The sequence below is a fragment of the Paenibacillus sp. OV219 genome, from assembly GCF_900110075.1.
GTDB lineage: Bacteria > Bacillota > Bacilli > Paenibacillales > Paenibacillaceae > Paenibacillus_Z.
In genome coordinates this window covers 115344-346029 of sequence record NZ_FOCJ01000002.1, presented here as the reverse complement: position 1 = coordinate 346029, position 230686 = coordinate 115344, and the positions used below count along the sequence as shown (strand labels likewise).

Here is a 230686-nt window from a genome sequence, read left to right as displayed (position 1 = left end):
AAGATATCGCCGTCTATCTCAACGGTAAGGCCTGTTTTAAAATCATTTACTGAAATCACTGGTATTTCCTCCTGTGGTTAGGTGATTGATGGGTTCCAACTCACCTTGCAATTGGTAATGCGGGGGTAGCAGAGCCGAAGCTCTCACCGCTTTTTTATAAAACTCATTCCAAAATAAACAATGCCTTCGGAGATGAGGTTAATAACGAATTTCCATTCTCGGTAATGACAATGTCATCCTCGATCCGAACGCCGCCGAATCCTGGCAAGTAAATGCCCGGCTCCACCGTAACGGTCATACCCGGTTCAAGCACGCTCGTTCCGCCGACCGACACTCGAGGCGCTTCGTGAATTTCCATCCCGAAGCCATGGCCTGTGCCGTGACCGAACTTGTCACCGTAGCCATACTTCGTAATGATGTCTCGTGCAATTGCATCCGCTTCACGGCCTGTCATGCCAGGTTTTATGCCAGCAAGTGCAGCCATTTGCGCTTCAAGCACGATCTCATAAATTTCGCGGTGCTTGTCTGTCGGCTTGCCTACAACGATCGTTCTTGTCAAATCGGAGCAGTAGCCTTTGAGAAGAGCACCAAAGTCAAGCTTTACAAACTCATTATTGCCAATGATCCGATCGCTTGCAACACCGTGCGGCAGCGCGGAACGCTCACCTGATGCGACAATCGTATCGAACGAAGACGACGTTGCGCCTTTGCCCCGCATGTACATCTCCATCTCAAGCGCAACAGCGCGTTCGCTGATGCCTGGCTTGATGAAGCCAAGGATGTGCTGGAACGTCTCATCCGCAAGCGCGCAAGCTTCACGAATAACGGCAAGCTCTGCTTCATCCTTATACAACCGAAGCTGTTCAATTGCACCCGACACCGGTACGAGCTCGATCGAGCCAAGCGCACCTTTCCAGTCAGAGTAGCTGCTGAATACGACATGATCCTGCTCAAAAGCAAGTTTGCGTACGCCCGCTTGCTCGGCCAGCTCCCTCACGGTCTCAATCCATTTCGGACCGTGCTCCACCACTGAGAAATGCGTCGCTTGCTCCGGCGCTTGCGTCATATAACGGAAGTCCGTAAGCAGCCAGCTGTTTGCAGCCGTGATGAGCAAATAACCTGAAGAACCTGTAAATCCGCTTATGTACCGACGATTAACGGCACTTGTTACGAGAATCGCATCTACCTGCAATGCAGGCAGCTTATCTCGCAATCCGGCTAAACGTTTCTGTGTCAAAAGTATCACCCTTTTTCTTATTACTGCTTCAGTTGATTCACTAGCGCGTGAAGTCCAAGCACATAGCTTTGCGCGCCAAACCCTGCAATCTGTCCGACCGCAACTGGAGCGATGACTGAAACATGACGAAACGCTTCCCGCTTATGAATGTTCGATAAATGCACCTCAACGACAGGAAGGCCGACGCTGCTGATCGCATCGCGAATGGCAATGCTGTAGTGAGTGAACGCTCCGGGGTTCATGACGATTCCGTCCATTTGGCCATAGGCCTCATGAATCCGGTCGATAATAGCCCCTTCGTGATTCGATTGGAAGAACGAAATATCCACACCAAGCGATGCCGCGGTCTCCTGCAGCAACTCCTCAATCGCTTGAAGCGACATTGAACCGTAAACACCAGGCTCACGAATGCCAAGCATGTTTAAATTCGGTCCGTTAAGTACAAGTATTCGAGTCATGGAGAATCCTCCCGGCACATAGATCAATAGACATTCTACCACAAAGACCCACGCTTTGAGAAGTGCTCACCCTCCCGCTCATGTCATCCATTAACTCGCACCAGCCGGCTCTCGCCCTGCCTCATCCGTAAATTCAAAAACGATCGTGTATCCAATGAACAATCCCCACAGCACGAATAGGCAGCATTCGGAAATCAAAGTCTCGTAGCCAATTTTGTTATAAGGCTTCGTCATACTCATCGCAGGCCCAATCGTCATGAAGAGCAGCGCCCACCAGAACAATCCATAGAGGATGCCGGGCCATGGACCGAACAGACGCCCAAGGAGCAGCTTATAGATGAACGTCGCGACAATCGAGAACACAATGAACGCAGCAACCCCGACTAAATGTCCATACCACATTCGCAGGAAAGACTGCTTCAGGAACGGGTCAACAAGAAATCCCGGCATGACCTTCGTAAAGTTTAACGCAAAAAGCAGCCAATGCACCAAGCCCCAGAACAGCCCTGCAAAAAAACCAAGCTTGAAGCAATACGCGGTAGGGTTCGTATGTGTGCTGCCATCGTAATCGTTTTTTGTCCCTTTATGCTGACCGTTCGTCTGTATTTTACGCAAAATAAGTTTCCTCCATTGCCTTATAGTTGTACACTGCTGTAATGGATAGTAGTATGCGCAAACGAGCCGCTCCCAAATCGGCTTGCTTTCGTGAAATGAGGGAATGGATGGCGCTCGCAAATAGCGGCAGAATCAAGTACAATAGAGGTAGTAGGTAGCGTATTCATAGCTATTATCGAACTTATGTCTAACTAAAGGATGGTGATTCGCCCTTGTCTCAAAGCACACAAAATATTTATGGCGGACAAGCCGTCATCGAAGGTGTTATGTTTGCAGGCCGTCACGCGAATGTCACTGCCGTACGGCGCAAAAATAATGAAATTATTTTTTACGAAGTGCCGAGAACGTCAAAGCCTTGGATTCAAAGATTGAAGAAAATTCCGCTTCTCCGCGGCGTAGTCGCTATACTCGAATCGAGCGCGAAGGGCTCGCAGCATTTGAACTTCTCCATGGAATCCTACGCAGAAGACGAGCTTTCGGATCCGAAGGAAGCCGAAACCAGTGCTGCGAAACCGGCTAAAAAAGAAGAAAAAAGCGGCTGGAGCCTCAGTATGATTGTCGGCGTCGCCGTTGCAGGTATATTGTCTTTCGCCTTTGGTAAGATCGTTTTCACACTCGTACCTGCCATTATTGAACAGCTTCTCTTCCAGAACTCCTTCAACAACCGGGTCTTGCACAATCTTATTGAAGGTGTTATCAAAATTTTGTTCTTGCTCTCATATTTATATATTATCTCGTTAACACCGCTTATTAAGCGCCTGTTCCAATATCACGGTGCGGAGCATAAAGTAATAAGCGCCTATGAAGCGGGAGCGGAACTAACCGTCTCTAATGTTCAGAAGTTCACACGACTTCATTACCGCTGCGGTAGTAGCTTTATCGTCTTCTCTGTACTTGTCGGTGTTATCGTCTATTCCTTCTTCCATTGGGATTCGCTCTGGGAACGGATTTACTTGCGCCTTCTGCTCCTCCCAGTCGTTCTAGGCGCATCCTATGAAGCGCTTCGCTTCACGAACGCGCTTCGCGATTTGCCTGTTCTGCGTTTCCTCGGCTATCCGGGCCTGTGGCTCCAGAAGCTGACAACGAAAGAACCTACGGATGACCAAGTGGCTGTATCGATCGCTTCCTTTAACCGGATGCTTGAGCTCGATGGCCAAGTGAGCAAGCCGTAAAGAAACCGTTTCACAATTGAGTCTTAGATTCGGGAAGAAAGGGTGAGAACCATGCCTCGTAAAATGAGCCTGTTGTCCATCGTCATCCTTGTGCTCGTCGTCATCGGCATTGTTTCGCAAACGATCAGCAATCCCTATCAGCTTCTCATTCCAGTTGTTGTGTTCGGCGTGGTTTATCTGCTGTATAAGTTTCCGCCAGGCGGCGTCAGAACGAAAGCGAAGCCGCGTTACAAGACGCAATCCCGCAAAGATCAGCCTGCCAAGAGCAAGCAGCGCAAGAATATGCCTTTCCGCGTTATTGAAGGCGGCAAGGATGACGACAACTTACCTAAGTATCACTAACACACAATTAATAAGGGGCATCCTTCAGCCGTGGCTGAGGGATGCCCCTTTCGTATATTTATAAGTTATCGCTATTCAGCTCGGCATGAACCGACCGGAATTCCTCCAACCGCGCAGGCTCTCTACGGAAGAACTCAACAAGCGTTTCGATGCAAGTGATTGAATCCCAGCTCAAGTGATGTTCAATGCCTTCGACATCTTTATAGATGTTCTCTTCCTGTACACCAATGACAGTAAGAAACGACTCCAGTAAGTGATGGCGTTCCACAAGCCGCTTGCCCATCTTCTTCCCTTTGCCCGTGAGCACTAGCCCCCGATATTTCTCATAGATCAAATAATGATCTTTATCCAACTTCTGAATCATCTTCGTCACTGATGAAGGATGAACCTCAAGCCCTTCTGCTATATCCGAGACACGGGCGTAGCCTTTCTCATCAATCAATTTATAAATCCGTTCCAAATAATCCTCCATACTTGGAGTAGGCATTTGCTCGTTCCTCCATTCACCGTCATCCCGTACGTTAGGATTGTTCGACTAGTGCTAAATTATGCTAACTGACTCTTCACTCTTAGTATTCTACACTGCCTTCTATAGGTGCCGCAACCTGTCCGACTGAACTTTCCATGTTTGATCCTGCCCTTATACCACCAAACTACAGGTATGTCCGATGATCTTAAAGGAGGCAGCTTCCACCTTGAGCACCACCTTGCTTGTTAGGCCTGCGGCTAAGAAATCCGTTCATGAATCGTTCATTCCGGAACTTGTTTATTTTGAGCCCTCCGCACTCGATTATCCGAAAGGGCAGCACATTATGGAATGGGTCAAGTCGCTCGGTATCCCCTACCGGATGACAACCTCCCATAACCGAATAACGAACCTGCCAGGCGAATCCGAGCTGGAGCAGTACAAGATCGCTAAGCGTACACTTGTTGTCGGCATCCGCAAAACGTTGAAGTTCGATACTTCCAAGCCATCGGCGGAATATGCCATTCCAATCGCAACGGGCTGTATGGGCCACTGCCACTATTGCTACTTGCAGACTACCCTTGGTGCAAAGCCTTATATTCGGGTGTATGTCAATACAGATGAAATCATGCACGCTGCAAAAGGTTACATCGACGAGCGTATACCGGAGATCACAAGGTTCGAAGCCGCCTGTACCTCCGATCCAGTCGGGCTTGAGCCGATAACCGGCAGCTTGCGGGAGCTGATCACGTTCATGGCGGATCAAGAATACGGCCGTCTGCGGTTCGTGACAAAGTTTCATTATGTCGATTCGCTGCTTGATATCCAGCATAACGGCCATACCCGTGTGCGGTTTAGCGTGAATGCCAAGTATGTGATCAAGAACTTCGAGCCGTCTACATCACGCTTCGAGGACCGCATTGAAGCTGCCGCCAAGATTGCCCGAGCTGGCTATCCGCTCGGTTTTATTATCGCGCCGATCATCTGGCACGAAGGCTGGCAGGAGGGCTATGCCGAGCTGCTCTCCTCATTGGCGGCGTCCTTGCCGAAGGACGCGTCATCTGGTCTTACGTTCGAGCTCATCCAGCATCGCTTCACGAAGACAGCGAAGAACGTCATCGAGAAGCGCTACCCCCGAACGAAGCTTGAGATGGACATTGAGAAGCGCAAGTACAAGTGGGGCCGCTGGGGACAGGGCAAATACGTCTACCCTGATGAACAAGCAGAAGCGCTCCGGATGTTTATCTCGGAGCGCATCTTTGAGCATTTTGAGGATGCGACTATCGAATACTTCACTTAGAGACTCCATTTAAGAGTTCAAGGGCAATCGCTGCTGAAAAAGTTGTGCCTGCGGCCGCTGTTGATTGCGTGTCCTTTGTGATGAGACTTTAAGGATAGGACACCCCATCAAAGGCGGCACGTAAACTCTCCGGCTACAAGCTTTTTCATGCGCTCATTATTGAATAAGTTCCGTCAACATCAAAACCACTAAAATTTTAACCACTCTGGAGTAATCGAATTCAGCCAAATGGTGATTTGCGTCATCTGGTCGGTGAACAGAAGAATGCCCATGATTAGCATGCCTGCGCCACCGACTTTCATCATAATGCTGGAATAGCGGACGATCCATCTCGTGGAGCCGATGAAGAAGGCGAGTACGAAGAATGGGATAGCAAAGCCAAGCGCGTATGCCGTCGTCAGCTCAAACCATGTGCCCGGCTCCGATGCTGCCATGAGCAGAATGCTCGCCAGAATCGGGCCGGTACATGGCGACCAGCCTGCCGAGAAGCCGATACCGAAGATGAAGGAAGCGAGATAGCCTGAGCGCTTGAGCTTCAGCGGCATTTTCAGCTCCCGAAGTAGAATCTTAGGTTGAATGAGCCCCATAAGGATGAAGCCCATAAGAATGATTAGGACAGCGGACAATTGCCGAATCAAATCCTGATACTGCGAGAAGAGCTCTGCGAATGCATTCGTTCCATAGCCAAGCGTGTAATATACGATGGAGAAACCAAGAATAAAGAACAGCGTATGGCTCATCGTCCGCATCCGCACTTCGCGGCCCGGATGCTCGCTCTTCAAATCACTGACAGAGACGCCTGTTATGTAGGACAAGTAGGATGGATAGAGCGGCAAGCAGCAAGGGGAAATGAATGAAGCGATTCCCGCACCGAACGCAGCCCATACCGTTACATCAGACATGATGTCACCTTCACTTTCAACCTGCGCTAAGTCTCCGGCGAACCGAAAGCAGCAGCAGTAATATTACAATTAAGAGCATGACGATTGTTCCGCCTGGCGCCAAGTTCCATACACCTGCAGCCAAAAGGCCGGCAACAACAGCAAGCTCCGCTATGACGACAACAGTAACGACAGACTGCCTGAAGCTCCTTGCGATAACAAGGCTGCATGCGGCAGGTATTGTAAGCAGCGCGGACACAAGGAGCGCACCTACGATTTTGATAGAGACACTAATAACAAGTGCTGTAAGCACACTAATCATAAAGTTAAAGAAACGTGTTGGCAAGCCGCTCACAGCTGCGGCATCTTCGTCGAACGTAAGCAGAAACAGCTCTTTGGCATGCAAGCCTACCGATAGCAATACGACAACTGTCACGATCCCGATCAACACCAAATCCGTTGTATCCAGCGTATAGATACTGCCGAACAAATAACCGCTTACGCTCACGTTAAAGCCCTTCCCCATCGTGAACAGAAGCGAAGCAAGCGCAACGCCGCCTGACATAATGATAGCGATAGAAAGCTCAGCGTACGACTTATACGCCTTACGCAGCTTCTCTATTGCAAACGTCGCCGCGAGCGCGAAGATGAGGCCAACCGCGACCGGATATACGCCGATCAGGAAGCCAAGCGCCACGCCTGCAATGGATACATGCGCAAGCGTATCGCCAATCATCGAAAGTCTTCGCAAGACAAGAAACAGCCCCATGAGCGGAGCCGTAATTCCAATCAGAACGCCGCCTATGAGCGCCCTTTGAAAAAATTCCGTCGTTATAATATCCAATCTCTATACGCCTACTTTCCCTCGCTCCATCGTATGGCGCAGCTCTCGTAAGCTGTGCGATATATTCGTCTCCACGCAATCTTCCAGATCATGCGAGTGCTTCACATAAAACTTGATTTTGCCGGCTTCCTGCTTCGGCTGCTCACCTAAGTAAGATCGGATCATCTCCATGTCATGCGATACCATCAGAAACGTAATATTATGATGCTGATGCATATGCTTGATGAGATGGAAGAAGCCTTCTTGCGTCTCGCTGTCGATGCCAACGGTCGGCTCATCGAGAATGAGCAGCGCCGGATTGTTGATAAGCGCCCGAGCGAGAAAAGCTCGCTGTTGCTGCCCGCCCGACAATTCACCGATCCGCTTGCCTGCTAAATCCTCGATCTTCATCGCGTGAAGCGCCTCGTCGCACTTGATGCTGTCGGCCTTCGTCACGCGCTTGAACAGCTTGTTGCGGCTGAATAGCCCAGAGATGACTACCTCGCGAACGGTGGCTGGAAACAAGGGATTAAACGAGTTTTTCTGTGGGACGTACCCGATCAAATTCCAATTGCGGAATTGTTGAATCGGTTCGCCGAAAAGCTTAACCGTGCCGCTGGTCGGCGCAAGCAAGCCTACGATCATACGAAGCAGCGTCGTTTTACCTGCACCGTTCGAGCCAATCAACCCGACAAAGTCCCGCTCCAGCGCCGTGAAATTGATGTGATTGATGACCGGCTTCTGATTATAGGCAAATGATACATTCTCAAGCTCGATGATCGGCCGGTGACAGATCAAGGAAGTGGAATCATGCTGAGGTTTGTGGAGCATCCGTTTTTCCTTCTTTCTATTGTAAGGCTTGGACTAGATTTTGCAAATTCGCCTTCATGAGAGAGAAGTAGTCTTCACCCTTCTTCTCCTGCTCCGGCGTTAACCCTTCAAGCGGGTTCAACACCATCGTGCTCACGTTAGCTTCATTCGCAAGCGTCTTCGCAAGTTCATCGGAAACAAGCTCTTCGAAGAAAATAAATTTGATGCCATTATCCTTCACGAACTTCGTAATGCGGAGCAAATCTTGCGCTTTCGGCTCTGCATCAGGCGACAAACCCATTATAGCCACTTGCTTCAGTCCATAGTCCCTTGCGAGATAACCGAACGCCTGATGGGACGTTACGATATCCTTGCGTGGCGTCTTCGAGAGGGCATCCGTATATTCCCGGTCTAATTCTTTAAGACGCTGCTCTAGCTTGTCGTAGTTAGCCGTGTAAGCAACTTTATGAGCAGGATCAGCCTTTACGAAGTTCTTCTGTACCGTGTTCGCCATAACAAGCATCGACTTCGGGCTTACCCACGTGTGCGGATCAACATGCTTCGCATCCGTAGCGTCATTATCTTCTTCTGGACTGCCGGAAATCTTCGTGATGCCCTCACTTGCCTCAACCGTAATCAGCTTTGAATCCGTAGGCAATCCTTCTAGAAAATCGTCAACCCAGCCTTCAAGCCCCGCTCCGTTATACAAGAACAGCTGCGCTTTCGCGGCAGTATCCAGGTCGCGGCTCTTCGGACTCCAATCATGCGGTTCTACACCAGCGGGGATCATATTAATGACATTCGCACTCTCTCCGCCAATCTGCTGAGCTAGAAAATACAGCGGATAGAAGCTTGTGACGACGTTCGTTTTGCCCTCGATGAGCTTGCCTGTGCTGGAAGACGCGCATCCGGCGAGGATAAGAATGAAAAAAGCCAGCATCGCGGCTGACAGGACGAATTTGCCTATGAAACGTTGAATAAACATGAACCTTAGCACCTCTATCTATCATATTCATAATCGTAAACATTACAATTAGATTATATAGACTGCAAAATATAGTGTCAATATGAAACCGCCGGAGCATTAAGCCCCGGCGGCGTACGTTCATGCTTATTTCACAATTGCGCCATTCGGCATATCTTCAGGCACAGTTGCTAGCGTCAGTTGATCACCATGCGATGCGGCAAGGATCATACCTTGCGACATTTCGCCGCGCAGCTTCACTGGCTTGAGGTTCACCACGCAGATAACTTTGCGTCCGACAAGCTGCTCCGGCGTGTAGAACTTCGCGATGCCGGAAACGACTTGGCGCTGCTCAAAGCCGAGGTCAAGCTGCAGCTTCAGCAGCTTGTCGGCCTTCGGAATCGGCTCCGCCGCTAGCACTTGCGCTACGCGTAGCTCCACCTTCATAAACTCGTCGATGGAGATTTCCTCCTTCGACTCGGGAGCTGTTGGAGCTGCAGGAGCATCCACAGCCGCAGCTGCTGCATTAGCCGCTGGCGCTACCGCCGCTTGCTCCGCTGCAGGTGCTGCAGCCTCTGCCGCTTCAGCCGCAGCCGCTGCGCCGCCGCCCATTGAGACTGCGATGAACTCCGTCTCTACCGCGACGTCAAGACGCGGGAAGATCGGATCGCCCTTCGTCACCTTCGTGCCGCCAGGCAGCTGGCCGAACTGCTTCGTGCTCTCCCAAGCTGTTAGCGCGCCTTCTTCTATGCCAAGCTGCTTCCGGATCTTCAGCGGCGCATTTGTTAAGAATGGCTGCAGCAGAATGGAGATGATGCGAAGCGATTCTGCCAGATGGTGCATAACGGAAGCAAGCTCGCCGCGTTTCTCTTCGCTCTTCGCAAGCGTCCAAGGCTGCGTCTCATCAATATATTTGTTCGTGCGGCTTACAAGCTGCCAGATGCCAGTGAGCGCTACGGAGAATTCCATCTTCTCCATCGCCGCTTCCACTTGCTCGATAGTGCTTGTTGCCAGCGTTGACAACGTCTCGTCGAACGGCGTGACATTGCCGTCATACGCCGGAATGTCTCCGCCGAAATACTTGTCGATCATTGCAACGGTACGGTTCAACAGGTTGCCGAGGTCGTTCGCCAGATCGAAGTTGATCCGCTCTACGAAGTTCTCAGGCGTGAACGTGCCGTCTGCGCCGAATGGCACCTCGCGAAGCAAGTAATAGCGCAGTGCATCGAGTCCGTAACGGTCGATCAGCGTAACGGGATCAACAACGTTGCCCTTCGACTTGGACATCTTGCCATCCTTCATGAGCAGCCAGCCATGCGCGAATACTTTCTTCGGCAGCGGCAGATCAAGCGCCATCAACATGATCGGCCAGTAGATCGTATGGAAGCGGACAATTTCTTTGCCGACCAGATGAACGTCAGCTGGCCAGAATTGATCGTATTTGCTCGAATCGCTCGAACCGTAGCCAAGCGCTGTAATGTAATTCGACAACGCGTCGATCCATACATATACCACATGCTTCGGATCTCCCTTTACCTTCACGCCCCAATCGAACGTCGTACGGGAAACAGCAAGATCCTCAAGACCCGGCTTGATGAAGTTGTTGATCATCTCGTTCTTGCGGGATTCCGGCTGGATAAACTCCGGGTTCTCTTCGTAGAACTGCAACAGGCGATCAGCATATTTACTCATCCGGAAGAAGTAGCTCTCTTCCTTCACCAGCTCAACTTGGCGACCACAATCCGGACAGTTGCCGTTCACGAGCTGGCGCTCCAGGAAGAACGATTCACAAGGCGTACAGTACAAGCCCTCGTAGTTTCCTTTATAGATGTCCCCTTGCTGAAGCAGCTGGTCGAAGATTTGCTCAACGACTTCTTTATGGCGGGGCTCCGTCGTGCGGATGAAATCATCGTTCGAAATATCGAGTTTCTTCCACAGCTCCTTGATTCCGTCAACGATATCGTCAACGAATTGCTGCGGCGTTTGCCCTTTCTCTTGCGCCTTGCGCTCGATCTTCTGACCGTGCTCATCGGTACCAGTCAAATACCATACATCATAGCCGCGCAGACGCTTGTAACGCGCCATTGCATCACCGGCAACTGTCGTATACGCATGGCCGATATGGAGCTTATCGCTTGGATAATAGATCGGCGTCGTAATATAAAAGGTTGGTTTTTTCTCGCTCATTGGTCATTTCTCCTTATTATTTCTCTGTAAAAAAACAAAAAAAGCCTCATCCTCATATGGGACGAAAGCTTGTCGCTTACGCGGTACCACCCAATTTCCTCTCCCGAGAGCAGCGAACCATTAAATAGGTAAGCGTCTCAAGAAAGCTTCATTAGGTCCATCCGAATATACGGATGAACGTTACGACCATTAACGAGGTCAGCCGCCGCACCCTTGCATCAGCCTTTGAACAACTGAATGCTCGAGCACGAATTCTCCAGGACCATTTTCCAAAAGCTGCGCCTTGCCGGTTTCCAGCTCCCCCGGCTCTCTGGTAAGGCCATTTCCTCTGTACTTATCCGTTCATCGAATGATGATATTGGTAATGATTCTCTTACGATCAACTATACCGAATCCTCCGCAGCACTGTCAAGGGCGGCAGACGCCCGTCGTTGCTGCATTTCCTCACGTGTAGGCGGGACATAATCAATCCCTCCGGGATGAAGAGGATGACAACGGCAGATCCGTCTGACGGCAAGCCAGCTGCCCCGAAGCGGCCCATGCTTGTCGATCGCTTCGAGCGCGTACGCCGAGCAGGTGGGATAGAACCGGCACGTCGGCGGCTTGAGCGGCGATATAAACCTGCGATAAGCATGTATCGGCGCACTAATGACACGACGCATAACGGACCACCTCCTTCCTTAACTATAGTCGAAAATTCGGCATAACGCCAATTCATAAGAGCTGACTATGAACACGCGACAAGCATTTTGTCGCTATTTTGCAGTTTTTTTGTCACGGAAATGGATTATTAAGCGTTTTCTATTGTGTTACGGTATGGACATGTCGCATAATTAGAGAAGAAAAAACTGTGATCACGCGACATAGGTCACAGAAAAACCCCCACTCTAGGAGGAATACATTAATGATTCGCGTAGCAATGCTTAGCTATTGGCATGTTCATGCCTGGGACTACACTCGTAACGTACAAGCCAATCCAAACACAGAAATCGTAGCCGTATGGGACGAGATCCCTTCCCGCGGTCAAGCTGATGCAGAGAAGCTTGGCGTTCCTTTCATCGCAGACCTTGACGAGCTGCTCGCTCGCACGGACATCGATGCAGTTGTTGTTGACACACCAACTAATATGCACCGTGATGTTATGGTAAAGGCTGCTCGCGCTGGCAAACACATCTTCACTGAGAAGGTTGTAGCGCCAACCAACGCAGAAGTTAACGAGATTCTTGCCGCTGTTAAAGAAGCAGGCGTGAAGTTCACTGTATCCCTGCCGCGCCTCAATGATAACTATACACTTGCTGCACAAGAAGTATTGGCTAAAGGCTACCTCGGCCAATTGACACAAGCACGCGTTCGCCTGTCGCACAACGGCGCAACTGCTGGCTGGTTGCCAGAGCACTTCTACAACCTGGAGCTATGCGGCGGCGGCGCACTGATCGACCTTGGTTGCCACCCAATGTACCTCACTCGTCTGTTCCTTGGCATGCCACAAAGCCTGAACGCGATTTACGGCTATGTAACAGGCAAGGATGTTGAAGATAACGCAGTAGCTACGCTTCGTTACGAAAATGGCGCATTTGGCGTTGTAGAAGCTGGCTTCGTGAACCCTAACTCGCCGTTCTGCTTCGAAGTACACGGCACAGAAGGCACAATGATCTACGGCTTCGAATCCGATGAAGTGCTTGTTCGCAGCAGCCACTTGAAAGGGAACGAATGGGTTAAGATCGAGAAACCGGACAACCGCGAAATCGCCTTCAACCAATTCGTTGGCCACATCTTGAACAACACGGAAGCGACTGAGAATGTTGGCCTTGCAGCTGACCTTACGAAGCTGATGGAAGCAGCGAACATCTCGAACAAAGAGCGCCGCGAAGTTACAATTGCAGATCTGAAGAACTAATTCATCTTTTGAAGAAGGAGAGGTGGTACATGCATGGCTAAACCGTTTGCTTACTCGTTGATGGCTGAACGCGGCGACGCGATCGACAGGCTCGATATCCAGTTCCGCTGGGGCGGCTATGGCTTTCGCGTATTGCGCTGCCACCTCGCCACCTTCCCTCCTGGAAAGATCGTACGGTTTCACAAGCACTCGGAATACGAGTTTCATTTTATTCCTCGGGGCAAGGGAACAGTCATTATGGAGGATACCGTCTATCCACTACACGAGGGTCTCTTCTACTTGACGGGACCGAACGTCCTGCATCAGCAGGAAGCGGACTCGCGGGAAGCGATGGATGAGCTCTGTCTCCATATTGATATCGTACCGATTAAAGAAAGCGAGGAAGAAGCAGCCTGGGGCGACCCGTGGGAGCGTCATGAAGCGGAGAGCTGCATGAATGCGCTGAGTGGTTTGCCGCTACGTCCGCATGTCGATCAGTATAATGCGATGTCGTGGTTTCTCACCGCCTATCGCGCTTGGAACGAGGGGCAACCAGGGGCATTCTCGACAATCAAGCAAGCCATTATTCAAATCTTGTTGCGCGCTTCACGCATGTCTTCTGAGCCTAGCCTCACTTTCGAACCGCCGTCCCGCAATATGAACGAGCATCGGTTTCGGATTGCGACGCAATTCATTCACGATAACTACGCACAGCCGCTAACGCTTCAGGAAGTTGCCGAACGAATTCCGATCAGTGCCCGTCAGCTGCAGCGGATATTCCGCGAGCAAGGCGAGGAATCGTTTAGCGCTTATCTAGAGAATTACCGCTTGTCGCAAGTGTGCTCCGCCATTATAGAAGGCCAGCATTCGATTGAGCATATTGCGCTAGAGCATGGTTTTGCCAGCAGCAATTATTTGTACTATGTGTTCAAGAAAAGATTCAACATGACACCTAGGCAGTTCCGCATCCAGCAAACGTCTTAGACTACGTTGACAATTAAAGAGGAGATGACTCAAATTGGCTAAGCCTATTCGAATCGGTATTATCGGCAGCGGCGGTATCGCCCATGCGCATATTCGTCAGTACAAACAGATCGCAGACGTTGAAATTGTAGCAGTGGCAGACGTTATACCTGGCAAAGCACAGCAATTCGTGGAATCGCTTTCATTGACAGATGCACAAGCATTTGACAGCCATCGTGCGATGTTGGAGCTTGATCTCGATGGTGTCAGCATCTGTACGCCGAACGTGTCCCATCATGTAACAACTGTAGATGCGCTCCGTGCGGGCAAGGCGGTCCTTCTGGAGAAGCCAATGTCCGTTACTCTTGATGAAGCAGTTGACATGGTGCAAGCTTCCAAGGAATCAGGCAAAATGCTCACAATCGGCTTCCAACCGCGCTATGACCCGAACATGAAGCTTGTTGGGGACATCGTTCAATCCGGCAAGCTCGGCAAAGTGTACTATGTTGAAACTGGCGGCGGCCGCAGACGCGGTATGCCTGGCGGTACATTCATTAGTAAAGCGCTTGCTGGTGCCGGCGCAATGGCTGATATCGGCTGCTACTCGCTCGACATGGCACTCAATGCACTCGGCTATCCTCGCCCGCTTACAGTGTCCGCGTTCACGAGCAACCATTTCGGCACAAATCCGATTCATCATTCTCAAGCAAGCCAGTTCGAAGTAGAAGACTTCGGCGTAGCGCTCGTTCGTTTCGAGAATGATCTCGTGCTTCAGTTCAAGATTTCTTGGGCGATGCATATGGATACACTCGGTTCGACAATGTTCCTTGGCTCTGAAGGCGGCCTGAAAGTGAATCCTTACGGCACAGGCAACTGGTCAGGCGTATGGGACGGCAAAGTCGGCGACATAACACTCTTCCATGACTTCATGGGTCAGCAGACTTCTACACCGGTTCCAGGCATCGAACATAATAAGGATCTATTCTTCGAGAAAGTGCGCGACTTCGTCGATGCCGTTCGCGAAGGACGTCCAGCACCAATCCCAGGTGAGCAAATCTTGATTCAGCAAGCAATCATTGACGGTGTTCTCCGCTCGGCGGAACAACGCCGCGAAGTTGAGATCAAGCTGCCTTACTAATTGATCGCTGCAATCATATCGAAAAGGCCTTCATCAGCAGTTCTGCCCGAGCTAATCGAGCAGAGCAGAACTGCGATGAAGGCCTTTTTCTTATTCAATCATGCTTGCGACGTTTATTACCAACGTGCCGAAGGCAGCGGTAGGAACATCATGGCGAGCGGAAGATTGCTTCCAGCTGACAAAGTGAACACGATCTCAACCGATTCCTCGCTATCGCCAGTTCGATACAACACCGCCGCTTCCTTATTATCTTTCAGTATGCTGGAGTTTGTAACAGGAATAACCTGGCCGTTAACCATAAAGGCACCTGTGTAATAGCCGCCACGCGCATTAAGCGCAATTAGAGTATGCGGCGCAACATGCGGCAGGCTCAGCCGATAGAGCACGCCGAAATTACCGATGTTGTATTCCAGATTGCCTGTCGTATCGTCAATTCCATCCAAATACGTATCCATTGTCTTATCGCCAAGCTTGATATACTCGGCTGTATTGCCCAGAATATCTGACATTTCGATCGTACGGTCAGCCTTATTGAACGTACCGCGAACATGTTTGCCGTCACGAGGCATTTGTGTCAAATTCGGCAGCTCTGCAAACACATTCTTATTCGATGCGACAACGACGATTTTGAACTGAAGCTCCTGATCCGCAAAAAGGTCCGCATAAGTCGTAAGAACATTGAGCGGCTTCAATGGAATTTTGGACAGCTCAGGTAGAACTTCCTTCGTCTCTCCCGGCTTAATCGTCATCCAACGTGGAGACGGATTAGTAATGAGAGATTGAAGATAACGGATAGTCGACATCTTCGCTGTATTCTCCACAAACGGGTCAGGTCCGCCCACCCCGATCGAGCTCGTGCTCAGATTGACAGGCACACGACTATTGTTCGTCGCGAGCAGATACATTTTGACCGGATAACCCATATGGTTCACGTTATGGAACAAGAAGCGCACTTGCCCAGTCAGCTGCGTCTCATACACAATACCTTCTTGGATCAGCGCTTCTGGGCTGTTGCTGCGGACCATCTGAGATTGTTCCGAGTGGAAGGTGTATGGCAATGAAGGCATTTTGAGCACGGAGCCACTGTCAATTGGAAACTTCTCGCCTATCGGCGTGAACAGCTTGTAGTACTCGTCCTTCGTATAGAGCACTTCACTCGTTACCGTAACCGTCTTCGTTACCGAATGTACCAAGCCATGACGGTCTACAACCTCAAGCGTAACCTGCTTATCGCCTGGCTCGAAGTAAACTTTGGCATTCCCCGTCCATGTCCGGCGAACGATCGCATTCTCATCATCGGTGCTCAAATCGGTGTAGAGGACATCCTCACCAATTCTGTACGTCGCCTTCTCTGTCGTAAAATCCGCTACAGGCGGTTGGTTTCCAGGTTTAACGGTAATTGTAACGGAGTACGGATCACTCCAGATGCCATTAATATCTTCAACCTGTCTTGTAATGGTATACGTGCCTGGTTCAGGGAACACATCCATTCGGCCATCCCAGCGTTCATCGACGAACGGCGCATCCGCCGGATTGTACGAACGATCCACATAGGTGACATTCGTTTGACCCGCATAGATTTCAGCAGGCTGCACTTCGAAGTTCGCTTTCGGCTGCTGCGGCAGGATGACTGTATTCCACGAAAGTATAATGGTCTTTCCCACAACCGAAATTACGCTATCAGTCACATTCCCCCATGAACGAAGCGGCACCATGAGAGAACCGTTCAAGATATATGGAGCCCCTGTCAGCTTCACATTATAACCGTCTACATTCGCTACTGCACTGTTCATCTTGAATTTCAACGTATGCAGCGGACCTATTGCAATCGACTCTTTCGTCTGCGCGTTATACGAGATTTTGTAACCATATTCGGCGGCTACGGAGGCGAACGGGATAAACGAAACTCCAATAATCGCCGTAACCGGCTGTGCCGATTTCGTATATGAGCTATTATGCTTCATATTCTTGCTACCAATTGTCAGCGTAAGCTTATCCGAATAATCAAGCGCTGACGCTGTTCCACCGGAAGCATAAACAAAAGGCATAAGCAAGATTGATAGAACCAACAACCACTTCAAATATTTCATTATGCGTCTCCTTTTCCTCCACTGTTTCAGCGTTGTATGTCACAATTAAACGCGGTTGCCGCTGAAAAAGTTGCGAAAAAAGTCAAAGAGACACGTATTAGACACATCTGATCGATGGTTATTTAACCGTTAACTCGCATATTCACAAGGAAAAATGACGCCATTACCACAAACGCAATAACGGTGAAAATTCCAATAACCGCGCGGGCTTTGCGCATTCGTGACACCTTCAGAGCGTCATTCTCATTACGCGCTTGCGTGACGGAACGATGAATAAATAAAAAAACGATTGCGAGTGTAACAAAAACCATATTCGTAAGAAACCATAATTGCTGCCACATCATTGTTGAACCTCTCCTAACATCCGCTTCCTTAGTTACTAGAGATGACTGTAACGGAATCAGCGGCGGATTGCAAACATGTGCTATAATGGGGCAAATGAAGGTTTGTCTTGAACGCCCGAAAGGAATGACAATCGTACGATGACGACACAAGCTACTACAGAACAGATCCGCACATTTACCGGTTTTACAGCGGATGACTTTGATGTATTTGCCGTCCCTGGCCTCGAAGCGCGGATGACGGTATTAATTGAACGGATTCGTCCCAAGCTGAACGAGCTCGGCGAGCTGCTGTCGCCTTGGCTGACAGAATTGTGCGGCGAGCCGATGTTCCCGCATGTTGCTAAACACGCGCGCAGAACGATTAATCCGCCGAACGATACGTGGATCGCGTACGCGCCAGGCAAGCGCGGCTACAAGATGTTCCCACATTTTCAAATCGGCCTATTTGGCTCGCATCTGTTCGTTCAATTCGCCATTATTTATGAATCAGACAATAAAACGGTGTTCGCTGATCATGCGCTCGCTCAGATGGATGACATTATGAAGCATATTCCTGCTGGCTATGTTTGGTCTGGCAATCATATGGTTCCAGGCGGCGATACGCAAGGCGAGCTCGGCCGTGAAGGGCTTGCGCAGCTGCTACAGCGGCTCCGCTCGGTGAAAGCGTCCGAGGCGCTCTGCGGAATTATTATCGACAGGAACGATCCGCTTCTGAAGGACGGAGAGTCATTCGTCTTGAAAGTGAAAGAAACGTTCCAAACTGTACTTCCGCTCTACAAAATGTCTTTCTAAGACAAACCAATCACAGCTACCTCATGCAAATGGGCTGCCCCGAGCCGACGATTACGTCGACAGGGGCAGCCCTTTCTTATACAGCCGATCGTGATGACGATGACGGTCTCTGTCGCTCCGAAACTGTAGCGGAGATATCGTCGTCCAGCGGCGAAATTGCCGGCTGAAGCTGCTTAATGACGTGAAGCCTAGCTTCTCGGCGATTTCGCCAGCCGATGCGCCCGAGTGAAGCAACAATTCTTCCGCAGCGCGCTGCTTCATGATACTTAAGTAATGTTTTGGCGCGATACCATATACTTTCTTGAACACCTCATTACAATGGCTGCGGCTAATGAAGTACTGCTGAGCGATCTCATTAATCGTCGCCGATGTGTACACCGCTTCGAGCAGCTTCTGCTGGATGCCATGCGCCAGCTTCACCTCTGCGGCATTCAGCTTCTTACGGCCGGGCTGCTGCTGGGCATGCTGAGTGTCACGGTCTTCAGCCAGCACCAAGCCGACCGCGTTGATGACGAGCTGCTGCACCGTCAGCATAAAAGTTTGCCGTACGACCGGTGGAAGTCTGTCAATCGTAACGAGACCGCTTAACCCTTCAGTCTCGATAGCACTGTTCGCACGCATCTGATCGAGCAATTCCGCAAACATGTGTTGAAGCCGCTCTTCTCGACAGGACAAATGGGCAAAATGCAGCTCCTTCAGCGCATTCGTCAGCTCCGCGTCATCTATGCCGAAATGGACGGAGAAATACGCAAATGGCTGCGAGGACTCGTTAATGGTGCTATGCTTCACCCCTGGACCGATGAACAGCCAATCTCCCGGATGGAGCACGACAGACTCTCCATGGATCCATTCGCCCATTTGACCGTATGCGCAGTGCAGCAGCTCATAGCCGCTATGCTCGTGAAGCTGATAGGACCAGCCTGCCTCTACTTCCCGAAAGTGGCAGTTATACAATGCGGTCAGGCTGCGCATCGAATGAAAGTGAAACGGAGTAATTAGCTCCATTATGCTCACTCCTTCGTTTTGATCAACTCTTTTGCCGATATTGTTGACTTCTACACTCATAGTAACGACAAATGGTCAAATCGCAAAGTGTTTTCGCTATAGCAGCTTCTTTTACCCCCACGATACAATCAATGTATCAAGCAAGGCGAAGGGGAGAAGCTCTCATGCAAGTGCGTCTGACCGATGAGCAATTCGCGTTCTACAAGCAGCACCATTACGTTGTCTTGCGACAGATTGTACCGCAGCAGGCGCTCGATCGTGCTACGCAGATCATTAGCAAATGGGTCGACGAGCTTGTCGACGCGTGGTACGACCAGAAGCTCATAACTGACAAGCGTTATGACCTCGACTTTCAACATCGCCTCGTAGAGCTATGGCATGCTGCCGGAAAGCCGAAATATGGCCGCAGTCCACGCCGCGATCTCATTGGCGAGCCGATGTATCAATTTCTGAAGGAGCCTGCGCTCGTCGATATCGCCAGTCAGCTGCTGGCGACGGAGGATATCTCCGTGCACGGCATATTCAATGCGAGACCTAAGCTGCCCGACCAGAAATGGACAGATACACCTTGGCATCAAGATGCTCAGTATTACCGCGATGCCGAGCATACGCACGTCGTGTCGATGTGGATGCCGTTGCAACGCGTCACCGAGCATAACAGCTGCCTTCAAGTGGCTCCTGGCTTCTTCGACAACACGCTGCTGGACGGCGAGATCGATCAAGAGACCGATTTTCTCGGCTTGAAGCGTGAAGATGCGAATAACTTGATCGGCATTTCTCTCGAGATGGATCCTGGTGACGTGCTCTGCTTTACGCAGCTGCTTCCCCACCGCGCTCTGCCGAATCGCTCAGACGCCGTTCGCTGGTCGATGGACATCCGCTACGAAGCGACGGCTGTCGCAACAGAGAGCGGCATGAGGCAAGGCTTTATCGCAAGAAGCCCGCGTAATCCGGAGCTGGAAACAAGCTGCGATGAATGGCTGGGCAAGTGGATCACCATTCCTGCTGGCAGCTACTAAAAGCAAAGAAGCCTTACGGTCATCCCTCTTCAAGAAGGATGCCGTAAGGCTTCTTTGTCGTTCAATTATGCTGCGTGAACAGCTGATGCTGCTGCTTTACGTTGGCGCTTCGATTTACGGAAGAAGAACAATTCGTAGATACAAGGCACAATCAGCAAAGTGAGCAATGTCGCTGCTGCCAGACCGCCGATTACGACGATCGCGAGGCTTTGCGATACGATGCTTCCGCTCTCGGAGGAGCCGAATACAAGTGGCAGCATCGCGGAGATCGTAGCGATTGCCGTCATCAGAATCGGACGAGCACGCGTTGTTGCCGCTTCGATCAGCGCTTCGCGGATCGTCATGTGCTGCTCGTTCTGTTTCACGCGGTCGATGAGTACGATCGCGTTCGTTACGACAATTCCGACAAGCATTAATGCGCCGAATACGGCTGTGAAGTCAGGCGAGATATTCGATACGATCAAGCCGACCACTGCGCCGATTGCTGCAAGTGGCAGCGAGCATAGGATGGCAAGCGGTGCACGCAAAGTCTTAAACGTAACAACCATGATCAAGTATACGATACCGATTGCGATCATCATGATGATGCCGAGATCTGCGAAGTCAGATGATTGGTCTGCCGATGCGCCGCCAACGGTAAACTTGACACCATCCGGTGCTTTCAGCTCACCGACCTTCTTCGTAATCTCTTTGCCGACGATCGACAATTGGCTTGGCTCGACGTCAGCCATTACACGAACGTACGCTTTGCCGTCTTTGTGGTAGAACACGCTTGCTTGCTCTGTCTTCACAATCTTCGCAACGGAAGATACCGGCGCTGGGCCTTGTGCGGTCATTATTGTGAGATTGTTCAAATCAGCTTCTGTCTTCGGATCAACCGAAGGCTGCAGAATCACACTAGTTACACGATTATCAATGTCTACAGTGCCGAGCGGGATCGGGTTCAGCATGCCTTGCAGCTGCTGTGCCACTTCGCCGCCTTTAGACTTCAGTGGATCCATTTGGAACGTATAAACCGGTTTCTTCTGTTCTTGGTTCGATTTTACTTTAATGACGTCTTTCACCGGTTTAATGGCTGCAATGACTTGATCTGCGCCTTTCGCAATAGCGTCTAGGTCATCACCTGTAACGTCAACCAAAATTTGTGTCGAGCTGCTGCCGCCTGCGAAATCCATCGCACCGGCATTCAGGTCAGCACCAGGATACGAAGGACGCTGCGCCTTGATGTCATTGATGAGCTTATCGGCATCCGCGCCGTCTTTCATATCAACCAAGTAAGTTACGAGTGTCGGCGAAGAAACTTCACCGTATTTCGCGCCGTCTGAGCTGTTGCCGTTCTGCATCAGCGCCCAGTCGATATCATCGCGGGCACTAATGAATTTCTCAAGATTACGGCCCTCTTCTATTACTTTGTCATGCGGCGTATCGCTTGGATATTCCAGTGTAATGTTCAAATTCTGTACGTTCGATGAGTCGATTGCGCCTTTCGGCATCGACATGTATGCACCAACCGAACCGCCCAACAGTAGAACTGCAACTAAGAGGGGCACCCATTTGTGCTGCAAGTTCCAACCAAGGAAGTTTGCGAAACGTTTGGAGCCTTCATGCTCCTTCATCTTCGTATTACGCAGCAGCACTGCGCTCAAGATCGGCACGACTGTAAGTGCAACCAGCAAGGATGCCAGAAGCGAGTACGTCACTGTCAGTGCGAAAGGAAGCAGGAACGCTTGCAGCGAACCGCGGAGCAAGCCCATCGGCAGGAATACGGCTACCGTTACAAGTGTCGAAGAAGTGATTGCTGTTGCCACTTCTTTGGTTGCATCCATAATGAGCTGAACAGAGAATTGCTCTTTCTGCAGACGACGATAAATGTTCTCGATAACGACGATACTGTCGTCGACGAGACGGCCTACTGCAACGGCAACACCGCCAAGTGTGATGATATTAAGCGTAATACCGGACATTTGGAGCAAATACAATGTAATACCTAGTGAAAGGGGAATCGATACGATCGTTACGAGTGTAGCGCGCAGGTTGCGCATGAACAGCAGGATAACGATTGTGGCGAACAATGCGCCCATCAATACTTCACGAAGCATCGAGTTTACGGATTGTACAACTTGCTCAGATGTGCTCGATAGCACTTTAATGTCGACGCCCTTCATTTCTTTGTTCAGGCGGTCTACTTCATCCTGAACGCCATCGCCGACTTTAACAGCATTGGCATCAGCTGTTTTAGAGATAGTAAGCATAAGCACGTTCTTGCCATCAAGGCTGCTGATGCTCTCCAGTTGATTTTGGGGCTGTACATCAGCTACATCGTCAAGTGTAATACCTTCAGCGACAGGCAGCTTGCGAAGTGTATCCAGATCGTTAATCGTAGCTTCTACGTTAATGTTACCGGAAGCGCCATCGATCGTTTTCTCACCGATTGAAGCTGCTACGCCGCGGTTTTGCAGAACGCCCATAAGTGCTTGGAATGGTACGCCTTTGGCTGAGAGCTTAGCCGCGTCTGGCGTAATTGTAATGCTTGGTGTCGATTTGCCGCCGAGCGATACGTCGCCTGCGCCGTCCACTTTCTTGAACGCGTTGATAACGTCCTTCTCCGCTTTCTCGCGGTCTGCTTCTTTGATACCGTCAAGATTGATCGATACCCAAGAGATCGGAATCATCGAGGTGTTAAATTGCACCACATATGGTGTCATAACACGTTCAGGAAGCTGCACGGAGCGAACAGCTGCTTCAACCTCTGCTTTCGCGTCCTTCATATTCGTTTTTGAGTCAAATGAAAGATCGATCTTCGAGAAACCGTTACCAGATGACGAAGTCATGAGGCTCTTCCCTTTTACGAATTGCACAGCCTCTTCAATCTTCGCTGTTACTTCAGTCTCCATTGATTTGGCATCATAGCCAGGCCCAATCGCGGCAATTGTTACCATCGGATTGTCGGCTTCAGGCAGAAACTCCATCGGGAGACGGTAATAACTGATGACCCCCATTACGAGTGCCATAAGCACTACTAGCTTCATTGCGGCTTTGTTATTGAAAGCCCATTTGGTAATCCATTGCATTGCTGTTCTTTCCCCTCTCATATGGTTCTCCTCAGAACTCCTTGTTAAAGAATACCTAATTCGCTAGTAATGTGTAAACGTCTCTAGACCAGTCTTTATCCCCGACCTAAGACGGAGGCGCGGATGCGTCTTGAGACAAGTAGTGAGTGATTACTCACTTTACAAGTAATGGATATCAAGTTAATATCAATGTGAGTAATCACTCATTTTATAACTCCAATTCAAGGATGTGAACATGTCATGGGTGCACAAGCAATCGTGCAAGTCCGTAACATTACGCGCCGCTTCGACAGCAAAACCGTTCTCGACGACATCTCCTTTGAGGTCGAGCGCGGCGAACTTCTAGGCCTGCTCGGTCCGTCCGGCTCGGGCAAAACAACACTTATTAAGCTAATCACCGGCATTGATAAGGTAGATGGCGGCAGTGTCGTCATGCTGGGCGAGCGGATGCCAAAGCTGTCCATGCTACAGCGCTTCGGGTACATGGCACAGTCCGATGCGCTTTATAACGAGCTGACAGCCAAGGAGAATTTAACGTTCTTCGGCTCCCTCTTCGGGCTGAAAGGTAAGCGGCTCACTTCCCGCATTCAGGACGCGATGACTATAGTGGGCTTGCAGGACGATCTGAATAAGACCGTTTCCGCCTACTCCGGCGGGATGAAACGCCGCTTGTCGCTTGCGCTTGCACTGCTTCACGAACCAGAGCTGCTCATACTGGATGAGCCGACTGTCGGCATTGACCCGGTTCTCCGACAATCGATCTGGCACGAGCTCGGCGCGATGCGCGAACGCGGAACGACAATCATTCTGACAACACATGTCATGGACGAAGCGGAGAAATGCGATCGGCTAGGCCTCATCCGCGACGGCAAGCTAACCGCGCTCGGCTCGCCTGCTGCTATTAAAGAGAAGAGCGGTACTTCGACCATCGAAGAAGCGTTCATCTACTACGGGGCAGGTGTGAGAGCATGAGAATCCGTGCGCTAGCTATTCGAATTATTCGCCAGTTCGTGCGTGATAAGCGAACACTCGCCCTTCTGTTCCTTGCGCCTCTACTCATTCTCACATTAATGAAGCTTGTCTTTAACGGAAATGCAGTCGAGCCGAATATCGGCGTCGTCCAAATTCCGAGTGCAATCGTCGAACGGTTATCGAATTCAGATGCAACGGTTACAACGTACGATGACCCCGCAGCTGCCGATGAGGCTATGAAGGATGGCGATCTGGATGCGGTGCTCTCGCTTGCTGGCGGCAAGCCTGCGATCATGCTTGAAGGCAGCGACCCTTCCACGAGCAAAATGGTGCTGCTCCTGCTCCAACGCACGATGAGCGCTGAAGCACCGGGTGTCGCCCCAGCTGTCACCTATTTACATGGAAGCGCGGATATGGCGTCCTTCGACTATTTCGGCCCCGTGTTAATCGGCTTCTTCTCCTTCTTCTTCGTATTCATGCTAGCGGGCGTCTCTTTCCTTCGCGAGCGGACCAGCGGCACACTGGAGCGGCTGCTTGCGACGCCAATACGCAGATTCGAAGTCGTGCTCGGCTACTTGGCCGGCTTTGGCCTGTTCACACTGCTGCAGGCCGCGCTCATCGCCTGGTATGCCATTGACGTGCTCGGGCTTTATATGGACGGCACAATCTGGCTTGTGTTGCTGATGAATTTGCTGCTCTCGCTTACAGCGCTAACGCTTGGCACGCTGCTGTCCTCTTTTGCAAGCAACGAGTTTCAAATCATACAGTTCATTCCGCTTGTTGTCGTACCGCAAGTGTTCTTCTCCGGTCTATTCAACCTGGAATCCATGACACCATGGTTGCAGCAGCTGAGCCACATTATGCCGCTCTATTACGGCGCTGATGCTATGCGAGGCATTATGATTCGTGGCGAAAGCTGGGGGGACATTCAGCTTGATATCTATGTTCTGCTTGGCTTCTCGACGATCTTCGCACTGCTCAACATTCTTGCGCTGAAGAAGCATCGTTCGATTTAACAAGAACCTAGCGGATGTGGTATGATCGTGGCTAGCTAAAGGTACTGGGTCCTAGAGGAGTTGACGTGAAGATGACCGAAACGATGGAGCAATGGATGGAAGAGTTGCTGAAGAGCGAATCTGCCAGCGAGAAAATGACGGAGAAGCAGGCGAAGATCTTAGCATCCGCCATTGAGGTGTTCGCCGAGAAAGGCTACGCCGCCTCTTCAACAAGCGAGATTGCGCAGCGCGCAGGAGTCGCCGAAGGCACGATCTTCCGCCATTATAAGACGAAGAAGGAGCTGCTCCTCTCCATCGTGGCACCGGCGATAACGAAGCTCATCGCACCATTCGTCCTGCGCGGCTTCGGCAAAGTGCTCGATTCGAACTACGAGAGCTTCGACGAAGTGCTGCGGGCAATGATTGAGAATCGGATTGAGTTTATCACGAAGCATCGTAGCATTCTGAAGATTCTCATGCAGGAAATTCCGTTTCATCCGGAGCTGCAAGTGCATCTGCAGAAGGATATTCTCGCAAAGGTGCTGGAGCGTTTCCAGAAGATCGTCGTCAAGTTTCAAGCACAAGGCCAAATGGTTGACGTGCCTTCCATGACAGTTATAAGGCTGTGCATCTCCGCGATAATGGGCTATATCGCGGTAAGAACCGTCTACGGCGAGCGTGAAGATGCCGTATGGGACGATGCGCGGGAACGTGAAGAGACGATAACGTTTATTATGCGCGGGCTTGGCTATCCAGACTCGGGCTAGAGGCGCGAGAAACAACAAAACACCTGAATCTACAGGAACGCCACAAGAGCGCGCGCCTTTCGATTCAGGTGTTTTTATTTGGTACATTATTCCGATATCGTTCTCGCCTGATGTGCTGGCGAATTGTCCAACATGCGGAAACGCAACAACAGTGCGATTCCGGCAAGTGATAGCAAACCGCCTGCCACATAAGGCAGCGTAATGTCCACCGAGAACAAGGAAGCGCCGACGAGCGGACCAACGATTCGGCCCAGGCTGTCCATCGAAGAACTAAGTCCAGATGCGACTCCTTGTCCAACAGTCGTCTTCTGCGTAATCAATGATGTTACGCATGGACGGATAAGCGCGTTCCCGATTCCGAAGATCGCAAGGTAAATTGTCGCAGTCGTCAAGGTATGTGCAGTTACGAGAAGCAGGAAGCCTACTGCCGAGATGATCAGACCTGCTGCAATATACATCGGCTCTTGTCCTTTGCGTATACGTCTACGAACGACGCCGCCTTGGATAAGTGCGCCGACAAGACCGCAGACGAGGAACATGACGCCAACCTGAAGCGGAGTTACATCGAAGCGCTTCATCCCGAACAATTGCAGTGTTGCTTCAAGTCCTGCAAGCGAAACCGACACGATTAGTGCAAGGATATATAAATATTTGAGCGAGCCAGTGAACGCCTTCCAACGGGACGGCTTCTTCTCGGTAGCAGCTGCCCTCATCTCTGGTGTCAGTGATTCCGGCAACTTCGTCACTGCAATCAGAAACGTAATGAGTGCGAGCGCAGCTGCCGCGAAGAACGGCGTATTTTGCGATACGAGACTTAATAATCCACCGAAGCCAGGCCCGATCGTGAAGCCAAGGCCGATCGACATGCCGACAAGCCCCATGCCTCTTGTCCGTTGATCGGGAGGCGTAATATCTGCTACATAAGCCACAATAACGGAAGTTACAGCTCCAGAGAACAAGCCGCCTAACAATCTGGAAGCATACATAATCGGCAGGCTGCCGTCTGCAATGCCGAACAGCAGGAAGCTTGCAGCGAAGCCGAGCACACCGATGAGAATTACCGGACGTCGTCCGATACGGTCAGACAGGCCACCCCATAGCGGAGACAGCAGAAACGCTACCGCAGAATAAACCGATAACATAAGGCCGGTATGGTATTCAACCGCTCCCGGACTTGCTTTTTTAATAAGCTCCGGCAAAACCGGAATAATAATCCCAAACCCGATAAATGTCGTAATTAGCATTAGCATCACGACGCCAAGTCGTTTGTCTTTGTTCATTTTGTTCCCTCCACTCCATCATCGTACCACAACTGCCTTATGTCTTGTTATGAACAAATGAAGAACAAACAAGAGCAGCAGATCGACACCGCTGACGAGAAAAGGAGCATGCGGTCCCAGCATATCCCATAGCTTGCCTGACATAATGCTGCCGAATACCGTTCCAAGTCCTTCGATGGTCAGGAAGAAGCCCCAGACTGCGCCCCGCTCCGCCTTCGGTATCGCCCCAGCAATCAGCGCGTTCCAAGCCGGAATAATGCAGGCGTAGCCAATCCCTACGAAGGCGATAATAACCATAACAAGCGGCAAATTGCGCGTATAGCCTAAGACCGACAACGATACAGCAGCGACTAGGAAGCCTACATGCAAGAACCACTTTGTCCCAAACTTATCGACCCACTTGCCGACGGGAATGAGACCCAGCACGATAACGGCTCCACTGCAGATCAGATACAAGCTGTACTGCTGCGGCGTAAGATGAAGTACGGTCCGTGCAAATTGGGTCAACACAGGTGTCAGCAGCCCGAGCGCGAAGTTCTGCATGAACATCGCCGGGTAGAGCAGCTTGCTCGCATGCAGCGACTTGCCCACTCTTGCTAAGTAGCGGCGGACGCGTGCCAGCAATGGCAAGCGCTTCTCCTGTGCAAGCTCAGAAGCAGCGGCAACAGGCGCTTCGTCTCGATTCTCAAGCGCCATCGACTGCTTCCTGCCCGGTAGGAACCACGCGACAATAATGACGAGAATCATCATGACAAGCAATATTCGAAAGGCAGGTGTATATGTATGTACGATGAAGAAATTAATGACGATCGGCCCACAGCCAACGCCCGTGAGCCAAGCCATGTACACGACGCTCATAATGGTACCGCTGGATTCGTTTCCTGCAACTGTAGTCGCCCCATTAATGACACATGGCCAGAGCGGCGAAGTGCCAATTCCGAGCAGCAAGCAAGCGACGACAATCCACCCGAGCCCACTCGTGTACGAGACGATTACAACGGATGCGGTCGTGAACAACACGCCGAACAACATCACATAGCGGTAGCCGATCCGGTCAATGACCCAGCCAAGCGGGCTACGGAATGCATTATCACCTATATATTGAAGCGCGAGCGCCCAGCCGACCGCATAAGCGGACAGATCGAGCGATTCCCTCATATAAACTGGAAGAATCGAAACGAGCAAAGCCCCTTTCACGAATTCAACCAAATACATAATAATGAGGAGCTGGACGACAAATGGTGACGATAATACTTTTTTCCCTGCCCAGCCTTTAGCGATACTCATACTTGTTCCCCTTCCATGCTTACTTTGCATTTGACTCGTGTCCAAGTTATTCTAAGCAAAAAAGTTACTTGCAATCCCCCCTAGTTTTGCTATACTGGGCTTTGTTTATAAACACACTAACCACGAAAGGCTGGGATGAATGCAAATGGATCATACCCGGACTCCGCTGTTTACTGCATTGCGCAGACATGCGGCCAATAACCCTGTTCAATTCCACATTCCTGGACATAAAAAAGGTCTAGGAAGCGATGCTGAATTTCGCGAATTTATCGGTGACAACGCGTTGTCCATCGACCTTATAAATATTGCGCCGCTCGACGATTTGCATCAGCCGACAGGCGTTATCGAAGAGGCCCAGAAATTGGCAGCCGATGCTTTCGGAGCTGATTATACCTTTTTTTCCGTACAAGGAACAAGCGGTGCCATTATTACGATGATTATGTCCGTCTGCAATCCGGGCGACAAAATCATCGTGCCGAGAAATGTTCACAAATCGGTCATGTCCGCAATTATATTCGCAGGTGCCCGTCCCGTGTTCATCTCGCCAGCCCGCGATTCGAATCTCGGTATCGATCACGGCATTACAACGAAATCTGTAAAACGTGCGCTTGACCGTCACCATGACGCGAAAGCGGTGCTCGTCATTAACCCGACGTATTACGGCATCTGTGCAGATTTGAAAGAAATCGTAGATCTTGTCCATAGCTACGATGTTCCGGTTCTCGTCGACGAAGCGCATGGCGTGCTCATTCACTTCCACGAGAAGCTGCCAATGTCGGCTATGCAAGCTGGTGCGGATATGGCAGCAACGAGCGTGCATAAGCTTGGCGGCTCGATGACGCAGAGCTCGGTACTCAATGTACGCAACGGCCGGATTAATCAGCATCGCGTTCAGACGATCATGAGTATGCTGACATCTACGTCGACCTCTTACATCTTGCTCGCTTCCCTGGACACGACTCGCCGCAACTTGGCCATTAACGGCCACCAGATTGCAGAGAAAGCGATCGAGCTCGCGCAACTTGCTCGTACCGAAATTAATAAGATGCCAGGCCTTTACTGTATCGGTGAAGAAATTCTCGGCGGCGAAGCGACGTACGATTACGATCCAACGAAGCTGACCATTCACGTCCGTCATCTCGGCATTACCGGCTACGAGACGGAGAACTGGCTGCGCGACCATCACAACATCGAAGTTGAGATGAGTGATATGTACAACATCCTCGCTCTGGTTACACCTGGCGATACGTCTGATTCTGTCGGTACGCTGCTGCATGCGCTTCGCGATCTGGCAGAACAGCATAAAGTGAATGAAGCGAATGAATTGATTGTAAAAATTCCAGAGATTCCTCACTTGTCATTGACGCCGCGCGAGGCATTCTATGCCGAGACGGAAGTCGTGGCTTTCAAAGAATCAGCTGGTCGAATCATCGCTGAATTCATCTACGTCTACCCACCGGGCATTCCGATTCTGCTCCCAGGTGAGGTTATCTCTCAGACGAACATCGACTACATCGTCGATCACGTCGAAGTCGGCCTGCCGGTTAAAGGTCCGGAAGACCGCAGCATTCAATTTGTAAAGGTAATCGTAGAGGAAGAAGCGATTTCCTAGTCTCACTAATAGAATCTATTCCAGCAACATTTGCCCCTGCTCTCCTTCACTCGAAGGAGCAGCTGGGGTTTTCTTTTTGCCCGCTCCCCTATTAGGACTGGCGCTTATTGTCAATCTTGTTGCGATAATGCTATGATGTGGAAGGAGGTGGGCATTATGAGTCAAAGCGCTTACATTAAATTTGTGCAAGGTTCTGCCGTGGATCAACTCAGCCTAAGCGATGTGAAGGAACGGCTCGGCCGTTATAAGGAACAAACCTCGCTTACCGGTCAGCAATTGGGCTGGGACTATACCGACGCCGCATTTCCTTATACCATTGAGACGAAGCCGGGCGAAGAGAACCGGTGGTTTTACTTGAAAGGAACGACGCCGCAGTACAATCATATCCTGTTCGGTGTTGGCACAGAGAGCGCTGGCGATAAGACGGTCTCGCATGTCCAAGTGGTGCTTCCCGACTCCGCGACACATGGCGATAAGTCGAAGGCCAATGAGCTGTGCAAATATTTTGCCAAGCATCTGAAAGCCGAACTGAAAATGTTTAACGGGCGTACTATTTACTATAATCCGCGCAAATAAGAAAACTCCGAGGCCTATGGGCTTCGGAGTTTTGTCGTACATCGTGCTATTGGATCTAAGCCTCGTTCTCACGCTGCGCGATTTCTTCGTAAAGCTTAGTTACGCGTTCCCACTCCGTATCGTCTTCGATACCTACCAGGAATGCTTCACCGTCTTCTTCTTCAATACGGAAAATAATTCCGTCAGCCTCCGGATCGTTGCGGTCCAGCAATACGGAGTATACTTGGTCTTCAGATTCAAACGTAAATACCATCACCATTTCACGTTCGATGCCTTCTTCGTCCGTGACTAGGAAAACATGCTCTTCGTGTTCATGATCATGGTTGCAATTCTCATCATGTACGTGTTCGCTCATTGAAAGTAACCTCATTTCCATTCGTGATTCATTTCCTTCGTATCGTAACATGTAAGCATCCTCAGGGTCAAACGAAAGCGCCGCAAAACCAGAGAGGCCGCAGCGCTTGGATCATTCGTATTAGGACTTAGTGGTGATCGTTTTCTCCGAGACAACCTTCCAATCGTCGCTGCCGGCTACTTTCATAAAGAAGTGAATCGTATACTTGCCAGCCTTGTCGAACGTATACGTGAAGTCATCTGTGCGATACCAGAAATTATCCTTGTCAATAGAGACGCTCTTCGACTGGATCATCTGTTCATCGCCACCCGGATCGGTAATCGTCACCTTTACTGCAGAGATGTCCGTCAGCAGGTTGTCGATCTGAGCGAATACTTTGAACGTAATGCGATTGCCCTTCGTAACGTTGCCGAAGATCGTGGAATCCTGGAATAGGAACATATGAACGTTCGGCTTAAAGATCGTTACTTTCTTCGAGTTGTCATCCCAATTGACGAGCGCCTGAAGCGAGCTCGCAACTTGCCTTACGGATAAATACGTCTTGCCGTCTGTGAAAATACCTGCATCGTCAAGCTCACTGCCATTCACGATAACACGCACCCGCTGAGATGCCGAATCCGCAAAGAGCATTGTTCCTCCCCACAGCGACATGACGAGCGTCATAATGAGAAGCTTTCTGAACTTCATGGCTGCAAACCTCCGTCCGTTAATCTGGATGTATGGTTATACTCACCAAGTCGTCCAAAGTTGCGCCAATTGAAAACATTTTTTCCTTACCAGTTCTTGTCACATTATGTTGAAAACTGCGCTTGCCCGGGAAATAAACAGATCATAATCCGTTGCTCGCTACACGAACGTCCGGGTCAAAATGCAAGGTACGCCTTTGCCCACAGCCCCAGGCTGCTTCATGTTCTCGTAATAGCGCATCCCTCTCGCACATGGCGTTTTGCACACTCTGCATGTGTCCGACAAGACGAGCTTCAACACCGCCTGTTTGCGGTCTGAAGCGCTCTTCTTCTTCTTCTTGCTTGCTTTGCCTTTACCTGCCATGTTATCCGCACCTGCCCATCTTAACAATCCGTTCATAGCCATCGTATGTGGGCGGATACGGCTGTGTGCTTGACCAAGGTTTTCCTTTTCATTTGCATAAAGAAGTGATAAATTTGAATGGAACCTATACGCAATAGGAGGACAATGGCTTGGATATCCAGATGCTCGGCACGGGCAACGCTTTTGCGAAGTTGTACTTCAATACCAATGCGCTGATCTATACGCAGCAGCATACCATTCTGCTTGATTGCGGCAACACTGCGCTGTTGTCTATGCACAAGCTCGGTAAATCAGTCAATGACATCGATGCAATTCTCATTAGCCATATTCATGCTGACCATATCGGCGGCTTGGAAGAGCTGGCCTTTCAGATGAAGTTTATATATCGCAGGAAACCGTTGCTATTCATACCAGAAGCGCTTGTGACGCCACTCTGGGAGAGCTCATTGAAGGGCGGTCTGCTGCAGGATGAGTGCGGGACGCTTGATGAATATTTTGAAGTGAGACCTATTGTACCTGGAATTAACAATGAGCTGCTGCCGGGATTTGCTGTCGAGCCGATTCAAACCGACCATATCCCGAACAAAATCAGCTATTCGTATTACATAAATGAAATGTTCTTCTATTCCGCCGATCTAAAGTTTAACCCTGAGCTTCTGCATCAGCTCGTTGATCGTGGCTGCCAGATGATCTTCCATGATTGCCAGCTGAGGCCGCCTGGTGTCGTCCATACGTCATTGGATGAGCTCTCTTCGCTCCCCGATTACATTAAAGAGCGGATTTGGCTCATGCATTACGAGGATATTAAACCTGACTACGAGGACAAGGCTGGCATTATGCGATTCGTTGAGCAGCATGTGCGTTATACATTGTGAGAATAGAAAAAAGCCCATTGAGGGCTTTTTTTTGTTAAGCTTATTTAGAAGTTAGGCAGCTGATCGAGGTTGTTCGTGGGATCACCGTCGGCATTGCCTCGGATATACGTTTCGCCGTCTTTGCCTTTGAACGAGTTTACACCGGCAATCGCACCGCTCTCGACTTCCGCTAGTGCCTCCTCATAGTTCAATACTCGTCCAGTGGACGTTTGGAACGAGGTTAGATCACCATCGCCATTCTTCTGCGTCGCGACGAATGACTCTCGCTGCTCACCGGCTGCTTCTCCGGATTGTTCCGGCATTCTCATGTACATGGGGATTCCTCCTTTTGGCAAGACATTCTTGTAGTATGGCTGATCGGAGGCTTAATTATGCGGGATTCGGACTGTTTGGCCGGTAAAATAAAAAAAATCCGAGATGCCCCATAGGAGCATCGCCGGATTTATGGCGTGTTATCTTCACGTAGCGGAGGCTTCATTCTGCCTGTTTCTATTCTGCCTGACGACGCTGGAGGCCCAAGTACTCTTCCTTTATCGGATGAATCATAAACGTCGCTGAATACTGATGTCGAGCTCGGCATAACCGTTTCTGACTGCTTGTGCAAGCAACCCGTACACACAAACAGGAATAGAACGATACAGCACAGCATGATTGTCTTCAAGTATACCACTCCCGATTGTGAGATGGGATTAGTATACCCGTGAAGCTAATGTAGCAAACATTTCCTCATTACCGTTTGGATGCCTTCGCTTCTGGCGGGAGCTTTCTCTTCCATACAAAGGTTTCATCATAGGCGATCGTATCATTGATGACCATCTTGGCTACACACAAGCAAACCGTACCGACGATACCAAACAAACCAACCAGCCATACAACTAAATGAGCAGCTTCCGCCACTAGACAACCCGCCTCCTCAAGGTTAACCTCTTGAGTACACCTTATGCGGCTCGGTGTCGATTTAGACTAGTTTTTTGTGAAAAGTGGTTGACATCTATTTTGCCGTTTGCTATATTATTATTTGTCACTAACGAAGCAACTCATATGATCTGATAGCTCAGCTGGGAGAGCACTATCTTGACAGGGTAGGGGTCACAGGTTCGAACCCTGTTCAGATCACCATAACACAAACGCCGAAAGCCTTGATATTCAAGGCTTTTTTTTATTGTTACAGTATAGACGAAATTACTACTACAGACTGCGTGATGTAAAACTGATGTAAAAGAAAAGAAATTAGATCAAATGTCCCCTATTTTATTAAGCCTTCCGCCATACATTACAGCTAAATACAGAAAAACTATTTCCACGCGGGGAATAGGAATGAATCCTGTGAAGGAATAGGCACTAAAGCTGCTCTGCGATATGCGTAAATAAGTTTCTTCCTAATAAAGTGTATTAAGTGGTACATGTGGTACTGTGGTACAGTTATATATAATTGCTAGAATTATCAAGGTATTTCTGAATCCCTTATGCCCCACGTTTGTCCACTTCATGACTTAACTGTCCCACGTTAAAATTTTGTCCACCGGTGTATATCCGTGTGGATATAGTAGTTCATGCAACTGGACGCTAACCGTTTAACCATATCGACTTCGAACTGGAAACCCAAGGAAAAGGCGAACAAATCGTAACCGCCTTCGGCGATACGGTCCGCGAAGCACGAGTCATGATCGATCGCAAAACGACCAAATCGCTCAACGCCTCCGAGCTACAGATCGTACTGCTCAGCGAAGGCTCCGCGCGTGAGAAATTTATCGCGCCGCTTAACGTTTTTTTCGCGACAGACTGAGCAATCTGCACGCCAAGATCATCATAGTGGAGGGCAGTCCGAGCCAATTGATGAAGACGATTGCGAAGAAGAATCCGCAAGTCGGGCGCTACCTGACGGATATGCTGCGAGGACAGGAGAAACGATTCATCGTGCCTGCCGTCAATATGGGCTCCATCATCGGTGAAATTTTGCCTCCAGAAGAGGATACCTTGATTCCGCTTATTAAAGTCCAAGCCGATGAAGCCGAGATGGACGGGAGGGCGATGATCCATGATGAGAAAATGAAGGGCGAGTTAACGCCTGATGAAACGGTAATGGCTTTGACCTTCACGCCGCACGAACCCAATGAGGCGATGATCACGCTCAAGGTGGATCAAGGACGTGTCCCTCCGATCCGTAATTACATGACGATCGCAGTGGTCGGGAAGAAGAAGAACATCAACGTCTTCGTCGACGACCGCCGCTAAAAAATCGTCGCGAAGCTCCACGCGGTGCTGAGAGCGCACGTCCAGGAATTCGACGAGTACGACATGTATTCGGAAGCGAACATCCGAAAGTGGAACCACGAGTTGTCCGATCAACTGACCAAGCAAGCCACGGACACCGTAAACAAGCTGCAGAAGAACCAATGCGATCTATACGGCATCGGCGAGCGAATCCGGGCTTTTCACCCGAAGCTGTCGAAGTCGTTCGAGTGGGAAACAGAGTATACGAAAGTAGAGTTTCAGGTCAGCATTCAGGTACAAATTCAGCATACCGGGAGAATTAATTAAAGGTAGATTATGGGCGAAAACGGCAGCCTTATGCCGGCTGCCGTTTCTTCGTGTTTATTGAGCTATCGTTCTTCGTTAGCGCGGCACCACAGATTATGAAAGGAATTACGTTCTTCCATGGGAGCTTAACAAGCTGCCGATCTGACAGTTGCAATGTTGTCTAGAAGTCGGCAACTGAACAATGTTCTTGTCATCCGACATCTTTCCATGATATTTTCGCGGCTCGTCCATCGTCATCGGAACATTTTTGATGTAAATGCATATTTATCATCCTCCCAGGGGCAACATAGATTTTGTTGTCACTTAGATTTAATCAAGGAGGATGCAGTTTGCCAAATGAACAAAATGAAGTATCTAAAGCTGATGTGCAATCCGTTAAGCTGAATAAACTTCCGGTTGCAGGAGCCGCGGATACGGAATTTTCCGCCGAGGAAGCAGCTGAAGTATTTCAGCACAACCCTGCAGCCAACGAAACTGCAGCCAACGCATCAGCAAAAGAAGCTCTGGATGAATTCTAGGATAATGTAAAGCAAGATGCCCGGATCCTCATTAGGAACCGGGCATCTTCTATGTTACAAGATCATGTCCTCTGCCATCAATGTATTCCATTCATTAAAGCTTTAACGTATTACAGCAACGAAATAAATGTAAAGTCTCAATATAGAGATGGCTTTATTCCAATTCCTTATCATTTGAATATATGTTTTGCTTTATTACTCATTAGAATCACGCCTTAAATGTCACTACGATGATTTTTCATGGTAGTTGAGAAAACGGCAGCCATTAAGCCGGCTGCCGGGCAACCTTTACCATTCGTCCTGGAATCAATGGGCATGAGCAACGCAATGGATTTCGAATAAATACGGTAAATCAAAACTTGAAGACAAGCGATCTTATTGAAATGCTGAAAACGAGTTCATCGTCCCCCCCTTTGGACTGCAAATCTATAGCAGCACTGGGTGGGATGATAGTTCGCTAGGATATTGGAACACACACCATGCGGAAGACATTCGGCTACCACCATTATCGGCGTAACAAGGACGTGGCAGTTTTGCAAGAAATTTTTAACCACGCGGCACCGTCGATTACTAAACGATATATCGGGATTCGCCAGGACGAACTGGATGAAAAGTTGGAAGGTTCGCGCCTTTTACTTATTCGTTCGCATTAATGATCTGCACGTCGAAAACCGGCTGAATCGATAATCTCGGATAGTCTTTACGCCAATTCATGGACTTCCAAATCTTCGGATGGTAAGCCCTAATTTGCTTTCCGATGCCCAGAGCATCACAATTCGCTTTTTGCAGCTTCTCGATCGTTGCCACCGCTTCTTCTTTCAGGTGATCTGCCAGTTCTTTTTCCATTTTATTTACATAATCGGATTTGATCGGGTGAACGCCGCGGCCTAGCTCGATTATATTAATAATCATTCTGACTTTCAGGCTGACTTTCGGCAATCCGCTGGGTTCAGACCGGACGGAAATCTTAGCATTTACTTTCTTGGTAGAAAACGCATAATCAATACCGTTCACTTGCCCCGTATGCGGTTGTCGTCCCTCAATGGGTGCCGTTAATTTAGTGGTAAGCCTTTGCAGTCCCAGGGAAGTCCCGGATAACAACATTAACATTCGCACTTGTTTTTTGTTAAGCTTAGCCCCAGTACTCTTACCTTGTTGGAATAATAAGGCGCCTTTCAACACTACTCCGGAATCCTCTTGCTTGATCATAGGCAAAACGATATCTTCTAAAGGTTCTTCTTCGGATAAAAGGAAATGCAACATAGTAACATTGTTTACAATTTTATTTGTTCCCAAATTTGAAATATAATCAATCAGTTCATGTGCTTTGACTGATTTGTCTTTAAAAAATTTAGATAGGCTCCCTTCAATTACGATAACGGGGCTGTTAATTGCGGTATAACGTGTGTGAAGCAAAAAATCAAGCTGTCCGACAGGATCATTCGAGGCAAACTTTTCGCTTATAAAAAACATTCCCGTGTCAACCCCATAGAAAGGACCTCGATCGGTATAGACCCCTTGTCCGAACGCTTCGGACACACTTTTCCCTTTGAGTTCCGTCATCTTCGAAAGCATTTCTCCTCCTCCTTGGCCAGATTTGCCAAGCTTGCTGACAACGAAATTTACAAGGACGTCCCCGCTCTTCTCGTCGAGGTCAACTCCGGCATAGTTCACCAAATGAAGCTCACGAATCGGCAGCCGATCCCAACAACCTGTGAGCAACAGCAACGACAATAATCCGAAGGCTGCTTTTTTCATCCTATCGCCGCCTTTTTATTACGTACCAGAGAAACGAGAAGCAAAAAAGCAGGTATACCGGCAAGGATCAAGATGGAGACAGTATCATGATAAAGTGTAAAACGGGATATCCATTGCCGGTCGGAGCCCCAGATCCCGATCAAGAAGCAGGCGAATGCCACAATCCATACGAGAAGAGGATGGTTGCGGATTTCTTTACTTCGTATGTAAGCCAAATACCGCGCGGCCATAAACAAATAAACATACACCGTTACCGTAGTCACAGAAAGCCAAATGGTCATGAATACAATATCGAGATTTTGTACGGTTGGCCATCTGAATTGACGAAGAATGAATATCATCGGCTCGGGCACGGCTTTCAATTGACTTTCGCTGAAGCTGTACGTCGCAAGGAACGATAACAACATGTAGAAAAGGGTCGTAAATCCATTGGCGACTGACATTGTAATCAAGATATCTTTCTTCTTGCGACACTTTACGAATGGAAAGGTGTACAGAAGCAGTTCATATCCAGCGTACGCCCAAAATGCGGGAAGAGCATCCTTAAGAATCGGTCCAATCCCGTGAGTGCCGAGCGGCATGAAATTACGCAAGTCGCCTCTCCCCAATCCACTGATAACCACAATCATGAAGCAAAGCAGAAACATGATCGTAATCGTCTGGGTGATTACAGCGATGGATCGTAACGAAGAAGTAGCGATGTACGCAGCGATTGCAAATGAAAACCCAATGATTACGGACCAGGGTGTTGTAAATAACACCCAGCGTCTTAGGACATCCGCGTAAGAGACAACGACCATAAGACTGGACTCCGCGAAGTATAGTGCAAACACAACATTTAGGACCGCTCCGAGCAGCTTTCCCGTAATCGCGGACATATATTGGGGAAGCGGCCGATCGGCATATCTCTTACCAAGTTGATAAATGATCAGGATGACCACTTGAGCCATCGCTCCCCCAATTATCACGGACATCCACGAGTCGTAGCCCGTGTGTTTGGATTCTTCGAATGGGATCGTCAACACATGAACGCCGACTTGAGTCAATACAACAAGCCAAAATAGCTGTTTAAGGGACAGCTTCTCCAAATGGATCATGAATTCCCATCCTCCTTAACTTTGATTCTTGTATTGTCCTTCGCCAAGCTTTCCTTTGGACGCTTTTTCAAGCTGCTGAGGGGACTCCTGAAAAACGTATCCTTCTCGCCGTCAAGTCCCGAGTAAAAGTATGGAATCCCCATCGTGTTCAACCTTGCCAAATGCGCGATAACTAACAGGAAGGAAAGCTCTAAACCGATCAACCCGAGAATCGACGACAAGATGATGATCGGATATGGCAATATTCGAGCCGCGATACTCATTTCGTAGGAAGGAATAACAAACGAAGCAATGGCCGTAAACGCAATAATGACGACCATCATCGTGGAAATCAGATTGGACTGGACGACAACGGTACCGATGACGATACCACCGACGACGCCGATCGTCTGCCCGATCGGGCTTGAGAGACGGATGCTCGCCTCTCGCAATATTTCAAGCGTAATCAGCATAAAAATCGCTTCTAGTACCGGAGGCATTGCTACGTATTGCATCGAGCTTTGCACGGTCAACGCGATTTCGAACGGGAGAGACCGTGGATCGAAGGTGACAAGAGCCACGTAAGCGCCGGGCAAGCTGATTGCGAAAATAAAGCAGACAACACGAAAAAAACGAAAGATGCTTCCGAACAGCCAGCTAACTTGATAATCGTCGGGGCTTTGCAAGAACGCCCAGAATGAGACCGGTACGATCAGGCAATCCGGCGAACCGTCGGTCAAAATCGCGATTTTACCATCCATTAAGTGAGATCTTACCCGGTCCGGTCTCTCGGATACGAGTATTTGTGGAAACAGCGCCAATTTTCTATCATGGATCAATTCTTTGAGAAAACCAGGCGCTTCGACGTAATCGATATCGATGAGCCCGAGCCTTCGTTCAAACTCTTTTAAGACCTTTTCATTGGCGAGAGAGTGCAAGTAAAGGAGGGCAACTTTCGTATTTGATCTGCGGCCAAGTATATAGTACTTCACGGCAAGATCAGGTGTTGCAATCAGCTTGCGTATCAAGTTGAGATTTGTATTCATGTTTTCGATCAACGCTTCGTTGGAACCGCGCAGCACCCGTTCGTTTACCGGGATGTTGACCGAGCGTTCTTTTTTAAGATCTGTTCCTAGCAAATAGAGCTTTGTTTCACCTTCGATATGGACTACAGTCTTCCCTTCGATTAACGCTTTCGAAGCATCGGAAAGCAGCTCCGTCTCGCCGTATTCCAAAATGGAAACGGCTTCGCGAATGCTGCTGCCGTCCGAGTGATGAAGAAGTGGGCGAATAACATGTTCTTGCACCACGGTAGGCTCGATCATGGTATCCAAATAAAATAACCGATAACAGCGGTTACCAGCCGAGAAATCACTCGACTTGAAGTCGGAGCTTTGCGATAGTAATCCTAGCAGTGACTTCTCGTTAATGTCCGAAGATATATCGGCTTTCATGGAAGGTTTCCTCACTTTTAGAATGGAATGTTTAACCTATTTTGCCCAAGAGTGATTTTCCTATCCTATCTAGCGAGAAAACGTATAAGGGAAATGGGAGATGTACGGCTTGGTTCAAAAAGCTAATGGCTAGCACTATCCGTAATAAGCATCATGACGGTAGTGTTTTGTAACATCGTTAACGATAAATTACAAGTTGTGACGAAATGGCGTTATTACAAGGTTTTAATAGCAATGATCTGTAATATCGTCGCCATTCTGTGGTGACCTGTTACGATATTGCGTGAGCATTCTGTGAGCATAGACCTCCCATCGGAATACTGATGCGAACTGTCCAGTGTCTCCTTTGACCTTGATGTCAGTTCCGTAAACTGCTCTATTGTAAACGCGTTCGTTCGGGTCGACTACGAGCCCTCTAAATCCGGTCGAGGGAGGGACCAAGTCCCCACTTAGCAGGGATACGCACCGCGGCATCTTCATCGGGGATGCAACAGGTTTAGGTAAAAGGCCGCGAGGCGTGATTGGACGGCACTAAGCGGCGTTGGGAAAGGTGCAATCGAAGCGCCTAAACTCGTAACACCGATCACCAAAGAAGGCGTTCTGTTCATGAAATACGGAACGCGCGCACGAACCTGGAGGAAAGCAACATTGGGATGAAAAACGAAAACGGCAACCGCATTTGATGAAGTGCACTAACTACGGAAGGATCACGTTGGAAGAAGAAGAAGAAGAAGAAGAACGCGTCTCTCAGCGGTCTGACTGGCGTGGAATTTGTTATCGGACAAGTTCCGAACGGGGTTATGTCGTTCCGATCTCACAGATCGTTAGAGGGAATAAGTCCGCATCGTCTTGGTTTGGATGGATGGTTATGAAGTGAGAGCTGATGTATCGATCGATCCGATTGCTTACCATCAGCATTTTACGGAGTGGGTTGCCGGTTGTATGCTGCAATTTAGTATGAGTTAAGGGCTGCCATGTGCAGTCCATTTTTCATTGAAGGCTTGTCCCTATGTAGAAAACCAACTAAAGCGCGCTGGGGTCAAGGGCGATTTCAACAGCTATATCACTGCCCAGCTGAAGGAACAGAGCCAGTTGGATTATGCGTTGTATCGAATGTTCAAACATTACGAGCGCAGAAATCAGGGTGATATGACCAATTGTCAATTTGCATCAATTTATGAAGAAGGTTTATTCCCGCTACTCCGATCCGATCTTGACTGTCTTTCGCGCAGACGAACAAAATTTTATTTACGAGGGAAGTGCCCTGTTCAAGGATGATAAGCTTGTCGCGAATGTCGACAATACGAAAGATCAGATGCTCCAGCTTCTTTCCAACCGTCATATGCTGAAACTGCTCCCGATCCCCCAGCAGTCCGTTACATTCGGCCAGCTCAATGCCAACATACACAGGTTAGCCGGGATCGTTCCGCGCTCGCCATTGACGTTCATTTACGCGGCCGGATCGAAGAATACCGCGGAAACCGCGACTTGTATGAACGCAGCGATTTGGCTGCCCTCAAGAAGGAGGTCGAGGCTCTGCTGGAAAAGCAGACGTTATCGATGCTGAAGATGATGCAGGAGCAAGGCATCGATCCCCTGCAGATCGGCGATCTAACGCTGAGACCCGCCTCCAAACCGATCGATTAAATTGGCAGAGGGATTGGCAAAAGATGCAGCTTAAAATCCGTTACGAGTTGATCATCCAACCGTTCACCCGGGGCAAAGGCGAATAGAGCCGTGAGTATTGACCAAGTGATTTGACAGGCACTTGTTCATCGATCGCGGCCGCTTCCTCGACCATTTCACCTGTTCATAATAGCGGGGAAAGCAGGCGTGCTGCCTGATCGATGATGCGCTGTTGATACGAGCGATGTTGCAATTCTTCTATGAGTAAAGGCGTGGAATCCATGAGATCACGCTCGAATTGCTTGGTGAGATCACGCGCCGTGTCGACACTGTACAACATTTCTAGTATTTCGTAATTCAGTCGAAAGCTTCGCAAATCGTAATTCGCCGAACCGATCCCCGCCATTTCCTCATCAATGATCATCACTTTTGCATGGACCATGCCTTTCTCGTACATATAAATGTGAACTCCCGCTTCCAGCAGTTCTCCATAAAAGGAACGGCTCGCAGGTCCCACGATTTTTGGAGTAACATGCCGCGGAACCATCAATCTTACGCATACGCCTCGTGCCACCGCTGTTTTTAAAGCCATGATGATATCCGCATCAGGCACGAAATAAGGCGTCGTGATGTCAATGGTCCGAGTCGCCTGCGTCAGACAAATGAAGTAAGCCTGACGGATGACTTGAGTTGGCATGCCAGGATTACTTTCCAGTGTCTGCAGGTAAGCATGATGCTCCGGACCTGGAGCGTGATCGGCCTCACCCAGTTCAGCTCCCCATTCTCCCGTCGAGGGTGTTAATCCGCCTGAAGGATTGGCGAATTGTGACCTCTGATTTTTATCAGGAGAGGGCTTCTGTGAAGATTTTCTGTTCATCTTTTCCTGCGTCGCGATTTTCCAATGGACATCGAATAGCACTTGTAAATCGTTCGCAGCCTCCCCAAGTATGCGCATATGGGTATCACGCCAGAATCCTACATCAGGCTTTAATCCCGTATACTCATATCCTACATTGATGCCGCCTGTAAAAGCCTCTTTTCCGTCAATCACGACATTCTTGCAATGATCGCGGTAGGTCAAAGCGGGTAGCCAGGGAAAACGAATCGGAAATATCGTCCGACATCCGATTCCGGACTCCATCATCCGATTGATCTGATTGCGCGGAAATTGCCAGCTTCCCCAACCGTCTCTAACAAACCGGATCTGCACGCCGGATTTGGCCCGTTCAATCAATACGTCCGTGATCCTTCTGCCTACTTGGTCATCCCGATAAATATAATACTCCACATCAATTGTCCGTTGCGCGTTCTGTAGGGATTCGATGAGCTTCTTATAGGTTTCAATGCCGTTGGTTAGAATTTGGACACGCCCTTTTCGGAGACCGTGCACGGTCAACGGCCATAATGATGAGGCGATGATCGAGGATGCTCGGCTGAACGAATCAGGCAATGGATCCACTACATCATGCGAAGATGTGAGTTTCTCCCGACGAATGCGCACCGGATTGGCAATGAGGAGATAGATACCGAAACCGATTATTGGCAGAATAAGAGCGATCGCCAGCCAATTCAAAGCTTTTGCCGGTTTGCGCACCTCTCGGATGGCTACGATTATCATAAAGAATGCATTCAATATGTAGAGCCCTAAAATCCAAATTACAAAAACCTCCCCATTGTTATCTCTTACAAATAAGTTGCACAAATTTTGAGGAAATATCCAATTTGTTAACTGAGCGATCTCAAACCCTTTCGGTAATTCACTTCCAGTTTTCGGGAAAAGTTTACTTAACTTATTCTCCCGCAGTTAGAACTATCCTGCCCATTGATGACAATCCTTTACTAATAAGGATAGCGGTTTGGAGAAATACTCTTTACGGAAAAGACAGGAGGTGAAAGAAAAATATGAGTACGAAAGCCAAACCCCAGAAAAACAAGGCAAAGCATGCTCCGTCGCGATCTAACGACCCAAGCGATCAAGGTAAAAGCAATGTGCAAAGACATTCGTAATCACGATGGCTTATCCAGGTAAATGTTAAAGGCATCGGCAATCCACCGGATTATTTAACCGGACAAATGGAGTTCAATAACCGTGGCCGAGTGGATGCCGGTGCTTGGCCCATATAGCTTCAAATATCAGGAATTTCGGTTCATTTTTCCCGATGAGCCCCCCAATCATGACAGCTATGATAATTCACCTATGAATTGGATGTTGAAAAATCACCTACTCACCCTTCTTTCCGAGCTGTCCGGCATGAAGGTCAAACAGGTTGATTGACTTAGCTGCTGCGGATGCGTTTCTCTTCTTCAGTGGGCTGATCTACAGGTTTTATTTGTAGGTAACACCAATCATGCAATAAAGTGAACCGTTCAACTCGGGTTCTCTTTATTTTTTTACTGTGGCACAGCATATTTACTCCTTTTAGGCTCTACCGATGAACAATTCAAACGACGACGGTTCGGTGATAAGCTCCGTAAGCGCCCATACGAGCGCATCCAATCGGTCTGGCGACTTAAGAACCCAACATGATGCACCTTGCCCTCAAGGGTTTTCTACGAAACCGTTGTGTCGATGGTCAACTCGAACAATCCGGTGCCGATAGCGAAAATAGCATAGAGCCAATGACCTTTCTCTGCCAGTAATAAAGCTGTATTAGTAAAACAGGAATCGGCATGGGCAGTTTTGACGCAGGAATGTGAAGTTCACGGCCCACCTGCCTACTTTACTTTCGACTGGCAACATGCTTGGGCATCTGTGAGAAAAATCGTTGATCTGAATCCGCGGTCAGCCGTTACCGTGCATGGCCAACCGATGTTCGGAAACGAATTGCAAATGGGCTTAAACCGATTGGCTGAACATTTCGAACGACTGGAAATACCTGCTAACTGATGTAAAAATAGTAAAAGCCGCTGAGAAGCGGCTTTCATCGTTCATCGCAATGGCAGATCGGTCATCGAAGTCTACATCATTTTGAACGACATTTTCAGAGCGTTACAGCTTTCGCTTTACGATGGAGCAGATGTAGCATTTATGATTCATTCCTTTAATTTGCTGAATGTTTTCGCAGTAAATGCATTTCATAACAATTCACCCCCGTGGTTATTATGCCCGACTCCCAATAACAAATTAGCAGGCTTACATATAAAGAAACAATAAAAAGGTCGCTATATAAGCGACCTTTATGGAATCTTGGTTTATTTGATTTTTATCCCGAGTACGTTTATCGTCGCCTCAAAGCTCGCGGAATATTTATATTTACGGTTTCAATATAATCTTCATCGCGTTGTCCTCTTTATTGTTGAAAATCTTAAACCCGTGCTCCGCCTCGTCCAAGCCGATCCGTTGGCTTATAATATCGGTAGGATCGAACACGCCATCTTTTACTTGGCGATACAGTTCCGGTATGTAATGGATGACTCCATAGACTCCGGTCACTTGGATTGTGCCGCCCTTGCGGACTAACTTAGCTGCCATTCGAAACGCGCTGAGTCCGCCCCCTTGAAGCTTGAGTAGCGTTTCCACTTTTTCTAGCAGCGTCTTTTCATTAACAAATTGGATATTTCCTGATGTCTTGCACTTCTACTGATGAGAGCGAATTGGTAATAAATCGTGCGTGATCACCTAATATCTGCAACCAAAATCTATGCTTATATATTACCGAGATGTCTTTTATCGTATCCTGTCACTCACGGTTCTCTCTTTGATATGAGCATAATAGTCGCTTCGAGAAACACTTAGGGCCTGGCACATTTTTGCAATCCGAAACCTTATACTGCGTTCTTGTCACGCCACGAGATGCTGCAGGCCCCAGCGGTTCGCTACTATGTTCAACAATAAGCTCTCGTCTTGACGGCGTCGGTTCCGGCGGGATCGCACCACGATTACATCACTTTTTGAACAGTTACAATATACAATGTGTTGCACTGAGCAAAGCAAGGCCCAATCATCATCGCTATCTCTACATAGACAAAAAACAAATGAGACGCTGAGGGAAGTCCTCGCATCTCATTTTTAATTTCAGGGGATTTGCCCTGCTGCGCGGCTATTGAAGTTTCCTACCGCGCTCGGACAGAAATAAGTCGACCGTTGCAGCAGCACTACGGTCTTTGTTGTTCATACGTAAACGTATTTTCACTCCACCAGAGCGATGCCACTCCATTTCTCGCAGTGCTCGCTTCCGGGTAAACCAATCAAAGGATTACTCCCTGGCTTGTCATTTGAGAGTTGCGTAATCGGCTATTGTCTTTATCGTTGGATTAGCTGCTTCATCCATGATCTCCAAGCTGATTTCATCCGCGATCTACTCGTAAAACGCATATCGACATACGACGACCATGCAAGCTCGGTTGTGGGGAAGACGATCGCCCTTGGATGGGTCTATCACAATGTCGGTTCCGTTCCAATACCGACTGCCGCGTTCAAAACGAGGGGGTTTATGTTAATTAATTAGCTACTTAAACACAACCTCCGTTGTTGTTTTCTCGCCGACTGTTTCGTACTCCGAGCCAATCGGTTCTTCAATCATAAATTTGAAGCTGCTGATCGCGCTTAAATCACCCATGATCTCAAACCTGAGTTTCCCTGTCTTCTTGACATTTCCAAGAAAATCGCCGCTTACTGCATCCGAATAATGATACCCTTGTGTCTGTTCTTGCGTATTCGTGACGATTACCCCATATGCAGGAGACCAGCTTACAGGATCGACGGACGTATTCTCCACCGTAACATCCAGCGTCAACACTTGAATCGCCTGTGAGAAAGACTCGTATTGCTTATATGCGGGATCTAGGGTGACTTTGGAAATGGTCATCGTCATCGGCCCGCTGTTCACCGTAACGTTAACCGGATAAGACTTGCTCGAACCCTGAGAAGGCTGGGTAGTTGTAACGGGTTCGGATCCGGAATTCGCACTCGTAATCGTAATGGTGCTTGTCCCGCTGTTCCAATTTACTTTTGCGCCTAGATTCTCGGACACGACTCTTAGCGGCACATAGCTGGTTCCTTTGACGCTGAGCACTTCCGTCTTGATCGACTTCCCGTTAATGATTAACTTGATGTTAGATGCAGCATGAACGCCGAGCTCGAAAGAAACCATCACCACTAGCACGAAAGATAAAGCAATTAAGACTTTTTTCCTCAATAATTATCACTCCCTTAGGCAGCCTGTACTAAACCTCCTAAATTGTATCAGTGGCTGCTTAAAAAGAGTGTCTAACGACGTATCCTCATTCAATCTTTTTCTCGACATAAAAAATACAGAGCGGGTGAAAATATACCCATACTCTGTATTCCAAATGAATGCGCTGCTATATCAAATTACTCGCGTGCTTGCACCCCAGCGAACGGCACAACCGCTCTGCGGTACTTCTTAACGTGGGACACTGAAGGTTTCACAGGCTCTGTCATATACCCGCGATGATGGCTATGAGATCAAAGCGCCAAAGACAAAAGCCGGTAAACGGGAAATGGCAATTCCTGCTCCGCTATTGCCGCTCCTGCGTGGATATAAAAAGGAGTGCGCGAAAAACCGCCTAAAAGCTGCGGACCTATGGGAAGGCGGCGAACGGTTCTTTGTCTTTACGGGATGGTAAGGCAAGCCCTTAAACCCTTCAAGTGTTAAAACGTGGTGGCGCCGGTTCTTCAAACGTCATCCGAGCCTGCCGGTGATACGATTCCATGATCTCCGCCATACATCTGCTACATACATGCTTCTGCAAGGTACGCCGACAAAGGCAATCAGTAAGAGACTCGGGCACAGTCGGACGTCAGTTACAGAAGACGTTTATATGCACGTGCTGCAGGAAGTCGATCAAGCAGCGGCGGACACCTTCAACACATTGTTCGATAAATCATCCGGAGGCGGTATGGTATAACCATACCGTCTTATTCATGTTTGGTGTCCCACAAAATCTTATTGTCCCACGTTAAAAAGCCTTTTCAGAATCACCAAAAACCCCGAAACCCTTATGCAGCAAGGGATTGCAAGGTGAACCATGTCGATCAATTGTGCAGCACAACATTTTTCTTGGGACATTTTGAACCTTATGTGGGCTATGTTGGGACAAGCCGAATTCATAAAATCCAGTAATGACGCGGGTTTTCGCGCTCTTGTCCCACATTCCCACATGTACCACGTGAAATAGATACTATATAGAAAACCATTTATTTTAAAATGGTTGACTTCAACCTCGCTTGATGTAAAACTGATGTAAAACTATTACATCAAAGATCGGATGGAATGAAACTAGTTCGGGTGTAAAGCAGATGAAACCGCATGACGACAAGGGTTGTTCAAACTGCTACAGATGAAGTGAAACTCGACTCACCACCTTGACAGGGTAGGGGTCACAGGTTCGAACCCTGTTCAGATCACCATAACTTAAACTTTAAACTCCGCAGAAATGCTGGAGTTTTTCTTTTGTCTGCCAAAGGCTTAAAACTGGTGCTGGCACGAGTTGATGCGAATTTGATGCGAATCATTATTTTACCGCCTGCATGCGTGTGTATTTAATACTTCTAAATATGCCTTTTTATCCCTCGCATCCGGCAAAGATTGAAACAGGCTAATCGTCGTCACCTTTCATTTCAATCGTCATTGTCTGAATGTCTGAAAAAAGGGATCCTCCGTATTAACCGGGGATCCCTTTCATTGTTACGCTCGCCAAGATAAGCGAAACGAAGAACCGAAACAAACCGTCACCAAGGAAAGCCTGAATCCAATATTAACGATTGCTAACGGAGCTTCAATGGATCTGGATCCGATCGAAGTCTGGAGCCCATCCGCTAGTGTTTGACAACTTGATCGTATTGTCTCCTGTTTTCAGTTGAATAGTAACTTGTAGAGTGCCGAGTGTAGTCCAACTGCCTATAGAAGGAAAGCTTAAGTTAGAGTTTGCTCCGTTTACGCTGATTCGAGCCGCTCTTGCTGCCGAATCGCCATTCAAGTAGGAAATAGCCAACTTATAGGTCCCAGAGTTTGCCACGTTAATTCGGTTGAACTGAAGCGTACCGCTGTTGTTGCCGACGTAACCGACTTTTGAACCACCTGAGCATGAGCTGCACGACACTACGATAGCGCCGCCTGCAAGCGTATTAGCAGAAGACTCCGCTTCAACTGTAACTGTAGTACCTCCAGTACTAGCTGTATTCGATGTTACGCTAATAGCGTTGCTGTTAGCCGAAACATTACTTGCCGCATCTTTCGCTCTTACCATATAGGTATAGTTCGTCGATGCTTTAAGGCCTGTATCGGTGTAGGAAGTACTTGTTGTGGTGCCGGCATAACTGCCGTTCCGATAGATCTCATAACCAGTTACGCCGACATTATCCGTCGAAGCTGGCCAACTGAGGCTGATGCTGCTTGCCGTTTTACCTGTTGATGTTAGGTTCGCAGGAGCTGTCGGCGCTTGTGTGTCTGAGCTGCCCGTTGTTCCGTCATATGGCCCGTTTTGCAGGCTATAGCCAAGCGTCGTATCCGATTTCAAGCTTGCGAACGAACCGAGTGTTTGATTTGCGGGATCCATACCGATGCCGACCTTACCGACCGGCGTTCTGCCTCCGGTGTAATAGTTGGTATTAGCAAATCGTACGCTTGGCTTCCAGCCAGCCGGATCCAGAATGGACAGTGCCAGCGTATAGGTTCCATTCGGTACTGTTGTCGGAATCTTGAATGCACCATTCACGGTGTTGACAGTTGGAGCTTGATTATAGGCACGAGTTGTACTATTCCAATCTGAACCGGGCAGCCAAGTTCGAATATCACCTTCGAAAATGCCTTTCCACGCAATAGTTCCGTCACTCTTCAACAAACTCGCCTCTACCGGCCAGTTGTAATAGAATGGCGAGGAGCCTTTGTTGGTAACCTGCAACGACACGTTCATCGCCCCGCCTGGCGTCACATTTCCTGTAAACGTCGCCTGATTCAACACGAAGCGATAGCCAAGCACCTTCTGCATGGCAGATGCCCCCGCTGCTACGGCGGTATTATTTGCCGTATAGTCCGAAATCCACCCTAAGCTCGAGGTACGCGTCTTCATAATCCAGTCAATGACGTAGTTCGTATTAGAAGTACTGCTCAGCGTTCCATTCGGACTGCCGCCTAGATTTGATTGGTTGCCCCAATTATAAGCGACTTCACCGCTGTTGATTTGCGTCCGCCAATTATTCCGCGAAATTTCCCCGTTCCCGCCGCTAGCATCATCAGGCAAAGCGAAGGAATCCCAAAAAACGCCGAAATCGTAATTCGCGAACGTCTCTGGATAGCGAATGAGCACTTTTTTGTTATGGAACGCTGCTATAGACGCATTACCTAGAGCCGTTTGAAAACTGAGCGGGATTCGATTTTTCCCGTCAGCAAACTTAAGAGGATAAATATGGTGCTCGCCCCAGTTGCCATACAAGCCGAGCTCCACAAAGGCAACTCGAGGATCATTGTCCCAAGCTTGCCCAAGCTTCCCGATAAACGCCACAAGCCGGGCTTTCAAAGAGTCTGACTGCCACTGATTGACGGGATCGCTATGTGTGACTCCATTCGGCCAAAACTCCCCGGCACCAGGATAAATAATGACGACTCGTGGAACAACCTTAATATTCTTATTTTCAATGCCCGCCCAAGCCTTATTGCTCCAATCTTTGATCTTCTGAACGGAGTCCGTTGCATTCACTTCCAGATCGGTGTACTTGATATAGTGTTTATAAATATCTGCATATTCCCGATTCTGGAAAGTAGTATCGTTTATGCCGCGCGATGGTCTAAAGCCCATGATCGGATTATTGAATGCTTCCAGCGTTTCAGTCAATTTGAAGGTGTTTTGCCCAAATAGCTTCACTTTCGGTTCCGATGAATCGGTTGGAGCAATTCGATTTGTTTTTTCGTAAGGCGTTACACCTTGTGAGTGCATATTTATTTGATCAGAGTCGCCGTTATCCACCCTACAGCCGGATAAAATCAATAAAATAGATAACAGCGCCGTAGTTAAAGCCAAAGTCTTACGCATATCGAAATCCTCCTCTTAATCTGAGCGGGCGGTCGTCGACATCGAGTAAGATCAATCACCCAGTCAATTCCCTTCGATAGTTATCTTGCTCGCAGCGGCTTAGCTTAACCGGAATTAATGAATGGAAAATAAGGCCTTATTTCTTTATGCCGTTAGAATACTCCCCTAGAGTTAGAAGGATTGGAAAGAAAATATCATAGAATTGACAATCTGGTTTGAGAGAATCTGTGCTTTACGAACGAAAAGGAGCTGCTGTTTAAGCAAGCTCCACAATTATCGTATCCATCGTATTTTGAGATCAGCCAGATTTTACTGTTTGAAAAAAAAAGAGCTTCAGGAAAATATCCTGAAGGCTCTTCTTTATGTGCCTGCGAAACAGGGCTATGAGGATTCAATTTAACTTTGGTAGAAATTGGTTTTTATGTATTCCACCTATTATTGAAACTTGTCCAACGAGAACGATAATTGTATTGAATATTTATAGCCACGAATTAGCTGAACCTGACCAACAAACATCCCCTATACAAATGGCTTCCAAGGTATCGTTTATGTGTATGGCTCGTCAATTATTCCAACAAAAAGACAACAAAGAGTGACATATTAAAAACCTAATAAATGGTAAAGTTAATCTACATTCCCAACCCATTCGAATGGAGAGAATTCAGATGACCAAAGACAATCAGCAGCAAATTCATGATTTCGTCAAATTAATCCAAGGTTTTTCCGAAATGACCAACACGATTAGCATGGAATGGTCAAATTTGAACAATGCCAATTGGGTAGCTGTTAATTTGCGCGAGTACCCTTTCCAGTATTCGATTGATGTCATGAAAGTAAAAATCAACGAATGGGCAGAAGCGCTCTCCAATCAAGCCGAATCACGAGCAATAGTAATGGATAACTGGCTGCATCCGGCAAAGGTAGAATCAAGCTAATCGTCATCGCCTGTCGTTTCATCATCATTGTCTGAATGTCTGAAAATAGGGATCCTCCGTATTAACCGGGGATCCCTTTCATTGTTACGCTCGCCAATGTCAGCGAGTCAATTAATAACCACTACTACGGAGCTTCAATGGATCTGGATCCGATCGAAGTCTGGACCCCATCCGCTAGGGTTTGACAACTTGATCGTGTTGTCTCCTGCTTTCAGCTGAACAGTTGCTTGTAAAGTGCCGAGTGTAGTCCAACTGCCAGTAGATGGGAAGCTTAAGTTAGCAATCGTGCCGTTTACACTGATTCGAGACGCTCTTGCTGCCGTATCGCCATTCAAGTAGGAAATGACCAACGTATAGGTCCCCGCGGTTGCAACATTAATTCGGTTGAACTGAAGCGTACCGCTATTGTTGCCAACGTAACCGACTTTTGAACCACCTGAGCAGGAGCTGCACGACACTACGGTAGCACCGCCTGCAAGCGTATTAGCTGAAGACTCCGCTTCAATCGTAACTGAAGTGCCTCCAGCACCAGCTGTATTCGTCGTTACGCTAATAGCGTTGCTGTTAGCCGAAACATTACTTGCCGCATCTTTCGCACTTACCATATAGGTATAGATCGTCGATGCTTTAAGGGCTGTATCGGTGTAGGAAGTGCTTGTTGTGGTACCGACATAACTGCCGTTCCGATAGATCTCGTAACCAGTTACGCCAACATTGTCCGTCGAAGCTGACCAACTGAGGCTGATGCTGCTAGCCGTTTTACCTGTTGATGTTAGGTTCGCAGGAGCTGTCGGCGCTTGCATATCGACACTTCCAACGCCCGTTGATCCGTCGTATGCACCGCTTTGCAGGCTGTAGCCAAGCGTCGTATCCGATTTCAAGCTTGCAAACGTACCGAGCGTTTGATTTGCGGGATCCATGCCGATGCCGACCTTACCGATTGGCGTTCTACCTCCGGTGTAATAGTTTGAATTTGCAAATCTCGCGCTTGGCTTCCAACCAGCCGGATCCAGAATAGTCAGCGTAAGCGTATAGGTTCCATTCGGTAGAGTTGTCGGAATCTTAAATGCACCATTCACGATATTGACAGCTGGAGCTTGATTATAAGCACGAGTCGCGCTATTCCAGTCTGAGCCGGGCAGCCAAGTTCGAGTATCGACTGGGAAGACTCCCTTCCACGCAACAGTTCCGTCACTCTTCAGCAGACTCGCCTCCACCGGCCAGTTGTAATAGAATGGCGAGGAGCCTTTGTTGGTAACCTGGAACGACACGTTCATCGTCCCGCCTGGCGTCACATTTCCTGTAAACGTCACCTGATTCAACACGAAGCGATAACCAAGCACCTTCTGCATGGCGGTTGCTCCGACTTCTACGGCAGCATTGCTTGCTGTATAGTCCGAAATCCACCCTAAGCTCGAGGTATGCGTCTTCATAATCCAGTCAATGACGTAGTTCGTATTAGAGGTACTGCTCAGCGTTCCATTCGGACTGCCGCCTAGATTTGACTGGTTGCCCCAATTATAAGCTACTTCACCGCTGTTAATCTGCGTCCGCCAATTATTCCGCGAAATTTCCCCATTCCCGCCGCTAGCATCATCCGGCAGAGCGAAGGAATCCCAATAAATGCCGAAATTGTAATTCGCGAACGTCTCTGGATAGCGTATAAGCATTTTTTTGTTATGGAACGCTGCTATAGATGCATCTCCTAGAGCCGTTTGAAAACTGAGCGGGATTCGATTTTTCCCGTCAGCAAACTTAAGAGGATAAATATGGTGCTCGCCCCAGTTGCCATACAAGCCGAGCTCCACAAAAGCAACACGAGGATCATTGTCCCAAGCTTGCCCAAGCTTCCCGATAAACGCTACAAGCCGGGCTTTCAAGGAGTCTGACAACCACTGATTGACGGGATCGCTATGCGTGACACCATTCGGCCAAAACTCCCCGGCACCAGGATAAACAATGACGACTCGTGGAACAACCTTAATATTCTTATTTTCAATGCCCGTCCAAGCCTTATTGCTCCAATCTTTGATCTTCTGAACAGAGTCCGTTGCATTCACTTCCAGATCGGTATACTTGATATAATGTTTATAAATATCTGCATATTCCCGATTCTGGAAAGTAGTATCATTTATGCCGCGCGATGGTCTAAAGCCCATGATCGGATTATTGAATGCTTCCGGCGTTTCAGTCAATTTGACTGTAATGGTTCCCACTGCCCCATTCGCCTCCTTTAAAAAAACTTGTTCCCTCTACGCTCCAGATTATCGTGAGCAACGCTGCCCTGTAGAGGAGCATTCTTAAATCTCATTTCTTCACCATTTCCCCCCTTTTAGTAGAGTCAGCTTCTCTTTCAGTATACGAGGACGAGCACTTATGGTGACGAAAATGGACGGATGGACGTTGATCTTCCCGAATACAGTGATTACTTTTATAACTACAAAGAAAAGGACTATGTCCACACGGAAGGAGGCAAGCATCCTCGTGTGGATATAGTCCTTTTGGTATTACTCAATTATTCGCAATAGGAAACAGTTATCATGGAGCACTAGCCGCTAAATTGGTTCAGCCTGTTGCGTACACGAGCGTATCCCATAACCTGCATCATATCGTACAGATCCAGCGTCATTGTTCTGCCTGTCAAAGCGATTCTAAGAACCATCAAGTATGATAACCAGTAAGATACTGTAGCTATATCGTCTTGTCTGGGCAAATAACGGCTATCATTCGTCCAGCCAATACATCCCATTCGACCGACTTATATAGGGAAACTGGCACCTCCATAGATTTACCCGCTCCGCTTTCGCCGGTAACGATGAATCAGAGCTGCGCTCCATGATTCCGATTATTGCCCCGATAGAAAGCGCGCTGCGAAGGGATAGGCTGCAAGACCATCCCAGCGATGGCCGCCTTCAAATGAATGGTGGTACAGCCGCTCTTCGTACTCCCAGAGCCTATAAGCATGTCGAGTAAAATCCACCTGCTCCGTCACATTTGCCATCCCGCGTTCTCCGTTGAGCGGATCCTGCGTACCGGTCTCAATAAGTAAAGGCCTCGGCGCGATCAAAGCACCAATGTCGCCCATATCAACAGCATGCCAGAGACGCGGGACATAATTACAGCCGCAGTGTTGGGACTGCTTGAGCAAGGAATCCTTGTATCCGTAAAAATACCCGCTGACGATTGCGCACCCGATCCGTTCATCCATCGCAGCAAGCCATAAGGTTTGCAGGCCGCCCCCGGATAAACCGCCACAGCCGATTTTTTCCGCATCACAGTCTGCACGCCCGCTGATGTAATCGACTAGCCGCATCAAATCCCACGTCCACATCCCAGTTAATGAGCGTCCAAGGCTTATTGCAACATGATTCAATGCCACGCATGTACTATTAAGGAATGCATATTCATCTTCGCGCTGGAGCATAGCCTCCCTTCGCTCTCCGAAGCCTCTGGCATCCGGACAAAAAACGATCATGCCCTGCCGAACGAACGCTTCGCCGTAGCCGTAATTGTAATCGTGAACGGCATCGGCAATCGCTGGGATGTCGGTTCGAGCCGCCGGCGAATATTTACCACCGCTAGAATGACCATGCGGCGTAATTATGGATGGAAGCTTATCGCCGGGCTTCATGCCATCCGGGATAAGCACATAGAACGGCATCCAAATCGACAGCTCCGTTTGAATAAGCCATTTCTCTCGCACATAGCCATTCATCTGCTCGGAGCTCAACATTCGCGGCTCAAGCTCACAGCGCTCCATCTGGTTTAGCCCCGTAATTTCATACAGCTCTGCGACGGTTTCCCGCTTCCAAGCCTTATATTCATCTAATGTCGAAGCCCTTAAGCCTCTGCTTCTGGCTGTGGCTTCAAAGAGGCGCGTTAGCTGCTCCTCAGATGTATAGTAGTGAGTTGTTGGAATCGTTCGATTATTGGACACTACACTTCAACCTCCTTATTCGATTCAACATTCAGCGTTCGTCAGTTCATTCGTAAACATCCGTTTGTATTCGCCTGGGGACATCTTCTGCGCCTCCGATGGCGCATAATGGAATTGGAGCGCGCGCCGCCGATGCGTTGAGAAATTAAACGGCGTACCATGATATAGCAAGCCATGGAAGAACAACGCGCCGCCGGGGTTAAGCGGGATTGCGACATCTTCTTCTACTGGTACGTACCGGTCGCAAATTTGCCAGTCACGAACCGCATAGTGCGGAACTCCGCCATCCCTGTGTGACTGCGGGATCACATGCATACAGCCGTTGCCAAGTCCAGCGTTGTCCAGTGCGATCCAAACGCCGACAACCGCTTTCTCGTAGGACAAGTTCCCGTATGCCATATCTTGATGCCAGGGCTTCTCCCCACCTCCATAGGGCGGCTTAAGAAGCGCTTGGTCTTGTGCTAATTTCACCGGCCCGCCCAGCAACCGTTCGACAACGGATAGAATCGACGGATGATAAGCGGCGGCATGCAGCGCTGTATGCACATCGACAAACTCAGACACTTTACGCACCGCAAGTTCTCGTTCCACATCGGAGGTCAGCTCGTGCTGCGGCTTCGTAAATTGGATTTTCGCCTTTGTTTCCAGATCAAACATCACTTCCATAATCGCCGAAACGGATGCTTCAACCTCACCTTTCTGAAGCACCTGATCGATCGCGATAAACCCTTGTTCTCTGTACGCTTTAACATGTTCTTCCGTAAAATCGTTCAACGACGACAGCGGCGTATAGCACCTGTCAAATCGGTACATCTGCCGGTTGATCTCTTCTGGGTTTTGTAATTTTGTTCGATCCATGCTTCCACACCCATTTCCCATTTATTCCTTTTTTGTTACGATTATCATATCTTTCGTTCAAAGGATTGAAAATGGAAGGAACCGATGCATTTTTGTATGAAAATGCATGAACATACCGAAAGGAGAGCTGCTATTGTTCGCGTTCCGCTGTACAAGTCAGCTAGGCAAAGCCCGTTGTGAGAAAGGATGGGATTGGTCGCCGAAGCTTCCACTTCACGATTATGATTTGTGGTATGCGATGGAAGGCAAAGGAGAGATGTTCATTAATGGCACATGCTATCCGGTCAGCAAGGGCTCCTGTTTTCTGATCCGTCCTGGTGACCGAGTTCATGCCGAACAGGATGAAGAGCAGCGCTTGACGGTCATTTACATCCATTTCACGATACAGGAAGGAAGCTGCGTTACGCTGCCGGGCAGGCACGTGAAGTTCGAGGATACGAGGGTGCCCGAAACTTGCCTGCAGCGGATCGTGGATTTACAGCTGCGCGGCGAAGCCAAGCAAGACGAGGAATTCGATCTGCTCATTCGGCTAGTCATCGTGCATATGCTGCGGCAAGAGGAGGCGATGGCGTCCCCTGTCTCCACGATGCATAAGCAGCTCATTCATAAAGTGATCGATCGTCTTGCAGATGATGAAAAGTCAATCTCCATAGCGGCCTTGGCAGCAGAAGTCAATGTCTCGCCGCGATACTTGAGCCATCTGTTCAAGAAATATACCGGCTACTCGTTGAAAGCGTACATTACGCATGCTCGTATGGAACATGCCCGGTTTCTATTAGCCGAAACGACGATGAACATTACCGAGGTCGCGGCAGCGCTCGAATTTACAGACATCTATCATTTCAGCAAATTATTTAAGCAGCATTACGGAGCCTCACCTTCACGGTTCCGGTTCATCGGTCGTGGCGCCACTAGCCACTACGGAGATTCAACTCCGGAAAAATAAATCAAAGTCCGTTTCGCCCTTATAAGGCCCTCTCTAATGAGGCCAAACTCAATTATAAAAAAAATAGAACTCTGTTCCGATTAAAGAACAGAGTCCCTTGCACTTATTTGCCTCTCATAAATTTCACCAGAATATAAGATTAAGGCAGTCTCCTTGACGGAACCCCAGGAAATCGCAGAGCAAAAGGCATAATGATAATCGTGACCACCACGAGCGCGCCGATTGCCAGCACTCGCTCATATAGAAGTAGCTGTACAAGAAGCGACAGCACGATGCCGCCCAGATTGCCGAACAGGAGCAGCAATCCTGTTACCACGCCTGCAGTTCGCGGCTCTGCCTTGGCCTCGGCGAATGATAGGACAATGGGCAAGTCGGCCAGTAGAAGCAGTCCTGTGAGAGCAAGCAGAGACATAAACAACCAAGCTGGCAAGCCTGCCGCAAGGAAGACTAGCAGCACGACGCTAACCGCGAGCGATAGCACCAGTAAGTGCCTGGCTCGATTCCCTCGCATGGCGAAGTCCGGTAGGAACGCAGCCCCGATAATGCCTGCCGCTGTCATGAGCCCTAGGCCCGTTCCGACCTGCACCGAATTGTAACCGATTGCATCCGCCAGTACCTCAAGCCATGTCGCCAGCGTAATGAAAATCCCAAACCCTGCAAACAGAAGCAGGCTGAATAGGCGCACCCACCGCTGTGACCAAATCTCCCGAAGCGTGCGAATCAGAGGTGCAGGTGCTCCATCCCCCGTCGCTTCCACGTAGAGTGGAGCATGCCGAAGAGCGAGTAACATCGCTGCACAAGCGAATGCACTAACGAAAGCCTGTGTCCAAAGTACGGCAGGAAGTCCGCCCCATTCCATCAGGAAAGGCACCGTCACGTTGGAAATCATAACGCCGACGAACAGGCTAGCCGTGCCAGTAGCAATCGCTATCGGACGTTTTGGCGGTGCCACATAGAGCGCCGCTATTTTGTTAACCGCATTTAGCACTAAGGGCTGCCCCACTGCAATCGCAATCTGACCGATAAGTGAATAGTCATAACCGGGCATAACCCGGATGAACGCACCTACCACGGTAAGTCCCGCTCCCCAGGCTAGCGCGCCGCGGAAGCTACGATCCGCTGCAAAACCAAATGGTATAGATAGAAGAACATAAATAAGCGGAAAAACGAGCGACAGCCACCCGACAGCATCAACCGATACGCCCCACTGCTCTGCAGCATCGGTCGTGACGGGAGTAAACGTAACCCAAAGAATCTGCGTGACAGCCGCAAGCGCGGCATAAGCGATGATGACAGACCAGCGTGATGTTGTTTGGTTCAAGCCGACGCCCCCTTGTTAATTGCTCTCTATAGGAATTGAACTTGTCATTGAGATATTCCTTTCTATTGAATAAATTCCTGTTATGAAAAATAATTATTTTCATCAAAACGCATTCGCAGCAGTGGTCCGCCATTTCTACTGCCACAATCATCAAGCTGGAAATTCCGCGCAATACTGGGATACATCTGCTATCCAAACCTAACATAAACGAAATCTGGCATGAGAAGGCTATGCATGAAGTGATAGTCAAAGGAGTGCCATTACAACCATGCTAAAGAAAATCATCCTATTGGCGGCAATGTCCACTACATTCACTGGATGTCTGCAAAAGTCGCACGAGGCACCTGATCACGTAAGCCAGCCAAATTCGATCTCGAATAAGCGGATTATCGACACCGTGGAGCAGCCCCTACGCATGCAGGCAACGGGTACAGCTATTCGGTTATTTGTGAATGGAAATCAGTCAACAGCTTCCCCGAAAGTGATTAGTGGTGCTACTTATGTTCCCGTACGTGCAGCGGGCGAGCTCCTCAAGAAGACCGTGTCATGGGACGCGGCGACGAAAACGGTCTACATTAATGATCAGAATCAGTCAAGCCCAAAGCCTACGAGTCACACTCTAAAGTTAATTGTTAACGGCAAGCAAGCAACCACCGCCCCTAAAATTATAAATAGCGTTACGTATGTTCCCGTACGAGCAGCCGGTGAACTGCTTATGAAATACGTGACCTGGGATGCCACAATAAGAGCGGTTTATATTAATACCCAAGCGCATAGCAAGGTCATTTACTTCCCAGCAGTCCGCTACCCCCAGACGTCGGCTCATATTAAAAGTGCAATGAGTCGAGGTGAATCCCCGATCTGCACCATTGCTCGGGGAGGAGCTGATCATAATCGGGAGGAGTCACTTAGCGGCATCCCAACTAAAGACGGCTACGATCGAGACGAATTCCCAATGGCCATGTGTGCAGAGGGTGGAGCAGGAGCCGATGTTGCTTATGTTAAGTCCTCAGATAATCGTGGTGCAGGCTCATGGGTAGGCAATCATATGCAGAGTTTCCCTGACGGTACACGCGTACTGATCGTAATGGATACAAACTCAGGTACCGCCGCCCCAGCTAAACCGATTGCGAAACCAACGCCGAAACCAACAACAACACCGAAGCCTGCAACGAAACCCAGTAGCGCTTATTACAAAAACTGCGCTGCCGTAAGAGCCGCAGGTAAAGCTCCGCTACGCCAAGGTCAGCCAGGCTATAGCACCAAACTGGACCGTGACCACGACGGTGTCGCTTGCGAATAATTGCGCCCTACCAAAGAGGCTTCCTAGAAGTTCAATTTGAACTTACGGGAAGCCTCTCTTTTTTCTTGACTAATCAGCCATTCGGGATAAATCCACCTCAATCGAGGAACTTTAATTGCTAATTATTTCTAATGGAGGGAGGCACCTTTTTGTCCACGGAACAGCTCACTCAGTCGTTGCAGAAGAATGAAAGCCTGCTCAGAAATACGTTTAAGGATAGTTACGATATCATCTTCCGGCGTGTCCAAATGTTTGGCGAAATCCAAGCGCTGCTCGTTTATGTAGATGGTTTGGTGGACACCTCGGCACTCGATAATGTCCTGTTAAAGTCTTGGATGTTCGGAACGCCTTCCCTTGAACGAGATAAGCCCATCGCATTTGACAACATATTGGAGCAGCTATTTCCAATTGCAAGCATACAAACAGCGGACAACTTCGAGGATATCGAAAAGGACATCTTGTCCGGCTGTGCTGCCCTATTAATTGACGGCTATGAGTAAACTGTCATTGCAGACTTGAAGGGCTTCGAGCATCGAACCGTCGGAGAGCCTTCCACAGAAGTCACCATACAAGGCCCACGCGAAGGATTTACCGAGAGCATGAACGTGAATACGGCTCTCGTACGCAGGAAGATTCAGAGCAAAGATTTGAAGATGGAGTCCGTAACCGTTGGCAATCTCTCAAGAACGACGATTGTAATCGCCTATATACACGGAGTCGCGCAAGAATCGGTCGTTGAAGAGGTCCGGAATCGCATTCGTAAGGTTCGGATCGATACGGTGCTGAGCGGGAACGTCATTGAGGAGTTTATCGAGGATCAACCGTTTACGGTTTTCCCGCAAGTACAGAAGAGCGAGCGCCCGGATATCGTTGCCTCAAGCCTTGCGGAACGCAAAGTAGCCATATTCATCGACGGCAATCCTCTCGTCCTTATCGTCCCTTGTACATTATGGACTGCCTTCCAGTCGGCTGATGATTACTATGAACGGTTTATCTATGCTTCCTTCACCCGCTGGTTACGAATGCTCTTAATTTTCACTTCTCTATTCCTGCCTTCGTTCTATGTCGCCATTACAACGTTTCACCCTCAATTAATCCCGACAAATTTGCTGCTTAGCATCGCCTCTGCTCGCGAAGGGGTGCCTTTTCCGGCGGTGATCGAAGCGCTGTTGATGGAATTTTTGTTCGAGGGCTTGCGCGAAGCCGGCATACGGATGCCTCGTCAGACAGGTTCGGCCATCAGCATTGTCGGAGCTATCGTTATCGGACAAGCAGCTGTCCAGGCGGGGATCGTATCCGCACCGATGGTTATTGTTGTATCGGTAACCGGAATCGCATCGCTTGTCACGCCGAGATACAACATGGGTATCGCATTTCGTATGCTTCGTTTTCCAATGCTCATCTGTTCGGGGATGTTCGGTTTATATGGCATTACGATGGCGTCCTTATTTCTGCTCATTCATTTAACAAATCTGGAGTCTTTCGGAGTCCCTTATCTAAGTCCGGTCGCTCCAATGGAACGCAGTAAATTAAGAGATATCTTCATCCGAGCCCCATGGTGGACCATACGCACGCAGCCAAGCGGCAAACAAGGAGGCGAATCCAAATGAAACCTCGCGTAGTCGCCCTCCTCTGTGCAGTTAGCTGCATGGCATTCATAACTGGCTGTTGGGATCGGGAAGAACTATCGGATCGCGTATTCGATCTTGCGGCAGCGGCTGATTTGCAGCAGGACGGAACAATTCTGACCTCCGCTCAATTCTTTATCCCTTCCCGGGCAAACACGACTGGCGGTACTTCCGGCGAGAAACCGTTCTTTATCGAGTCGGGTGGCGGACACAGCTATTTTGAGTCCATTCAAATGATGCGGCAAAAGCTTTCTCGCATCGTTACCCGCGGTCATCGACGAAACTTCTACATTGGTGAAGATCTAGCAAAAAAAGGCGTTTATGACATGATGGATGCGTTCACTCGGGATCCAGGCAACCGCATCCGTATGGACATTTGGGTGGTCAAAGGCAATACGGGCTTGGATGTGCTGCAAGTGCCTTACCCGCTGGAGAAAATCCCTTCCGTCGCATCGGTCAAAATCCATCGTGCGGTTGGCGGCTCTATAGGCACATCATATCTCGGCTTCTTGCTCGCTTCGAATGAAGAAGGCAGCTGCCCTACTTTGCCGGCCGTTGATATCGTGCAGGGAGCTTCCCCGCAAAGAACGATCCGATTCTATGGACGTGCGCTGTTTAACCACGATTATAAACTCGTCGGATATTTGAATTTTATCGAGGCCTCCTATCGCCTGTGGATGCTTAATGGACTCAAGTACCTTGACTTAGCTGAACGCTTCCCGGATCAAGGCGGCGGAATCGTCGGTGTCCATGTCACCCAATTTGGCAGCAAGCTAACAAGCAGCATCTCTGGGACAAACAAAGTAAAGATGGAGATTGAGCTTACTGGCGGAGGGCATGTCGGCGAGAACGAGACGAAGCTAGACCTAAGCAAACAGGAACATCTCCAGATCGTGCAGGATCGGTTCAATGCGAAGACGAGCGAGCATGTCCTCGAGATGATCAAGAAGGTGCAGAAGCAATATGGTACCGACGTACTCGGCTTCAGCACCGTTCTAAATCGGCAGCATCCGATGCGTGGGAACAAATGAAGGGACAATGGGAGGCGATTTTCCCAAATGTTGAAGTAACGGTCCATGTCAATTTGAAATTAAAGCATATCGGCCTCGTGGGTCCGGCGCTAATAAGTGAAAAGTGAGTGATAGGATGAAGATCTCGGGTTATCAGCTATTTTGGCTCGTATATACGCTCGATTACGGGAAGACTGCCATATTCACCATATCACCCGCAATACTAGCAGCGAAACAAGACGCTTGGCTGTCCATCATCGCTGCGAGCTTGATCGGTTTAGTGACGACCTATATTGCCGTGAAAGTCAGCTTGCTCCATCCGAAGCAAACGTTTATTCAATACACGCAAACTATTCTAGGAAAGTGGCTCGGAACCGTCATCCTCATCCCGATCTTCCTGATGTGGATTGCGATCACAGGCTTGATATTAAGAGAGTTTGCAGATTTCGTCTTCATTGCCTTATTCAGCAAGACGCCGCTCTGGACGATCAGCCTCATCATGCTAGCTGCCGTTGTTTACATCACTTCCACAGGCGGGCTTACCAGCATAGGCCGATGCAGCGAAATTATCGGACCGATTAGCATCATCGGCAGCCTGCTCATTATTTTGCTTAGCGTGAAGGATTGGAACTTGTTCAATCTATTGCCGGTATATGCCAATACGGGCTTGCTGCCCATTATGAAAGGAAGCTTATTTCCAGCCTCCTTCATCGCGGAATCGTTCATGATCGTCATGCTGATCGCCTTCTTGCCTAAACCAGAGCGTGCGATGGCGGCATCTATATTGGGCGTTACAGCTGCCTCCATTTCCATCCTGTTCATCACTTTCATCGTCATCTTGGTCTTTGGCCCGCATTTGGCAGGGCATTTTGTTTACCCCATCTATTCCGTCGTCACCTATATTTCGGTCATGGAGTTTATTCAGAATATTGATGTCATCATCGTCCTGCTCTGGATCATCGGCATCTTCATCAAACTCGCCCTCTATTTCTTCGTGACCAGCTACGGTACGGCACAATTGTTACGCTTTCCGAAATGGAAGAAGAGTATATGGCTCATAACGCCAATCGTATTTGCCATCTCTCTCATACCGCGAAATATTGACGATACAATCGATTTCGCTAACTTTTGGCGTGATGTGATCTTCCCCGTCAATTTGGTCGGCATCCCGATATTGTTATGGATTGTTGGGTCGATTCGCAAGAAATACCGCGCAAATGCAAAAACCGTATGAAGCTCTAAGCTCCATACGGTTTTGTATTTTTAAAGCACTCTTCTTCCCCACATAATCCGATCATCCCAATTGCCCAGCAGCTTCGTAATCGTGACCCCAGGATTCCCATACGTCTGAAGCACCTGATTATTGCCGATATAGAGCCCGACATGTCCGACGATATTGTTCGTCTTGTACCGGCCCGGCGTATAGAAGAAGACGATATCGCCAGGGATAAAGTTCTTACGTGACACATATTTGCCTACGGTCGATTGTGAACGCGAGGAACGTGGCAGATCCACCCCGACATGCTTGAAAATATGCTGTATAAACGAGGAGCAATCGAACTTGCGGCTCTCCGCATAGGCCGCTGCATTGAATTTGTAATCCACGCCCATGTAACGCTTCCCATACGAGATGACCTCGTCGACTTTATCCTGATCGGCCGTGTTGTTCCCGTTCTCGACATCATTGCCATTGTTGCCGTTATTGCTGTTGTTGCCGTTATTTCCGTTATTGCCAGGTCGGCCTCCACCGATGTAATTCCCGTATTCATCATAGTTGTCGGGATTATCGTAGTCGGGATTGTCATCGCCCGTGCTCATATCCGTCGACTGGGCACGGAACTGATTCGTTCCAGGAGGTGTATTCACTAGCTCATTCGTAGGCGGCTGATGCTTCTGCGCCTCAATAATAACCGTACTGCTGCCGGAGTCCCATCGAACAGGCTGCTGGATGAGCTGAGACAAGGAGCGAAGCTCCAGACAGACGTTGTTGTCAATCATTCGCGGCGCATCACTCAGCAGAATCTGCTGATCGCCAATCTTCGCTTGTTTCGAGCCTACTTTAAACGTGTAAACCGGATCTGCATACCCCATTGAAGCGACGTGATTTTTCGGATTCTCATCGAAGCGGTACTGCATATATGTAGCCGCCCGCTCCGCAGGTATCCATACGCCGCCCTTCTCTTCCCAATGCCTCGTCTTAATCGTGGATGCTTGTCCTTGCGCTTTCAAATTAACGACTGAGCCTGCTGTGTTATTCTTTGTGACGGTGCTGCCGCCGCTGCCGCTGCCGCTGCCGCTGCCGGACGAGCACGAAGTAAGAAGCAGTACAGTGCTCGCAAGCAGCATCGAACGTTTCAGCATCTATCGTTCCTCCCTTTTATGGTGATCAGCCACTTGTGGTTTGATTTTCCACACGGACATGTAGTATCACCTCAAAGGCAGCGAACTATGCGCCTGCAAGCAATTGCCCTGCTGCCCATTCCTCACTCGCCGCGAGTACATATGCTGACGGAAAGGAGTGAACTTAAGGTGCCACAGTATCGGATCATCGTTGATTTATCCGACCGCCAATTATATTTGTTGGATGGCAATATTGTCGTCAGAGGTTTCCCTGTAGGTATAGGCAAGATGCTCACAAGGACGCCAACTGGCGAATACGAGATTATTAACAAGCAGCCGAACCCCGGTGGCCCTTTCGGCGTGCTATGGATGGGCTTGTCTAAGCCGCATTACGGCATCCACGGAACGAGTGATCCAGGCTCGATTGGCAGAATGGTATCCCACGGCTGCATCCGAATGTATAATGAGGATGTTCTGGCATTGTCCGCACTTGTCCCGATTCATACGCGAGTGACCATACGGCCATAATCACATCGCTTCCGTTTAAAATGCACCTCAAGCTCATGCAACATTGTGACATGTTGGTGCGTCTACATAGTACAAAGGCAAATCAAGGAATCCAATAACTTTCGAGGTGAATGAATGTGAAAAAACCGCTACTCGTCATAACCATGCTTGTTGTGCTGTTTCTGGCTGTAACTCAGTCTGTGTGGGCGTTCTCCGATACGAAGAATGATCCGAATGATGCGAAAATCACAGAGCTGCAGAAACGCGGTATTTTGAATGGCAATGCGAGCAAGAATGATCAATTTGCGCCAAACGGCACGCTGACTTATGCTGCAGGCATTACAATGCTGGTGAAAGGGCTTGGGCTGAACATTGATGATCTCCGTTTCTTCAAAAAGCCTGAAGTGTCCGACAGCTTCTCCATGATGAAGAATGATGCCTGGTATGCAGATACCTTCATTATCGCGGCGTACAATTCGCTCGATCTCGCTAGGGATACGAACCCTGCAGCGAACATGACACGCGAGCAGTTCGCGCATCATCTTTACAAAGCGCTCATTCGCTCAGGAGACTTTGCCTTCGACGATCTCGGAGTCGTATTGAAGGATGAGGCTGACGTAAATCCAACTTTCATGGGCAGCATTCAAACGTTGATCACAACGCATATTATTGGGATAGATGCGAGCCAGAAGTTCAATCCGAAAGCCGCTATTACGCGTAGCGAAGCTGCTGGCTGGCTCTACAATACAATTAAATTCGTGGAGGACCAACCATCGATGCCAGTTGAACAACCGGACTCGTCACCGCTCTTTGATGTGAAGCTTACAACGACAGCTGTTAATAACGATGTCAATGCTGTAACGGTGTCCGCTCAGGCACCGAATCCAGGCTACGGCGTACGAATTTCCTCGATCTCCTTCGAGGGCGATCAAGCCATTATTTATGTAGAGCCAACTTACCCGGATAAGGATAAAATGTACCCGCAGGTCATTACCGAAGTGAAAGCAGTCACTTATGTATCTTCTGCCTTCAAGCCAGTTCTCGGCGTATCTGGCAATTCCATTGGCGGCTCGACCGGAATCATCGGAGATAACGGCACCTCTGCCGCGGATTCTGATGGGACTGCGACATCAGCTGCGGAGAATCAATAAAAGCGAAGAAAGACCCTTCTAGCGAACTAATCGTTCGCTAGAAGGGTCTTTCGTTGTTAGGGCATAAAACCTGCCTGCCCGAAGTAAACTGCTCCTTCGGGCATATGCCGCTTCAGCTCGTCGACGAAGCGGTCCGCCGTCTCCGGCGTATAGAGCTCGCCATGGCCGAGCTCCCCATAACGCTCGGCCATCCCCAGCTGCGCCGAGCGCTTCCCGTTGCTGCCATCGCCGCGGAAGAAGTCGTCGACGACGACGCGCGGTGCCGCTTCCGCCAGCAGCGCGGGGAACGCTTCGCTGCATGGCAGCAGCGGTGACACGGCTGCTTGCACGGCGATGCCCGCTTCGCGAAGCGAGCGAAGCGCGCGCAGCCTTGCGGCGATTGGCGGCGCCGCAGGTGTCAGCTCTTTGCGGACGGATTCGAGGTCCGTTTCCACCGTCATGCTGACACGAACATGAGCGCCAAGTCGCTGCAGCAAGTCGATGTCTCGCTCGACAAGCGGACTGCGCGTCTGAACGATCACGAATGCAGGTGGCGCTTCGACCATCACCTCAAGCACTCGGCGCGTCACCTGCTCTTTGAATTCCGCAGGCTGGTAAGGGTCGGTCGCGGATGACATAAAGACGGTCACTTCACCTTTGGATAGCGCTTTATGCCACTCTTTGCGGAACTGCGCCTCATCCAGCGGCTTGGCGTCCACCCACTCCCCCCACGGCTCGTTCCGAAACAGCGCAATGGGCATTCGCCTTACATAACAATAGGAACATCCGAAAGCGCAGCCCGTATACGGATTCAGCGTGTAGCTATAACCTGTCAAATAACCGGATGCCGGGTTAAGCAGGCGGATAGGCGCTTTCTTCTTCATACTCGCCGGCTTCGAATCAGCCATCTCTCGCAGCCTCCCTACCTAGCAGCTTCAGCCTCAGTTACGCGATTAGCTGCATCCTGCTGCACTGTATGTTCTTTGATCGCCCAATCAATCTCTAGCATGCCGAGTTCACGCAAATACCCATTCGCACGCGAGAACGGCTTGCTTCCGAAGAAACCGCGTCGCGCGGCAAAAGGACTCGGATGCGCCGATTCAATCACACGGTGCCGGCTCGCATCAATAGAAGCTGCCTTCTCCTGCGCATGCTTGCCCCACAGGATGAACACAATTGGCAGCTCTCTCGCATTCAGTGCCGCAATGACAGCATTGGTGAACCTCTCCCAGCCGATTCCCTTATGCGATGCAGGCTCTCCGGCTCTCACCGTCAATACCGTATTGAGCATCAGCACACCCTGTTTCGCCCACGATTCCAGACAGCCGTGCTCCGCAATCTCGCAGCCGAGGTCCTCCTTCAGCTCTTTATACATATTTTGCAGCGATGGCGGTGTCTTGACTCCGTGCCTCACAGAGAAGCTAAGTCCGTGCGCCTGACCCGGCCCATGATAGGGGTCTTGCCCAATAATGACGACACGGGTAGCCGCATATGGCGTGAACTTCAGCGAATTAAATACATCGACCTGATCCGGATAGATCGTCTCCGATTCATATTGCTCCGTAAGCTGCGACATGAGCTGCGTGAAGTAAAGCTTCTGCGACTCCTCCATCAGTACGAATGACCAGTCATTCACAACATTCCAATGCATAACGTCCTCCATATAATGAAATAAAAACCTCCCCTGCAGCCATTCTGACTTTCAATCAGAAAGAAGCAAAGGAGGTAATAATTCGTCGACTACTTAGCTATGATTCTATCATGCCCATTGCAAAAGCACAAAGCGATTACTTATGCAGCATGTGGAACACTTGCTCCACGTCCTTGTCGCCCCGACCGGACAAGTTGAGAATCAGTATCTTGTCCTTATCTAGCGTTGGTGCGAGCTTCTTCGCATAGGCAACCGCGTGCGAGCTTTCAAGCGCAGGAATAATACCTTCCGTCCGCGAGAGCTCCTGGAACGCTTCAAGCACTTCTTCATTCGTTACCGTGACATACTCCGCACGGCCGTTTACTTTCATATTGCTGTGCTCCGGTCCGATACCCGGATAGTCCAGCCCAGCGGCAATCGAATACGTCTTCTTCGGGTTGCCTTCCTCATCGAGCAGCACGAGACATTTGAATCCGTGCAGCACGCTAGGCACGCCTTCCGTGAGCGACGGCGCTTGATCAGGTTCAACGCCGATGAGACGAACGGATGGCTCGTCGATATAGTGAGCGAACGCCCCGATTGCGTTACTGCCACCACCGACGCAAGCGAGGACGGCATCCGGCAGACGACCTTCTTTTTCGAGAATTTGACGCTTCGACTCTTCACTGATGACCGATTGGAAATGCTTCACCATCGTCGGGAACGGATGCGGCCCAACCGCCGAACCGAGCAGATAGAACGTATTGCGATAGTTCGCGATGAGATCATTCAACGCTTCGTCTACAGCATCCTTCAGTCGGCCTTGGCCCTTCTCAACCGGGACGACTTTGGCGCCTAGCAGCTCCATTCGGAACACGTTAAGCGATTGACGGCGTGTGTCCTCTGCCCCCATGTAGATGATGCATTCCATGTCGAACATCGCACATGCCGTCGCTGTTGCAACTCCGTGCTGTCCTGCGCCTGTTTCTGCAATGACGCGCTTTGCGCCCATTCGTTTGGCGAGCAGGATTTGTCCGATTACATTATTGATTTTGTGCGCGCCTGTATGGTTTAGGTCCTCGCGTTTCAAATAAATCTTCGCGCCGCCCCACTTCTCGGTTAGCTGCTTCGCATAGGTTAGCGGATTCTCCCGGCCTACGTATTCGCGCAGATAGTAACGGTATTCTTCAATGAATTCAGGGTCGTCTTTGTACTTAAGAAACTGAGATTCCAGATAATCTAACACTTCCTGCAGTTCAGGTGGAACGAAGCTACCGCCAAACTCGCCAAAATATCCTCTTTCTGCCATCTCTCCAGCCTCCATAAGATCAATTCGTTAACCTATGTAACCCCTTCCATTTTAAGGATGTATGTCTCTTTTTGTCAAAAGAATTCTAGATGCACGCAAAAAAAAGGACGGAGCGATTAATAACTGCTTTGTCCTGTTTTGAAGTAAAACGATCTCTGATCTTCGTCGATAATGGTTAACCTTGAGAATTGATATAATTTGTAATAAATGTGAATACGTCATTGATCTTGTACGGATTGTGTCCTGCTGTGCTCTCACTTGTAAATTGAGTTTCGACTGCTGCGATCAAACTAACTTGAATCGTTTCATTATCAATTACTGCATTAATCGCTGCAAGTGCGGCTGTAGAAATGCCGTCGCTCACATCGCGGTATGCAACATGATTCACATAAGCCGTTTGCAATGCTTCGAAATCATCAACCGTTATGCTCTCATTAGAGGCTAATTTCGTTGAAAAAGCCAATTTCGCTGTTTCATATGCGACACCATGATCAAATGCGGATTTCACAGCTGCGATTGATTCATAGCCGCCGTCCGGCATCGAATCGATGACGTAATTGGCAACCGATCCCTGACGGTTTTTCGCTATAAAGGTTGAATCATTATAGGCGGTCAATACTAGACCTAAGCCGCTTGCATTCGTTTCAAGTACTAATTCCATCGCAGCTTTATCATCAGCTCCGTCAACTGCAGCCAGCAAATTAATTAGCACATACACATCATTGATCTTGTACGGATTGAGTCCTGGGCTACTTTCATCAGTAAACTGTGCTTCGACTGCTGCGATCAAACTAACTTGAATCGTTTCATTATCAATTACTGCATTAATCGCTGAAAGAGCGGTTGTCGAGATGCTATCGCTCACTCCGCCACGGTACACAACATGGTTGTTGTATGCCGTTTGCAATGCTTCGAAATCATCAACCGTTATGCTCTCATTAGAGGCTAATTTCGTTGAAAAAGTCAATTTCGCTGTTTCATATGCAACACCATTGTCGAAAGCGATTACTACAGCTGCGATTGATTCATAGCCGCCATCCGGTCTAGAGTCGATGACGTATTGCGCAACCGATCCCTGACGGTTTTTCGCTACAAAGGTTATATCATTGTAGGCGGACATTTCACCCATATCCAGACCTAAGCTTTCTACATTCATTTCAAGCACTGACTTCATCGTCACTTTATCCGTAGCTCCATCAACTGCTGCCAGCAAATTAATGAGCGCATATACATCGTTGATCTTGTACGGATTGTGTTTTGGAGTACTTTCATCATTAAATTGAGCCTCAACAGCTGCGATCAAACTAGCTTGAATTGTTACATTGTCTATGACGGCATTAATCGCTGCAAGAGCGGCTGTCGAAATGCTGTCGCTCACTCCGTCACGGTACACAACATGGTTGTTGTATGCCGTTTGCAACGCTTCGAAATCACCAACCGTCACTCCCTCATCAGAGGCTAACTTCGTTGAAAAAGTCAGTTTTGCTGTTTCATAAGCCACACCATGGTTGAATGCGGATTTCACAGCTGCGATCGATACGTATCCATTCTCTGGTCTTGAATCATATACGTAATTCGCAACCGATGTCTGACGGCTTTTAGCTTGGAAATTTGTTTCATTATAAGCAGTCAGGTTGAGTTTCAAATCCGATGCGTATGTTTCCAGTGCAACTTGCATTGTATCTTTAGACGCACCGTTAATCGCAGTTAGTGCAGCGCTACTCGTATTATTATTACTACTATCGCTACCTACGCTAGTCGTGTCATTATTTCTAAGATTGATCGGCGTGGTTTCAAAGGAAGAATCTTTCGCCGTTTCCTTAACAGTCGCATTCTCAATCGTACCTAGTCCAAGAACCTTCAGTACAGCATTCAGCACAAGATTGATAACCTTCGCATCTTCACTTAATTTAAGCTCGACGTCTTCTGATTCCTGATTGACGTTAAAATCATTCACGGAACCTTCCAACATATCGATTGTCATCGTAGAAGATGAAACGTTAATCTCATCGAAAGTTCCCTTTAGCGTGACAACTGAATCGTTGGGCAATAGATTTGATAGATTCACAATGTCAAATCCCGTACCCTTGTCAGTATTCGACTCCAGCTTCGCTCCAGATTGCAATGTGACTTCTTTGATTGAAGTCGAACCTTCCGCCACGATTCGAATTTGACCGGTCGCTTTATCCACGAATACCGTAACAAGAATCGAATCCTTGATGTGAATCGAATTCACGCCTCCGCCTTTAACGGTCGTCGTGCCTTTAACGGTAACATTATTAAGGAATACATCGCCTTCGCCGATTCCTTCAGCAAGAAGCAGATCGCCTTCGATAATGACGTTTTGGAGGCTTACACCAGTAGTAGCAATGACTACGTTGCCCTTAATCGTTTCGCTTCCGGAAGCAGGTCCGTATGTACCGGCTGTATTATAAGTTGTTGTTGTTGCATTCTGTGTGGTCTGTGTGAGAGCTCTGTCCAAAAGCACAACAGCCTCTGCCCGCGTTAGCTGTTTTTTCGGTTGGAACGCTTGATCAGCAATGCCTTGAAGCAGGCTTAGGGATGCGATTGCCCCGACAGCCCCTTTGCTCCACTCCGCGATTTGATCCTTATCGAAAAACACGCTAGTACCATCCGCTTTATTGTCTAATTTAAGCAATTTCGCAACAATAACAGCCGTTTCCTCACGAGTAATCGTGCGATCAAAACGTATCGTAGAGTCCGCATAGCCATGAATATAACCAGCGTTTACCGCCTTTTGAACAACTTCGTATTTCCAATCCTTGTTTTTCAAATCTTTGAATTGAATATCCGAGACTTGCGTAAATCCAAATGCACGATTAATAAGTGCCATCAATTCACCGCGGCTAATTGACTTGTCCGGCTTAAAGGAACCATCACTATACCCGTTGATTAAACCTTTTTCGATCCAGCTCTTAATTTTAGTTTCTGCCCAGTTTCCTTCAATGTCCGACCCTGTAGCCTTCTGAGTGGCAAAAGCTTGTGAACTGAATACAAGCAGCAAGGTCAAAATCATGATAATCGATTTCTTAAATAATGATGACTTTGTCATATCTAACCCTCCGAGTCTTATTTGTTTACTACTATTCATTCCATGATCGCTAAGAGAATGGGAAAAACAGGATATATAAATGAGTATAACGAACTAGTTTCAAAGTTGTCAATTTATATCGTATTTTGTCGAAAAGTAGTATTGCAACATTAACAGGCTAATCATCGGGCGAGTATCTCCATAACACAAAATGAAAATCTAACAAAACTCTAATACGCATTAGAGATGTTCCTTAACACGATTCACATAAAGTAAACTTATCCACCGTTGAAAGTGAGGAATTTTTTTTGAAACAGCTATTCCAATCCATAAGGGCTAAAATTTTAATTATTCTGCTGCTTGTTGGACTTGTTCCTTTACTCGCCGCATCATCGCTATTCATCTACCTGCTTAGCGGTAATCTGAAGCAAAATGCAGAGCAAACTCTCGAGCAGCGCGCCCAGCTGAACGCAAATGACTTAGATACATGGATGACTCAGAAAATTAACACACTCGTCAATGTCACGAACGCGCATCCCGAGTTTATGGAAGCAAAGCCGGAACAGGTGCTGCAAGTACTGCGCACTCTAACTCAGAGCGATAAAGAAGTCGATGATTTCGCTTATGTGGATCCGAGCAAGATGGCATACGACACCAAAGGTCCTGTATTCGACGCCTCGACCTTCACGAACATCATCCAAGCGGAGAAGCAGAAGAAGTTGCAAGTTTCCGATATTCTCGTGAAGGCAGGAACGGACCAGAAGATTGTCATCGTCGATAATCCGCTCGTGAATGCGAAAGGCGAGTTCCGCGGACTAACGCAGGAGCTTATTCTGGCGGATGAAATTTTGAAGCGGATAGAAACCATCAAATTCGGAACAAATGGATTCGGTTATTTGGTATCGCCTTCGGGAACGATCCTCGTCCATCCTAATGCAGATTTTATCGGGAAGAATATATCGGATGTCGCATCGAGCGAAACCGCGAATACATTCAAGCAAGTGGCGCTTACCTCCAATGAAGGATATTTCACGGATAATTGGGATCAGCAGCTGAGAAGCACATCTTTTGCCGAGATGAAGTCTACCGGATGGAAAGTGGTCATTACCATCCCGCAGACCGAACTCATGAAAGAAGTTAATAGCCTTACCCGAACGATCATCATCATTATCGTCATCTGTTTGCTAGGAGTCATTGCGCTCGCTGTTGTCGTAGCACGCCTCTTTCAGAAGCCGGTGCTGCAGATCAGCGCCTTGATGGAGATTGTCGCAGATGGTGATCTGAGAGAACGTCTGGACGCGAACGGTCACGATGAGATCAGTGCGTTGAAGCGACATATTAACACGATGCTGGATGCCATGCAGAGCATGATCGGCAAAGCGCTCCAGACATCAAGAAGCGTTGCAGCCGCAAGCAGCGAGATTTCACTCAGTACCGACGAAGTAGCACGAGGCAGCATGAGTCAGGCTTCAGCTTCGCAAGACATCTCCGATCTGTTCCAAGGATTGTCAGCGGCAATACGAGGTATCGATCATATCTCCGCACAAGCCTCTGCGTTATCCGAGCAAACGGTTGCCATCGCTGTGAGCGGTGGTGAAGATGTGAATTCATCAATTGAGGGCATGCAGCAGTTGAAGGAGAAGATGACACTGTTAGAGCGAGACTCCGCAAAGATCGGTGAAATCATCGATATCATCGATGAAATTTCCGAGCAGACGAATTTGCTCGCGCTGAACGCGGCCATTGAGGCTGCACGTGCGGGAGAACAAGGTAGGGGCTTCGCCGTCGTAGCCGAGGAAGTACGGAAGCTTGCTGAACGTAGCGGGGAAGCAACTAAGGAAATTACAGAGATCATCAAGCAGATGCAGCAAAATACAGAAATGAGCGTAAATGCGGTCTCCGAAGGGGCTATCCAATCCCAGAAGACATTCACCGCTTTTGATCAAATCGCCCAAATTGTCAATGAAACCGCGCAGAAGGTTAAAGAGATTAAACTTGCAAGTAACTCTCAATTAATGCAAACTGGGAAAGTTATGGAAGCGATTGAATCCGTCGCAGCAGTTAGCGAAGAGACAGCTGCTTCCGCTGAGCAAACGGCGTCCTCTTCGCAATCTCTTGAGTACCTCGCAGAAGAGCTTAGCAGAACGGTTGATCGGTTTAAAGTGAATAGCTGAGTGCCTCGTAAGCCAACGCTAAAAAACCTCCTTATCCATCTGAAGTGATTGGATGGACAAGGAGGTTTTTCTGCTTTTGCCGAAAGAATTCTGGATAACTATGCACCCAAGCAGCAGCATTATGCAGAATCTCGCGGTATGCACGGAATGAAGCGTTCAATCGACCCGTCAAAAGGAAACTGCCTCAGAGCAATGCGCTCCTGCAAGCGCTCGACCTCTTGCCTCACCCTAGCAATCAACTCGGGAGGATATTCGAACTTCGCGGCGTGACTAACAAATTCATCCTCGTCAACGATCTCCCACTTGCCGCGCTTATAGATGAGGTCAATATCCAAATCTACGAATGTAACCATGCAGCCTTCCATTCTGGCCGGCTCACTGATGTTGCAATAGTACTGAGCAATTTTCCCATTGATGACATCTGCGCTCACCGTAAACCAGAAATCGAACGGGAAACATTCGATCGTCCAGTTTTCCACAATAAATGTCTTCCCTTTCGTAAAATGCTTCAGCTTCCTTCCATAGTGTCCGAGAACGAAAATATGCGAGTCTGTTCGCTCAAGCAGCGTGGTACGCCATTCATAATGCGGGCGATCGCCATATTTACGAGCTTGTATGGTAACGCTCGCAGACAACCACTTCGCGGTTTCTTCGAGGATCGTAAGATCACGAAGAAGCATGAATCTATCCGATTCGTCCACGTTTTGTTGAAGCGCTGCCTTCATGATTTCTACTGCAGCGTCTATATCCATCCATTCTACCTGCATCCCGAGGGCAATTTCTTCATCCGTTAGAGAAATGCTAGTAGAATGCTGCACGACTTTCCCTGCATAACAAGAGGAATGCTGGAGGAACGCGTTGCTAACTTTGTGCTCCTCAATATACCCTAATTCATGAATCACTTCCGCAATGCAGCCTGTTTCCTCCAGAATTTCACGCAGGAAAGCACTCTGAGGATCTTCCCCCTCTTCAACGCCACCACCAGGCAGCTTGTAGAGCTGCAGCTTCGTCATATGCATCATCGCTACTTTCCATTCGCTGTCGAACAGAACGCCTCTGGCAGCATAGCGGGAGACGGTATCTAACCATTTTGGCGTGTCACCAGACCAGTCGCTGTCCGTAATTCTTCTTATTAATTGCATCTGCTAGCCCTCCTTAACCAGAGAAGGACGCTTTCGGGCTGACCTTACAATGCGATCCATGGACCCGTTCACGTCCAACTCGTAATTCGAATTATGGCAGTTGTCCTGAGCCTGCGTAGCGCAATGAGTTGCTATTCCACGTATAGATGGCTTCCGCTGCATTCCAGCCGCCTCATCTAAGTATTTCTTCCAGTACATATGGATTTTGCCCTTCGCATCAATTTCGACGCCTTGGTCGCCCATCGTGCTGAGCACTTGGTTGTATCCGTTGCTCTTTAACCGGTATACGTACATTTGTGTGTTGGACGGCCCGTAACCAAACGATACAGCTACGTGTTTCTCCTTGTTATTCATTGTTCAGATCAGCGGATTTCAATAATCTAATCGTTTCATGCGGGTACTTCTTCTTCAAAATGGATTGCGGACTGACAGCGGCCGCGCTTGCGGGATTCGGGTTAAGACCGACAGCCAGAACGAGTAATGCGATGAGTTACACGAGTGCGATGTGTTTCTTCATGAGTGCCCCTTTTTTAAACAAAATAATGTTTAATCAGGTTAATTTTACCACACAGGACATCTGAAATCATCAGACCTTAACAGGAGGTATCATTGCGTTGGCGTGTCCTGCTTATAAGTGAATTACCGGCTGATATTGCCAGCACCCCTTCTCTAAATTCACCTATACTCTATGAAATATGAGCAAACAAAACTGGCATCCATCATGACACCTTCTTCTGCATCAAATGTAATTGTATAAGTCCCCCACCTTCCATCTAAAATCCTCCCTTAAACCGTTACATCCTGCCCTTGAATAACGAACGCACATTCGCATATAATAAGAACAAACGTTCCTCTCCTTAGGAAGTGAAAATCATCAATGAAAGATCGCATCATCATGCTTATTGACTGTCAATCATTCTACGCATCGGTGGAGAAAGCAACTCATCCTGAATACGCCAATAAACCTGTCGTTGTTGCTGGTGATCCTGAACGCCGTAGTGGGATAATCTTGGCTGCTTGTCCAATCGCCAAAGCTAAGGGTGTAAAAACGGCAGAGCGCTTAGGTGAAGCTTTAGCCAAATGTCCAGAATTGGTTGCAATTCGACCACGTATGCAAACCTATATAAGCGTCTCTTTAATGATTACAGAGGCATATAAAACGTTTACTCCTCTCGTTGAGCCATGGAGTATTGATGAGCAATTCTTAGATTTATCTGGATCGACATCACTCTTTGGTTCTCCGTTTGAGATCGCAAGACAAATACAGGCAACAGTTATGCTATCGACAGGCGTATGGGTACGAGCTGGAATTAGTTCGACCAAAGTACTTGCAAAGATGGCTACAGACAATTTCGCAAAGAAAAGTGAATCTGGCATTTATGAACTGCCGCAAGATCGGCTCGAATCTACTCTTTGGCCTTTGACCATAAATAACATGTACATGGTTGGTTCTAAAATGACGATGCATTTTATGCGTATGGGCATAAATACAATTGGTGATCTAGCGCGGCTGGAATTGTATGAAGTTAAGCGTCGTATGCGTTCTCGTATGGGTAAACAGAGTGATATTAAGGCAACGTACTACTGGCAAACGGCACGAGGAATAGACCCTAGCCCTGTCGTCTCTGGATCGATTGTCGCTCCAAAATCTATTGCTCGTGGTCGAGCTTTACGTTGGAGTAATTATCAAACGTTAGAGGAGATTGAACCGTTACTGCTGGAATTGGTGATCGAGGTCTGTCGTACAAGTAGACACTATAAATATCATGGTCATAAAGTCTCTGTCAGTGTTGGAACGACGAACGGTGTAGCCTCAAGCGGATTTAGCCGTCAGATGACTCTTAGTGATCCGAGTTGCTTGGAGCATCACATTTTAAAAGCTGCACACAATTTATTCTTGGCTCATTGGGATGGCAATCCTCTAACTCATCTTTCTGTCGATCTATCTCAATTAAGTGACAACAGCGTTTACCAACTCGACATGTTTGAAGACTTACCACGACATCATAATTTGGCTTTAGTTAAGGATTCGATCAAAAACAAATTCGGTGAAGCTTCTATATTAAGTGCGTCTTCGCTGCTTAAATCAGCCCAGGCGAGGGAAAGAGCCAATATGATTGGAGGCCACTTTAAATGAGTAAATTACTTGAAGGAAATGGCAGATGGGAAACGAAATTCATGTCCCCAGAACATCGTGAGCAACTTATCGAGCAGAACAACCCAAATAAACCAGCACCACTTCAGTTGTCACAACAAACGATGGAACTTGTACGCGAATCCGTACTGTTGCCAATTATGATGACGATAGTCGATAATAACCGTTTAGAGATTGAACGTTCGAATCATACTCTAAAGTTGCTTTATGCAGATTCAGCCAGATTATTGTTAGGCGTAATACATTCTGATTTGGTTAAAGTAAAAAAAGAACTGAGAGAGAATCAGATTAAAGTCATTGAGGATGAACGAATTGATGACGCTGTTCATTATAAATTTTTCTACAAAGGCTATGAACACAAATTTGCTTTGATGCGTTTCGTCGTTCGCTCAGAGGTGAGTGTACGTCTTGGCAAATATATCGCAAATATCGAAGCTATGTTTAATAAGATACTAAAAGAAGGAAAATCTTGAAATTGTGTTGCGGCTTCAACATCCCATCGATTATCATAGTCGATGGGTTTCACTTTATCTACATCTCCTGCTCTTGGGATTAGGGAAATTTCGGAGTAATGACAGAAGAAATAAGCGAGGTATGATTATATTGGCGAAATCAAAAATTCCTAAACGTCCTACGCGAGATGAGTTTGTATTAGAGGAGTTAGGTAATCAACTTTCAGAAGCATTCCATGACAGTTCAACAATCGAATTGAGCGTGTGGGGATGGGAAGATACCGTACGAGGACAGATTGTCAAAATGGACTCTAGAACAGGCAAAGTACACGTTAATACATCAAATGGAGAAGAGAAGGTTCCATTTATGGATATTATGAGTATGAATTATCCGAGGGATTAAATAGAGTTAACTGGACTTCATCTCGATTGAAAAAAACACCCAAGGGATTATCGGATAAAGCGCCTTGCTCAACGCACCATTGAATCAATTGCATTAGGATGTCGTTAACTTTCGTGATACGCATAACAAAAATACCTCCTTTGCAATATCTGATTTAGTCAGATATTGCAAAGGAGGTAATAGCTTTTACGAATATCCTGTGTGGTAAGTTTAAACGCACAGGATTATATGGTTTAAATATAAGTACATACACCACGTGAAAATAAAAAAAACCTTGATTCATCAAGGTTTCTTGTTGGATGCCGAGGACGGGAATCGAACCCGTACGGTGGTCACCCACCGCAGGATTTTAAGTCCTGTGCGTCTGCCAGTTCGCTGAACAGGCATGTGCCAAAGCATCAGTCATACTAGCACATACACCGGCAACCGCATTCTGGAAAAAGAAAACATAACATCGTGCAATGCAGGTAGCTCCAAATCATGAGGGATATCAAAACTGTTTGAATATATGGCATCAAGCCCTTGTTCAGAGAGAAGGGCAAATACTTCTTGAACGGAACGATAAAGATTAAATTTCGGTTCCTTCGTCCGGGTAGCCAAATATCGGAGTATAAATGCAATAGTCGCTATTTGCTGCTGTGAAATTATCGTATCCAAGCGAGAAACATCCACCGTCTCTTTTCCCAGATGAATCGTATTATTGTCGACATACATATATTCAAAGATCCGATTACTCTCTGCATCTCTTTTAAAGGAGGAAAGCGAGTCCGTTCTCACCCATCTCTCTACCTTCCACCGCACCTCATGTTCATCTTCTCTTTCGTAGAATTCAAACGTATTTTGCTTGAACGGCATTAATTCCCTATTATAGTTATGCAGTGTATAGTTTTTCATCATGTACACATTATCAGCTAAATCCAGATATTCACTGGTTCCACCAATAATAAGAATTGTCGAAACACTCGATTTGTTATACAAATGACGGACACGATCTGTAAAAGGAACTATGGGATCATCTTGAATAATTTGTTTCATACGGGAATCACGTATCATAAAGTTAGTTGCTGTTCTGTCTTCATCTATCAGCAATGCTTTGCATCCAAATGAAACAGCCTCGATAATATTGGCAGCTTGTGAGGTGCTTCCACTGGCATGATAGGAACTAAAAGCCTTGGTATTGGAATGCGGGATATCCCGTATAAAAGGTGTAATGTCCAGGGAAGATACACTGCGTCCATCCTCTGCAATGATTTTGCAGCTTCTCTCTTCGGTGATGCAATATTCACGCCCATCCCCAGGAACATGATTGTATATGCCCGAAAGAATACTGTCTAACAGCGTGCTTTTCCCAGAATAACCTCCTCCAGTTATAACGGTTACGCCTTCGGCAATCCCCATTCCTTTAACAACAAAGCCATCTGATAATGTAATTTCGATCTCATCTTCAGTTGGGGAAATAAAGGGAACGGCATCGCCTAGCGGTTTTTCTCCTTTCCCCCGCGGGAGAACACTGTTATTGGCTATAAAACATACCAATTTCCGCTCCTGCAATAAACTTCGGATCTCCATTTGTCTTCTATACACGGTATTAAATAGAACGCATGTATCATTGTCGAAGAAGTCAACAAAATCTCTAATCGCCTTTCCTAATTCCTTTCTCACAATTTTTACTGATAATTTACCTGCAACAACATTCCGTTTCTCCATCATGTGCACAGGGAAACGGATTACCATCGTGATATTCAGCATGTCATCTTTAAAAAAACAGCTATTGCGGACAATTACCTTTTGGTTAGGTTCATGTATAAATATTTTGCCTGAGAATTTCTCTTTCCCCGTCTTATGCTCTTGTTCCAAATCTATCTTCTCGATAAGAGAAACAAAAGCCCGCAAACAATAGTCGGCTGTTGATGCATCTAAAGATCTATTCCGGTTTTCTAGGCTTAACATCTCAACAGGAAACTGAACCGTAAACTTTACATATTCGGGTTTTGATTTATGCGTTTCACTACAGACTATAGTTACTCCATTGTATGAATAAACGTTATCGTTTTTATATAAGACTCTTAATGAAGTAACATCGGAGAGATCACAAGAACTTAATAATTTGATGAGCCTGTTCATAGTCATTCACCTCTATAACTACAATTTAGATTTCCACTTTAAGTAACATCATAACAATAATTATTATAAGTAGAATAGGTTCAATACGTTTATATCTGAACTATCCTGCCCGTTGCAATCTTTCCAGTCAATAGCAGCATTGTTGCGACTATTCTTACTCGTTTTCTTTTCAAAATAAAAATCCCTCCTTCGGCTTGTTTGAGCAAGTCACGAAAAAGGGATATATCATTCGAATCCTGTTTGGTGTACAGGTATCACAGGACTCGTGCATGATTAGCGTTGTTGTATAAAATAAAAAAACCTTGATTCATCAAGGTTTCTTGTAGGATGCCGAGGACGGGAATCGAACCCGTACGGTGGTCACCCACCGCAGGATTTTAAGTCCTGTGCGTCTGCCAGTTCCGCCACCCCGGCATGAAAGTTATGGTTGAGGAAATGATGGGCCCTGAGGGACTCGAACCCCCGACCAATCGGTTATGAGCCGACCGCTCTAACCAACTGAGCTAAGGGCCCTTACGATGATAATCGAAAGGTTGGTTGCGGGGGCAGGATTTGAACCTGCGGCCTTCGGGTTATGAGCCCGACGAGCTACCGAGCTGCTCCACCCCGCGATAACATCAATTCACTTCAAACATTCAATGGCGACAAGAATTAATATACTATATGAGGCAAGTATTAGTCAAGCCTTAATATTCTAAGGGAGGAATCGAACACCAAATCGACCTTTGCGCGACCGGAACACTTCGATTTCTTGAGGACACTCGTAACCGTACACCCACCAATCATTCTCCATCCGTCTTACTAAGCAGCCTGCCTGAAACTTGGTCTCGTACAGTTTCCCCCAATAGATCCATTTCATGCGCCTCGCTCCTTTCTTTGCCGTTTTGACTAGGATACCCGAATTTCGGAAAATCAAGCATTCACCCCCAAAACGATAAAAACCCGCACCGGCGTAAATGCACCGATGCGGCTCCTGTAATCATTGCAAAGCTTCTAAACTTTATCCTTTAGCGCCACCTGGATTCACATACACGTCCCCGCCTACACCGCCGCCGTCAACCGGATCAAGCGGGCCATTCGGGTTATCCTTGATCTTCTGCAGCATGGCGTCGCCTTTCGTCTGCCATTCCTTCAATGCATCCTCGACCGATTTCTTGCCCTGAATGACCTCCTGGAAGAGCGGCTGCGCGAGGTTCTGCACTTGGTACAGGTTCTGACGTTCGCGATACAGTTTATCCAGCTCAACATCCTGAGCCGGTACCGGCTTCAGTGCATAGAACGCGCCAATATTATAGCTCATCCCTTCCTTCGGCTTCAGGAACGACTTACGGGATACCATCTCGTACGTGCTACGCGACTTTAGCTTCGCCCATTCCTTGCTATTATTGAAGCGGATGAAGTCCCACGCGTCCTCGCTGTTCTGCGCCTTCGCGTTAATCGCCATTAGATTGCTCAAATAGATATTTCCGCCGATGCCTGGCGCTTCCTGAAACTGTGGCACTGTTACGACATCCCAATCGATAACTGGTTTGTTGGGATTTTTGGCAGCGTAATCTTTCAGCTTCGACAGCTCGTTAATATAGTCATAGCCCGCTACAGTCATGGCAAGGCGCCCGTTAATGAACAAATCGCCTTGGAACGGATCGTACACATCTTTACTTGAATCATCAAGCGGTCGTGGTCCTCCGCCCCCATTATTGAGATCTTCAGCTGACGGCACGATTTTCTCTTTATACAAGCCCGCCAGATCATTCCAAACTTTACGCCACTGCGGCTGGTCAACAGTCATTTTCTCCGCTTTGTTATCGAACATCTTCAGCTGCAGCGGAGCTGCGTAGCTCTGGGAATCATAGAACGGGTCGCCTCCCCAGCGGTTGAAGGCAAGCCCGAACTTGCGCTCTTTGCCATCTCCCTTAGCGAGGCGCTTCGCCAGCGCAATAACATCAGGCCATTCCATGCTATCCGTTGGAAGCGTAACACCTGCCTCCGTAAACAGCTTCTTATTGTAAAAGAGTGCTGAACCGCTAAATGTCGGCGTGAGTGCATACAAGTATCCATCGCCAGCATCCTTGATTCCATTGATGACCGTCGGAACGAAGTCGTCGATATCAAACTCATCTTCTTGAATGATGGGATCAAGCTGCTTAAGCAGGTTATCCTGTACTGCGCGCTTGAGATAAGTAGATTCGAGGATAACGACGTCTGCAGGGTTGCTGCCTGTCAGCATCTCTTTCATTTTCTCATAAGGATCAGGCTGCTTCTTATTCGGATCTGGCTCCTCGAATCGTTGTTCGTCATAGTTGATTGCGGAGACGATCTCAATATCTATGTTTGGGTGCAGCAGCTCGTAGCTGTCCGTAAACTGCTGGCGCAAATACGGATCATTATCCGAGTTTGAATACATAAATCCGACGCGGAGAACATGCCGATCCGCATCACTGTCGCTATCCCCTTTCGTACACGCCGCTAGCGTAGACGTGAGCATGAGCGCGCTGACCGCAGCCGCTGCTGACCTCTTCCATACGACTCGCTTACGATTCTCTCTTCTCTCCATGTTCGTTTACCCCTCCAATGATTTAGGCGGTGAAATGATAATACGCTCCCCATCAAACTCCATCGATGCACGATCTGTAATTTGCAGTGCGGTTAAGTACGCTTTTGGGATTTGGAGCCTGCCCACGCGGTCTACGACAACATACTCCTCATGAATCGAATGTATGCCACCTTCACCCTCGCCGAGGCCAACTCCGTCCCCGCGCTGTTGAACGTCATCCAGGTTCGGATTTCTCTTAACAAACTCCGTACTCGTTAGCCCATCCCGAATCGCCACCACCCGGTCAACCTTGCTAGCGAGTGATAAATCATGCGTTACGATGACGACCGTGATGCCAAGCTCTTGGTTCAGCCTGCGAAAAATATCCATAATGAGATCGCTCGTCACCGTATCTACCGAACCGGTTGGTTCATCTGCAAGCAGCAGCTTCGGCCGGTTCGCAAGCGAGATTGCAATCGCAACCCGTTGCTGCTCCCCACCGGAGAGCTGATGCAGCTTGTTATGCATCCGCTCCTTCAAGCCAACCCATTCGAGCAGCTGCTTCGCATAGGCGCGGTCAAGCCGAGAGGACAGCATCATTGGCATCTCCACATTCTCGAGCGCTGTCAAGTACGGCAGCAGGTTGCGAGCATTGCTCTGCCAGATGAAGCCGACCGTATCACGTTTGTACGCAACAAGCTGCTCCTCTGTGATTTTTAGCAAATCCCAAGGCCCGACATGAACCTGACCGGCAGACGGACGATCCAAGCCGCCGAGAATATTGAGCAGCGTCGACTTCCCGCTTCCGCTGTTGCCGATGATCGCCATCATCTCTCCGTCCCGCACGTGTAGATTAAGACCTTGCAGCGCGACGACCTCGAGATCGTCTGATTTATAAATCTTTACAAGTCCTTCGCACGTAATCATAATGCTGCTACCGCTCCTCTCCCATCTTCACGGCTTGATGAACACGCAATCTGCGGATGTGAACGAGCATGAGCAGCGCGCCCATCAGCATCATACAGCCGACGACGATATACAGCTGCGTCGTGTCCTTTGCCTCAAACACGACCCGGAATGGCGGAACAGAGTTCGCCACATTATCCGTCGTTTGCAGGAAGGGTAGGAACAGCAAGCTCGTAATCTTACCAATGAGAATGCCAAGCCCAATAGACAGCCCCGCTGTAAACAGCTGCTCGAGCAAGAGCATTCCAGTGAGCTGCTTGCGAGACAGCCCCATCGCCCTCAGTACACCGAACTGAACGATCCGCCCAGACAGGTTGAAGAACCAGAAGAGCAGGTAGCCAACCAGCGACACGATGATCGAGACGAGGAAACCGAGACTTAGAATGCCGAACACACCGCCCCGAGTCGGATGCTTCGACTCTGCAGCAAGCTCGATCCGCACATCCTGCACATTCGCGAGCTCAATGCCTTTGCTCTCAAGCTCCTTCATGATCGGCCCGGTTAGCGCGCCTGGCTTCATTTTGAGCCACACGTCGTAAGGGATCATTGGCACTTGGTCGTAGATATAATCGAGATTCGCGATCAGGAATGGCGATTGATCCGGATACTGACTCGGCCAATACGGGACGATACCGACGACGACGAAATCAATCACACCGTCCGGCAAACCCACCGATATTGGAGAGCCAAGCTTCAACTGATACTTCTCTGCTACCTTGGAAGGGACAATAGCTGCATGTTCATAAAGGCCTAAGTTTTTCAAATAGGAATACGGATGAGAAGGATACAGGTCATTGCGGAACCAACCGACTTTGGCAAAATCGACATTATCAATTCCCACTAATGTACCTTGTCCAATGGACTTGTCAGCTACCAAGATGTTGGCTTTCGTCTGTAACACGCGGGCTGCCGCTTCAACTCCGGTCAACGTACGGAATACTTCAAAAGGTGGTTCAGAATAGACAATTTTCGTCGGGACTGGCGTACTGCCCCCTCCGGAACCTGAACCGCCTGAACCGCCTCCACTTCCGCCGCTTCCTCCTCCATTTCCACCTCCGCCTTGACCGCCGCTACCGCCATTGCCACCGCCTTGAGAGCCAGAGCCGCCAGTATTCTGCACCTCTGCACTACCCTCCCACACCGTCTGCATCACGACATCTGTTCCGTACTTGTAGAGCGTTCGCTCCGTGGAGTTCAGATCAATCGTTCTTGCAGCCGAAGCGTTATAGACACCAAGGCCGAGAGTTAAGATGAGCAAAATCATAAGCGGATAGTACGCTCTCGATGAGCGGGACAGCTGGGTTAGCGTCAGAAATAAAGGAACAGGCAGCACTTTGCGGCCGATCCAATTGAACAGCTTCAATAGCCACGGAAATACACGCAGGAAGAAGAGTCCCATTGCGAATATCGCAAGCGCCGGCACGAAGAACAGAAACGGCTGCACGTTCAGCTGATCTGTCGTTAAATTACTCTTGAACGAAATCATCTGCCGTTCATTGAATAAGTACCAGCCATAGCCGGACACAGCGAGGAGCAGCACATCGCCATACCAACGCTGCCACAACGGCTTGCGGTCTGAACGCGCAAGCTGCTTCTTGTAATCGACGATAGACGCCTTCGCATAGATAATAGCGGGAATAATCGTCGCAAGCAGCGCCAGCACAACTGCGCCAACACCAGCTACGATAGCTTCCGTAGAAAATCCAACCGGAAGCGACTTCCGATTGACGAATTCGAGAAAACCATTAGCGGAGCCAATACTCTTCGCCATAAACCAGCCGAGCATCGGCCCGATAATAAGCGCGATAATGCCAAGCAGCAGTCCTTCTACGAAGTAAATGCGGAAGATCTGCCGCGTTCCTGCGCCCCGGCTCCGCAGAACCGCAATATCGCTGCGCTGCTTATCCAGCGCTTGCCTTGCATTCATCGCGATGAAGTAGAACACCATCGCGAGCATTGGCGCTGCCAGCGTGAACAGGAGCAGCTGCAGCTGCAAGCTCTGCTTCTTGAACTCGCCGAGGAGCTTCGCGAACGAAATCTCGACTCGCGTTTTCTGGAGTCGCTGATACAGCTCAATATTGAGTCGGTCGAGCGTCTTCCCTAGCGGTGACAGCTGGCTCGTTTGAATGTCTCTCAGATCAAAGGCATAGAACCAGTTCGCGGTGTGCATCGGGATTTTGCGATCCTCAAGCAGCCCTTGCTGGAACGCTTTCTCCCCGATCTGCAGCGTGCTCATCATGCCTTCCAGCCCTTGATACCAGTACGGATCGGTCTCATTGAGCGGCTTGTAGGCACCTACAATCTTCACATGAAGCGTCAGATTAAGCCCGCTATAGATTGGATACTCGAACACGTCTCCAATATGCACGTCGCTTTGGTACATCGCTTCTTGCATCATTACCGCTTCGACCGTATCATCCGCTAGGGCCGAGTCTGTATACCAGCGTCCTTGCGTCAGCTCAACTTTCTTGTCGAGCCCGGACATCGCCGTCAGCGCCATCTTCCGCACACGGCTCGCATCGACCTTAGTCGGATCAACAGGTGTGAGCTCTGCACTTCGGATCGAATAGCTCTGCACATACGTACCGAACGGGAATCCGATCTCCTTCGGCACATCCTCCCGCACATATCGGCTCACCTCAGTCAGCGCCTTGACGTCAGTCGTCTCCGTCTCCTGATATCGCATTAAGAGAGAGCCTGCCGGCAATCCACCGCTCTCATCCTTCAGCGACTGCGCGACAACCCGCTTCAGCGCACCGTCCGCATACATCGGGATACTTGTTGCGAATGCGACAGCAATGATTAACCCGACAAGCGAGCTTAACGTGAGCCATCTGGTATTCCACATTTTCCGTAATAGAAATCGAAATAACGGCATCCCCATACGTTAACGCCCTACGACTTTCTGCCCCGGCTTCAGCCCTCGCAGTATTTCAACCTGCGTAGCCGTCATTTGGCCGACCTCAACGTCTTCTTCGTGCTTGCCTTTCTCATCCACCACCTGCACATACGTACGTGAGCTAATGGTGCGGAGCGCAGACGGAGGGATAACAATCGCATTTTCCTTACGGTTCATAATGATGGAGACGGACAGCGGCGTTCCGCGTGTCACACTCTTCGGCAGGCTGTCGAGCTTCACAATGAGAAAATCCTCCGGCCGTTCCGGACGCTGCCCTCCATTGCCGCCGCCACCTTCACCGCCGCTGCCCTGCTCCTTCTGAACCGGAAGCTGCGCAACGACACCTTTCATCTGGCCGGCGTTGTTAATGTCCACGATAACCGGCATGCCTACCGACACGCCTTTCAGCTCCTCATTTGTCATGACCGCTGCCGCCGTTAGCTGGCTCGTATCTGCAATGATACAGATAGGATCATAGGCTTTAATCAAATCGCCCTTCATTACATTCAGTGCAACGACTGTACCTGTGAATGGAGCAATCAGCACCGCTTTATCAATCTCCTCTTGCGAATCGACAAGATGCTGGCGCTTCTCTTCGAAGCTGATCTTGGCAAGCTCAAACTCGGTCGGGTCCATCTCATCCTTCTTGCGCAGCGTATCCTTCATCTGCACCTGATCCCGAGAAAACTGCAATGTATCGGTACGCAGCTGCTTGCGCAAATCATCGACGTCGAGGGAGCCGATCACTTCGCCTTTGGTCACCTTCTGACCAGCCTTGATGTTAAGCTCCTTCAGCCTTTTACCGTCGAGAGTAAAGTAAAGCGTCTCTTCCTTCTGCGAAATCATCTTCCCAATTGCGGTCTTCTTCGTTTCAATCGTCGCAGTCGTTACTTCATATTCCGGCTTCTTCGAAATTTGCGGAGGCACAATTGCAGGCAGTACTTCCTCATTATCTTCATCCGGCAGCAGCGAACAGCCTGTCGTCATCAGGAGCGAGGCGCCTATAACAATAGCTACCGCAGCCTTAGAGGAACGAACCGTCAACCATTTCGTAAACATGATCGGCAACCTCCAGAATTGTAGGATCGTGTGTAGTCATACAGATTGTCACTTGTTCAGTCTCGATAATCGTCTGGAAGAGCGACATCACTTGCGCAGACATTTGGGAATCCAGCTCCGCAGTCGGTTCATCGGCGAGCAGCAAGCTCGGTTTGTGGGCAATCGCTTTCGCAATGGCGACGCGCTGCTGCTCCCCGCCGGAGAGCTCAAAGGGCCGATGATGCATCCGCTTCGACAGCCCAACAAGATCAAGGCATTGCTGGGTTCGTCCCTTCCAAGTACTGCTTGGCACGCCTGCCATTCGCAAGCTAAGCTCGACATTCTCATATGCGGATAAGAGCGGCATGAGCGCGTACGCTTGAAAAATAAAGCCGATCTCCTTGCGCCGCACCTTCGTCCTCTCGTCGTCACTCATCGCGTGGAAGGGGAGCTGCTTGAACATAATTTGACCTTTGGTAGGCGTATCCAGACCTCCGATTAAATTAAGCAGCGTTGTTTTTCCAGAGCCCGAGCGTCCGCGAAGCATGACAAGCTGCTGCGGTCTTAGTTCCATCTCAATGCCTTTCAATACATGCAGCGGCTGACCACCAACTTGAAATGTCCGCCAAACGGAATCTGTCTTGAGCAGAGGCTCTGCATTCATTCTTTATCTAACCCCCTCTCCGATTAGAAAACTCTAATCTAGCTATCTTTTAGACGCATCGAACCTCCTTAAGGTTACACGCCTAAGCGACCGATTTTGATAAAAATTTCATTAAGTACCAATCTTAACCCCGCAGAGTGATGGCATTGCCGGACGAGTACCTTTTCAAGCCTTGATGGAAGAAGAGAATGCTTCCCGCCAGGAAGCCCACTGTGATGGAGACAGCCTCCAAGACAAATACCGCATCGAAGTCCCGAAGCAGCCCAATCGGCATATAACTGATGAATCCTGCCGGAATAATCGAGAACAGAAGCGCCTTGGCGAACCCTCGGAAGATATCGGACGGATACGTGGATAGCGCCAAGAAGCTATTAAATACTTGCCTCGCAATCCCCTCGGAATTCCCTACATAGAAGGAGAAGCAGCCAGCGACCATCGTGACCGCCATAATCAATAAGCCGCTAATCAGCAGGCTGACTGTGAACAAAAGTACACCTCGCACCGAATGATCGCCAACCCATGCGAAGACGGTCAAGCCGAACAAGAAATCCCCGACCGCGGTCAGCGACATCCGGCTCGCCAGCACATGCAAGAGCACGGGCTTCGGTTGCGTCAAATAAACATCCATTTGTCCGCCGGCGACGATTGGAGCGATTTGGTTGAAGTTGCCGAACAGCATATTCGTCCAGCCGAACCCGCCTGCTCCGATCGCCCAGAGCATCATCACGTCGTTTAATTCCCAGCCATTCACAACCTGAAACCGGCTGAAAAACAAGCTCCAGAAGAATAGCCACATGAAGTTATTGATAAACATCATGCCGGCTAGCATGAAGAAGCTGAGCCTATATTCCATCGCAGAAGCGAGATTCACTTTCCAGCAGGTAAGCAGAAACTTCAATGTGCCCCAGCTGCTCGAACCTCTCTGTCGCTCATTCTCACGATTGTTATCCGCCATTGACATGCAATTTTGCCACTCCTCTCCGGTACATCATCATAACGGCAGCAGCCAGTACAGCAATCCATGCAGCTTGTATGCCGAACTGCTCCCACACGCTCACTTCGCCATAATTAACAGCGGTCCGCGCCGGAAAATACAACATCGCCTGAAACGGCATCCAAGCGCATATCCGCTGCAGCCATTCCGGCATCAGATCGAGCGGCAGCAGCATCCCTCCGACCGTAAATTGAAGCTTGTGGAGAACGAATTCCATCCCTCTCGTCTCTTCGACCCAGAAGGCGCATAATGCCACAATCATATTGAGCAGAAAAGCAATCGTGATCGCTCCAAGCGTTAATGCGAGTAGACCTGACCAGCCAAACCCGAATGCCGGCGGCCCAGCGAACGTCCATGCAATGATGCTGCCAACCGCAAGGTGGATGAAGAAGCGGAAGATCGCTTCCGCCATATAGGAAGAATAATGATACCCGACATACGATAACGGCCGTATGAGCCGAATGGCGATATCACCATTCTTGACCTCGTTCTCCACGATTCCGCACAACGCTGGAACCGCCATCGTAATCGCTTCTGTGAAGACGAGGTACCAGATGATCTGCTTCAACGTGTACCCATCGATCACCCGTGTCGTGTCACCTTCATAAGCCGCGCCCCAGAGCTGAACGAAGACGAACAGAATGAGCAGCAGAAACGTCGATCGCATGAGAAAATCGGTCTTGTACGCCAGCTGCTGCCGTAAGGTGATGCGCGCGACAGCTGCTACCTTCAGTCCTTTCAGGGACCAGGTGCCAAGCTGACTACTTTGATGAACATTCATAGCGCTAACCTCCCGATCCATAAATATGTGAGATGATCTCTTCCATAGGCGGATCTTCAACCGTGACATCCTCCAGGCGGAACTGACCGATTAAGCTGCCGAGCACCGTTTCGATCTCCGTTTGCCGCAAGTCGACGGCGAGCTTCACGCGTCTGCCCTCTGATTGCACAACCTCCGTGCCAATCATGCTCGGAAGCATCGCTGCGTGAAACCCATTTGCCAAGGTGAGTGAAATGATTTTGCGGCTCAGCACTTCCCGCTTGAGCCGATCTACAGGCGCATCGAGCAAAATACCGCCATGATGAATCACGACCGCTCGCGAGCACAGCTCCTCGACATCGCCGGCATCATGGGATGTCAGAAACACCGTCATCCCTTCTTCTTTGTTCACTTCGCGAATGAGCTCGCGAATACGCTGCTTCACGACGACGTCGAGGCCGATCGTTGGCTCATCGAGGAAGAGCAGTTCCGGACGATGCAGGAAGGATACTGCGATTTCGCAGCGCATCCGCTCACCGAGCGAGAGCTTACGAACAGGAATGTTCAAATACGGTCCAAGCTCGAAGCGTTCGATAAGATCATCCCGCCGAGCCGCGTATTCGCTACGGTCCAGCTCATAGATGCGGCTGATCAGATCGAAGGTGTCGATCGGCGGAAGGTGATACCACAGCTGTGACTTCTGCCCGAATACGGCGCCAATTCGGTAAGCCAGCTTCGTTCGTTCGCGCCAAGGCGTCAGACCGAGCACCTCCGCTTTACCGGAGGATGGATGCAGAATGCCAGTCAGCATCTTGATCGTCGTCGATTTGCCTGCTCCGTTCGGTCCGAGGAAAGCGACCATCTCGCCGCGTTGCACCGTCAGGTCGATGCTTTTCACCGCAATTTTCTCTTCCCATTCCGGCTTGATCAGAGAGCGGAGACTGCCGGTTAATCCTGCGCGTTTCTGTTTAACCGAGAATCTTTTGCTAAGTGCATGTGTCTGAAGTGCTACCATTGCCATCTTTGTTTCTCCCCCTGTCTGCTCCTCGTTCGGCGGTGCCACTTCAGCGAATAACACAAAAAAGACCTTCTGCGAGCACCGCCTGTCAATTGAGGCGGAACTTGCCGAAGGTCTTTTATCCCTACGGTGTAGCTTGACTATCGTCGTTAGCCGGTTTCGCTCGGTTCGCCCATTCGCGGATCCCTAGAAACCCTTCCGTTTAATGTAACATGTTAGCATCCATTTATTAGGATGGCAACAGGTTTTTTACAGGGATTGTCTCCACGTGAATCGCCCCGTTAGACGTCGTTACGTCAAGGCGGTGGTACTCCTCATCCCCTTGGCGAAAAGCAATTGTCTGGTTATCGCCTTCACCTTGCATATCAGCGAACGTCTCCCCGTTCAGCATGCAGCTCGCTCTTCCCCGACTGAATTTAAACTCGCCGCAGACGCCGATAACGCCTTCCTCGTACACAATGTTGATTGCACCGTTCTGCGTCTCAGCTTGCAGTTCAGACATCAGTTCACCATTGAACGTTTCTTTACGCTGCTCTGTCTCTCCGCTTCTTCGAACTTGGACACTAATGGCCCCGTTCTGCGTCTTGCAAGCCATTTGTTCAAAAGCAGCAGCCGCGTCAATATTCCCGTTCTGCGTATGAAGGTCAACCTGTTCCGCGATTAGATCATGCAGCGCAATCTTGCCGTTAGTTGTATGGCAATTAAGCTTCTCGTACTTGCCACTAACGTGAATCTTGCCGTTCGTCGTCTTCAGCTCTGCCGTTTCCATAATCCCAGATTCGAGCTTAATCGCACCATTCATAGATGTCGATTTAAGATTCTCTAGCCTAGTGTCATTCATCTTAATTGCACCGTTATTCGTTGTAAGCTCGGCCGTTTCAGATAGCAGCTTGTCGATCTTGAGAGTTCCGTTCATCGTCGTCGCTTTGAAATACTCAAAGCTCTGCGTCTCAGGAACATGGATGGTAATCACAATTCCATTCTCTAGTTCACGATCACGATCATTGTCCGCCGGCTTCATCGTCCATATGTATCGTTCCTCGCTTCGACTTACTAAGATTGACTGATTGAGCCATTCGTTCAGCGCCCGCACACTCCACCCATTCAGCTCTCTGAAAGTCACCTTGACCTCTGTGTATGATTCATCCCAGGTTTGATATTTGATCGAACCGTCATACGCGGTAAATTCCATCCGCTCGATTCTGGATGCATCGAAGGTGCTTGTCCACTCAGCAGCTTGTCCACTTTCGGACAGCTCATGCTCTTCATCTTGATCTTCCTGTTGCTCTAGCGTAGGCGCAGCTTGAGATTGTGGTTGTGATTGCTCGAGCGCTTCCAGCAGCGCCAAGCCTTGCTCCGCGGTAATCTTACCTTCCTCAATCATTCGAATAATCATCGTCCGCTCTTCGTGCATCGCTCACCATTCCTCCTATTTTTTACTGGCTCCGATTAACTTCAACGCTTCTTCTACCGTAATTTCGCCTTCATTCAGCTTCGACAAAATCTGCTTCCGTTGCGAATCTTCCGAGGCAGCTTGCTCGGGCGGCGCAGCTGGTGCTGCTGGTGCTGCTGGTGCTGCTGCAGGCCAAGATTGGAATCCGAGTGTGTCTACGATCTGATCGAGCCGATTCCTCACTGTCGGATACGAGACGCTAAGCTCCTTCTCCATCTCGCGGATGTTGCCGCGTACCTTCAAGAACACTTCGACAAAATGCAACTGTTCCCCGTTCAGTGAAGCGAGTCTGGTCGATTCGAAATTCCCTCTAATCACTGTCGTGCAATGATCGCACTTCAGCTCCTGAATCGTCAGCTTGCTTTCGCATACCGGGCATTGCTGTGGCGGTGGATATTTCAGAAGTATCAACTCCCTATGCAAGTGTGAATTGAATTATTCAATCTCTACATTGATTATATTAAAACAAAATATAAACGAATTCAAGTTATAAATTTAATATTATGATTTATAAGGTAAAATCGGCTATGAAGCTTAAAGTTCAGTATTGACTGTAATGCATCGTCGGCTAACGAATCGTAAACACCTTATTAGTCGAAATCTAGCTCATAAAAAATTGTAACGAACTCCATGCAGCGCTAAAAAGCCCGACAGATCCTATTCTCGACAAAAAAAGACCTGAAGCTTAGGTCAGCTTCAGGTCTTCTTCTTTTATACGCCGAACGCTTGCGGGTTCTCGCGCCACGATTGCAGCAGCGCTACGTCACTGCTCTGTACGATGCCCTTCTCAGCTGCAACTTCGATCAGCGCTGAGTAGTTCGACAATGTTGCGATCGGAATGCCTTCCTGCTCGAATGCCGCCACTGCGTGCGGGAACTGGTAAGTGAAGATCGCTACGACGCCTTGTACTTCACAGCCAGCTTCGCGAACCGCTACAGCTGCTTTCAGCGAGCTGCCGCCAGTGGAGATCAGATCCTCGATCAGCACGACCTTCTGTCCCGGCTTGAAATGGCCTTCGATTTGGTTCGTCTTGCCATGACCCTTCGCCTTGTCACGCACATACAGCATCGGCAGGTTCAGCTTCTGCGCGACCCATGCCGCGTGCGGAATGCCGCCAGTTGCGATACCTGCTACCGCTTCGCAATCCGGGAACTGTTCGCGAATAACGGTCGCGAAGCCTTCCGCGATCAGCTCGCGGATTTCCGGATAGGACATCGTCAGACGGTTATCGCAATAAATCGGGGATTTCATCCCGCTTGTCCAAGTGAAAGGCTCATTCGGGCGCAGCGCAACTGCGTTGATGCTCAGTAGTCCGCTTGCGATTTCGCGTGGTAGTTGTTGTAGAGTTGTTGTCAACTAAATCAGCTCCTCGATGATGGATTGTAATGCTGCACGCGGGTCGGCAGCTGCTGTAATCGGACGCCCGATGACCATATAATCTGTGCCGGCTTCAATCGCTTGGCGCGGTGTCATAATACGAGTCTGGTCGTTCACATCTGCACCTGCTGGACGAATGCCAGGCGTGATGGTGCGGAATTCATCGCCGCAAGCTGCTTTGATTAGTTCCACTTCCTGCGGGGAAGCAACGACGCCGCCAAGTCCGGCTTGCTTCGTCAATTGCGCATAACGAACAACCGCATCCTGCACCGAACCGCTTATGCCAATCTCTTCGTTCAACACCGCCCTGCTAGTGCTTGTCAGTTGTGTTACAGCAATGACGAGTGGCCGCTGTAGCGACGAATCAGCTGCAAGAGCAGCGTCTACACCGTCCATAGCCGCTTTCATCATATCGACGCCGCCAGCTGCATGGACGTTGAATACGTCAACGCCAAGCTTCGTAATGCTGTTCGCGCCGCCTTTGACTGTATTCGGTATGTCATGCATCTTCAGGTCGAGGAATACTTTGTAGCCGCGTTCCTTCAAGCTCTTGACGAAGCTCGGGCCTGCTGCGTAGTACAGCTGCATACCGACTTTCATGTAACACGGAATTCCTTCAAGGCTGGATACCAACGCTTCTGCCGCAGCCGTATCGGGATAATCCAGCGCGACCATAATACGGCCTGCCGCTTGCTCTCTCGTTAGACTCATTTCCGCTCCACCTTCCCGTGTTCTTCGCTATACGAGCATGGCGAAAGCCTGCTTGTAGGCAGGCTTTCGCGACCGTTAACGACCGTAATCTCTATTATTTCTTCGCTAGTACTGGCATAGGACGCGAAGCGAAGTTAATCGCTTCGAGCATAGTCAGCAATGCGCGAACTGTATCAAGTGATGTCATACATACAACGCCGTTCTCAACTGCTTCACGGCGAATACGGAAGCCGTCACGCTCTGGCGTCTTGCCCTTCGTCAATGTGTTCACGACGAAGTGCGCTTGGTTCTCGCGAATCAGATCCAGAATGTTCGGCGAACCTTCGCTTAGCTTGTTCACACGTTGTACACGCAAGCCAGCATCTTCCAGCGCAGTCGCTGTACCGCCAGTTGCGACAATGTTGTAGCCCAGCTCGTAGAATCCGCGCAGAATCTCGATCGCTTCCGGCTTGTCTTTGTCCGACACGGTAGCGATGATCGAGCCTGTTGGCGGGATGCGCATACCAGCACCGACCAGACCTTTGTACAATGCTTTAGCATATTGATAGTCACGGCCCATAACTTCGCCCGTCGATTTCATCTCCGGCGTCAGTGTTGGGTCAACGCGGCGCAGCTTAGCGAACGAGAAGACCGGCACTTTAACCGATACATACTCGTCTTCCGGCCACAGGCCGTTCGAGTAACCAAGGCTCGAGAGCTTCGTGCCAAGAATCGCTTGTGTTGCCAGGTTCGCCATCGGAATGTTCGTTACTTTGCTCAGGAACGGAACCGTACGCGAGGAACGTGGGTTTACCTCGATTACGTACACTTCATCCTGGAAGATAACGAACTGGATGTTCACAAGACCGATGACGTTCAAGCCGCGCGCGATTCTGTCCGTAATCTCGACCATCTTCTGCTGCAGTTCCTGCGAGATCGATTGCGGCGGATATACAGCGATCGAGTCACCGGAGTGAACGCCAGCACGCTCGACGTGCTCCATGATACCTGGGATCAGAACCGTCTCGCCATCGCAGATCGCGTCAACTTCCGCTTCTTTACCAAGCATGTAACGGTCGATCAGAACCGGATGCTCTGGATTGATTTTTACAGCTTGAACCATGTATGTCAGCAATTCTTCATCGGAGTATACGATCTCCATTGCGCGTCCGCCAAGGACGTACGATGGACGAACGAGCACTGGATAGCCGAGGCCTTCTGCAGCTGCAGCCGCTTCGTCAACGGAAGTCACTGTTTTGCCTTTCGGCTGCTTAATGTTCAGCTCGTTCAGAAGAGCTTCGAATTTCTTGCGATCTTCGGCAGCGTCGATACTCTCGAGGCTTGAGCCAAGGATACGAACGCCTGCCTTAGTCAGTGGAGCAGCAAGGTTAATCGCTGTTTGACCACCGAATTGTACGATAACGCCGATTGGATTCTCTTGCTCGATGACGTTCATCACATCTTCGAAGAAGAGCGGCTCGAAGTATAGACGGTCGGATGTGCTGAAGTCAGTCGAAACCGTCTCTGGGTTATTGTTGATGATAACCGCTTCGTAGCCTGCTTTCTGAATCGCCCAAACCGCATGCACCGTCGAGTAGTCGAATTCGATACCTTGACCGATACGAATTGGACCGGAACCAAGTACAAGTACTTTCTCCTTGGTTGTTTCCGTTACTTCGTTCTCTACCTCGTATGTCGAGTAGTAGTACGGTGTTGTCGCTTCGAATTCCGCTGCGCAAGTATCAACCATTTTGTAAACTGGTTTGAGACCTTGCTCCAGGCGGTATTTGCGAATATCGTACTCATCGATCATTGTCGTGTGGTTGCCTTCACGGCGAATATCCGCAATAGAACGGTCCGAGAAGCCTTTGCGCTTCGCTGCGTAGAGCTGCTCTTTGCTCAGAACGGATGCAGCGCGCAGCTCTGCTTCGAATGCGACGATGCCTTCGATCTTGTCAAGGAACCACCAGTCGATCTTCGTCAGATCTTGAATGTCTTGCAGCGCGTAACCGCGGCGGAACGCTTCCGCTACGAGGAACATGCGCTCGTCATCCGGTTTCTGTAGGCGCATTTGAAGCACATCGTCGCTCAGCTCAACCGCATCTTTCAAGTGGAAACGGTGTGTGCCGATTTCGAGGGAACGGACTGCTTTATGCATGGATTCCTCGAATGTACGGCCAATCGCCATAACTTCGCCTGTTGCTTTCATCTGAGTGCCCAGCTTACGGTTCGCACTTGTAAATTTATCGAACGGCCAGCGTGGAATCTTCGATACGATGTAGTCCAGCGTTGGCTCGAACATTGCATAGGTTTGGCCCGTTACCGGGTTCACGAGCTCATCAAGTGTATAACCAACTGCGATCTTCGCAGCCATCTTCGCGATTGGGTAGCCAGTCGCCTTCGATGCAAGCGCCGAGGAACGGCTTACACGCGGGTTAACCTCGATGACGTAGTATTGGTAGCTGTATGGATCAAGCGCGAACTGTACGTTACAGCCGCCCTCGATGCTCAGCGCACGGATAATCTTCAACGATGCCGAACGAAGCATTTGGTACTCACGATCGGACAGCGTTTGGCTTGGTGCTACAACGATGGAATCGCCTGTGTGTACGCCAACCGGGTCGAAGTTCTCCATGTTACAAACGACGATACAGTTGTCGTTCGCATCACGCATAACCTCGTATTCAACTTCCTTCATGCCTGCGATCGACTTCTCGATCAAGCATTGGTTAATTGGGCTGTAACGAATACCTGATGCAACAGTCTCCAGAAGCTCCGTTTCGTTCGCGCAGATACCGCCGCCTGTACCGCCCAGTGTGTATGCCGGACGAACGATGATTGGGTAGCCGATTTCATTTGCAAAATCAACCGCTTCCCGCACCGTCGTTACGATTACCGAATCCGGCACCGGCTGCTCCAGCTCACGCATCAGATCGCGGAATAAGTCGCGGTCTTCCGCTTTCTCAATCGCTGTCAGCTGCGTACCGAGCAATTGTACGTTTTCGCTCTCTAGAACGCCTGCGCGTGCCAGTTCAACCGCCATGTTCAGACCTGTTTGTCCGCCCAGTGTCGGCAGTAAGCCGTCAGGACGCTCTTGACGAATGATCTGTGAAACGAATTCTAGTGTGATTGGCTCGATATAGACTTTATCAGCCATGTTCGTGTCCGTCATGATTGTTGCCGGGTTGCTGTTGATTAGAACAACCTCGTAGCCTTCTTCCTTAAGCGCTTGGCAAGCTTGCGTACCAGCGTAATCAAACTCAGCTGCTTGCCCAATGACGATTGGGCCAGATCCGATAACGAGAATTTTTTTCAGCTTATTATTTCTGGGCATATTGCAGTTCTCCTCTCAATGATGCAGCAAGCTCAGCTTGACGCGGTTTTTGCGGATTGTTCTTCTTATGGGTACGGATCATATCCAGGAATTCATCAAACAGGTAGCTCGAATCGTAAGGTCCTGGAGCTGCTTCCGGGTGATATTGAACCGAGAATGCCGGGAATTCCGCATGCTTGAGACCCTCGATTGTGCGGTCATTGTTGTTAATATGCGATACTTCCAGCTTCGTGCCTGCAACCGACTCTTCGACCACTGTGTAGCCGTGATTCTGGCTAGTGATGTAACAGCGGCTTGTAGCAAGCTCCTTCACCGGATGGTTGCCACCGCGGTGGCCAAACTTCAGCTTCGCTGTGTCAGCGCCGCAAGCGAGTGCGAACAGTTGGTGTCCAAGGCAGATACCGAAGATCGGATATTCGCCGAGCAGCTCTTGAATCATCTTCACCGCGTGCGGCACATCTTTCGGGTCGCCAGGGCCATTGGACAATTGAATGCCATCTGGGTTCAGGCGGCGGATTTGTTCTGCTGTTGTGTCGTGCGGAACAACGACAACGTCGCAGCCGCGCTTCGTTAGCTCGCGGAGAATTCCGCTCTTCGCGCCGTAGTCGACCAGCACGATACGTTCGCGGTCGCCAGGGCTCGAGAAGATGCTCTTCGTCGATGTGCGAGCAACTTGATCGTGCATCAGCTGTGAGATGTTCAGACGCTCTGCAAGCTCTTCAACACGCTCAGCACCTGTTGACAAGATACCTTTCATCGTACCGAAGTGACGCAGCTTACGAGTCAGCATCCGTGTATCAATATCGCTAATTCCGATAATGCCATACTCTTTCAGCAGGCGGTCAAGCGTGTATTCCGCTCTCCAGTTGCTTGGCACTGGCTCGTGACGACGAACGACAAACCCGTGAATATAAGGGCGAACCGCTTCAAAGTCATCGCGTGTAATGCCATAGTTTCCGATTAGCGGATAGGTCATTGTCACGATCTGTCCACAATAGGACGGATCAGATAGCACCTCTTGGTAGCCTGTAATCCCGGTATTAAATACAACCTCACCCGCGGATTGTCCCTCAGCGCCAAAGCCGAGTCCTGTAAACAGTGTGCCGTCTTCCAACAACAATCTAGCTTGCATCCGTATCACTCCTAAAAGTTATTGCGAATCTTCCCATCCTGCAATTGAAGCATCCGCTGCGTTATCGAATTATGATCTCTATTTCGCTATTCTTACAGTTCCGACCAAACGACATTCCCATTCACGATTGTCGCTACCGGCCAGCCGTGCAGCTTCCAACCGCCGAACGGAGTGTTCTTGCCCTTCGAAGCAAAGCTCTCTGGATTCACTTCACGCTCGTTCTCAAGATCGACAATCGTGAGATCAGCCGGAGCGCCTGCTTGCAGCACGCCGCTCTTGAGGCCAAATACGCGAGCAGGATCTTCAGTCATGCGCTTCAAAAGGAATCCAAGCGTCCATTTGCCCGTGCGAACGAATTTCGTATACATGAGCGGGAAAGCTGTCTCGAAGCCTGTGATGCCGAATGGAGCCAGCATCATCCCGCGTGCCTTCTCTTCTTGGCTGTGCGGCGCGTGGTCGGTAACAATCATGTCGAGCGTACCATCTTCCAAGCCTTCGATGACTGCCTGCACATCACGAGGCGAACGAAGCGGCGGGTTCATTTTCCAATTTGCATCCATGCTAGGGATATCTTCATCCGAGAGGATCAAGTGATGCGGACATACCTCACCGGTCACTTTAATACCGATCTGCTTCGCCATCCGAATCAGTCTTACCGACTGCTCTGTGCTGACGTGGCAGACGTGGTAGTGAACCCCAGTCGCTTCCGCTAGCAAAATGTCACGACCAACGTGGATCGCCTCTGACTCATTCGGGATACCCTTCAGGCCGTTCTCTCTTGCGAACTTACCATCAGTTACCGCCGCGCCGACTACGAGGGAATCATCCTCACAGTGTGCGATAACTGGCATGTTCATCGAAGCTGCCAGGTTCATCGCGTCCTTCATCATTTGCGCATTCTGTACGCCGACGCCGTCGTCCGTAAAGCCGATTGCGCCCGCTTCCTTCAGCGCCGCGAAATCTGTCAGCTCACGACCGAGCTCGTTCTTCGTAATCGCTGCATAAGGCAGTACATTCACGATGCCGGCTGTTGCCGCTTTATCCAATATGTAACGCACCGTTGCAGGAGTATCCGTTACTGGACGCGTGTTCGGCATACATGCGATTGTTGTGAAGCCGCCGCGTGCTGCCGAGCGTGTGCCGCTCGCGATATCTTCTTTATATTCAAAGCCTGGTTCACGCAAGTGAACATGCATATCAATGAATCCTGCGGAGATCAATTTCCCATTCGCATCAATCGTATCGTGACCAGCCGTGTCCGGATTGCCATTCGCTGCATCTTGAATGGCTTGGATAAGACCATTCTCTACACGTACATGCTTGCGAGTCGCTTCAACTGTCTGTTCGTCCCATACGAGACCGTTAAGTATCCATAATGCCATTGTAGGTTCGTTCTCCTTTATCACTCTGTAGTTTGTTGATTAACATAGATGTTAGGCAAGTGCCCGTTCTATAACAGCCATCCGAATCGGCACGCCGTTCTCCATCTGCGGGAAAATACGCGATTGTGGGCTTTCAATGACGGCATCGTCGATCTCAACGCCGCGGTTAATCGGTGCCGGGTGCATGATGATCGCATGTGGCGCGATTGTGGCTGCACGCTCCTCCGTTAATCCGAACTGCTCGCGGTAAGCCTCTGCCGGTCCCATCATACCGTCTTCATGGCGTTCAAGCTGCACACGCAGCATCATGACGACGTCCGAGCGAAGAGCTTCTTCCATTGTGACATAAGGTGCGTTCAGCTCCGGCGCGCGCAGATTGTCCGGCGAACAGAACTGCACGTTCGCGCCAAACTTCTGCAGAGCATACAAGTTCGAGCGAGCCACTCGGCTGTGAAGCACATCGCCGATAATCGTGACCGTCAGTCCCTTCAGCTCACCGAACTGCTTGCGCATCGTATACAGATCGAGCAACCCTTGCGTCGGATGCTCATTGTTGCCGTCACCAGCATTGATAAGCGGTACTTTGATCCTCTCGCTAAGCTCAGTCAGCACACCGTTCGGCTTTAGCCGGATGATGCCAGCGTCGATGCCCATCGACTCCAGCGTACGGACCGTATCATAGATGGATTCACCCTTCTGGACGCTGGACACGGCTGCCGAGAAGTTCAGCACTTGCGCGCCAAGCCGTTTTTCTGCCACCTCGAAGGAGAACCTCGTTCTTGTACTATTCTCAAAAAACATATTCGCTACAAATTTTTCATGCAGCACCGGATTTAGCTTGTTCGAGCTGGCTTCCCAATATGCCGCCCGATCAAGAATCGAAGTAATTTCTTCTTGGCTAATCTCCTTCAGTCCGAGCAAGCTTCGTTCTTTAATCAATGTTGCTGTTCTCGTCATGTCCAAAGCTTCCTCCTTCTAATGGATGATCGTTACTAGTTCGTTCACGTCCACTTCCTGGAGGGACACTACAATTTGTTCAAGCTTCGAGGTTGGTACGTTCTTCCCGACATAGTCAGGTCTGATCGGCAGTTCACGATTACCTCTATCTACAAGCACCGCCAGTTGAATGAGCTGCGGTCTGCCACAATCCATCAGTGCGTCCATCGCAGCGCGAATCGTCCGCCCGGTATAGAGCACATCGTCGAACAGAATGACTCGTTTGTCTTTCACGTTCACAGAAGCTGCATTGCCAATGGAGGCCTTCGAGATCCCGGCTTCCCGATCGTCGCGGTACGAAGTGATGTCGAGCTCCTGTACTTCTACCGGCGCACCTTCGATCTCGCAAATCTGTTCGGCTACTCGCCTCGCCAAGTAAATGCCTCTTGTCCGAATCCCGACAAGGACGCAATTGTCGATGCCTTTGTTCTTCTCGACAATTTCGTGGGCAATTCGCGTTAATGCGCGCCGTATAGCCGCTTCGTCCATTATGATGCGATGTTGTTCATCCATCTGGATCAATTCCCTCCTGGCTGTTCTTCACCGAATAGCTGCTTTAAACTGCTGGCTGGGCACAAAAAAAAACTCCTTGCGAGAGTTCGCAAGGAGTTTAACTGTTTACGCCGGTGATCAACTATAGGATGTAAGGCAAGCCCCGCTGATGCGAACGCGCGCAAGCGGATAGGATTGTCCTGCTATAAGTTGAATCAGCGAATCACGTTACCTTGCCAGTCTCTCTGGACTGAATTAAAGGTACTGCTGTTCATTAGAAGAATTATCTCATGAAAGAAACATCCATGTCAAGATTGTTTTCCTCTAATGCTACAGCGACAATTTCGTGATCCGTTCAACCGCTTTTTCCGTATTCTCGCGGCTACCGAACGCCGTCAAGCGGAAGTAGCCTTGACCTGCTTGACCGAAGCCCACACCCGGTGTTCCGACAATGTTCGCTTCCGACAGAAGCTTGTCGAAGAATGCCCAGGAATCAAGACCGTTTGGCGTCTTCAGCCAGATGTAAGGCGCGTTCACACCGCCGAATACTTCAAGACCGAGTGAAGAAAGACCTTCGCGGATAATGCCTGCATTCGTCATGTAGTAATCGATGATGGAAGCAATTTGCGCTTTGCCTTCTGGCGAGTAAATCGCAGATGCTCCGCGTTGTGTTACATAAGATACACCGTTGAACTTCGTTGTGTGGCGGCGGTTCCACAGATCGTTAACGAGCAATACGTTGCCGTCAGCATCCTTCGCTTTCAGCTCGCGAGGCACAACTGTGTATGCGCAGCGTACGCCCGTGAAGCCGGCTGTCTTCGAGAAGCTGCGGAATTCAATCGCAACTTCCTTCGCGCCTTCGATCTCGTAGATGCTGCGTGGAACGTCAGCTTCTTGAATGAATGCTTCGTACGCGGAATCGTACAGGATGATGCAGTCATTCGCTTTGGCAAAATCAACCCAGCGCTTCAGCTCTTCCTTCGACAGCGTCATGCCCGTCGGGTTGTTCGGGTAGCAAAGGTAGATAAGGTCAACTTTGCGGTCAGGAAGGCTTGGCGTAAAGTTGTTGGAAGCATCGCACTTCAAGTAAACGATGTTCTCGTATTGGTTCGTTTCCTTGTTGAACTTGCCGGAACGGCCAGCCATAACGTTCGTGTCTACATAAACCGGGTAAACCGGGTCTTGTACGGCTACTACTGCGTTCTCGCTGAAAATCTCTTGAATATTACCAACATCGCACTTCGAGCCGTCGCTTACGAATACTTCGTTCGTGCCGATGTCGATGCCGCGTGCTTTGTAGTCGTTATTGATAATATCGTTGATCAGGAAGTCATAACCTTGCTCCGGGCCATAACCGCGGAATGTGCCTGGATTCGCAAGCTCGTCTACCGCTGCGTGCATCGCTTTCGTAATCGCGTCTGGAAGGCCGCGTGTTACATCGCCAATACCGAGGCTAATGATTTGAGCGTTCGGGTTATCCTGGATGAACTTCGTACGGCGTTTCGCGATTTCGGAGAACAGATAGCTGCCTTGCAGCTGTGTATAGTTTTGATTAATTTGCGTCATGGATATTCCTCACCCTTCGTTTCACTAATGCCAATTTGAATCAATCATAGCTTATCGGATGTGTGAAGCCACATAAAGTATATGGCGAAAAGTTTGCACTAATCTACAGTTAGCGCTGACGCAGAATCATCAATTCATGCTCCATATCTGGCGGAACCGGCGCTTCAAATTCCATATATTCCCCTGAGCGCGGATGAACAAATCCTAGCACAGCCGCATGCAGCGCTTGCCCCTTCAGGCCGATCGTCTTATTCCGTCCATAGAGCGGATCGCCCGCGAGCGGATGCTCGATGTACTTCATATGTACACGAATCTGATGTGTACGTCCGGTTTCGAGCTTCAGCTCAAGCAGCGTATAGTCGCCGAATCGTTCAACCACTTGAAAGTGAGTGACCGCGTGCTTGCTGCCTTTGTGGATGACTGTGAACAGCTTCCGTTCCCTCGGATCTCTTCCGATTGGTGCATCAACCGTTCCGTGCTCATGCGGCATATTGCCATGAACGAGCGCGAGATACTTGCGGGTTACACTATGCTCCTTGAGCTGCGCCGCGAGCGATGCATGCGCAAGATCGTTCTTCGCCGCCATTAACAGGCCTGAAGTATCTTTGTCGATCCGGTGCACGATACCTGGACGCATCACTCCGTTAATGCCTGAGAGGTCCTTGCAATGGTACATAAGCGCATTCACAATCGTGCCGGAATAGTGACCCACAGCAGGATGAACAACCATACCGCGCGGCTTGTTAATGACGATAACGTCACTATCCTCATAGACGACATCAAGTGGAATCGCCTGTGCCTCAATGACAGCTTCCTCCGGCTCAGGAATAATAACCGTGACCTGATCGGCCACAGCTAGTTTGTAATTCGCTTTGACCGCTTGTCCGTTCACGAGTACAGCCCCGTTCTTGATCCATTCCTGCACTTGCGTGCGAGATACGGTTCCTTCTTCGATGCTCTCCGTCACATATTTATCAAGGCGCTCGCCAGCATCGCTTTCGCAGGCAGAGAAAGCGAGTGGCTCTTCACCCAATAAATTGATTTCCTTGTTGTCCATTAAGCTCATCTTGTCCATTCCGTTCTTGTCTGTCATTTGGATCTCCGTTCTCATTCTTCGAAGTAATAAAAGCATCCAACAAAATCAGGACGACACCGACAAAAATACCGGAGTCCGCCAGGTTAAATATCGGGAACACATAACTGCCAAATGTAAATTGCAAGAAATCAACCACTTCGCCATACAGAGCGCGCTCCAGGAAGTTACCAAGTGCCCCGCCAAGAACCATACCAAGCCCCGACAGAAGCAATATTTTTCCAGAGTTGCGAATTCTCGTTATGTACCACACGATGCCGACAATTACGATAATTGTAATGGCAACGAAAAAGATACGCTGATTCTGCAAAATGCTGAACGCCGCACCTTTGTTCCGGACGGATGTAATGACGAAGAAGTCGCCAAGCACAGGCTTCATCTCATCGAGCGTCAAGCTGTGCTCAATCCACTTTTTGCTCAAATAGTCCACTGCAAATACGAATATCGCGAGCCAATAATAGTAATATTTCACAGCATATGCCCCCTTGTCCCAAACATTGTAGCATATGAAGGCTATTGCAGACTAGAGGCGCGCCTGCCCCCCTTCTGCCAGTGTATCCATGAATGCCCGTCTCTAAAAATGGCGCACAGTGCAGAAACTAACGTCACGTAGCAGCGAAATGCAGATCACCACCAAGCGAAGACGAAAAGAGGGCTTGCACTGATGACGAACCTAACGAAAAACCAGCTCAGCAACTTGCGCAGCAGTCTTGTCGTGGAGAAGGCTGCCATCGAACAGAGGTTGGCCAGCAGCGATCATTATGGCTTAGCCAACTCATACAAAGATTCCTCAGGCGATTTATCCTCCTACGATAATCACCCTGCCGATGCGGCAACGGAGACTTATGAACGTGGCAAGGATATTGCGCTGCATGAACAGGAGGAGCTTCACTTGAACCGTATCAACGCGGCGCTGGAAGCAATGGAGAACGGCACTTACGGCAAGTGCAGCAGTTGCGGGGAGCAAATTCCGCACGCACGTCTGCAGGCGCTGCCCGATACACTCTATTGCGCGACGCATTCACCTCGTCAGGACATTTCGGAACATCGGCCAGTAGAAGAGCAATTTCTCTATCCACCGTTCGGCAGAACGAGCATGGATGACCATGAAGATGGATATAACGGCTTTGATGGCGAAGACGCTTGGCAAATCGTTGAATCGTACGGCAACTCCGATTCACCAGCCATGTCGGAGAACGCTAATGTGCAGCGCTACAATGAAGTCGGCATTGAAGCCGATGAGGCTGATGGCTATGTCGAAACGCTCGAAAGCTTCCTAGCCACCGATATTACCGGCAAGCACGTCAGCGTAGTACGCAATAAAGAATATTACAGCTACATGGAGCATGAAGAAGGCGATCATACACTGGAATAACAGCACTTAGATCGCCAAAAGTTCGACCATACGAATATAGTTTTTCAGTAAGTTTTGCCTTCAAGCTGACGCTGCACAATGCGAACAATATCCGCAATATAGTCGCCGACAATCGGCAAATTAAGCGCGCCGAGCAGCTGAAGCACATACAGAATCGTCGCGGCAAAGAAGGTCAATCCAATCGCGTAGCCGACGCCGCGCGACACGCCGCCGAGCAGGTTGCGCCACATGAGTGAGAATGGCCGATTCAGAAGTGTGACGTAATCGGCGATTTGCGATCGCTCCATCTCGACGACGACTTTCTGCAGCCGTTTCTCTAACGCGTCAATGGAATGTCGAACCCCTTTCAGATCCTGATGGTCATTGTCTTCCGACATGGATATATCCCTCCCCAGGGTACATCACAAACAAAGCCCATGCACGGCTTGCAAGCAAGCGGCAAATGCCGCTCGCCCGCGCTTGCGTGCATGGGTGTTCGTGTTGTTTGCTGCTATGAGGTTACTATACCCTTACAACGGAAATTCCAATCTCGCGATCCCCAAGTGATACACGTTCCATATCGTCTGCTTTCGCATACTCTACGCTCTTCAGCAGGACGTTCTCAAACAGAACGGATTCGAACGCTGTAAGTGCCGCTAGCAGCTCTAGATCTGCATCAAGCACGAGGTGAACACGCATCTCGATTGGCAGATCCAGCTTCTTGCGCGTATCTTGAACGGCACGAATGACTTCACGCACAAGACCTTCCTGTTCCAGCTCAGGAGAAATATCCGTATTGATCGCAACGGTCAGCTGATAGCCGGAAGCCGATGCAAATCCGGACTTCGCTTGTTTCTCAACTAGCAGCTCTTCCAGCGTAATGTCGAAGCTTTCGCCTTCCGCAGAAGTGAAGTTCAGTACGCCAGCCTTGACGATCTCGCTAGTTTGCTGCGCCGTCAGCGATTTCAAGTAGCCTTGGATCGGTCCGACATGCTTGCCGTACTTCTTGCCCGCTACCTTCAGGTTCAGCTTGAAAGTGAAGTCTACGAAGCCGCTGTCTCCGCTTGCGATCGTGATTGCTTTGACGTTGATTTCATCCTTGATGACATCCTCGTACGGAGCGAGATCGAACTCATTATCAAGCGCAACGATCAGCTCGGATAGCGGCTGACGTGTCTTGATGCCTGTTTCGTTACGAACGTTACGTGCCAGCTCAACGATTTGTCTTGCTGTTTCCATATCACGCTCAAGCTTCTCGTCGATTGCTGCTTCATCTGCCTTCGGATAGTCCGCCAGATGAACGCTGCTACCGTCGCCAAGGTTCGTATATACATCCTCAGCGAGGAGCGGAGCAAATGGAGCAATCAGACGGGAAAGCGTCAGCAACACAGAACGAAGTGTGCCGTAAGCGTCCAGCTTATCGTCAGTTAGGCCGCTGCCCCAGAAGCGGTCACGGGAACGACGGATATACCAATTGCTCATCTCATCCACGAATACTTCAATGCCCTTCGCCGCATTCAAGAAGTCATAATTCGCAAGATACTTATTCACTTGCACGATAAGGCTGTTCAGGCGCGATACGATCCAGCGATCCAACTGATTGTCGGATACACGAACTGGCTGAGCAGCCGGGTCATATCCGTCAATGGAAGCATAGAGAGCGAAGAACGCATGTGTGTTTACAATCGTATCGATTACTTTCGACTTCGCTTCGCCTACGATGCCGCGGGAGAACCGTTTACTGTTCCACGGAGCGCTGTCCGCCAGAAGCGCCCAACGGAAAGCGTCTGTACCATACTCATCGATGATTTCCCACGGGTCGATAACGTTGCCCTTGGACTTCGACATCTTCTGGCCGTTCTCATCGAGGATATGACCAGTCGAGATAACTGCTTTGTATGGCGCTTTGCCGTTATACAGCGTTGATACCGCTAACAAGCTGAAGAACCAGCCGCGCGTTTGGTCGATCCCTTCGCAGATCATATCCGCAGGATACTGCTCGGCGAACGTTTGCTCATTCTCGAACGGATGGTGATACTGCGCGAATGGCATCGAACCGCTATCGAACCAAACGTCGATCACTTCGGATGTTCTCGTCATCACACCGCCCTCGCAGTGCGGGCAATGTAGCTTCACTTCGTCCACATATGGTTTATGCAGCTCGATATCCTCCGAGATGGGTGTCGTCGAACGCGCGGCGAGATCCGCTCTGCAGCCTGGCGAATGTTGACCGCCGCAGCTCTCACAGATCCATACGTTAAGCGGCGTACCCCAGTAACGGTTACGGCTGATGTTCCAATCTACGAGATCATCCAGGAATTTGCCGAAGCGGCCTTCACGGAGATGGCCTGGATACCATTCCACCGAGCTGTTGTTCGCGATGAGCTGATCCTTCACAGCCGTTGTCTCGATGAACCAGCTATCTGTTGCATAGTAGATCAGCGGCGTCTTACAACGCCAGCAGAATGGATAGCTATGCTCATAACGCTCTTTGGAGAATAGCAATCCGCGCTCGCTAAGCATCTTCACGATATCTACATCGCACTCTTTAACGAAGCGTCCCGCTAGATCTGTAACGAGTTCTACATAGCGACCAGCGTTGTCGACTACGTTTAGGAAGCTTACGCCGTTCGCACGGGCAACCTTGTAGTCATCATCTCCGTGTGCAGGCGCGATATGAACGATACCTGTACCGCTTGAATCGCTGACGAAGTCGCCAGGGATGATAAAGTGACCATTCTCGACTTCCGCATATTTGAACGGAGGCTCATATTTAAGATTCAGCAATTCTTCGCCTTTCAGCGTCGACCCAACCTCGTACTCGCCTTTAAATACGCTCTCCACGAGTGCCTTAGCAACGATGAACACTTCACCGCCCTGAGCTACACGCACATACTCCAGATTCGGATTAACAGCAAGCGCCACATTCGCCGGAAGCGTCCATGGTGTTGTTGTCCATGCAAGCACAGACTCTTTCGAGCCAACGAGCTTGAACTTCACCGTTGCACTAAGATCCTTCACGTCTTCGTAGCCTTGTGCCACTTCGTGCGAGCTAAGCGTCGTCTGGCAGCAAGGACAGTATGGGCTTACGCGGTGACCGCGGTACAGCAGCCCTTTGCCATGAATGGTAGATAGGATCTGCCAAACGCTCTCGATATAGTTATTATTCAGCGTGATGTACGGATCGTCCATGTTCGTCCAGTAGCCGATCGCTTCGGTCAGCTCGCGCCATTGACGCTCGTACTCGAATACGCTGTTTTTACATTTGTTGATGAACGCTTCAACGCCGTAGTTCTCGATCTCCTGTTTGCCGGAGATGCCAAGCTGCTTCTCAACGCCAAGTTCAACCGGCAGACCGTGCGTATCCCAGCCAGCCTTACGCACAACCCGGTATCCGTCCATCGTCTTGTAGCGTCCGATGAAATCCTTGATAACACGGCCAAGCATATGCCCGATATGCGGCGCACCATTCGCTGTCGGCGGGCCTTCATAGAATACGAAGTTCGACTTGCCCTCCCGATTCACGATGGTCTGCTTGAACGTATCTTCCTCTTTCCACTTCGATAGAACACGCATATCGCGGCTTCTTGCTTTCTCTTTCACATCGACGCGCTGCATACCTCATACCCCTTTTCCTAGTTCAAAATAAAAAAAGCCCCGCCCCTGTAAGGGACGAGACTAATGCTCGCGTTACCACCCTAATTCCAAGCTAAGCAAAATAAACGCCCGCTCGCTTGGCACCTTCGTCACGGATGCATGCATCCGAGTTCCTTGTAACGGTGGACATCCGGCTTTGCTTACTGCTTATGGCGTCCATAAGGTTCTGCATCGCTTCTCGGAGATGATATTCCGCAAGTATAAGCACACCGGCTTTCAGCATGGACCGGCTCTCTGGGGAGCTAATAACTTGCGTACTCGTTCTCGTCAACGAAATACACATATAGAATGATTATTACCATTTATACGCCATTCCATTACAAATGTCAAACCAAAACAAAACTTTCTTAGAACCCGCGACCGCTTTCCGCAGAAATGGTTGAAGGCGGTCCTTCTAGCGAATCCCAGCTGTCATGGCTAAGCAGCTCAAGCTGCGCTTCCACGAGCGTACGGAATCTTGCGCGATAGATCGAAGCTTGCTTCTTCAGCTCCTCGACTTCAAGCGCGACTCTACGGGACTTGCTCAGCGATTCGTTTATGATGCGGTCTGCATTCTTCTCCGCTTCCTTCACGATCAGCTGTGCTTCCTTCTTCGCGTTGCCGCGCACTTCATCAGCCGCTTCTTGCGCGACGATAATCGTCTTGCTAAGCGTCTCTTCAATGCTTGAGAAGTGGTTCAGCTTCTCTTGTAGAGAAAGTGCCTGGTTCTGGATCTCTTTGTTCTCGCGAATGAGCGCTTCATAATCTTTAATGACTTGGTCGAGAAACTCATTCACTTCATCCTCGTCGTATCCGCGAAGACGTCTGCCGAATTCTTTGTTATGTATGTCCAATGGCGTAAGCGGCATTGGGGCACCTCCTGAGTGTTATCGAAGGGGAAAAAACGTGAAGACGTTTAATCCTTCCAGAATAAGTCTACTTCTCAATTCGACAAGGGAAGCCAATTTCCTGCAAACAATTAGATATATTTGCCGATTTTGACTCTTACTCTGCCTTTTTTAGTTATTCCTTCAACAACAAGCACCTTGAAACGCCCGAGCCCTTGCATCGAGACGACATCGCCTTCCGCAAGTGGAGTGGACGGATCCTCCTCCACTCGCCAATTCACTCGGCATCTGCCAGCGCGAATCGGATCAACGATCTTCGTTCGGCTAATCCGGTGCACGTCGCTTGCGATACCATCCAGACGCAAAGAAGCCACCGACAGATTCATCTCTTCCATGGCAGACACTGCCGGCTGCAGCTTCACAAGCGGCAAAATTTCCGTCAGGACATGAACGCGGTGGACTTGACGCAGATGAATATTAATATAATCGGCGATCTCCTCCATAACGAGACAATGACACTTATCCTCGTGGATGTGCAAATCACCGACTCGGTCACGCTTAATGCCGAGTCCGAGCAAGGAGCCCAGATAATCTCCGTGATCAAGCTCCAGATGGCCCTTTGTATCGCCGGATACTTCAATCAAGGCAATACCTTCCGACTCATCGTCGAGATAGCGATAGTCCGGCGCGATAATAGCTCGTCTACGTTCAGCGCCTTCGTATCCTCCGAACAGCTTGAGTTGTACTCCCTGATTCCGGTTAACAAGCATCGTTACGATCTCCGCTTGTCTCGGATCGAGAAAATCAGTCTTCTTCATTTCATGCAAATTCGCTGCTCGCTCCACCCATTCTTCTGCACGGTCAACGAATGCCCGCTCATCCGGATGAAAGTGAACAAAAATTTCGTTCTTCATACGATCATATCAATAACCGAAATCAAGCCAAGCGCGACGAAACGAAGTGCGAATAGCGCAACGATCGGCGAGATGTCGATTACTCCGCCAATGGACGGAATAAATCTGCGGAATGGCGCTAAATACGGCTCAACAAGCTTACTCAACAGTTCGCCGATGAAGCTATCGCGCAAGCTAGGCAACCACGATAGCAGGACGTATGCAATAATCATATACGTGTAAATTTGGGATAGATTCAATATTAGGCTTGCAATGTTCAACTTACGGTCACCTCATTTTTTTGTAGTCTTGCTCATCGACCAGCATTTCGGATATCGCGCCTTGAATCTCCACCGTATCCGGTGTGCAAAGAAAAATATTCGTACCCACCTTAGAAATGCCGCCGTTCAGCGCATAGATCGTTCCACTTAGGAAATCAACGATACGCACCGCCTGATCGGAGCGAACTCGCTGCAAATTGACGACGACCGAGCGATGTGAGCGCAGGTGATCGGCAATTTCTTGCGCTTCCTCGTAGGAACGCGGCTCATTCAGTATGACGCGGACATTCTTCTGCGAATGAATGCTGACGATATTATTTCCCTTTGCAGTTTGTTTACGTGCCTCGAAAGGAGAAGTTTCAACTTCTTGCTCTTCTTGGTTATCGATTCGCTCACGTTCTACGACTTCTTCTTCGTCTTGCAAGCCGAGAAAATTCATGAACTTGTTCATCATTTCGAATCGCCCTCTTTCTATTAGGTTCGTGCAGCGCCTTCATCACTGCGGGTGCAGCTAGCTCTTCCCGACAAGCACCGTTCCAAGTCTTAGCCATGTAGCGCCTTCTTCGACTGCAACCTCGAAATCACTAGACATGCCCATCGACAAACCTGTTATTGGCTTGCTCAGCACGCCGCTTTGATTCAATTCATCTCTTAGCTGCCGTAAGCCCCGAAATACGGGACGCGACTGCTCGCCATCGCTGTCCAGCGGCGCCATCGTCATCAAACCGACAGGCTCGATGTGCGAGTATGCAGCCAGCTCTTTAGCAAAGTTCCCGAGATCCTCCGGTTGCAGGCCGTGCTTGCTATCTTCCCCGGAAACGTTCACCTGAATAAAGCAAGGTACGACAATGCCCAGCTGCTCCGCACGGCGTTCAATCGCCTGCGCTAATGACAGCCGGTCCAAAGAGTGTATGTATGTGAATTTCCCGACGACATCTTTTACTTTATTCGTTTGAAGCGATCCGATAAAATGCCATACAGCTTGTCCAGCCGGCGAATTGTCCGAGCTCTCATCCCAATTCGTCCCTGTAATGGCATTCCACTTGTCCGAAGCATCCTGCCAGCGGTTCTCGCCCAAATGAACGATGCCCGCTCCCAGCACTTGCTGCGTCTGCTGTACACCCACATACTTGGTAACAGCGATAAGCTCAATCTCCGAGCGCGTTCTGCCGCTTCTGGTACATGCCTCGGCGAGCCGCTGCTCTACATAATCAATTCTTTGCAATAAGGTCACGCTTCAAAATCTCCTTCTCTCATACCGATCCAGCTAGCCATTCTTCCGGTCGCGCCGCCTTCCATTCGATGCGAGTAGAAGACATCCGTAGAGCAGCCGGTACACCACTCTGAACATTCGATATGGCTCGGCAAAATTCCTGCTTTTATCATAATCTGTCGGTTCAATTCTTTCAAGTTTATCCTAGCCTTGCCTGATGTGGTCGGTTGTACCAGCGTGGACTCATCCAGCTGTAGCTCCTGAATGATCGGTTTCACGCGATCGAGCACAACATCATTCACCTCATAGCAGCAGATGCCAATCGACGGGCCGATCGCACCGCGTATCGTTGCAGGCTCACAACCGAAATTCGCCACCATCGCTTCGACCGTCTTGCAGGCGATCTCAAGCACGGTGCCTTTCCAGCCAGCATGCGCCAGAGCGACGACTTCCTGTACGGGATCGTAGAAGTAGAGCGGGACACAATCCGCGTAGAACGAAGTTAAGAGCACATTCTTCTCATTCGTAACAAGCGCATCCGTATCTTGCAGCGCGCCTGCACGGCTGTCCTTGCCCTTGCCGCGGTCTTCCGCACGCACAACATGAACATGGTTGCCATGGACTTGCTCCGCGCATGTCCACGCTTCGAACGAAAGCCCGAGTGCTTCCGCGATGAGCTCACGATTGCGAATGACATCCTCATCCGCATCCCCAACATGCAGCCCGCAATTTAGCTCATGCCACGGTGCTGCGCTTACGCCGCCATCTCTTCCTGTGAAGCCTGCCGTTAATCCTTCGAACCCGTTCGTCCAGTCAGACAATAAAAAAAGCGAAGGCGTCTTCGCTGTATGTTCATTCTGTGCATCACTCGATCGTACAAATGGTTCCTTAATCATCTGTTTCACCTCAAATTCCAGTTTACCATGCAAGCAGCCTCCCTTGCGAGCGCTCTGGCCCATCAGGAAGGCTGCTGCCTCAGTGCCTCATATCGAGCTTGCCGGCTTTAACGCACCTGCACATCGTCCTCTTCCGCACGGTATACCTTCGCATCATCAATACGCACAAGTACGACATCCGTTCCGATCTTTACAATATTCCGCCAGGGGATGATGACATCGGTACCGCCGCCGAACAAACCAAAGAAACGGGAATAATTCGGCACGACGATCGAATCAATTCGCCCTTGGCGCAAATCCAGCTCCAAATCGCTAACCTGCCCAAGCTTACGGCCGTCCACAATATTAATGACGTCTTTCGTTTGAAAATCGGAGATTTTCATATTCACCGTTCACCACGCTTCCAATAGGGCTGTTCTTCCAGCAATCGCTTCTGTTATTACTATATGTGCCTAATGGGCAAAATGTCCTGCTTGGCAGTAATTAAGCCTTTGAAGCACGCAAAAAAACGGCGCAGTGCGCCGTTTCACGTTCAGGTCTATTAAGTTTTAACATGCTTCTGCATTTGCTGTATGGCTGACTTCTCCAGCCGGGACACTTGTGCTTGCGAAATGCCGATCTCGTCGGCCACTTCCATTTGAGTTTTCCCTTCGAAGAAACGCATAGACAGTATCATTTTTTCACGTTCATTCAGTTTGTGCATCGCTTCACGCAGAGCAATTTCTTCGATCCACGATACATCCTTGTTTTTATCGTCGCTAATTTGGTCCATCACATAGATGGGATCTCCCCCATCATGATAAATCGGCTCGAACAATGATACCGGGTCTTGAATGGCATCGAGCGCAAAGACAACATCCTCTTTTGGAACATTTAGCGCTTCGGAAATTTCAAAAATCGTCGGCTCCCTTGAGTTTTTGTTCGTTAAGCTGTCACGCACCTGAAGCGCCTTATACGCAATATCCCGCAAGCTGCGCGATACGCGAATCGGATTGTTATCCCTTAAGTAACGGCGGATTTCACCGATAATCATCGGAACAGCATAGGTCGAAAACTTAACATTCTGACTGAGATCGAAATTGTCGATTGCTTTCATGAGGCCGATGCAGCCGACTTGGAAAAGATCGTCGACGAATTCCCCACGGTTGTTAAACCGTTGAATCACACTAAGCACGAGTCTCAAGTTGCCATTGACTAATTTCTCTCTTGCTGCCCACTCATTCTGTGTTTGCAATGCGGTAAATAGCTCGCGCATTTCCGCATTCGTGAGGACAGGCAGTTTCGCGGTATCCACTCCACAAATCTCGACTTTGTTTCGGGTCAACGTGATTACCTCCCAAGGAGAAACATTAATGTTCAGTATCTCCTCGAGACCCCAATTTATTCCCGATTCGACAAGAAGAAACACGAACCGAGCTATGCATAAATAGAGAAAAAAAACAAGCCCCGGCGGATTGCCGAGGCTTAACTGCATCTGTTATTTATCTAGATACAACCATTGAATCTGGAGCTTCTTCAGCAGCTCTGTATGCTTGTTGCCTTGCTCATTAATATCAACCGCGCCAACGAATACAACCTTGCCTTGCTTCAAGTCAGCAATAATGACTTTCGTTGTATCGCCATCCGGTGTTGCCATATAAAGACGGTCGCCATAGACAACGACATTCGATGTAGGTAAATAAGGAATTTCGAATGACCGCACCGATCTGTCCGAAGTGCTATATATCTCCACGTTCGTACCCGCTCCACCACTCGCGAGTTCAATGATCGAATCTCCCGAGACGTAAAACTGTGCGTTTTGCGAGCTGGTTGAATTCGAGTTGCTTTGAGAAGTGAATGCAGGTACAGCGTCTGTCTTGCCTGATGCAAGATCGTACGTGAGAATCGCTTGCTCCGAGCTTTCCACAACCTCATTTCCTTCTTTGTCCTTCGCAAACTTCTGCGTCACCTGCTGGTATACAAGCAATTCCGACGACTCCGAAGTTTGGGATGACTGAATGAAATTATAAGTTACGATTCTCCCGTCAGCTAACCGTTTATCGGCTAGCAATACACGATCTTCGGCGATGCTCTTCTTGTTCAAATCAATCGTGTAAGAATGAATCTCCTGACCAGGGGTATTCTGCTGGTTACCACTAGCTTTTTTCAAATTGTAGGTGATGACAGTCATCGTTTGACCTTTCACCTGCACATCTGAGGTGGATATCCAGTTGTACTTCTCCTGCTTAGGGATTGAGGCAGTGAAGCTAATTTTATCGTTGTTCTTTAAGTCCAATACAGTTACACTGAGCCGGTAATTCCTGTTATTCAAGTCATTGCCACCCTTAATGTCGGCATATGCCAGTACCTGCCCGTCCTGATAGAAACCGTTATACGTTTTCTTCCCGCGCATAAAGTTTCTGTGATCCTTCAGCATTTGCTGTAAATCCGGACTATATTTGAACATTTCGTTCTCTCGGAACGAGTCGAAGAAGGACTTCTCTTGGAAGTACAGACTGCCTTTCGCATTGATTTCTAGTGAACCGTAATCCTTCGATTCACCTTGAAGCACAAGCGATTTCGCTTCGTTGTCGTCACCAGAAACGGTCAAGAGCTTGTATTCTGGAAAGCTCCTTGCAGCCGCCGTCACGTAATAGGTACCAACGCTTCCTAAGATGAAGATGACGAGCAGAATGGAGAACCAATAGCGTTTCATTCGTTGTTAACCTCCTATACCGAAATCTTCTTATTCATTAAGAAGAAGCTAATCATTAATGACAGGGCGCCGATGAGAGCAGCAATAATGAGCTCAATGGTGAACAGCTCTACCGGATACAAATAATCATATTTGGGCCGGTTCGTAATTAAGATTGGTGCGCACATGAGCAGAATTGCGATGCCAATATAGATCAGCCCGGCAAGAATGCCCTTTAATCGGTAGCTGCGTTCCAGCAGAATAGCCGTGAACAAGATGATTACGAACACTGCGCCACCGCCATACCACAAAATAAATTCGATAAAGGTGTGCGGAATCAGGATACGCAGCAGCGAGTGACCTTGAATTACAGTCATCATAGACTCCGCGCCCCCTCTCAAAGCTGGATCAATAACTGATTTGTACAAGCTGTACTCGAGCGGCAAAATGAGCAGTTGGAACGATACTAGCCCTAGCACAAACAGCAGTATGGCGCTCAGTTTAGCCAAATACATATTTCGTCTATCTGTCGGCAGCATCAACAACCGGTAAATAAACATGTTCTTGCCTGTCCATTCCCTATACCAGATCAAGAAGATATACAGCGCAAGAGCGCCAATGCTGAGTGCGATAGGGGCGAGAAACCATAAATTCGCGCTGCTTAGCAAATTCGAGAAGCTATTAACGCCATGTTCCGCAACAAATTTGGTGTACGTATCTGTTGTCGGCCCCATACGGTCCTGAACATAAGTCATATACTTGCTGCTTTCATAGTAAATGCCGAACCCTTGCATAAGCAGCGTTATAGCGAAGAGCGATAAATACAGCTTCCAGAAACGGGCTACCTCCATATGGAGCAGCTTTAAGTAACGATTCATCCGTGGTACACCTCTCTCATAACATCCATAACCGACTTGCCATGTTCCATTCTCATATCCTCACAGTTAAATTGACGAGTAACAGTCCCGTTGTCGATTAGCACGACTTCATCAATCAAATGCTCAATATCGTTGATTTCATGCGTTGTTATGATGACGCCTCGATCTTCAACAAGCTTGCTCGTGAATACCGATGCAATCTGCTCGCGGCTGAAAATATCGATGCCAGAGAACGGTTCATCCATCAGCACGTAATCTACATCAAGCGAAAGGCCGTGCAGCAGGTTCAGCTTTGCTGTGTTCCCTTTGGATAGCTCAGCGATACGGTCCGTCCGTTTAAGCTTGAAGAAAGTAAGCATCTCTTCTGCACGCTCTTCGTTCCAGCTCGCATAGAAATCCTTCATGAATTGCATGCTAGCCCCAACCGTCATGTTCGGTGGCATCGTTATATTGTCAGGCACATACGTGATATGTTCGTAAATATGTTTACCGATTGGCATCCCGTCAATGAGAATGCTCCCACCGTCGATTGGCGTAAGTCCCATGATCGCCTTTAGAACGGTCGATTTGCCCACGCCATTGATGCCGATGAGGCATGTGATGTTTCCTTTATCCGCTGTGAACGATACGTCCTGAAGCACTTTTTTGCGACCGTATTTCTTGCGGACCGATTTCAGTTCGATCATGCTTGCTCCTCCTTCGCGCCTTGATTATAGGTGCTCTCCACTTTGTTTTTAACGATGGCGAGCAGCTCTTCAACCGGTACCTGAATCTTAGCTATAGATAATACGAACGCATCAACTGCGTCAGTAATCAGTTCATTCCGAATGAGACTTAATACATGCTCATCTGTCGTTATGCGGCTTGGCGAATTCCCCTCCGTAACAATCAATGCTTGTTCCTCCATTTCTTTGTAAGCCTTCTGTGCCGTGTTTGGGTTAATCTTCAGCTTACCTGCGATTTCACGGCGTGACGGTATGATCTGGCCCTTCTCGAGCCGTCCCGTCGCTATCTCTTCTTTGAAATACCTGACTACTTGAAGGTAGACAGGATCGCGGCTGTTAAACTTCAACTCCGCACTGCCTTCACCAGCTTGCATACGCTCCAACTCCGTCTTGTTAAGTGTGTGTACTACTTAGTTCATACACTTCATACGTGTACTATACCCGTAATACACTTTGGTGTCAACCATCGGTATCCCCTAAATATAAAAAGCACCGCTTCCTTATTCAGGCAGCAGTGCTTCATGTTCATTATTTAAAGGCTGGAACGATCGCACCTTTGTATTTGTCTTCGATAAACGTCTTCACTTCAGGCGATTGCAATGCTTCCGCCAAAGCTTTCATCGCTTCGGAATCTTTGTTGTCCGGACGGGCAACGAGAATGTTCACATAAGGGGAATCTGCACCTTCGATGAATAGTGCATCCTTCGTCGGTACAAGACCCGCTTCAAGCGCATAGTTCGTGTTGATCAGCGCTAGGTCTACCTCGTCAAGCACGCGAGGAAGCGTAGCTGCTTCAACTTCTGTGATATCGAGTTTCTTCGGATTGTCAACGATGTCGTTCACAGTGCCGGAGATACCAACGCCGTCCTTCAGCTTGATTAGGTTGTTCTTCTCCATGAGTGCTAGTGCACGACCGCCATTGGATGGATCATTCGGGATAACGACCTTCGCGCCTTCCTTCAGCTCATCAATCGACTTGATCTTCTTCGAATAGCCGCCAAACGGTTCGATATGAATGCCTGCAACACTTACGAGATCATAGCCTTTATCTTTATTGAATTGATCCAGGTAAGGAAGGTGCTGGAAGAAGTTTGCATCCAGTTGCTTCTCATACAGCTGTGTGTTTGGTTGTACGTAGTCGTTAAACTCAACCACTTCAAGGTTAATGCCTTTCTCTTTCAAAGCTGGCTTAATGAAATCAAGAATTTCTGCGTGCGGTACCGGCGTAGCGCCTACTTTCAGCGTTACTTCCTGCTTCGCGCCGTTACCTTCTGTTTGGTTGTTCGCTGAGTTGCTCGCATTGTTGTTTTTGCTGCCGCATGCGGACAGTGCAACGACAATGACGAGGAGCAGCATCGCTAGACTTGCTTTTTTCATCTTTCATTCCTCCATCAGTATGTCTCTCTCTATGTTAAATCCTTACTTCCGGCTAAATCGGCGAACCAGATAGTCGCCTACCATCTGCAGGAGTTGAACCAAAATAATAAGGAGCACGACCGTTACGATCATAACGTCGGTCTGGAAACGTTGGTAACCGTATCGAATTGCTAAATCGCCTAAACCGCCAGCACCAATTACCCCTGCCATCGACGTATAAGAAACGAGTGTTACGGCCGTTATCGTAATCGCTGCTAATAATCCTGGTCTTGCCTCTAACAGAAGCACCCGCGTGACAATTTGCCTTCTGGATGCCCCCATGGCTTGAGCTGCCTCAATGACACCACGATCTACTTCACGAAGAGCCGTTTCCACAAGTCTTGCGAAGAACGGTGCTGCCGCAATTACAAGAGGAGGTATTGCCCCTTGCACACCAAGCATCGTTCCGGTTAACCATTTCGTGAATGGCATGATCAATATCATCAAAATAATAAACGGAACCGATCGAAGGACATTCACAACGAACGACAGCAGCCTGTAAACAATCGCTTGCTCAAGTAATTGCCTGCGTGAGGTTAAGAAAAGAACAATTCCTAACAGCATCCCTAAAATAACTGTGAACACAAGAGATAAGACAAGCATGTGAAGCGTATCCCTCGATGCCTCCCACATTTCGGACCAATCCACATTTTCAAATGACGACGACATTTTCAGCATCATGACAGATCACCTACTTCCAATCCTTTGTTACGCAGATCCGCAATGACTTTCTCGATGTCACCATGATCGCCGAAAAACTCAATGACTAGCTGGCCATAAGGAGTGTTTTTCATCCGGGAGACTGTTCCTTGCAAAATCGTAAATTGAACGGAAGTCGATTTCACAGCATTGAACAGCAGTGGCTCATAGGTGATGTCTCCGACATAGTTGACCTTGATTAAGCGTCCGCTACGCGATGCAATCAGCTCTCTTGGATCGAAGGAATCTGCGATTTGGCTCACAAAATCCTTCGTCACCGGATGCTGCGGCTTCAAGAACACATCCAGTACATCGCCCATCTCAACCACTCCGCCACCATCAATTACGGCTACGCGGTCACAGATCGAACGAATGACATGCATCTCATGCGTAATCAGCAGAATCGTAATGCCAAGCTTCTGGTTAATGTCCACAAGCAGCGACAAAATCGAGTTCGTCGTTTGCGGATCAAGTGCGGAAGTCGCCTCGTCACAGAGCAGTACATCCGGGTTGTTCGCTAATGCGCGCGCAATGCCGACCCGCTGCTTCTGACCGCCTGAGAGCTGTGCAGGAAACTTGTCGCCATGCTGCTCCAAGCCAACGAGCGCAAGCAGCTCGTCCACTCGCTTCTTCATCTCCGCCTTAGATAATTTCGCAAGCTTGAGCGGAAACGCAATGTTATCCCGCACCGTTGCCATCGAAAGCAAATTAAAATGTTGGAAAATCATGCCGATTCTGCGGCGCTCATGCTGCAGCTGCGTAGTCGACAGCTTCGTCAGCTCAACGTCGCCGACCTTAACCGAGCCTGTTGACGGACGCTCCAGCAAATTGACGCAACGCAGCAGCGTGCTTTTGCCCGCGCCGGAGTGGCCAATGATGCCGAAGATTTCACCTTTATCTATCGTAATGCTTACGTTACTTATTGCTTCTACAGCTGTAGAGCCGCTACCGTAAGACTTGCTTATGTCTCGAAGCTCAATCAGTTTTATTACCTCCTGCCGTCCATTAATCGTAAGTAATGGTAGAATTCCCTGCAACTGCTATTCTCAACCTTATATAAACCGTCTACAAACAAGCAAATACGCCTTCAGCCTTCTGTCTAGGCGAAGCCGTTCTGTGTGAACAAGTGAAAACGGCTGTCGCCGTCCTTTCGGCAAAAGCTTACGTTTCGCGGAGACATTATAGAATATTAAACGGGTGAAATTTAAAATTCTATAATGTGAACAAATTGCATTATAAACAAAATCGCTACAGTCTGTCACTGGAATTGAATGTAATTAAGCGCAAAAAAAGCCCACTTTACCCTATTCACGGGGTGTAGTAGGCTTTTGTTCACGAATTAGACCATTTTATTGAACTCTTTGCGTAATCGTTTAATAATCCTCTTCTCCAGCCTGGAAATATACGACTGCGAGATGCCGAGCAGGTCCGCAACATCCTTCTGGGTCTTCTCATCCCCGTCCGCAAGCCCGAAGCGAAGCTCCATAATGATTCGTTCCCGCTCAGTCAGCTTATCGAGCGCCTTGTGCAGCAGCTTACGGTCCACCTGCTCCTCGATATTGCGATATATCGTATCGTTCTCCGTCCCGAGTACATCTGAGAGAAGCAGCTCGTTACCGTCCCAATCGATATTCAGCGGTTCATCAAACGACACCTCTGTGCGCGTCTTGCTGTTGCGACGCAGGTACATCAGAATCTCGTTCTCAATACAGCGGGAAGCATAAGTCGCCAGCTTGATCTTCTTCTCTGGATCAAATGTATTGACCGCTTTAATAAGACCGATTGCACCAATAGATACCAAGTCTTCGATATGAATGCCTGTATTCTCAAACTTACGTGCGATATAAACGACTAGCCGCAAATTGCGTTCGATGAGCATCGCTCGGATCGCTGAATCTCCAGTAGGCAGCTTCTCCAGCAAGTACTCTTCTTCTTCGCGGGTGAGCGGTGGAGGCAGTGCTTCGCTTCCACCAATATAATAAATTTCCTCGCTCTTTAATCCGAATAAAAACAAAACACGATAATAGTATAACTGAAGGATTAGTTTCCATTTGACGAGCATGCTGCTCCATCCCTTCCCGAAGTACTATGAATGGTTTCGACCGTGACGCTTCGATTTTGAAGTAGTGACGGATGGATAATGGCCTGGTACGTGCCGTCATGAGTCAGCTTGCCGGCATCTAGGCCAATAAGCACTTTCTTGGATTCGAACAATTCCCCTTCCCGGTCTATCGTTACAAGATCGGGCTTAATGGCAAGCATGAATTGCGCACCTCGGTTAACTCCGCGGTAAGGCACCAGCCTCAGCCGATCACGCCATATGAAAGGCTCCTCATCTGTCATGCTCGCTAACAGTTTATCGACCTGTGCCTCCCGAATCTGATGAATCCAGGAAGCAGGCAACACATCCTGCCACACCGCGGCCTCCATCACCATGACAGGTGTTCGTGTCAACGGTTCATACAACTGATTACCTGTGTCGATGAGTCCCGTGCAGGTATGCTCCACGCCATCAACTCTTACTTTCACCTCCGCAAGATGAGTAGTGACCAGATTACGCTCCTTACGCTGCGTCATCACAGAACGGTAAATGTAATAGCCGACACCGACAAGACAGAAGACAAAGAGCATGGAAGATTTGAGCATGAAACTTGGGGATCCGTTTACGGTAACAACCGTTTGCCACAGCTTATTCGAGCTATTCATCAGCAAGTAATGCGCGCCGAGGACAGCCCCTGCCGCTGCAAAGTTAACGCCGTAGAAGGCACCTACGTTGCGGACAAAATGCTGTACGCTTCCAAATCCGAACGCTGTGAGCAGCATTGCAAACGAAAGGGCAATCTTGATGACAATCGTAAACAGAAACGATAGCGGCGGAAAAACAATCAGAATGGCGTACAACGCGCCGATTATCGCAGCAAGCAGCACACGCCACCATTTCGCCCGAATGCTACGCACCCAAGCGGTCAGCAGCAGATTGGAGCCGTCAATGAGCAGGTTGACCATGAATAATACGTCGATATAAACAGCATCCAGCGTATTCACCTTCCTGCAGCATTTCGTTTAACTTTCCAGCTCTTAAGCGCTCCATAGCGAGGATATGCGGCTTGTGTCTAGTATAGTTAAATCCTATTACAATGTCTGTCTAAACATGCCGTCAGGAGCGATCTTTTTTTGTCGATGACGCACCAAACCAGCGTATATGTGGACGTTTGGTTTGGGTGCAGAGCAATTGGTTTGCGTTCACTGGCGGCAGACAGGGAATGCAGCATTTGCTCAATCAACAAACCGAGTACACGAAAAAAAGCCCCACTTTCGTAAATGAACGAAAGTGAGACTCATATTATTCTTATTGCTATAAACGCTTATTAACGATCGTTGCGGCGGTTGCGCAGGAACGCTGGGATATCCAGCTGATCGCTCGATACCGTGTTGCCAAATGGCTTCGGCCCTGTGCTTGGTGCTGATTGACGAGGTACTTCATTGTTGACGGTATTCGTTTCAGCAGGCTGTCCAGCTCCAGGACGGCGAACAGATGCAGATGCTGAAGAAGTGTTCTCAAAGCCTGTTGCGATTACGGTAACTTTGATCTCTTCCTTCATGCTCTCGTCAATTGATGCGCCGAAGATCATATTCACATCAGGATCAGCTGCTGACATTACGATCTCAGCTGCTTCATTCACTTCATAAAGCGATAGATTATTGCCGCCGGTAATATTCATAATAATACCGCGTGCTCCATCAATAGATGCTTCAAGCAATGGACTCTGAATCGCCTTCCGAGCAGCTTCCGTAGCACGATTCTCGCCAGTTGCAAGACCAATACCCATGAGGGCTGAGCCACGCTCTGTCATGATCGTCTTCACGTCAGCAAAGTCGAGGTTGATTAGACCCGGGGTAGCGATAAGGTCGGAAATACCTTGCACCGCTTGCTTGAGCACGTTATCCGCTTCGCGGAACGCTTCAAGCATAGGAGTCTTCTTGTCGACGATTTCAAGCAATCTTTCGTTCGGAATGACAATAAGCGTATCTACTTTTTCCTTGAGTGCTTCGATACCAGTCTCAGCTTGAACGGAACGTTTGCGTCCTTCGAACATGAAAGGTCTAGTAACGACACCAACCGTCAACGCGCCGCATTCACGGGCAATCTCAGCAATGACAGGAGCTGCGCCAGTTCCTGTGCCGCCTCCCATGCCTGCAGTAACGAACACCATGTCCGCGCCTTTGAGTGTATTCATAACCGTCTCACGCGACTCTTCAGCCGCTTTCTTGCCAACTTCCGGATTCGCACCGGCGCCAAGACCGCGTGTCAGCTTATCGCCAATTTGCAGCTTCTGCTCCGATCTAGCAAGGTGCAATGCTTGCGCATCTGTATTTACAGTAATAAATTCTACGCCTCTGACGCCATTCTCAATCATTCGGTTGACGGCATTGCTGCCACCTCCGCCAACGCCGATGACTTTGATTTTGGCCATTGATTCATTCTCGAAATCAAATTCCAACATCCTTACATATCCCCCGATCAAATAAATTCACTAAACATCGTTTTTAGTCGTTCGAATAGACCAGGCTTTGAGGGCGAACTCGGTGAACTCGCCTTCCGGCTTACGCTCTTCTTGGGGGCGGAGACGGTACGGCCTCGCATATACTTCGAAACATATTGGATCATCCCTACTCCGCTCGTGAAAGCAGGGTCGCGTACACCGATATAATCTGGAACTGCAATACGTACTGTCGATTCCAGCTCATGCTGAGCCAGCGAAAGCGTACCCGGCATCGTAACCGTTCCGCCTGTCAGCACATATCCGTTCACTTTGTCAGCGTAGCCAAGACGGCGAACCTCTTGGCGAATCAAGTGGAAGATCTCTTGCATACGCGGTTCGATAATGTTCGCAAGGTCTACTTGAGAGAATTCCTTCTCCATATTGCTTCCCATGCGCATCACTTTGAACTTCTGATCTTCGGCTGCATCATCAATCATGGCGCAGCCAAATTTCTGCTTAATCTTCTCTGCCTGATCAGTTTGAGTGCGAAGACCATAGGAAATATCGCTTGTTACATACTCGCCGCCTACAGGCAGCGTTGATGTCGCGACGATACCACCTTGCTCAAAAATTGCAATAGTACTCGAGCCAGCGCCTATGTCGGCAAGGACAGTACCCATCATTTTCTCATCTTTGGTCAATGCCATCTGACCGGATGCCAGTGACATAAGTATGATCCCGGCAATATGCAAGTTAGCTTTCTCCACACACCGGGCTAAATTATGTATCGCTGTTTTGGCCCCGGTTACTACTGTGGCTTCGACTTCGAGTCGAACGCCAATCATGCCTCTAGGATCAGATATGCCTTCGAGTCCGTCAACCAAGTATTGCTTAGGTACCAGATTAATAATCTCTCTCTCTGGAGGCAGCGCAACTACTTTAGCCGCCTGCAACACGCGTTCAATATCTTCTTCGCCGATTTCACGATCTTCATTCGAAATGGCTACAACGCCGTGATTCGTCTGCAAGCCGATATGATTGCCCTGAATCCCTACGTAAACATCAGATATTTGAATACCGACCATCCGTTCGGCATGATCCACTGCATTACGAATGGATTGTACCGTTTGGTCGATGTCGACGATTGCTCCTTTGCGAATTCCTTCCGAGTCGGCAGATCCAACTCCAATAATATTAATGACTCCGTTATTCACTTCGCCAATAATAGCACGAACCTTGGATGTACCGATGTCCAAACTAACGATGATGTCATTGCTGCTCACCCACTGGCACCTCCGTTTCACCAAATAATAGGGTCTTCATACACTCAAAACAATCCATACTGCGATCTACATCTCTAGTACATTCAACGCAGTATCCAGTATCCCTCTTTTTTCTACAATTTTTTCACGATTTATTGTGTATCCAGCCCATGCGTCTGGCATGTTCTGGTTATTGGAGTACCGAAAAAATGCAAAAGGGGCAAATAAAGCTGCATAAAAGAAATTCTATCATTCTTTCAAGCTATTGAGTAGTCTCTTTTTGCTGAATACCTTGATTTTCTGCGTCTTCCGGGGTGAAAGAAGCGTATTTGTCCGCAAGCAGCATCGTAACAAGACCAGGAGGCTGAATCTCGATGACGGCATTCAGTGTCGGAATCTTCTCAGGCAGCAAAGAAACAGCTGTGATGACCTCAAAGCGCGTCCTTGTGTAGATCTTAATTCGGTCTGGGTATGACGGCGATGGTGACGGCTTAATCTCGGAGAAATCAGTTATGGATTGTTCTGGAATCTTTGCAAGTGTTTTGCATAATTCAGCAAGAACAGGGTCACCATCCTTCCATCCGGACAAGATCGGTTTATCGACAATACTGTCGGATCCTGCTGCTATGCTCGTTCCATTCGCCAACATCGCGGTCAGTTCGCTGTTTTTCGATAAGGTGTAGGCGACTGTTTTGAACTCCATCACTTTAATCGTCACACTGCCCGGGAACGACTTCGTTACTTTCACCTCTTCGATCTGCTTCAGCTGACGAATCCTTGATTCGATCTTGCCTGCAGTTGTACCGAAGAACGCGTCGCCTGCCGCGATGCCCGCCGTCTTCCGAATCGTATCCGCCGACAGGAAATGCTGGCCTTCAATCGTCACGGTTGAAACTTTGCTGATGGATGAATTAAAGAAGAGTACGCCAAGGATAACAATAAAAAGTAAAAAGAGCACCGCTAACAGCTTCTTGCCGCCTCTGCGCCGCTTCTCTGGCTCCCGCAGCACGGGCATCTTCTCTTGCATGGCTTGTCCCCTCTTTGTATAAATGTGAGGGCGGCATCTAGCCTAATCAGCAGGCAATAGCCGTCCACACACATGCTGTATCTTGTTGGCATGATCGTTAAGGCACGATTGGGTTGCTTTCAACTGGTGAGTAGCGGGTAATTCGGGCACCTAACCGTCCCAGCATCGATTCAATCCGGTCATAGCCGCGATCGATATGATGCACCTGCTCAACGACCGTTTTTCCTTGTGCAGCAAGCCCTGCAATGACGAGCGCCGCGCCAGCGCGCAAATCTGTTGCTTCTACGGTAGCGCCGTACAATCTGGAGACGCCGCGGATATACGCGGAGCTGAGGTCCACACGAATATCGGCTCCCATTCGAGAGAGCTCATCGACATGCTTGAACCGTCCTTCAAAAATCGTCTCCTTCATAATACTTACCCCATCGGCAAGTGCAAGAAGCACCATAATCTGTGATTGCATATCTGTTGGAAAGGCAGGATACGGCGATGTCACGATGCGGTCGACTGCTTTAGGCCGTACCGCTGCGCCTACTTTGATTATATCACCGTCTACTGCTATTTGAACACCTGTGCGTCTAAGCACATGGATGAGTGAGGTTAAATGCGAAGGACATGTATTAAGCAGCGTCACTTGACCGCGTGTTGCAGCTGCTGCAACCATAATCGTCCCGGTTACGATCCGATCCGGAATGACTTGATAGCGGCAAGGCGTCAGCTTCTCTACCCCTTCAATCGTAATTGTATCGGTGCCCGCCCCTATAATTTTGGCACCCATGCTGTTCAAGAAGTTCTGCAAATCTTGAATTTCCGGCTCTCTGGCAGCGTTGCTGATCGTTGTCAGCCCTTCAGCAAGCACTGCGGCCATCATAATGTTCTCCGTAGCTCCGACGCTCGGGAGATCGAGGTGAATCTCCGCACCTTTCAGCCGTTTCGCATAACATGTGATGCGGCTGTCTTCTTCAACGATCTGCGCGCCTAATTCTTGCAGCCCGCTTAGGTGCAGATCGATCTTCCTCTCTCCGATCGCGCAGCCGCCAGGCTGATAAATCGTTACTTCGCCAAATCTTGCCAGCAGCGGTCCCATAAGAAAGATGGATGACCGCATCTGACGCATAAGTGCTTCAGGAATGTGGGAAGAATGCAAGCTTGTCGTGTCGAGCTGGACCGTTTCGTCCACGTGCTCTGCCCGGCAGCCTAGCTCTCGCAAAATGTTAAGCATGACGTCAATATCAAGCAGTTTGGGTACATGCTCGATCGTAACGACTCCTTCTACCAGCATACTTGCAGCTAAAATCGGCAAAGCGGCATTTTTCGCGCCTTGGATAACAATGGTTCCTGAGAGTGGTTTCCCGCCTTCAATCACCAATTTGTCCAATTTATCACCTCCGAGTTACCGCTCACCCACTACGTACACTTCCGCCACCAGTTCAATTCCAAAATTTTGTTGAACGGTGCTTCGAATGATTGACATGAGGGTGAGGACGTCTTCAGCTTTCGCTTGCCCGGTGTTGACAATGAAATTGGCGTGCAATGTCGAGATTTCCGCTGCGCCTTGGCGCATTCCTTTCAATCCAGAAGCTTCAATGAGCCTTGCGGCAAAATCATTCGGCGGATTCCGGAACACACTGCCCGCACAAGCGAGCGTGAGTGGTTGAGTAAGCAAGCGACGCTGTTTATAAGCAGTCGTAGTGGCCGTTATATCTTTACGGTTTCCTTGCCCAAGCTCAAATACGGCTCCAATGACGATTCCCCGCTGTTCATGAAGACAGGAATGACGATAGGAAAACTCCATCTGCTCGGCATTGAACCGAACCAATTCCCCTGTTTCCAGCACAATGTCAGCTGATTTGAAGATACGTGACACATCCGACCCATGAGCGCCGGCATTCATATACACCGCTCCGCCTACCGAAGCTGGAATTCCCCCCGCGAATTCGAGTCCGGTGAGACCTTCCCTCGCTGATAATACCGACAGCTTAATCAGGGAATAAGCGGCGCCTGCATAAACGAACGTGCCATCAAATCGTGCATAGTCGAAGCCTTCGCCCAGCTGAAGTACGACGCCACGGATTCCTTTGTCGCTGATCAGCAAGTTGGAACCACGTCCGAGATTGGTCCACTGCACTCCATGCTTATGGAGCAAACGGATGACAGCTACCAGCTGCTCTTCGGTTTCGGGAATAATAAGTACATCTGCCGGTCCGCCGATCTTCCAAGTCGTAAAATCTGCAAGCGGCTTATTATAAGAGACACTTCCGGCGTCAATTTGGTTTAGTTCCGCCAAAAACTGCTCCATCTGCGTAAACCTCCTTCTGCGATAGCGCGATTGTCCTCTATACGGCACTCGTTCATTCAACTAGGGCGACCCGTATCTGATGCATGCATGGCGTGATGCACTGCTCTTCAGAATCTGAGCCCGCTTAGGTGACGGTCACGATTATGCAATATACTATGCCTACTCGCATAGGAGTGTGACAATCGCCCAATTGACAGGCACATGTTCATCCTGCCGTTATTTTTTTAAGTTCATTCACTATGATTGCTGCCGATTCCGGCATGCCCAGCGTTCGCGCAGCTGCGCTCATCGCCTGCTGTTGTTCCATGCTATTAATAATGTGCGCGATTCGTTCGAAGAGAAGCGAACCGCTCAGCTCGCGTTCAAGGATCATTTCCGCCGCACCTACGTCAACCAAGCTCCTCGCATTCGCTTCCTGGTGATTGTTCGTCACGTTCGGCGAAGGGATAAGGATGGATGGGACGCCAAGAGCGGTCAGCTCCGCTAGCGACGATGCCCCAGATCGGCCAACAACGAGGCTCGATACAGCAAGCACCTCTGCCATGTGATGCAAGTACGGAAGTACCTGAAGGTTAGGAGGCAACGAATGCACTGCTCCCTTCAACCGGCTCATCGTACCCTCGTAATAGCTCTCTCCGGTTACAAACACAAAATGGACATCTGGCATACGCAACAGCTGCGGTGCCAAGTCCACCATGACGTCGTTTATCGCTTTTGCTCCGCGGCTGCCGCCGACCAGCAGCACAACCTTGCTGCCGGCAGGTACGCCAAGCCTTGAATAACCTTGCTCTTTGCCTGCGCTGACGACATTCGTCGCACAAGGATTCCCGGTATAAAGCGTGTTCTTCGCCTTGCTGAATGCAGATAATGCTTCTTTGAAACTCACCGCTACGCAGTCCGCATAGCGGGATAGAAATTGATTCGTCAGCCCAGCGACCGCATTCTGCTCATGAATAAGCGTCGGAATGCCCAGCTTGGCCGCGGCATAGATGACGGGACCACATACATAGCCTCCTGTGCCGACGACGACATCTGGCTTGAACTTGCGAAGCAGCTGCTTCGAGTGCTGCACGCCTTTGAGAAACCGCATAATAGTCTTCACATTCTCGAAGCTCAGCTTCCGTCTGAAGCCTGTTATTTCAACCGGCTCGAATGCGATGCCTTGCGCGGGAACGATCCGGCTCTCAAGGCCATTCGGCGATCCGATGTACAGGATCTGCGAACCCGGCTCCTCCTCTTCCACCTGCTTGCCAATTGCAAGCGCAGGATAGATGTGGCCGCCTGTTCCGCCGCCGGTCAATACGATACGCATCTGTTTAGTCACCTCGAGTAACGGGATATATTGAGTAAAATACCGAGCGCGGTCAGGAGCAGCGTAAGCGACGAGCCGCCATAACTTACGAGCGGCAGCGTAATGCCTGTTACAGGCAGCATCCCGATAACGACGCCGATATTAATAAATACTTGTACGGCAACGATGCCGATAATGCCGACAGCCAGCAGACTGCCGAACGTGTCAGGTGCTGCAATAGCAGTACGCATGCCTCTCCAGAGCAGAATGGCAAACAGTGTAATGATCGCTGCGCCGCCGATGAACCCGAGCTCTTCAGAGAGGATGGAGAAGATGAAGTCGGTTTGCGGCTCCGGCAAGTAATTAAACTTCTGACGGCTCATGCCAAGGCCAAGACCGACAAGGCCGCCAGGTCCAATCGCATAGAGCGATTGAATCGATTGATAACCTGCGCCGAGCGGATCTGCCCACGGATCGAGAAAGGCGGTTATCCGCTGCAGCCGATAAGGAGCAGCCAGTATAAGGCCGACGAGCCCGGCTACGCCGACAAGGGCGAGTGAACCAAGGTGCGCCATACGCGCACCGGCTGTGTAGATGACAATCAGCGAAGCGCCGATCATAACTGCGCCGGTACCAAGGTCCGGCTGCATCATGATGAGGCCGAAGGCAAGGCCAAGAATGCCGAGAGGTGGCAGCAAGCCCTTCGTGAACTGCGTTACCGCTTGCTGATTCTCGCCAAGCAGCTTGGCCAAGAAAATAACCATGGCGAGCTTCATAAACTCCGACGGCTGAATGCCGAACGAGCTGATGCCGAGCCAGCTGCGTGCACCGCCGCGCACGACACCGATGCCGGGTATTAGGACCATGAGCAGCAAGCCGAAGCAGATGAACAGCCCGAGCTTCGCCCATTTGCGCCATATCCAATAATCCGCATTCATGGTGACGATCATTGCGCCGATTCCAAGCGCGGCAAATAACATTTGCCGTTTGACATAGTAGAACTTGTCCCCAAATTCATGGAATGCGAGCACCGCACTCGCACTGTACACCATCACAAGACCGATAGTGAGTATAAGCACGATCGAAATAATCATCCACATATCCGGGGCGGACCTGGCTTTTGCCATAGCACGAACACCTCTTGCAAGCTTAAGTAGGGACAAGCCCCCTACTTACAAGTTATGCGCCGATTGCTTAAAAATGCTCCCCCGCTGCTCATACGATTTAAACATATCCCAGCTTGCGCAAGCAGGCGAGAGTAGCACGGTATCTCCCGGCTCCGCGAGAGCTGCTGCTTCGCGGACAGCGAGCGTAAGCGTGCTCTCGGCGTCCTCCACAGGTTCGACGACTTTAATCTTCGTTAAACCTGCAAGCTCCGCGACATGAGCGATTTTGTGACGTGTTTCGCCAAGCGCCACGACCGCTTTCACCCGACTACGGAAATGCGGCAGCAGCTCCATGTAATCGGAGCCGCGGTCCAGTCCGCCTGCGATAAGCACGACGCCTCTTGAGAATGAGTGCAATGCGATAATTGTCGATGCGCCATTCGTCGATTTGGAATTGTTAAAGTATTTGACGCCGCCGCGTTCGCAGACGTACTCTAAGCGGTGCTCAACGCCGCGGAAAGTACGCAGCGGCTCTCGGAGCTGTTCGATGCCAGCGCCTGCTACGAGGCATGCTGCGATGGCTGCAAGTGCGTTTGCCGTGTTGTGGCGGCCTGGTAGACCAAGCTCATTCACCGGCAGCACTTCATGCGTTACGCCCTGCTCATCGCGGTATACGATGATACGCGGCGAGTTGTCCACTGGTGCAGTCAGATCCACCGGATATGGCGGCATGACGCTGAGGCCGTATGTAAGCTCCTGCGATGTCGAGAACGGGAGCAGCTTCGCCGAGATGGAGCCTGCTTTCATCAGCTCTTGGCAGACTGGATCGTCTGCATTGAGAATGGCCGTATCTGCTGCTGTCTGGTTTGCGAACAGCTTCGCTTTGGATGCGACATAGTCTTCCATGCCGCCATGATAGTCAAGATGCGTCTCAACGACGTTAAGGAGCATAGCGATACGCGGCTGGAATTCGCAAGTGCCTTTCAGCTGGAAGCTGCTCAGCTCTGCGACAATCCAGTCCGTCGGCTGCGCAGTCTGCGCAGCTTCACACAGCGGCGTGCCGATATTGCCTGCAACGATGGGATTGATCCCCGCTGCTTCAAGCAGCTCGCCAATCCATGTCGTTGTTGTTGTTTTGCCATTGGAGCCAGTGATGCCAATGATCGGCGCTGGCGAGAGCAAATATGCAACCTCGACCTCCGTTACCACTTCAATGCCGAGCTCCAGTGCGCGCTTGACCGGCGGAGATGTGTACGGGATGCCCGGGTTCTTCACTACAAGGGCGGTTTGCTCCGTAATCAGCCCTTCCGGATGACTTCCGCATATAACAGAAACACCCAAAGCGTCCAGCTCGTCCGCTTCGGGAGATAAATGGCGTTCCTTCATATCGTTGACGGTGACGTTTGCGCCGAGCTTGTTGAACAGCTTCGCGACGCTTACACCGGACCTTGCAAGACCTAATACGACTACGGTTTGATCCTTGTATAAGGATGGGTGGTTCAAATTACTTCACTCCTTTAAAAAGTGCGATCCCCCTAAATCCCCCTTGGAAAGGGGGACCCCGAGGGTTTACCAACTATTGCTACGCATCCCCTATTTACTGGGGCCCCACCCGGAAGGTGAAACGTTCGAGTGACAGAGGCGCTCCTATTGGATTTGGTGGAGGTGCTCGAAGTCCCTTGCGGGACTGACTTTACGATTTACGCGCCTGTGCTACCTGGACTTCGTCATGAGGAACGTCCGGGCTGCAGAGGCGCGTGGATAGTTACGTGTACGATTGGATCGCTTTCGTCCTTCGCGGGACACGCTTCCAGCTGGTGCTTGGAAGTTAGTTGGTTGGCAGCTCCGCTGCCTCGTCCCTTACAGGACCTATGAACTCTGCGAGCCCACTAAAGCATGGCCCCTGCGGGACAACTGCATTAGCGGCCCAACAACAACCCGATCGCCGCGAACACAATCCCTACAATCCAGAACGAAGTGACAACCTTCCACTCCGACCAGCCGGACAGCTCGAAATGATGATGAATTGGGCTCATTTTGAAGATCCGCTTGCCTCTCAGCTTGAACGAGCCAACCTGCAGAATAACCGACAGCATCTCGAGAACGAACACGCCGCCGATAATAACGAGCAAAATCTCTGTCTTCGTCAATATCGCCACAGCCGCCATGCCGCCGCCGATGCCGAGCGAGCCTGTATCGCCCATGAACACCTTCGCCGGATGAGCGTTGAACACGAGGAAGCCCAGCATCGCGCCGATCATTGTTGCTGAGAAGATCGCCGATTCATGCTCGCTTGCATGCAAAGCGAGAATCGCGAACGCCGCGAACGCGACTGCGCCTGTCCCTGCAAGCAGGCCGTCTACTCCATCCGTGAAGTTGACTGCATTTGTCGTACCGAACAACATTATGACGACGAATACATAGTAGAACCAGCCGAAGTCCAGCTCAAACGACGTGCCTGGAATGCTAACTACCGTACTGTGATGCATCTGATGAAGCAGTATACATATAATAACGGAAAATAACAGCTGACCAATTAGCTTCTGCATCGCAGTCAGGCCGAGAGACCGTTTAAATACGATTTTGACATAATCATCTAAAAATCCGACAAGCCCAAACCCGAGCGATGCAATGAGCAGCACCCAGAATTCCGACGTCTTATCGGAGAATTTTAAGAATGCCAGAAGCACGGCGAGCATAATGATAACGCCGCCCATCGTTGGCGTACCTGATTTCTTCAAATGGCTTTGCGGGCCGTCTGTACGGATCTGTTGACCGAACTTCAGCCGTCTCAGCAGCGGGATGAACAAAGGTCCGAACAAAATTGCAAGCATGAAAGAAGCGCCGATAGACAGTAGAATGACCTTTACGTCCATAATTTCACCCCTACACGCTTTGCAGACTATGGACGATTTCTTCCATGCGCATGCCGCGTGACCCTTTCACCAATACGAGATCCTCCGGCGCTACTCGCGCGCGGAGCCATTGTGCAAGTTCATTTTTATCTTCGAACGCACACACTTGCTTTTCCCCCTGAGCAGCTATTTTTCCCTCAAAATGCTTCGCAGCCTCTGATGCCGTATGCTGCGACAGCGGGCCGTATGTAAGTACGGCATCCACTTTATCCGGCGTCACATAGGCGCCGATTTCCCCGTGCATGGCAGCTTCGTCTGGTCCCAGCTCTAGCATATCGCCGAGGACGAGCCACTTGCGTCTGTAGCCGGATAAGCCGGCAAGCAGGTCAATCGCAGCGCGGACAGCTGTCGGATTCGAGTTGTATGCATCGTTAAGCACCATTGCTCCATTATACGCACGAATAGGTTCAATGCGCATACCGGTCAGCTTCAGCCCATGAATACCTTCGCGAATGACGTCATCTTGCACGCCAAGCTTCTTGGCTGCTGCAATAGCTGCCAAGACATTAGATACATTATGAGCGCCGGCAACCGGGAGTGCAATACGCAAGAGCCCATTTTGGCCTTTCACGTCAAACGTCGAAGAGATCGCATCTCCCGTCACCGCTTCTGCCGTCCATTGATTGTCGCTGCCTAGCCCGAACGTCTGCACTTCTACACCTTCAGGGAGCGCCGTCTGCGCAAGACCCTCATGCAGCAGCGGCTCATCGCCGTTAACGAGCAGCAAGCCGCCTTCCCGCAAGCCTGCGACAATTTCCAGCTTCGCTTTGGCTATGCCCGCGCGTGAACCGAGCTGCTGCATATGCGCATCGCCAATATTCGTAATGATTGCAACATCCGGCTTAGCCAGACGAGTAAGCAGGTCGATCTCGCCGAACTCGCTCATTCCCATCTCAAGCACGACTGCGTCGACATCCTCGCTCAGATCGAGCAACGTGAGCGGCAAGCCGATGTGATTGTTATAGTTGCCGTCTGTCTTATGCACGCGGAGAGCGCCGGACAGCACAGCAGCGACCATATCCTTCGTCGAAGTCTTGCCATTGCTGCCAGTCACGCCGACGACGCGCAAGTTCAGCCCATCCCGATAAGTAGCCGCAAGCTGTTGCAATGCTGCTGTCGTATCGTCGACAAGCACGACCGGTACATTCGCCAGCGCATCCGGAAGCTCCTTATCCCGCTGCCACAGCGTGCCGATCGCACCGTTCTCAATTCCCGAAACGGCAAAATCATGCCCGTCGAAGTTTTCGCCCTTAATCGGGATAAACAGCTGCCCGGGCGTTACTTGGCGCGAATTGATTGTAACGCCGCTAACTAGCGGATCTCCTGCATTATTATGATGAATCGTCCCGCCGCACATGGCGGCAATCTCGCTAATCGTTCTTCTAATCACTATGAAAGACTCCTTATCGCTTCTTTAGCCACTTCACGGTCGTCGAAAGGATGCTTGACGCCGCCAATATCCTGGTAGGTTTCATGGCCTTTCCCCGCAATTAATACTACATCGTCAGGACCAGCCATTTCAACCGCTTTTTGTATCGCAAGCCGCCTATCTTCCAACAATTCATAGCGATTGCTTGCGACTTCATCCTGGATAAGCCCCGCTTCGACATCAAGCAGGATACGGAGCGGATCTTCGGTGCGTGGATTATCCGATGTAATAAAGCAATAATCCGCATAACGCGCCGCTATTTGCCCCATGAGCGGACGTTTCGTTCGGTCGCGGTCACCACCACATCCAAATACGCAAATAAGGCGTCCGGCCGAGAACTCCTTGACCGCTGTAAGCACGTTCTCGAGCCCATCAGGCGTATGCGCGTAATCGACGATAACCGCAAACGGCTGTCCGGCTTGCACCGCCTCGACTCTACCCGGAACGCCAGGAAGCGATTCAAGGCTCTGCTTGATTTGCAGCAAAGGAATACCTTCAATTAGAGCAGCACTAATCGCACAAAGCGCGTTATATACGTTATACTTGCCCGCCATACGAAGCGTAATATCCACCGAGCCTGCGAACGTATCGACATGGAATGCGGTGCCGTGCGCTGTAATGCGGACTGCGCTTGCCCGGACGTCAGCGTCATGGTCAAGACCATATGTGATGACTTCTGCCGCTGTCACACTCGCGTACTTCGGCGAGGCATCATCATCTGCGTTGAGTACGGCATAGAGCCGTTCCTCTGGAGCTGCGCCGAACTCATTGCCAAGTCTCGAGAATAGGAGACTCTTTGCGGCTGCGTATTTCTCCATCGTCTGATGATAGTCGAGATGATCCTGCGTCAAATTCGTGAAAATCGCAGTCCGATATCGGCTTCCTTTGACTCTACCTTGCTCAAGCGCGTGCGAGGACACTTCCATCACGCAGTAATCGCAGCCGCTATCCACCATCGAAGCAAGCGAACGCTGCAGCTGAAGCGCCTCAGGTGTCGTCCCTGACATCGGATATGTGCTGCCTGCATACCGCATCTCTACGGTTCCAATTACGCCTGGCAAATGTCCAGCATCGCACAATATTCGCTCAATGAGATACGTCGTCGTCGTTTTGCCATTCGTGCCGGTCACCCCAATCAGCCTCAGCTGCTTGCTCGGATATCCGAAATAATGATCGGCGATGACTGCCATCGCATGACGGCTGTCCTTCACAACAATTTGCGGAACTGGCAAATCAAGCAGTCGTTCGACGACAATCGCCGAAGCTCCCCGCTCCAGCGCCTGTGCCGCAAACTGATGACCATCCACTTTATGTCCCCGCAAACAGATGAACAGCGCACCGGCTGTAACTTCACGGGAATCAGTTTCTATACTGCTTATTTCCGCTGAACCCTCTCCGCAAAGTACGGCGGTGAGCAGCAAAGCGGCCAATTGTTCCACTCGCACCATCTCAGTCGTCCCCTCCCATGAGCAGATCAAGCTGAGTGCGGCCCGCTAGCGAAGCGGCCTCACGCGTTCTTTCGTACGCAGCCTACTTCTCTATCTATACTCATTATGGCCTTGGAACATTGCTTTCATCATTGTCTTTTGCCAAATAAATCCGAATGGTTGACCCTCGATCCACTCGGGTTCCTGGCGCCGGTGACTGCCGAATGACGGTATCTCCACTGCCTGCAGACGACAGGTTAAAGTTCATATTGAGATCCTCGTATATATCCGACACCGTCTTACCGACGAGGTTCGGCACTTCTACAATTGGAGTCTCGCCATATTTGTACTCTTTGCTAATCTGCGTCTTTCTAGGAGCAACCCCCATATACGGGAGAGAATCTTCCAGGATGTTATGGACAATCGGTGCTGCAACGACGCCCCCGAATTGAATGCCCTGCGGGTTATCAACGGCGACATAGACGACGATCTTCGGATCATCCGCAGGTGCAAAGCCGACAAAAGATACGATGTGCTCGTTAGGAGAATAGCGACCGTTAATAACCTTCTGCGCGGTACCGGTCTTGCCGCCTACACGATAACCGTCGATGAATGCGTTGCGCCCTGTTCCTTTGGCAACGACGCTCTCAAGCGCTTCTCGCACCTGCTTGCTCGTATCCTCGGAGATGACTTTGCGGACCACTTCCGGCTCTACTTTGCTAACCGTCTCCCCCGTCTCGGGATTTATGAAACCTTTGGCAACATGGGGCTTATACAAAGTACCCCCATTAATCGCAGCTGAAACAGCGGTAATCTGTTGAATCGGCGTTACGGATACGCCTTGACCGAACGCAGTTGTTGCAAGCTCAACCGGTCCAACCTGGCTCATCTTGAACATGATGCCGTTCTCTTCACCGTTCAGGTCAATACCTGTTTTCTTACCGAAACCGAAGTTTTTAATATAGTCAAAAAGCTTCTCTTTGCCAAGTCTGTTGCCGAGTGCAACGAAGCCCGGGTTACAGGAGTTCTGCACCACTTCAAGAAAGGTCTGGCTGCCATGGCCGCCTTTCTTCCAGCAGCGCAGCCGCGCCCCGCCAATTTCTACCGAGCCGGGATCGAAGAAATGGTCGGTCGTCAAATTCACTTTGCCTTCTTCAAGTGCCGCTGCGAGCGTGATGATCTTGAACGTGGAACCAGGCTCGTACGTCATCCAGATCGGCAGGTTGCGGTTGTAGATTTGCGGATCAACGTCGCGGTATTTATCCGGCTCAAAGGTCGGTCTGCTCGCCATACCGAGAATTTCCCCGTTGTTTGGGTCCATCGCGATCGCAATAATATTGTCGGCTTGAAACTTGACCATCGCTTGGTCGAGCTCGCGTTCAATAATGGTTTGAACCTGTTTGTCGATGGTAAGCTCCAGATTGAGCCCGTCCTTCGGCTTCAAATACGTATCCGCCGAGCCCGCAATCTGATCGCCTTTATTATCTGAGAGATACGAAATGTTTCCGTTAATGCCTTTGAGCTGATCGTTATATTTGGCTTCGAGGCCAGTCAAGCCTTGATTATCAATGCCTGTGAATCCAAGCACATGGGAAGCAAGGCTACCCATCGGATAATATCGTTTGTTGTCCTCCGCTACAACGATGCCAGGCAAATTCAAATCACGAACCTGCTGCGCCTTCTCCGGCGTGATCTTCCGTCCTCCAGGCTGAATCCTAACAACGGACTGCCGTTTCTTGATGGTCGTAAAAATCGAATCTTCCGTCATGCCAAGCACGTTCGCTAGCTTCGTCGCCGTCGTCTTCGCATCCTCAATCTGCGCGGGAATCGCCATAATGGTCGGTGAGCTTATATTATACGCAAGCATGGAGCCGTTACGATCCAATATCTCGCCCCGCTTCGCCGAGAACGGAATTTCCCTACGCCAGGAATCCTCCGCCATCTTCGCCAGCTCACTGCCCTTGTACAGCTGCACATAACCAAGTCTCGCAGCCAGCGAACTGAACGCGAGAACACCAATGAGAAGCGCCGTGAACAGACGGCGCCTGATCGTCACCTTTGATACTTTCACCATGTTGATCCCCTCCGAATAGCTCGCTCGGTACGGACATGTTTGAAGTACATTCCTCAGCACAATTTCACTCCGCACGGCAATCTCGATGGTCACTCCCCTTGTGCTTACACAAAAGTCGTTCCCATTCGAGATTGCCGGCGCTGCGCTTCGTACAGAGAAATAACTTCAAAAAAAAGGCCATACCTCGCTCATGCAGCAAAAGCGCAAAAACAGCAAAGCAGGCCCTTGTCCGACCGTTTCTAATCCAAGCCTATTCGCAGCGAAAGAGGGTTAGAACAAGCTAACCCTCTCACGTTTTACTCGCTATTATTGTCACCTGCTCCATCTGTTGCGTTATCGTCAGCTTCATCCGAGGCGGATTGCTGCTCGATCTGCTCTTTTGGAGGAGACAGCGTAAGCTTCAGTTGCTTGACGCCTTTTTGGTTGACTAGTGTTTGTGAAGTGACGAAGCCTTCGCCTGTGGTAACACACTTTATCTGCAATACGGAGCACATCTCCAGCGCATCGCGGAGCGATAAGCCGATCATATTCGGAACCGGCAGCTTAGAGCGGTCCTCCGTCAGCAAGTAAATCCGCTGTTCCGGACTTACAGGCGTACCAGCACTCGGAATTTGCTTGAGCACTGTTTGTCCTTTGCCGACGGTTTCATAATCCAGCTGTTTCGCTTTGAGCTTGTCCGTCGCTTCTTTTACACTCACTTTCTGAACATCTGGAACCTCAACGGTCTGTTCCTTGTTCTCTGCCCCGTCGCTTGTTGTCGTAATAGGCGTCACCGGATCAACGCCCATATGGCGCAGACTTTGCGACACGATTTGCTTGAAGAGCGGCGCCATTACCACCCCACCGGATGCCATACGGTCGTTAGGTTCGTCCATAACGAGGTAGAGCACGATCTTCGGATCGCCAACTGGCGCAAAACCAATAAAGGAGATGACGTATTTATCCTCGGAATATTTACCGTTAATAACCTTCTGAGCTGTACCTGTCTTACCCGCGACTCGGTAGCCATCGATAAACGCTCTGCGGCCTGTGCCGATCTTCTGGTCGGAGACGACTTGCTCCAAATATTCATCGACTTGATTCGCCGTCTTCTCAGAAATAACTTGGCGTACGACCTGCGGCTTAACGACTTGCACTTTCTTAGTAACCGGATCTTCGATCTCTTTCACGAGATGGGGAACGAGCAGCTTGCCGCCATTCGCTACAGCCGCAACAGCAGCAACCTGCTGAATCGGCGTTACTTGAACTCTACCTTGACCGAACGCAGCTGTCGCAACCTCTGTCGGGTAGCTCGGGTTGAAGCTGATGTCACCTTTGATCTCGCCTGGCAGCTCGATGCCTGTCTTCTGGTTGAAGCCGAACTTCAGGATATAATCCATCAGTTTGTCTGCCTTCAACCGCTCGTAGCCTAGCTTGACGAACGCAACGTTACTCGAGCGCTTCAGACCTTCCAGGAACGAGATGGTCCCCCATCCGTTGCGCTCAATATCGTGAATTTGCCCGCCTGGTAGTTTGATTTTACCGGATTTGTATGTCTCGTTCGGATTGAACATCCCTTCCTGAACGGTGCCGGAGAGCGTAACAATCTTAAACGTAGAGCCTGGCTCGTACAACGATTTAATCGAATGATCATAAAAGTTCTCTTGCGGTGCGGTCCAGTACGAATTCGGATTAAAATCTGGCATATTCGCCATACCGAGGATCTCCATCGTTTGCGGATCCGCAGCAATTGCTGTAATGCTCTTCGGCTTATATTTCTCGTACGTTTCTTTCAGCGCATCTTCAATGTAATGCTGAATATCCGTATCGATCGTCAGCTTCACATTTTTACCGTCGACCGAAGGGGTGAAGCTGACAGTCCCATTGTCCAGTATGACGCCGTTACCGTCGCGCTCATACTTGATATGGCCTTCCACGCCGCTAAGCTCCTTATTAAGCGACGCTTCCAGTCCCATGATGGCGTTACCGTCCTTATCCTCGTAACCAATGACATGCGCGGCCAGATCGCCTTTCGGATAAAACCGTTTCTTCTGATCAATTAAGTAGATGCCGACATCCTTTTGCCCCGTCTGCTTCTTCAAATCCTCACGGAATTTAACGATGCGATCAGCGACCGACTTATCGATCTTCCAGCCTTCCTTACGCACCTCACGCTGCTTGTAATACTCACCGTTCTTCTGCTTCTCATCAAGCAGCTCGTTAAGCGAGCTCTTCGTCTTGCCCAGCACGACGTTTAATTTGCTCACGATTACGTCTTCGAGCTTCAGCGTATGAATGACTTGCGGATTCAGAGCGATCGTATAGGCAGAAACATCCATCGCGAGCACGTTGCCATTCCTATCCGTAATCTCTCCTCGCACCGGAACCAATGTCTCAGACCTTGACCAGACCTCTCTTGCTTTCTCCGCCCAGAAGTCTGCCTTCACAACTTGTACCCAATAAATTCGCCCAACAAGGGAAACAAAAAGGAGGGTGATAAACCCTCCAATGAGTAGCGTCCGTAGTTTTATTCGTTTCGTCATCGCCGCTTCACCTATTTCTGCGCGCTTGCTAACGGATTATCTGTTTTAGGAGTCACAAAGATGGGGGTACTTGCTACCCATTCACGCTCATTAGCAAAATCTTGCCACTTCTGCGGATCATTCAGCTTCTCATATTGCGACTTCAAATCTGCCATCTCCACGACAAGCTCATCATGCTGCTTCGTCAGCTGCTTAATTTGCAGCTCCATCTGATAGATTTGAGCATAGCGGAAAATAATAACGCCGGCTACAACAACACATACGAGGATCGTAAACATGTACAGCAGCTTCTCTTGTACCGGCAGCGACTTGCGCCGTACGACGACTTTTTTGGTCTCGCGAAACTGCGGCTGCTGTTTCGGATCCGTTTTGCGCTTCGGCTGAAGCGCAAGGTTTCCATTCACGTAAGCCAACCCTATATCCTCCTTAATTGGTTGCTGAACCTTAAAGTTTCTCTGCTATTCTCAGTTTTGCCGAGCGCGCTCTCTTGTTCTGCTCAAGCTCAGCTTCGCTTGGAACAATTGGCTTGCGATTGACAAGCTTCAGCTTGCCGTTGCCGCTGCACACGCACATCGGAAAATCGGGTGGACAGGTGCATCTTTCAACAAATTTCGCAAACAGCTGCTTACAAATCCGATCTTCCAAGGAATGGAACGTAATGACTGACGCTCTGCCTCCGGAATTAAGCACGTCGATCGTTTGTGCAAGCCCTTCTTCCTCTGCGCCCAATTCGTCATTAACTGCAATTCGCAAAGCTTGAAACGTACGCTTCGCGGGATGCGGCCCTGTTCTTCTGGCAGCAGCAGGAATTGCTGTCTTAATAATGTCGACGAGCTCGCCAGTTGTGGCAATCGGCTTCGACTCTCTTGCAGCTACAATTTTGCGAGCGATGGAACGTGCGAAACGCTCCTCGCCATAATCCGAAATAACCCGAGAAATTTCTCGTTCTTCCCATGTATTTACAATATCATCAGCTGTCAGCATGCCATCTTGATCCATCCGCATATCGAGCGGCGCATCATGATTGTAGCTGAACCCACGCTCGCCCTCGTCTAGCTGCGGGCTGGAAACGCCTAGATCAAACAAAACTCCGTCAACGCCATCAATACCTAAATCACGCAGCACATGCGCCAAGTAGCGGAAATTGCTCTTTACGAGTGTAACCCGATCCATATAAGCCGCCAATCTCACCCTTGCATTGTCAAGCGCCCAATCATCCTGATCCAGCGCAATTAGCCGGCCGCTTGGTCCTAGCTGTGATACGATCAACTCGCTATGCCCTGCTCCTCCAAGCGTACAATCCACATAAATGCCATCCGGCTTGATGGCGAGTCCATCAACCGCTTCCTCCCTTAGCACCGTTATATGCTGAAACATGCTGTATACCTCCCGGCCCTAAGGACGCCGTAAACTTTCCACTTAACGACGAACGAGCTAAAAATTAAAATCAAAATCAACCAACTTCTCTGCAATGTCATTAAAGGTCTCTTCCGACTGTTTGAAGTAGCCTTCCCAAATCGGTTTGCTCCAAATTTCCACCCGGTTCGATACGCCAAGCACAATACAATCCTTATCGAGCTTCGCATATTCACAGAGCGTATTCGGTAAGTTTACCCTTCCCTGTTTATCGAGCTCACATTCTGTAGCCCCGGAGAAGAAAAATCGGGAAAATGCCCGCGCGTCCGACTTCATCATCGGCAGCGACTTCAGCTTCTGTTCCAGCAAGCTCCACTCACTCTCAGGATAGACGAACAAACAGTTATCCAGTCCTCTCGTGACAACAAAGCGTTCACCAAGCTGTTCGCGGAATTTGGCTGGAATAATAATGCGGCCCTTCTCATCAATGCTATGTTGGTACTCGCCCATAAACATTTGACCGCTCCACCCCTTCCCCCAAAACCACCACTTGGCCCCACTTTCCACCACTTAGCTTGAACTATTCGCCACCGGGTTGGAAATTCCTGCTTCTTAAGCAGGATTTAAAAAAATATTTCACGGGATTAACCTTGTTACGATTTTGAAACTTTTTAGTACTTTCGTTCGTGTACACTAGAAATGTAAATGCTGGATGAATCATTCATGGAGGGGGTCTGCCTATGACTGGCGACACTACCTTAGTCGATAAAATAGTACTATTGCGCACCGTAGAAGCGCTTGTGTTTCAGGTTTCGCTCTATCTGCTCGGCGATGAGAATGAGGCTGAAGCCGCAGCCAAGGAAGCTTTGCTAACCCTCTATAGCTGTCCCAAGTTCAGCCTTGCTAAGGATGAAGATCGCATGAATATCGCGAAGCGGAGCGCAATAAGCGCTGCCGTCAGTCGCTCGGCGTGCAGGCGCAAACAAGCTTAAACGCCAAGAAGAGCTACTCCGTCAGCCTTGTGGGGCTGATGGTGCAGCTCTTCTTTGAACTAAATTTATTGCCGTTAATTGTTGTCTTTCTCTTCTTTGCTTTCTTCCAATTGAATCACATCTGGTGAAGGTGACTTTGTCAGGATAACAGCAGGCTGCTTACGTCGATAGTTCCTATACATCAGATAGAGTGGAATCCCGAAGATAACAAAGATAACGAGAACAGGAATTGCTCCGGCAATGAAGACAACAAGACCTTGGAAGAACGCATAGATCACATCTGTACTACCGTTTATTGCATCCTTAATTCGCTGTACAAACTTCGGGTCCTCTTTCGTAACTTGAGGCTCAGCCTCGAGCACTTGGTATAAGCGAAGGTCAATCGTCGAGTACGCAACATTGTTGTCCAAGTATTGAATGCGACCCTTAATCCGTTCAATCTCCGTCTGAACATCGCCAAGCTGCTTGGAAATCTCCAGCAGATCCGATGTCTTCGTCGCTTTCTCCATGAAGGCGAGCAGCCTCGCCTCTACCACTTTGCGCGCCTTCAGCCGCGCTTCCATGTCTACATACTCAGACGTAACATCCGTTCCTTGCGCGCTGCTCTCGAAGCTGACATGCTTCATTTTCTCAAGCTCGGTGATGAAGCTGTCGAAGCCGGAAGCAGGCACTTTCACTGTATAGGTGCCGCCAAGCTCGGAGGTTGTCTTCTTATCGGCGAATTTCAGCAAGTAGCCGCCGGAGAGATGGATCAAATTACGAAGCGAAGTCTGTGCCTTATCGAAACTATCCACTTCCATGTTCACATTCGCTTTATAAATAATTTTCCGATCGACACCTTCCTCAGGTGCTGTCGTCTCCCCACTTCCCTCCACCGCACCTACTTCACCAGATACTGTCGCTGTATCCGCTGCCGGAGGCGCATCTGCTGACTTTTGTTCGACCGCTGCATCAGACGTTGCAGCGGTATCCGTCGTCGCATCATTCGCTGAAAACGCTGCTTTCATGTTCGCGTTCCCGCCGTTCATACTTGCCGACGCCGTGTCATTGTTGCTGTTTGCCGAGCATCCAGCCAGCAGTCCCATCAGCATCGCAACAACTCCGATTAACACCAACCATTTCATTCTCTGTCTGTTCATAGCACGACCCCCGATATTTGGTATTTGTCTGCCTATCTACCAAACGCCAGAGCTAACACAGATGTTGCAGCAATGCACTAAAAAAAGAACGCATGGACGCTCACGCATCCACACGTTCTTATAAAATCATTCCGCTTAATGCTCTTGCCAGCTGTCGAGGTATGCGATTTGCTCGCCCGTCAGCTTGTCGATGCCTGTGCCAATCGCTTCAAGCTTGTAGCGAGCAACCTGCTCATCAAGCTCATACGGCACATTAACAACTTTCTTGCCGATTTCTTTATAGTTGTCATTCACATATTTCAGCGACATCGCTTGCAGCGCAAATGTCATATCCATAATTTCTGCCGGGTGACCGTCGCCTGCCGCGAGGTTAACCAAACGCCCTTCCGCCAGCAGGTAGATGCTGCGTCCGTCCTTCAATTGGTACTCCTCGATGTTGCGACGAACAACGCGTTTGTTCTTCGACAGCGCTTCGAGCTCTGGTTTGTTCACTTCGACGTCGAAGTGGCCTGCGTTCGACAGAATCGCGCCATCCTTCATCACTTCGTAGTGCTCGCCACGGATAACATCGCGATTGCCTGTTACCGTTACGAAGAAATCACCATGCTTCGCAGCTTCTTTCATTGGAAGCACCGTGAAGCCGTCCATGTATGCTTCAACGGCACGAATCGCATCGATCTCGGTTACGATAACTTGCGCACCAAGACCTTTTGCACGCATTGCTACGCCTTTGCCGCACCAGCCATAGCCGACAACAACGACTGTTTTGCCTGCTACAACAAGGTTTGTCGTCCGGTTAATGCCATCCCATACGGATTGGCCTGTGCCGTAACGGTTATCGAACAAGTATTTACAGAACGCATCGTTCACGGCAACCATCGGGAAGCTGAGCGAACCATCCTTCTCCATTGCTTTCAAGCGAAGAATACCTGTTGTTGTTTCTTCAGCGCCGCCGCGAATGTTCTCCATCAGGTCTGGACGCTCTGCATGAAGGATAGATACGAAATCGCCACCGTCATCAATAATAAGATCCGGCTTCGTTTCGAGTGCTTTAACAAGTAGCGACTTGTACTCTTCCGGTTCTGGATTGTACTTCGCGAATACGGTAATGCCATCTTCAACGAGCGCCGCACATACATCGTCTTGCGTGGAGAGCGGGTTGCTGCCTGTGATCGTTACTTCAGCGCCGCCGGCTTGAACGACTTTCGCCAGATAAGCAGTCTTTGCTTCCAAGTGCAGGGAGATTGCAACCTTCAGTCCTTTGAACGGCTGCTCTTTCTCGAACTGCTCACGGATACGGTTCAGCACCGGCATATGCGCCGCTACCCAATCAATCTTCAAATGGCCTTCTGGCGCAAGCGCCATATCTCTAACAATACTGTTCTGTTTCGCGTTCACTGTCATGGTCCAAATCAGCATCCTTTCATACATCCGTTGTTATAATTCCAAAATCGGTATTTACAGATAGATCATCCAGTGTCCGCCCTGGCTGCTATACGGCGCTTCCAGAAGCTTGTCTACCCAGGATAAGCCATAACGGTTCCAGAAGTCTGCCATGTTAAGCACGCGCTCTTGCGGCTTACCATCAGGCCATAGCGATACTGCAGCCCAGTCCATCTGACTGAGCGCTGTATCAAACCGGCGAGCATGAGCATCCTTCGTCCTTGCTTCCATATAGGCGAGCTCGCGTTCGATGCGCTGCAAATTACTCTCCGACAGGTCACGCAGCCCCTGTTGAATCCCAGCAGCCATATCCATCACAGGCTGATAGACTAATTTGAACTGCGCCTTCACTTCGGCGAATCGCGCTTCGATGCCCAGCTCGTCCCGCTCCTTCAGCCAAGCTTCCCGGCGGGCGGCATAGCGGTGAGCGATATCGTCGAACGATAGCTCGAACTTCGTCATGTACTTCGCAGCTGTTTGTTCCACAAGCGTATAAGACATCCGCGGAACAACAATTGGCATTTCCATTCCCAGTACGTGAAAAGCACGTCCCGTCAGCGCCCAGTAAGCAATTTCGCCTGGACCGAGCACCACGGCTAGAACCGGCAGCACATAGTCCTGCATAATGGGTCTCGTCAGGACATTGTTGCTGAGCTGCTGCGGTTCGTTTCTCGCCACGTCCAGCAGCTCTGCGGAAGTCCATGACTTGGTCGATTTGCGATTGCGGAAGCCGCCCTCGTCTTTATGCAGCAGCACCCGCTCTCCTTCATCGAACATAAAGAGGTTCGCGCTGCCTGGCGTTACATCGGCCGAAAGCTTAAATCCGAGCTCCTGCACATCACTTGCTGCACCGACATAGGCCGCCTCAAGCTCATCGTTCCGCGTAATCATCTGCTCGAACATCGGCGCTTCCAACGCGCGAATGACCGGTTCATCGGCATCGAGGAGAACTAAGCCATACTTGCCGAAGAGCAAGCTCAGCGTTGCCGCGAAAAGGTCGCTGAGCGATTCTGCCTGCTTCGCAGCTTGTTCTAGCTGCAGCAGCATGTCTGGCTTAAACTCCGTATCCGGCAGTTCTTGGCTCAGACGCTGCAAGGCGTCTACCCATGCATCAGGCGCGAGCTTAGTCCGGCTTACCGACGTTCTGACGCCGCTCGGCCGCTTAATGGCGACACGGCTCAGCTTCGCCGACTCCCCATTTCCACTGACACTCGCGCTGCGCACGAAAGCATGGTTCGCTTCGTCCCAGTCATGATCTTCGCCAGCGATCCAGAATACAGGAACAACCGGCGTGCCTAGCTTGCTTGCCGCTTCTCTCGCAGCAGCAATAACCGTCACCGCTTTATGTATAACAAGAAGCGGACCTGTCCACAGCCCCGCCTGCTGGCCAGTTACGACGACTGGCGCGCCAGCTCGAATGGCGTCAATGTTCGAATTCACGGCAGGCTGGTTGTTCGAGACTGCATTATAACGGGCTAGCGCATCTGCGAGACCACTCGCTGTTGTGCGCTTGTCGGCATGGCTGTTCAGCCAGTTCAGCCGCTTCTCCCAATGTGCGGGTTCGGCAGCATGGCTGCCAAACAAAGCTTCGACGCCTGGATTGCTTCTGTTTATATATGCTTCGGTAATTGGCTGACCGAAAGGCAGCTGTACAGACTCAAATTTCATGGACAGTCTCTACCTTTCATACACGATCTATAGTTCTAGTAATGAATGCAGTTTTTCTCATTCATTGTACACAACGTAAAGCGCACCGTCAAAAAAAAACGTCCCCCTCAAATACGGGAGACGATGACTGCAGCACTATACCATAAACAAGCTTTTACCAAGTCCAATACACATGAGAATAAGATAGCAGAACGCCATGACGAAGAATCCGAGGCGCCATATTGCCCGCATGATTCGGCGAAAATCAACGTTGCCTTTCAACCGATATTGCGCATTGCCAAGCAATCCGCCGCCAAGCAGAAGCACGAGCAATATACCGTAAAGTCCGAAATTGCTTTTGAATAAAAGGTTAAATAGCACCGCCACGCAGCCAATGAGCAGCGCTGTCGTCACGTCCATTGCAATTCGGAACGCTTGCTTGCGGTCGCCAGTATATGCAGCATAGCCAAAATAAACGAGTACAAAAGGTATAATCGGAAGAACGGCCAAAAATGCATAGATGTGCTTAATGCTCTCCCAAATCCACAGCATTCTTAGTTCGCCCCTCTCGTATGTAGCAGATTAACCATTAGGTACATTAGGTTCAAGTGCCTTAATCATCGTCATAACCGCATCATTCATAGGTGTTGGCAAGCCTTGCTTCCTCGCTAGTGAAATGATGCCTCCATTGATCCAATCCACTTCGGTGATTCGCCCTCCCAACACATCGCGCAGCATGGACGATTCGTTGCGCGCAGTCGCTACGCAGATCTGCAGAACACGCTGCCAGCTGTCACCTTCGCTTGCCATTCCGGACGCAAGCAGAATTCCCTCGCTCTCCAGATGAAGCGCCTCCATAAATCGTCTGCGCTGAGGATCAAGCGGCAGGTCGCCGTTTCGCACACCGAATATAGCTGTTAGCGGGTTAATCACCGCATTAATGAGCAATTTATGGAAAACACGATTCTCAATCTCATTCGACAGAATTAGTTCAATTCCTGCACCTTGCATCGTTTTTAGCAACAATTTTTGATGTTTGCTCGTTTTTTCTTCAGTTTTCGGCCAAATGCCGAGCATGATGCTCCCGCTTCCCGTATGGTGCACCGTATTTCCGCCTACTCGCAGCGCTCCCTCTGTCGTGACGGCCGTGTACATAGGCGCTTGCGGCATCACTGTACGCAGTTTGTCCATATGCCCGATCCCATTCTGTAAGGCTATGATAGGCGTCTGACTACGACTTGTCAGCAAGGCCAGTTGCGCTAGCATTGCTGCATCGAGATGTGCCTGCTTCACTGCGATCCAGATCCAATCGAACTTCTCATGCCTGTGTCTCTCATCCAATCCTGCCTCAACCGCAGTTGAATAGGAATGCAAGGAAGCCGCCTTCACCGAGATACGACTTATGAGATTCTCAGCTTCAACTAAGGTAATCCCTTCGTCATTCAGCATTTCAGCCTGCTCGTCCGAATGCGTAAGCATCAGTACGTTCACACCTGCCCGCGCGAGTCTTGCGCCATAGAGCAGACCGAGTGCTCCGGCGCCGACAACTATCATTTTCAACTGTGGTAACCTCTTCCCTATTTCCACTTCAAGCGTTATGTATAGCTCCATCGTATCAGATACAAACTAAAAAATCTCGCCGCTCCTATACAGGTCCGGTGAGATTTTTGAGATCTGCCTTCAAACAGGCGCACTATTCAATTCGTTCCAGGTTGCCATTCGCATCCATTTTGAAGCGAGGCTTTGCATCGTCTTCTTCCGTCAGCACCGTTAACCGACGCGCACGGTCCATAATTTGAATCAATGTTTTGTAATCATCATTGACTGCACGGTAATCGGATTGTGCATTGTTCACTTCATGCGATAAGCGTTCATTCAACTCACGCAACGTGTAAAGCTCCTCGTCCTTCTCACGCAAATCGCGTTCAAGTGTCTTGATTTGACGATTAAGCTCCTGGTAAGTCCCTTTCCATTGACGTAGAAACCGGATAACGGTATCAATAGATAACGATTCTTCCGTCAACGGATCATTCTTGTACACTCGCTCGTCGGTGTCGATCAAATTAATGGAGGACACATGCGGCGTAGCGACGTACGTCTGTTTCTTCATATAATTCCGCTTCTGGCGCTGCTGCTTTGCAATTTGTATCGCATCTTCATAGCGTTTGCGGACACAGCTGTTCCAGCGAAATCCGCAGGCGGCCGAGGTTCGGCCAATACGCTCTCCTACTTCTTCAAACGCGGCTAGCTGCGTACTACCTTCACGAATATGCCGCAGCGTTACCTCGGCCAGGATGAGATCGTCATCTGGACTCCAGGCATCTTGTCTGACTGCTGTCATGCAACCAAAACCTCCTAACATTAGGCGCTTACTTTATCTCTATGCCCTTGGTAGAGTTCATAGAATCTATCGGATACTAATTTGTATATCCATTTTTTTTAAGGCTCATACATGTTTTTTCACAAAATGAAGCAAACTTCTATCAGAGGGGCTAAAGGAACGAAAAAGTTTGCCAATTCGTCACGTTTGAAACAGTTTACACTTGTTACCTTAAACGATATAATGGGCAATAGAAAAATGGACCAGAGACTAACAAGAAGGGGGATGAAATCATGGCACGAATGTTCCGAGTGCTCGGCTTCTGGACGCTTGTAATCGCGCTTATGGCGTTTGCAGGTCATATGACCGAGATGTCGCTCTTGTTCTTTATTCAAACCGCTGTGTTTGTCCTGTTAGGCTATTTGAACTTTTCTGAAAGAACCTATATGCTGATGTTCTGGGGATATATGTTTATCGCGTTCGTCGGCTTCACGTATTGGACCGTTTTTGTAATGGGCAACCCATTCTAATAAAACGGCACATCACTTTCTGGCCAATAGCCAAAAGGCTGTTTCGAGGAGACAAGCTCTCCAATCGAAACAGCCTTTTTCAAATATCAGAACGTATAAATTCCGATATGATTTATACTCAGCTGATGCCACCTCACAAAACGGCTTCGCCTGTCTAGGACAGCGAAGCCGTTTTTGCATGATTCCAGCCTATTTGCGAAGCATCAGCACTTTAAACGATTCGCTCATCCCGTCACTGAGCAGCAGTTGGCGGATCGCACGATTGCGCCTAGCCGCCTCGCTGAACGGATTCATACCGTCGTGCGAAGCGAGATCCTGCAGCAGCCCATGATCAATGAGAAACTGCTTCTGCGTATCATAATAATGGACATGCCAGCCGGATGCTTCTGCAGCGGATTTGCAACCGGTAAAGTTGATATGCGCAGTAATATCCTGCTCGCCAGGAGCGAGGAATGGCCGGTCGTACGCGACATGGTCCTTATAACAGAGCATCGTCCCGTGCATCCGGTGCGGCGCGGTCAGCTCCGCTGCCTCGTGGCCATAATCGACTAGCAGCAGCGTGCCTTCTGGAATTAGCTCCCCCATCTGTGCAATCCATTGCTCCGCAGCAAGATTTACCTCCGTAATTTGACCTTCCTTCAGCTGGATTCCGTCACGCTTCAGCACGGCTGAGATTCCATCGTCTGTTAGCGGCATAAGTACATACTCGAACGACTCTCTATTATTCACGGATACAGCCGTTGTAACACCAAGCTCCCATAATCGTCCATGCTTCTGTTGAACTCGGTGAACCGGGAACGCATCAAGCAGCTCATTGGCAACGACGAGGCTGTACTCTCCTTTCTCCTGCCCATTCCTTAATGCGACTCGCGCTTCATCGGGAGACATGAAGACAACAACGCCTTCCTCCCCGATCCTCTCTTGTACCTGTTCCATCTGGTTTCGCGCCTCGTTTAAATGCACAGGATTACTGTCGACGACCACATATCGCAGCCTCGCCAGCCAAGGGAGAGACGAATCGAGCCAAGCCGTCAGCATCTGCCTAGACAGCGCTCCTGTGCCCGCTCCCCATTCCACTATTGTCAGATGAGGGTCTTGCTCCGCGCCGTCAATCAGCTTGGCAATACAGCTCGCAAGCTTCTCTCCCATCAACGATCCGATCTGCGAGCTCGTGTAGAAATCGCCTTCTTTGCCTACCCGGACTTTACCTGACTTATAGTATCCATCTGTCTCGTCATAGAGACAGCGATCCATATAATCGCGAAACGAGATACAGCGAATTTCCTCGCCAGTATCAGGAAGCGGGGATATCCAGCCATAACGATCGCTTTGCTCTATCGCTCTATGTATGGAAGCGGTCAAACGCTCCGATTGATTCATGCGGCAGCCTCCAAATCAACGACAAAATTACTGCTTCAAGATATAATAGATTCGGTCGCAGCATATAGTAGTGCATGCGGGCAAGCGTCCCAACAAGACAGAGCAGAAAGGGGAGCCTTGCGTGAAAGGAATAAAGCGCCGCCGGAGCGCTGCGATTGTCATCGGCCTGCTGGCCTGCTGGCTGACGATTATCCCCGTGCTCGCAGACCCAGCAACTCCTAAGGATGAAGAAATTAGACGCATCCTGGAGAAGAGTCTCTCCGTCGTCGAGATCGACAAAGAAATAACACGAATTCAGCAGGAGCAGCAGGCGATCACCACTCAGCTAGCGACTTCGAAGACTAAGCTCTCCGAGCAGGAGCAGGCGATAGAGAAGCAGCGCGAGAATGCCGGCAAAGTGCTCCGCGCCTACTATACCGGAGAGCGGGATTTTCTGCTCACGGCTATTTTTAACACTGACAACTTATCTGAATTGTTTACGCTGCTTGATTATTTCGATCTTATTTTCTCTTCTGATAAGCTTACCTTGAACACATACACGAAGCAATATCGAGAGCTGAAGCAAAACATCAGCAAACTGGATACGAAGTCGCAGGAGCTTACTGATGTCGAGACAAGGCTGAAGACACAGCGGGATCGCGTCGTTGCTCTGCAGAATGAGGTTAATTCTGATCTAAGCGGTCGTTCCGATTCGGACAAGCTGCGTACACTTATCAATGAATTTACGAACTATTGGCAAGATACCGGAATCGTTGAAGTCAGGCGATACTTCAATGCTCTCTCCAAAGCGATGGGCAAGATGCCGGGGTGGATTCAGAACGATAAAGAGATGCTGTCCATCGACGGCCTCAATTACACGCTTAACGTGCCGGAAGCGAAGCTCAACAGTTTCCTTCGCGAGCAGAACCCGATCTTCGACAACTTCTCCTTCGTTTTCAAGGAGGATAGCGTCATCGTTTCCGGCAAACGCGAGGATATGTCCATTGAACTGGACGGGCACTATACGCTGGAGAAGAACGGCGCGATACTATTCCATGTCGACGCGCTTATCTTCAACGGACTGGCGCTCCCTGATACAACCAGACGAGAGCTGGAACGTGAATTCGATCTTGGCTTCAATCCGTCCAAGATGGTCCCTTTTCTTAAGACCAAGTCAGTAACGACCGAGAATGGCCAATTAGTGGTTAAGCTGGGTATTAGTTTCTAGAGATTCTTGAAGCGGCGCCTCGGCGCCGTTTTCTTCTGGTTCCATGTTCCACTGCGCGATAAACTTCGACGCAACCGATTTACTGAAAGGTCGCGCATTGCCGCCAAGCTGAGCACATATCTGCGAGAAGCGTTCCCACCGCTCATGCCAAGCCGGATCCGAAGTCGCTTGTGCACTCTGCCCAAGCAAGTTCACGAGAAAATGCGGCGGCCGATCTGTAATCAGGCTGTACTCGTACTCCTTGGTCATCGCAGAGATACGCGAAGGAAGCCGCTTGATCCGTTTATATCTGTCAAGCTGTTCGCTTGTCATCGTCACTTCGTTAATATATTCTCTTGCTTCGGTCAGCTTCTCCGTGTCAGCCATTAACACAAAGCTTCTGCCATTGGTTCGCACGAGCGGTCCATTCAACGAACTAACCATCAGCAAGCTTCTCTGGTCGTTCGATAGCGATTGATAGACGGACCAAGGAATGACTGCTGACAACAATTTACCCGTTTGAAAAGCTTCCATCAGCTGCGTTTTCTGCTGCACCGGATCAAGTCGATAGATAATCCCTTCCTGCTCTGCTGTGTACTGGAGCTGCTGCTTCTCGCTAAGATTGAATGCGGACAAGTCGCCTGCTGGCTCGCCATTCTCCCGAAACATACCGAGCCATGCAATCATCTGCTTCCCGTCCGCTGTATTGAGGTTGAACGGACTTACACCTTCCGCCACGGACTGCGCAAGCTGCTCCAGCACAGAACGGAGTGCCTGCAAATTTACAGGCGGCGAGGTGAGCCCGCCAGATCTCAGCAGCTCCTTCTGCCACACAATGAGCAGCGGATCACAATCCAGCGGCACGCCCCACAACGACCCATTCCACTTGACAACACTTGTTAGCGCTTCCAATTGATCGGCAGCAGCATCACCTGTAACAACTTCATCTGCCGGAAGCAAGAAGCCCTGTACGGCGAATTCGCGGACCCGATCATTGTCGAGCAGCATCATATCGTAAGGCTCGTTCGCGTCCGCCGCCTGCTTGCGCGCTTCATCGGCATCCTTGCCATGAATATTGGTCATATTGATGCTGATCTCCGGATGGCTCCGCTCGAACAACTGATTTTGTTTCTTCCAATAGTCATATTCATCCGTATCCATAGACACGGCAATCGACAACGTCGTCTTATTCGCATCATCACCGCCATCGATCACTTCCGGCTTGCTCGCCCAAGGGATGCCGTCGTTTGCTGGAGTGACTGGCGAACCCGGCTTGCCGAACATAGGAACAAGCAGCGCCGTACAGATCGTAAACACGCTAAGCACGAGCATGACATATCTTCTCCGTGACACCTTGTCCCTCCTTGATCAGCGCCTATTTGAGCTAAGCAATATTGTAGCAAGAAAGCGCTTTTTTGTCGCGTCTCTTTTGATGTTCATAACGTTTCGTTGCGTCTTCGCAATAAATACCATAAGATTACCTTCAGCTATGATTAACGCCATTTAAGGAGAGTAGAAACAGGATGCAGACGGTCTACAGTGTTGAAATGCAGCTGCCCGAAGACAAACAACCCGGCTACTATGCGCAAATCGTGAAAGGCATTGCCGATATCGTCACTCTGATCGACCGTGACAAGACGATGCTGTTCGTGCAGACTTCCGAGGATGGCGATGCCTTTATCGCGTTTACAGCCAAATATAAGGTGCAATGCGAGTGCGGCACATGGCTCTTGCTCGACGATCCGGGCTGGCGTTCTAATCCACTGCTGTTTACCGATTACGGCATTGTAACGCGATCGGACAACCATTTCCTCGATCTGCAGCTTGCAGCAGTAGTCAGCCTCTATGCGCCAGCGGCTTCAGCACACGAGGGCACCTCCGAACTCACAGCCGCACTCGAACAGGCTAGTGAGCACGCCCTAGCCGAGCTGCCAAGCGAAGACGGCCGATGGCTCATCGCCGTCGACCGTCATCACATCCCGCTTATGGAAGGCATCGCTCGCGCTTACCACTGTCGCGCTGAGCTTATCCTCTAGCACTTGGCTTACACTTACAGCAAGTCAGCAGCCAGCTGCGCCAGCTTGGAGCGTTCACCCTTCTCGAGCGTCATATGGCCGCTGATACTCTCTTGCTTGAACCGCTCCACGATATGCGTGAGGCCGTTGCTGATCGAATCGAGATACGGGTGGTCGATCTGCTCCGGATCGCCCATCAGTACAATCTTGCTGCCTTCCCCGACACGGGAGACGATCGTCTTTACCTCATGCCGTGTTAAGTTCTGTGCCTCATCGATAATGATGAACTGCCCCGGAATGGAACGGCCCCGAATGTAGGTCAGCGCCTCCACCTGGATGCTGCCGAGCCCCATCAATATTTTATCAATATCGCCCGACTTCTTCGTATCGAAGAGGTACTCCAAATTATCATAAATCGGCTGCATCCACGGACGCAGCTTCTCATCCTTCTCACCTGGTAAATACCCGATATCTTTGCCCATTGGGACGACCGGCCTCGCAATGAGCAGCTTCTTGTATTTATGCTCATCCTCAACCTTCATCAGCCCGGCTGCGAGCGCAAGCAGCGTCTTTCCTGTGCCTGCTTTGCCAGTCAGCGTCACGAGCGGGATATCATCGCTTAGAAGCAGCTCTAGCGCCATTCGCTGCTGAGCGTTGCGTGCCGTTATCCCCCATACCGGATCATTGCTTAAGTAGAGTGGCTCGAGCCTTGCACCGTCCTGGCTCACCTTGAGCAGCGCTGATTTAGAAGTGCCCATCTCATCGCGCAGAATGACGAACTCATTCGGATGCAGCCTCGTACCAAGCAGCAAATTTTTGATGGTGAGGAAGCGATACGTGTAGAATTCGTCAATGACCGATGGATGCACCTTCAACGTTAAATACCCTGTATATACATCCGATGGCGCTACGACCTGATCCGACAAGTAATCCTGCGCTTCAAGCCCGAGCACATCCGCCTTGATTCGTACTAGCACGTCTTTACTGACGATAATGACCGGACGCAAGTTTCCCTTATCTACTTCCTCTAAATGATAATTGAGTGCGACGGCTAGAATCCGATTGTCGTTGGACATCTCGCCGAACATTTCCTGTACCCGAATAAAACTGCGATGATTCAATTCAACTTTCAGAACGCCCCCGTTATCGAGTCCAATCCCTTCGTGCAGATGGCCAATCATCCGCATCTGATCAAGCAGCCGCGACACATGTCTTGCATTGCGGCCGAGCTCGTCAGCAAGCCTTTTCTTTGAGTCGATTTCTTCCAACACCACCGCGGGAATAATGACCTCGTTGTCATCGAATGCAAAGATCGCTTGCGGATCATGTAAAAGTACATTGGTGTCGAGCACGAATATTTTTTTCAATCGTGAGCCCTCCTGGCGTTGGAAATTATCATTCAAAGGCATACATAGCGCTACCGGCAATTAGGCAAACTATGCAGGAGAACGTGTAAACGGCTGGCGTCGTCCTATAGTGGCGAATGCTAACGTTTCACGAATGTGCGAATGCAGAAAGGTCAGGTGGCGAATATGAGCAAGTGGCTGGTGTCCGCTATAATCCTTTGTTTGCTGGCAACAGGCTGTAACACTGTCGCCCGCAACGAGACATCACCCTCTCCACAGAATGATAATCGCGTACGTGCACAACAGAGCGCTCCACAGAAGAAGCAAATTAGCAGTCCGAAGCAGGTTGCAGCTCATCTGGAATCATTAGCGCGCGGTGTTCCCGGCGTTAAAGCCGCTCATTGTGTCGTATTCAAAAATACGGCGGTTGTCGGAATCGACGTGGCAGGCAATCTGGATCGTTCACGAGTAGGTACGATCAAATATGCCGTTGCGGAAGCGTTCCATAAAGACCCTTATGGCATTGACGCCGTCGTTACTGCCGATATGGATCTATCGACGCGGCTGAAGGAAGTACAAGCCGATATGAAACGAGGCAGGCCGTTTGCCGGCATCGCCGAAGAGATGGCCGACATTATCGGACGGATCGTTCCGCAGCTGCCACGTGATGTTCAACCAATGAAGATGGAGGAGCCGAATAAGGCGAATCAGAAAGGCTCTCACCCCAAGCTCTAAGACTAACCATCGCACCATCGCCGTCGCTGTTTGTGAGAAACCGTATAAGAACACAAAAAGCCTAGTGATAAGTCACTAGGCTTTTCTCATCGCAGCAAACACCTGTCCATCCAGCTTGTCTGCAGCTATTTGATCATACGTTTTCTCAAGGCCAGGTGTTGCGGACAAGCGCACGCCATCTAACATCGCATCGCAAATGAAAGCGATTTCGTTGGCGAATTCCGCGTGCTTGCGAGGCATCTCATGAAGAGCCTCTGGTACAAGCCCTGCTGTGCCGTAGTTCGTTTGTACGGTTCCCGGCGCAAACACAGCTATGCTTACATCATCATACGGCGAAGCCATGTACATTGTAGGGCGGGAGCATCCGTCGAGTCGTACAGACCGCAGGGTAGATCGGTTGACCGCATCAACCCGCGATATGAAGCTCAAGGTCGGATAATCGTCGCTCGCATCCAGCATATACGGAAGAACGAATGGCGCTCCCACTTGTGGTAGGCCATACAACAGCTCGTCAGTAAGTACGGTGACGGATTCGGACATCCGCATACCCTCCTTGCTACAGTGTCGACATGTCTGCTTCGGTATTTTCATTATAGCATAGGAGGGTTTGTACTACCACCGTCATTCAGCTAGTTTTGACTGTAGCGCCGACTTCGCTTCTTCCAGCTTCGCTTCGTTCAATCTTACGTATGGGCTCTTCCACACGCCTTCAAGCGGAATAAACGTAATATTGCTTCGGCTTATTCCGAAGTACGTAGAAATCATGTTCTGCACTTCGCCTGTCGGAATGTCCATACGCATATTGTTGCCAACCGCTTTAATAACCCCGGCGATCTTCGTCACGCTGGAGAACGATTTCAGCTTATCAGCAATTTCGCCTAGCACTTGGCTTTCGCGCTTGTTGCGGTCAAAGTCGCTCGACATATTCGTGCCGTCATTCGATTTACGATACCTGACGAAATCAAGCGCATCATCGCCTTTCAGCGTCTGCTCACCTTTCTTCAAGTCAATATTCGTACCGTCTGCATTATCGACGTAATGCATATCCATATCGACGTCTACATCAACGCCGCCAAGCGCATCGACGACATCAACGAAACCTTGGAAGTTAATCGTTGCCGTGTAATCAATGGGAATGTTGAAATACTTGCTGAACATCGTGCGCATATCCTGTTTGGCTTGCTTCTCTGCTTTTGGCTTTTTCAATCCGTCTTCATGAAGAGCATTGGAGAGAAACTTCGAGTAGTACGCGTTCGCTTTTCGAACCCTATAGCCGGACAGCTCAATCATCGAATCGCGCGGAATCGAGACAACGACAGCGGATTTCGACTGTGGATTGAACGTAGCGACCATCATAACATCGGTGTTCAAACTACCTGTTTCTTTGCGAGTATCGACGCCAAGCAGCATAATGGTAACCGGCTTTACTTTGACTGATTGGTCTTTCGGAATAACGATCGTTGGATCGGCGTCCGTAGTTATATCACCGAGCGCATCCTTCGACACCTTATAAATATAAGTCAGATAACCTGCTACTCCAATTAAGAGTACCAGAAATACGACCATGATCCGGCGAAGCCAGTATTTGCCCTTGCCCTTGCCCTGCTTGCGTTTCTGCTCAGACTTAGCTGATCTGCTATTCATGACTTCCACCTTCGTCAATTGTATTTCGGGTTTTCATTAATATCCTGGAGAAGCTGTTCACCGGATTCACGGGGAATCATCTGAAGCTTGGCGCGGCCATCCTTGTCATACCGAAGATGAATCATCGTATCGTCGACCTTATGTATGTGCAAATTCTCAACATGGTGATCTTCCGTCAAAATTTCCAAAAAAAAGTCACGTGTGTCGGCAGCAGCATGATCATCCGGTCTTGCATTGGCCACAATTTGAATTTGCAGCCAGTTGAACAATGCATCCTCAAGTCGCAAATTAAGCCCCTCCCGGATCGGAACCGTCACGCTTGCCATTGCCTTTAATCTTATCATACAGCTGTCTGCCGCGAAGCATCGCCATCATGAGCACCGCTACGGACATGCACTGAATAATCGGCAGCTTATCGAATTGCAGAACGAACAGAACGAAGGATCCGAGTGCCATCACGAGATGCACCAGTATTTCTTTCAGTATCGGCAAGCGGCTAACCCGAAATACCGCGTTAAAAATATAAATCGTAAGTGCTAAAATAATGAAATACGTCAATATGGGATGACTGTGAAACCAGCTTTGCATGGTAGCTTCAACCTCCGGTTTAGCCTTTTAAAATACGGCATGTCTTGTGACGCAAACGGCAGGGCATCAACGGCTTCATTATCGGTTGCTCACCGAAAGAAGTCGCTGTTACCCTGCCTGAACGTCATGCTTGCCGCTCTCGGCAAGGATTATTTAATTGAAATCTTTATGACTGGATTATACTTGCGCAGCTGCAGCTGTTTTACGTTGTTTCTCCGCACGCTCGCGCTCGCTCTTGTTAAGAATCTTCTTACGAAGACGGATCGACTTCGGCGTTACTTCGCAGTACTCGTCGTCGTTCAAGTACTCGAGCGCTTGTTCAAGGGAGAACAACACTGGCGTTTTCAAACGTACAGTATCATCTTTACCTGCGGAGCGGATGTTTGTCAGAGCCTTCTCTTTACAGATGTTGACGATAATGTCGTTATCGCGATTGTGTTCGCCTACGACCATGCCTTCGTATACTTCAGCACCTGGCTCCAGGAACAGCAAGCCGCGGTCTTCGACACCTTGCATGCCATAGAACGTCGATAGGCCATTCTCGCTGGAGATCAGCACGCCTTGGTGACGTCCGCCAACCGATGAGCCTGCAAGCGGGCCGTAGCTATCGAACGCGTTGTTCATAATGCCGTAACCGCGAGTCAGTGTCAAGAAGTTCGTACGGTAACCGATCAAGCCACGCGCAGGAATGATGAACTCGATACGCACTTGGCCGTTTCCGTGGTTAATCATGTTGACCATCTCGGCTTTACGCGATCCAAGGCTCTCCATAACAGCGCCCATGCTTTCTTCAGGTACGTCGATGAGTAGACGCTCATACGGCTCACTCTTCACGCCATCGATATCTTTTATGATAACTTCTGGTTTGGAAACTTGAAGCTCGAAGCCTTCACGACGCATATTCTCAATCAGGATACCAAGGTGAAGCTCACCACGGCCCGAAACGATGAATGCATCTGGGCTATCTGTTTCGTCAACACGAAGTGCAACGTCTGTCTCAAGCTCGTTGAAGAGACGCTCACGCAGTTTACGGGACGTAACCCATTTACCTTCGCGGCCCGCAAACGGACTGTTGTTGACGAGGAATGTCATTTGCAATGTCGGCTCGTCGATCTTCAGAACCGGCAGCGCTTCTGGCTTCTGTGGATCGGCGATCGTTTCACCGATGTTGATCTCACGGATACCCGCAATCGCAACGATATCACCTGCGCCTGCTTCTTCAACCTCAACGCGCTTCAAGCCTTGGAAGCCGAACAGCTTCTCAATACGCGCTTGCTTCGTCACACCTTCACGGTTAATAACAGCAACCGATTGGCCTTGACGAACTACACCGCGGTTCACACGACCAACAGCGATACGGCCGAGGTACTCATTATAATCAAGCAGCGTTACGAGGAATTGCAATGGATCCTCTACGCTCTCCGTCGGTGAAGGAATTTGCTCAATGATCGTCTCATACAGCGCCTGCATGTTTTCGTCCTGCTTATCAACGTTCATGCTGGCAGTACCCATAAGGGCCGAAGCATAAACAACTGGGAACTCCAGTTGTTCATCGTTCGCGCCTAGCTCGATGAACAGATCAAGCACTTCGTCGACAACTTGCTCAGGGCTTGCGTTCGGACGGTCGATTTTGTTCAATACGACGATTGGCGTCAGGTTGCTCTCAAGCGCTTTACGCAATACGAATTTCGTTTGTGGCATACAACCTTCGAAGGCGTCAACGACAAGAAGAACGCCGTCTACCATCTTCATGATCCGCTCTACCTCACCGCCGAAGTCGGCATGTCCAGGTGTATCCACGATGTTGATCAGGTAATCCTTGTAGTTAACTGCTGTGTTCTTCGCCAGGATTGTGATGCCGCGTTCACGTTCCAAATCATTAGAGTCCATTGCGCGCTCTTGTACTGTTTCATGATCGCGGTACGTACCGGATTGTTGAAGAAGTTTGTCAACTAACGTTGTTTTACCATGGTCAACGTGCGCGATGATGGCAATATTTCTGATGTTTTCTCTTGCTTGCATTACGAGTATCCACTCCACTTTTTTATATTTAGTTTGTTGTCTCTGAGCTTACATCAAACGTGTTAAACAATTGCACTACTACCAGCGCGCTTTGCGCCCTACAACTAGCCATGCGCCGACTGCAAGGAACACTGCCGCAATCAGGTACATACCCCAGCCCCACACAAGCATAATAACAAAGAAGGATGCTGCTGTTAGAAGCATTATAATGGCAAGTGTGCGCGGTAATTTAGGATGGTACGTGTCGAACAAATGATACTCATATAATCCTACTGCGACCGAGACAATAAAGATAGGCCACAAATACTGCATATTGCTCCATCCAGATGCAATGCAGAAGAAAAATAAGAAAGCATTAATTGTCAAAATCGCACCTGGTATAAGCACGAAAGGCGGAAGCAGCCGTCCAAAAAACAGCACATGCAGCAAAATACCGGGGATTAACAAAAATAACGGCCAGAAGTTCGTTCCGATGAACGAGAAAAAGCCGATCTTTCCGAGTAAGATTACAGCACCGGCGATCAGAAAAAGGAGACCAACGGTGTATTGATTTCTGGACATGCCTATGTTCCTTCCTTCTCTTTGGCACTTTTAACATTACTAGTGTAATGGAACACACGGCAAAAAACCAGTGTCAGCTGAAATATTTACTCAAAAATATAGTTTACCTTATCTTTTAATTCGCAGCAATGCCACAATTATGACAATTGGAATGGACAAGAGCGGAATCGCCTTAGTCAAAACAGCGAGCGAACCGGTGAGCCAATCATGAATCGCAGGGTCGTGAACAAGCATCTCACCGGCTGCGTATCCGAGCAGTCCACCGCCAATATATACGAAGGACGGAAACTTACGCAATAAGGTACTTAATAACTGACTTCCCCATATTATCATCGGAATGCTAAGGGCGATACCGAGCAGAATAAGGACGGGTTCTCCTTCGGCAACCGCAGCAATGGCAAGCACATTATCCAAACTCATAATAAAATCAGCAATGACGATCGTTCGAACGGCGCTTGAGAGGGAGGTAACTTTGCGCATGTTGTGAAATTGCTCGGCGTGTCCGGAAGCATCGGTCACCAGCTTAACGGCAATCATGAAGAGCAGCAAGCTTCCAACTGCCTGCAGATAGGGCACTTGCAGAAGCGTGAGCGCAACTAAAGTAAGGACACATCTCAGGCCAACAGCTGCAACCGCGCCCCACAGCACTGCTTTTTTCCTTTGGGCATGAGGAAGTTGCTGACTCGCAAGAGCTATAACGACGGCATTGTCACCGCTTAGCAGCACATTGATAAATATAATCTGGATAAAAATGATCAAACTGTCCATTGCTCTACCGCCTCCTTGGAAAGCTTCCATTTATGAACGGTATGTCCCAATTGGACAGGTTATGTTTTTTTGTGAATCCTTTTTTTCATTCGTCCGTATAATCGAGAAACATCATAGCTCGCCCGAAAGGAGGACAGGATTCATAATGGACATCTTATCACTGGAATTTCTAACTGCACTCATCACGATCGTCTTCATTGACCTTGTACTCGCAGGTGATAACGCCATAGTCATTGGTCTAGCCGCACGCAAGCTCCCGAAGGAGCAGCAGACGAAAGCCGTCATATGGGGCACTGTCGGAGCCGTAGGTATCCGCGCAATCGCCACTGTGCTGGTCGTCTACTTGCTCAATGTGCCTTGGCTAATGCTCGCAGGCGGGATATTACTGCTGTGGATCGCATATAAGCTACTTGTCGACAATGCAGAACATGACAATATTACAGCAGGAAACACGCTCTGGCAGTCTGTTCGGACAATCATTATAGCAGATGCGGCAATGGGGCTCGATAACGTTATTGCAGTTGCAGGCGCATCACACGGTAGCGTACCGCTCGTCTTACTCGGACTTATCATCAGCATTCCGATCGTGGTCTGGGGAAGCACGCTGTTCATCAAGCTGATAAACCGCATCCCATGGATCGTTTATGTCGGCTCTGGTGTACTTGCTTACACAGCCGCCAAGATGATTACGCATGAGATCAAGCTGGAACAATTCTTCAAGGACAATCCAGCGTTCGAATGGTCGTTCTTGATTCTTCTGGTCATCGTCATCATCGTTGCGGGATTATGGAAGAACACATCACGAAGCAAAGCGAACAGTATGGAAAAAAGCAGGGGAACCCATTAGGGTCCCCGCTTTTTCTTTTTGTAAGTTAGAACCAGTGATCCTCGCCGGCCGTTTGGGTGACAGTCGGCTTCTCCGGTGAAATCTTCATCACCTCGGTCGTTGCAACCGCCTCCGCAATCATCTCGTGAAGATTTGCAATCGTTTCCTCACACTGCTCAACAGTGGCAAGATTCGGATTGGTGCTTGGTGACTTTGGCACGAATAACGTGCAGCAATCCTCATATGGCAGAATCGACGTCTCAAATGTATCGATTTGCCGTGCAATCTTGATAATTTCATTCTTATCCATCGTCAGCAGCGGTCTCAGTAGCGGAAGATCTGTTGTCCGTCCGATAACATTCATACTGCTGAGCGTCTGGCTCGCCACTTGCCCTAAGCTGTCGCCTGAAACAATCCCGAGAGCATTAACCTTCTCAGCAAGCTGGGTCGCAATCCGAAGCATCGAACGACGCATTAGTGTAATAATAAGCGAATCATGGTCGGTCTGTGCAAGCGCCGTTTGAATATCGGTGAAAGAAACCATATGCAGCTTAATCGGCACGCCGCTGTAGTGCGATAGTCTCCGAACAAGATCGATGACTTTCTCCTTCGCTTTCTCGCTTGTGAACGGATAGCTGTGGAAATGCACCGCTTCCAGCTCAAGACCCTGCCTCATCGCCATATAGCCTGCTACGGGGCTGTCAATGCCGCCTGAGAGCAGCAGCACCGCTTTACCGTTCGTTCCATAAGGGTAGCCGCCAGCTGCCGGAACAACCTCACTGAAGACGTATGTGCCTTCAGGCTGAATTTCGATGCGAAGCTCTACCTCTGGCTCGCGCACATTCACTTTCAAGCCCGGAAATGCATGTAATACATACCCGCCTACCAAATGGTTCAGCTCCTGGGTATCATGCGGGAACTTCTTATCCACTCGCTTGACCGCGACCTTGAAGGTTGCCGGCTGCTTCGGGAGCGATTGCATGACCTCCACTGCTGTCCTGCGAATTTCCTCGAGCTCGCTCACGATTTTTCGAATCGGACTGAAGGATGCGATGCCGTAAATATCTTTCAGCCGCGCAGCAATTTCAGCATAGGGCTCTCCGTTTAGCTCCAAATAAATACGGCCAAATGAATGTGATACATTGACTGCCGTATAGGATGCTATAGCTCGCTTAACCTGCTGCAGCATCTTTTTCTCAAACATGCCTCGATTCTTGCCTTTAATCGTATATTCACCAAAACGGATCAAGATCATATCTGGGTTCATGCTGTTTTAGTCACTCCTTCCGCTCCAGCGGCTTTAACTTTTGTACGACCATATGAAGCATCCGGCACAGCCATTCCAGCTCGGCAGCGCCATGTTCATCGCCGAAGCTGATACGAATACCGCTTGCAGCGCGTTCTCTGGATGCTCCCATCGCAAGCAGCACTCTGCTCGGATCGTCGCTCTTTGACGAGCAGGCGGACTTCGTGGATGCTAAGACTCGGTGCTTCTCGAGCATATGCACGATGACTTCCGGCTTCATGCCGGGGTAAGAAAAATTAACGATATTGGGAGCTGCGACGCCTGCTGAATGGTCTATGACGCCGTTCACAATAAGCTCCGGGATCTCCGAGATGCAAGCCAGCAGTCGCTCTCTGAGGGCATACATACGCTCAGCCCGCTCAGGTTGGCTCTCAAGCGCCATACGGAATGCTTTTGCCGCTGCAACTATGCCTGCGACATTCTCGGTGCCTGGACGCTGTCCGCGCTCCTGGCTGCCGCCGTGGTAAAGCGGCTCCAGTATGACACCTGCGCGCACATACAGCAGTCCAACGCCGCGCGGCCCGTTCACTTTATGAGCAGATGCTGAGAACAAGTCAATTCCGCAGCTTTGCAGATCTATTGGTAGTTTGCCTACGCTCTGTACACCATCTACGTGGAATATGGTTGAGCGGTGCTGCTTCAGCAGTTCTCCTATCTCTCTGATTGGCTGTACCGCACCTGTTTCATTGTTGACGTGCATCACTGAAACAAGAATGGTTTCATCGGTTAGCGCTTGTTCGAGCACTTCAATTGAAACTATACCATCTGAGTTAACTGGCAAAATCGTTACCTTGAATCCTTCCCGCTCCAACGCGAGGCATGTATCGTAAACAGATGGATGCTCGACCGCAGTCGTTATAATATGCTTGCCCCGTTTGCTGGAGGCACGGGCAGCTCCTGTAATCGCTATGTTGTTGCTCTCGGTTCCCCCGGAGGTGAAGATCCACTCCTTCGGCTCTGTACCTCGAAACACCGACGCAATGACCGATCTGGCGCGTTCCAGCAAGTTGCCCGCTTCATGCCCACCTCTATGCAGCGAGGATGGATTCGCATAGTGCTTCGCCATTACTTCCGCCATCGTTCGAATGACCTCTTCATGTGGCGGCGTCGAAGCGGCGTGGTCAAAATAATACATGCTTCTAGCTCCCTCTCCTGCTGAACAAATGAAAAAGATCAACGGAAGTAAAGCTAGCTTAGCCAGCATTTCACCGTGATCTTTGTATTGTTTCCTTAATAGCCAAATCTAAATGGAATATTTGTCCGCTTGGTTCAACACTTTCGAAACGTAACGCTGCGTTTCCTTCGGGAGCAGATGCGCGAGATCGTCGAAATTCGCACTGCCTGTAATGCCCGAGCGATCTACGCGGCCCGGTCCTGCATTATATGCTGCAAGGGCAGATTGCACATTCCCGTCATACTTGCGAAGCAGATAAGCAAGGAAACGTGTGCCGCCCTCGATGTTCTGCTCAGGATTGAAGGAATCGCTGACGCCAAGTCCGCGCGCCGTGCCGTCCATGAGCTGCATAAGCCCTTTCGCCCCTGCGGAAGATTCCGCATTCGGGTTGAATGAAGACTCCGTATGTATAACGCCTTTTATGAGCGAAGGATCGATGCCATATTTTGCTGCTGCATCATTGATAATAGAATCATAATCGGTTGGCTTATTTCCTGTGGAATCGTTGCCGATGTCTTCTGCATTAGCAATCATCGGTGCGATACCGCCTAATGCGCCAAGAGAAAGCGTCCCAAGGGATGAGGAGATGTCTCCATTCAAGCCGTCCGTCGTCGTCATGCCAGCGCCACCTGCCATATATTGTTGTAGCAAGGAATCAAACATAGACGAGCCGTCTGTCCCACTTGTAGCTGACAGCACGTTGTCATTTCCGTTCAAATCCAAGCTGGGCATGAGCTGCAGCTGAAGCAGCGATTTCATAATGCGCGGATCAATGCTCATGATGTACCTCCATAACTCTAGTGAGTTCGACAGTAATTAACACCATTTTACATCTTTTTCACTAGAATCGCTAGTGAGACATTAGACCTAGACGTTTAATCGAAAAAGAGATTTAAGGCAACATGCTCACTTCGCACCCGAATGTTCTTACGATCGCTGTTACTTCTCCAGAATCATTCGGCTGCTCCGATCCGTTGCAATTAAAGTGAACAAAAAAAAATGGTGACACAGCACAAAGCTGCATCACCATTTTCCTTACTACGTTATTGCATAATAAATGGGAACGAGGACCAAGTAAGCTGCAGCTGCGATGAAGCCAAGCGTAATCGACCAGACGCCGAGCCCTCTCGCACCTTGCCGGTAAGCGATAAAACCAAGAACAATTGCAGTAGCGCCAAGCAAGACAGGCCATACAATCCATGAAAGTATTGCGATAATGAATCCTGCCCATCCGGTTGCCCGGCCTGCAGACTTCGTTTCACGCACGGCTTCGTTCGTCAGCCTTACCCGCTCAGAGCTTGGATATCGGTCCTGATTTGGATAAAAGCTGTTGACGGAACGCGGCACAGCGATCTCAGCAGCATATTCTTCGTTATACGCATTCATGTCAGGATGGTACAAAGGATTCGTTGATGTGTCATCATGCGGACTGTGCAAATTATGCCCTTCCGATTCACGCTCCATCAAACTCACTCCTTCGGTTTAAACGTATGACAGCATGTCGATGCACTCGACTTCGCGGTGTCTTGATGCTCGCCGCCAAAGCCTTCCTGAGCAAATTCAGCACCAAAATGAGCAGTTGCGTGGCTATCGATGTCGACTTCGATTTTGTTAGCGCCACACTGGTTTCCGTCTTTCCAGAATGAACAGTTGGCAACACTGCAGCTTACGCCCTTCGGCATAAAAATCACCCCCGGTATCAAGTTGCCCGTACCGGGGGTGTAATATGCTTTCCTTATTTTTGACCCTGCATGCGACGCTGAGTCATATAGTCGCTTTCGTAGTACGAAAGATCATCGCGAAGTTCTTCGAAAATTTTTGAAATCGTAAGTACGATGTCACGCGCTGCACGGATCGGCTTCTTGCGGAAACGGATCGCATCTTGTCCTGTGTATGCGTAACGGCCATCCTCGGAATAGCATTCGTTCTTCGGATAAAAGAATGCATTAACACATTGATGATACACGTCGTATAGTCCACGCTCAGCGAAATCAGTATCGAAATTAGGACGTCTCAGCGCTACGCCAAGCTTCTCATAAGCAACCTCAGAGAAAACGAGCATATGGCGTAAATCAGCCAACAAACCTTTATAGAAAAGCTCGGAATCGCTTCCTTGATCTTCTGACGTTAGCTGTGGAAGCGCGTATTGGTTTAGAAACGTTTCCAAATGGCCGACAGCAAGTTTTAATTTTTCTCTTGTTGACTCGCTAATCGCTTTTACGTTAGTTGAAGGCATTGTGGTAGATCCCCTTTCATCATCGCAAACAATCTAAAATCATGAACATGATACCACAAAATGAGAACAGATGGTACTGCCTTATGTCACAAGACAGTCGTATATTTTCCCCCATGCTTCGTTACTCTAAGACATACAGCGTACTGCAAGCTATTCAGGGAGGAATTACGATGACGCGAAGGAAGTGGATCGGTTGGTTTGCCGTACTGGCAGCTCTTGCCCTGCTCATTCCGCTAACCCCTTGGTTCAGCGGACCAAATTCGGCAACAAAAGAGAAGAAATCCGAGCTGCGAACGATGTCTGTGCATAAGGAAAAACAGATGAAGCTCCAAACCGTGCAGAGGGATATGGAAGCAACTGCTCTGCTGTGCAGATCGGAGTGTGCGAAAAATTTCCAGAAGCTGATCAAGCACGAAGCGTCTCATACAACGAACCAAGCTCATTTAAAGCATTTGATGGGCATGCATAAGCAGATGATCTACGTTTGGTGGCGTCATCAGGGGCAATCCATTACGGAAGGCACCAAGCCAAATCAAACTGAGCTCGTTAAGCCGCTTGCTGAGGCCCGTGAGCATGTCCTTAGAGGAGAAGCCTATGCTTCCGCTCCCATTCAAACCAACGGCCACCGTTACATGGTCATCGGCGAACCGGACGCGCGCGATAAAGGCGATGGGATAGTCGGCATTCTGCTGCAGGACATCGTAACCCACGTTGAGAGCCACCAACGGCGCAACATGCGCCTCGTTCCTTATCCTGCGGAGGGCAAATATAAGATTGAATCTGTAAAGCCGAATTCAACGGTTGATATTACGGTGAAGACAGGTGAAGATAACGGCAATGCCAGCCATTATCACCAGAATGAAGTGGTTGTCAAATTCCGCCAGGAGCCGACGGTTGACGATCTTGCTCGTATTAAGCTGGACATTACCGCGCTAACGGTTAAGAAGCTTGGTTACACGTATGTGTTCCGCTCGCGCATTATGGAAGCCGAAGACATGATCCGGTATTTTAACAATACCTGGCATGTCGTGTATGCCGAGCCACACTATTTATATATGACTAACGATGTCAAAACTTCGAGCAGCTCCGGTATTATTCCGAACGATGCGCTCTACTCGGAGTACCAATGGAACCTGCCGGTTATTGAGGCCGAGAAGGGCTGGAATGTATCCAAAGGAAGCAACAACGTTCTTATCGGCGTACTGGATACCGGTGTGCAGATGGATCATCCTGACTTGAAAGGTAAGCTTGCGCAAGGGACCAATCTCGTCGCCTCGGACAGCCCGCCAGATGATGATGTCGGCCATGGCACTCATGTCTCCGGCATTATCGCCGCTGCCGTCAATAACGGCGAAGGTGTTGCAGGTCTGACCTGGTATAACAAAGTACTTCCGGTCAAAGTGCTCGACAGCAGCGGTGCAGGCTCCACGTATACGGTAGCGGAAGGCGTCATCTGGGCGACTGATCACGGCGCCAAAGTCATTAACATGAGTCTTGGCAACTATGCAGAAGCGGCATTCCTGCACGATGCAATCAAGTACGCGTTCGATCATGACGTTGTGCTCATCGCCGCAAGTGGCAATGACAATACAGAACGGCCGGGCTATCCTGCAGCCTATCCGGAAGTATTCGCAGTCGCTTCAACGAACTCAGATGGGACAAGATCGCCTTTCTCGAACTACGGCGACTATATCGACGTTGCTGCCCCTGGCATGAGCATTGCCAGTACGTATCCCGGCAGCCAATATGCGGCGCTCTCCGGCACTTCGATGGCTAGCCCACATGTCGCGGCACTCGCAGGGCTTATTCGATCCATTAATCCGGACCTCACGAACGTCGAGGTCATGGACATTATGCGCAAGACTGCGAAGGATCTCGGTAACAAAGGGAAAGACAATTATTTTGGCAATGGGCAAATTGATATTGTTCGAGCTCTTCAAGCCGCTCAGCAATCCAAGCTGTCGCTGCAGCAGTTCCCTGCTCTCGTAGAACGCAGATTAGCGCAGATCGCGAGCCAGTACGAATAGCGACGCAGCCGTAATAGCTGCCAAACAACGAAATAACCCGCAAGGCATAATGCCTTGCGGGTTATTTGAGCTTGTGGAAAGCTTGCCGTAAGCCGGGTTCTGTACTTCGCGTGGTCAAACGGGGGCTACCCTCCCACTTATGAAGCGACAATCATCTATCTAGGCCAATCATTGCTAATCGGCTCAAGCGACACACCCGAACGCGCCCCGGGCAAGGGCATATACGTTCTCTCGGTCTTGCTCCAGATGGGGTTTACCAGCACCATTGTCACCAATGGTCCTCGTGGTCTCTTACACCACGGTTCCACCCTTGCCTGTGCTAGCTAAAGCAGCTAGCCATCGGCGGTCCATTTCTGTGGCACTATCCTTCGGCTCGCGCCGACTGGACGTTATCCAGCATCTTCGCCCTACGGAGCCCGGACTTTCCTCTCGCAGCAACAAGGCCGCCAGCGATTGTCTGTCAAACTTTCCGCGTACAACACAGTATACTAAGATCTGAGCAAAAGCTCAAGCAAGAAACTTTTCCTCTACAGGAATTGGAATGGTTCTGTATTCAGCGTTGACGCAATTGCTTCGGTTGCATACTTGCGCTGCTGCAATTCCCGCTGCAGAAATGTTGCCAAGCGCGGCTTCATCAGCTTCTCGATATTATGGCCCGGATCAATGATCGCAAGGCCAGCTTGGGACGCATCATGTGCTGTGTGATAGTCGATATCGCCAGTCACGAGCACATCTGCGCCTGCAAATAAAGCATGACGCACATATCTGCTGCCTGCCCCGCCAAGCACCGCAATTTTGCGCACATCCCGGTTCAAGTCGCCAACGACACGTAACGCAGGCACGTCGAACGCTTCCTTTGCCTTCTCTGCGAGTTCCCTCAGCTTCACGGATGCCGCGAGCTTGCCGACACGGCCAAGACCAAATACACGGCCTTTCATTTCAACCGGATAGAGGTCAAAAGCAACCTCCTCGTACGGATGAGCCTTCAACAGCGCCTGAACGACTTTCCGGTGTACGCTATGCGGCACAACCGTTTCTATTCTCACTTCCTCGACCCGCTCTTGCTTGCCTTGCTCGCCGATGAAAGGTTGCGCGCTGTCGCCAGGCTTAAAGGTGCCGATGCCATCGATATTGAAGCTGCACTGGCTGTAGCTGCCGATCTGACCGGCACCGGCATTCCAGATCGCTTGCAGAACTTGTTCGTGATGGCTCTTCGGGACGAAGACGACGAGCTTATACAGCTTGTCGGTATGCACGTCTTCAAGCGATGAACGGCCTTCTGCTGGAATGCCCAGCATATCCGCCATCCAATCGTTAATACCACCATCAGCGACATCGAGATTTGTATGTGCGATGTACACGGCAATATCGTTCTTGATCAGCTTCTCATAGAGCTTACCGGCAGGAGTCGACGTGTCGAGCTTCGCCAGCGGACGATAGATGATCGCATGATGCGCGATAATAAGCTGAGCGCCAATTGCCATCGCCTCATCGACTACCTCATCCGTTACGTCGAGCGCAACGAGCACTTTGCTGACTTCCTTCTGCAAGGTTCCAAGCTGCAAGCCGATCTTGTCATTCTCCATCGCGATATGCTTCGGCGCAAGCTGTTCTAGGAGCTGGACAATGGTTTGGCCGTTCGCAAACATGACAGCACCTCCTGGATCGTATCCATCTCTTGCTTCAGCTGTGCCTGCTTGTCACGGGATTCTGCGAGCTCCGATTGTTCCATTTGTTTGGATATCCGTTCAAGCTTGCCATACTCATGCTGCCACTTATTATGTAGCAGCTCTTCGTTACTGCGAAGCAAGTACGGCCCCATCCGGTACAGCCACTCCCGCTTCGTCGCTTCGGACAGATTAGCCGCTAAGAACTCAGCGTCATAAACACTCTCGACAGACTTACCGGTTAAGCTATGTGCACCATGCAGCGCATGAAGTACTTCGTAGATGCGTCCGTCTTCTTCCAAAATCGTCTCGTTCTGCAGCACGTAACCATGCGCTGTAAGCCATTTGCGCACAATTTCTTCGCCGACATTCGGCTGCAGCACAAGCTCTTTAACTCCTTCGAGCTTGCCTGCCTTCCGGCCATTCTCAAGTATGTCAGCCATAAGCGCGCCCCCCATACCAGCGATCGTCACCGTATCGGCTTCACCTGGATTCAATACGGCAAGCCCGTCACCTTGACGGACATGTATCACTTTCGACAGGCCAGCTTCGGCCGTTTGACGTTTAGCCGCTTGAAACGGGCCCGTATTCAGCTCGCCTGCGATGGCAGACGGACATGTGCCGCTCTGCAGCAAATAGACGGGAAGGAGCGCATGGTCAGAGCCAATGTCTGCGACACGCGAACCAGTAGAAACATAATCAGCAATTTGCTGCAATCGTTTTGACAATTTAATCATATTACGCAACCCACGCAATCCATTGTTTTCGCAGCGAGAATAATGTAGCGCCTCCCGCTATAATTTTGATCATTAGTTGTAGCTGTAACCCGATTTGCTCCTTCATGAAAACAGCGCAATAGAGCTCTGGCATGAACCAAGCAAGCGCAGCAGCGACGAACAGAATCGACGCGACAGACCTTGACCATCTGTGGAAAAACCAGCTGCACCATCCGAAGACGAAGGAAGCCGGCAGCCAATAAAGCTGAATCTCGAACCAGCGCGGCGATTCCGTATTGTTCGAAAGCAACCACGCATAGACAAGGAATGACGCCATCCAGCCGCATAAGTGAAGCAGCGGGATCCGCGCGCCGATACCGAAAGCAATCCAGCAGATCGAGCATAGTCCGAGCAGCCCTGCTTGCCATCCCCAAGCAAGAAGCTCATGCAGCTGGAGTATATACAAGCCCGCCCCCAGCATGAGCAGCATCCCCGTGCCAATCAATCCGAGCCCGACGGACTCGTTGCGTTCACGATATTTCTGCCCGATGGAGAGCAGAACGAGAACGCCAGTAATCGACAGTGCAATTTGCAATAGCGGATGAAATTCGTTAAAATAAAGAACAACAAAACATATTAAGGAAAATAATCCAAATGTAAGTAACCATTGCTTCACCGATGCCGCTTTCACGACAACTGCCGCTCTTCCAGCGAAAGTAACCGGAGTTCGGGCCTGTCCTTCATCCAAATACAAGTTGAGCAGAAAGTCACAATATTGATCCGGAAGCAGTTTGCTGCGCTGCCAATGCTCAATCTCTTTTACGATTGTTTTGCGGCGTTCTTGATCCATATCGTCCGGAAATCCTCTCTCATGATGGTGTGTGAAACAGGTGTGAAAGCGACCAAGCCATTCATTCTGATTGAAGGAAAAAAGACCTTGCTGCTTTAGCAGAAAGGTCCCTTCATTTATTCAAGAAAATCTTTCAAACGTTTGCTTCTAGAAGGATGGCGAAGCTTACGAAGCGCCTTTGCTTCGATTTGACGAATCCGCTCACGGGTTACGCCAAACACTTTACCGACTTCCTCAAGCGTGCGAGTACGGCCGTCATCAAGACCGAAGCGGAGTCGCAGCACGTTCTCTTCACGCTCCGTAAGCGTATCAAGCACGTCCTCCAGCTGTTCCTTCAAGAGCTCATACGCAGCAGCATCTGCTGGTGCAAGCGCCTCTTGATCTTCGATAAAATCACCCAAATGCGAATCGTCTTCTTCCCCAATTGGAGTTTCCAGCGATACCGGCTCTTGTGCGATCTTCATAATCTCGCGCACTTTCTCTGTGCTCAAATCCATCTCAGCCGCAATTTCTTCCGGGCTCGGCTCGCGGCCTAGCTCTTGCAGCAATTGACGGGATACACGAACGAGCTTATTAATCGTCTCCACCATATGAACAGGGATCCGAATCGTACGGGCTTGGTCAGCAATTGCGCGTGTAATCGCTTGTCTGATCCACCATGTTGCATACGTACTGAACTTGTAGCCCTTGGTGTGATCGAACTTCTCAACCGCTTTAATAAGACCCATATTGCCTTCTTGGATTAGATCGAGAAACAGCATTCCTCGTCCAACATAACGTTTCGCGATACTAACGACGAGCCTTAGGTTCGCTTCAGCGAGTCTGCGCTTCGCTTCTTCATCCCCGTTCTCGATCCGTTTGGCAAGCTCCACCTCATCATCAGCCGACAACAGCGGCACACGTCCGATTTCTTTCAAGTACATGCGAACCGGATCGTTTATCTTGATACCAGGCGGTAATGCCAAATCATCATCGAAGTTGAAGTCGTCATGCTCGCGCTCCTGATCGTCCCGATTGCCTATAGGTTGATCCTCGTCGTTCTCATTTACCACTTCAATGCCGATATCATCGAGTTGCTCGAAGAACTCATCGATTTGCTCCGGATCCTGCTCAAACGGGGACAGTTTCTCCATGATCTCTTTGTACGTTAAGGAGGATCTTTTCTTCCCATGTTCAATCAGCTGTTCCTTGACGAGTTCCAGCTTTTGTTCAGTATCCAGTTCAGTATGTTGATCATTCGCCATATTCCGACTCCCTCCTCCCTAGAAACGATCATCCTGCCGACCTTTTAGCTGTCTCTCTAGGGCGATAATCTCACTTGCAATTTGTGCCGCTTTCAACATGTCCCCGGAACGTTCCGCTCGTACCATCGTTTCCTTCAACTGCTCAATTTCACGAAACTTTGGCACTTTCCTAATTTCATTCACATAATCGGCGAGCAGATGCTCATCGAATGGAATGTCGTCATCCATCATCAAAATGGAAGCGGCTGTCCGTTCAAGGCGGTCATCCTGGAGCGATGCGATAAACCGGCTTACATCCGGATCATGTCCTTGCGCGTAATAAGCATATAAGTAAGCAGCAAGCGCTGCGTGATCCTCTACATTAAAAGCTTCTCCAAGCTTCTGATGTACCGTATTTGCGATGTCCGAGTCCTGCAGCATCTGGGCAAGGAGCTTACGCTCAGCGACTTGATACGCAGGCAAAACGGGTGGCGCAGAGGACGTACGACGGTTCTCACGGTTCTCACGGTTTTCATTTCTACCATTATTCCACGAATTATCGTTATTATCCCTTGGCGGTTTCATTTTTTGCAGCTGCTGCCGCCTCTCGAAGGCATCCTGCTTCAATGAATCCAAAGACATATCGAACTCTCGGGACAGCTCCTTTAAATAAAACTCCCGCTCGGTAGGAGAATCGAGAGCAGCAATAATGCCAACAGCCTCGAGCAAGTAGTCTTTCTGTCCTTCTTCTTCTAGGAGTATATGGTTTTTCTTCGCATATAGTAGTCTAAATTTTGTAGCAGAGACGGGATGTTCAATCGTTTCACGCATGAATGCCTGCGCACCATGCTTCTCGATAAATTCATCCGGGTCCAAGCCTTTAGGCAGCATCGCCACCTGAACACGCATTCCGGCTCGCTCCAAGATCGGAATGCTCTTCAGCGCTGCTGCTTGTCCAGCGTTGTCACCGTCATAACAAAGCACGGCTTCATCCACATTACGCCCCAGTAGTGAAGCATGCTCATCCGTCAGCGCCGTACCCATGGAAGCAACGCCGTTCTCGACCCCGGCGCTCCATGCTTTAATGACATCCATATAGCCTTCGAACAGTACGACGCGTCGATTCTTGCGCATCGACACTCTGGCATAATGGAAGTTGTACAAATTACGGCTCTTGTTGAATAGCATGGTCTCCGGAGAGTTCAAATATTTGGGTTGACCCTCACCGAGCATTCTTCCGGCCATCGCAATTACTTTGCCGTCACGGCTCCAGATCGGGAACATGATCCGGTCGCGGAAACGGTCAATGTAGCCGCTTCTGTCCTGCTTGGCAATGAGCAGCCCGCCCTTCTCCATGAGGGCGAGATTGTATTCCCGCTTCTCTAGAAATCGGGCCAATGTGTCCCATTCAGGCGGAGCATAACCGATCATATAATGATCAATCTGCTTGTCCGTCACACCGCGTGAGCGTAAATACTGCAGCGCAGGCTGTCCGTGCGTCGTGTTCATGAGCAAATAATGATATAACTTCACTGCTAGCTCATGCGCTCCAATAAGTGTGTCGCGGTCACCGCCGCCTTCCGTATTCGAACGTTCCGCAGCGCCTGACCACGTGATCGGAATTCCCGCTTCTTCCGCCATCATGCGAATAGCTTCAGGAAACGAATATTCTTCGATTTCCTCGATAAACTTGATCGCATTGCCACCCTTACCGCACCCATAGCAATAGAAGATACCTTTCTCCGGAGTTACGGTAAATGACGGGGATTTCTCTGAATGAAACGGGCATAACCCCTTCATGTATTTCCCGTGCTTCGAGAGGTGAACGTACTTTCCGACCGTTTCTACAATATCGTGGTGCTTAAGCACCGCTTCAATGACAGAATCCGGTATTTTTCCGTAAGCCATACACCTTCACCTTCATCCTAATTGACAAGTAATACTATTCGCTACAGCTTGTCATTTTCCTTCCGGGTCTGCAAAACTTTTGTCAGCTTTTGCTGAAACCTTGTACGATCCTCGCTGCTCATCGCCTTCGGGCCTTTTGTTCGCATTCCGCCCCGGCGAGCTTTGGCTAATTCATGCCTGCGTTCCATCAAATAATCAATGTTGCTATCATCGTACTCCTGGCCGCGTGGTGAAAGCGCTATTGCACCTTTAGCTAGTACAATCGTCGCAAGTCCGAAGTCCTGTGTGACCACAATGTCGCCTCGCGCGATATGATTCGCTATATACAGATCAACGGACTGATCGCTTCGATCAACCTGCATAATCGCAACGCCTGCTTCCTGCTGAAGCCGATGATCATGTGAAGCAACCATCAATACAGGAATGGCGAAACTTCGAGCTGTTTCGACAATTTCACGCTTAACTGGGCATGCATCCGCATCGACCACAATTGTAGGTAAAGCTTTCATTTTCGCTGCATCACCGCATCTTATTGGAACTACCGTACTATTATATACGGCAAATAAACAAAAAATCCTGCACCAAATCACACATCAGTTCGATTCAATATACTCCAAGATAAGGCTTGCCGTTTCTTCAACTGCCCGGTGTGAAACGTCAATCACCAAACAGCCGATACGATCCGTAATCTTAGCGGCATATTCGATCTCCCGCTCGATCCGCGCCGTCGTTGCATAGGCTGCGCTATCGGGCAGACCGAGCGCCTTCAAACGTTCCTTGCGAATGCCGTTTAGATAACTCACATCGATCGTCAGGCCGACGACTTTTTCTTTCGGAATTTGGAACAGCTCATCAGGCGGCTGAAGCTCTGGCATAAGCGGTACGTTCGCGACTTTGAACTGTTTGTGCGCGAGGTACATCGACAAAGGTGTCTTGGACGTTCGAGACACGCCAACAAGCACAATGTCTGCTTTAAGAATGCCCGTTGTATCCCGCATATCATCATATTTGACGGCGAACTCAACCGCTTCGACCTTGCGGAAGTAATTCTCGTCAAGCACGTGATTGAGCCCTGGCTCCTGCCTTGATTTACGATTCGTTTTCTCTTCGAGACTCGTGATAAGCGAGCCGAGCAGATCAATCGCAGTTACTTGATGCTGCAGGGCCAGCTCCACCATCCGATCCCGCAAAGCAGGAAGCACAAGCGTATAGAGGATGATTGCACTGTGCTCCTTGGCGAGCAGGACAAACCGCTCGAGCGACGCCTCATCATGGACGAACGGCGCTCTGCGGATATCTGCATTAAGGGGATGAAACTGAGCAACCGCCGCCCTGACGACAAGCTCACCCGTATCACCGGCAGAGTCGGAAACGACGTAAATAATGACATCAGGCTGCGTTTCAGCTGCCATTTCGATTCACCCTCCTTGAGATAAATGAGGTTACTAACGAAAAACTAATGGAAACATCTTTTCCCGCGAAGAACTGATGGTAGCCTCTTTTCCTGACGGAAAAAGGCTTGTGCATCTTTTCCCGCGAAGAACTGATGGTAGCCTCTTTTCCTGACAGAAAAAGGCTTACCAAACCAATTTAGTCAAATCCGCCACTTTCAACACACTGCCTGCAATTGCCGACAATGTTGCAAGACGGTTCGCACGTATTGCTTCGTCTTCAGCCATAACCATTACTTTGTCAAAATACGCGTTGATCGGCGTCTTCAGACTAGCCAGCTTCGCAATCGCTTCCGCTGTACGGCCTTGCTCCACAAATGCGGTAATGTCGGCTTGTACCGCTTCCCAAGCACTGTATAGAGCGGCTTCTACATCTTCGGCGAAGAGCTTCGCGTTTACTTCCGTCGATGTCGCTTTGGACGCCAGATTGCATGCGCGGTTCAGCGCGTCAACGACGCCTTTGAACTCATCGCGGCGATCACCAGCTGCACATGCCGTAACCGCTGCTGCACGGTCAACGGTTTGGCTCAGATCATTAAAGCCAACTGCCATAACCGCATCAACGACATCGTAACGAACATTCTGCTCAGTGAGTACATTCTTTACGCGAAGCGAGAAGAACTCGTACAAGTCTTTACGCACTTCAGCGCGGTCGCGTTTCAACGAGCCAGCTGTGACATGGATATCCAGCGCAAGATCGAACAACGTTTCAAGCGGCAGCTTAAGGCCGTGCGCCAACACGATTTGTACGATACCTGCTGCTTGACGACGCAGCGCATAAGGGTCCTGCGAGCCTGTTGGAATAATGCCAATTGAGAAACAACCAACGATTGTATCGATCTTGTCTGCGAGGCTGACAACTGCGCCAACTACGGATGCCGGAGCGCGATCGCCTGCAAAGCGCGGCTGGTAGTGCTCGTTGATTGCACGAGCAACCGATTCTCTCTCGCCTGCTTTACGCGCATAATCTTCACCCATGATGCCTTGCAGCTCAGGGAACTCGTAGACCATCTGCGTAACAAGGTCGAATTTGCAAATTGCCGCTGTACGAGCTGCATCATCAGATGTTTGAGCATCCAATTGCAGTGCATTTGCGATCTTGCCTGCTGTATTCACGATACGGCGCACTTTATCTGCAACCGTACCAAGTTCTTCATGGTAAACAATCGCCTCAAGCTTCTTAAGCGCATCGTTAATTGCCAGCTTCTGATCTTCCCCATAGAAGAATTTCGCATCGGACAGACGTGCGCGCAGCACTTTCTCGTTACCTTTGGCAACAGACTCAATGGAGGTGCGGTCGCCGTTACGAACAGTAACGAAGTAAGGCAGTAGCTTGCCTTCATTATCCAGAACCGGGAAGTAGCGCTGATGCTCGCGCATCGAAGTAATCAGCACTTCCTGCGGAATGTTCAAGAACGCCGGATCGAACGAACCGAACAGGACATTCGGATATTCAACGAGGAATACAACTTCCTCGAGCAGATCTTCTTTAATGTCGATGTGCCAGCCCTTCTCGGCTGCGAGCGACTTGATTTGCTCTACGATCAACGCCTCACGCTCTGCTACATCCGCAATGACTTGCTGCTCTCTCAGGCGTTCCACATACGCAGAAGGCTCAGATACAATTGTCTCGCTGCCAAGGAAACGATGGCCGCGTGTTGTCTTGCCGCTTTGCACCGCTGTAATTTCGAGTGGAACAATTTCATCGCCGAACAAAGCAACGAGCCAGCGGATTGGACGTACGAAACGAAGATCATAAGCGCCCCAACGCATATTTTTCGGGAAAGACATGGCCGTAGTAAGTGCCGTTAGCCCTTCCGGGAGGACATCGCTCGTTACCGTACCAATGCTGCTCTTGTTCGCATACACATATTCGACTCCGGCGAGCTCCTTGAAGAAGAAGTCTTCCGGAGAGACACCTTGACTGCGGGCAAAGCCGAGCGCAGCCTTGCTCCACTCGCCTTGCTCATCAAGCGCGATTTTGCGGGAAGGGCCTTTCACTTCCTCGTTCACATCGGCTTGCTTCTCCTCCACATCGCGCACCAGAACTGCGATACGGCGAGGCGTTGCATAAGCTTCAACAGCACCGTGGCCGATTCGTGCGGAATCCAGCCATTTGACCGTCTTCTCTTTCAGTTGATTCATGGCACCGCGCACGAAACGCGCAGGCACCTCTTCAAGTCCGATCTCCAGCAGCAAATCTTTAGCCATTGACGTTCACTCCTTTCTTCAGCAGCGGGAAGCCCAGACGCTCACGCTCTTCCAAATACGTAGCCGCACAAGCACGAGCCAAGTTACGTACGCGCATAATGTAGCCAGTACGCTCCGTTACGCTGATCGCGCCGCGCGCGTCCAGCAAGTTAAACGTATGAGAGCATTTCAGAACGTAATCATACGCCGGGAAAACAAGCTTATGCTCAATCGTCTTCTTCGCTTCTTCTTCATACATGTTAAACAGCGAGAACAGCATCGCTGGATCAGATGTTTCAAACGTATACTTCGAATGCTCAAACTCAGGCTGAAGAAACACGTCGCCATAAGTCACGCCGTCTACCCACTCCAGATCGAACACATTCTCTTTCTCTTGGATGTACGAAGCTAGGCGCTCCATACCGTACGTAATTTCAACAGCGACTGGATTCGCATCAATACCGCCGACTTGTTGGAAGTACGTAAATTGCGTAATCTCCATGCCATTCAGCCAAACTTCCCAGCCGAGGCCCCAAGCGCCGAGTGTCGGTGATTCCCAATTATCTTCAACGAAACGAATGTCGTGGTGAAGTGGATCAACGCCAAGACGCTTCAAGCTCTCCAGGTACAATTCTTGAATGTTGTCCGGTGACGGCTTCAGAATAACCTGGAATTGGTGATGCTGGTACAATCGGTTCGGGTTCTCACCGTAACGACCGTCAGCAGGACGTCTGGACGGCTCTACATAAGCAACATTCCACGGCTCAGGACCGATAGAGCGCAGGAAGGTCATCGGGTTCATTGTGCCCGCACCTTTCTCCGTGTCGTACGGCTGAACGAGAATGCAATTTTGCTCTGCCCAGAACTGCTGCAGCGTTAAAATCATGTTTTGAAAATTCATTTCATTCATCTCCTTAAGTTTTATTACCGGCCATTCCACGTGCGTGGCATATAAAAAAGCCCTCGCCCACTATGTCCGGAAAATCAGACATAGGGACGAGAGCTATCATCTCCCGCGGTTCCACCCTACTTGGTCTTCAGCATGAAGCCTGAAAACCCGCTTTTCGAAAAGTTGCAAGAACTCCGGAGTGCCTTTCACCGAATACGTCCGTCCAGGCTCTCACTATCCCCGGCTCGCTTTACTGACAACTGTAACAGTTACTTTCTCCTTCAACGTTCTTATTTCATAATAATATATCATAACATTGCCAATATGGTGTGTCAATTATTCTGCGTCGCCATCTATGGGTTTACGTTCATGTGCATGTACATCAAGAGATTCATTCGCTTCGCTAACTTCGCCCGTTTCACGTTTAGGCCGCCGGAGCACGGGCACATTCAATTCGAATCGTTCCATCTGATCCAGGAACGAACGCGATTTCAATTGCAGCGCCAGATGCGTGTCCATGAGCGCGCGCATAACGAGTTTAAGCTGCTTCTTCGTTTCATCTCGCACCGTTATGTTTCCTAACCTACGCAGATCGAGCTGGCGGAACATTCTAAGCAGTTTAAGTGCGCCTTCGTTGAGCTCCATTGCACTCGGATCCTTATAGCGGCATCTGCTGCACAGAACCCCTCCGGCTCTTGCGCTGAGCGCCATACGGCCTTCAGCATTGCCGCAAGACATGCAAGCGGTAAAGTCCGGCGCATAGCCAGCCGCTTCGAGTATCTTCATCTCGAAGAGCTGAATCGTAATGGTAACATCCTTGCCTGCGACAAATGCGGTCAGACAAGCTTTTAGCTGTTCGTAGATGTATGCACTCGCATCTTCTTCCTGCAGCGCCCTATCTACCAATTCGACCGCATAAGAAGAGTAGGCGGTTAGCTCCAATTGCTCACGCAAAACATGGTGAGATTCAATAATCTCACCATGCGTCAACGTGCCTAAGCCGCTATTTCGGAAAAATAAATATTCGCCGTACGTAAACAGCTGAGCAAGGGAGCCATGACGACTCTTTACTTTTTTGGCACCACGCACGACAATACCTATTTTGCCGTGCGTTCTCGTAAAGAGCGTAATGATCTTGTTGCCTTCACCGTAATCCGTACTGCGAATAACAATGCCTTCGACGCGGTATTGCATGAAACTCTCCCCCAACCTGCGCCTTGCAGCGATCGATTATAACGCGCTGTCAGTCTCGACTGCAGCCTCTCCATCTTCCTCGCTGCCGGCAGCGTCGGCACCCGCTGCCTGCTCCTCTATTTCCTTGTAAAGCATAAAAGCTTCCACATCCCCCGTCAGCGCAAAATACTTCCACGAAAAATTTCGCATTCGTATTCATCCTTTCCGCGTGAGAATGTTGCTCACGAATTAGGATGCGATAAAGGGAGCAAGGCTATGCCTTACAAATTTTAGTCATTGCGGTAGCCGAGGTCCTTCAGTAAGCGATCTTGATTGCGCCAGTCCTTCTTCACTTTCACCCACAGCTCAAGGAATACTCGTGAGCCAAGCAGCGTCTCGATGTCGCGGCGCGCTTCCTTGCCAACCTGCTTCAACAAGGCGCCTTGCTTGCCGATAACAATGCCTTTCTGGGAATCACGTTCAACGTAGATGACAGCGCCGATATAGACGACTCCGTTCTCCTGCACGCGCATATCCTCTATCGCAACAGCGATGGAATGCGGAATTTCTTCACGAGTGAGGTGAAGAATCTTCTCGCGAACAAGCTCTGCACAAACGAATTGCTCCGGATGGTCTGTCACTTGATCCGCAGGGTAATACTGCGGTCCTTCCGGCAAGTAGCTGCTCAGCACTTTCAGTAATGTGTCAATATTATTGCCTTGAAGCGCAGAGATCGGAATGATTTCTGCGAAGTCGTACAGATCTTTATATTGCACGATGAGCGGCAGCAGCGCTTCCGGCTCAATCTTGTCGATCTTGTTCATGATGAGGAACACTGGCGTCTTAATTTTCTTGAGCGCTTCGATTATGAAGCGGTCGCCGCCGCCGAGTCCTTCGGAAACGTCAATAAGAAACAGCGCCGCATCCACTTCACCAAGCGTGTTGACTGCCGACTTTACCATGAAGTCGCCGAGCTTTGACGTCGGTTTGTGAATACCAGGCGTATCTAGAAACACAATTTGCGAGTTGTCGGTCGTATAGACGCCGTGAATTTTGTTGCGCGTCGTTTGCGGCTTGTCCGACATAATCGCTATTTTCTGCCCGATGACCTCGTTAATAAGCGTCGATTTGCCGACGTTTGGCCTGCCTACAATAGCGACGAAGCCGGAGTGAAATTTCTGTTTGGATCCCTTAGATCCAGATCCTGATCCTGTTGTTGAACTCATAAGTTGTCCGTTTATCCCCTTCCAGATGCGGCGGTTATACTTCTTTCGTTAACGAAACTGACGAGAATGCGCCAGGCAGCAGCTCCGCAACGGTGGAGACACGCCAATCTCCATTTACATTCCCCATAATGACTGGCATGTCAGGAGGGCATAGCTCCACAAGCACCTGCCTGCATACGCCGCAAGGCGTAATCGGTGCTTCTGTGTCTCCGACAACCGCAATCGCTTCAAACGAGCGCGCTTGATGACCGTCCGCAATTGCGCGGAACAGCGCAGTACGCTCAGCACAGTTCGTGGGTCCGTATGCTGCATTCTCTACGTTGCAGCCCATATGGACGCCGCCCTCGGAATCAAGCAACGCTGCGCCGACTTGAAAGTTCGAATACGGCACGTAAGCGCGCAACCGCGCTTCAAGAGCTTGCTGAAGCAGCTGCTGCCACTCTGCAGATAGTTCATTTGATTTATTGTTCATCGTAACTAGGGTTGACACTCCTTCTCGTTAAGGCCATATGTGCGGAACAAATACGATTAGGCCTATGATAACGGCTGCAATCGCCAATATAAGCACAGCGCCGGCCGCTGTATCCTTCGCAGCTTTCGCTAGCGGTTGCTGCTCGGGACTAGCAAGATCAACGACATGCTCGATGGCAGTGTTCACAAGCTCGGCTGCCATAACGGCAGCTTGCATGAGGATGATCACCAGCCATTCAATTCGCTCTAAATGCGCAATTACTCCTGCGACATTGACGATGATGGCTGCTGCGACATGTATGCGCATATTCGCTTGCGTGCGAATGCCTGCTCCAATTCCTGCGAATGCAAAGGAAAAACTGCGGAGCAGCCTGCGCATTAGCGAGTTAGTCCGACTTGGCGCAATGCCGCTTCTTGCTTCTCAGTCATGACCGCTTCGCTCGCCTCATCCTGATGATCGTATCCGATCAAATGAAGGAAGCCGTGCACAAACAGGAAGCCCAGCTCACGCTCCAAGGAATGTCCGTATTCGTCACTTTGTAGTTTAGCCCGTTCAGCCGAAATAATAATGTCGCCAAGCATTCCTTCGAACGGAATTTGCTCGTTCTCATTTTCCACTTCATAAATAATTTCGAGCTCTTCATCCGTCTCTTCTTGCATCGAGAAAGACAATACATCTGTTGGCCGGTCGACGTTTCGGTACTCGCGGTTCAACTGGTGAATTTCGTCGTCGTCGACGAACGTGAGCGTCACTTCACCCTCAGTCAACCCTTCGGCCTCAGCCGCCAGCTGAAGCAGCTTATCCAGCACGCCGATAAAATCCTCGGAAATTTCGATTTTATCCTGATCGTTGATCCATCCTAATTGCAAACTCATGCTAGCCGCTCCTTTTGTTTAACGTCTTCCGGATATTCAATGCGCGAGTGGAAGATGCCGATAACGGTCTCTTTCAGTGTCTGCGCGATCTTCTCAAGTTCCTTCAGCGTAATATCGCATTCGTTAAATTGATCATCGTCCAGTCGACTCTTAATGATTTTGTTAATCATGGATTCAACTTGTTCCACCGTTGGACTGCGCAGGCTGCGAACCGCAGCTTCGACACAGTCTGCGATGCCGACGATTGCCGCTTCCTTCGACTGTGCCTTCGGACCTGGATACCGGAAGTCATCTTCGGTGAAATCCGGCTCTATGCCCGCTTCTTCCGCCAATTTATACGCTTTGTGATAAAAATACTTCAGGAATGTCGTACCGTGATGTTGCTCGGCTATGTCTCTTATCGGCTTCGGCAGCTTGTGAGCGCGAAGCATCTCGACTCCGTCTCTAGCATGCGCAATGATGATTGATTTGCTCAGTTTGGGCTCAATCGAATCATGTGGATTCTCAATATTCGTCTGATTCTCAATAAAGTAGCTCGGTCGTTTCGTCTTCCCAATATCGTGATAGAAAGAACCGACGCGGCATAACAAGCCGTTCGCGCCGATAGCCTCAGCTGCGGCTTCGGATAAGTTGCCGACCATAACGCTATGATGATAGGTCCCAGGCGTCTCTGTCAGCAGCTTGCGCAGCAGTGGGTGGTTCGGACTTGACAGCTCGACAAGCTTCAGCGCGGACAATATGCCGAAAGTCACTTCGAAGAACGGCATTAATCCGACAACAAGAATCGCCGTGAGCAGGCCGCTCGCGAATGCAAACGCCACCGTCATGATGATCTCATTCTTGTCTGGCAGCTCCCCTAGAAGCAGTATCGCCAATGCGGAGGCTGAGCCAAACAAGCTGACCATGATGCCTGCTTTCAGAATCGTTGAACGCTGGCTCGCTCGATGAATCGCGAAGATTGCCGCGAACGAGATGACCGCAGTCGTGAATCCATAATTGAAATCAAAGATACGACCAGAGTCCATGTTAAAAATAACGCTGCCCATAATAGCAAACAAGAAGGAGCTCACGACTGCAAGCTGAATATCGAGCAGCAGCACGATCAGCATCGCCCCCATTGCGGTAGGCGCTAGATAACCGACATAAGGCATCGACTGTGTCTGCGTTAAATCAATAATTTGCATCGCGACGATATTAAGCACATAGACCAGCAACAGCATAACGAGCTGCGTATTGCTGTACTTGGTCCGCGTGCCGCCGGATAAGCCAGCCGCCTTCTCCAAGTAGCTGTAAATAACAATCGTGAACAAAATTGACATCAGCAGCAAACCAAGCTGCGGCCAGTACGTCTTCTTCGTCTGAAGCAGCCCAATTGAAGATAGTCGATCATACATTTCTTTGGATACGATTTCGCCTTTATGAACAATAATATCGCCTTGTTTGATGACAACAGGCGGTGTATTCTCCTTGGCAGCAACTCTCGCATCGTTCGTCGCTTGTTTATCCAGAAACTTGTTTGGCATAATTGCGTACCGGGCAAGCTCCTGCACAATTTCTCTCGTTTTGCGCTCACTTAAGGAACTGGCATTGACAAGCTCTGCAACTTTCGTACGAGCTGTCTCCGCTTCGCGAAGTGAGTCACCCATTAGCTTATGTACGATGGATACCGCAACCTGCTGCATGTCACCTAGCTGAATCGGCGACAGCGACGGCAGCTTATAATACGTTTCCTCAGGAATCCGGTAAGCTTGCGCTTTGACGGCAGTGGCCATCTCTTCGAGCAGCGTATCGTTGTACGTGCCATTGCCTTTGTTATTACGAACGAATTGATCCACATAATCGGTGTACAGCTGCGGAATTTCGGTGCGATAAATCGACACCTTGTTCTCCAACGTCACTTGATCATCCTGGTTCAATTGCTCCATCCGGGCAAAAATTTGCTCCAGCAGTACCTCGCTCCGTAGCGCAACGATGGAATAGATCGGCTCCACCTGCTCGGCAGCTTGCTCCTGCGCTTGAAGGGTCGCCTTCTCATCCTTAATTTCCATCGGCGCTTCGATGTCGCGGTCGCTTGGCTTGCCGAGCTCAATGTTGTATGTCTCCGGGAGCACATGAGGTGCCAAAGAAAAATAAAACAACAAAACAAACAGAAGCAATAGCACCCATCTAATGGCGGCGCTGTGCTTCCATCCATTCCATCCTGATGATCTTAGTTCATCTAGGCTGGTTCCTTGATTCACCATTTTATTTATCCTCCCAAACCTAGAACAATCCCCCAAAAAGCTGCGCGGACATCCCCCTAAATCCCCCTTAAAAAGGGGGACCCCAGGGACTGCCGTCCCTGGACCCGGAAGTACCGTGCCTTCGCCTGGGCCGTCTTCGACCATCCTTCGACGAAGGCTCGTTTTCGTCCGCTGGCGCGGACACACTTACATGCGGCGTTCTTTCGCCACTGGATGCCGGCTTAAACAATTGGAAGAATGCCGCTTTTTGTCGATATTAGTAACATTCGCGGGAGGAGTCGCTTTTGTGACCTTCGGTCACAACGCTATTTTTGAGTGGGTAACAAATAATCCAATTTAAACCTGCTTCTCTGCGTCCACATTATATGCCGTTATGATCTTCTGGACAAGCGAGTGACGGACGACATCCTGCTCGTTAAAGAGGATGAAGCTAATCTCCGGAATATCGGCGAGGATGCGCTGTGCTTCAATAAGTCCCGAACGCTTGCCGCGGGGCAAGTCAATTTGGGTAACGTCGCCGGTGATGACCATCTTCGCGCCAAAACCGAGACGAGTCAGGAACATTTTCATCTGCTCCGGTGTCGTATTCTGTGCCTCGTCCAAAATAATAAATGAATCCTCGAGCGTCCGGCCACGCATATAAGCGAGCGGTGCTACTTCGATAAGTCCGCGTTCAAATGCTTTGGTCGTTTGATCCGGCCCGAGTACGTCATGCAGTGCATCGTACAGCGGTCTTAAGTACGGATCTACCTTCTCTTGCAGATCGCCTGGCAGGAAACCTAGGTTCTCGCCGGCCTCAACCGCAGGACGCGTCAGAACGATCCGTTTGACGGAGCCTTCCTTCAGGGCAGCTACCGCGAGAACAACCGCGAGATACGTCTTGCCCGTACCGGCTGGGCCGATCCCGAACACAATATCCATTCGCTTGATCGTCTTTACGTAGTGGCGCTGACCAATCGTTTTTACCCGAATCGGTTTGCCACGAAACGTTGTCGTAATTTCGGCCTTGAACAAATCTAGCAGCTGATCTGCCTGCAGCGTACGCGAAAGGTCAAGCGCATACATAATATCGCGTTCGGACGGTGTGTAGCCGCCTCGCACGAGCTGCTGAAGCACAGTATAAAGCTGTTCGATAGAATCAACCTCGGCGCTAGTACCCGAGATCGAAATTTCCGCTTCACGGGATGCAATGTCTGCTGACGTTTGCTTCTGAACTAACCGTAAATACTTATCCTGCGGGCCAAATAGTGCTAGCCCCTCCGCTGCGTTGGCAAGTGGAATTTTAGCTACTTTGAATTCATTTTGCAAAAATACTCAATCCCCTTGCATCTGAACTAGCGGTCTCTCTTTCACAATCGATTGATCCACCTCAAAAAGCACTTTCATATAAACTTTACCATTGTCCGTCTTTTCATGCAAAATGTTTTCGCCAAGTACCTGTGCATCCGGGCCGACTTTAGCCAGTACATCTGCCTTTGCCTGCTCGATTCCCTCAGCTTTGGCCTCCTCGACGCTGACCGTTTGGCTTTGCAGCTTCACTTCCAGAATCGTCTCTTTCATTCTTCCAAACGGCATCTTCATCGTTCGCCACGCGGCCTGCTCCTCCTGCTTCACACTTTCATACATCGCGAAGGGACTGCCGCCATATCCGCTTACCTTCATCGCCCGACCTGCGACAACCGCATACCACACCACTTTCTTCTCGCCCGTATAAACCTTCGTCTGACGGGTGAGCGGCGAAACAATGTCATATTCATGCCACACAATGCCCTTCACGACGCCCTTCGCAACGACCGCTTTGGCGTTATTCTCATCCCCAAGCATCCCTGAGATGAGCACATCGCCTTGCTTGACTCGCATATTGCGTTTAACGACGGGCCTGCCGGTCTCGGCTAGCACTTTCGTCACGACAGCATCGGTCGAAGCGACGAGATGGCGCGGGTTCATCGGCGTCTTCCTATCCGGCACTGAAGATTCTACGACTTGAATCGTAATTCGCGTACCCTGCTTCTGAACACCGACCCATGCCGCACCAGGAAGCTTCTGCGCCATTTTCTTCGACAATACGGTCACATCGTCAAGCCGAAACGACCATTGGAACGGGTATAGTCCCTCCTGCTTGGCGACTTGTAATATTTGCTCCTCCGAGAGCCGATTATTACCCTTCACGTCGATGGACCAGATGAGCGATGAGAGCAAATACATCCCGATAAAGAACAGGACGAGCCCCGCTGCAAAAAAAACACGTTTCTGCGCGCGGCGCACCCAGAACGGCAGTCCTTGACGCGACGTCACATGGATGCGGCAGCCTGTCTCTTTCAAGATCGGACGAAGCTCGAAGAAATCCGTCACAAGCAAGTAACAGTCAAGCTCACCCTTGCTTGTCCGCCTGATGGACCAAAGCGACAGCCCTTTCGAGAGCGCGGTGTTCACCAGCTTCTCTGCAGCTTCGCCGCGCACTCGAACTGTGATATATCCGCGGAGCCATTGCATCCACGTTGCATTCGTCGCACTCATTGTTCTTGCCCCCCTTTACTTTGTTCTAGCATTGCTACTTGTCCAGCACACGCTTAAGGAAGCGTTGCTTCCGCCATAAGCGCTGCTCCCTTTCGCATTACTCGCGTACTTCTATATTTTTAATAAAGCCTTCTATGACGACTTCTTCTGTCCATATCGTACGTATGACGAGATCGCTGCCCGTCACCTCTATTTCACCCTTGCTTAGCGCGAGACGCAGCTTATCGCTAGAAAAATGCAGCACTCCGCGATGGTTCTCGATGTAAAGTTGGCGGTCGCCGATCATGGTTAGCCGGGGCAAATCCATCACGACATCCTGCGGCAAATCGAGCAGATCGGCAGCCATTTTACGAAGTTTGCGATTTAAACGGCTCATGCCGGCAGAGGCCCCCTTCCCGTACTGTACCAAAATATGCGCGAGTTGCTGGAAATATGAGAGTTCAACTGCTCAGAAGGGTATACGTTTTTGTATTTATGATACATTTTGTATATAATGAAACGTAATGTATCATTACCATTTTGAGGTGACGCAGTGTGCGGATTATCTTAATCACTTTCATACTTATTACGAGCGCAAGCGACGCTATCTTAACGGACCTTGGGCTGCGAACTGGCATCATTCATGAAGCCAACCCGTTCATGGACTGGCTCTATCACCAGAGCCCCCTTGCATTCTTCCTCTTCAAAGTCATGCTTCCGCTTTTACTTCTGTTTCTTATTCCGCATAAGGTTTCAAAGCTTCTGAGAGGTTTAATGTTCATTACCTGTGCCCTTTACGTATTCGTGCTGGGCATGCATGGAGTGTGGATCGTGACATCGTACCATCAAATTTGAATAACGAAAAAAACGCCTCCTAGAATCTCATCCGAAAAGCCTTGGAATAACAATTCAGACTTAAGCAAACGTACTGCTCAAGTCTGAACAATCTGAACAATAAAAAATGTTTAAGAAAATAAAAAGTACAGATTCCTCTTATAAGAGGAATCTGTACTTTGAGTCCGTTCATAGTAACCAATTTGCTTCTTTAGATTATCTCGTTTCCGCTACATCCGCCGAAGCGTTCGCTTTGAGCGCGGAGGCCCTAGCACCTCCGCCATAACGAAGGCGCGGCGCAATTCCTCGCCTTGCGGCGTGCGAAACGCGGTGCTGCCCTGCGCTCGCTGAGGCACTTCAGCTGGCTGGCGTGCCGCAGCAGTCGGCCTGCCGCCTACGGCAACAGCCGCTGGACGCTCCGCCGCTAGCGCCCGTTGCAGCGTACCAGGCTCCGTTTCAGGCTGCGAAGGGATCATATCGCCTCGCGGCTTCATCTGCGTCGTATATACAGGCGCAGGCATAGCTGCTACTGGCTGCTTCACCGGACGCTGTTGCTCAGACCGCGTAGGCTGCTCTTGTCGGCGCGCAAGCTGCGGTGTGTGCGCATCACGGGTCGGGGCAGGAGGATGCTCCTGCTGCTGCCTCTTAGAAGGCTCACCGCCGAAGGTTGGCATTCGATTGGGCGAATTTTGCTTACCTCTTGCCTTGTTGATCATCGTCAGCAGAAACCCGACGAAGATGACGACAATATAAATGTTCGAGAAGAGGAGTTCAATTAGCGATCTCACTCATGCACCTCCTCCGCACGATTCCAATTGCGAATGTGGGCTATTCATTCTTCTCCGGAGCAGTGCCTGTGCCGCCTCCGATAGAATTACGCATGGAAGTATCTGCTTCAATGTTCTTGAAGTTCATATAATCGAGGACTCCGATCTTGCCAGTTTTAAGCGCCTCAGCCATTGCAAGCGGAACTTGCGATTCGGATTCAACCACTCGCGCTCTCATCTCGACAACGCGCGCTTTCATCTCCTGCTCATGAGCGACCGCCATCGCGCGACGCTCCTCCGCCTTCGCTTGCGCAATCCGCTTATCTGCCTCAGCTTGCTCAGTCTGCAGATGCGCACCGATGTTCTTGCCTATGTCAACGTCGGCAATATCGATCGACAGAATTTCAAACGCCGTACCCGCGTCAAGCCCTTTGCCAAGCACCGTGCGTGAGATCATATCCGGATTTTCAAGTACGTCCTTATGTGAATCCGAGGAACCGACCGTCGTAACGATACCTTCGCCTACACGGGCAATAATCGTCTCTTCACCTGCACCGCCGACGAGGCGGTCAATGTTCGCGCGAACCGTTACGCGTGCCTTAACTTTTACTTCAATCCCGTTCTTCGCTACAGCCGCTACAATCGGCGTCTCAATGACGCGCGGGTTAACACTCATCTGAACGGCCAGCAACACGTCACGACCTGCAAGGTCGATTGCTGCAGCACGCTCAAATTCCAATTCGATGTTCGCACGCTGTGCCGCGATCAGCGAATTGACGACGCGGTCTACGTTACCTCCCGCAAGAAAATGGCTTTCAAGCTGGTTAATTGTCAGCCCAAGCCCCGCTTTTGTCGCTTTAATGAGCGGATTGACGATTCGGCTCGGTACGACGCGGCGCAGCCGCATTGCTACTAACGTAATAATACCGACGCGAACACCAGATGCCAGCGCCGAAATCCAGAGCATAATCGGGAAGAAGCTAAGGAACACCGATACTGCGATTACAGCTAGCACCGCGATAATGACAACCGTTACTGTTGGATCCAATCCCATAACTAAAATCCCTCCACTTGTTTATTGTGCAGCAATTTCCTGTTCGACGACGACGCGAGTGCCTTCGACTTTAATAACGACAACGCTCACGCCACTCGGAATGAACTCGCCTGCTGTAACGACATCGACACGAGCATCGCCGATCCGAACGGTACCGGCAGGCCGCAGCGGCGTAATGGTCGTCCCCTTCATGCCGAGATAGGATGACTTGTTGGCCGTGGATACGTAGCCTCCCTCTGTCGTCAGAGCATCTTTCAGAATAAACTTGTTCCATACGCCCCGATGTGCGAATCGTTTAGCGACTATAAATACGATAACTGCCGCAACGATAAACGCAGCGAGTAGGGACAAGCCAGCAGACTTCGGATTCGGTGCTGCCATCAGCACGCCAGCCACAAGCGAAGCCGCTCCAAGTATGCCAAGTATGCCAAAGCTCGGAACGAATAGCTCAGAAACAAGCAGCAGTATCCCAATGACGAACAGGACGACATCTTCAAGCCCTGCGAATCCGGCGATATAATGACCGAAGAAGTAGAGCGCAAAAGCAATGAGACCGACAATACCCGGAATCCCGAAGCCAGGCACCATGAGTTCAATGGCAATGCCAGCGATGCCGATAATGAGCAGCAGCGTCATGATAACCGGCGTCGTCAGAAATTGTGCAATGCGTTCCATTACGCTCGCATGAAAATTCACGACATTCGGCTGCGTCAGCTTCAAGCCGTCAAGCGCTTCATCTACACTTGCCGCGGTATACTCGGCATAGCCGACTTTCACCGCATCAGCTGCAGACAACGTTAGGACGTCGCCCTTCTCCTTCGTTCTACCGAGGTCTTTCAGCTCCAGCGTCAAATTTGTATTGACCATTGCAGCCGCAATATTCGGATCGCGGTCATGCAGAAGTGCCGCCGACTTCATCTCCTCTGTCCAGAATGATACGGTCTTCGGATTCGTAATTAGCGTGCCATTCCCATCAACCACAGCGGCAGCACCCATTGTACTGCCCGGCTGCATGGCAATCTGCTCCGCATTCAGCGCAATATAGGTGCCTGCCGATACCGCTTTGCCTTGAATGTAAACGGTCGTCGGCACACTGCTCGTTCGAATGAGCTCGCCAATGTTAAGCGCATTGTCAACAAGCCCGCCAAGTGTGTTCAGCACAAGCAGCACACGTGCTGCTTTCGCATCCTCCGCTTCTTTGTATGCCCGTTGCAGAAAATGCTCCAGGCTCGGATCAACTGTATCCTTCGCTTCCACCACGTAAACGGTGGAGCCAAGCGCACCGCCTGCTTCCTCGGCCGCAACAGCCGCCGGCGCGGCAGCAAATAGCGAACAGAGCAGCAACGCAGCAATTGGCAGCAGGATAAGCATACGCAATCTTTGGATCATTCGCATGAATAGCCCCCTTATTGGATAACAAACGACTTTCCCCCGCGTCTGTAATACATCTACGTCCTAGACTGCAAGGCGTTTCGTTTTATCAGTGAGCTGCTTCCTTCAGGCGCACCGCCGTCCAGTCCGTACGGTAAAAACGGACCATGACCGCGATGCCGAATATGGTTAGGAACGTATACAGCGCGAGCCACGCCCCCATGCTGCCCCAATGGAGCACGAAGATAAACACATAAGCGAGCGGCACAAAAATGAACCAGCTGACAACAAACGAAACGCGCAGAAGGAAGGTCGTATCGCCGATGCCGCGCAGGCCGCCTGCGAAGAAGTTCAGCAATCCGTCGAATAGCTGCAAGTAGGCGGATATTTTGATGAGATACGCTGCCAGCTCATACACTTCTTTATCATTCGTGTACAAATGCGTAATTTCCGATGCAAAAATAAGTTCAACCGTGCCAAGCACAATCAAGAAGATCGAGCCGAGAATTGCGGTATCCGTGCCGGCGCGGCGACCAAGCAGCGGCGTCCCTTTGCCCACGTACTGCCCGACGAGAATCGTGGCGGTCGAACCGAAGGCGAAGGCCGGCATGAAGCCGAAGGACATAATGCTGAGCGCCACTTCGTTAGCCGCGAGCGCTTTGTCACTAAGCCGAGCCACGAATGCAGTAAAGATGTACATGGATAAGCTGAGCGAGAACTCTTGAATGCCAAGCTTACCGCTCTCAATGGAGATCAACTTTGTCTCAAGCCAGCTGAGTGAGAACGCAATTCGGCTGCGCGTCTGATACTTCTTGTTCAGCAAGACGAAGAAAATAAATGCACAGATCAGCGTCTGCATCCCTTCGCCGAAAATTACTGCAATACCCGCGCCGGTTAAGCCAATCTCCGGGAAGCCCCATTCACCGAAGGTGAGCGTATACGTGAGCAGAATAATTGGCACATTCGTGATGAGCGATACGACCATCGACATCTTCGTTGCGCCTATGCCGCGCAAGAAGCCATGGAAGGCGAAGTTAATAATGCCGAATGCCATTCCGTAGAACCGTAGCTCCAAATAGAAGCTTCCGGTGTCGACAAGTTCCTTCGAACCTCCGGTCCATCTAAGGATATCGCCTGCGCCTACCCACCCGACAAGCGCGATCACGAAAGCGAACGCAATGCACATATACAAAGCGATGTACGTACGCTGGATGCCTTTGCGCATATCACCTGACCCGTTATTCTGTGCAACAAGGTAATTGACCGTGTGGCCGATGCCCGAGAACAGAGCGAATGCGTTATACATGATGATGTTGGAAACGCCTACAATTGCAATGATAAGAGCGCCTAGCTGACCGACAATAATGAGATTAATCGTACCTGTCATCGTCATGCTAGCGAATGAAACGAGTGACGGGATGGCAAGTACTAAGATTCCTTTCCAATTACGTAACATTGTGCATGCTGCCTCGTTTCTTTAGGTTAGCACTAATTGTGGGCTAATATGCCCAAATGGTCAATACGATATAACGAAAAAACACCCCCCGCAAGCGAGGAGTGTTTGGCTGTCAGCCTATGTTATTGCAGAAATTGCTGCACAAATGTGTTTACTAGTTTACCGTCAGCCCGCCCTTTTGTTTTTGGCAAAAGCGCACTCATGACTTTCCCCATGTCGGCTTTGGAAGAAGCACCGGTCTCCTGGATGGTCTGCTGAACAATCAACTTGATCTCTTCTTCGGTCAGCTGCTGAGGCAGGTATACACTAATAATTTCAATTTCTGCTGCGACGCCTTTCTCAAGATCATCGCGGCCGGCTTTCTTAAATTCTTGGAGGGAATCTTTACGTTGTTTGATCTCACGACTTAAGATATCAAGCACTTCAGCGTCTTCAAGCGGACGTTTCAGTTCGATCTCTTGATTCTTAATGGACGAACGAATCATCCGAATCGTAGTGAGCTTGAACTTCTCTTGGCTCTTCATCGCCTGCTTCATATCATCGTTTAATCGTTCGCTAAGGTTCATTGTGGAAGGATCCTCCTAAAACTTTCTCTTGCGCGCAGCCTCGGACTTCAACTTACGCTTTACGCTAGGCTTCTCATAATGCTTGCGTTTCTTCACCTCGGCCAATACGCCATCCTTTGCGATGGTACGTTTGAAGCGGCGGAGTGCAGCATCGATCGTCTCGTTTTTGCGAACTTTTGTTTCAGACACCAGTTTTCCCTCCCTCCGAATCAGACCGTCCAGTAAAAGTTAACACGGTTCATCAAATTTAATTATATGGATTAAGATAGGCAGTGTCAACTGCATTGGACATGCTATTTTTATACATGCGCCTAGACAGAACTCAAACCCGTCAACGAAGCAGCAAAAAGCTTAACCGAGCCCCTTTAATTTCTCCCCGCCGAGGAGGTGAAAATGCAGGTGGTAAACAATTTGTCCGCCGTCTGAATTACAGTTGTTTACCAGGCGATAACCGGATTCTGCAACGCCCAGCTCCCTAGCTACATGGCGCGCTGCTCGAAGCAATTCTGCCATCAGCGCATCGTCTGCGTCTGTCACATCGTTCATCGTGGCGATATGCTTCTTCGGTATGAGAAGAATATGTACCGGCGCAGCAGGCTGTATGTCGTGGAAAGCAACGACATGCTCATTCTCAAACACTTTTTTGGATGGAATGCTGCCTTCGATTATTTTGCAAAAAATACAATCCATTCTCTTCTCCTCCATTCACCTGTTTAGTGCGAAAAGCGAAAACATCTATTCCCCATCATAGCGAAATTATGCGGACAAGTCCATCTCGGCAAACTACTGCTAATCGGTCACTATGCACGCTCTGATTGCAGTGGTTGCAGTGCTTTGTCACTCAGGAACATCGCTTCAACATCGCTCGCAGACAGCGGCCGACTGTAATAATAGCCTTGAATTTCGCTGCAATCGTTGTCCACCAGAATGTCGAGCTGTTCCTTCGTCTCAATGCCTTCCGCGATGACATCCATGTTCAAATGCTTCGCCATGGAAATAATTGTTGCTACAATCGCTTTGTCATTCACATTCTGGGTAATGTCGCGAATAAACGAACGGTCAATCTTCAGCTTATGAATAGGCAGCAGCTTGAGATAGCTGAGCGAGCTATATCCGGTTCCGAAGTCGTCAAGGCTAATGCGAATGCCAGACTCCGACAATTCATTCAGAATGCTGCTGGATACTTTCGGATCCATCATCATGCTCTCAGTAATCTCGAGCTCCAAATAACGGGATTCGAGTCCCGTTTCCACCAAAATATCTTTGATATACGTCGTCAAATTCGCTTGATGGAATTGCTGGGAAGACAGGTTAACTGAAACCGTAATGAGCGGTCCTCCCGCGTCATGCCACGCTTTCATTTGCCGGCAAGCTTCCCGCAATACCCAGGTGCCCAGTTCGTAAATCATCGCCGTTTCTTCCGCTATCGGAATGAACACACCCGGCGACAGAATGCCCTTCGTCGGATGCTGCCAGCGGACGAGCGCTTCGACGCCGATGATCTGATTGCTCCCGGCATCGGCTTGCGGCTGGTAATCGAGGAATAGCTGGCCCTGCGCAAGCGCCTGCCTTAAATCGCCTTCCAGCTGTATCTTCTCCTGCAATAGCGCATGCAGTTCTTTGGTATAGTACTGGTAGCCGTTCTTTCCGTTTTTCTTCACCTCGTACATGGCGGTATCGGCGTTTTTGAGTAATTGAACCGCATCTGCACCATGCTCGGGATAAACCGCGATGCCGATGCTCGTCGTCACGTAGAAATCATTCTCTTTCAGTCGATAAGGCACCGCGACCGCTTCTATGATCCGCTCCGTAATTTGCGTGATCTCTTCGTCCCCATAGATACCATCACAGAGCAGCGTAAATTCATCACCGCCCATGCGGGAGAGCGTCATGTCGAAATCGCTGATGCAAGCTTGAATCCGCCTGCTCACTTCCTGCAAAAACATGTCTCCATACGTATGCCCAAGTGAATCATTGATTAACTTAAAGCGGTCCATGTCCATGACCATCACGCTAAACCGTCCGGTTCCGCTCTCAATCATCTGAGCAAGTCCCTGATTGAACCAACGCCGGTTAGGCAAGCCTGTCAACTCATCGTGGAACGCCAGATGCTGAATCTGCTCCTTCGCTGCCTTCTCCTCCGTCACGTCCTTGGCGATGACATAGCTGCCGACGATTTGCCCGCTCACACTGACCGGGACATTGACAACGTTGATATCAACACGATGGCCAAGCTGATGGATAATGGCGGACGGATAGTTTTGCATCTCTCCGTATAACGACTTGTTGAGCTTTTCCCGTGTTCGCTCTAATTCGTCCTCTGCGATGAAAGGCAGCAGGCTGCTGAGTGAGTTACCCTGAAACCAGCTTCCAGGAAGACCTGTTAGCTCCGTAATCGCCATATTGTAGTCGATGATATTGAGATCCTTGTCAATGGAGATGATGCCGTCTTGATTGTTCTCGAACAACGACTTGTACCATCGTTCGTTCTGATGAATCTCCGAATCCTTCCGAGAGAAGCGATTGGAGATGTAAATGCCAAATATCGACAGCCCTAGTGTGAACAGCGTTGCGCCTACGATGAGATAAGGTAGAAACGTTTGGTTCAGCACGACGCCTTTCATCATGTCTGATTCCGCCCGCATTTGAAACTGAGCGGCATGCATCCCCGTGTAGTGCATACCTACCACAGCGGCTCCCATAATGAAACTGCTGCCAAGCTTTACCCATATCTTATTCCGGTCCTTGCCCTGGCGCAGAAAGAATGACAGCCACAAAGCCACGTTCGATGCGATAATCGCAATGACAATCGACAGCGAGAAGAATAACGGATCATATGTAATATCGATTTGCATGGCAGCCATACCGGTATAATGCATGACCGAGATCCCCGTCGCGAGCAGCAGCCCTCCCGCAATCAAGCGTGGGATCGTCAGCTTGCTCTGACCGACAATAATGAGCGCAACAAACGCAGCTGCAATGACGACGACCACAGAGAAAATGACCATTTTTAAATTATATGTAACAGAAGTGCTAAGCGAGTATGCAAGCATGCCGACAAAATGCATCGACCATACACCAAGCCCCATTCCGACCGCGCCGAATGCAACCCACCCCCAGCGCTGCATCCCCCTCGAGGTACTGATCCTACCAATTAAATCAAGCACCGTATAAGAAGCGACTGTCGCAACCAAATACGAGAATAAAACCAACATTAGGTCATAAGAACCATGCATGTGTTGATGCACCAATGTCCCTCTTTCATCAATGAGAATAACTGCATACTCATAATAAACGATAATCTGACAATTTTCAGCAAAAATAATGCCTGTTGATACCACGCGGTGAGTTAATTAGAATGCAAAAAGCCGACACAAGGTCGGCTCTGTACATCGGCGGAGGGCATATTGCCGAGAATTAGTAAATTAATAATAGGGCAGTACCGATAATCCGAGCAGCGTCGAGAGCGGAAATACTTGCCGAACGAACCGTCTGCGCGGGAAGAACGGGTATGGATAAATGGGGAAGAACGGCGGTTGCGGGAAAAACGCGCGTTGGTGTTGGTCCACATTGCCGCCGCATGGCACGGCGAGACATACGTATTCATCGTCGATATGTTCAACAATACCGTCGCAGCACCAGCCGTCATGCGTGTGCACAAGGACGTAGCGGTGCATATGCTCGTGGCATTTTTGCTTCATTTCATGATGAGTGTGATGCTTTTCATGCTTTTCGTGCTTCTCCATAACCATCGGTTTATTCTCATGCTTCATGTCGCCTTTCGAAGCATTTGCGCCTTTGGATGCGTTTGACCCTTTTGATGCATTGGATCCTTTCGATGCGTTCGCGCCTTTTGATAGATTCCAGCCTTTCGGCATGTTCCAGCCTTTGGAAACATTCGACTTTTTGGAAGGCATCGGCTGATTAGGTGCCTTCCCGACTGGGGAAGTCGTAACCTTCTTCTCCATGCTGTTCATGACCTCCTTCATTCTGTTACCATGATATTCGCCCGTGGGCAAATGGCGCCTAGTCAGTCGCAAAATGGGCGTTTATCTATCACAGATCAGGAAGTTATGCATGGATAAGCCTAGTTAAGCACTAGCTCGCGATTTAACTGTTCAACCAAGTTAAGCAGCTCCAATGGCTCATTTATGGTATAAGCCGGCTGCTCTGTCTCATCTGCTGGCGTATGCGGATAGCGTGTCGTCCAGCTTTGAAACACACTCGTTATTCCAAGCGCATTAGCACCTTTAACGTCACGGCTTAAATTGTTGCCAACCATAATAATACGGGAGCAATCGGACTCACTAAGGTCCAGCGCTCCAATTGCCGCTTTGAACATGCGAGGACTTGGCTTGCTTGCTTTGATCGTTTCGGAATAAATCATCGTCGTAAAATATTCATACAGGTCATTCTGTTTAAAAACGTTCTTAAAAGACTGCGCATCACCGTCGGCGACCAGAGCAAGCGTATACCCTCTCTCAAAGAGCGTCCTTACCATCACATCCGCTCCCGGTATCACACTTGCGCTAATGACAATCCCCTCTTCATCTCTAACTTCAGTCGATTCGTCAATAATTGTGTCTCCGCTGTCTAGAAAAATGATCAGTTTCTTGTTATCCATCGTTGATCTTCCCCGCTTTCCTTAATCTAGGATAATGAATAGTTGATTTATATCAGTTCAATAGATGGAAGCAAATTCCTGCCTTCCATGAAGGAACAAAAATCGACATGAGAAGAGGCGGATTCAATCCGTTTCGCAAAGTGAATCTATGCCGATTTGATCAGACTATCAGCCATTAATGAGATGGATTGACATTTTGGTCATGCGTATAATTGGGATAGATATGAGGAGGAGAGTACGACAATGAGAGTGGCCATTATCGGTGGCGGACTAGCGGGATTAACCGCAGCTGCTTACCTTTCAGGGCAGCCTGGCATCCGGGGTGTTCTATTCGAGCGGAGTCCGCAGCTTGGCGGACGAGCATTTACGTATGAGAAGGCCGGCTTCACGCTCAACTACGGTGCACATGCCATCTACGGTCTGGACAGGCACACACTAACTGACATGGAACGCGAGCTGGAGCTGCGATTCAGCAGCAAGCAAGTCGACAAACGCAAGGTCATGTATGAGAAAGGCGAGCATCTCACACCGGCACCGATGGACTTCGTAAACCTCGTGAAGACCGATATTCTAACAACGATGCAGAAGGTTCGTTTTGTCGGAGAAATTACAGCAATCATTGCAAACATTCATCAAATCAAACATTACGATACACTTGGCGACTATTTGGACGATTCCGGCGCAGCCGAGGATGTAAAAGAGCTGTGGGAGCATCTCGTATGCAGCAACTTCTTCATTACTCCCGAGGATGCTCGGCGCGTTCCAGGCGCAGTCATCAGCGACTATTATCATAACCTGTTCCTCTCGCATCGTCCGGTCAACTATGTACTGGGCAGCTGGGCCGTCATTACGAATCAGCTGAGAGAAACTATCGAGAAGACTGATCGGTGGTCCATCGCCCTGCAAGAAGGCGTTGACGGCATCCGGTACGAGCAAGGCAAATACTTGCTTAAGACGAAGTCACGCGAGGAACAATTCGACCGAGTCGTGTTCGCGATGCCGGTTCAGCAGGTGACAAAGCTGCTTCGTGGGACGCCTTGGGAGCCTTTCCTGGCACCATATGAGTTCAACACGGCAACAGAGGTCATGGTTTACGATATCGGACTTAACCACGTCGTTGCACGGCCGTTCAGCTACATAAGTGATATGAACCATAAGCTGTTCATCTCCGATGTATCCGCGACCGACCATACGCTCGTTCCGGAAGGCGGCCAGCTGCTGCAAGGGATCGCCTACCTTAGCGACGAGAGCAGCGGCGGTGAAACCGACCGCAAAGCCTACCTAGACGAGAAAACGCAGCAGATGGAATCACTGTTCGATCGCCACTATCCAGGTTGGCGCGAAGCAGTAGCAGTGAAGCGCGTGTCAAAAAAAGCGATGGTGCAGAGCGTGAAGAACGTCACCGGCAACCGGCTGTTGCCGAATCGGATTGAGAGTATGCCGTTCTTCTTCTGCGGCGACGGCTGTGAAGGCAAGGGCGAGCTGGCAGAGCGCGCATTCTCAAGCGGGCGCAAAGCGGCCTCGCTGTTAATTGCAGATATGAAGAAATCCGTGCATTCATAAGTGCAGGAAGCCCTTCCCAAGCTACACGGGAAGGGCTTCTTTATTTGATAAAGTCGTCGAATGACGCCCTTTCCGTTTAGTCCTTATATTTGTTCATCCATTCTTTCTGCCACTCTTGAAAAGGTTTATCTTGAAGTTCTTCTAACGTTTTACCTTCTAGGGACCAATAACCACCAACGGATGTTTCTCCATGTGGATATGAAGTTCCTCCGATTGGTTGACGATCGACTTCATAGACGTACACATCAACTTCAGCTTCAGCTTGTCTTAACGGATGATTCTTTACGATAAACTTCTCAACGTTTATCGTCTTTCCGAAATACTTAGAAAGGTCAACGGATTGCAATCCCCAGTACAACATATACGGCAGGTCCGAAACTTTCTGTTTCGTGAGTACGTAGCTTTCAGCTCTTCCTTCATACGAAATAACATCGAATCCCTTGTTCTTAAGAAAGCTTTCGTTAACGGATTGCTCCCCTGGGATCTTGCTGCTCTCTGCGCAACCCATTAATAAAACGAGCACTAGAATAGACATCAAAGCCTTCAAGCTATTCACCCCCATCTTCAATAACGGAACCTTGCCGAGATAGGTTGCTGATTCTTCCTCATAATACCGTTGACACTTCTTCAAATAAAAAAGAGGTTGTTCCCTCCGTCGGTCCTTCGACTACGATGAGGGAACAGCCTCTTATTTGCTCAAGTTCAAAACAGGTGAATCATGCATCGTTTGCTGTAGCTTCCCAGCCATTGCGACCCACTCTTTATCAACGAGAATGGTCAATGCATTCGTCTCGGACCACGTATCATGGTCGAACGGCTGCATCGTCTCAGCGCAGGCTTGATACGTCTTGATTAGAAACTGCAAGAACTCTGTTTCATTCGCCTTTAAAGGACCTTCATGATTACCAATGTTCGTAAGTCTCGTTTGCGCTTGCTTCATGAAAGCTGCGGCGTCCCGCTTGTCTGCTTGAAACGGTTGACCCTTCGAAGCCTCCGCTTCCTTGATAAACTGAATCACTTGCGGAGCAGTTTGAAAAACGGCAAGCAGCTTACTCTTGTCCGCAAGACGCGATGAAACGTCTTGCTTGTCCAGCATGTGCTGCGCCGTATCGACAACCAGCTTGAAGTGTTCCTTTGCTTCATTGCCAGACTGAATAATTATATTTCCACGCGCCACTCGCGTGTCATGATCGTTCTGAATCTTCTTCGTATACAAAACGACGTTGCCCATTAAGCTCATCGTCAGCAAGAGTAGAATGACGGGCGTAAATATGGGACGTTTCTTTTGTTTCTCTTCCAAGTCAAATACCTCCAGGCTAACCAACATTATTTCGTTAATCTCCCTACTAAGTTAGCCGTTTCAAGCGCGGTTTGCAAGGGTGCCTGGAGGCAAAAACGTAATGTTAACAGAACCGTCACATCGTTTCGAGCGCAACTGTACTGCCTCGTCCAGCAGGCTCCGAAGCCGTTACAATCAGCCGTCTTGGCAATCTCGCGCGCAGCTCCGGCACGTGGCTGATAACACCAACTGCTAGCGTCTCGTTATGGAGCCGCTCTAGCGCTGTAATGACCGTATCGAGCAGCTCCGGATCAAGTGTACCGAAGCCTTCGTCGAGGAAGAAGAACTGCAGCGGGTATTTGCCGCGCAGCTGAATTTGTCCGGAGAGCGCCAGCGCGAGAGCAAGCGAAGCAAGGAACGTCTCGCCGCCAGACAATGTCGATACAGGCCGGCGAATACCGCCTCCCGCATCATCGCGGATTACGAAGCCGCCGCCGGAATCAACTTCCAACGCATAACGGCGCTTCGTTAAGAAGCCAAGCCGCTCGGAGGCGGCTCTGCACACCTGCACAAGCTGCTCCTCAGCCACGTATTCAACAAACGCATTGCCGCGAAAGACGGTTTGAAGCGACTTCAACCGTCCGGTGAGCTGATCCATCTGGGTCCGCTTCGTTTCGAGCGCATTCCACCGCTCTTGCTTCTGCTTCAGCTCTTCTTGATCTCGTTCAGCTTTGGCTGACAACCCAAGCTGCAGCTCGTTCTCTTCGCGGCAGCGAGCAAGCTGCAGGACTGCTGCTTCCCACTCTTCCTCGGTCTGGCTCCGTCCGCCAAGCTGGTCACGCAACAGCTCAATCTGAGCGGCAATTTGGTTGCTTGCTTCGTGGAACTTTGCTGCCTCCTCTAGCAGCTTGCTCTGCTCCGTAAGGCGTGGCTGCAAGGAAACAACCTCCTCGCCGTTCTCAAACGGCGAACGTGCAAGCTGCGCCTCCCACTCAGCACTCGTTTCCTCGTGGCGGTTAGCGGCAGCACGCTCTGCTTCCTGCTCTCGGCTCTGGGTCAGCAAAGCAGCTTGAAGAGCCGCCTGTGCAGCTTCATGACGTTCAGTTTGCTGCTTGAGCGAGCTTCGCAGCTTCGTTAATTCTTGTTCCGCCGCTGCAATTAATTGTGCTGCTGGAACACCTTCTGTCATCTGATGCAGCTGTCCTTGCTTCTCTTGAAGCTGAAGCTGCTGGCCAGCAAGTTTCTCGGCAAGCGTAGCGGCTTCCAGCTCGGCAGCTTGCGCCTGCTTCGTGCTTTCTTGCATGGTGAGCGTCTTCTCTTCGATGTAGCTTACACTCTTCTCCAATCTCATCCGCAGCTCTTCCGAGCTGTTCTCACGGCTTGCGAGCTGTTCAAGCAGCTCCTCGGCTTGCTCAGGCGCAAGCGTTTCGCCGAATTGCTCCTGCCACTTCGCCAGCCCCTCTGCCAGCTGCTTATCGGCTTGCTCCCGCTGCTCCGAAGCGCGGTTCGACAACGCAAATTGAGTGCGAAGCTCACTTGCAGCTTGCTCGTGTTTACGCGTGGTTTCGGTAAGCCGATTACGGCTGCTCGTAAATCCTCGTTCTGCCGATTGCAGCCAAGCCTCCTGCACAGCGATCTGCTCTGATAGAGCGGTAAGCGCCTGCTGTGTGGCAAGCAGCGCCTCACTCGAGGAGAGAGCTGCGGCTTGTAGTGGTGAATCAACGGGGGCGGGATTAATAGAGACAGGATCTACAGTGTCAGGATCAGCGGAAACAAGATTAACAGATACGGAATCAACGGATTCAGGATCAACAGAGACAGGATCAACGGATTCGGGATCAACAGAGACAGTCAATGCGGTCTCCTCTTCACAGCTATCGAATACATCCCCAAAGAGGTCGACTTGCTCCACCGCTTCCGAGTAGAAATCAGCGGAGGCATTTGAATTAGAAACAACAGAGCTAGGTGAAATCGTATCGGCTAGTGCGGCCGCTGCTTCGCTAATCGGCGCAAACCGTGTCCAGCCTATTTGCGATTCAGCCGCTTCATCCATGTGGATTGCTTCCATGAGACGCTCTCGCGCCGATTCCGCTTTCGTTTGCAGTGGTGTCAGCCGCAGCTGCGCCATTTGAACGTGACGCTGCGCCTGTTCCCATGCCGAAACATGGCTCGCTCCTGCGTCCGCTTCTCCTTGAATCGCTCGATCATGCTTGCCGTGGTGATTGCATGAACCGCATACCGGGCACGGTTCGCCTTCGACAAGTCCTGCCGCCAGCTGGGCAGCTAGCGCCTGCCGTTCCTGTTCACGCTGCTCAGCGCGTGTTCGTTCGATCCACTGCGGCAGCATGCTGCCCATTACAGTCAAATGACTGCTGATCTCAGATAGCTCGGCACATACAGGCACCAGCTGCTCCAGCTGTCCACGTACATCAGCCTCCGCTTGCTCCATCTCCATCCGTACTTTTCCATGAAGTCCCATCGAGCGCTTCAGCTGCTGCGCGGCAGCGTCGCTCTCACGCTGTGCTGCCGCCTTTGAAGCGAGTAAATGCTGGTGCTGCTGCAGCTGTTTGCCGAGCTTCTCGCGCTTCTCACGGTCGGCGGCGGTCAGCTCCGCCGCTTTCAGCTCCTGGCGCAGCTCCGCCTGCTTCGCCGTGGCGCGGCTGAGCTGCTCCTGCGCTTTGGCCGCTTCTGCGCCAAAGCTGTCGTGCCGCTGTGCCGCTGTGCGAGCGCGCTGCTCGCCTTCGGCCGCGCTCTTCGCAAGCGCAGCGGCTTCGCCCTCTAGCCGCTGCGCTTCCGCAAGCTGGCCGAGCCGCAGCGCAAGTCGCGGCTCACCAGCTGCGCCATCGGCGGCGGCCGCCGTCCACGCGGCGGCTGCGGCCGTGGCCGCTTCCTGCCGGGCAGCGTGCGCCAGCCCGGCTGCTTCGCGGCGCTCCGCGGCAGCGCGCAGCGCCGCGGCGGCCGTGCCTGCGGCAGCGAGCGCGGGCGCGAGCCGCTCCGCCGCCGCGAGGCGCGCAAGCTCGCGCTCGAGCGCCGCAATGCGCGGCGCCTCGGCGAGCAGCTCCGCTTGCCGCGCCTCCTTGCTGCGCAGCGCGGTTAATCGCTCGCGCACGTGCAGCTGCTCCGCGTGCAGCCGCTCCGCATCCGCGAGCGCTGCACGCGCTGCTGCAGCCACAGCTGCCGCTTCGCGGTATCGCGCCTCCGCGGCAGCCACCGCTTCGGAAGAGGCATCGCCGAGGCCATGCTGCTCGGCCGCCGCCTCATTCAGCGCGGCTTCAGCCGCTTTCATGCGCTGGCTTAGCTTCAGCGCCAGCCCGTCGCCGAATCGCTCCAGCCGGAACAACCGCTGGAGCATCGAACGGCGATCCTTGCCTGTCAGCGACAGAAACTCCGCGAACTTCCCTTGCGGAAGAACGACAGCGCGTGTGAAGTCCTGCATATTAAGCCCGATATGCAACTCGACACAGCGGGTCACATCCGCAAGCTTGTCCGCAATGACAACGTCGCCCGCATCGGTCAATTCCACGAACCGGCTGATCGTGTTGCTCACCGTCACATCACCGCTTCGTTTGAACTGCCGCTCGACGCGGTACCGTTTCTTCTCACCAGCGCCAGCCAGCTCGAATGTGAATGCAACGGAGAGCGTCTTCTCCGCTTGATTCATAATGCCCTGCGTACCGTTCGCCGCACGTTCGACTTTGCCATAGAGCGCAAGCGTCACCGCATCAAGAATAGTTGACTTCCCGCTGCCGGTCGATCCGAAAATTCCGAACACGCCAGCTTCAGTCAGTTTCTCGAAATCGACCTCCTGCATCTCCCGATAGCTCTGCAAGCCGCTTAATCGCAGCAATATTGGCTTCATGCGCGATCCCCTCCAACCTGCTGCTCAAGCACTTCTTCCGAAGAAACAGTCAGCGTATCTTCCTCTTCCTCTGCAATCAACTCAAGAAACAATTGCACCGTCTCCGCATCCGGCTCGCCTCCACCCGTTTGGCGGGAGAAGAAGCGGCGGAACAGCTCTTCAGCAGGCAGCTGCTCGCGAGTGCGATGATCCGCTTCGAGCGCCTCCGCCTGCTCTGGATAGACCGGACGAATATGAACGAGTCCCTCATGAAGCTTGCGCAGCTGCTGTACGTGCTGCAAGGTCATTGCTTCAGTCATCCATACATCGAGATCAATCCAAGCAAGTGAATCACGCCCTTCTTCAATCCAGCTGTATACCTCGCTAATTCCGCCTTTTGCCGTCCATCTAACAAGCGGTCTGCCAGAGCTTAGCAAAATCTCCTGCGGCACGATAACCTTGCCCGGCTCCGCATCAAACACCGTTACCGACTTCGCTTGACCCGCTTCCGAGAAGCTGTACGCTAGCGGCGATCCACTGTAGCGCATCTTCTCATCTCCAGCTACTCGCTGCGGCCGGTGTAAGTGCCCAAGCGCCACGTATTGAGCGCCAATCTGCAGCGCAGACGGATCAACCGTATACGCTCCGCCGATTTGAATCGGACGCTCGGAATCTGTCTCCAGACCACCAAGCACATAAATATGGCTCATCGCCAAGTTCACCGTATCCGGCCGGAACGCAGAGCCAAGCTGCCTCATCAATCGTCCTACCCGCTCTGAATAAGCGGATCGGAGCACGCCTTCATCTGTCGCTTCGCTTAATAATTCGCGAAGTCGCGATTCCGATGGGTAGGGCAGCGCCGCAATGATGGCCTGCTCACCCGTACGAGCCACGTCAATCACAAGCGGCTCCGCAGTCGGCATACCGACAAGCTGAATGCCACTCCTTGCTGCAAGTGGAGCCGAAGCCGACACCCGTTCCGGATGATCGTGATTGCCGGCTATGACTGCAATCGTTCTTTTGCCACCATCCGCCAAACGGGCTACCGCCTCGTAAAACAGCTGCTCCGCTGCTGCTGGCGGGTTGACAGAATCATAGACGTCCCCTGCAAGCATGACGAGATCAATCCGTTCATCGTGAACGAGCTGAGCCAGCTCCTCGACAAAAGCCTCCTGCTCCTCTATTCGGCTGCGGCCTTCGAGCGAACGCCCAAAGTGCCAATCTGCCGTATGCAGTATCCGCATCGCCAGTTTCCCTTCCCCTCGTTAGAACAATTTTACCGCACGTCCTCCATCGAAGAAGAACACATAACATTCATTTATTTTCCGGCCAATGACAGACTCAATCGCTTCTGCATACAGCGTCAGCTGGAACCGGTGGCGCTCAGCCGCCTGCTCCCATTGCTTCATCTGAATCCGGTCTGTTTTATAATCAAGCAGCACCAAGCCCTGTTCATCTTCGAACAAGCAGTCAATGACCCCTTGAATGAGGATCGGCTCTTCTTCAAGGCCTTCGTCCCATCCCGGGTAAACCCGCGTTGCCGGGAATGTACAGCTGAACGGCGTCTCGCGCCGCACCCACTGCGCTTCAAGCAGCCTTTTGCCCACACCGCTCTGGAAAAATGCCGCCGAACCCGCTATATCCACCGCATCCGCTTGCTGCTTCGACAACATTGACTGCTCCCGCAATCGGTTAACAGTCTCGCGCACCGTTTCTTCTGTCACTTCTCCTGTGATCGGTATATGCTGCATGACCAAGTGGCTCACGGTTCCCCGCTCTGCTGCAGTCATCGAAGCCTCTTCCATGAATTTCGGACGACGTAGACGGAACGTATACTCGCCACCGCCTGACTTAGTCGCCGAAGCTTCAAACTTCCTTGTTGCCTCAGTCTGCGACATCTCTTCATGCACATGGCTAGCCGCCTCATGATCGAAGAAGAGCTCCACCTGGCCTTCATCCTCCGCCATCGCAAACAGATCAAGCTGAACCACTTCGCCAGGCTCTTCCGGCTCTTCCGGTTCTACCAGCTCTTCCAACTCTTCCATCACAACCTCAACGACCTCAACATTTGCCGCTTCCGCTGCTTCCGCAATCTCAGGCAATAACAACACTTCGTCATCCCCGCCGAATTCGGCATGCAGCCGCTTCATCTCGGTTACGGAGCTTTTCGCTGCCGTCGTCGTGGCTGCCGCGTATGGGTACCGCCAACTAAGCCGCCTATCAATCTCGCTTGCAGCTTCGCTTGAAATCGGCAGAGGGACAAGAGATTGAACAGCCTGCATCCGCTCGGCAAAAGCCTCCATCGCTTCGGTATCTTCAACAGCACCTGCTGCAGCTTCAAACCCTAGCACGGATGCCGGCACGACCGCTGTCTTCCAATCTTTGAACGCACGCAGACGACTAAGCTCATCCTCGATCTCCGGCTGCCGCGCGGTCTCCGCTGCTTCCCTTTCAACGCTTTCTTGCGTCTCGAGCGCCAGCTCCTCATCGGCTTGCTCCACAACAATCGGAATTCCTGCTTCCATCGCCAGTGGACCGAGCCAATCAATAAACTTGGATGCCCCGGCAATGCGGAAGTCCGGCAGCTGTCCTTCACGATTAAGCGCAGACGCCCAACGCTGCAGCTGTTTCTCGGCATCGGCAACGGTGCCGACGAGGAACATCTTCTCCTTCGGTCTCGTCAGCGCTACGTACAGAATCCGCATTTCCTCCGCTAGCGTCTCCATGCCAAGTCGCTGGCGAATCGCTAGATACGGCAGCGTCGGATAGCTCACGCGCAGATCCGTATCGACGTATCGCGGCCCGAAGCCGAGCTGCTTATGCATTAAGAACTGGCTCGTCAGATCACGCTTGTTAAACTGCTTGCCAAGCCCTGCTGCGAACACGACCGGGAACTCGAGCCCCTTGCTCTTGTGAATCGACATGATGCGTACGACATCTTCTTGTTCACCTAGTGCTCTTGCTGTGCCAAGGTCACCGCCGCTTTCCCGCATCCGGTCGATAAACCGGAGGAAGCGGAACAAGCCGCGCAGCGTCGTCGCTTCATATTGGCGCGTACGGTCATGCAGCGCGCGTAAATTTGCTTGCCGCTGCAAGCCGCCAGTCATTCCGCCGACGAGATCGTAATAGCCTGTTTCGCGGTAAATGCGCCATAGCAGGTCGGCGAGTGCGCCAAGGCGCGCCTCCTCTCGCCATGTTTCCAGTGCGGCGAGGAATTGGACAAGCTTGCGCTGTGTCGATTCCGGGATCGCCCCATCATCAGCAGCAAGACGAACCGCCTCGTAAAAAGCGACTCGTCCGCCGGCAATGCGGATTAGCGCCAGCTCTTCGCCTGTTAACCCGACAAGCGGCGAACGAAGCGTCCCCGCAAGCGGAATATCTTGATAAGGGTTATCGATGACACGCAGCAGCGACAGCATCGTCTCTACTTCAGTAGCTTCAAAGTAGCCGCTGCTTAGCTCCGCATAGGCCGGAATTCCATGCTGCTGCAGCTCCTCGATAATAGTAGGCGCCCATTGCTTGTCTGCTCGAAGCAGGATAACGATGTCGCGCCATGCGAGCGGACGCTTCCGCCCTTTTTTGCCATCATAAACTTGAAAAGGCTCCTCGCTAGCAGCGTCTTCACCTGCCTGCATGCCTTTCAATCTAAGAATTTGGCTAGCAATCCACCGCGCCTCAAGCTCTACCGTCTGCAAATCCTCAGCCGGCTCTGAATCAAAGCTGACTTCGCTTTCACTGTTCTCTTCCGCATCGACATCCGTTTCGCCAGAGCTTTTGCCACCCTTATCGAGAACTGCAAACTCTACTGCATAGCGCTCCGGTGCTCCGCCATCGCTCGCGGATGGATAGGACGCGCCGCACACGAGCTCTGCTCGCTGGTCATAGTCCATCTCCGCTGCCTTCTCACGCATGATCGCCCGGAACACATTGTTAACACCGTCGACCACCTCTTGACGACTGCGGAAGTTACGCGCCAGATCTATCCGAACGCCGTATTCTTGCTCTTCGTCCATCCCACTATCGCTGTCGACTGCATCCGCATCCGCGCCTTGCATATCGTCAGAAGTCAGATAAGTTTTATATTTACGCAGGAACAAGCCTGGCTCCGCCAATCGGAACCGGTAGATGCTCTGCTTCACATCGCCAACCATGAACCGGTTGCCTTTACCCGGCCTCGCGATTAAGGAAACAATCGCTTCCTGCACCATGTTCGTATCTTGGTATTCATCAAGCAGCACCTCTTGGAACTGCTGCTGGTATTCGAGCGCTGCTGCCGATGGGACCATCTGTGCTGGCGTAGATGAGCTGTCTCGCAAAATCCGCAAGCAATAGTGCTCCATATCGCCAAAGTCGATAAGTCCTTTCTCGAGCTTGGCAGCTTCGAACCGGCTGCCGAATTCGTCTGCTAGCCCGGAGAGCGTCTCCATGAGCGGCGCCATCTCGAGCAGCTCCGCCGCGAACTGCTCCGGCGTGCGGGTGAACAGCTCATCGGTCATATCCGCGATGAGCTTCTTCACGGAATCACGCAGCTCCTTCGCCTGCTCCTGCAACACTTTGTCGCATGCATCTCCGCGCTGACTCTTCAGCTTGCCGAAGCTCGCTGTCGTGAACGCTTCGTGCCATGTCTCCCACGGTTCATGGTTCACCTTGCGCTGCAGTGCATGAATGACATTCAGATCATCCTGGAATGTTTCGGCATACGCGTCAGGTCCTGCCGGCAGCCGCGTAATGTCCATCGCCTGTTCGAGCAAGCTCTGCGCGCCTTGCAGCGACATATTGACAGCAGCCGCTATGCTCTGCACCCACTCGGTACGCCCAAGCTCTTCGGCATCCTTTACACGGAATTCTGCTGCCGTGTCTTGCAGCCATGATTTTGGCCAAGGATGGCTTTGCGAGAAATTATAGAGCTTCATAACGAGCGCATATAGCGGCTCGTCGCCGCGCTCTCCGCCGAACCGTTCAACTAACTCATAGAAGGCTTGTCCTTCTTTACTATCTATTACTTCGTAGCGTTCCTCGAACAACGCATCGAGCACGTCCATCCTCAGCAACTCCGCTTCCGTCTCGTTCGCAATGCGAAAACCTGGATCGAGCCCGATCAGCGAATAATAGCGCCGGATGACATCAAGGCAGAAGGAATGAAGCGTCGTTATAGACGCTCGACCCATAAGGGCAAGCTGCCTGCGAAGATGATCGGAGCCCAGGTTCTTGTCGAGCTCCTTCTCAAGCGCGATTCGGATCCGCTCTTTCATTTCGGCGGCAGCCGCTTTGGTAAAGGTCGCTACAAGCAGCCTGTCGACATCGGTATCCGCAGATATTTTGCGGATGATCCGTTCGACGAGAACAGCCGTTTTGCCGGAGCCTGCAGCAGCAGCAACTAGAATATTGCTCCCGCTCGTTACAATGGCGCGCCATTGATCGTCTGTCCATGTGCTGCCAATCGGCTTTGGCGGTATCGAAGCTATCGTCGCTGTCGTCGTCATTGTCCATGCTCCTCCTTCTCAATTCCATTCGGCTGCTCGCCAACAGCACTCTCATCGTCGTCTCCTGACGCGAGCAGCTCCCACACTTCGTCTTTGCCCGGCTTGTTCAGCTTCGTATAGCAATTGCCTTCGATTAACGGATCGAAATGGCATACCGGCTTATAGGCACAGAATTGGCATGGCGTCTTACCGCCAAGACGGTAAGGTGCGATAGAAACGTCGCCGCCCGCGATTCGCTCGCCAATTCGGCGCAGCGTTCCCCGCACCGACTTGCGCAGCGTTCCCCATTGCTCATCCGAGACAACAGAAGAACTGCTATAGAAACCTCCGTCGCGCTTGAGCGCAAGTGGAAGCAGCTCGGAATAGCCGGTAGCTAGTGTGTTATCCATCATTCGGACCGTTTCTTCATCTGCGAGCACAAGCCCTTTCAGCTTGAACCGCTTCAATATTTCTGTTTGCGCCTTCGCAGGCAGCATACCATTCGATGAAGACAGCATTGGGTTGTGTACGTGGAAGTACAATGCGCCAGCCGCCTTTGCTGGTTGACCGAGCCACTCCGGTGCATGTGTCAGCAAGACGTCCAAATACGTCAGCATTTGGAGCGCCATCCCATAGGCGACCTCCTCAAGCCGCAGCTGCTTGGCGCTGGACTTGTAGTCGATGACTCGCAGCAGAAGGCCGTCCGTCGTTTGCGCTGCATCGACACGGTCAATTCGGCCGACCATCTCAAGTGTTCTTCCTCCCGACAGCGGAATCGTAACCGGCGGCAGTGGACCGTCCGGGCCGAAGCCGATTTCGAGACCGACTGGCTTGAACTGCGCGCGCCGCGCATGCTCGCTAAGAATAATCGCCGCCTGGCTAATAATGTCACGCAGCTTGCGAGCCACATATTGATGGCGGCTGCTGCTGTACAGAATTTGCGATTGCAGGCGCTGGGCCAGCTCGCCAACAACTTCAGAGGACAGTTGGCGCAGCTGCTCCGGCGTGTATGCGCCGAACTGATCGCCAAGCGACTCTGTAAGTCGGCTCAGCGCAGCATGGAAGAGTTGTCCGATGTCTGGAGCAGCGAGCTTATACAACGCTCTCTCTCGAAGCCTCAAACCGTGTATGGCAAAATGCTGAAACGGACAAGATACGAAGCGTTCCATCCGCGACACGCTACCGCGTAGCAGTCGTCCGTAGAGTAAATCAGCTGTCCCACCAGACAGCGTCACTTCTTCATTACTGTATTGAAGCGATGCAACCAGTCGTTGCAGCTTGTCCTGCCACTGCGGGCGGACAGCAAACCAGTTGTACGCTTCCCACCAGATCGGCGCAATCTCGCCGCCATGCTTCCAGCCGCGCAACTGCGTAATCAGATAGGACAGCGTCCGCTCCGAATGCGCCATGAAGGCTTGCTGCTCAGACTCCGGCATGCTCGGAGTCGGCTCTCCTGCAATGCCTGCTTCCTGCAAGCCTGGGAGCAGATTTTTCAAATGCCGAATGACCTCAGACGGATGCAGGCTCTTCCCTTCTTCATCCGCCAGCGGCCAGCTAATCCACAGATGGTTACTCGGCGTCGTCAGTGCGCCGTAAATCATAAAGCGTTCATCGAGCAGCTTCCGGCGTACGCCTGGCGCCATCACAAGCCCGCCGTATTCAAGCGTCTCGCGCTCCGCTTCCGTCAGCACGCCGTCTTCCTGCATGCGCTGCGGCATGATGCCGTCATTCGCGCCAAGCAGATAGCACACCGACACTTGTCCTGAACGTGTTCGGTCCATGCTGCCGATCAGCACTTGGTCAAGTGAAGGCGGTACCGAGGCAAGCTTCAAGCTCTCAAGACCGGTCTCTACCATCCCTGCGAACAGCTCAACAGGCATCGCTTCCGTACCGGTCATCTCTGTCAGCTGGTCAAGCAGCTCCATCACGCCGTCCCACAGCTGGCGATGTTCTCTCGCCTTCAGCGGATTGCCGTTGGCAATTGCCTTGCGGCTCCAACGCTCTAGCCGATCCGGCGCTTCGGTTGCAATGAATAGGCGGTACAGCGCCTCGCACATTTGCCTTACACTGCTTGCTTTCTTCAGCTCGCGCGTAAACTTTCGAATAACAGGTATGACCGCCTCCCTAGCGGCCATAATAACTTCGAACTCTCGCAGTTCTTTCTCGCCCGCGCCGATCGGATCACCTTCGAGTGTATCCCGCGTCATCGGCTTCCACTGGCTAAGCGTCGTCCAGCGGTTGCCGTTCATCCCTGTCGCCAGTGCGAAATTCTCAAGTAAGTCGAAGCTCTCACGCGTCAAGCTGCCGTCTTCTGGGATGAGCAGCTCTGTCTTAATGCAGCGGAATACGGCCTCGAACCTCCAGCCATGTACCGAAATTTCCAATGCCGAACGAATGAATTCGACAAAAGGATGGTGCAGTGCTGCGTTCTTCTGATCGAGAAAATACGGTATTTCATAGTCAGCAAATACTGCCTTAATATAGTCGTTGTAATCCGGCGCATTACGCACCATAACCGCCATGTCACGGTATCTCGCGCCTTCATCGCGCACTCTGCGCACGATATCACGCGCTACCGCTTCTACTTCCGCTCGGCGTCCTGCCGCAGCATGAAGCGAGACGCCGCCATGTCGCAGCTCGTCATCGGTGAGAGTAAGTCTTCCCCGTCCGCCATAGTTCCGTTCCACATGCGCAAGCATCGGGTTCTCCCGGAATCGGTATGGCGTTCCATCCAAGAACAGCGGCTCCTCAATCGTCACGCCGTTTGTAATCGCTATATCTCTAAGCTTCATATACGTCTCTGCCGTCGGGCGGAACAAGTCCAGCTCATGCGGCTGCTCGCCAAGCTCGTAGAGCTTATCGAGGCACAGCGTAATCGTCATCGCTTTACTGTGCTTCATTAGCGATGCGAGGGCGTCAAATTCCTTCGGTGTAAAGCCATGGAACCCGTCCACCCAAACTTCCGTATCAGCCATCGACGGCGCTTGATGAAAACCGCGAATAAGCCAGCTCAAGTAATCCTCGGCATCTACATAGAGCCCTTCTAACTCCTGCTCGAGTTGTTCGGAGATTTTCAAAAGATCGTTCAGCTTACGCCCGAGCAGCGAATTGCTCTTCTGCGGCAGCCTGTTGACCGCATAGTCCGATAGCTGCGAAGCATCGATGCCATATCGCTTCAACTCTGTCATCAGCTCGCCAAGCCGTTCGATGAAACCGTGCTGCGTATGTGAACCTTGGAACAGCTGCAGCTGCTCCTCGAGACGATGGACGATTTTGTACAGCAGCATGTTCTTGCCGTTCTCACTAATTGGAATGCGTGCAGTTCCGCCAGTCTCCTGCATGATGCGGAACGACAGACGCCGGAAGCTGAGCGCTTGCGCCCGTATGCTGCCTCTAAGCTCCGAGTGATTCAGCAGCTCGTATTCCGTCTGGAATGTCGCCTGCTCCGGCACCAAAATAACGATTGGTGGTCCTTCTGGCTGCGCCAGTACCTGCTGTCTAATCTCGTTTAGACAATGGTGCGTCTTGCCTGAGCCTGAGCGGCCGATTACAAAACGTAGCGTCATGACCTGCCCACCTCTCTCCCCTATTCGATTCTATTATTCTACCATAGGCATTCCACTCATTTCACCCTTTAACACAAACATTTGTTCTTATTTCAATAAGGTAAATAGTGCAATGGAGTTATTAGCCAGAGTAACAAATGATTATAGCCGTTCTTTCGCTTGATGGTTGGTCTGTTGGTATGGCTTAATATAGATGTCGGGCCCGACGAATCTTCGCGAAAGGAGATGATCCAATTGATCAACCAACACGAGGTGATTTCCGCCTAACAGCGGAAGTCGTCTTCAGAGGGAGGCTGAGATGCCTCCCTCATCTACCAAAAAAAGGATGACGGATAGATCCGTTTTCAATTATACTGATTGCATGAAGCACGATTTCGCCAGTGTGATCGTGTTTTTTTCATTTTAAAAAGAGGAGGTGTACGACATGGTAATCTCGACTTTCGGTGATGTTGCAGCAGGCGATATGAACAAGGAGGTTTACCTTGAACTACAAAAATGGAAAAGATGTGCTTCCCCCTAATCTGCTGAAAGAGCTTCAAGCTTACATTCAAGGAGAACTGCTGTATATCCCGAAGCCGCATAACGAACGTGCCGCTTGGGGTGAGAAGAGCGGGTCTCGGATTATGATTAAGCGGCGTAATGACGAAATTTTCCAGCACTATGTGAGTGGAAGCTCCGTGCAGGAGCTTGAGCGGCAATATCATTTGTCCAGCGAAAGCATCCGGAAGATCATTATGAAGACGCGCAGCGCAAGTGCGATAAAGGTACAAACCGAATACGATGCTGCCAAGGCACGTATATGACAATAGAGAAGAGCCCTCCAGATCGAAGCCGTATGGCTTTCGCTGGAAGGCTCTTTTTATGTTTCTAATTGGAACATCATCGAAGTACCTTGGAACAATTGGCGATGCACTCCATTACTAAGACAACCCATTCGATAAAGGAACGTTTAAAAGAACTTTAACATTACTTTTCTTTTCAATGGCAATTGCCTTTGCGTTCATGACAATCATACCCTAGGTCGCTTAACGATCATCCAAACGAACAAGCCAATGATAATGGCCGTAATCGTAACAATTAGAGTTATCACCATCAGGTTTCCTGACTCATTGGAAGCTTGATCCATCGGCGCATAACCGTCGCCAAGTATGGCTAGCTCAGCTCTAGCATTAGCAAGCGGCTTCGTTAAGTCGCAAATATTGGTTTCAAGAGGTTTGGAATCTTTGTACGCGGACACGATGTACTTCGTTCCGACTTCGAAATTTTCAATGCCGCAGCTTGCCGAGCTCATAGCGGTGTATACTTCTGCTTGTTGGCCCACTTCGCCCTTCCACACTCTGGACACCTCGAAAGTAACTCTAACTTTGTCTGCCGTGGACATGATTGTTTTTTGAGATGGTTGTTTTATTTCAAGTACAGTTCCTTCAAAGATCGCCGTTTTGCGATCGAGCTCACCTTTCACTTGTTCCTCAGCGGAAATCGTACCCACGCATGAACAAGCTGAGACGATATGTGGCTTTAGAAAGAATGCTGCGCTCAACAACGTCGCCAAGAAGACAACAATCAACGATTTCTTGATTATGGCGATCACCCCCTATCTAATTTAACCATTAGACGTAGATGAACCCGGATTTGTTTCCGGAGAATGGAATTATTTATACATTATTTTCCTATTTAATAAGATCTATTTACCTATTCTTACATAGCTCAAATCGTTGATTTCCATCAGCAAAACAAAAAAGAAGTGCATCAGCTGTTTCCAGCCCGCACTCCTTCATCACCTTTATCAATGCGTTCCGCCTTCTAGCGGCTGCGCACTTCAAATATGCCAAACTTCAAATAATGGCCCTCGTTCACGCCTACGATTTGCGGGTGATCCTTACCGGCTGCGCGCCATTCGATGAGACGGAGCGTCTTGCCTGCGTCAATCGCTGCGGCCTGGATCGTCTCAAGGAATAAATCTGGACGCATATGATAGGAGCAGCTCGCAGTTACGAGATAGCCACCTTCATTAACGAGCTTCAGCCCGTGAAGATTAATATCTTTATAGCCTCTGACCGCGCCTTCAATCGCGCTTCTCGACTTCGTGAATGCCGGCGGGTCCAGGATGACAACGTCCCATTTTCGACCTGCATCGTTTAATGGCTTCGAGGTATCGCCTTTACCTGCCGCGCGATCATGGCGTTCATCGATTCCCTTCACTTGTTTGCGAAGATACTCGAACGCATCCGCAACGACAAACTCTACCCGATCTTCGAACCCATTGCGGATGACGTTACGGCGAGCGGTCTCGATGGCATGCTCAGATACGTCCAAGCAAGTCACCTTCTTCGCACCATACTTACACGCATGGAGAGTGAAGCTGCCTGTATGCGCGAAGCATTCCAGCACCGTTGCGCCGTCCCAGTACGGGAACGTGACGATCTTGCCATTCGCATTGACGGGGACGAGCTTCTCTTCGTTTAACGTAGCGATTGTGCCGGTGTCATCCGACTGCGCCGCTTTTGCCTCTGTGGCATCGTCTGTCGGCACCGGAGCCAGCTTAATACCGCTGCGAGAGCCCCAGCCGAGCATAAGAGGTGCAATTGAAGCCCGGTTCTCGCGCTGGTCGAAGAAATAGCCTGTCTTCTGCCCTTCCACGATATCGACTTCCATCTTCAATCCATTCTCGAAGATCTCTACGATCCTCGGGCAATCGCCATAAAGAACGCCTGTCCGCTGCTCCAACCCTTCCAGCTCTCGCACCGACACGTCGCTGCGCTCATAGATCCCTTGCGGCGCGAATACTTGGACAAGTGCCGCTATGATAGCATCACGGCGCGCATCCATCCCGAGTGTGAGCAGCTGGACAACGAGTACGCCGCCGAAGCGATCAACAATGAGCCCCGGCAGGAAATCCGCTTCTCCGTACACCAGACGGCAATCACTACCTTGTACGAAACGGCTGCGGTGCTGCGAGCACTGGCTGAATCGTTCAACGAAGAACGCTTTGTCCATCGACTCAATTGGTTTATAGGAGACAACGCGTACCGTAATTTGTGAGCTTGGGTTCCAGTATCCCGTCGCCAGATAGCGTCCTTGATGTGTCACGAGGTCAACCAAATCACCCGGAGCTGCTTCGCCGTCCACCCGATTGATCTCGCTTGCGAACACCCATGGGTGCCCGGCTTCCAATCTTTTTTTGCGATCACGCTGTAAAATCGCTTTTGCCCGTTCCAATTCCATCTCCACCTTTTCCTCTTGCATCTAGCTTGATGATGCTTGTCATGCTCGTCCTGCACCTAGCATATGTATTTATATTCAACCTTTGATATGTGGTACGAAAGGAGAATGAGTGCAATGCTCAATACAATCATCATTCCGATGACACTCGGCTTTATTCTCTTCTTGCTCGGCATGCGAGCAATGGAGCTTGCGCTTCAGCGATCCGTGGGCAATCGACTGCAATTTGTGCTGCAAAAGTTTACTTCCACGCCGCTGCGGGGCTTGCTCGTCGGGACAGCAACAACGGCTGTACTGCAGAGCAGCACAGCCGTTACCGTTATCGCAATTGGGCTCGTCAACGCTGGCCTGCTTACTTTCCCGCGTACGCTTGGCCTCATTCTTGGCACCAATATCGGCACTTGCTTAACGACCGAGCTCATCGGGATGAACTTGAACCGTCTTGGCTGGCCTCTGCTTCTGCTAGCGCTTGGACTATGGCTCGCGACCGTCATCTTCGGCGAGCTTGGACTTGGACCTTGGCTTGGCAGAGGCAGGAAGGGGCTACGCCGCTTTGTGATGCCTCTGCGCAGCTTAAGCGTCGTCCTCGGCGGCTTCGCCTTGCTGCTCATCGGCATTGGGCTTATGCAATCCGTCGCGCCTGCCGTGCAGTCGACGAAGTTCTTCCACGAGTTCCTCGCGCGAGCCGAGGTTAGCGTGCTGTGGGGGATGGCGGCGGGGATCGTACTGACCGCCATGGTGCACAGCAGTGCCGCCGTCATCGGCATCGTCATGGGTCTCGCCCAGTCTGGCGCGATGCCGCTTCCGATCGGCATCGCCATCGTACTCGGCGCGAACGTCGGCACCTGCGTGACCGCAGTCATCGCAGCGCTCGGCGGTACACGCGCCGGGCGGTTCGTGGCGCTGTCGCATGTGCTGCTCAACGTCGGCGGCGCCGCGCTGTTCGCGCCTTTCGCTGCCGAGCTCGGCGCGGCGGCGGCTTGGCTCACACCATCGCCAGCAGGGCAAATCGCCCACGCGCAGACGCTGTTCAACGTACTCAGCTCTCTGCTGGCGCTGCCTCTCTGTTATCTTCCAAGGTTGCGGAAGCTAACTTCAGCTTGAGCTGCTGAAAAGAAGATCCCTCAGGGATCTTCTTTGGCTTATTGCGGCGGTTCTCCGCCAAACTGCAGTCCTCCGATGTAGCTGGTCTACTCGCTTTCCCACCAATCCACCTACTACACACTAATCCCCAGCAACCGCAGCGCACCGGCCACTATACGGTCGTTATTGTTATAACCAGACTGCTTCTGCCGTCTCCATGCCTCGGATGGCTCGAACCATTCCACGCCGCGAATTTCCTCAATCTGTGCTTGCAGCTTGCCGCCAACTGCCTCCACGAGATAATAGTGGACTTCTTTATCCACAAGCCCTTTAGATTCGTGATTGTATTTGTATTTAATCTGGTCAATCGGCGCAATAATGACGCCTTCCATGCCCGTCTCTTCTACAATTTCGCGCAGCGCGGTTTGCTCGACGGTTTCGCCAGCCTCCATCTTGCCCTTCGGCAACGAGATTTTGCCGTAGCGATCCTGAATCAACTGAATCTGCAGCGCACCTTCATGCTTGCGGAACACAACTCCACCTGCTGAAATTTCTTTCATCCCGTTCGTTCCCCTTTACGCATTTTCCTGAAATGGCTCTTATGTAGAGCAAGGATTCTCACGCAGCCCTTTGACGGACAGCTTAAGAATCCCTGCAGCAAGTTTACTGTTACTCTTTGGAAAATTACGCCTGCATCGCTTGTGGCACGACAGTACCTGCTGTCTTCGTATCAAGGACGCGTAGGAGCTGACCTCTGCACTCGTTAACGCCAGCTTCTGTAATTTTCACGCGGCACAGCTCACCGACCAGCTCTACTGAGCCCTCGAACACAACTTGAATGTAGTTGTCCGAATAGCCCATGATGAGACCGGAACCTTCCGAACCCTTATGCTCGCGCTCCGGAATGATATCAAGCACTTCACCGACATACTTCTTCGCATATTCAAGCTGCATCCGCTCGGAGAGATCAATCAGCTTATGAACGCGCTCGTTCTTCACTTCATCATCAATCTGATCTTCCATACGCGCTGCAGGCGTACCTGTACGCTTGGAATACGGGAACACATGCATCTCGGCAAAATTCATCTCTTCCATGAATTTGAAGCCGTTCTCGAACATTTCATCCGTCTCGCCTGGGAAGCCGACAATAACGTCTGTTGTAATCGCTACACCAGGCATCGCCTCGTGCAGCAGCTTGATTTTCTCCGCGAACTCTTCGGTTGTGTACTTTCTGCGCATGCGCTTCAGCACACTGGTTTCGCCGGCTTGCAGCGGAATATGGAGATGACGGCACATCTTGCTCGAACGATTCAATACGTCAATCATATCTTCATCAATCTGGCTCGCTTCGATGGAGCTGATTCGAATACGCTCGAGGCCTTCGATCGCATCTAGATCCCAGATCAAGTTCGACAATTTATAGTTCTCCATATCATCACCATAACCGCCGGTATGAATGCCTGTCAGGACAATTTCCTTATAGCCCGCATCCACGAGCTGGCGCGCCTGGTTCAAGACACTTTGCGGATCACGGCTGCGGGACAGGCCGCGCGACCATGGAATAATACAGAAGGTGCAGAAGTTGTTGCAGCCTTCTTGAATCTTCAGGAATGCACGAGTACGCTCTGCAAAATCAGGCACATCGAGCTCTTCGAACTCCCGCGTCTTCATAATGTTGCGAACAGCATTCACCGGTTTACGCTCTTGGTGCAGGTCCGCGATGTACGTCATCAGCTTGTCCCGGTCCTGTGTTCCGATAACAAGGTCAACGCCTTCAATCGCAAGAATTTCGGCAGGTGAAGTCTGCGCATAGCAGCCCGTAACCGCGATAATCGCGTCAGGGTTGCGGCGAATCGCACGACGAATAATTTGTCTGCTCTTCTTATCCCCCGTATTCGTCACCGTGCAAGTATTAATCAAATAAACATCAGCTGTCGTCGTTTCGAAGTCAACCTGCTCGTATCCTTCATTCTTAAACAGCTGCCAAACCGCTTCTGTATCATAAAAGTTAACTTTGCATCCAAGTGTGTAAAAAGCAACTGATGGCATAGTTGTTAAACGCCTCCCATTTCTCCGGATTCATACATGAGGCAGGCGAGTCCAACCATCGCAGCCGTTTCCGTGCGTAAGATTCGCTTGCCTAGGCCGACGATTACTGCGCCGGCTTCCTCTGCTTCGCCAGCTTCACGCTCCGTGAAGCCGCCTTCGGGTCCAACGATGAGCAGTATGCTGCGCTCTTCGCTGCCCCAGCCATGACGTGCCCGCTGCGCGGATATCGCATCCCGCAAGCCGAGGCCGCCGCCTTCCTTCTCATAACAGAACAAGGCCAAATCGTAAGCCTGAATAAGCTTAATCAGCGCTTTCCACGAAGCTACTGCCTCAATGGCTGGAATCCGGCTGCGATGTGCCTGCTCCGCCGCTTCCTTCGCGATTTTGCCCCAACGCTCCAGACGTTTGGCTTCCTTCTTGTCATCATATTGAACAATCATTCGCTGAGACTGAAACGGCACGAAGCTGACTGCGCCGATTTCGGTTCCCTTCTGAATGACAATTTCCATTTTATCGCCCTTAGGCAAGCTTTGTGCGACGGTAACAGACCAAAGCGGCTCGCTGCTATCCTGCAGCCACTCCGACACTTCAGCCTCTACATTGCTCGGCGAGAGCGTGCGTATGACCGCTTCAGCGACTCGCGACTGACCGTCGCTCACAATGATGCTATCTCCTGCTTCCATCCGCATCACGCGTACGACGTGATGGGCATCGTCACCTGTGAGCACGACGCGATTGTCCTGCAGCTGCTCCGGTGTTACAAAATAACGTTGCATGGGTCAAACCTCTCTACTCCAAATTGCAAATCGAGGACGAAACTGATATCCCCTCACGAAAAACTCCAACCTACATGATACACGTTTTGGCGTACCTTTGCTAGGTAGGTCAAACATTTTCCAAGCTGCTAAATTACCTGAGGAAATCGTTGTCAAACTGCTGCCAATCCACTTGCTTGAAGAACAAGTCGAAGAAATCGATTAATCCGGAAATGATATGATTCGAGTACATAAACAACGGATCAAGCGTTGCAGCGCGAAGCGGCGGAATGAAGACGATAAGGAGGAAAATAAAGATGCCCCAATGCGCGTTCTGATCCATACGAATTCGCAGTGACGTAGGTACCACATCTTGAATGATGCGATAGCCGTCAAGCGGCGGAACCGGAATAAGGTTAAATATGAAGAGCACGATGTTGAGCGTAATCAGATAGTGCAAAAAATGAACGATTGCGCGGTGAACACCGATCGAGCCCGCATCCAGCAAACCCGTCTCGTTAAGCACATATACAGCCAGAATACCGATTGCGGAAAGCAGCAGGTTGCTAAGCGGCCCCACAGCCGAGACGACGATTCCCATCAACCGAGGATGCTTGAAGCGTCCCCGGTTGACTGGTACCGGCCTTGCCCAGCCGAAGCCAGCAATTAGAATGAGGATTGTTCCCATCATATCGAGATGGACACGCGGATTGAGCGTTACACGCCCGGCATCGTACGCAGTCCGATCTCCGAATAGATAAGCAAAATACGCATGCGCAAATTCATGAGCCGTGAAGGCAATCATAATAACAAGAAAAACAAACGGTAAATCGTTTAAAGGGTACCATAACAAATCCGACACCGATTATCTTCCTCCTCAGGATTTAAGCAACGGATGCGCCGATCATTTTCCCCGCTTATTCCGGTTTCTTCGCAACGAACGCAATCCAATCTTGGTCGTACTGACGGTCGATAATCGTAAACCCGGCCGCTTCCAAGCCTTGCTCAACCGCATCTTCCTTGTTCTTCCAAATACCCGATGCGATATAGGTGCCGCCTGGCTTCAGCGCTGCATAAACGTCGTCAATGAACAGCAGAATGATCTCTGCCAAAATATTCGCCACGACGACATCGACAGGCACCGTAACATTCAGCTTCTGTTCACTGTTCAAGACGCCAAGCAGGTCGCTCAAGTACACTTGGATATCGCCTTGCAGGTTATTAAGACGAATATTCTCCGTTGCGGATGTAACCGAGATCGGATCTAGGTCAAGCGCCAGCACTCGGCGTGCGCCAAGCAGCATCGCGCCAATTGCGAGAATACCGGAGCCTGTACCAACGTCGATGATTTCCTCATCGCCTTTGATGACCGATTCCAACGCGCGCAAGCATAGCGCTGTCGTCGGATGCGTGCCTGTACCGAATGCCATGCCAGGATCAAGCTCAATAATACGCTCACCTGGCGAAGGTGTGTATTCTTCCCATGTCGGTTTTATCGTCAAGCGTTCAGATACTCGAATTGGCTTGAAATACTGCTTCCACGCATTAGCCCAGTCCTCTTCGTCGACCATCGCTTTGGTAATTGTGTATTCGCCTGGCTCAATATCGAATTCGCGCAGCTCATCAATACGGGCCGTCAGCATTGTCATTAATGCGTCCACGTCCGAATCAAGCTCCGAGAAATACCCTTTAATGACCGCATGTCCTTCCGGAATATCGTTCAGCGGATGCTCATACCACTGGCCGAGGGAAGTGTCTCTTTCTTTATTAAGTGTGCCTGATTCTTCAATGGATACGCCGTCGGCATCCATTTCGTGCAAGAAGTTGGATATCATCTCGATCGCTTCTTCCGTTGTCGAGATCGTTATTTCATGCCATTTCACTTGAATATGTCCCCCTGAATTTACCACTAGTTTGGTGTATATTGCTTCTATTTTACACTGTTACACGCTTCCAAGCAAAAACAGGTCCCACATGCAAAAACAAGCCTCTTCAGCATCCAATGCGAAGAGACTTGTTTAAGGCGTATGATTCAAAAATTAGTTCGTTACGATGTAGCTTTCCGGGTACTTGACGACACCGCTCTCCGAAGAATCTGCGAAAGCGATAAGCGCCGCCAACGTGTGCAAGTTATCGCGACCGGACAAGGCCGGCTCCGCGCCATCTTGAATCCGTGCAGCGAACTCAGCCAGCACGCTGTGAATGCCTTGCATCGAATCCGGCAGCGGTCCGTCCTCATAGGAGACATATCGCTTATTCTGCTGTTGATCCACAATATAGACGCCATAGCCTTGTCCAAGATCGCCTAAGTGGACGGAGCCGTCTTGGCATTGAACGCGCCATTCGCCTTCCCATGGCGACGACAGCCCTTTGGATACGAGGCTGCCCAGATAGAACACCGGCATACCGTTGTCTAGCTGCATACCGGCCTGTACATTCGGATGCCCATTGTACATGCTGCCCTCGATGTTCCATGTCTTACCCGACACCGTTCGGATATTCGTATCAAACAAGTAGCGGATCATATCAATATGGTGTACCGCCATCTCGAGCAGCATGAAGTTGTCCATGACCTGTTGATAATCTTTGCCGAAGTGGTCATAGAAGAACTGCGCTTGTACGAATAGCGGCTTGCCAACTTCGCCGATCGCGCTCTTGAGCGATAGCACATGGTTCTGGTAGCGATAGTTCTGGCTGACCATCAAGATCAGTTGCTTCTCCTTCGCTAGATCAACGAGCTCGCAGCCTTCCTTAATATCGAGCACGAACGGCTTTTCAACCAGCACATGCAGCCCTTGCTCAAGTGCTGCTTTACAGATCGCATAATGGTAAGGGGAGGCTGCCGTAACGAAGACGGCATCTGCCGTAAGTGCTGCGAACGCTTCCTTGTAGTCCGTGAAGCAGTGCTCTTCGGCTACACCAAGCGTTGCGGCACATTCTTTCAGCCGGGCAGGATTAATCTCTACCACGCCGGCATATTCGAAACCCTGCGATTGCTTGACGAACGCTTGCGCGACTCCGAAGCCATGCATGCCAAGACCAACTTGAATGATTCGAAGTGTCATTTTACGTCGTCAACCCCTTTGAATAAATAGCCGACCCGTCCGCCTTCCGGCATAATTCCATAAATATATACAGCAACCATTTCCTCAGTAACAACCAGGGAGTGCTCGTCGCCCCGCTTTGTCAGGACCATGTCGCCAGGACCGATTTCGTATGGATCGCCTTCTGTCGTGCAAGTGCCTCTGCCGCTAATAATAATCCAATACTCATTGGCGTCGTGATAGTGCAGCTTGACGATATCTCCGACTTTCAGATGGTTAATACCGTAATGGCTAAGCTCGCTCCATTCGGGATAAACTTGTGTGTTATTGTAAAAGTTAACCGGCATTCGCTGCTCCTCCTCTAATCATTGTGCCCGAGCACAAAACTGAACCCATCGTCTATTGTGCCACAATTGTAAGCGTTTGTATATTCATTAAAAAAAACACCCCCTACATGCGTGGTCCGCATCAGGAGGCATCTATGTTGCATTTTCCAAGTTAAATAAGCGCTGTGCCACCGGTCTGCTCGATCAGATGAATAGCCCGTTCGATGAGTTCATCGCCAACGGTAGCCGTGAACGAAGCCCCATCAGCACCGTCGTTAACCTGCTCAACACGGAGATACTGCAGCTTCGTTTGCGCTTCTCTCGCGTCACTGCTGTCCTGGAACGTCGCGTGAATTGTCGCGGTCATCTCGTCACGTCACGCTCCTTAGGAATGCTCAGCTCTGGCGTCCGCTTCAGCTGCACGTTGCTGCGCTACTCGGTCCGCATCGTCAGCGAGCTCTTCGGAGAACTCAACATCCTCATTCTTCCCTATCGGCAGCTCGGCAAAATTCACTTTTTCAAGGTCTTGATCCTTCATCGGCATGCACCTCCATGTTCAATGATGTGTTGGACACGAAGGTTAGCATAAACCAATGGTTTCGTTCTTATGCTGATTGATTGCCGATTATTCGCCGCGGAATGCTTTCTTCATCTTATCGAAGATCGATTCGTGGTGCTCCTGCTGCACATCGCCCACTGGCGCGCCTACACCGGCGAACTGACGCAGCAGTTCCTTCTGCTCATCACTCATGTTGGTCGGTGTAACGACCGTGACCTTCACATGCTGATCGCCTTGACCGTAGCCGCGCAGACGAGGTACTCCTTTGCCCTTTAGGCGGAAGAAGGTGCCGGTCTGTGTGCCTGCAGGGATCTTCAGCTTCACTTTCTCAGTGAGCGTCGGAATTTCAATCTCGTCGCCAAGCGCTGCCTGCGCGAAATTAAGTGGTACTTCACAGTAGATATCATCGTTGTCACGCTCGAAGAAATCATGCGCCTTCACGCGAATGACGATATACAGGTCGCCGGATGGGCCTCCGCGCGTACCGCCCTCGCCTTCGCCGGTGAGGCGGATTTGTGCGCCTTCATCTACGCCGGCAGGAATCTTCACGTTAATCTTGCGCTGCTTCTTCACTTTGCCTGCGCCATGGCAGGTCGTGCACTTCTCTTTAATGATCTTGCCTGCTCCGCTACATGACGAACAAGCGCGGCGGTTCACCATACGGCCGAACGGCGTATTCTGAACAACCTCTTGCTGGCCTGTACCACGGCATGTCGAGCACGTTTCTGGCTTCGTACCAGGCTTTGCGCCCGAGCCCACGCAAGTATCGCAGTTCTCGGTACGAGGGATCGTAATCTCCGTTTCCTTGCCGAACACGGCTTCCTTGAACTCGATGGTCATCGTATATTGAAGATCGTTGCCGCGCTGAGGCGCGTTCGGATCACGGCGACCGCCGCCACCGCCTCCGAAGAACATATCAAAGATATCGCCGAAGCCGCCGCCGAAGTCAGCACCGCCGCCGCCTCCGAAGCCTTGGTTCGGATCGACATGGCCGAAACGGTCGTACTGCGAGCGTTTCCCGTCATCGCTCAGGACGTCATATGCTTCCTTCACTTCTTTGAACTTGCTCTCCGCATCCGCCGCTTTATTCACGTCCGGATGGTATTGGCGAGCCATCTTGCGGTACGCTTTCTTAATATCATCATCCGAAGCGCTCTTCTCAACTCCAAGCACCTCGTAAAAATCACGCTTGTCTGCCAAAACCGTCACCCCTTCTGTATCCGTATAATCGCTGATTTCTCTCTCCCGAGTTAAAACAACTTTGCCA

General features: G+C 50.2%; 210 protein-coding genes, 6 tRNA genes, 1 other RNA gene, 6 pseudogenes and 1 other annotated feature (1 of these 224 running past the window's edge). Of the genes and pseudogenes, 49 read left to right on the top strand and 174 right to left on the bottom strand.

The window, feature by feature from the left end:
• The 4 genes from efp to BMY11_RS07360 form a co-directional block, all read right to left on the bottom strand.
• Positions 1–59: the beginning of an elongation factor P gene (efp, locus tag BMY11_RS07375; protein WP_090573834.1), read on the bottom strand. It extends 499 nt beyond the left edge of the window; the window shows 59 of its 558 coding nt (coding positions 1–59); its start codon is at positions 57–59; the stop codon falls past the left edge of the window.
• A gap of 104 nt (positions 60–163) precedes the next feature.
• Entirely contained in the window at positions 164–1237 is a 1074-nt protein-coding gene (locus tag BMY11_RS07370; RefSeq protein ID WP_090573833.1) for a M24 family metallopeptidase, read from the bottom strand.
• 20 nt (positions 1238–1257) lie between these two features.
• Positions 1258–1695 carry a type II 3-dehydroquinate dehydratase gene (gene aroQ / locus BMY11_RS07365; protein WP_090573832.1) on the bottom strand — a complete coding sequence of 146 codons (438 nt, stop codon included), beginning with the start codon at positions 1693–1695 and terminating at the stop codon, positions 1258–1260.
• Between the two features lie 90 nt (positions 1696–1785).
• Positions 1786–2310, bottom strand: coding sequence for a YqhR family membrane protein (locus tag BMY11_RS07360; RefSeq protein ID WP_256217350.1), 525 nt, complete (start codon positions 2308–2310; stop codon positions 1786–1788).
• A 266-nt stretch (positions 2311–2576) separates the two neighbouring features.
• Here BMY11_RS07360 and BMY11_RS07355 point away from each other — a divergent pair, with 266 nt between their 5' ends.
• Positions 2577–3482: a DUF1385 domain-containing protein gene (locus tag BMY11_RS07355; RefSeq protein ID WP_177182576.1), complete on the top strand. Its 906-nt coding sequence runs from the start codon at positions 2577–2579 to the stop codon at positions 3480–3482.
• Between the two features lie 51 nt (positions 3483–3533).
• Positions 3534–3824, top strand: coding sequence for a hypothetical protein (locus tag BMY11_RS07350; RefSeq protein ID WP_090573830.1), 291 nt, complete (start codon positions 3534–3536; stop codon positions 3822–3824).
• 58 nt (positions 3825–3882) lie between these two features.
• On the opposite strand, the gene mntR is transcribed toward BMY11_RS07350, so the two are convergent.
• Entirely contained in the window at positions 3883–4311 is a 429-nt protein-coding gene (gene mntR, locus BMY11_RS07345) for a transcriptional regulator MntR (protein WP_090573829.1), read from the bottom strand.
• Between the two features lie 208 nt (positions 4312–4519).
• On the opposite strand from mntR, the gene splB reads away from it, so the two are divergent.
• Positions 4520–5590, top strand: a complete 1071-nt coding sequence (gene splB, locus BMY11_RS07340; protein WP_256217349.1) for a spore photoproduct lyase — start codon at positions 4520–4522, stop codon at positions 5588–5590.
• A 188-nt stretch (positions 5591–5778) separates the two neighbouring features.
• Here splB and BMY11_RS07335 read toward each other — a convergent pair whose 3' ends face one another.
• From BMY11_RS07335 to yidD, 6 genes are all read right to left on the bottom strand, one after another.
• Positions 5779–6492 carry a cytochrome c biogenesis CcdA family protein gene (locus BMY11_RS07335; RefSeq protein ID WP_090573827.1) on the bottom strand — a complete coding sequence of 238 codons (714 nt, stop codon included), beginning with the start codon at positions 6490–6492 and terminating at the stop codon, positions 5779–5781.
• Between the two features lie 16 nt (positions 6493–6508).
• A complete protein-coding gene (locus BMY11_RS07330; RefSeq protein WP_090573826.1) occupies positions 6509–7315 on the bottom strand; it encodes a metal ABC transporter permease in 807 nt (268 codons plus the stop codon).
• A gap of 3 nt (positions 7316–7318) precedes the next feature.
• On the bottom strand, positions 7319–8125 hold the full coding sequence (locus BMY11_RS07325; RefSeq protein WP_090573825.1) for a metal ABC transporter ATP-binding protein: 807 nt from the start codon (positions 8123–8125) through the stop codon (positions 7319–7321).
• A 16-nt stretch (positions 8126–8141) separates the two neighbouring features.
• Positions 8142–9089: a metal ABC transporter substrate-binding protein gene (locus BMY11_RS07320; protein WP_090573824.1), complete on the bottom strand. Its 948-nt coding sequence runs from the start codon at positions 9087–9089 to the stop codon at positions 8142–8144.
• A gap of 126 nt (positions 9090–9215) precedes the next feature.
• Positions 9216–11255 carry a methionine--tRNA ligase gene (gene metG, locus BMY11_RS07315; RefSeq protein WP_090573823.1) on the bottom strand — a complete coding sequence of 680 codons (2040 nt, stop codon included), beginning with the start codon at positions 11253–11255 and terminating at the stop codon, positions 9216–9218.
• A gap of 383 nt (positions 11256–11638) precedes the next feature.
• A complete protein-coding gene (gene yidD, locus BMY11_RS07310) occupies positions 11639–11917 on the bottom strand; it encodes a membrane protein insertion efficiency factor YidD (RefSeq protein WP_090573822.1) in 279 nt (92 codons plus the stop codon).
• Between the two features lie 242 nt (positions 11918–12159).
• Between yidD and BMY11_RS07305 the strand changes: the two genes are divergently transcribed.
• The 3 genes from BMY11_RS07305 to BMY11_RS07295 are packed head-to-tail and all read left to right on the top strand — an operon-like array spanning position 12160 to position 15232.
• Positions 12160–13152 carry a Gfo/Idh/MocA family protein gene (locus BMY11_RS07305; protein WP_090573821.1) on the top strand — a complete coding sequence of 331 codons (993 nt, stop codon included), beginning with the start codon at positions 12160–12162 and terminating at the stop codon, positions 13150–13152.
• A 33-nt stretch (positions 13153–13185) separates the two neighbouring features.
• Complete coding sequence (locus BMY11_RS07300; protein ID WP_090573820.1) at positions 13186–14115, top strand: AraC family transcriptional regulator; 930 nt, start codon at positions 13186–13188, stop codon at positions 14113–14115.
• 34 nt (positions 14116–14149) lie between these two features.
• Positions 14150–15232, top strand: coding sequence for a Gfo/Idh/MocA family protein (locus BMY11_RS07295; RefSeq protein ID WP_090573819.1), 1083 nt, complete (start codon positions 14150–14152; stop codon positions 15230–15232).
• Positions 15233–15348: 116 nt separating this feature from the next.
• On the opposite strand, the gene BMY11_RS07290 is transcribed toward BMY11_RS07295, so the two are convergent.
• Together BMY11_RS07290 and BMY11_RS07285 are read right to left on the bottom strand one after the other, a co-directional pair.
• Complete coding sequence (locus BMY11_RS07290) at positions 15349–17322, bottom strand: stalk domain-containing protein (RefSeq protein ID WP_090573818.1); 1974 nt, start codon at positions 17320–17322, stop codon at positions 15349–15351.
• A 122-nt stretch (positions 17323–17444) separates the two neighbouring features.
• Entirely contained in the window at positions 17445–17666 is a 222-nt protein-coding gene (locus BMY11_RS07285) for a hypothetical protein (protein ID WP_090573817.1), read from the bottom strand.
• A 138-nt stretch (positions 17667–17804) separates the two neighbouring features.
• Here BMY11_RS07285 and BMY11_RS07280 point away from each other — a divergent pair, with 138 nt between their 5' ends.
• A complete protein-coding gene (locus tag BMY11_RS07280; protein WP_090573816.1) occupies positions 17805–18458 on the top strand; it encodes a YktB family protein in 654 nt (217 codons plus the stop codon).
• 51 nt (positions 18459–18509) lie between these two features.
• Here the strand turns inward: BMY11_RS07280 and BMY11_RS07275 are convergent, their stop codons facing one another.
• A complete protein-coding gene (locus BMY11_RS07275; protein ID WP_177182545.1) occupies positions 18510–19463 on the bottom strand; it encodes a helix-turn-helix domain-containing protein in 954 nt (317 codons plus the stop codon).
• 164 nt (positions 19464–19627) lie between these two features.
• Between BMY11_RS07275 and BMY11_RS07270 the strand changes: the two genes are divergently transcribed.
• Positions 19628–20482 carry a phytanoyl-CoA dioxygenase family protein gene (locus BMY11_RS07270; RefSeq protein ID WP_177182544.1) on the top strand — a complete coding sequence of 285 codons (855 nt, stop codon included), beginning with the start codon at positions 19628–19630 and terminating at the stop codon, positions 20480–20482.
• A 65-nt stretch (positions 20483–20547) separates the two neighbouring features.
• On the opposite strand, the gene BMY11_RS07265 is transcribed toward BMY11_RS07270, so the two are convergent.
• Positions 20548–23553 (bottom strand): efflux RND transporter permease subunit, encoded by a 3006-nt coding sequence (locus BMY11_RS07265; RefSeq protein ID WP_090574426.1) that lies wholly within the window; start codon positions 23551–23553, stop codon positions 20548–20550.
• Positions 23554–23793: 240 nt separating this feature from the next.
• Between BMY11_RS07265 and BMY11_RS07260 the strand changes: the two genes are divergently transcribed.
• The 3 genes from BMY11_RS07260 (at position 23794) to BMY11_RS07250 (ending at position 26287) form a co-directional block, all read left to right on the top strand.
• Positions 23794–24525, top strand: a complete 732-nt coding sequence (locus BMY11_RS07260) for an ABC transporter ATP-binding protein (RefSeq protein WP_090573813.1) — start codon at positions 23794–23796, stop codon at positions 24523–24525.
• A complete protein-coding gene (locus BMY11_RS07255) occupies positions 24522–25541 on the top strand; it encodes an ABC transporter permease (RefSeq protein ID WP_090573812.1) in 1020 nt (339 codons plus the stop codon). Before BMY11_RS07260 ends, BMY11_RS07255 begins: the two co-directional genes overlap by 4 nt.
• Positions 25542–25612: 71 nt before the next feature.
• Positions 25613–26287: a TetR/AcrR family transcriptional regulator gene (locus tag BMY11_RS07250; protein ID WP_090573811.1), complete on the top strand. Its 675-nt coding sequence runs from the start codon at positions 25613–25615 to the stop codon at positions 26285–26287.
• 86 nt (positions 26288–26373) lie between these two features.
• On the opposite strand, the gene BMY11_RS07245 is transcribed toward BMY11_RS07250, so the two are convergent.
• Together BMY11_RS07245 and BMY11_RS07240 are read right to left on the bottom strand one after the other, a co-directional pair.
• On the bottom strand, positions 26374–27567 hold the full coding sequence (locus BMY11_RS07245) for an MFS transporter (protein WP_090573810.1): 1194 nt from the start codon (positions 27565–27567) through the stop codon (positions 26374–26376).
• A gap of 18 nt (positions 27568–27585) precedes the next feature.
• Complete coding sequence (locus tag BMY11_RS07240) at positions 27586–28854, bottom strand: MFS transporter (protein ID WP_090573809.1); 1269 nt, start codon at positions 28852–28854, stop codon at positions 27586–27588.
• A gap of 145 nt (positions 28855–28999) precedes the next feature.
• Between BMY11_RS07240 and BMY11_RS07235 the strand changes: the two genes are divergently transcribed.
• The gene (locus BMY11_RS07235; RefSeq protein ID WP_090573808.1) at positions 29000–30466 is read left to right on the top strand and encodes an aminotransferase class I/II-fold pyridoxal phosphate-dependent enzyme; all 1467 of its coding nucleotides are present in this window, start codon (positions 29000–29002) and stop codon (positions 30464–30466) included.
• A gap of 156 nt (positions 30467–30622) precedes the next feature.
• A complete protein-coding gene (locus BMY11_RS07230; RefSeq protein WP_090573807.1) occupies positions 30623–31042 on the top strand; it encodes a DUF1885 family protein in 420 nt (139 codons plus the stop codon).
• 55 nt (positions 31043–31097) lie between these two features.
• Here the strand turns inward: BMY11_RS07230 and BMY11_RS07225 are convergent, their stop codons facing one another.
• The 3 genes from BMY11_RS07225 to BMY11_RS07215 form a co-directional block, all read right to left on the bottom strand.
• Positions 31098–31397: a DUF1292 domain-containing protein gene (locus BMY11_RS07225; protein ID WP_090573806.1), complete on the bottom strand. Its 300-nt coding sequence runs from the start codon at positions 31395–31397 to the stop codon at positions 31098–31100.
• A 120-nt stretch (positions 31398–31517) separates the two neighbouring features.
• Positions 31518–32084 (bottom strand): stalk domain-containing protein, encoded by a 567-nt coding sequence (locus tag BMY11_RS07220; RefSeq protein WP_090573805.1) that lies wholly within the window; start codon positions 32082–32084, stop codon positions 31518–31520.
• 159 nt (positions 32085–32243) lie between these two features.
• Positions 32244–32447, bottom strand: a complete 204-nt coding sequence (locus BMY11_RS07215; RefSeq protein ID WP_090573804.1) for a hypothetical protein — start codon at positions 32445–32447, stop codon at positions 32244–32246.
• A 149-nt stretch (positions 32448–32596) separates the two neighbouring features.
• On the opposite strand from BMY11_RS07215, the gene BMY11_RS07210 reads away from it, so the two are divergent.
• Positions 32597–33322, top strand: coding sequence for an MBL fold metallo-hydrolase (locus BMY11_RS07210; protein WP_256217348.1), 726 nt, complete (start codon positions 32597–32599; stop codon positions 33320–33322).
• Positions 33323–33366: 44 nt separating this feature from the next.
• Here the strand turns inward: BMY11_RS07210 and BMY11_RS07205 are convergent, their stop codons facing one another.
• Both BMY11_RS07205 and BMY11_RS28775 read right to left on the bottom strand, forming a co-directional pair.
• The gene (locus BMY11_RS07205) at positions 33367–33630 is read right to left on the bottom strand and encodes a DUF3892 domain-containing protein (protein ID WP_371262789.1); all 264 of its coding nucleotides are present in this window, start codon (positions 33628–33630) and stop codon (positions 33367–33369) included.
• 421 nt (positions 33631–34051) lie between these two features.
• Positions 34052–34219: a hypothetical protein gene (locus tag BMY11_RS28775; protein ID WP_177182543.1), complete on the bottom strand. Its 168-nt coding sequence runs from the start codon at positions 34217–34219 to the stop codon at positions 34052–34054.
• Positions 34220–34365: 146 nt separating this feature from the next.
• On the opposite strand from BMY11_RS28775, the gene BMY11_RS07200 reads away from it, so the two are divergent.
• The 6 genes and pseudogenes from BMY11_RS07200 to BMY11_RS07180 all read left to right on the top strand — a co-directional run.
• A tRNA-Val gene (locus tag BMY11_RS07200) sits at positions 34366–34441 on the top strand.
• A gap of 544 nt (positions 34442–34985) precedes the next feature.
• Entirely contained in the window at positions 34986–35108 is a 123-nt protein-coding gene (locus BMY11_RS29230) for a hypothetical protein (RefSeq protein ID WP_256217346.1), read from the top strand.
• 47 nt (positions 35109–35155) lie between these two features.
• Positions 35156–35557, top strand: coding sequence for a Ger(x)C family spore germination protein (locus BMY11_RS07195; protein ID WP_143069228.1), 402 nt, complete (start codon positions 35156–35158; stop codon positions 35555–35557).
• Between the two features lie 3 nt (positions 35558–35560).
• Entirely contained in the window at positions 35561–35863 is a 303-nt protein-coding gene (locus BMY11_RS07190) for a Ger(x)C family spore germination C-terminal domain-containing protein (RefSeq protein WP_371262788.1), read from the top strand.
• Between the two features lie 329 nt (positions 35864–36192).
• On the top strand, positions 36193–36381 hold the full coding sequence (locus tag BMY11_RS07185; protein WP_090573801.1) for a hypothetical protein: 189 nt from the start codon (positions 36193–36195) through the stop codon (positions 36379–36381).
• A 461-nt stretch (positions 36382–36842) separates the two neighbouring features.
• Positions 36843–37034: pseudogene (locus BMY11_RS07180) on the top strand (tyrosine-type recombinase/integrase); the annotation flags it as partial.
• Here the strand turns inward: BMY11_RS07180 and BMY11_RS07175 are convergent.
• The 4 genes from BMY11_RS07175 to BMY11_RS07160 form a co-directional block, all read right to left on the bottom strand.
• Positions 37018–38139: a Ger(x)C family spore germination C-terminal domain-containing protein gene (locus BMY11_RS07175; RefSeq protein ID WP_090573799.1), complete on the bottom strand. Its 1122-nt coding sequence runs from the start codon at positions 38137–38139 to the stop codon at positions 37018–37020. The pseudogene BMY11_RS07180 and the gene BMY11_RS07175 overlap by 17 nt on opposite strands.
• Positions 38136–39236, bottom strand: a complete 1101-nt coding sequence (locus BMY11_RS07170; protein ID WP_090573798.1) for a GerAB/ArcD/ProY family transporter — start codon at positions 39234–39236, stop codon at positions 38136–38138. The genes BMY11_RS07175 and BMY11_RS07170 overlap by 4 nt, the downstream gene beginning before the upstream one ends.
• On the bottom strand, positions 39233–40669 hold the full coding sequence (locus BMY11_RS07165; protein ID WP_090573797.1) for a spore germination protein: 1437 nt from the start codon (positions 40667–40669) through the stop codon (positions 39233–39235). The genes BMY11_RS07170 and BMY11_RS07165 overlap by 4 nt, the downstream gene beginning before the upstream one ends.
• Positions 40670–41786: 1117 nt before the next feature.
• Positions 41787–42011 (bottom strand): hypothetical protein, encoded by a 225-nt coding sequence (locus BMY11_RS07160; RefSeq protein WP_143069226.1) that lies wholly within the window; start codon positions 42009–42011, stop codon positions 41787–41789.
• Positions 42012–42049: 38 nt separating this feature from the next.
• Here BMY11_RS07160 and BMY11_RS07155 point away from each other — a divergent pair, with 38 nt between their 5' ends.
• Positions 42050–42316 (top strand): Ger(x)C family spore germination C-terminal domain-containing protein, encoded by a 267-nt coding sequence (locus BMY11_RS07155; RefSeq protein WP_090573795.1) that lies wholly within the window; start codon positions 42050–42052, stop codon positions 42314–42316.
• 163 nt (positions 42317–42479) lie between these two features.
• Here the strand turns inward: BMY11_RS07155 and BMY11_RS07150 are convergent, their stop codons facing one another.
• The gene (locus BMY11_RS07150; RefSeq protein ID WP_090574420.1) at positions 42480–43913 is read right to left on the bottom strand and encodes a phospholipase D-like domain-containing protein; all 1434 of its coding nucleotides are present in this window, start codon (positions 43911–43913) and stop codon (positions 42480–42482) included.
• Positions 43914–44384: 471 nt separating this feature from the next.
• Between BMY11_RS07150 and BMY11_RS07145 the strand changes: the two genes are divergently transcribed.
• Positions 44385–44570 (top strand): hypothetical protein, encoded by a 186-nt coding sequence (locus BMY11_RS07145; protein WP_090573794.1) that lies wholly within the window; start codon positions 44385–44387, stop codon positions 44568–44570.
• 978 nt (positions 44571–45548) lie between these two features.
• Here BMY11_RS07145 and BMY11_RS07140 read toward each other — a convergent pair.
• The 3 genes and pseudogenes from BMY11_RS07140 to BMY11_RS07135 all read right to left on the bottom strand — a co-directional run bounded on the left by BMY11_RS07140 (position 45549) and on the right by BMY11_RS07135 (position 47433).
• A complete protein-coding gene (locus BMY11_RS07140) occupies positions 45549–45767 on the bottom strand; it encodes a hypothetical protein (RefSeq protein ID WP_177182542.1) in 219 nt (72 codons plus the stop codon).
• A gap of 85 nt (positions 45768–45852) precedes the next feature.
• Positions 45853–45966, bottom strand: a pseudogene (locus tag BMY11_RS28435) (DUF2935 domain-containing protein); the annotation flags it as partial.
• Positions 45967–46743: 777 nt separating this feature from the next.
• Complete coding sequence (locus BMY11_RS07135) at positions 46744–47433, bottom strand: stalk domain-containing protein (RefSeq protein WP_143069225.1); 690 nt, start codon at positions 47431–47433, stop codon at positions 46744–46746.
• A gap of 463 nt (positions 47434–47896) precedes the next feature.
• On the opposite strand from BMY11_RS07135, the pseudogene BMY11_RS07130 reads away from it, so the two are divergent.
• Together BMY11_RS07130 and BMY11_RS28770 are read left to right on the top strand one after the other, a co-directional pair.
• Positions 47897–48166 (top strand): annotated as a pseudogene (locus BMY11_RS07130) (tyrosine-type recombinase/integrase); the annotation flags it as partial.
• A 431-nt stretch (positions 48167–48597) separates the two neighbouring features.
• Positions 48598–48668, top strand: a tRNA-Val gene (locus tag BMY11_RS28770).
• A gap of 368 nt (positions 48669–49036) precedes the next feature.
• Here BMY11_RS28770 and BMY11_RS07125 read toward each other — a convergent pair.
• Positions 49037–51289 carry a DUF4832 domain-containing protein gene (locus tag BMY11_RS07125; protein WP_090573792.1) on the bottom strand — a complete coding sequence of 751 codons (2253 nt, stop codon included), beginning with the start codon at positions 51287–51289 and terminating at the stop codon, positions 49037–49039.
• A 665-nt stretch (positions 51290–51954) separates the two neighbouring features.
• On the opposite strand from BMY11_RS07125, the gene BMY11_RS07120 reads away from it, so the two are divergent.
• Positions 51955–52224 (top strand): hypothetical protein, encoded by a 270-nt coding sequence (locus tag BMY11_RS07120; protein ID WP_090573791.1) that lies wholly within the window; start codon positions 51955–51957, stop codon positions 52222–52224.
• Between the two features lie 134 nt (positions 52225–52358).
• On the opposite strand, the gene BMY11_RS07115 is transcribed toward BMY11_RS07120, so the two are convergent.
• From BMY11_RS07115 to BMY11_RS07105, 4 genes are all read right to left on the bottom strand, one after another.
• Entirely contained in the window at positions 52359–54440 is a 2082-nt protein-coding gene (locus tag BMY11_RS07115; protein ID WP_090573790.1) for a DUF4832 domain-containing protein, read from the bottom strand.
• A 332-nt stretch (positions 54441–54772) separates the two neighbouring features.
• Positions 54773–54886 carry a hypothetical protein gene (locus BMY11_RS29685; RefSeq protein ID WP_371262764.1) on the bottom strand — a complete coding sequence of 38 codons (114 nt, stop codon included), beginning with the start codon at positions 54884–54886 and terminating at the stop codon, positions 54773–54775.
• Between the two features lie 183 nt (positions 54887–55069).
• Positions 55070–56161, bottom strand: coding sequence for an alpha/beta hydrolase family protein (locus BMY11_RS07110; RefSeq protein WP_090573789.1), 1092 nt, complete (start codon positions 56159–56161; stop codon positions 55070–55072).
• 24 nt (positions 56162–56185) lie between these two features.
• Entirely contained in the window at positions 56186–57019 is an 834-nt protein-coding gene (locus BMY11_RS07105; RefSeq protein WP_177182541.1) for a phytanoyl-CoA dioxygenase family protein, read from the bottom strand.
• A gap of 106 nt (positions 57020–57125) precedes the next feature.
• Between BMY11_RS07105 and BMY11_RS07100 the strand changes: the two genes are divergently transcribed.
• Positions 57126–57965: an AraC family transcriptional regulator gene (locus tag BMY11_RS07100; protein ID WP_090573787.1), complete on the top strand. Its 840-nt coding sequence runs from the start codon at positions 57126–57128 to the stop codon at positions 57963–57965.
• A 139-nt stretch (positions 57966–58104) separates the two neighbouring features.
• Here the strand turns inward: BMY11_RS07100 and BMY11_RS07095 are convergent, their stop codons facing one another.
• The gene (locus tag BMY11_RS07095; RefSeq protein ID WP_090573786.1) at positions 58105–59286 is read right to left on the bottom strand and encodes an MFS transporter; all 1182 of its coding nucleotides are present in this window, start codon (positions 59284–59286) and stop codon (positions 58105–58107) included.
• A 268-nt stretch (positions 59287–59554) separates the two neighbouring features.
• Here BMY11_RS07095 and BMY11_RS29680 point away from each other — a divergent pair.
• The 5 genes and pseudogenes from BMY11_RS29680 to BMY11_RS07070 form a co-directional block, all read left to right on the top strand.
• A pseudogene (locus BMY11_RS29680) lies at positions 59555–60376 on the top strand (stalk domain-containing protein); the annotation flags it as partial.
• Positions 60374–60589 (top strand): excalibur calcium-binding domain-containing protein, encoded by a 216-nt coding sequence (locus tag BMY11_RS29215; protein ID WP_256217377.1) that lies wholly within the window; start codon positions 60374–60376, stop codon positions 60587–60589. The pseudogene BMY11_RS29680 and the gene BMY11_RS29215, both read left to right, overlap by 3 nt.
• A 131-nt stretch (positions 60590–60720) precedes the next feature.
• Positions 60721–62199: pseudogene (locus BMY11_RS07080) on the top strand (spore germination protein).
• A pseudogene (locus BMY11_RS07075) lies at positions 62145–63355 on the top strand (Ger(x)C family spore germination protein). The pseudogenes BMY11_RS07080 and BMY11_RS07075 overlap by 55 nt, the downstream one beginning before the upstream one ends.
• Before the next feature lie 8 nt (positions 63356–63363).
• Complete coding sequence (locus BMY11_RS07070; RefSeq protein WP_090573781.1) at positions 63364–64461, top strand: GerAB/ArcD/ProY family transporter; 1098 nt, start codon at positions 63364–63366, stop codon at positions 64459–64461.
• A gap of 29 nt (positions 64462–64490) precedes the next feature.
• Here BMY11_RS07070 and BMY11_RS07065 read toward each other — a convergent pair whose 3' ends face one another.
• The gene (locus BMY11_RS07065) at positions 64491–65588 is read right to left on the bottom strand and encodes a C40 family peptidase (protein WP_090573780.1); all 1098 of its coding nucleotides are present in this window, start codon (positions 65586–65588) and stop codon (positions 64491–64493) included.
• Between the two features lie 168 nt (positions 65589–65756).
• On the opposite strand from BMY11_RS07065, the gene BMY11_RS07060 reads away from it, so the two are divergent.
• Positions 65757–66095 carry a L,D-transpeptidase gene (locus BMY11_RS07060; RefSeq protein ID WP_090573779.1) on the top strand — a complete coding sequence of 113 codons (339 nt, stop codon included), beginning with the start codon at positions 65757–65759 and terminating at the stop codon, positions 66093–66095.
• A 110-nt stretch (positions 66096–66205) separates the two neighbouring features.
• Positions 66206–67225, top strand: a complete 1020-nt coding sequence (locus BMY11_RS07055) for an S-layer homology domain-containing protein (protein WP_090573778.1) — start codon at positions 66206–66208, stop codon at positions 67223–67225.
• 56 nt (positions 67226–67281) lie between these two features.
• On the opposite strand, the gene BMY11_RS07050 is transcribed toward BMY11_RS07055, so the two are convergent.
• The 4 genes from BMY11_RS07050 to BMY11_RS07035 form a co-directional block, all read right to left on the bottom strand.
• The gene (locus tag BMY11_RS07050; protein ID WP_256217344.1) at positions 67282–68112 is read right to left on the bottom strand and encodes an SPL family radical SAM protein; all 831 of its coding nucleotides are present in this window, start codon (positions 68110–68112) and stop codon (positions 67282–67284) included.
• Between the two features lie 14 nt (positions 68113–68126).
• Positions 68127–68855 carry a uracil-DNA glycosylase gene (locus tag BMY11_RS07045; RefSeq protein WP_090574414.1) on the bottom strand — a complete coding sequence of 243 codons (729 nt, stop codon included), beginning with the start codon at positions 68853–68855 and terminating at the stop codon, positions 68127–68129.
• A gap of 136 nt (positions 68856–68991) precedes the next feature.
• Complete coding sequence (gene trpB, locus BMY11_RS07040; protein WP_371262763.1) at positions 68992–70143, bottom strand: tryptophan synthase subunit beta; 1152 nt, start codon at positions 70141–70143, stop codon at positions 68992–68994.
• A gap of 175 nt (positions 70144–70318) precedes the next feature.
• The gene (locus tag BMY11_RS07035) at positions 70319–73216 is read right to left on the bottom strand and encodes an S-layer homology domain-containing protein (protein WP_177182536.1); all 2898 of its coding nucleotides are present in this window, start codon (positions 73214–73216) and stop codon (positions 70319–70321) included.
• Positions 73217–73503: 287 nt separating this feature from the next.
• Here BMY11_RS07035 and BMY11_RS07030 point away from each other — a divergent pair, with 287 nt between their 5' ends.
• Entirely contained in the window at positions 73504–75369 is a 1866-nt protein-coding gene (locus BMY11_RS07030) for a methyl-accepting chemotaxis protein (protein ID WP_090573775.1), read from the top strand.
• A gap of 119 nt (positions 75370–75488) precedes the next feature.
• Here the strand turns inward: BMY11_RS07030 and BMY11_RS07025 are convergent, their stop codons facing one another.
• Together BMY11_RS07025 and BMY11_RS07020 are read right to left on the bottom strand one after the other, a co-directional pair.
• Positions 75489–76511 carry a DUF402 domain-containing protein gene (locus BMY11_RS07025; protein WP_090573774.1) on the bottom strand — a complete coding sequence of 341 codons (1023 nt, stop codon included), beginning with the start codon at positions 76509–76511 and terminating at the stop codon, positions 75489–75491.
• A gap of 3 nt (positions 76512–76514) precedes the next feature.
• The gene (locus BMY11_RS07020) at positions 76515–76865 is read right to left on the bottom strand and encodes a hypothetical protein (protein ID WP_090573773.1); all 351 of its coding nucleotides are present in this window, start codon (positions 76863–76865) and stop codon (positions 76515–76517) included.
• Positions 76866–77388: 523 nt separating this feature from the next.
• Here BMY11_RS07020 and BMY11_RS07015 point away from each other — a divergent pair.
• The 3 genes from BMY11_RS07015 to BMY11_RS07005 all read left to right on the top strand — a co-directional run bounded on the left by BMY11_RS07015 (position 77389) and on the right by BMY11_RS07005 (position 79521).
• On the top strand, positions 77389–78648 hold the full coding sequence (locus tag BMY11_RS07015; protein WP_090573772.1) for a DNA polymerase IV: 1260 nt from the start codon (positions 77389–77391) through the stop codon (positions 78646–78648).
• A complete protein-coding gene (locus tag BMY11_RS07010) occupies positions 78645–79139 on the top strand; it encodes a YhjD family protein (RefSeq protein WP_090573771.1) in 495 nt (164 codons plus the stop codon). The genes BMY11_RS07015 and BMY11_RS07010 overlap by 4 nt, the downstream gene beginning before the upstream one ends.
• A gap of 130 nt (positions 79140–79269) precedes the next feature.
• The gene (locus BMY11_RS07005) at positions 79270–79521 is read left to right on the top strand and encodes a YolD-like family protein (RefSeq protein ID WP_090574413.1); all 252 of its coding nucleotides are present in this window, start codon (positions 79270–79272) and stop codon (positions 79519–79521) included.
• Between the two features lie 303 nt (positions 79522–79824).
• On the opposite strand, the gene BMY11_RS07000 is transcribed toward BMY11_RS07005, so the two are convergent.
• The 26 genes from BMY11_RS07000 to lspA form a co-directional block, all read right to left on the bottom strand.
• Positions 79825–79898 (bottom strand) — tRNA-Leu (locus BMY11_RS07000).
• 25 nt (positions 79899–79923) lie between these two features.
• The gene (locus tag BMY11_RS06995) at positions 79924–81645 is read right to left on the bottom strand and encodes a P-loop domain-containing protein (protein WP_177182535.1); all 1722 of its coding nucleotides are present in this window, start codon (positions 81643–81645) and stop codon (positions 79924–79926) included.
• Between the two features lie 328 nt (positions 81646–81973).
• A tRNA-Leu gene (locus tag BMY11_RS06990) sits at positions 81974–82059 on the bottom strand.
• A 25-nt stretch (positions 82060–82084) separates the two neighbouring features.
• Positions 82085–82158, bottom strand: a tRNA-Ile gene (locus BMY11_RS06985).
• Positions 82159–82179: 21 nt separating this feature from the next.
• Positions 82180–82256, bottom strand: a tRNA-Met gene (locus BMY11_RS06980).
• A gap of 83 nt (positions 82257–82339) precedes the next feature.
• Positions 82340–82504, bottom strand: coding sequence for a hypothetical protein (locus tag BMY11_RS28765; RefSeq protein ID WP_177182534.1), 165 nt, complete (start codon positions 82502–82504; stop codon positions 82340–82342).
• 141 nt (positions 82505–82645) lie between these two features.
• Positions 82646–84199: an ABC transporter substrate-binding protein gene (locus BMY11_RS06975; protein ID WP_090573769.1), complete on the bottom strand. Its 1554-nt coding sequence runs from the start codon at positions 84197–84199 to the stop codon at positions 82646–82648.
• 6 nt (positions 84200–84205) lie between these two features.
• Positions 84206–85105: an ABC transporter ATP-binding protein gene (locus tag BMY11_RS06970; protein WP_090573768.1), complete on the bottom strand. Its 900-nt coding sequence runs from the start codon at positions 85103–85105 to the stop codon at positions 84206–84208.
• A gap of 7 nt (positions 85106–85112) precedes the next feature.
• Positions 85113–88028, bottom strand: a complete 2916-nt coding sequence (locus BMY11_RS06965; RefSeq protein WP_090573767.1) for an ABC transporter permease — start codon at positions 88026–88028, stop codon at positions 85113–85115.
• 3 nt (positions 88029–88031) lie between these two features.
• A complete protein-coding gene (locus tag BMY11_RS06960; RefSeq protein WP_090573766.1) occupies positions 88032–89102 on the bottom strand; it encodes an efflux RND transporter periplasmic adaptor subunit in 1071 nt (356 codons plus the stop codon).
• Positions 89068–89745, bottom strand: a complete 678-nt coding sequence (locus BMY11_RS06955) for an ABC transporter ATP-binding protein (protein ID WP_090573765.1) — start codon at positions 89743–89745, stop codon at positions 89068–89070. Before BMY11_RS06955 ends, BMY11_RS06960 begins: the two co-directional genes overlap by 35 nt.
• 124 nt (positions 89746–89869) lie before the next feature.
• Positions 89870–90706, bottom strand: coding sequence for an ABC transporter permease (locus tag BMY11_RS06950; protein WP_256217343.1), 837 nt, complete (start codon positions 90704–90706; stop codon positions 89870–89872).
• Entirely contained in the window at positions 90690–91520 is an 831-nt protein-coding gene (locus BMY11_RS06945; RefSeq protein WP_090573764.1) for an ABC transporter permease, read from the bottom strand. The genes BMY11_RS06950 and BMY11_RS06945 overlap by 17 nt, the downstream gene beginning before the upstream one ends.
• A 4-nt stretch (positions 91521–91524) precedes the next feature.
• Positions 91525–92520 carry an ABC transporter ATP-binding protein gene (locus BMY11_RS06940; protein WP_256217342.1) on the bottom strand — a complete coding sequence of 332 codons (996 nt, stop codon included), beginning with the start codon at positions 92518–92520 and terminating at the stop codon, positions 91525–91527.
• Positions 92521–92746: 226 nt separating this feature from the next.
• Positions 92747–93931: a DUF4097 family beta strand repeat-containing protein gene (locus tag BMY11_RS06935; RefSeq protein ID WP_090573763.1), complete on the bottom strand. Its 1185-nt coding sequence runs from the start codon at positions 93929–93931 to the stop codon at positions 92747–92749.
• A gap of 15 nt (positions 93932–93946) precedes the next feature.
• Positions 93947–94381 carry a DUF2089 domain-containing protein gene (locus BMY11_RS06930; protein WP_256217340.1) on the bottom strand — a complete coding sequence of 145 codons (435 nt, stop codon included), beginning with the start codon at positions 94379–94381 and terminating at the stop codon, positions 93947–93949.
• 300 nt (positions 94382–94681) lie between these two features.
• Complete coding sequence (gene pyrE, locus BMY11_RS06925; protein ID WP_090573762.1) at positions 94682–95326, bottom strand: orotate phosphoribosyltransferase; 645 nt, start codon at positions 95324–95326, stop codon at positions 94682–94684.
• Complete coding sequence (gene pyrF, locus BMY11_RS06920; protein WP_090573761.1) at positions 95327–96058, bottom strand: orotidine-5'-phosphate decarboxylase; 732 nt, start codon at positions 96056–96058, stop codon at positions 95327–95329.
• Between the two features lie 94 nt (positions 96059–96152).
• Positions 96153–99371, bottom strand: coding sequence for a carbamoyl-phosphate synthase large subunit (gene carB, locus BMY11_RS06915; protein WP_090573760.1), 3219 nt, complete (start codon positions 99369–99371; stop codon positions 96153–96155).
• Positions 99358–100503, bottom strand: a complete 1146-nt coding sequence (carA, locus tag BMY11_RS06910; RefSeq protein ID WP_090573759.1) for a glutamine-hydrolyzing carbamoyl-phosphate synthase small subunit — start codon at positions 100501–100503, stop codon at positions 99358–99360. Before carA ends, carB begins: the two co-directional genes overlap by 14 nt.
• Positions 100504–100595: 92 nt before the next feature.
• Positions 100596–101885 (bottom strand): dihydroorotase, encoded by a 1290-nt coding sequence (locus BMY11_RS06905; RefSeq protein ID WP_090573758.1) that lies wholly within the window; start codon positions 101883–101885, stop codon positions 100596–100598.
• A 51-nt stretch (positions 101886–101936) separates the two neighbouring features.
• A complete protein-coding gene (locus BMY11_RS06900; protein WP_090573757.1) occupies positions 101937–102842 on the bottom strand; it encodes an aspartate carbamoyltransferase catalytic subunit in 906 nt (301 codons plus the stop codon).
• An 18-nt stretch (positions 102843–102860) separates the two neighbouring features.
• Positions 102861–103394, bottom strand: coding sequence for a bifunctional pyr operon transcriptional regulator/uracil phosphoribosyltransferase PyrR (pyrR, locus tag BMY11_RS06895; RefSeq protein ID WP_090573756.1), 534 nt, complete (start codon positions 103392–103394; stop codon positions 102861–102863).
• A 309-nt stretch (positions 103395–103703) separates the two neighbouring features.
• The gene (locus BMY11_RS06890; protein ID WP_090573755.1) at positions 103704–104939 is read right to left on the bottom strand and encodes an LL-diaminopimelate aminotransferase; all 1236 of its coding nucleotides are present in this window, start codon (positions 104937–104939) and stop codon (positions 103704–103706) included.
• Positions 104940–105048: 109 nt separating this feature from the next.
• Positions 105049–105996 (bottom strand): RluA family pseudouridine synthase, encoded by a 948-nt coding sequence (locus tag BMY11_RS06885; protein WP_256217376.1) that lies wholly within the window; start codon positions 105994–105996, stop codon positions 105049–105051.
• Entirely contained in the window at positions 105965–106504 is a 540-nt protein-coding gene (lspA, locus tag BMY11_RS06880; RefSeq protein ID WP_090573753.1) for a signal peptidase II, read from the bottom strand. Before lspA ends, BMY11_RS06885 begins: the two co-directional genes overlap by 32 nt.
• 192 nt (positions 106505–106696) lie before the next feature.
• Here lspA and BMY11_RS06875 point away from each other — a divergent pair, with 192 nt between their 5' ends.
• The gene (locus tag BMY11_RS06875) at positions 106697–107407 is read left to right on the top strand and encodes a TraR/DksA C4-type zinc finger protein (protein ID WP_090573752.1); all 711 of its coding nucleotides are present in this window, start codon (positions 106697–106699) and stop codon (positions 107405–107407) included.
• A 44-nt stretch (positions 107408–107451) separates the two neighbouring features.
• Here BMY11_RS06875 and BMY11_RS06870 read toward each other — a convergent pair whose 3' ends face one another.
• The 35 genes from BMY11_RS06870 to mraZ all read right to left on the bottom strand — a co-directional run bounded on the left by BMY11_RS06870 (position 107452) and on the right by mraZ (position 145253).
• Positions 107452–107784: a DUF5665 domain-containing protein gene (locus BMY11_RS06870; RefSeq protein ID WP_090573751.1), complete on the bottom strand. Its 333-nt coding sequence runs from the start codon at positions 107782–107784 to the stop codon at positions 107452–107454.
• 124 nt (positions 107785–107908) lie between these two features.
• Complete coding sequence (ileS, locus tag BMY11_RS06865) at positions 107909–111004, bottom strand: isoleucine--tRNA ligase (RefSeq protein WP_090573750.1); 3096 nt, start codon at positions 111002–111004, stop codon at positions 107909–107911.
• 47 nt (positions 111005–111051) lie between these two features.
• Positions 111052–111323 (bottom strand) — a binding site (T-box leader).
• A gap of 67 nt (positions 111324–111390) precedes the next feature.
• Entirely contained in the window at positions 111391–111891 is a 501-nt protein-coding gene (locus BMY11_RS06860) for a DivIVA domain-containing protein (protein WP_090573749.1), read from the bottom strand.
• Positions 111892–112001: 110 nt separating this feature from the next.
• Positions 112002–112784, bottom strand: coding sequence for a YlmH family RNA-binding protein (locus BMY11_RS06855; protein ID WP_090573748.1), 783 nt, complete (start codon positions 112782–112784; stop codon positions 112002–112004).
• Positions 112781–113044 (bottom strand): YggT family protein, encoded by a 264-nt coding sequence (locus BMY11_RS06850; RefSeq protein WP_256217339.1) that lies wholly within the window; start codon positions 113042–113044, stop codon positions 112781–112783. The genes BMY11_RS06855 and BMY11_RS06850 overlap by 4 nt, the downstream gene beginning before the upstream one ends.
• A gap of 7 nt (positions 113045–113051) precedes the next feature.
• Positions 113052–113498, bottom strand: coding sequence for a cell division protein SepF (locus BMY11_RS06845; protein ID WP_256217338.1), 447 nt, complete (start codon positions 113496–113498; stop codon positions 113052–113054).
• A gap of 57 nt (positions 113499–113555) precedes the next feature.
• Positions 113556–114278, bottom strand: a complete 723-nt coding sequence (locus tag BMY11_RS06840) for a YggS family pyridoxal phosphate-dependent enzyme (RefSeq protein ID WP_090573747.1) — start codon at positions 114276–114278, stop codon at positions 113556–113558.
• On the bottom strand, positions 114275–115153 hold the full coding sequence (gene pgeF / locus BMY11_RS06835) for a peptidoglycan editing factor PgeF (RefSeq protein ID WP_090574398.1): 879 nt from the start codon (positions 115151–115153) through the stop codon (positions 114275–114277). Before pgeF ends, BMY11_RS06840 begins: the two co-directional genes overlap by 4 nt.
• A gap of 107 nt (positions 115154–115260) precedes the next feature.
• Positions 115261–115536, bottom strand: a complete 276-nt coding sequence (locus BMY11_RS06830; protein ID WP_090573746.1) for a YlmC/YmxH family sporulation protein — start codon at positions 115534–115536, stop codon at positions 115261–115263.
• 158 nt (positions 115537–115694) lie between these two features.
• Positions 115695–116477 (bottom strand): RNA polymerase sporulation sigma factor SigG, encoded by a 783-nt coding sequence (sigG, locus tag BMY11_RS06825; RefSeq protein WP_090573745.1) that lies wholly within the window; start codon positions 116475–116477, stop codon positions 115695–115697.
• A gap of 153 nt (positions 116478–116630) precedes the next feature.
• On the bottom strand, positions 116631–117848 hold the full coding sequence (locus BMY11_RS06820; RefSeq protein ID WP_090573744.1) for a hypothetical protein: 1218 nt from the start codon (positions 117846–117848) through the stop codon (positions 116631–116633).
• Between the two features lie 14 nt (positions 117849–117862).
• Complete coding sequence (locus BMY11_RS06815; RefSeq protein ID WP_090573743.1) at positions 117863–118705, bottom strand: hypothetical protein; 843 nt, start codon at positions 118703–118705, stop codon at positions 117863–117865.
• On the bottom strand, positions 118702–119391 hold the full coding sequence (locus BMY11_RS06810; RefSeq protein ID WP_090573742.1) for an ABC transporter ATP-binding protein: 690 nt from the start codon (positions 119389–119391) through the stop codon (positions 118702–118704). The genes BMY11_RS06815 and BMY11_RS06810 overlap by 4 nt, the downstream gene beginning before the upstream one ends.
• Positions 119388–119804, bottom strand: coding sequence for a GntR family transcriptional regulator (locus tag BMY11_RS06805; RefSeq protein WP_090573741.1), 417 nt, complete (start codon positions 119802–119804; stop codon positions 119388–119390). Before BMY11_RS06805 ends, BMY11_RS06810 begins: the two co-directional genes overlap by 4 nt.
• Before the next feature lie 154 nt (positions 119805–119958).
• Positions 119959–120807: a MetQ/NlpA family ABC transporter substrate-binding protein gene (locus BMY11_RS06800; RefSeq protein WP_090573740.1), complete on the bottom strand. Its 849-nt coding sequence runs from the start codon at positions 120805–120807 to the stop codon at positions 119959–119961.
• Between the two features lie 42 nt (positions 120808–120849).
• Positions 120850–121515, bottom strand: coding sequence for a methionine ABC transporter permease (locus BMY11_RS06795; RefSeq protein ID WP_090574396.1), 666 nt, complete (start codon positions 121513–121515; stop codon positions 120850–120852).
• Between the two features lie 8 nt (positions 121516–121523).
• Entirely contained in the window at positions 121524–122528 is a 1005-nt protein-coding gene (locus BMY11_RS06790) for a methionine ABC transporter ATP-binding protein (RefSeq protein ID WP_090574394.1), read from the bottom strand.
• Positions 122529–122884: 356 nt separating this feature from the next.
• The gene (gene sigE / locus BMY11_RS06785) at positions 122885–123607 is read right to left on the bottom strand and encodes an RNA polymerase sporulation sigma factor SigE (protein WP_090573739.1); all 723 of its coding nucleotides are present in this window, start codon (positions 123605–123607) and stop codon (positions 122885–122887) included.
• On the bottom strand, positions 123586–124590 hold the full coding sequence (spoIIGA, locus tag BMY11_RS06780; protein ID WP_090573738.1) for a sigma-E processing peptidase SpoIIGA: 1005 nt from the start codon (positions 124588–124590) through the stop codon (positions 123586–123588). The genes sigE and spoIIGA overlap by 22 nt, the downstream gene beginning before the upstream one ends.
• Positions 124591–124913: 323 nt before the next feature.
• Entirely contained in the window at positions 124914–126050 is a 1137-nt protein-coding gene (ftsZ, locus tag BMY11_RS06775) for a cell division protein FtsZ (protein WP_090573737.1), read from the bottom strand.
• 17 nt (positions 126051–126067) lie between these two features.
• Entirely contained in the window at positions 126068–127312 is a 1245-nt protein-coding gene (gene ftsA / locus BMY11_RS06770; protein WP_090573736.1) for a cell division protein FtsA, read from the bottom strand.
• A gap of 241 nt (positions 127313–127553) precedes the next feature.
• Entirely contained in the window at positions 127554–128318 is a 765-nt protein-coding gene (locus BMY11_RS06765) for a cell division protein FtsQ/DivIB (RefSeq protein WP_090573735.1), read from the bottom strand.
• 97 nt (positions 128319–128415) lie between these two features.
• The gene (murA, locus tag BMY11_RS06760) at positions 128416–129696 is read right to left on the bottom strand and encodes a UDP-N-acetylglucosamine 1-carboxyvinyltransferase (RefSeq protein WP_090573734.1); all 1281 of its coding nucleotides are present in this window, start codon (positions 129694–129696) and stop codon (positions 128416–128418) included.
• Between the two features lie 15 nt (positions 129697–129711).
• A complete protein-coding gene (murB, locus tag BMY11_RS06755; protein ID WP_090573733.1) occupies positions 129712–130617 on the bottom strand; it encodes a UDP-N-acetylmuramate dehydrogenase in 906 nt (301 codons plus the stop codon).
• Positions 130618–130822: 205 nt separating this feature from the next.
• Positions 130823–131929 carry an undecaprenyldiphospho-muramoylpentapeptide beta-N-acetylglucosaminyltransferase gene (gene murG, locus BMY11_RS06750; protein ID WP_090573732.1) on the bottom strand — a complete coding sequence of 369 codons (1107 nt, stop codon included), beginning with the start codon at positions 131927–131929 and terminating at the stop codon, positions 130823–130825.
• Between the two features lie 8 nt (positions 131930–131937).
• Positions 131938–133035: a stage V sporulation protein E gene (spoVE, locus tag BMY11_RS06745; protein WP_090573731.1), complete on the bottom strand. Its 1098-nt coding sequence runs from the start codon at positions 133033–133035 to the stop codon at positions 131938–131940.
• A gap of 45 nt (positions 133036–133080) precedes the next feature.
• The gene (murD, locus tag BMY11_RS06740; RefSeq protein ID WP_090573730.1) at positions 133081–134517 is read right to left on the bottom strand and encodes a UDP-N-acetylmuramoyl-L-alanine--D-glutamate ligase; all 1437 of its coding nucleotides are present in this window, start codon (positions 134515–134517) and stop codon (positions 133081–133083) included.
• Between the two features lie 416 nt (positions 134518–134933).
• Positions 134934–135890: a phospho-N-acetylmuramoyl-pentapeptide-transferase gene (gene mraY, locus BMY11_RS06735; protein ID WP_090573729.1), complete on the bottom strand. Its 957-nt coding sequence runs from the start codon at positions 135888–135890 to the stop codon at positions 134934–134936.
• Positions 135891–135900: 10 nt separating this feature from the next.
• Complete coding sequence (gene murF, locus BMY11_RS06730; RefSeq protein WP_177182533.1) at positions 135901–137319, bottom strand: UDP-N-acetylmuramoyl-tripeptide--D-alanyl-D-alanine ligase; 1419 nt, start codon at positions 137317–137319, stop codon at positions 135901–135903.
• On the bottom strand, positions 137319–138803 hold the full coding sequence (locus tag BMY11_RS06725; protein ID WP_090574390.1) for a UDP-N-acetylmuramoyl-L-alanyl-D-glutamate--2,6-diaminopimelate ligase: 1485 nt from the start codon (positions 138801–138803) through the stop codon (positions 137319–137321). Before BMY11_RS06725 ends, murF begins: the two co-directional genes overlap by 1 nt.
• Positions 138804–138909: 106 nt before the next feature.
• Complete coding sequence (locus BMY11_RS06720; protein ID WP_090574388.1) at positions 138910–140856, bottom strand: stage V sporulation protein D; 1947 nt, start codon at positions 140854–140856, stop codon at positions 138910–138912.
• 299 nt (positions 140857–141155) lie between these two features.
• Positions 141156–143381, bottom strand: a complete 2226-nt coding sequence (locus BMY11_RS06715) for a penicillin-binding transpeptidase domain-containing protein (protein WP_090573728.1) — start codon at positions 143379–143381, stop codon at positions 141156–141158.
• An 11-nt stretch (positions 143382–143392) separates the two neighbouring features.
• Positions 143393–143785 carry a cell division initiation protein gene (locus BMY11_RS06710; protein WP_371262785.1) on the bottom strand — a complete coding sequence of 131 codons (393 nt, stop codon included), beginning with the start codon at positions 143783–143785 and terminating at the stop codon, positions 143393–143395.
• A 40-nt stretch (positions 143786–143825) separates the two neighbouring features.
• The gene (gene rsmH / locus BMY11_RS06705; RefSeq protein ID WP_090573726.1) at positions 143826–144758 is read right to left on the bottom strand and encodes a 16S rRNA (cytosine(1402)-N(4))-methyltransferase RsmH; all 933 of its coding nucleotides are present in this window, start codon (positions 144756–144758) and stop codon (positions 143826–143828) included.
• Between the two features lie 57 nt (positions 144759–144815).
• Entirely contained in the window at positions 144816–145253 is a 438-nt protein-coding gene (gene mraZ / locus BMY11_RS06700) for a division/cell wall cluster transcriptional repressor MraZ (RefSeq protein ID WP_090573725.1), read from the bottom strand.
• A 224-nt stretch (positions 145254–145477) separates the two neighbouring features.
• On the opposite strand from mraZ, the gene BMY11_RS06695 reads away from it, so the two are divergent.
• The gene (locus BMY11_RS06695) at positions 145478–145729 is read left to right on the top strand and encodes a hypothetical protein (protein WP_090573724.1); all 252 of its coding nucleotides are present in this window, start codon (positions 145478–145480) and stop codon (positions 145727–145729) included.
• A gap of 74 nt (positions 145730–145803) precedes the next feature.
• Here BMY11_RS06695 and BMY11_RS06690 read toward each other — a convergent pair whose 3' ends face one another.
• The 6 genes from BMY11_RS06690 to BMY11_RS06665 form a co-directional block, all read right to left on the bottom strand.
• Positions 145804–146868, bottom strand: coding sequence for a DUF4349 domain-containing protein (locus BMY11_RS06690; protein WP_090573723.1), 1065 nt, complete (start codon positions 146866–146868; stop codon positions 145804–145806).
• Positions 146869–147003: 135 nt separating this feature from the next.
• The gene (locus BMY11_RS06685; RefSeq protein WP_090573722.1) at positions 147004–148272 is read right to left on the bottom strand and encodes an adenosylhomocysteinase; all 1269 of its coding nucleotides are present in this window, start codon (positions 148270–148272) and stop codon (positions 147004–147006) included.
• A 54-nt stretch (positions 148273–148326) separates the two neighbouring features.
• Positions 148327–149979 (bottom strand): bacillithiol biosynthesis cysteine-adding enzyme BshC, encoded by a 1653-nt coding sequence (bshC, locus tag BMY11_RS06680; protein ID WP_090573721.1) that lies wholly within the window; start codon positions 149977–149979, stop codon positions 148327–148329.
• A gap of 135 nt (positions 149980–150114) precedes the next feature.
• A complete protein-coding gene (locus BMY11_RS06675) occupies positions 150115–150510 on the bottom strand; it encodes a DUF3397 domain-containing protein (protein ID WP_090573720.1) in 396 nt (131 codons plus the stop codon).
• Between the two features lie 30 nt (positions 150511–150540).
• Positions 150541–151512, bottom strand: coding sequence for a ketopantoate reductase family protein (locus BMY11_RS06670; protein ID WP_256217375.1), 972 nt, complete (start codon positions 151510–151512; stop codon positions 150541–150543).
• Positions 151513–151651: 139 nt separating this feature from the next.
• Positions 151652–152299, bottom strand: coding sequence for an RsfA family transcriptional regulator (locus tag BMY11_RS06665; RefSeq protein ID WP_090573718.1), 648 nt, complete (start codon positions 152297–152299; stop codon positions 151652–151654).
• A gap of 272 nt (positions 152300–152571) precedes the next feature.
• Between BMY11_RS06665 and BMY11_RS06660 the strand changes: the two genes are divergently transcribed.
• On the top strand, positions 152572–152808 hold the full coding sequence (locus BMY11_RS06660; protein ID WP_090573717.1) for a DUF2626 domain-containing protein: 237 nt from the start codon (positions 152572–152574) through the stop codon (positions 152806–152808).
• Between the two features lie 189 nt (positions 152809–152997).
• On the opposite strand, the gene BMY11_RS06655 is transcribed toward BMY11_RS06660, so the two are convergent.
• Positions 152998–154188 carry a class I SAM-dependent methyltransferase gene (locus BMY11_RS06655; RefSeq protein WP_090573716.1) on the bottom strand — a complete coding sequence of 397 codons (1191 nt, stop codon included), beginning with the start codon at positions 154186–154188 and terminating at the stop codon, positions 152998–153000.
• Between the two features lie 121 nt (positions 154189–154309).
• Between BMY11_RS06655 and BMY11_RS06650 the strand changes: the two genes are divergently transcribed.
• On the top strand, positions 154310–155395 hold the full coding sequence (locus tag BMY11_RS06650; protein WP_090573715.1) for a coiled-coil domain-containing protein: 1086 nt from the start codon (positions 154310–154312) through the stop codon (positions 155393–155395).
• Here the strand turns inward: BMY11_RS06650 and BMY11_RS06645 are convergent.
• The gene (locus tag BMY11_RS06645; protein WP_143069223.1) at positions 155366–156727 is read right to left on the bottom strand and encodes an ABC transporter substrate-binding protein; all 1362 of its coding nucleotides are present in this window, start codon (positions 156725–156727) and stop codon (positions 155366–155368) included. The two genes, BMY11_RS06650 and BMY11_RS06645, sit on opposite strands and share 30 nt — an antisense overlap.
• Positions 156728–156897: 170 nt before the next feature.
• Here BMY11_RS06645 and BMY11_RS06640 point away from each other — a divergent pair, with 170 nt between their 5' ends.
• Entirely contained in the window at positions 156898–157410 is a 513-nt protein-coding gene (locus tag BMY11_RS06640) for a hypothetical protein (RefSeq protein ID WP_090573713.1), read from the top strand.
• Between the two features lie 14 nt (positions 157411–157424).
• Here BMY11_RS06640 and BMY11_RS06635 read toward each other — a convergent pair whose 3' ends face one another.
• On the bottom strand, positions 157425–158756 hold the full coding sequence (locus BMY11_RS06635) for a PhoH family protein (protein WP_090573712.1): 1332 nt from the start codon (positions 158754–158756) through the stop codon (positions 157425–157427).
• Positions 158757–158921: 165 nt separating this feature from the next.
• On the opposite strand from BMY11_RS06635, the gene BMY11_RS06630 reads away from it, so the two are divergent.
• On the top strand, positions 158922–159470 hold the full coding sequence (locus BMY11_RS06630; RefSeq protein ID WP_090573711.1) for a YhcN/YlaJ family sporulation lipoprotein: 549 nt from the start codon (positions 158922–158924) through the stop codon (positions 159468–159470).
• Positions 159471–159545: 75 nt separating this feature from the next.
• On the opposite strand, the gene BMY11_RS06625 is transcribed toward BMY11_RS06630, so the two are convergent.
• The 7 genes from BMY11_RS06625 to BMY11_RS06595 all read right to left on the bottom strand — a co-directional run bounded on the left by BMY11_RS06625 (position 159546) and on the right by BMY11_RS06595 (position 165053).
• Positions 159546–160010, bottom strand: a complete 465-nt coding sequence (locus BMY11_RS06625; RefSeq protein ID WP_090573710.1) for a PNPOx family protein — start codon at positions 160008–160010, stop codon at positions 159546–159548.
• 81 nt (positions 160011–160091) lie between these two features.
• Entirely contained in the window at positions 160092–161114 is a 1023-nt protein-coding gene (locus BMY11_RS06620) for an LCP family protein (RefSeq protein ID WP_256217336.1), read from the bottom strand.
• A gap of 14 nt (positions 161115–161128) precedes the next feature.
• Positions 161129–161401, bottom strand: a complete 273-nt coding sequence (locus tag BMY11_RS06615; RefSeq protein ID WP_090573709.1) for a hypothetical protein — start codon at positions 161399–161401, stop codon at positions 161129–161131.
• A gap of 1 nt (position 161402) precedes the next feature.
• Positions 161403–161702: a YlaH-like family protein gene (locus tag BMY11_RS06610; RefSeq protein WP_090573708.1), complete on the bottom strand. Its 300-nt coding sequence runs from the start codon at positions 161700–161702 to the stop codon at positions 161403–161405.
• 177 nt (positions 161703–161879) lie between these two features.
• On the bottom strand, positions 161880–163724 hold the full coding sequence (typA, locus tag BMY11_RS06605; RefSeq protein ID WP_090573707.1) for a translational GTPase TypA: 1845 nt from the start codon (positions 163722–163724) through the stop codon (positions 161880–161882).
• A 78-nt stretch (positions 163725–163802) separates the two neighbouring features.
• Positions 163803–164285, bottom strand: a complete 483-nt coding sequence (locus tag BMY11_RS06600) for a hypothetical protein (RefSeq protein ID WP_090573706.1) — start codon at positions 164283–164285, stop codon at positions 163803–163805.
• 108 nt (positions 164286–164393) lie between these two features.
• Positions 164394–165053: a YjbE family putative metal transport protein gene (locus BMY11_RS06595; protein ID WP_090573705.1), complete on the bottom strand. Its 660-nt coding sequence runs from the start codon at positions 165051–165053 to the stop codon at positions 164394–164396.
• Positions 165054–165198: 145 nt separating this feature from the next.
• On the opposite strand from BMY11_RS06595, the gene BMY11_RS06590 reads away from it, so the two are divergent.
• On the top strand, positions 165199–165900 hold the full coding sequence (locus tag BMY11_RS06590) for a TerC family protein (RefSeq protein ID WP_090573704.1): 702 nt from the start codon (positions 165199–165201) through the stop codon (positions 165898–165900).
• A 25-nt stretch (positions 165901–165925) separates the two neighbouring features.
• On the opposite strand, the gene thiI is transcribed toward BMY11_RS06590, so the two are convergent.
• The 6 genes from thiI to BMY11_RS06560 all read right to left on the bottom strand — a co-directional run bounded on the left by thiI (position 165926) and on the right by BMY11_RS06560 (position 170595).
• Positions 165926–167146 carry a tRNA uracil 4-sulfurtransferase ThiI gene (gene thiI, locus BMY11_RS06585; protein WP_090573703.1) on the bottom strand — a complete coding sequence of 407 codons (1221 nt, stop codon included), beginning with the start codon at positions 167144–167146 and terminating at the stop codon, positions 165926–165928.
• A 10-nt stretch (positions 167147–167156) separates the two neighbouring features.
• Entirely contained in the window at positions 167157–168320 is a 1164-nt protein-coding gene (locus BMY11_RS06580; RefSeq protein ID WP_090573702.1) for a cysteine desulfurase family protein, read from the bottom strand.
• 108 nt (positions 168321–168428) lie between these two features.
• Positions 168429–169139, bottom strand: a complete 711-nt coding sequence (locus BMY11_RS06575; RefSeq protein ID WP_090573701.1) for a lytic transglycosylase domain-containing protein — start codon at positions 169137–169139, stop codon at positions 168429–168431.
• A 258-nt stretch (positions 169140–169397) separates the two neighbouring features.
• Positions 169398–169823, bottom strand: coding sequence for a DUF4190 domain-containing protein (locus BMY11_RS06570; protein WP_090573700.1), 426 nt, complete (start codon positions 169821–169823; stop codon positions 169398–169400).
• A 5-nt stretch (positions 169824–169828) separates the two neighbouring features.
• Positions 169829–170041 (bottom strand): DUF1540 domain-containing protein, encoded by a 213-nt coding sequence (locus tag BMY11_RS06565; protein ID WP_090573699.1) that lies wholly within the window; start codon positions 170039–170041, stop codon positions 169829–169831.
• A gap of 53 nt (positions 170042–170094) precedes the next feature.
• Complete coding sequence (locus BMY11_RS06560) at positions 170095–170595, bottom strand: YpuI family protein (protein WP_090573698.1); 501 nt, start codon at positions 170593–170595, stop codon at positions 170095–170097.
• A gap of 170 nt (positions 170596–170765) precedes the next feature.
• Between BMY11_RS06560 and BMY11_RS06555 the strand changes: the two genes are divergently transcribed.
• Complete coding sequence (locus BMY11_RS06555) at positions 170766–172622, top strand: S8 family peptidase (protein ID WP_090573697.1); 1857 nt, start codon at positions 170766–170768, stop codon at positions 172620–172622.
• A gap of 73 nt (positions 172623–172695) precedes the next feature.
• On the opposite strand, the gene rnpB is transcribed toward BMY11_RS06555, so the two are convergent.
• The 20 genes from rnpB to yqfC form a co-directional block, all read right to left on the bottom strand.
• Positions 172696–173091: RNase P RNA component class A (gene rnpB / locus BMY11_RS06550), an RNA gene on the bottom strand.
• Between the two features lie 58 nt (positions 173092–173149).
• A complete protein-coding gene (locus BMY11_RS06545; protein WP_090573696.1) occupies positions 173150–174271 on the bottom strand; it encodes a Nif3-like dinuclear metal center hexameric protein in 1122 nt (373 codons plus the stop codon).
• Positions 174235–175026, bottom strand: coding sequence for a tRNA (adenine(22)-N(1))-methyltransferase (locus BMY11_RS06540; protein WP_090573695.1), 792 nt, complete (start codon positions 175024–175026; stop codon positions 174235–174237). The genes BMY11_RS06545 and BMY11_RS06540 overlap by 37 nt, the downstream gene beginning before the upstream one ends.
• A gap of 1 nt (position 175027) precedes the next feature.
• Positions 175028–175855, bottom strand: a complete 828-nt coding sequence (locus tag BMY11_RS06535; RefSeq protein ID WP_090573694.1) for a hypothetical protein — start codon at positions 175853–175855, stop codon at positions 175028–175030.
• 116 nt (positions 175856–175971) lie between these two features.
• Positions 175972–177099: an RNA polymerase sigma factor RpoD gene (gene rpoD, locus BMY11_RS06530; protein WP_090573693.1), complete on the bottom strand. Its 1128-nt coding sequence runs from the start codon at positions 177097–177099 to the stop codon at positions 175972–175974.
• 18 nt (positions 177100–177117) lie between these two features.
• Positions 177118–178986: a DNA primase gene (dnaG, locus tag BMY11_RS06525; RefSeq protein ID WP_090573692.1), complete on the bottom strand. Its 1869-nt coding sequence runs from the start codon at positions 178984–178986 to the stop codon at positions 177118–177120.
• A gap of 41 nt (positions 178987–179027) precedes the next feature.
• Positions 179028–179495, bottom strand: a complete 468-nt coding sequence (locus tag BMY11_RS06520; RefSeq protein ID WP_090573691.1) for a YaiI/YqxD family protein — start codon at positions 179493–179495, stop codon at positions 179028–179030.
• Positions 179496–179579: 84 nt separating this feature from the next.
• The gene (locus BMY11_RS06515) at positions 179580–180398 is read right to left on the bottom strand and encodes a pyruvate, water dikinase regulatory protein (protein WP_090573690.1); all 819 of its coding nucleotides are present in this window, start codon (positions 180396–180398) and stop codon (positions 179580–179582) included.
• A gap of 165 nt (positions 180399–180563) precedes the next feature.
• A complete protein-coding gene (gene glyS, locus BMY11_RS06510; RefSeq protein WP_090573689.1) occupies positions 180564–182648 on the bottom strand; it encodes a glycine--tRNA ligase subunit beta in 2085 nt (694 codons plus the stop codon).
• Positions 182641–183528 carry a glycine--tRNA ligase subunit alpha gene (glyQ, locus tag BMY11_RS06505; protein WP_090573688.1) on the bottom strand — a complete coding sequence of 296 codons (888 nt, stop codon included), beginning with the start codon at positions 183526–183528 and terminating at the stop codon, positions 182641–182643. Before glyQ ends, glyS begins: the two co-directional genes overlap by 8 nt.
• 324 nt (positions 183529–183852) lie before the next feature.
• Positions 183853–184710 carry a DNA repair protein RecO gene (recO, locus tag BMY11_RS06500; protein WP_090573687.1) on the bottom strand — a complete coding sequence of 286 codons (858 nt, stop codon included), beginning with the start codon at positions 184708–184710 and terminating at the stop codon, positions 183853–183855.
• 36 nt (positions 184711–184746) lie between these two features.
• Entirely contained in the window at positions 184747–184899 is a 153-nt protein-coding gene (locus tag BMY11_RS06495) for a YqzL family protein (RefSeq protein ID WP_090573686.1), read from the bottom strand.
• Between the two features lie 80 nt (positions 184900–184979).
• Entirely contained in the window at positions 184980–185915 is a 936-nt protein-coding gene (gene era, locus BMY11_RS06490) for a GTPase Era (protein ID WP_090573685.1), read from the bottom strand.
• Between the two features lie 34 nt (positions 185916–185949).
• Positions 185950–186387 carry a cytidine deaminase gene (locus BMY11_RS06485; protein ID WP_090573684.1) on the bottom strand — a complete coding sequence of 146 codons (438 nt, stop codon included), beginning with the start codon at positions 186385–186387 and terminating at the stop codon, positions 185950–185952.
• A 27-nt stretch (positions 186388–186414) separates the two neighbouring features.
• Positions 186415–186765: a diacylglycerol kinase family protein gene (locus tag BMY11_RS06480; RefSeq protein ID WP_090573683.1), complete on the bottom strand. Its 351-nt coding sequence runs from the start codon at positions 186763–186765 to the stop codon at positions 186415–186417.
• On the bottom strand, positions 186765–187262 hold the full coding sequence (gene ybeY, locus BMY11_RS06475; protein ID WP_090573682.1) for an rRNA maturation RNase YbeY: 498 nt from the start codon (positions 187260–187262) through the stop codon (positions 186765–186767). The genes BMY11_RS06480 and ybeY overlap by 1 nt, the downstream gene beginning before the upstream one ends.
• Entirely contained in the window at positions 187259–189505 is a 2247-nt protein-coding gene (locus BMY11_RS06470) for an HD family phosphohydrolase (RefSeq protein ID WP_090573681.1), read from the bottom strand. The genes ybeY and BMY11_RS06470 overlap by 4 nt, the downstream gene beginning before the upstream one ends.
• A gap of 336 nt (positions 189506–189841) precedes the next feature.
• Positions 189842–190813: a PhoH family protein gene (locus BMY11_RS06465; protein ID WP_090573680.1), complete on the bottom strand. Its 972-nt coding sequence runs from the start codon at positions 190811–190813 to the stop codon at positions 189842–189844.
• 6 nt (positions 190814–190819) lie between these two features.
• On the bottom strand, positions 190820–192022 hold the full coding sequence (gene yqfD / locus BMY11_RS06460; protein WP_090573679.1) for a sporulation protein YqfD: 1203 nt from the start codon (positions 192020–192022) through the stop codon (positions 190820–190822).
• A gap of 97 nt (positions 192023–192119) precedes the next feature.
• Positions 192120–192398: a sporulation protein YqfC gene (gene yqfC / locus BMY11_RS06455; protein ID WP_090573678.1), complete on the bottom strand. Its 279-nt coding sequence runs from the start codon at positions 192396–192398 to the stop codon at positions 192120–192122.
• A gap of 158 nt (positions 192399–192556) precedes the next feature.
• Here yqfC and BMY11_RS29675 point away from each other — a divergent pair, with 158 nt between their 5' ends.
• The gene (locus BMY11_RS29675) at positions 192557–192856 is read left to right on the top strand and encodes a DUF5658 family protein (RefSeq protein WP_090573677.1); all 300 of its coding nucleotides are present in this window, start codon (positions 192557–192559) and stop codon (positions 192854–192856) included.
• A 209-nt stretch (positions 192857–193065) separates the two neighbouring features.
• On the opposite strand, the gene BMY11_RS06445 is transcribed toward BMY11_RS29675, so the two are convergent.
• From BMY11_RS06445 to BMY11_RS06400, 10 genes are all read right to left on the bottom strand, one after another.
• Positions 193066–193623, bottom strand: coding sequence for a hypothetical protein (locus BMY11_RS06445; protein WP_090573676.1), 558 nt, complete (start codon positions 193621–193623; stop codon positions 193066–193068).
• 40 nt (positions 193624–193663) lie between these two features.
• Complete coding sequence (gene floA / locus BMY11_RS06440) at positions 193664–194656, bottom strand: flotillin-like protein FloA (protein WP_090573675.1); 993 nt, start codon at positions 194654–194656, stop codon at positions 193664–193666.
• A 21-nt stretch (positions 194657–194677) separates the two neighbouring features.
• Positions 194678–196045 (bottom strand): NfeD family protein, encoded by a 1368-nt coding sequence (locus BMY11_RS06435; RefSeq protein ID WP_256217335.1) that lies wholly within the window; start codon positions 196043–196045, stop codon positions 194678–194680.
• A gap of 91 nt (positions 196046–196136) precedes the next feature.
• Positions 196137–197483, bottom strand: a complete 1347-nt coding sequence (locus BMY11_RS06430; protein ID WP_090573674.1) for an MATE family efflux transporter — start codon at positions 197481–197483, stop codon at positions 196137–196139.
• A 122-nt stretch (positions 197484–197605) separates the two neighbouring features.
• Positions 197606–198049: a GatB/YqeY domain-containing protein gene (locus tag BMY11_RS06425; RefSeq protein ID WP_090573673.1), complete on the bottom strand. Its 444-nt coding sequence runs from the start codon at positions 198047–198049 to the stop codon at positions 197606–197608.
• Positions 198050–198064: 15 nt separating this feature from the next.
• A complete protein-coding gene (gene rpsU / locus BMY11_RS06420; RefSeq protein ID WP_090573672.1) occupies positions 198065–198238 on the bottom strand; it encodes a 30S ribosomal protein S21 in 174 nt (57 codons plus the stop codon).
• Positions 198239–198400: 162 nt separating this feature from the next.
• Positions 198401–198739 carry a histidine triad nucleotide-binding protein gene (locus BMY11_RS06415; RefSeq protein ID WP_090573671.1) on the bottom strand — a complete coding sequence of 113 codons (339 nt, stop codon included), beginning with the start codon at positions 198737–198739 and terminating at the stop codon, positions 198401–198403.
• Between the two features lie 110 nt (positions 198740–198849).
• Positions 198850–201297 (bottom strand): EAL domain-containing protein, encoded by a 2448-nt coding sequence (locus tag BMY11_RS06410; RefSeq protein ID WP_256217334.1) that lies wholly within the window; start codon positions 201295–201297, stop codon positions 198850–198852.
• A gap of 177 nt (positions 201298–201474) precedes the next feature.
• Entirely contained in the window at positions 201475–202017 is a 543-nt protein-coding gene (locus BMY11_RS29210; RefSeq protein ID WP_256217333.1) for a hypothetical protein, read from the bottom strand.
• 119 nt (positions 202018–202136) lie between these two features.
• Positions 202137–202673 (bottom strand): HAD family hydrolase, encoded by a 537-nt coding sequence (locus BMY11_RS06400; RefSeq protein WP_090573669.1) that lies wholly within the window; start codon positions 202671–202673, stop codon positions 202137–202139.
• Between the two features lie 243 nt (positions 202674–202916).
• Here BMY11_RS06400 and BMY11_RS06395 point away from each other — a divergent pair, with 243 nt between their 5' ends.
• A complete protein-coding gene (locus tag BMY11_RS06395) occupies positions 202917–204236 on the top strand; it encodes an FAD-dependent oxidoreductase (RefSeq protein ID WP_090573668.1) in 1320 nt (439 codons plus the stop codon).
• Positions 204237–204312: 76 nt separating this feature from the next.
• Here the strand turns inward: BMY11_RS06395 and BMY11_RS06390 are convergent, their stop codons facing one another.
• From BMY11_RS06390 to addB, 6 genes are all read right to left on the bottom strand, one after another.
• A complete protein-coding gene (locus tag BMY11_RS06390) occupies positions 204313–204792 on the bottom strand; it encodes a DUF4830 domain-containing protein (RefSeq protein ID WP_256217374.1) in 480 nt (159 codons plus the stop codon).
• Between the two features lie 132 nt (positions 204793–204924).
• On the bottom strand, positions 204925–205536 hold the full coding sequence (locus tag BMY11_RS06385) for a hypothetical protein (RefSeq protein WP_143069222.1): 612 nt from the start codon (positions 205534–205536) through the stop codon (positions 204925–204927).
• A gap of 115 nt (positions 205537–205651) precedes the next feature.
• A complete protein-coding gene (locus tag BMY11_RS06380; RefSeq protein ID WP_090573666.1) occupies positions 205652–209374 on the bottom strand; it encodes an AAA family ATPase in 3723 nt (1240 codons plus the stop codon).
• Entirely contained in the window at positions 209371–210597 is a 1227-nt protein-coding gene (locus tag BMY11_RS06375) for an exonuclease SbcCD subunit D (RefSeq protein WP_090573665.1), read from the bottom strand. The genes BMY11_RS06380 and BMY11_RS06375 overlap by 4 nt, the downstream gene beginning before the upstream one ends.
• Positions 210598–210618: 21 nt before the next feature.
• Positions 210619–214836, bottom strand: coding sequence for a helicase-exonuclease AddAB subunit AddA (gene addA / locus BMY11_RS06370; RefSeq protein WP_090573664.1), 4218 nt, complete (start codon positions 214834–214836; stop codon positions 210619–210621).
• Complete coding sequence (addB, locus tag BMY11_RS06365; protein WP_090573663.1) at positions 214833–218381, bottom strand: helicase-exonuclease AddAB subunit AddB; 3549 nt, start codon at positions 218379–218381, stop codon at positions 214833–214835. The genes addA and addB overlap by 4 nt, the downstream gene beginning before the upstream one ends.
• Before the next feature lie 482 nt (positions 218382–218863).
• On the opposite strand from addB, the gene BMY11_RS06360 reads away from it, so the two are divergent.
• Positions 218864–219184, top strand: a complete 321-nt coding sequence (locus BMY11_RS06360) for a CD3324 family protein (protein ID WP_090573662.1) — start codon at positions 218864–218866, stop codon at positions 219182–219184.
• Positions 219185–219390: 206 nt separating this feature from the next.
• Here the strand turns inward: BMY11_RS06360 and BMY11_RS06355 are convergent, their stop codons facing one another.
• Together BMY11_RS06355 and BMY11_RS06350 are read right to left on the bottom strand one after the other, a co-directional pair.
• Positions 219391–219870: a hypothetical protein gene (locus tag BMY11_RS06355; protein WP_177182530.1), complete on the bottom strand. Its 480-nt coding sequence runs from the start codon at positions 219868–219870 to the stop codon at positions 219391–219393.
• 314 nt (positions 219871–220184) lie between these two features.
• A complete protein-coding gene (locus tag BMY11_RS06350) occupies positions 220185–221606 on the bottom strand; it encodes a class I SAM-dependent rRNA methyltransferase (protein ID WP_090573660.1) in 1422 nt (473 codons plus the stop codon).
• Positions 221607–221720: 114 nt separating this feature from the next.
• Between BMY11_RS06350 and BMY11_RS06345 the strand changes: the two genes are divergently transcribed.
• On the top strand, positions 221721–222707 hold the full coding sequence (locus BMY11_RS06345; RefSeq protein ID WP_090573659.1) for a Na/Pi cotransporter family protein: 987 nt from the start codon (positions 221721–221723) through the stop codon (positions 222705–222707).
• Between the two features lie 113 nt (positions 222708–222820).
• Here the strand turns inward: BMY11_RS06345 and BMY11_RS06340 are convergent, their stop codons facing one another.
• The 10 genes from BMY11_RS06340 to dnaJ all read right to left on the bottom strand — a co-directional run bounded on the left by BMY11_RS06340 (position 222821) and on the right by dnaJ (position 230619).
• Positions 222821–223246: an NUDIX hydrolase gene (locus BMY11_RS06340; protein ID WP_090573658.1), complete on the bottom strand. Its 426-nt coding sequence runs from the start codon at positions 223244–223246 to the stop codon at positions 222821–222823.
• A gap of 124 nt (positions 223247–223370) precedes the next feature.
• Positions 223371–224735 (bottom strand): tRNA (N(6)-L-threonylcarbamoyladenosine(37)-C(2))-methylthiotransferase MtaB, encoded by a 1365-nt coding sequence (mtaB, locus tag BMY11_RS06335; protein ID WP_090573657.1) that lies wholly within the window; start codon positions 224733–224735, stop codon positions 223371–223373.
• Between the two features lie 5 nt (positions 224736–224740).
• Positions 224741–225511: a 16S rRNA (uracil(1498)-N(3))-methyltransferase gene (locus tag BMY11_RS06330; protein WP_090573656.1), complete on the bottom strand. Its 771-nt coding sequence runs from the start codon at positions 225509–225511 to the stop codon at positions 224741–224743.
• A 133-nt stretch (positions 225512–225644) separates the two neighbouring features.
• Positions 225645–226352, bottom strand: coding sequence for a site-2 protease family protein (locus BMY11_RS06325; RefSeq protein ID WP_256217332.1), 708 nt, complete (start codon positions 226350–226352; stop codon positions 225645–225647).
• Positions 226353–226407: 55 nt separating this feature from the next.
• Positions 226408–227373, bottom strand: coding sequence for a 50S ribosomal protein L11 methyltransferase (gene prmA, locus BMY11_RS06320; protein ID WP_090573655.1), 966 nt, complete (start codon positions 227371–227373; stop codon positions 226408–226410).
• A gap of 156 nt (positions 227374–227529) precedes the next feature.
• Entirely contained in the window at positions 227530–228555 is a 1026-nt protein-coding gene (locus tag BMY11_RS06315; RefSeq protein ID WP_090573654.1) for a Gfo/Idh/MocA family protein, read from the bottom strand.
• Positions 228552–228881 carry a cupin domain-containing protein gene (locus tag BMY11_RS06310; protein WP_090573653.1) on the bottom strand — a complete coding sequence of 110 codons (330 nt, stop codon included), beginning with the start codon at positions 228879–228881 and terminating at the stop codon, positions 228552–228554. Before BMY11_RS06310 ends, BMY11_RS06315 begins: the two co-directional genes overlap by 4 nt.
• A 151-nt stretch (positions 228882–229032) precedes the next feature.
• Positions 229033–229227, bottom strand: a complete 195-nt coding sequence (locus tag BMY11_RS06305; protein WP_090573652.1) for a hypothetical protein — start codon at positions 229225–229227, stop codon at positions 229033–229035.
• 18 nt (positions 229228–229245) lie between these two features.
• Positions 229246–229398, bottom strand: a complete 153-nt coding sequence (locus BMY11_RS06300; RefSeq protein ID WP_256217331.1) for a YfhD family protein — start codon at positions 229396–229398, stop codon at positions 229246–229248.
• 87 nt (positions 229399–229485) lie between these two features.
• Positions 229486–230619, bottom strand: coding sequence for a molecular chaperone DnaJ (gene dnaJ, locus BMY11_RS06295; protein WP_090573650.1), 1134 nt, complete (start codon positions 230617–230619; stop codon positions 229486–229488).
• Positions 230620–230686: the final 67 nt, after the last annotated feature.

Excerpts from the sequence above, each read along its gene's own strand:
- aroQ (WP_090573832.1), bottom strand. The coding sequence starts at position 1,695 with ATGACTCGAATACTTGTACTTAACGGACCGAATTTAAACATGCTTGGC.
- BMY11_RS07355 (WP_177182576.1), top strand. The coding sequence starts at position 2,577 with ATGTTTGCAGGCCGTCACGCGAATGTCACTGCCGTACGGCGCAAAAAT.
- BMY11_RS07350 (WP_090573830.1), top strand. The coding sequence starts at position 3,534 with ATGCCTCGTAAAATGAGCCTGTTGTCCATCGTCATCCTTGTGCTCGTC.
- mntR (WP_090573829.1), bottom strand. The coding sequence starts at position 4,311 with ATGCCTACTCCAAGTATGGAGGATTATTTGGAACGGATTTATAAATTG.
- BMY11_RS07335 (WP_090573827.1), bottom strand. The coding sequence starts at position 6,492 with ATGTCTGATGTAACGGTATGGGCTGCGTTCGGTGCGGGAATCGCTTCA.
- BMY11_RS07325 (WP_090573825.1), bottom strand. The coding sequence starts at position 8,125 with ATGCTCCACAAACCTCAGCATGATTCCACTTCCTTGATCTGTCACCGG.
- BMY11_RS07320 (WP_090573824.1), bottom strand. The coding sequence starts at position 9,089 with ATGTTTATTCAACGTTTCATAGGCAAATTCGTCCTGTCAGCCGCGATG.
- metG (WP_090573823.1), bottom strand. The coding sequence starts at position 11,255 with ATGAGCGAGAAAAAACCAACCTTTTATATTACGACGCCGATCTATTAT.
- yidD (WP_090573822.1), bottom strand. The coding sequence starts at position 11,917 with ATGCGTCGTGTCATTAGTGCGCCGATACATGCTTATCGCAGGTTTATA.
- BMY11_RS07305 (WP_090573821.1), top strand. The coding sequence starts at position 12,160 with ATGATTCGCGTAGCAATGCTTAGCTATTGGCATGTTCATGCCTGGGAC.
- BMY11_RS07300 (WP_090573820.1), top strand. The coding sequence starts at position 13,186 with ATGGCTAAACCGTTTGCTTACTCGTTGATGGCTGAACGCGGCGACGCG.
- BMY11_RS07290 (WP_090573818.1), bottom strand. The coding sequence starts at position 17,322 with ATGAAATATTTGAAGTGGTTGTTGGTTCTATCAATCTTGCTTATGCCT.
- BMY11_RS07285 (WP_090573817.1), bottom strand. The coding sequence starts at position 17,666 with ATGATGTGGCAGCAATTATGGTTTCTTACGAATATGGTTTTTGTTACA.
- BMY11_RS07280 (WP_090573816.1), top strand. The coding sequence starts at position 17,805 with ATGACGACACAAGCTACTACAGAACAGATCCGCACATTTACCGGTTTT.
- BMY11_RS07275 (WP_177182545.1), bottom strand. The coding sequence starts at position 19,463 with ATGGAGCTAATTACTCCGTTTCACTTTCATTCGATGCGCAGCCTGACC.
- BMY11_RS07270 (WP_177182544.1), top strand. The coding sequence starts at position 19,628 with ATGCAAGTGCGTCTGACCGATGAGCAATTCGCGTTCTACAAGCAGCAC.
- BMY11_RS07265 (WP_090574426.1), bottom strand. The coding sequence starts at position 23,553 with ATGCAATGGATTACCAAATGGGCTTTCAATAACAAAGCCGCAATGAAG.
- BMY11_RS07260 (WP_090573813.1), top strand. The coding sequence starts at position 23,794 with ATGGGTGCACAAGCAATCGTGCAAGTCCGTAACATTACGCGCCGCTTC.
- BMY11_RS07255 (WP_090573812.1), top strand. The coding sequence starts at position 24,522 with ATGAGAATCCGTGCGCTAGCTATTCGAATTATTCGCCAGTTCGTGCGT.
- BMY11_RS07250 (WP_090573811.1), top strand. The coding sequence starts at position 25,613 with ATGACCGAAACGATGGAGCAATGGATGGAAGAGTTGCTGAAGAGCGAA.
- BMY11_RS07245 (WP_090573810.1), bottom strand. The coding sequence starts at position 27,567 with ATGAACAAAGACAAACGACTTGGCGTCGTGATGCTAATGCTAATTACG.
- BMY11_RS07240 (WP_090573809.1), bottom strand. The coding sequence starts at position 28,854 with ATGAGTATCGCTAAAGGCTGGGCAGGGAAAAAAGTATTATCGTCACCA.
- BMY11_RS07235 (WP_090573808.1), top strand. The coding sequence starts at position 29,000 with ATGGATCATACCCGGACTCCGCTGTTTACTGCATTGCGCAGACATGCG.
- BMY11_RS07230 (WP_090573807.1), top strand. The coding sequence starts at position 30,623 with ATGAGTCAAAGCGCTTACATTAAATTTGTGCAAGGTTCTGCCGTGGAT.
- BMY11_RS07225 (WP_090573806.1), bottom strand. The coding sequence starts at position 31,397 with ATGAGCGAACACGTACATGATGAGAATTGCAACCATGATCATGAACAC.
- BMY11_RS07220 (WP_090573805.1), bottom strand. The coding sequence starts at position 32,084 with ATGAAGTTCAGAAAGCTTCTCATTATGACGCTCGTCATGTCGCTGTGG.
- BMY11_RS07215 (WP_090573804.1), bottom strand. The coding sequence starts at position 32,447 with ATGGCAGGTAAAGGCAAAGCAAGCAAGAAGAAGAAGAAGAGCGCTTCA.
- BMY11_RS07205 (WP_371262789.1), bottom strand. The coding sequence starts at position 33,630 with ATGAGAATGCCGGAACAATCCGGAGAAGCAGCCGGTGAGCAGCGAGAG.
- BMY11_RS29230 (WP_256217346.1), top strand. The coding sequence starts at position 34,986 with ATGATCGATCGCAAAACGACCAAATCGCTCAACGCCTCCGAGCTACAG.
- BMY11_RS07175 (WP_090573799.1), bottom strand. The coding sequence starts at position 38,139 with ATGAAAAAAGCAGCCTTCGGATTATTGTCGTTGCTGTTGCTCACAGGT.
- BMY11_RS07170 (WP_090573798.1), bottom strand. The coding sequence starts at position 39,236 with ATGATCCATTTGGAGAAGCTGTCCCTTAAACAGCTATTTTGGCTTGTT.
- BMY11_RS07165 (WP_090573797.1), bottom strand. The coding sequence starts at position 40,669 with ATGAAAGCCGATATATCTTCGGACATTAACGAGAAGTCACTGCTAGGA.
- BMY11_RS07160 (WP_143069226.1), bottom strand. The coding sequence starts at position 42,011 with ATGACGGTTGGAAAGAAGCTGGAGCATCTGATCTTTCGTATTGTCGAC.
- BMY11_RS07150 (WP_090574420.1), bottom strand. The coding sequence starts at position 43,913 with ATGATAATCGTAGCCATCCGAGAGGTGCGCAAACCGGCAAAAGCTTTG.
- BMY11_RS07140 (WP_177182542.1), bottom strand. The coding sequence starts at position 45,767 with ATGGCAGCTAAGTTAGTCCGCAAGGGCGGCACAATCCAAGTGACCGGA.
- BMY11_RS07125 (WP_090573792.1), bottom strand. The coding sequence starts at position 51,289 with ATGCGTAAGACTTTGGCTTTAACTACGGCGCTGTTATCTATTTTATTG.
- BMY11_RS07120 (WP_090573791.1), top strand. The coding sequence starts at position 51,955 with ATGACCAAAGACAATCAGCAGCAAATTCATGATTTCGTCAAATTAATC.
- BMY11_RS29685 (WP_371262764.1), bottom strand. The coding sequence starts at position 54,886 with ATGGTTCTTAGAATCGCTTTGACAGGCAGAACAATGACGCTGGATCTG.
- BMY11_RS07105 (WP_177182541.1), bottom strand. The coding sequence starts at position 57,019 with ATGGATCGAACAAAATTACAAAACCCAGAAGAGATCAACCGGCAGATG.
- BMY11_RS07100 (WP_090573787.1), top strand. The coding sequence starts at position 57,126 with ATGAACATACCGAAAGGAGAGCTGCTATTGTTCGCGTTCCGCTGTACA.
- BMY11_RS29215 (WP_256217377.1), top strand. The coding sequence starts at position 60,374 with ATGGATACAAACTCAGGTACCGCCGCCCCAGCTAAACCGATTGCGAAA.
- BMY11_RS07070 (WP_090573781.1), top strand. The coding sequence starts at position 63,364 with ATGAAGATCTCGGGTTATCAGCTATTTTGGCTCGTATATACGCTCGAT.
- BMY11_RS07065 (WP_090573780.1), bottom strand. The coding sequence starts at position 65,588 with ATGCTGAAACGTTCGATGCTGCTTGCGAGCACTGTACTGCTTCTTACT.
- BMY11_RS07055 (WP_090573778.1), top strand. The coding sequence starts at position 66,206 with ATGAATGTGAAAAAACCGCTACTCGTCATAACCATGCTTGTTGTGCTG.
- BMY11_RS07050 (WP_256217344.1), bottom strand. The coding sequence starts at position 68,112 with ATGGCTGATTCGAAGCCGGCGAGTATGAAGAAGAAAGCGCCTATCCGC.
- BMY11_RS07045 (WP_090574414.1), bottom strand. The coding sequence starts at position 68,855 with ATGCATTGGAATGTTGTGAATGACTGGTCATTCGTACTGATGGAGGAG.
- trpB (WP_371262763.1), bottom strand. The coding sequence starts at position 70,143 with ATGGCAGAAAGAGGATATTTTGGCGAGTTTGGCGGTAGCTTCGTTCCA.
- BMY11_RS07035 (WP_177182536.1), bottom strand. The coding sequence starts at position 73,216 with ATGACAAAGTCATCATTATTTAAGAAATCGATTATCATGATTTTGACC.
- BMY11_RS07025 (WP_090573774.1), bottom strand. The coding sequence starts at position 76,511 with ATGCAATTAATAAGAAGAATTACGGACAGCGACTGGTCTGGTGACACG.
- BMY11_RS07020 (WP_090573773.1), bottom strand. The coding sequence starts at position 76,865 with ATGAATAACAAGGAGAAACACGTAGCTGTATCGTTTGGTTACGGGCCG.
- BMY11_RS07015 (WP_090573772.1), top strand. The coding sequence starts at position 77,389 with ATGAAAGATCGCATCATCATGCTTATTGACTGTCAATCATTCTACGCA.
- BMY11_RS07010 (WP_090573771.1), top strand. The coding sequence starts at position 78,645 with ATGAGTAAATTACTTGAAGGAAATGGCAGATGGGAAACGAAATTCATG.
- BMY11_RS06995 (WP_177182535.1), bottom strand. The coding sequence starts at position 81,645 with ATGAACAGGCTCATCAAATTATTAAGTTCTTGTGATCTCTCCGATGTT.
- BMY11_RS28765 (WP_177182534.1), bottom strand. The coding sequence starts at position 82,504 with ATGAAATGGATCTATTGGGGGAAACTGTACGAGACCAAGTTTCAGGCA.
- BMY11_RS06975 (WP_090573769.1), bottom strand. The coding sequence starts at position 84,199 with ATGGAGAGAAGAGAGAATCGTAAGCGAGTCGTATGGAAGAGGTCAGCA.
- BMY11_RS06970 (WP_090573768.1), bottom strand. The coding sequence starts at position 85,105 with ATGATTACGTGCGAAGGACTTGTAAAGATTTATAAATCAGACGATCTC.
- BMY11_RS06965 (WP_090573767.1), bottom strand. The coding sequence starts at position 88,028 with ATGGGGATGCCGTTATTTCGATTTCTATTACGGAAAATGTGGAATACC.
- BMY11_RS06960 (WP_090573766.1), bottom strand. The coding sequence starts at position 89,102 with ATGTTTACGAAATGGTTGACGGTTCGTTCCTCTAAGGCTGCGGTAGCT.
- BMY11_RS06955 (WP_090573765.1), bottom strand. The coding sequence starts at position 89,745 with ATGAATGCAGAGCCTCTGCTCAAGACAGATTCCGTTTGGCGGACATTT.
- BMY11_RS06950 (WP_256217343.1), bottom strand. The coding sequence starts at position 90,706 with ATGTCAATGGCGGATAACAATCGTGAGAATGAGCGACAGAGAGGTTCG.
- BMY11_RS06945 (WP_090573764.1), bottom strand. The coding sequence starts at position 91,520 with ATGAATGTTCATCAAAGTAGTCAGCTTGGCACCTGGTCCCTGAAAGGA.
- BMY11_RS06940 (WP_256217342.1), bottom strand. The coding sequence starts at position 92,520 with ATGGCAATGGTAGCACTTCAGACACATGCACTTAGCAAAAGATTCTCG.
- BMY11_RS06935 (WP_090573763.1), bottom strand. The coding sequence starts at position 93,931 with ATGCACGAAGAGCGGACGATGATTATTCGAATGATTGAGGAAGGTAAG.
- pyrF (WP_090573761.1), bottom strand. The coding sequence starts at position 96,058 with ATGAGTCTAACGAGAGAGCAAGCGGCAGGCCGTATTATGGTCGCGCTG.
- carB (WP_090573760.1), bottom strand. The coding sequence starts at position 99,371 with ATGCCCAGAAATAATAAGCTGAAAAAAATTCTCGTTATCGGATCTGGC.
- carA (WP_090573759.1), bottom strand. The coding sequence starts at position 100,503 with ATGCAAGCTAGATTGTTGTTGGAAGACGGCACACTGTTTACAGGACTC.
- BMY11_RS06905 (WP_090573758.1), bottom strand. The coding sequence starts at position 101,885 with ATGGCATTATGGATACTTAACGGTCTCGTATGGGACGAACAGACAGTT.
- BMY11_RS06900 (WP_090573757.1), bottom strand. The coding sequence starts at position 102,842 with ATGACGAGAACAGCAACATTGATTAAAGAACGAAGCTTGCTCGGACTG.
- pyrR (WP_090573756.1), bottom strand. The coding sequence starts at position 103,394 with ATGGATGAACAACATCGCATCATAATGGACGAAGCGGCTATACGGCGC.
- BMY11_RS06890 (WP_090573755.1), bottom strand. The coding sequence starts at position 104,939 with ATGACGCAAATTAATCAAAACTATACACAGCTGCAAGGCAGCTATCTG.
- BMY11_RS06885 (WP_256217376.1), bottom strand. The coding sequence starts at position 105,996 with ATGGACAACAAGGAAATCAATTTATTGGGTGAAGAGCCACTCGCTTTC.
- BMY11_RS06875 (WP_090573752.1), top strand. The coding sequence starts at position 106,697 with ATGACGAACCTAACGAAAAACCAGCTCAGCAACTTGCGCAGCAGTCTT.
- BMY11_RS06870 (WP_090573751.1), bottom strand. The coding sequence starts at position 107,784 with ATGTCGGAAGACAATGACCATCAGGATCTGAAAGGGGTTCGACATTCC.
- ileS (WP_090573750.1), bottom strand. The coding sequence starts at position 111,004 with ATGCAGCGCGTCGATGTGAAAGAGAAAGCAAGAAGCCGCGATATGCGT.
- BMY11_RS06860 (WP_090573749.1), bottom strand. The coding sequence starts at position 111,891 with ATGCCGCTTACGCCATTGGACATACATAACAAAGAATTCGGCAGACGT.
- BMY11_RS06855 (WP_090573748.1), bottom strand. The coding sequence starts at position 112,784 with ATGAAGAACGAAATTTTTGTTCACTTTCATCCGGATGAGCGGGCATTC.
- BMY11_RS06845 (WP_256217338.1), bottom strand. The coding sequence starts at position 113,498 with ATGATGAACAAGTTCATGAATTTTCTCGGCTTGCAAGACGAAGAAGAA.
- pgeF (WP_090574398.1), bottom strand. The coding sequence starts at position 115,153 with ATGATTAAGGAACCATTTGTACGATCGAGTGATGCACAGAATGAACAT.
- BMY11_RS06830 (WP_090573746.1), bottom strand. The coding sequence starts at position 115,536 with ATGAAAATCTCCGATTTTCAAACGAAAGACGTCATTAATATTGTGGAC.
- BMY11_RS06820 (WP_090573744.1), bottom strand. The coding sequence starts at position 117,848 with ATGAAACGCTATTGGTTCTCCATTCTGCTCGTCATCTTCATCTTAGGA.
- BMY11_RS06815 (WP_090573743.1), bottom strand. The coding sequence starts at position 118,705 with ATGAATCGTTACTTAAAGCTGCTCCATATGGAGGTAGCCCGTTTCTGG.
- BMY11_RS06810 (WP_090573742.1), bottom strand. The coding sequence starts at position 119,391 with ATGATCGAACTGAAATCGGTCCGCAAGAAATACGGTCGCAAAAAAGTG.
- BMY11_RS06805 (WP_090573741.1), bottom strand. The coding sequence starts at position 119,804 with ATGCAAGCTGGTGAAGGCAGTGCGGAGTTGAAGTTTAACAGCCGCGAT.
- BMY11_RS06800 (WP_090573740.1), bottom strand. The coding sequence starts at position 120,807 with ATGAAAAAAGCAAGTCTAGCGATGCTGCTCCTCGTCATTGTCGTTGCA.
- BMY11_RS06795 (WP_090574396.1), bottom strand. The coding sequence starts at position 121,515 with ATGTCGTCGTCATTTGAAAATGTGGATTGGTCCGAAATGTGGGAGGCA.
- sigE (WP_090573739.1), bottom strand. The coding sequence starts at position 123,607 with ATGCTCGTCAAATGGAAACTAATCCTTCAGTTATACTATTATCGTGTT.
- ftsZ (WP_090573737.1), bottom strand. The coding sequence starts at position 126,050 with ATGTTGGAATTTGATTTCGAGAATGAATCAATGGCCAAAATCAAAGTC.
- BMY11_RS06765 (WP_090573735.1), bottom strand. The coding sequence starts at position 128,318 with ATGCAAGAGAAGATGCCCGTGCTGCGGGAGCCAGAGAAGCGGCGCAGA.
- murB (WP_090573733.1), bottom strand. The coding sequence starts at position 130,617 with ATGGAGCAGTTTTTGGCGGAACTAAACCAAATTGACGCCGGAAGTGTC.
- murG (WP_090573732.1), bottom strand. The coding sequence starts at position 131,929 with ATGCGTATCGTATTGACCGGCGGCGGAACAGGCGGCCACATCTATCCT.
- spoVE (WP_090573731.1), bottom strand. The coding sequence starts at position 133,035 with ATGGCAAAAGCCAGGTCCGCCCCGGATATGTGGATGATTATTTCGATC.
- mraY (WP_090573729.1), bottom strand. The coding sequence starts at position 135,890 with ATGGACGTAAAGGTCATTCTACTGTCTATCGGCGCTTCTTTCATGCTT.
- BMY11_RS06715 (WP_090573728.1), bottom strand. The coding sequence starts at position 143,381 with ATGACGAAACGAATAAAACTACGGACGCTACTCATTGGAGGGTTTATC.
- rsmH (WP_090573726.1), bottom strand. The coding sequence starts at position 144,758 with ATGTTTCAGCATATAACGGTGCTAAGGGAGGAAGCGGTTGATGGACTC.
- mraZ (WP_090573725.1), bottom strand. The coding sequence starts at position 145,253 with ATGTTTATGGGCGAGTACCAACATAGCATTGATGAGAAGGGCCGCATT.
- BMY11_RS06695 (WP_090573724.1), top strand. The coding sequence starts at position 145,478 with ATGACTGGCGACACTACCTTAGTCGATAAAATAGTACTATTGCGCACC.
- BMY11_RS06690 (WP_090573723.1), bottom strand. The coding sequence starts at position 146,868 with ATGAACAGACAGAGAATGAAATGGTTGGTGTTAATCGGAGTTGTTGCG.
- BMY11_RS06685 (WP_090573722.1), bottom strand. The coding sequence starts at position 148,272 with ATGACAGTGAACGCGAAACAGAACAGTATTGTTAGAGATATGGCGCTT.
- bshC (WP_090573721.1), bottom strand. The coding sequence starts at position 149,979 with ATGAAATTTGAGTCTGTACAGCTGCCTTTCGGTCAGCCAATTACCGAA.
- BMY11_RS06675 (WP_090573720.1), bottom strand. The coding sequence starts at position 150,510 with ATGCTGTGGATTTGGGAGAGCATTAAGCACATCTATGCATTTTTGGCC.
- BMY11_RS06670 (WP_256217375.1), bottom strand. The coding sequence starts at position 151,512 with ATGATAGTTGTCGGCGCCGGAGCACTCGGTCTGCTCTATGGCGCAAGA.
- BMY11_RS06665 (WP_090573718.1), bottom strand. The coding sequence starts at position 152,299 with ATGACAGCAGTCAGACAAGATGCCTGGAGTCCAGATGACGATCTCATC.
- BMY11_RS06660 (WP_090573717.1), top strand. The coding sequence starts at position 152,572 with ATGGCACGAATGTTCCGAGTGCTCGGCTTCTGGACGCTTGTAATCGCG.
- BMY11_RS06655 (WP_090573716.1), bottom strand. The coding sequence starts at position 154,188 with ATGAATCAATCGGAGCGTTTGACCGCTTCCATACATAGAGCGATAGAG.
- BMY11_RS06640 (WP_090573713.1), top strand. The coding sequence starts at position 156,898 with ATGCAGACGGTCTACAGTGTTGAAATGCAGCTGCCCGAAGACAAACAA.
- BMY11_RS06630 (WP_090573711.1), top strand. The coding sequence starts at position 158,922 with ATGAGCAAGTGGCTGGTGTCCGCTATAATCCTTTGTTTGCTGGCAACA.
- BMY11_RS06625 (WP_090573710.1), bottom strand. The coding sequence starts at position 160,010 with ATGTCCGAATCCGTCACCGTACTTACTGACGAGCTGTTGTATGGCCTA.
- BMY11_RS06620 (WP_256217336.1), bottom strand. The coding sequence starts at position 161,114 with ATGAATAGCAGATCAGCTAAGTCTGAGCAGAAACGCAAGCAGGGCAAG.
- BMY11_RS06610 (WP_090573708.1), bottom strand. The coding sequence starts at position 161,702 with ATGCAAAGCTGGTTTCACAGTCATCCCATATTGACGTATTTCATTATT.
- typA (WP_090573707.1), bottom strand. The coding sequence starts at position 163,724 with ATGCAAGCAAGAGAAAACATCAGAAATATTGCCATCATCGCGCACGTT.
- BMY11_RS06600 (WP_090573706.1), bottom strand. The coding sequence starts at position 164,285 with ATGTCCAGAAATCAATACACCGTTGGTCTCCTTTTTCTGATCGCCGGT.
- BMY11_RS06595 (WP_090573705.1), bottom strand. The coding sequence starts at position 165,053 with ATGGACAGTTTGATCATTTTTATCCAGATTATATTTATCAATGTGCTG.
- BMY11_RS06590 (WP_090573704.1), top strand. The coding sequence starts at position 165,199 with ATGGACATCTTATCACTGGAATTTCTAACTGCACTCATCACGATCGTC.
- thiI (WP_090573703.1), bottom strand. The coding sequence starts at position 167,146 with ATGAACCCAGATATGATCTTGATCCGTTTTGGTGAATATACGATTAAA.
- BMY11_RS06580 (WP_090573702.1), bottom strand. The coding sequence starts at position 168,320 with ATGTATTATTTTGACCACGCCGCTTCGACGCCGCCACATGAAGAGGTC.
- BMY11_RS06575 (WP_090573701.1), bottom strand. The coding sequence starts at position 169,139 with ATGAGCATTGATCCGCGCATTATGAAATCGCTGCTTCAGCTGCAGCTC.
- BMY11_RS06570 (WP_090573700.1), bottom strand. The coding sequence starts at position 169,823 with ATGGAGCGTGAATCGGAAGGGCATAATTTGCACAGTCCGCATGATGAC.
- BMY11_RS06565 (WP_090573699.1), bottom strand. The coding sequence starts at position 170,041 with ATGCCGAAGGGCGTAAGCTGCAGTGTTGCCAACTGTTCATTCTGGAAA.
- BMY11_RS06560 (WP_090573698.1), bottom strand. The coding sequence starts at position 170,595 with ATGCCTTCAACTAACGTAAAAGCGATTAGCGAGTCAACAAGAGAAAAA.
- BMY11_RS06555 (WP_090573697.1), top strand. The coding sequence starts at position 170,766 with ATGACGCGAAGGAAGTGGATCGGTTGGTTTGCCGTACTGGCAGCTCTT.
- BMY11_RS06545 (WP_090573696.1), bottom strand. The coding sequence starts at position 174,271 with ATGTTTGCGAACGGCCAAACCATTGTCCAGCTCCTAGAACAGCTTGCG.
- BMY11_RS06540 (WP_090573695.1), bottom strand. The coding sequence starts at position 175,026 with ATGATTAAATTGTCAAAACGATTGCAGCAAATTGCTGATTATGTTTCT.
- BMY11_RS06535 (WP_090573694.1), bottom strand. The coding sequence starts at position 175,855 with ATGGATCAAGAACGCCGCAAAACAATCGTAAAAGAGATTGAGCATTGG.
- rpoD (WP_090573693.1), bottom strand. The coding sequence starts at position 177,099 with ATGGCGAATGATCAACATACTGAACTGGATACTGAACAAAAGCTGGAA.
- dnaG (WP_090573692.1), bottom strand. The coding sequence starts at position 178,986 with ATGGCTTACGGAAAAATACCGGATTCTGTCATTGAAGCGGTGCTTAAG.
- BMY11_RS06520 (WP_090573691.1), bottom strand. The coding sequence starts at position 179,495 with ATGAAAGCTTTACCTACAATTGTGGTCGATGCGGATGCATGCCCAGTT.
- BMY11_RS06515 (WP_090573690.1), bottom strand. The coding sequence starts at position 180,398 with ATGGCAGCTGAAACGCAGCCTGATGTCATTATTTACGTCGTTTCCGAC.
- glyS (WP_090573689.1), bottom strand. The coding sequence starts at position 182,648 with ATGGCTAAAGATTTGCTGCTGGAGATCGGACTTGAAGAGGTGCCTGCG.
- glyQ (WP_090573688.1), bottom strand. The coding sequence starts at position 183,528 with ATGAATTTTCAAAACATGATTTTAACGCTGCAGCAGTTCTGGGCAGAG.
- recO (WP_090573687.1), bottom strand. The coding sequence starts at position 184,710 with ATGCAATACCGCGTCGAAGGCATTGTTATTCGCAGTACGGATTACGGT.
- BMY11_RS06495 (WP_090573686.1), bottom strand. The coding sequence starts at position 184,899 with ATGCGAAATTTTTCGTGGAAGTATTTTGCGCTGACGGGGGATGTGGAA.
- era (WP_090573685.1), bottom strand. The coding sequence starts at position 185,915 with ATGAGTTCAACAACAGGATCAGGATCTGGATCTAAGGGATCCAAACAG.
- BMY11_RS06485 (WP_090573684.1), bottom strand. The coding sequence starts at position 186,387 with ATGAACAATAAATCAAATGAACTATCTGCAGAGTGGCAGCAGCTGCTT.
- BMY11_RS06480 (WP_090573683.1), bottom strand. The coding sequence starts at position 186,765 with ATGCGCAGGCTGCTCCGCAGTTTTTCCTTTGCATTCGCAGGAATTGGA.
- ybeY (WP_090573682.1), bottom strand. The coding sequence starts at position 187,262 with ATGAGTTTGCAATTAGGATGGATCAACGATCAGGATAAAATCGAAATT.
- BMY11_RS06470 (WP_090573681.1), bottom strand. The coding sequence starts at position 189,505 with ATGGTGAATCAAGGAACCAGCCTAGATGAACTAAGATCATCAGGATGG.
- yqfD (WP_090573679.1), bottom strand. The coding sequence starts at position 192,022 with ATGAGTGCGACGAATGCAACGTGGATGCAATGGCTCCGCGGATATATC.
- yqfC (WP_090573678.1), bottom strand. The coding sequence starts at position 192,398 with ATGAGCCGTTTAAATCGCAAACTTCGTAAAATGGCTGCCGATCTGCTC.
- floA (WP_090573675.1), bottom strand. The coding sequence starts at position 194,656 with ATGGGATTGGATCCAACAGTAACGGTTGTCATTATCGCGGTGCTAGCT.
- BMY11_RS06435 (WP_256217335.1), bottom strand. The coding sequence starts at position 196,045 with ATGATCCAAAGATTGCGTATGCTTATCCTGCTGCCAATTGCTGCGTTG.
- BMY11_RS06430 (WP_090573674.1), bottom strand. The coding sequence starts at position 197,483 with ATGTTACGTAATTGGAAAGGAATCTTAGTACTTGCCATCCCGTCACTC.
- BMY11_RS06425 (WP_090573673.1), bottom strand. The coding sequence starts at position 198,049 with ATGAACCTTAGCGAACGATTAAACGATGATATGAAGCAGGCGATGAAG.
- BMY11_RS06415 (WP_090573671.1), bottom strand. The coding sequence starts at position 198,739 with ATGGATTGTATTTTTTGCAAAATAATCGAAGGCAGCATTCCATCCAAA.
- BMY11_RS29210 (WP_256217333.1), bottom strand. The coding sequence starts at position 202,017 with ATGGAGAAGAAGGTTACGACTTCCCCAGTCGGGAAGGCACCTAATCAG.
- BMY11_RS06400 (WP_090573669.1), bottom strand. The coding sequence starts at position 202,673 with ATGGATAACAAGAAACTGATCATTTTTCTAGACAGCGGAGACACAATT.
- BMY11_RS06395 (WP_090573668.1), top strand. The coding sequence starts at position 202,917 with ATGAGAGTGGCCATTATCGGTGGCGGACTAGCGGGATTAACCGCAGCT.
- BMY11_RS06380 (WP_090573666.1), bottom strand. The coding sequence starts at position 209,374 with ATGAAGCCAATATTGCTGCGATTAAGCGGCTTGCAGAGCTATCGGGAG.
- BMY11_RS06375 (WP_090573665.1), bottom strand. The coding sequence starts at position 210,597 with ATGCGGATACTGCATACGGCAGATTGGCACTTTGGGCGTTCGCTCGAA.
- addA (WP_090573664.1), bottom strand. The coding sequence starts at position 214,836 with ATGACGACGACAGCGACGATAGCTTCGATACCGCCAAAGCCGATTGGC.
- addB (WP_090573663.1), bottom strand. The coding sequence starts at position 218,381 with ATGACGCTACGTTTTGTAATCGGCCGCTCAGGCTCAGGCAAGACGCAC.
- BMY11_RS06350 (WP_090573660.1), bottom strand. The coding sequence starts at position 221,606 with ATGGAATTGGAACGGGCAAAAGCGATTTTACAGCGTGATCGCAAAAAA.
- BMY11_RS06345 (WP_090573659.1), top strand. The coding sequence starts at position 221,721 with ATGCTCAATACAATCATCATTCCGATGACACTCGGCTTTATTCTCTTC.
- BMY11_RS06340 (WP_090573658.1), bottom strand. The coding sequence starts at position 223,246 with ATGAAAGAAATTTCAGCAGGTGGAGTTGTGTTCCGCAAGCATGAAGGT.
- mtaB (WP_090573657.1), bottom strand. The coding sequence starts at position 224,735 with ATGCCATCAGTTGCTTTTTACACACTTGGATGCAAAGTTAACTTTTAT.
- BMY11_RS06330 (WP_090573656.1), bottom strand. The coding sequence starts at position 225,511 with ATGCAACGTTATTTTGTAACACCGGAGCAGCTGCAGGACAATCGCGTC.
- BMY11_RS06315 (WP_090573654.1), bottom strand. The coding sequence starts at position 228,555 with ATGACACTTCGAATCATTCAAGTTGGTCTTGGCATGCATGGCTTCGGA.
- BMY11_RS06310 (WP_090573653.1), bottom strand. The coding sequence starts at position 228,881 with ATGCCGGTTAACTTTTACAATAACACACAAGTTTATCCCGAATGGAGC.
- BMY11_RS06305 (WP_090573652.1), bottom strand. The coding sequence starts at position 229,227 with ATGACCGCGACAATTCACGCGACGTTCCAGGACAGCAGTGACGCGAGA.
- BMY11_RS06300 (WP_256217331.1), bottom strand. The coding sequence starts at position 229,398 with ATGAAGGATCAAGACCTTGAAAAAGTGAATTTTGCCGAGCTGCCGATA.